At 71.2% G+C, this 226,318-nt stretch carries 205 protein-coding genes (1 of these 205 running past the window's edge); 74 read left to right on the forward strand and 131 right to left on the reverse strand.

Annotation, left to right across the window (positions count from 1 at the left end):
- Positions 1-1,495 carry the 5' portion of an ATP-dependent helicase gene (locus ACIQJT_RS22770; protein WP_402646142.1) on the reverse strand. 1,949 nt of this gene lie to the left of the window's left edge, so the window shows 1,495 of its 3,444 coding nt (coding positions 1-1,495); it begins with the start codon at positions 1,493-1,495; its stop codon lies off the left edge, out of view.
- Positions 1,496-1,770: 275 nt separating this feature from the next.
- Positions 1,771-2,157 (reverse strand): MGMT family protein, encoded by a 387-nt coding sequence (locus ACIQJT_RS22775; RefSeq protein ID WP_053851720.1) that lies wholly within the window; start codon positions 2,155-2,157, stop codon positions 1,771-1,773.
- 186 nt (positions 2,158-2,343) lie between these two features.
- Between ACIQJT_RS22775 and ACIQJT_RS22780 the strand changes: the two genes are divergently transcribed.
- The 3 genes from ACIQJT_RS22780 to ACIQJT_RS22790 all read left to right on the forward strand — a co-directional run bounded on the left by ACIQJT_RS22780 (position 2,344) and on the right by ACIQJT_RS22790 (position 8,333).
- A complete protein-coding gene (locus ACIQJT_RS22780) occupies positions 2,344-5,025 on the forward strand; it encodes a lysylphosphatidylglycerol synthase domain-containing protein (RefSeq protein ID WP_402646146.1) in 2,682 nt (893 codons plus the stop codon).
- An 82-nt stretch (positions 5,026-5,107) separates the two neighbouring features.
- Complete coding sequence (locus tag ACIQJT_RS22785) at positions 5,108-6,652, forward strand: alpha/beta hydrolase (RefSeq protein ID WP_402646149.1); 1,545 nt, start codon at positions 5,108-5,110, stop codon at positions 6,650-6,652.
- A 139-nt stretch (positions 6,653-6,791) separates the two neighbouring features.
- Positions 6,792-8,333 carry an alpha/beta hydrolase gene (locus ACIQJT_RS22790; protein WP_402646152.1) on the forward strand — a complete coding sequence of 514 codons (1,542 nt, stop codon included), beginning with the start codon at positions 6,792-6,794 and terminating at the stop codon, positions 8,331-8,333.
- 53 nt (positions 8,334-8,386) lie between these two features.
- Here ACIQJT_RS22790 and moeZ read toward each other — a convergent pair whose 3' ends face one another.
- From moeZ to ACIQJT_RS22850, 12 genes are all read right to left on the reverse strand, one after another.
- Positions 8,387-9,565, reverse strand: coding sequence for an adenylyltransferase/sulfurtransferase MoeZ (gene moeZ / locus ACIQJT_RS22795; protein ID WP_365462878.1), 1,179 nt, complete (start codon positions 9,563-9,565; stop codon positions 8,387-8,389).
- A gap of 63 nt (positions 9,566-9,628) precedes the next feature.
- Positions 9,629-10,378, reverse strand: a complete 750-nt coding sequence (locus tag ACIQJT_RS22800; RefSeq protein ID WP_402646156.1) for a spherulation-specific family 4 protein — start codon at positions 10,376-10,378, stop codon at positions 9,629-9,631.
- Positions 10,366-11,325 (reverse strand): NAD(P)-dependent oxidoreductase, encoded by a 960-nt coding sequence (locus ACIQJT_RS22805; RefSeq protein ID WP_037719791.1) that lies wholly within the window; start codon positions 11,323-11,325, stop codon positions 10,366-10,368. The genes ACIQJT_RS22800 and ACIQJT_RS22805 overlap by 13 nt, the downstream gene beginning before the upstream one ends.
- Before the next feature lie 496 nt (positions 11,326-11,821).
- Positions 11,822-13,063: a hypothetical protein gene (locus tag ACIQJT_RS22810; RefSeq protein ID WP_402646497.1), complete on the reverse strand. Its 1,242-nt coding sequence runs from the start codon at positions 13,061-13,063 to the stop codon at positions 11,822-11,824.
- Between the two features lie 626 nt (positions 13,064-13,689).
- Complete coding sequence (locus tag ACIQJT_RS22815; protein ID WP_402646160.1) at positions 13,690-15,393, reverse strand: DUF3492 domain-containing protein; 1,704 nt, start codon at positions 15,391-15,393, stop codon at positions 13,690-13,692.
- A 190-nt stretch (positions 15,394-15,583) separates the two neighbouring features.
- Positions 15,584-17,176, reverse strand: a complete 1,593-nt coding sequence (locus ACIQJT_RS22820) for a dipeptide ABC transporter ATP-binding protein (RefSeq protein ID WP_402646162.1) — start codon at positions 17,174-17,176, stop codon at positions 15,584-15,586.
- Positions 17,173-18,171: an ABC transporter permease gene (locus tag ACIQJT_RS22825; RefSeq protein ID WP_402646165.1), complete on the reverse strand. Its 999-nt coding sequence runs from the start codon at positions 18,169-18,171 to the stop codon at positions 17,173-17,175. Before ACIQJT_RS22825 ends, ACIQJT_RS22820 begins: the two co-directional genes overlap by 4 nt.
- Positions 18,168-19,217 (reverse strand): ABC transporter permease, encoded by a 1,050-nt coding sequence (locus tag ACIQJT_RS22830; RefSeq protein ID WP_402646168.1) that lies wholly within the window; start codon positions 19,215-19,217, stop codon positions 18,168-18,170. Before ACIQJT_RS22830 ends, ACIQJT_RS22825 begins: the two co-directional genes overlap by 4 nt.
- A 4-nt stretch (positions 19,218-19,221) precedes the next feature.
- Entirely contained in the window at positions 19,222-20,940 is a 1,719-nt protein-coding gene (locus ACIQJT_RS22835) for an ABC transporter substrate-binding protein (RefSeq protein ID WP_365465706.1), read from the reverse strand.
- A gap of 165 nt (positions 20,941-21,105) precedes the next feature.
- On the reverse strand, positions 21,106-21,201 hold the full coding sequence (locus tag ACIQJT_RS22840; RefSeq protein ID WP_365465703.1) for an Ms4533A family Cys-rich leader peptide: 96 nt from the start codon (positions 21,199-21,201) through the stop codon (positions 21,106-21,108).
- A 56-nt stretch (positions 21,202-21,257) separates the two neighbouring features.
- On the reverse strand, positions 21,258-22,880 hold the full coding sequence (locus ACIQJT_RS22845) for a DUF3152 domain-containing protein (RefSeq protein WP_402646173.1): 1,623 nt from the start codon (positions 22,878-22,880) through the stop codon (positions 21,258-21,260).
- Positions 22,881-23,356: 476 nt separating this feature from the next.
- A complete protein-coding gene (locus ACIQJT_RS22850) occupies positions 23,357-24,439 on the reverse strand; it encodes an alpha/beta fold hydrolase (RefSeq protein WP_402646176.1) in 1,083 nt (360 codons plus the stop codon).
- A gap of 203 nt (positions 24,440-24,642) precedes the next feature.
- Between ACIQJT_RS22850 and ACIQJT_RS22855 the strand changes: the two genes are divergently transcribed.
- The 4 genes from ACIQJT_RS22855 to ACIQJT_RS22870 all read left to right on the forward strand — a co-directional run bounded on the left by ACIQJT_RS22855 (position 24,643) and on the right by ACIQJT_RS22870 (position 26,602).
- Complete coding sequence (locus ACIQJT_RS22855; protein ID WP_365465694.1) at positions 24,643-24,876, forward strand: hypothetical protein; 234 nt, start codon at positions 24,643-24,645, stop codon at positions 24,874-24,876.
- Positions 24,877-25,096: 220 nt separating this feature from the next.
- Positions 25,097-25,738, forward strand: a complete 642-nt coding sequence (locus tag ACIQJT_RS22860) for a TetR/AcrR family transcriptional regulator (protein ID WP_053852937.1) — start codon at positions 25,097-25,099, stop codon at positions 25,736-25,738.
- A gap of 184 nt (positions 25,739-25,922) precedes the next feature.
- Positions 25,923-26,150, forward strand: a complete 228-nt coding sequence (locus ACIQJT_RS22865; RefSeq protein WP_020119766.1) for a DUF3107 domain-containing protein — start codon at positions 25,923-25,925, stop codon at positions 26,148-26,150.
- A gap of 185 nt (positions 26,151-26,335) precedes the next feature.
- The gene (locus ACIQJT_RS22870) at positions 26,336-26,602 is read left to right on the forward strand and encodes a hypothetical protein (protein ID WP_037720124.1); all 267 of its coding nucleotides are present in this window, start codon (positions 26,336-26,338) and stop codon (positions 26,600-26,602) included.
- 214 nt (positions 26,603-26,816) lie between these two features.
- On the opposite strand, the gene ACIQJT_RS22875 is transcribed toward ACIQJT_RS22870, so the two are convergent.
- Positions 26,817-27,584 carry a ferritin-like fold-containing protein gene (locus tag ACIQJT_RS22875; protein WP_053852936.1) on the reverse strand — a complete coding sequence of 256 codons (768 nt, stop codon included), beginning with the start codon at positions 27,582-27,584 and terminating at the stop codon, positions 26,817-26,819.
- Positions 27,585-28,068: 484 nt separating this feature from the next.
- Between ACIQJT_RS22875 and ACIQJT_RS22880 the strand changes: the two genes are divergently transcribed.
- Entirely contained in the window at positions 28,069-30,573 is a 2,505-nt protein-coding gene (locus ACIQJT_RS22880) for a DEAD/DEAH box helicase (RefSeq protein WP_402646181.1), read from the forward strand.
- 212 nt (positions 30,574-30,785) lie between these two features.
- On the forward strand, positions 30,786-31,655 hold the full coding sequence (locus tag ACIQJT_RS22885) for an alpha/beta fold hydrolase (RefSeq protein ID WP_402646183.1): 870 nt from the start codon (positions 30,786-30,788) through the stop codon (positions 31,653-31,655).
- 4 nt (positions 31,656-31,659) lie between these two features.
- Here ACIQJT_RS22885 and ACIQJT_RS22890 read toward each other — a convergent pair whose 3' ends face one another.
- Positions 31,660-32,553 (reverse strand): NYN domain-containing protein, encoded by an 894-nt coding sequence (locus ACIQJT_RS22890; protein WP_402646186.1) that lies wholly within the window; start codon positions 32,551-32,553, stop codon positions 31,660-31,662.
- 194 nt (positions 32,554-32,747) lie between these two features.
- On the opposite strand from ACIQJT_RS22890, the gene ACIQJT_RS22895 reads away from it, so the two are divergent.
- Positions 32,748-32,900, forward strand: a complete 153-nt coding sequence (locus ACIQJT_RS22895) for a hypothetical protein (RefSeq protein ID WP_007384531.1) — start codon at positions 32,748-32,750, stop codon at positions 32,898-32,900.
- A 102-nt stretch (positions 32,901-33,002) separates the two neighbouring features.
- Here the strand turns inward: ACIQJT_RS22895 and ACIQJT_RS22900 are convergent, their stop codons facing one another.
- The 3 genes from ACIQJT_RS22900 to ACIQJT_RS22910 all read right to left on the reverse strand — a co-directional run bounded on the left by ACIQJT_RS22900 (position 33,003) and on the right by ACIQJT_RS22910 (position 35,350).
- Positions 33,003-33,608, reverse strand: coding sequence for a MarC family protein (locus ACIQJT_RS22900; RefSeq protein ID WP_053851370.1), 606 nt, complete (start codon positions 33,606-33,608; stop codon positions 33,003-33,005).
- Between the two features lie 89 nt (positions 33,609-33,697).
- Entirely contained in the window at positions 33,698-34,555 is an 858-nt protein-coding gene (locus ACIQJT_RS22905; protein WP_402646500.1) for a PHP domain-containing protein, read from the reverse strand.
- Between the two features lie 153 nt (positions 34,556-34,708).
- Entirely contained in the window at positions 34,709-35,350 is a 642-nt protein-coding gene (locus tag ACIQJT_RS22910; protein WP_365455135.1) for a DUF6758 family protein, read from the reverse strand.
- A 171-nt stretch (positions 35,351-35,521) separates the two neighbouring features.
- On the opposite strand from ACIQJT_RS22910, the gene ACIQJT_RS22915 reads away from it, so the two are divergent.
- A complete protein-coding gene (locus ACIQJT_RS22915; protein WP_365455138.1) occupies positions 35,522-36,745 on the forward strand; it encodes an MFS transporter in 1,224 nt (407 codons plus the stop codon).
- Positions 36,746-36,786: 41 nt separating this feature from the next.
- On the opposite strand, the gene ACIQJT_RS22920 is transcribed toward ACIQJT_RS22915, so the two are convergent.
- Positions 36,787-37,371: a suppressor of fused domain protein gene (locus ACIQJT_RS22920; protein WP_365455141.1), complete on the reverse strand. Its 585-nt coding sequence runs from the start codon at positions 37,369-37,371 to the stop codon at positions 36,787-36,789.
- A gap of 512 nt (positions 37,372-37,883) precedes the next feature.
- Here ACIQJT_RS22920 and ACIQJT_RS22925 point away from each other — a divergent pair.
- Together ACIQJT_RS22925 and ACIQJT_RS22930 are read left to right on the forward strand one after the other, a co-directional pair.
- Complete coding sequence (locus ACIQJT_RS22925) at positions 37,884-39,002, forward strand: magnesium and cobalt transport protein CorA (RefSeq protein ID WP_053851366.1); 1,119 nt, start codon at positions 37,884-37,886, stop codon at positions 39,000-39,002.
- A gap of 10 nt (positions 39,003-39,012) precedes the next feature.
- The gene (locus ACIQJT_RS22930) at positions 39,013-39,522 is read left to right on the forward strand and encodes a hypothetical protein (protein WP_365455144.1); all 510 of its coding nucleotides are present in this window, start codon (positions 39,013-39,015) and stop codon (positions 39,520-39,522) included.
- Here the strand turns inward: ACIQJT_RS22930 and ACIQJT_RS22935 are convergent.
- Positions 39,519-40,265, reverse strand: coding sequence for a hypothetical protein (locus ACIQJT_RS22935; RefSeq protein ID WP_365455147.1), 747 nt, complete (start codon positions 40,263-40,265; stop codon positions 39,519-39,521). The two genes, ACIQJT_RS22930 and ACIQJT_RS22935, sit on opposite strands and share 4 nt — an antisense overlap.
- Positions 40,266-40,491: 226 nt before the next feature.
- Between ACIQJT_RS22935 and ACIQJT_RS22940 the strand changes: the two genes are divergently transcribed.
- The 4 genes from ACIQJT_RS22940 to ACIQJT_RS22955 are packed head-to-tail and all read left to right on the forward strand — an operon-like array spanning position 40,492 to position 45,533.
- Positions 40,492-41,769, forward strand: coding sequence for a magnesium transporter MgtE N-terminal domain-containing protein (locus ACIQJT_RS22940; RefSeq protein ID WP_402646193.1), 1,278 nt, complete (start codon positions 40,492-40,494; stop codon positions 41,767-41,769).
- A complete protein-coding gene (locus tag ACIQJT_RS22945; RefSeq protein WP_365455150.1) occupies positions 41,759-42,373 on the forward strand; it encodes a DUF1003 domain-containing protein in 615 nt (204 codons plus the stop codon). The genes ACIQJT_RS22940 and ACIQJT_RS22945 overlap by 11 nt, the downstream gene beginning before the upstream one ends.
- A gap of 43 nt (positions 42,374-42,416) precedes the next feature.
- The gene (locus ACIQJT_RS22950; protein WP_280849484.1) at positions 42,417-43,550 is read left to right on the forward strand and encodes an Mrp/NBP35 family ATP-binding protein; all 1,134 of its coding nucleotides are present in this window, start codon (positions 42,417-42,419) and stop codon (positions 43,548-43,550) included.
- A gap of 48 nt (positions 43,551-43,598) precedes the next feature.
- Complete coding sequence (locus tag ACIQJT_RS22955) at positions 43,599-45,533, forward strand: glycosyltransferase family 2 protein (RefSeq protein ID WP_402646197.1); 1,935 nt, start codon at positions 43,599-43,601, stop codon at positions 45,531-45,533.
- A gap of 45 nt (positions 45,534-45,578) precedes the next feature.
- Here the strand turns inward: ACIQJT_RS22955 and ACIQJT_RS22960 are convergent, their stop codons facing one another.
- From ACIQJT_RS22960 to sigE, 4 genes are all read right to left on the reverse strand, one after another.
- Positions 45,579-46,244, reverse strand: a complete 666-nt coding sequence (locus ACIQJT_RS22960) for a hypothetical protein (RefSeq protein ID WP_037719833.1) — start codon at positions 46,242-46,244, stop codon at positions 45,579-45,581.
- A gap of 282 nt (positions 46,245-46,526) precedes the next feature.
- Entirely contained in the window at positions 46,527-46,955 is a 429-nt protein-coding gene (locus ACIQJT_RS22965) for a sec-independent translocase (protein ID WP_365455156.1), read from the reverse strand.
- Positions 46,956-47,263: 308 nt separating this feature from the next.
- A complete protein-coding gene (locus tag ACIQJT_RS22970; RefSeq protein WP_402646200.1) occupies positions 47,264-48,223 on the reverse strand; it encodes a zf-HC2 domain-containing protein in 960 nt (319 codons plus the stop codon).
- Positions 48,220-48,918, reverse strand: a complete 699-nt coding sequence (gene sigE / locus ACIQJT_RS22975) for an RNA polymerase sigma factor SigE (protein ID WP_359030203.1) — start codon at positions 48,916-48,918, stop codon at positions 48,220-48,222. The genes ACIQJT_RS22970 and sigE overlap by 4 nt, the downstream gene beginning before the upstream one ends.
- 301 nt (positions 48,919-49,219) lie before the next feature.
- On the opposite strand from sigE, the gene ACIQJT_RS22980 reads away from it, so the two are divergent.
- Positions 49,220-49,852 (forward strand): O-methyltransferase, encoded by a 633-nt coding sequence (locus ACIQJT_RS22980; protein ID WP_078960001.1) that lies wholly within the window; start codon positions 49,220-49,222, stop codon positions 49,850-49,852.
- 104 nt (positions 49,853-49,956) lie between these two features.
- On the opposite strand, the gene ACIQJT_RS22985 is transcribed toward ACIQJT_RS22980, so the two are convergent.
- Positions 49,957-50,124: a DUF3117 domain-containing protein gene (locus tag ACIQJT_RS22985; protein ID WP_003966491.1), complete on the reverse strand. Its 168-nt coding sequence runs from the start codon at positions 50,122-50,124 to the stop codon at positions 49,957-49,959.
- 358 nt (positions 50,125-50,482) lie between these two features.
- Here ACIQJT_RS22985 and ACIQJT_RS22990 point away from each other — a divergent pair, with 358 nt between their 5' ends.
- Positions 50,483-51,274, forward strand: coding sequence for an enoyl-CoA hydratase/isomerase family protein (locus ACIQJT_RS22990; protein WP_402646203.1), 792 nt, complete (start codon positions 50,483-50,485; stop codon positions 51,272-51,274).
- Between the two features lie 3 nt (positions 51,275-51,277).
- Here ACIQJT_RS22990 and ACIQJT_RS22995 read toward each other — a convergent pair whose 3' ends face one another.
- Both ACIQJT_RS22995 and ACIQJT_RS23000 read right to left on the reverse strand, forming a co-directional pair.
- A complete protein-coding gene (locus tag ACIQJT_RS22995; RefSeq protein WP_402646206.1) occupies positions 51,278-51,856 on the reverse strand; it encodes a DNA-3-methyladenine glycosylase I in 579 nt (192 codons plus the stop codon).
- Positions 51,853-52,206: a DivIVA domain-containing protein gene (locus ACIQJT_RS23000; RefSeq protein ID WP_365456175.1), complete on the reverse strand. Its 354-nt coding sequence runs from the start codon at positions 52,204-52,206 to the stop codon at positions 51,853-51,855. The genes ACIQJT_RS22995 and ACIQJT_RS23000 overlap by 4 nt, the downstream gene beginning before the upstream one ends.
- Positions 52,207-52,358: 152 nt before the next feature.
- Between ACIQJT_RS23000 and folP the strand changes: the two genes are divergently transcribed.
- Entirely contained in the window at positions 52,359-53,219 is an 861-nt protein-coding gene (folP, locus tag ACIQJT_RS23005) for a dihydropteroate synthase (RefSeq protein ID WP_402646209.1), read from the forward strand.
- A gap of 159 nt (positions 53,220-53,378) precedes the next feature.
- Here the strand turns inward: folP and ACIQJT_RS23010 are convergent, their stop codons facing one another.
- Together ACIQJT_RS23010 and dapE are read right to left on the reverse strand one after the other, a co-directional pair.
- Entirely contained in the window at positions 53,379-54,137 is a 759-nt protein-coding gene (locus ACIQJT_RS23010; protein ID WP_365455171.1) for a TIGR00730 family Rossman fold protein, read from the reverse strand.
- 110 nt (positions 54,138-54,247) lie between these two features.
- Positions 54,248-55,327: a succinyl-diaminopimelate desuccinylase gene (dapE, locus tag ACIQJT_RS23015; protein WP_402646213.1), complete on the reverse strand. Its 1,080-nt coding sequence runs from the start codon at positions 55,325-55,327 to the stop codon at positions 54,248-54,250.
- A gap of 84 nt (positions 55,328-55,411) precedes the next feature.
- Between dapE and ACIQJT_RS23020 the strand changes: the two genes are divergently transcribed.
- The gene (locus tag ACIQJT_RS23020; protein ID WP_402646216.1) at positions 55,412-56,377 is read left to right on the forward strand and encodes a heavy metal transporter; all 966 of its coding nucleotides are present in this window, start codon (positions 55,412-55,414) and stop codon (positions 56,375-56,377) included.
- Between the two features lie 274 nt (positions 56,378-56,651).
- Entirely contained in the window at positions 56,652-57,107 is a 456-nt protein-coding gene (locus ACIQJT_RS23025; protein WP_053850236.1) for a hypothetical protein, read from the forward strand.
- A 65-nt stretch (positions 57,108-57,172) separates the two neighbouring features.
- On the opposite strand, the gene ACIQJT_RS23030 is transcribed toward ACIQJT_RS23025, so the two are convergent.
- Positions 57,173-58,267, reverse strand: a complete 1,095-nt coding sequence (locus ACIQJT_RS23030; protein ID WP_402646504.1) for a bifunctional succinyldiaminopimelate transaminase/glutamate-prephenate aminotransferase — start codon at positions 58,265-58,267, stop codon at positions 57,173-57,175.
- Between the two features lie 122 nt (positions 58,268-58,389).
- Positions 58,390-58,707 (reverse strand): ferredoxin, encoded by a 318-nt coding sequence (fdxA, locus tag ACIQJT_RS23035; protein WP_020136779.1) that lies wholly within the window; start codon positions 58,705-58,707, stop codon positions 58,390-58,392.
- Between the two features lie 140 nt (positions 58,708-58,847).
- Here fdxA and ACIQJT_RS23040 point away from each other — a divergent pair, with 140 nt between their 5' ends.
- Together ACIQJT_RS23040 and ACIQJT_RS23045 are read left to right on the forward strand one after the other, a co-directional pair.
- Entirely contained in the window at positions 58,848-59,855 is a 1,008-nt protein-coding gene (locus ACIQJT_RS23040; RefSeq protein WP_402646221.1) for a GNAT family N-acetyltransferase, read from the forward strand.
- A gap of 32 nt (positions 59,856-59,887) precedes the next feature.
- On the forward strand, positions 59,888-60,739 hold the full coding sequence (locus ACIQJT_RS23045; RefSeq protein WP_365455184.1) for a transglutaminase-like domain-containing protein: 852 nt from the start codon (positions 59,888-59,890) through the stop codon (positions 60,737-60,739).
- Between the two features lie 73 nt (positions 60,740-60,812).
- Here the strand turns inward: ACIQJT_RS23045 and ACIQJT_RS23050 are convergent, their stop codons facing one another.
- The 8 genes from ACIQJT_RS23050 to ACIQJT_RS23085 all read right to left on the reverse strand — a co-directional run bounded on the left by ACIQJT_RS23050 (position 60,813) and on the right by ACIQJT_RS23085 (position 68,416).
- Positions 60,813-61,430, reverse strand: coding sequence for a response regulator transcription factor (locus tag ACIQJT_RS23050; protein WP_402646223.1), 618 nt, complete (start codon positions 61,428-61,430; stop codon positions 60,813-60,815).
- Entirely contained in the window at positions 61,427-62,593 is a 1,167-nt protein-coding gene (locus ACIQJT_RS23055; protein ID WP_402646226.1) for a sensor histidine kinase, read from the reverse strand. The genes ACIQJT_RS23050 and ACIQJT_RS23055 overlap by 4 nt, the downstream gene beginning before the upstream one ends.
- Positions 62,590-63,345 carry an ABC transporter permease gene (locus ACIQJT_RS23060; protein ID WP_402646229.1) on the reverse strand — a complete coding sequence of 252 codons (756 nt, stop codon included), beginning with the start codon at positions 63,343-63,345 and terminating at the stop codon, positions 62,590-62,592. The genes ACIQJT_RS23055 and ACIQJT_RS23060 overlap by 4 nt, the downstream gene beginning before the upstream one ends.
- The gene (locus ACIQJT_RS23065; protein ID WP_402646232.1) at positions 63,342-64,253 is read right to left on the reverse strand and encodes an ABC transporter ATP-binding protein; all 912 of its coding nucleotides are present in this window, start codon (positions 64,251-64,253) and stop codon (positions 63,342-63,344) included. The genes ACIQJT_RS23060 and ACIQJT_RS23065 overlap by 4 nt, the downstream gene beginning before the upstream one ends.
- A gap of 102 nt (positions 64,254-64,355) precedes the next feature.
- Positions 64,356-66,662, reverse strand: a complete 2,307-nt coding sequence (locus ACIQJT_RS23070; protein WP_402646235.1) for a hypothetical protein — start codon at positions 66,660-66,662, stop codon at positions 64,356-64,358.
- A 248-nt stretch (positions 66,663-66,910) separates the two neighbouring features.
- Positions 66,911-67,321: a DUF6113 family protein gene (locus ACIQJT_RS23075; protein WP_402646238.1), complete on the reverse strand. Its 411-nt coding sequence runs from the start codon at positions 67,319-67,321 to the stop codon at positions 66,911-66,913.
- Positions 67,318-68,175 (reverse strand): N-acetyl-1-D-myo-inositol-2-amino-2-deoxy-alpha-D-glucopyranoside deacetylase, encoded by an 858-nt coding sequence (gene mshB, locus ACIQJT_RS23080; protein ID WP_402646241.1) that lies wholly within the window; start codon positions 68,173-68,175, stop codon positions 67,318-67,320. The genes ACIQJT_RS23075 and mshB overlap by 4 nt, the downstream gene beginning before the upstream one ends.
- Positions 68,176-68,221: 46 nt before the next feature.
- Complete coding sequence (locus ACIQJT_RS23085) at positions 68,222-68,416, reverse strand: hypothetical protein (RefSeq protein ID WP_031041890.1); 195 nt, start codon at positions 68,414-68,416, stop codon at positions 68,222-68,224.
- Between the two features lie 188 nt (positions 68,417-68,604).
- Between ACIQJT_RS23085 and ACIQJT_RS23090 the strand changes: the two genes are divergently transcribed.
- Entirely contained in the window at positions 68,605-70,725 is a 2,121-nt protein-coding gene (locus ACIQJT_RS23090; RefSeq protein WP_402646244.1) for a prolyl oligopeptidase family serine peptidase, read from the forward strand.
- Positions 70,726-70,847: 122 nt separating this feature from the next.
- On the opposite strand, the gene ACIQJT_RS23095 is transcribed toward ACIQJT_RS23090, so the two are convergent.
- From ACIQJT_RS23095 to ACIQJT_RS23150, 12 genes are all read right to left on the reverse strand, one after another.
- Positions 70,848-71,885, reverse strand: a complete 1,038-nt coding sequence (locus ACIQJT_RS23095; protein ID WP_365455208.1) for a dipeptide ABC transporter ATP-binding protein — start codon at positions 71,883-71,885, stop codon at positions 70,848-70,850.
- Positions 71,878-72,852, reverse strand: coding sequence for an ABC transporter ATP-binding protein (locus ACIQJT_RS23100; RefSeq protein ID WP_402646248.1), 975 nt, complete (start codon positions 72,850-72,852; stop codon positions 71,878-71,880). The genes ACIQJT_RS23095 and ACIQJT_RS23100 overlap by 8 nt, the downstream gene beginning before the upstream one ends.
- A 6-nt stretch (positions 72,853-72,858) precedes the next feature.
- A complete protein-coding gene (locus tag ACIQJT_RS23105; RefSeq protein WP_365455214.1) occupies positions 72,859-73,827 on the reverse strand; it encodes an ABC transporter permease in 969 nt (322 codons plus the stop codon).
- Entirely contained in the window at positions 73,820-74,743 is a 924-nt protein-coding gene (locus tag ACIQJT_RS23110) for an ABC transporter permease (protein ID WP_402646252.1), read from the reverse strand. The genes ACIQJT_RS23105 and ACIQJT_RS23110 overlap by 8 nt, the downstream gene beginning before the upstream one ends.
- A 7-nt stretch (positions 74,744-74,750) precedes the next feature.
- Complete coding sequence (locus ACIQJT_RS23115) at positions 74,751-76,391, reverse strand: ABC transporter substrate-binding protein (protein WP_402646255.1); 1,641 nt, start codon at positions 76,389-76,391, stop codon at positions 74,751-74,753.
- Positions 76,392-76,603: 212 nt separating this feature from the next.
- Positions 76,604-77,734 (reverse strand): ABC transporter ATP-binding protein, encoded by a 1,131-nt coding sequence (locus ACIQJT_RS23120; RefSeq protein ID WP_402646257.1) that lies wholly within the window; start codon positions 77,732-77,734, stop codon positions 76,604-76,606.
- 13 nt (positions 77,735-77,747) lie between these two features.
- Positions 77,748-78,809: an ABC transporter ATP-binding protein gene (locus ACIQJT_RS23125; protein WP_402646260.1), complete on the reverse strand. Its 1,062-nt coding sequence runs from the start codon at positions 78,807-78,809 to the stop codon at positions 77,748-77,750.
- Positions 78,810-78,824: 15 nt separating this feature from the next.
- Positions 78,825-79,802, reverse strand: coding sequence for an ABC transporter permease (locus ACIQJT_RS23130; RefSeq protein ID WP_402646262.1), 978 nt, complete (start codon positions 79,800-79,802; stop codon positions 78,825-78,827).
- Positions 79,803-79,901: 99 nt separating this feature from the next.
- Positions 79,902-81,695: an ABC transporter substrate-binding protein gene (locus ACIQJT_RS23135; RefSeq protein WP_365455232.1), complete on the reverse strand. Its 1,794-nt coding sequence runs from the start codon at positions 81,693-81,695 to the stop codon at positions 79,902-79,904.
- A 99-nt stretch (positions 81,696-81,794) separates the two neighbouring features.
- The gene (locus ACIQJT_RS23140) at positions 81,795-82,814 is read right to left on the reverse strand and encodes an ABC transporter permease (RefSeq protein WP_365455235.1); all 1,020 of its coding nucleotides are present in this window, start codon (positions 82,812-82,814) and stop codon (positions 81,795-81,797) included.
- Between the two features lie 372 nt (positions 82,815-83,186).
- Positions 83,187-85,094 (reverse strand): translational GTPase TypA, encoded by a 1,908-nt coding sequence (gene typA / locus ACIQJT_RS23145; RefSeq protein WP_053852417.1) that lies wholly within the window; start codon positions 85,092-85,094, stop codon positions 83,187-83,189.
- Between the two features lie 126 nt (positions 85,095-85,220).
- On the reverse strand, positions 85,221-87,494 hold the full coding sequence (locus ACIQJT_RS23150) for an ABC transporter family substrate-binding protein (protein ID WP_402646268.1): 2,274 nt from the start codon (positions 87,492-87,494) through the stop codon (positions 85,221-85,223).
- 298 nt (positions 87,495-87,792) lie between these two features.
- Between ACIQJT_RS23150 and ACIQJT_RS23155 the strand changes: the two genes are divergently transcribed.
- Genes ACIQJT_RS23155 through ACIQJT_RS23170 form a run of 4 tightly spaced genes read left to right on the forward strand, consistent with a single transcriptional unit; the run spans position 87,793 to position 91,640 of the window.
- On the forward strand, positions 87,793-88,083 hold the full coding sequence (locus ACIQJT_RS23155) for a hypothetical protein (protein ID WP_053852419.1): 291 nt from the start codon (positions 87,793-87,795) through the stop codon (positions 88,081-88,083).
- A 19-nt stretch (positions 88,084-88,102) separates the two neighbouring features.
- Positions 88,103-88,939: a hypothetical protein gene (locus ACIQJT_RS23160; protein ID WP_402646270.1), complete on the forward strand. Its 837-nt coding sequence runs from the start codon at positions 88,103-88,105 to the stop codon at positions 88,937-88,939.
- A complete protein-coding gene (locus tag ACIQJT_RS23165; RefSeq protein WP_365455244.1) occupies positions 88,939-90,867 on the forward strand; it encodes a fumarate reductase/succinate dehydrogenase flavoprotein subunit in 1,929 nt (642 codons plus the stop codon). Before ACIQJT_RS23160 ends, ACIQJT_RS23165 begins: the two co-directional genes overlap by 1 nt.
- Positions 90,864-91,640, forward strand: coding sequence for a succinate dehydrogenase/fumarate reductase iron-sulfur subunit (locus tag ACIQJT_RS23170; RefSeq protein WP_365455247.1), 777 nt, complete (start codon positions 90,864-90,866; stop codon positions 91,638-91,640). Before ACIQJT_RS23165 ends, ACIQJT_RS23170 begins: the two co-directional genes overlap by 4 nt.
- Here the strand turns inward: ACIQJT_RS23170 and ACIQJT_RS23175 are convergent.
- Together ACIQJT_RS23175 and ACIQJT_RS23180 are read right to left on the reverse strand one after the other, a co-directional pair.
- Positions 91,615-92,589, reverse strand: coding sequence for a phosphotransferase family protein (locus ACIQJT_RS23175; protein WP_402646275.1), 975 nt, complete (start codon positions 92,587-92,589; stop codon positions 91,615-91,617). The two genes, ACIQJT_RS23170 and ACIQJT_RS23175, sit on opposite strands and share 26 nt — an antisense overlap.
- A gap of 43 nt (positions 92,590-92,632) precedes the next feature.
- Positions 92,633-93,823: a hypothetical protein gene (locus tag ACIQJT_RS23180; RefSeq protein ID WP_402646278.1), complete on the reverse strand. Its 1,191-nt coding sequence runs from the start codon at positions 93,821-93,823 to the stop codon at positions 92,633-92,635.
- A 134-nt stretch (positions 93,824-93,957) separates the two neighbouring features.
- Here ACIQJT_RS23180 and ACIQJT_RS23185 point away from each other — a divergent pair, with 134 nt between their 5' ends.
- Positions 93,958-95,283: a hypothetical protein gene (locus ACIQJT_RS23185; protein WP_402646281.1), complete on the forward strand. Its 1,326-nt coding sequence runs from the start codon at positions 93,958-93,960 to the stop codon at positions 95,281-95,283.
- Here the strand turns inward: ACIQJT_RS23185 and ACIQJT_RS23190 are convergent.
- The 6 genes from ACIQJT_RS23190 to ACIQJT_RS23215 all read right to left on the reverse strand — a co-directional run bounded on the left by ACIQJT_RS23190 (position 95,280) and on the right by ACIQJT_RS23215 (position 101,858).
- Positions 95,280-97,904, reverse strand: coding sequence for a SpoIIE family protein phosphatase (locus tag ACIQJT_RS23190; protein WP_365455256.1), 2,625 nt, complete (start codon positions 97,902-97,904; stop codon positions 95,280-95,282). The genes ACIQJT_RS23185 and ACIQJT_RS23190 overlap by 4 nt on opposite strands.
- Before the next feature lie 281 nt (positions 97,905-98,185).
- Entirely contained in the window at positions 98,186-98,593 is a 408-nt protein-coding gene (locus ACIQJT_RS23195; protein ID WP_365455259.1) for an ATP-binding protein, read from the reverse strand.
- A gap of 95 nt (positions 98,594-98,688) precedes the next feature.
- The gene (locus ACIQJT_RS23200; RefSeq protein ID WP_402646285.1) at positions 98,689-99,153 is read right to left on the reverse strand and encodes a (deoxy)nucleoside triphosphate pyrophosphohydrolase; all 465 of its coding nucleotides are present in this window, start codon (positions 99,151-99,153) and stop codon (positions 98,689-98,691) included.
- A gap of 44 nt (positions 99,154-99,197) precedes the next feature.
- Positions 99,198-99,389, reverse strand: a complete 192-nt coding sequence (locus ACIQJT_RS23205) for an SPOR domain-containing protein (RefSeq protein ID WP_365455265.1) — start codon at positions 99,387-99,389, stop codon at positions 99,198-99,200.
- A 312-nt stretch (positions 99,390-99,701) separates the two neighbouring features.
- A complete protein-coding gene (locus ACIQJT_RS23210; protein ID WP_053850675.1) occupies positions 99,702-100,454 on the reverse strand; it encodes a GntR family transcriptional regulator in 753 nt (250 codons plus the stop codon).
- Positions 100,455-100,601: 147 nt separating this feature from the next.
- Positions 100,602-101,858, reverse strand: a complete 1,257-nt coding sequence (locus ACIQJT_RS23215) for a DUF4190 domain-containing protein (protein ID WP_402646289.1) — start codon at positions 101,856-101,858, stop codon at positions 100,602-100,604.
- A gap of 84 nt (positions 101,859-101,942) precedes the next feature.
- On the opposite strand from ACIQJT_RS23215, the gene ACIQJT_RS23220 reads away from it, so the two are divergent.
- Positions 101,943-103,118 carry a serpin family protein gene (locus ACIQJT_RS23220; protein ID WP_402646292.1) on the forward strand — a complete coding sequence of 392 codons (1,176 nt, stop codon included), beginning with the start codon at positions 101,943-101,945 and terminating at the stop codon, positions 103,116-103,118.
- 10 nt (positions 103,119-103,128) lie between these two features.
- Here ACIQJT_RS23220 and ACIQJT_RS23225 read toward each other — a convergent pair whose 3' ends face one another.
- Positions 103,129-103,959, reverse strand: coding sequence for an oxidoreductase (locus tag ACIQJT_RS23225; RefSeq protein WP_402646295.1), 831 nt, complete (start codon positions 103,957-103,959; stop codon positions 103,129-103,131).
- Positions 103,960-104,047: 88 nt separating this feature from the next.
- Here ACIQJT_RS23225 and ACIQJT_RS23230 point away from each other — a divergent pair, with 88 nt between their 5' ends.
- The gene (locus ACIQJT_RS23230; protein ID WP_365455277.1) at positions 104,048-104,965 is read left to right on the forward strand and encodes a LysR family transcriptional regulator; all 918 of its coding nucleotides are present in this window, start codon (positions 104,048-104,050) and stop codon (positions 104,963-104,965) included.
- Positions 104,966-105,016: 51 nt separating this feature from the next.
- Here ACIQJT_RS23230 and ACIQJT_RS23235 read toward each other — a convergent pair whose 3' ends face one another.
- Both ACIQJT_RS23235 and ychF read right to left on the reverse strand, forming a co-directional pair.
- Entirely contained in the window at positions 105,017-107,194 is a 2,178-nt protein-coding gene (locus ACIQJT_RS23235; RefSeq protein ID WP_402646299.1) for a DEAD/DEAH box helicase, read from the reverse strand.
- Between the two features lie 76 nt (positions 107,195-107,270).
- The gene (ychF, locus tag ACIQJT_RS23240) at positions 107,271-108,359 is read right to left on the reverse strand and encodes a redox-regulated ATPase YchF (RefSeq protein WP_365455283.1); all 1,089 of its coding nucleotides are present in this window, start codon (positions 108,357-108,359) and stop codon (positions 107,271-107,273) included.
- 177 nt (positions 108,360-108,536) lie between these two features.
- Here ychF and ACIQJT_RS23245 point away from each other — a divergent pair, with 177 nt between their 5' ends.
- Complete coding sequence (locus tag ACIQJT_RS23245; protein ID WP_402646302.1) at positions 108,537-109,061, forward strand: DUF6542 domain-containing protein; 525 nt, start codon at positions 108,537-108,539, stop codon at positions 109,059-109,061.
- Positions 109,062-109,184: 123 nt separating this feature from the next.
- On the opposite strand, the gene ppgK is transcribed toward ACIQJT_RS23245, so the two are convergent.
- Together ppgK and ACIQJT_RS23255 are read right to left on the reverse strand one after the other, a co-directional pair.
- Positions 109,185-109,928, reverse strand: coding sequence for a polyphosphate--glucose phosphotransferase (gene ppgK, locus ACIQJT_RS23250; RefSeq protein ID WP_402646305.1), 744 nt, complete (start codon positions 109,926-109,928; stop codon positions 109,185-109,187).
- A gap of 29 nt (positions 109,929-109,957) precedes the next feature.
- Entirely contained in the window at positions 109,958-110,968 is a 1,011-nt protein-coding gene (locus ACIQJT_RS23255) for a 4-hydroxy-3-methylbut-2-enyl diphosphate reductase (protein ID WP_365455289.1), read from the reverse strand.
- A 107-nt stretch (positions 110,969-111,075) separates the two neighbouring features.
- On the opposite strand from ACIQJT_RS23255, the gene ACIQJT_RS23260 reads away from it, so the two are divergent.
- The 4 genes from ACIQJT_RS23260 to ACIQJT_RS23275 all read left to right on the forward strand — a co-directional run bounded on the left by ACIQJT_RS23260 (position 111,076) and on the right by ACIQJT_RS23275 (position 114,797).
- Positions 111,076-112,434, forward strand: a complete 1,359-nt coding sequence (locus tag ACIQJT_RS23260) for an APC family permease (protein WP_402646308.1) — start codon at positions 111,076-111,078, stop codon at positions 112,432-112,434.
- A 165-nt stretch (positions 112,435-112,599) separates the two neighbouring features.
- Positions 112,600-113,808 carry an exodeoxyribonuclease VII large subunit gene (gene xseA / locus ACIQJT_RS23265; protein WP_365455295.1) on the forward strand — a complete coding sequence of 403 codons (1,209 nt, stop codon included), beginning with the start codon at positions 112,600-112,602 and terminating at the stop codon, positions 113,806-113,808.
- 9 nt (positions 113,809-113,817) lie between these two features.
- The gene (locus ACIQJT_RS23270) at positions 113,818-114,051 is read left to right on the forward strand and encodes an exodeoxyribonuclease VII small subunit (protein ID WP_031042033.1); all 234 of its coding nucleotides are present in this window, start codon (positions 113,818-113,820) and stop codon (positions 114,049-114,051) included.
- A 155-nt stretch (positions 114,052-114,206) separates the two neighbouring features.
- A complete protein-coding gene (locus tag ACIQJT_RS23275; RefSeq protein WP_365455298.1) occupies positions 114,207-114,797 on the forward strand; it encodes a malonic semialdehyde reductase in 591 nt (196 codons plus the stop codon).
- Between the two features lie 61 nt (positions 114,798-114,858).
- On the opposite strand, the gene ACIQJT_RS23280 is transcribed toward ACIQJT_RS23275, so the two are convergent.
- Positions 114,859-115,380: a DUF4245 domain-containing protein gene (locus ACIQJT_RS23280; RefSeq protein WP_053852822.1), complete on the reverse strand. Its 522-nt coding sequence runs from the start codon at positions 115,378-115,380 to the stop codon at positions 114,859-114,861.
- Positions 115,381-115,507: 127 nt separating this feature from the next.
- Between ACIQJT_RS23280 and glpX the strand changes: the two genes are divergently transcribed.
- Positions 115,508-116,542 (forward strand): class II fructose-bisphosphatase, encoded by a 1,035-nt coding sequence (glpX, locus tag ACIQJT_RS23285; RefSeq protein WP_053852821.1) that lies wholly within the window; start codon positions 115,508-115,510, stop codon positions 116,540-116,542.
- Between the two features lie 155 nt (positions 116,543-116,697).
- Here glpX and ACIQJT_RS23290 read toward each other — a convergent pair whose 3' ends face one another.
- Together ACIQJT_RS23290 and ACIQJT_RS23295 are read right to left on the reverse strand one after the other, a co-directional pair.
- On the reverse strand, positions 116,698-117,072 hold the full coding sequence (locus tag ACIQJT_RS23290) for a WhiB family transcriptional regulator (protein ID WP_365455303.1): 375 nt from the start codon (positions 117,070-117,072) through the stop codon (positions 116,698-116,700).
- Positions 117,073-117,245: 173 nt separating this feature from the next.
- The gene (locus ACIQJT_RS23295; RefSeq protein WP_365455305.1) at positions 117,246-117,962 is read right to left on the reverse strand and encodes a DUF1707 domain-containing protein; all 717 of its coding nucleotides are present in this window, start codon (positions 117,960-117,962) and stop codon (positions 117,246-117,248) included.
- Between the two features lie 167 nt (positions 117,963-118,129).
- Between ACIQJT_RS23295 and ACIQJT_RS23300 the strand changes: the two genes are divergently transcribed.
- The 4 genes from ACIQJT_RS23300 (at position 118,130) to ACIQJT_RS23315 (ending at position 125,214) form a co-directional block, all read left to right on the forward strand.
- The gene (locus ACIQJT_RS23300) at positions 118,130-119,797 is read left to right on the forward strand and encodes a fumarate hydratase (protein WP_402646315.1); all 1,668 of its coding nucleotides are present in this window, start codon (positions 118,130-118,132) and stop codon (positions 119,795-119,797) included.
- Between the two features lie 817 nt (positions 119,798-120,614).
- Positions 120,615-122,024: a class II fumarate hydratase gene (locus ACIQJT_RS23305; RefSeq protein ID WP_402646318.1), complete on the forward strand. Its 1,410-nt coding sequence runs from the start codon at positions 120,615-120,617 to the stop codon at positions 122,022-122,024.
- A gap of 72 nt (positions 122,025-122,096) precedes the next feature.
- Complete coding sequence (locus tag ACIQJT_RS23310; protein ID WP_365455314.1) at positions 122,097-122,789, forward strand: DUF402 domain-containing protein; 693 nt, start codon at positions 122,097-122,099, stop codon at positions 122,787-122,789.
- 295 nt (positions 122,790-123,084) lie between these two features.
- Positions 123,085-125,214: a SpoIIE family protein phosphatase gene (locus ACIQJT_RS23315; RefSeq protein ID WP_402646322.1), complete on the forward strand. Its 2,130-nt coding sequence runs from the start codon at positions 123,085-123,087 to the stop codon at positions 125,212-125,214.
- A gap of 69 nt (positions 125,215-125,283) precedes the next feature.
- Here the strand turns inward: ACIQJT_RS23315 and ACIQJT_RS23320 are convergent, their stop codons facing one another.
- Positions 125,284-127,632, reverse strand: a complete 2,349-nt coding sequence (locus tag ACIQJT_RS23320) for a transglycosylase domain-containing protein (RefSeq protein WP_365455320.1) — start codon at positions 127,630-127,632, stop codon at positions 125,284-125,286.
- Between the two features lie 256 nt (positions 127,633-127,888).
- Between ACIQJT_RS23320 and ACIQJT_RS23325 the strand changes: the two genes are divergently transcribed.
- From ACIQJT_RS23325 to ACIQJT_RS23345, 5 genes are all read left to right on the forward strand, one after another.
- A complete protein-coding gene (locus tag ACIQJT_RS23325; protein WP_053851227.1) occupies positions 127,889-128,785 on the forward strand; it encodes an SPFH domain-containing protein in 897 nt (298 codons plus the stop codon).
- The gene (locus tag ACIQJT_RS23330; protein WP_402646326.1) at positions 128,782-129,063 is read left to right on the forward strand and encodes a hypothetical protein; all 282 of its coding nucleotides are present in this window, start codon (positions 128,782-128,784) and stop codon (positions 129,061-129,063) included. Before ACIQJT_RS23325 ends, ACIQJT_RS23330 begins: the two co-directional genes overlap by 4 nt.
- A gap of 117 nt (positions 129,064-129,180) precedes the next feature.
- Positions 129,181-129,705, forward strand: coding sequence for a PadR family transcriptional regulator (locus ACIQJT_RS23335; RefSeq protein WP_053851225.1), 525 nt, complete (start codon positions 129,181-129,183; stop codon positions 129,703-129,705).
- On the forward strand, positions 129,702-130,388 hold the full coding sequence (locus tag ACIQJT_RS23340; RefSeq protein WP_053851224.1) for an ABC transporter ATP-binding protein: 687 nt from the start codon (positions 129,702-129,704) through the stop codon (positions 130,386-130,388). The genes ACIQJT_RS23335 and ACIQJT_RS23340 overlap by 4 nt, the downstream gene beginning before the upstream one ends.
- Positions 130,385-132,721 (forward strand): ABC transporter permease, encoded by a 2,337-nt coding sequence (locus ACIQJT_RS23345; RefSeq protein ID WP_402646330.1) that lies wholly within the window; start codon positions 130,385-130,387, stop codon positions 132,719-132,721. Before ACIQJT_RS23340 ends, ACIQJT_RS23345 begins: the two co-directional genes overlap by 4 nt.
- 22 nt (positions 132,722-132,743) lie before the next feature.
- On the opposite strand, the gene ACIQJT_RS23350 is transcribed toward ACIQJT_RS23345, so the two are convergent.
- The 10 genes from ACIQJT_RS23350 to ACIQJT_RS23395 form a co-directional block, all read right to left on the reverse strand.
- A complete protein-coding gene (locus ACIQJT_RS23350; RefSeq protein ID WP_365455330.1) occupies positions 132,744-133,172 on the reverse strand; it encodes a hypothetical protein in 429 nt (142 codons plus the stop codon).
- A gap of 4 nt (positions 133,173-133,176) precedes the next feature.
- Positions 133,177-133,575, reverse strand: coding sequence for a roadblock/LC7 domain-containing protein (locus tag ACIQJT_RS23355; protein WP_053851222.1), 399 nt, complete (start codon positions 133,573-133,575; stop codon positions 133,177-133,179).
- A 42-nt stretch (positions 133,576-133,617) separates the two neighbouring features.
- Positions 133,618-134,436 carry a MarR family transcriptional regulator gene (locus ACIQJT_RS23360; RefSeq protein WP_402646333.1) on the reverse strand — a complete coding sequence of 273 codons (819 nt, stop codon included), beginning with the start codon at positions 134,434-134,436 and terminating at the stop codon, positions 133,618-133,620.
- A 154-nt stretch (positions 134,437-134,590) separates the two neighbouring features.
- Positions 134,591-135,934 carry an AI-2E family transporter gene (locus ACIQJT_RS23365; RefSeq protein ID WP_402646336.1) on the reverse strand — a complete coding sequence of 448 codons (1,344 nt, stop codon included), beginning with the start codon at positions 135,932-135,934 and terminating at the stop codon, positions 134,591-134,593.
- Between the two features lie 133 nt (positions 135,935-136,067).
- On the reverse strand, positions 136,068-136,724 hold the full coding sequence (locus ACIQJT_RS23370; RefSeq protein ID WP_365455339.1) for a transglycosylase SLT domain-containing protein: 657 nt from the start codon (positions 136,722-136,724) through the stop codon (positions 136,068-136,070).
- A 7-nt stretch (positions 136,725-136,731) separates the two neighbouring features.
- The gene (locus tag ACIQJT_RS23375; RefSeq protein WP_402646339.1) at positions 136,732-137,415 is read right to left on the reverse strand and encodes a transglycosylase SLT domain-containing protein; all 684 of its coding nucleotides are present in this window, start codon (positions 137,413-137,415) and stop codon (positions 136,732-136,734) included.
- A gap of 400 nt (positions 137,416-137,815) precedes the next feature.
- Positions 137,816-139,141: a PhoH family protein gene (locus ACIQJT_RS23380; RefSeq protein WP_365455345.1), complete on the reverse strand. Its 1,326-nt coding sequence runs from the start codon at positions 139,139-139,141 to the stop codon at positions 137,816-137,818.
- Positions 139,142-139,465: 324 nt separating this feature from the next.
- Positions 139,466-140,239, reverse strand: coding sequence for an isoprenyl transferase (locus ACIQJT_RS23385; RefSeq protein WP_365455348.1), 774 nt, complete (start codon positions 140,237-140,239; stop codon positions 139,466-139,468).
- Between the two features lie 824 nt (positions 140,240-141,063).
- Complete coding sequence (locus tag ACIQJT_RS23390) at positions 141,064-141,852, reverse strand: methyltransferase domain-containing protein (protein ID WP_402646344.1); 789 nt, start codon at positions 141,850-141,852, stop codon at positions 141,064-141,066.
- A 93-nt stretch (positions 141,853-141,945) separates the two neighbouring features.
- Positions 141,946-142,509 carry a dihydrofolate reductase family protein gene (locus tag ACIQJT_RS23395; protein WP_365455354.1) on the reverse strand — a complete coding sequence of 188 codons (564 nt, stop codon included), beginning with the start codon at positions 142,507-142,509 and terminating at the stop codon, positions 141,946-141,948.
- A 98-nt stretch (positions 142,510-142,607) separates the two neighbouring features.
- On the opposite strand from ACIQJT_RS23395, the gene ACIQJT_RS23400 reads away from it, so the two are divergent.
- Positions 142,608-142,967, forward strand: a complete 360-nt coding sequence (locus tag ACIQJT_RS23400) for a DUF192 domain-containing protein (RefSeq protein WP_402646348.1) — start codon at positions 142,608-142,610, stop codon at positions 142,965-142,967.
- A 38-nt stretch (positions 142,968-143,005) separates the two neighbouring features.
- On the opposite strand, the gene ACIQJT_RS23405 is transcribed toward ACIQJT_RS23400, so the two are convergent.
- The 17 genes from ACIQJT_RS23405 to ACIQJT_RS23485 all read right to left on the reverse strand — a co-directional run bounded on the left by ACIQJT_RS23405 (position 143,006) and on the right by ACIQJT_RS23485 (position 157,711).
- On the reverse strand, positions 143,006-143,635 hold the full coding sequence (locus tag ACIQJT_RS23405) for a hypothetical protein (RefSeq protein ID WP_365455360.1): 630 nt from the start codon (positions 143,633-143,635) through the stop codon (positions 143,006-143,008).
- Positions 143,635-145,872 (reverse strand): hypothetical protein, encoded by a 2,238-nt coding sequence (locus ACIQJT_RS23410; RefSeq protein ID WP_402646351.1) that lies wholly within the window; start codon positions 145,870-145,872, stop codon positions 143,635-143,637. The genes ACIQJT_RS23405 and ACIQJT_RS23410 overlap by 1 nt, the downstream gene beginning before the upstream one ends.
- Positions 145,873-145,930: 58 nt before the next feature.
- The gene (locus ACIQJT_RS23415; protein WP_402646354.1) at positions 145,931-146,269 is read right to left on the reverse strand and encodes a hypothetical protein; all 339 of its coding nucleotides are present in this window, start codon (positions 146,267-146,269) and stop codon (positions 145,931-145,933) included.
- Positions 146,270-146,424: 155 nt separating this feature from the next.
- Positions 146,425-147,054 (reverse strand): OmpA family protein, encoded by a 630-nt coding sequence (locus ACIQJT_RS23420; protein ID WP_402646357.1) that lies wholly within the window; start codon positions 147,052-147,054, stop codon positions 146,425-146,427.
- 8 nt (positions 147,055-147,062) lie between these two features.
- On the reverse strand, positions 147,063-147,644 hold the full coding sequence (locus ACIQJT_RS23425; RefSeq protein WP_402646360.1) for a hypothetical protein: 582 nt from the start codon (positions 147,642-147,644) through the stop codon (positions 147,063-147,065).
- A 36-nt stretch (positions 147,645-147,680) separates the two neighbouring features.
- Positions 147,681-148,286, reverse strand: a complete 606-nt coding sequence (locus tag ACIQJT_RS23430; protein ID WP_402646507.1) for a pilus assembly protein TadG-related protein — start codon at positions 148,284-148,286, stop codon at positions 147,681-147,683.
- Positions 148,283-148,471 carry a Flp family type IVb pilin gene (locus tag ACIQJT_RS23435; RefSeq protein WP_402646510.1) on the reverse strand — a complete coding sequence of 63 codons (189 nt, stop codon included), beginning with the start codon at positions 148,469-148,471 and terminating at the stop codon, positions 148,283-148,285. Before ACIQJT_RS23435 ends, ACIQJT_RS23430 begins: the two co-directional genes overlap by 4 nt.
- A gap of 85 nt (positions 148,472-148,556) precedes the next feature.
- Positions 148,557-149,360, reverse strand: coding sequence for a response regulator transcription factor (locus tag ACIQJT_RS23440; protein ID WP_365455375.1), 804 nt, complete (start codon positions 149,358-149,360; stop codon positions 148,557-148,559).
- A 32-nt stretch (positions 149,361-149,392) separates the two neighbouring features.
- The gene (locus ACIQJT_RS23445; protein WP_402646513.1) at positions 149,393-150,811 is read right to left on the reverse strand and encodes a sensor histidine kinase; all 1,419 of its coding nucleotides are present in this window, start codon (positions 150,809-150,811) and stop codon (positions 149,393-149,395) included.
- A 17-nt stretch (positions 150,812-150,828) separates the two neighbouring features.
- On the reverse strand, positions 150,829-151,716 hold the full coding sequence (locus ACIQJT_RS23450; protein WP_402646516.1) for a DUF5936 domain-containing protein: 888 nt from the start codon (positions 151,714-151,716) through the stop codon (positions 150,829-150,831).
- A 16-nt stretch (positions 151,717-151,732) separates the two neighbouring features.
- Positions 151,733-152,677 (reverse strand): type II secretion system F family protein, encoded by a 945-nt coding sequence (locus ACIQJT_RS23455; RefSeq protein ID WP_402646364.1) that lies wholly within the window; start codon positions 152,675-152,677, stop codon positions 151,733-151,735.
- An 11-nt stretch (positions 152,678-152,688) separates the two neighbouring features.
- Positions 152,689-154,026, reverse strand: coding sequence for a CpaF family protein (locus ACIQJT_RS23460; protein WP_053852757.1), 1,338 nt, complete (start codon positions 154,024-154,026; stop codon positions 152,689-152,691).
- Positions 154,027-154,039: 13 nt separating this feature from the next.
- Complete coding sequence (locus tag ACIQJT_RS23465; RefSeq protein WP_402646367.1) at positions 154,040-154,420, reverse strand: TadE/TadG family type IV pilus assembly protein; 381 nt, start codon at positions 154,418-154,420, stop codon at positions 154,040-154,042.
- A 1-nt stretch (position 154,421) separates the two neighbouring features.
- Positions 154,422-154,793 carry a TadE/TadG family type IV pilus assembly protein gene (locus tag ACIQJT_RS23470; RefSeq protein ID WP_365455386.1) on the reverse strand — a complete coding sequence of 124 codons (372 nt, stop codon included), beginning with the start codon at positions 154,791-154,793 and terminating at the stop codon, positions 154,422-154,424.
- Complete coding sequence (locus tag ACIQJT_RS23475) at positions 154,790-156,040, reverse strand: CpaE family protein (RefSeq protein ID WP_402646370.1); 1,251 nt, start codon at positions 156,038-156,040, stop codon at positions 154,790-154,792. The genes ACIQJT_RS23470 and ACIQJT_RS23475 overlap by 4 nt, the downstream gene beginning before the upstream one ends.
- A gap of 9 nt (positions 156,041-156,049) precedes the next feature.
- Positions 156,050-156,757, reverse strand: coding sequence for a Flp pilus assembly protein CpaB (gene cpaB, locus ACIQJT_RS23480; RefSeq protein ID WP_365455392.1), 708 nt, complete (start codon positions 156,755-156,757; stop codon positions 156,050-156,052).
- A 66-nt stretch (positions 156,758-156,823) separates the two neighbouring features.
- Positions 156,824-157,711 carry a hypothetical protein gene (locus ACIQJT_RS23485; RefSeq protein ID WP_365455394.1) on the reverse strand — a complete coding sequence of 296 codons (888 nt, stop codon included), beginning with the start codon at positions 157,709-157,711 and terminating at the stop codon, positions 156,824-156,826.
- Between the two features lie 244 nt (positions 157,712-157,955).
- Between ACIQJT_RS23485 and ACIQJT_RS23490 the strand changes: the two genes are divergently transcribed.
- Positions 157,956-159,635, forward strand: a complete 1,680-nt coding sequence (locus tag ACIQJT_RS23490) for a chitinase (protein ID WP_402646374.1) — start codon at positions 157,956-157,958, stop codon at positions 159,633-159,635.
- A 135-nt stretch (positions 159,636-159,770) separates the two neighbouring features.
- Here ACIQJT_RS23490 and ACIQJT_RS23495 read toward each other — a convergent pair whose 3' ends face one another.
- The 5 genes from ACIQJT_RS23495 to ACIQJT_RS23515 form a co-directional block, all read right to left on the reverse strand.
- Positions 159,771-160,193, reverse strand: coding sequence for a hypothetical protein (locus tag ACIQJT_RS23495; RefSeq protein WP_365455399.1), 423 nt, complete (start codon positions 160,191-160,193; stop codon positions 159,771-159,773).
- Positions 160,194-160,282: 89 nt separating this feature from the next.
- On the reverse strand, positions 160,283-161,599 hold the full coding sequence (locus tag ACIQJT_RS23500; RefSeq protein ID WP_365455402.1) for an Nramp family divalent metal transporter: 1,317 nt from the start codon (positions 161,597-161,599) through the stop codon (positions 160,283-160,285).
- A gap of 57 nt (positions 161,600-161,656) precedes the next feature.
- Positions 161,657-162,064, reverse strand: a complete 408-nt coding sequence (locus tag ACIQJT_RS23505) for an ATP-binding protein (RefSeq protein ID WP_365455405.1) — start codon at positions 162,062-162,064, stop codon at positions 161,657-161,659.
- Between the two features lie 162 nt (positions 162,065-162,226).
- Positions 162,227-163,117 (reverse strand): MEDS domain-containing protein, encoded by an 891-nt coding sequence (locus ACIQJT_RS23510; RefSeq protein WP_365455408.1) that lies wholly within the window; start codon positions 163,115-163,117, stop codon positions 162,227-162,229.
- Between the two features lie 54 nt (positions 163,118-163,171).
- Positions 163,172-165,517 carry an ATP-binding protein gene (locus ACIQJT_RS23515; protein ID WP_402646378.1) on the reverse strand — a complete coding sequence of 782 codons (2,346 nt, stop codon included), beginning with the start codon at positions 165,515-165,517 and terminating at the stop codon, positions 163,172-163,174.
- 341 nt (positions 165,518-165,858) lie between these two features.
- Here ACIQJT_RS23515 and ACIQJT_RS23520 point away from each other — a divergent pair, with 341 nt between their 5' ends.
- A complete protein-coding gene (locus tag ACIQJT_RS23520) occupies positions 165,859-167,193 on the forward strand; it encodes a M14 family metallopeptidase (RefSeq protein WP_365455414.1) in 1,335 nt (444 codons plus the stop codon).
- A 67-nt stretch (positions 167,194-167,260) separates the two neighbouring features.
- Here the strand turns inward: ACIQJT_RS23520 and ACIQJT_RS23525 are convergent, their stop codons facing one another.
- From ACIQJT_RS23525 to ACIQJT_RS23545, 5 genes are all read right to left on the reverse strand, one after another.
- Entirely contained in the window at positions 167,261-167,740 is a 480-nt protein-coding gene (locus ACIQJT_RS23525) for a hypothetical protein (RefSeq protein ID WP_365455417.1), read from the reverse strand.
- A gap of 64 nt (positions 167,741-167,804) precedes the next feature.
- Entirely contained in the window at positions 167,805-169,277 is a 1,473-nt protein-coding gene (locus ACIQJT_RS23530; RefSeq protein WP_053846634.1) for a GntP family permease, read from the reverse strand.
- Positions 169,278-169,382: 105 nt separating this feature from the next.
- Positions 169,383-169,793 carry a RidA family protein gene (locus tag ACIQJT_RS23535; RefSeq protein ID WP_365455420.1) on the reverse strand — a complete coding sequence of 137 codons (411 nt, stop codon included), beginning with the start codon at positions 169,791-169,793 and terminating at the stop codon, positions 169,383-169,385.
- Positions 169,790-170,560: an IclR family transcriptional regulator gene (locus ACIQJT_RS23540; RefSeq protein ID WP_053846632.1), complete on the reverse strand. Its 771-nt coding sequence runs from the start codon at positions 170,558-170,560 to the stop codon at positions 169,790-169,792. The genes ACIQJT_RS23535 and ACIQJT_RS23540 overlap by 4 nt, the downstream gene beginning before the upstream one ends.
- Positions 170,557-171,621 carry a sugar kinase gene (locus ACIQJT_RS23545; RefSeq protein WP_402646519.1) on the reverse strand — a complete coding sequence of 355 codons (1,065 nt, stop codon included), beginning with the start codon at positions 171,619-171,621 and terminating at the stop codon, positions 170,557-170,559. Before ACIQJT_RS23545 ends, ACIQJT_RS23540 begins: the two co-directional genes overlap by 4 nt.
- A gap of 156 nt (positions 171,622-171,777) precedes the next feature.
- On the opposite strand from ACIQJT_RS23545, the gene ACIQJT_RS23550 reads away from it, so the two are divergent.
- The gene (locus ACIQJT_RS23550; RefSeq protein ID WP_402646384.1) at positions 171,778-173,052 is read left to right on the forward strand and encodes an amino acid deaminase; all 1,275 of its coding nucleotides are present in this window, start codon (positions 171,778-171,780) and stop codon (positions 173,050-173,052) included.
- Between the two features lie 19 nt (positions 173,053-173,071).
- Positions 173,072-174,676, forward strand: a complete 1,605-nt coding sequence (locus ACIQJT_RS23555; protein ID WP_402646387.1) for an amidohydrolase family protein — start codon at positions 173,072-173,074, stop codon at positions 174,674-174,676.
- Positions 174,677-174,752: 76 nt separating this feature from the next.
- Here the strand turns inward: ACIQJT_RS23555 and ACIQJT_RS23560 are convergent, their stop codons facing one another.
- Both ACIQJT_RS23560 and ACIQJT_RS23565 read right to left on the reverse strand, forming a co-directional pair.
- Positions 174,753-175,685: a serine protease gene (locus tag ACIQJT_RS23560; protein ID WP_402646390.1), complete on the reverse strand. Its 933-nt coding sequence runs from the start codon at positions 175,683-175,685 to the stop codon at positions 174,753-174,755.
- A gap of 287 nt (positions 175,686-175,972) precedes the next feature.
- On the reverse strand, positions 175,973-176,632 hold the full coding sequence (locus tag ACIQJT_RS23565; RefSeq protein WP_402646393.1) for a hypothetical protein: 660 nt from the start codon (positions 176,630-176,632) through the stop codon (positions 175,973-175,975).
- Between the two features lie 125 nt (positions 176,633-176,757).
- Between ACIQJT_RS23565 and ACIQJT_RS23570 the strand changes: the two genes are divergently transcribed.
- Both ACIQJT_RS23570 and ACIQJT_RS23575 read left to right on the forward strand, forming a co-directional pair.
- Positions 176,758-177,969: a pyridoxal phosphate-dependent aminotransferase gene (locus ACIQJT_RS23570; RefSeq protein WP_365455438.1), complete on the forward strand. Its 1,212-nt coding sequence runs from the start codon at positions 176,758-176,760 to the stop codon at positions 177,967-177,969.
- Positions 177,970-178,057: 88 nt separating this feature from the next.
- Positions 178,058-178,489 (forward strand): hypothetical protein, encoded by a 432-nt coding sequence (locus tag ACIQJT_RS23575; protein WP_402646396.1) that lies wholly within the window; start codon positions 178,058-178,060, stop codon positions 178,487-178,489.
- A 480-nt stretch (positions 178,490-178,969) separates the two neighbouring features.
- Here the strand turns inward: ACIQJT_RS23575 and ACIQJT_RS23580 are convergent, their stop codons facing one another.
- Positions 178,970-180,793 carry a phosphoenolpyruvate carboxykinase (GTP) gene (locus ACIQJT_RS23580; RefSeq protein WP_365455444.1) on the reverse strand — a complete coding sequence of 608 codons (1,824 nt, stop codon included), beginning with the start codon at positions 180,791-180,793 and terminating at the stop codon, positions 178,970-178,972.
- Positions 180,794-181,131: 338 nt separating this feature from the next.
- Between ACIQJT_RS23580 and ACIQJT_RS23585 the strand changes: the two genes are divergently transcribed.
- From ACIQJT_RS23585 to ACIQJT_RS23600, 4 genes are all read left to right on the forward strand, one after another.
- Positions 181,132-181,845, forward strand: coding sequence for a hemolysin III family protein (locus tag ACIQJT_RS23585; protein WP_365455447.1), 714 nt, complete (start codon positions 181,132-181,134; stop codon positions 181,843-181,845).
- 101 nt (positions 181,846-181,946) lie between these two features.
- Positions 181,947-183,485 carry an MFS transporter gene (locus ACIQJT_RS23590; RefSeq protein ID WP_365455450.1) on the forward strand — a complete coding sequence of 513 codons (1,539 nt, stop codon included), beginning with the start codon at positions 181,947-181,949 and terminating at the stop codon, positions 183,483-183,485.
- 11 nt (positions 183,486-183,496) lie between these two features.
- Complete coding sequence (locus ACIQJT_RS23595) at positions 183,497-184,123, forward strand: TetR/AcrR family transcriptional regulator (protein ID WP_402646400.1); 627 nt, start codon at positions 183,497-183,499, stop codon at positions 184,121-184,123.
- Positions 184,124-184,156: 33 nt separating this feature from the next.
- Positions 184,157-184,933, forward strand: coding sequence for a Mut7-C RNAse domain-containing protein (locus ACIQJT_RS23600; protein ID WP_402646402.1), 777 nt, complete (start codon positions 184,157-184,159; stop codon positions 184,931-184,933).
- On the opposite strand, the gene ACIQJT_RS23605 is transcribed toward ACIQJT_RS23600, so the two are convergent.
- Entirely contained in the window at positions 184,930-186,957 is a 2,028-nt protein-coding gene (locus ACIQJT_RS23605; protein WP_365455459.1) for a thioredoxin domain-containing protein, read from the reverse strand. The genes ACIQJT_RS23600 and ACIQJT_RS23605 overlap by 4 nt on opposite strands.
- A gap of 204 nt (positions 186,958-187,161) precedes the next feature.
- Between ACIQJT_RS23605 and ACIQJT_RS23610 the strand changes: the two genes are divergently transcribed.
- Positions 187,162-190,365: a tetratricopeptide repeat protein gene (locus tag ACIQJT_RS23610; protein WP_365455462.1), complete on the forward strand. Its 3,204-nt coding sequence runs from the start codon at positions 187,162-187,164 to the stop codon at positions 190,363-190,365.
- 455 nt (positions 190,366-190,820) lie between these two features.
- On the opposite strand, the gene ACIQJT_RS23615 is transcribed toward ACIQJT_RS23610, so the two are convergent.
- Complete coding sequence (locus ACIQJT_RS23615; protein ID WP_365455465.1) at positions 190,821-191,078, reverse strand: hypothetical protein; 258 nt, start codon at positions 191,076-191,078, stop codon at positions 190,821-190,823.
- Complete coding sequence (mca, locus tag ACIQJT_RS23620) at positions 191,071-191,931, reverse strand: mycothiol conjugate amidase Mca (protein WP_365456193.1); 861 nt, start codon at positions 191,929-191,931, stop codon at positions 191,071-191,073. The genes ACIQJT_RS23615 and mca overlap by 8 nt, the downstream gene beginning before the upstream one ends.
- 135 nt (positions 191,932-192,066) lie before the next feature.
- Here mca and ACIQJT_RS23625 point away from each other — a divergent pair, with 135 nt between their 5' ends.
- Both ACIQJT_RS23625 and greA read left to right on the forward strand, forming a co-directional pair.
- Positions 192,067-192,465 carry a DUF4307 domain-containing protein gene (locus ACIQJT_RS23625; protein WP_365455468.1) on the forward strand — a complete coding sequence of 133 codons (399 nt, stop codon included), beginning with the start codon at positions 192,067-192,069 and terminating at the stop codon, positions 192,463-192,465.
- Between the two features lie 166 nt (positions 192,466-192,631).
- Complete coding sequence (greA, locus tag ACIQJT_RS23630) at positions 192,632-193,132, forward strand: transcription elongation factor GreA (protein WP_053851062.1); 501 nt, start codon at positions 192,632-192,634, stop codon at positions 193,130-193,132.
- A gap of 129 nt (positions 193,133-193,261) precedes the next feature.
- On the opposite strand, the gene ACIQJT_RS23635 is transcribed toward greA, so the two are convergent.
- The 3 genes from ACIQJT_RS23635 to ilvA form a co-directional block, all read right to left on the reverse strand.
- Complete coding sequence (locus ACIQJT_RS23635) at positions 193,262-194,107, reverse strand: ABC transporter permease (protein ID WP_365455471.1); 846 nt, start codon at positions 194,105-194,107, stop codon at positions 193,262-193,264.
- On the reverse strand, positions 194,104-195,156 hold the full coding sequence (locus ACIQJT_RS23640; RefSeq protein WP_365455474.1) for an ATP-binding cassette domain-containing protein: 1,053 nt from the start codon (positions 195,154-195,156) through the stop codon (positions 194,104-194,106). Before ACIQJT_RS23640 ends, ACIQJT_RS23635 begins: the two co-directional genes overlap by 4 nt.
- 194 nt (positions 195,157-195,350) lie before the next feature.
- Positions 195,351-196,580: a threonine ammonia-lyase gene (gene ilvA, locus ACIQJT_RS23645; protein WP_365455477.1), complete on the reverse strand. Its 1,230-nt coding sequence runs from the start codon at positions 196,578-196,580 to the stop codon at positions 195,351-195,353.
- A 161-nt stretch (positions 196,581-196,741) separates the two neighbouring features.
- On the opposite strand from ilvA, the gene ACIQJT_RS23650 reads away from it, so the two are divergent.
- From ACIQJT_RS23650 to ACIQJT_RS23660, 3 genes are all read left to right on the forward strand, one after another.
- Complete coding sequence (locus ACIQJT_RS23650) at positions 196,742-197,245, forward strand: MarR family transcriptional regulator (protein WP_365455480.1); 504 nt, start codon at positions 196,742-196,744, stop codon at positions 197,243-197,245.
- Between the two features lie 129 nt (positions 197,246-197,374).
- Positions 197,375-197,878 (forward strand): sigma factor-like helix-turn-helix DNA-binding protein, encoded by a 504-nt coding sequence (locus ACIQJT_RS23655; RefSeq protein ID WP_365455483.1) that lies wholly within the window; start codon positions 197,375-197,377, stop codon positions 197,876-197,878.
- A gap of 28 nt (positions 197,879-197,906) precedes the next feature.
- Complete coding sequence (locus tag ACIQJT_RS23660; protein ID WP_402646410.1) at positions 197,907-198,155, forward strand: hypothetical protein; 249 nt, start codon at positions 197,907-197,909, stop codon at positions 198,153-198,155.
- 12 nt (positions 198,156-198,167) lie between these two features.
- Here the strand turns inward: ACIQJT_RS23660 and ACIQJT_RS23665 are convergent, their stop codons facing one another.
- Positions 198,168-199,325: a cystathionine gamma-synthase gene (locus tag ACIQJT_RS23665; RefSeq protein ID WP_365455486.1), complete on the reverse strand. Its 1,158-nt coding sequence runs from the start codon at positions 199,323-199,325 to the stop codon at positions 198,168-198,170.
- A gap of 161 nt (positions 199,326-199,486) precedes the next feature.
- Between ACIQJT_RS23665 and ACIQJT_RS23670 the strand changes: the two genes are divergently transcribed.
- From ACIQJT_RS23670 to ACIQJT_RS23680, 3 genes are all read left to right on the forward strand, one after another.
- Entirely contained in the window at positions 199,487-200,605 is a 1,119-nt protein-coding gene (locus ACIQJT_RS23670; protein WP_365455489.1) for a hypothetical protein, read from the forward strand.
- Between the two features lie 108 nt (positions 200,606-200,713).
- Positions 200,714-201,379, forward strand: a complete 666-nt coding sequence (msrA, locus tag ACIQJT_RS23675; protein ID WP_402646414.1) for a peptide-methionine (S)-S-oxide reductase MsrA — start codon at positions 200,714-200,716, stop codon at positions 201,377-201,379.
- A 120-nt stretch (positions 201,380-201,499) separates the two neighbouring features.
- Positions 201,500-202,093, forward strand: coding sequence for a DUF4291 domain-containing protein (locus tag ACIQJT_RS23680; protein WP_402646417.1), 594 nt, complete (start codon positions 201,500-201,502; stop codon positions 202,091-202,093).
- A 21-nt stretch (positions 202,094-202,114) separates the two neighbouring features.
- On the opposite strand, the gene ACIQJT_RS23685 is transcribed toward ACIQJT_RS23680, so the two are convergent.
- Entirely contained in the window at positions 202,115-202,906 is a 792-nt protein-coding gene (locus tag ACIQJT_RS23685; RefSeq protein WP_402646420.1) for a helix-turn-helix transcriptional regulator, read from the reverse strand.
- A gap of 110 nt (positions 202,907-203,016) precedes the next feature.
- On the opposite strand from ACIQJT_RS23685, the gene ACIQJT_RS23690 reads away from it, so the two are divergent.
- Positions 203,017-203,799, forward strand: a complete 783-nt coding sequence (locus tag ACIQJT_RS23690) for an SDR family oxidoreductase (RefSeq protein WP_402646423.1) — start codon at positions 203,017-203,019, stop codon at positions 203,797-203,799.
- Positions 203,800-203,830: 31 nt separating this feature from the next.
- Positions 203,831-204,424: a hypothetical protein gene (locus tag ACIQJT_RS23695; protein ID WP_402646425.1), complete on the forward strand. Its 594-nt coding sequence runs from the start codon at positions 203,831-203,833 to the stop codon at positions 204,422-204,424.
- A 22-nt stretch (positions 204,425-204,446) separates the two neighbouring features.
- Here ACIQJT_RS23695 and msrA (ACIQJT_RS23700) read toward each other — a convergent pair whose 3' ends face one another.
- Complete coding sequence (msrA, locus tag ACIQJT_RS23700) at positions 204,447-204,959, reverse strand: peptide-methionine (S)-S-oxide reductase MsrA (RefSeq protein ID WP_280849619.1); 513 nt, start codon at positions 204,957-204,959, stop codon at positions 204,447-204,449.
- 163 nt (positions 204,960-205,122) lie between these two features.
- Here msrA (ACIQJT_RS23700) and ACIQJT_RS23705 point away from each other — a divergent pair, with 163 nt between their 5' ends.
- Positions 205,123-206,235, forward strand: a complete 1,113-nt coding sequence (locus ACIQJT_RS23705) for an AI-2E family transporter (RefSeq protein WP_402646429.1) — start codon at positions 205,123-205,125, stop codon at positions 206,233-206,235.
- Between the two features lie 93 nt (positions 206,236-206,328).
- Positions 206,329-207,273, forward strand: coding sequence for a DUF5829 family protein (locus ACIQJT_RS23710; RefSeq protein WP_402646431.1), 945 nt, complete (start codon positions 206,329-206,331; stop codon positions 207,271-207,273).
- A 119-nt stretch (positions 207,274-207,392) separates the two neighbouring features.
- Here ACIQJT_RS23710 and ACIQJT_RS23715 read toward each other — a convergent pair whose 3' ends face one another.
- Entirely contained in the window at positions 207,393-207,776 is a 384-nt protein-coding gene (locus ACIQJT_RS23715; RefSeq protein WP_365455513.1) for a VOC family protein, read from the reverse strand.
- An 87-nt stretch (positions 207,777-207,863) separates the two neighbouring features.
- Complete coding sequence (locus ACIQJT_RS23720; protein ID WP_365455516.1) at positions 207,864-208,904, reverse strand: NAD(P)-dependent alcohol dehydrogenase; 1,041 nt, start codon at positions 208,902-208,904, stop codon at positions 207,864-207,866.
- 178 nt (positions 208,905-209,082) lie between these two features.
- On the opposite strand from ACIQJT_RS23720, the gene ACIQJT_RS23725 reads away from it, so the two are divergent.
- Positions 209,083-209,985: a helix-turn-helix domain-containing protein gene (locus tag ACIQJT_RS23725; RefSeq protein ID WP_402646436.1), complete on the forward strand. Its 903-nt coding sequence runs from the start codon at positions 209,083-209,085 to the stop codon at positions 209,983-209,985.
- A gap of 6 nt (positions 209,986-209,991) precedes the next feature.
- Here ACIQJT_RS23725 and ACIQJT_RS23730 read toward each other — a convergent pair whose 3' ends face one another.
- The 6 genes from ACIQJT_RS23730 to ACIQJT_RS23755 all read right to left on the reverse strand — a co-directional run bounded on the left by ACIQJT_RS23730 (position 209,992) and on the right by ACIQJT_RS23755 (position 218,677).
- Positions 209,992-210,762 carry an antibiotic biosynthesis monooxygenase gene (locus ACIQJT_RS23730; protein ID WP_365455522.1) on the reverse strand — a complete coding sequence of 257 codons (771 nt, stop codon included), beginning with the start codon at positions 210,760-210,762 and terminating at the stop codon, positions 209,992-209,994.
- A 96-nt stretch (positions 210,763-210,858) separates the two neighbouring features.
- Complete coding sequence (locus ACIQJT_RS23735; RefSeq protein ID WP_365456195.1) at positions 210,859-214,179, reverse strand: S8 family peptidase; 3,321 nt, start codon at positions 214,177-214,179, stop codon at positions 210,859-210,861.
- 206 nt (positions 214,180-214,385) lie between these two features.
- Positions 214,386-215,069 carry an ABC transporter ATP-binding protein gene (locus ACIQJT_RS23740; RefSeq protein ID WP_402646440.1) on the reverse strand — a complete coding sequence of 228 codons (684 nt, stop codon included), beginning with the start codon at positions 215,067-215,069 and terminating at the stop codon, positions 214,386-214,388.
- Positions 215,070-215,264: 195 nt separating this feature from the next.
- On the reverse strand, positions 215,265-216,725 hold the full coding sequence (locus tag ACIQJT_RS23745; protein WP_402646443.1) for an ABC transporter permease: 1,461 nt from the start codon (positions 216,723-216,725) through the stop codon (positions 215,265-215,267).
- A gap of 135 nt (positions 216,726-216,860) precedes the next feature.
- Entirely contained in the window at positions 216,861-218,126 is a 1,266-nt protein-coding gene (locus ACIQJT_RS23750) for an Ig-like domain-containing protein (protein WP_053847344.1), read from the reverse strand.
- A gap of 206 nt (positions 218,127-218,332) precedes the next feature.
- The gene (locus ACIQJT_RS23755) at positions 218,333-218,677 is read right to left on the reverse strand and encodes a hypothetical protein (protein ID WP_402646446.1); all 345 of its coding nucleotides are present in this window, start codon (positions 218,675-218,677) and stop codon (positions 218,333-218,335) included.
- A gap of 109 nt (positions 218,678-218,786) precedes the next feature.
- On the opposite strand from ACIQJT_RS23755, the gene ACIQJT_RS23760 reads away from it, so the two are divergent.
- On the forward strand, positions 218,787-219,089 hold the full coding sequence (locus ACIQJT_RS23760; protein ID WP_365455534.1) for a hypothetical protein: 303 nt from the start codon (positions 218,787-218,789) through the stop codon (positions 219,087-219,089).
- A gap of 417 nt (positions 219,090-219,506) precedes the next feature.
- Here ACIQJT_RS23760 and hutH read toward each other — a convergent pair whose 3' ends face one another.
- The 3 genes from hutH to ACIQJT_RS23775 form a co-directional block, all read right to left on the reverse strand.
- Positions 219,507-221,045, reverse strand: coding sequence for a histidine ammonia-lyase (gene hutH, locus ACIQJT_RS23765; RefSeq protein WP_402646522.1), 1,539 nt, complete (start codon positions 221,043-221,045; stop codon positions 219,507-219,509).
- An 81-nt stretch (positions 221,046-221,126) separates the two neighbouring features.
- On the reverse strand, positions 221,127-222,275 hold the full coding sequence (locus ACIQJT_RS23770; RefSeq protein ID WP_402646450.1) for a diguanylate cyclase domain-containing protein: 1,149 nt from the start codon (positions 222,273-222,275) through the stop codon (positions 221,127-221,129).
- Positions 222,276-222,447: 172 nt separating this feature from the next.
- A complete protein-coding gene (locus ACIQJT_RS23775) occupies positions 222,448-223,248 on the reverse strand; it encodes an enoyl-CoA hydratase-related protein (protein WP_365455540.1) in 801 nt (266 codons plus the stop codon).
- Positions 223,249-223,448: 200 nt separating this feature from the next.
- Here ACIQJT_RS23775 and ACIQJT_RS23780 point away from each other — a divergent pair, with 200 nt between their 5' ends.
- A complete protein-coding gene (locus ACIQJT_RS23780; protein ID WP_402646453.1) occupies positions 223,449-224,099 on the forward strand; it encodes a hypothetical protein in 651 nt (216 codons plus the stop codon).
- Between the two features lie 12 nt (positions 224,100-224,111).
- Here ACIQJT_RS23780 and ACIQJT_RS23785 read toward each other — a convergent pair whose 3' ends face one another.
- Entirely contained in the window at positions 224,112-225,203 is a 1,092-nt protein-coding gene (locus tag ACIQJT_RS23785; protein WP_053850919.1) for an adenylate/guanylate cyclase domain-containing protein, read from the reverse strand.
- 212 nt (positions 225,204-225,415) lie between these two features.
- On the reverse strand, positions 225,416-226,279 hold the full coding sequence (locus ACIQJT_RS23790; protein ID WP_365455546.1) for a biotin--[acetyl-CoA-carboxylase] ligase: 864 nt from the start codon (positions 226,277-226,279) through the stop codon (positions 225,416-225,418).
- Positions 226,280-226,318 lie beyond the last annotated feature (39 nt).

Here is a 226,318-nt window from a genome sequence, read left to right on the forward strand (position 1 = left end):
AGGCGGCCTCGTCGTCCGGCGGCCGCTCCTCGGGAGCAGCGTCCTCCTCAGGCCGTGCCTCGTCCGACCCCGCCGTCTCAGCCGGTACGGCACTGCCCGCCGCCTCCGCCGTCGCCACCGCCCGCAGGGCCGTCAGCAGCGGCGCCACCGCCGGTTCGTGACGCAGGGGCAGGTCGTCGCCGTCGATGTCGAGGGGTACGCCGGCCGCGGTGAGCGCGCGGCGGACCGTCGGGATCGTGCGGGAGCCCGCGCGGACCAGGACGGCCATCTCGCCCCACGGAACGCCGTCCTCCAGATGGGCCCTGCGCAGGATGTCCGCGATGTTGTCGAGCTCCGTGCCGGGGGTCGGGTAGGTGAAGACCTCGACGCGCCCGCCCTCGCGGACCGGGGCGAGCTCGCGGTGGGCGCGGACCTTCTCCGCCGGCAGCCGGGTCAGGGGCATGCGCTGGGTCACCAGGCGGGTCGCGGCCAGCAGGTCGGCGCCGGAGCGGCGGGAGGTGCGCAGGACCTCGACGGGCGCCGGCCGGCCGTCCGCGCGCGGGAATGCGTACGGGAAGTCGAGGATGCCGTTCACGTCCGCGCCCCGGAAGGCGTAGATCGACTGGTCGGGGTCGCCGAAGGCGACGAGGGTGCGGCCGCCGCCGGCCAGGGCGTGCAGCAGCCGTACCTGGGCCGGGTCGGTGTCCTGGTACTCGTCGACGAACACGGCGTCGTACTGGGCGGCGAGTCGCTCGGCGACCTCCGGGCGGCGGGCCAGGAGCACCGCGCGGTGGACGAGCTCGGCGTAGTCGAGGACGCCTTGGAGGTCGAGGACGTCGAGGTACTCGGCGAGGAAGGCGGCCGCGGCCCGCCAGTCGGGACGGCCGATACGGCGGGCGAAGGCGTCCAGGGCGGCGGGGCCGAGCCCCAGTTCGCGGCTGCGGGCAAGGACCGCGCGGACCTCGTCGGCGAAGCCGCGGGTGGTCAGGCAGGCGCGCAGTTCGTCCGGCCAGCGCACGTGCGCGAGGCCGAGCCGTTCCAGGTCGGGCTGGCCCGCGAGCAGTTCGCGCACGGTGACGTCCTGCTCGGGTCCGGACAGCAGGCGCAGCGGCTCCACGAACAGGTCGCTGTCCTGGTGGGCGCGGACCAGGGCGTAGCAGAACGAGTGGAAGGTCGTCGCCTGCGGGGCGCGTGCCGCTCCTATGCGCAGCGCCATGCGGTCGCGCAGTTCGACGGCCGCCTTGCGGCTGAACGTCAGCACGAGCACGCGCGCGGGGTCCCCTCCACGGGCGATTCGTGACGCCACCGACTCGACGAGCGTGGTCGTCTTCCCGGTGCCCGGACCTGCGAGAACGAGCAAAGGACCGCTCCCGTGCTCAACCACGGCGCGCTGTGCGGCGTCCAGACGAGGGGGATCCACGCGAGCCGGTGGGGTACGCACCAGTCGATAAGCGCCACGGGTCCCCTGTCGCACCTGGGAGTGCGACAGACGCCTGGTGGAGGAAGAGGAGCTCACGTGGTTCGCCGGTCCTGGTGGGTGTGCTGTCGGGCGGCCCGCCGCGCGTGGAGGGCGGTGGACGGGGGGTGAGGGGGACGCGTGCAGCCGACGCTACGCCGACGCCGAGTGCGGAAGCAGGGCTTCCGCTTCATCCCGGGCGTCCCGTGCGGCCCACGAGACGCTCGCGGCCCGTACGTCCCACACCCCTCGAACGTACGGCATGCCACAGACGTGCCGTGTTTCCCCCGTACGGGCCTCAGGGTGCTCCCCGGCCCGCGGGATGGCGGAAGCTGTCAGGTGTGACCCTCCGCCCGATCGCCGCCGTCCCAGCGGGCCCGTCTCATGTCCAGGCGCGGCAGATGGCCCTCGGCGGCCCTGCTCGCCTCCTTCAGGGGCGTGCCCTCGGCGCGGTACCGGTCCAGCGCCCGCAGTTCGTGCCCCGGGAGCAGGACGCCGTCCGCGCGGACCACCCGCCACCACGGCACGCCCCCGCCGTACAGCGCCATGACCCGGCCGACCTGGCGGGGTCCGCCCTCCTCCAGCCACTCGGCGACGTCGCCGTACGTCATGACGCGCCCCGGCGGGATGCGTTCGGCCACGTCGAGGACCCGCTCGGCGTACTCCGGCAGCGCGTCCGCGTACTCCGGGTGGGCGTCCTGAGGAAGGCTCTGCTCGCTCATCCGCCCCATCCTGCACCACCCCACCGACAATGTGACGGGCCCGCGACCGTGCGTATCGCTCGCCCGGGGACGGCGCTTCCGGCAGACTGTGCGCCCCCGCATGTGCACCCTGACACCCCCGCGTGTCGGTGGGGCATGCCACCATCGTGCGGGCGGTGACTGGTGATACGAGATCAAGAAGAGACGATGAAGCCACAGGGTGTGCACCCGGAGGACGCCGAGAGCACCTCTGACGCTTCGTCGCGCCCCGGCACCGCCGACGCCGAAGAGGTGCACGCCGACGCGGTCGAGAGCGACGAACCGCTCCTCCCCGCGCGCGTGCACCGGCCCTCCGACCTGATGCGGCTGCTGGTCGGCGTGCTGGCCGTCGTGGTGCTGCTCGCGATCGCGGCGTTCGCACACGGCACCACCTCGGGCCTCGAACAGGACATCAACAAGGGCACCGGGCAGGCGCCCGACCTGCTCATCAAGATCGCCGGTCTCGCCTCCAGCATCGCGATCCTCCTGGTCCCGGTCGCGTTCGCGATCGAGCGGCTGATCAAGCGCGACGGACTGCGGATCGCCGACGGTGTGCTCGCCGCGGTCCTCGCCCACGGTGTGACGCTCGCCACCGACCTGTGGGTCGCCAAGGGCGCCCCGCACTCGATCCAGGAGGCGCTCACCCAGCCCTCCCCCGGTGACATCCACGCCCTCACCGACCCGGTGCACGGCTATCTGGCGCCCGTCATCGCCTATATGACGGCCGTCGGCATGTCCCGCAGGCCGCGCTGGCGGGCCGTGCTGTGGATCGTGCTGATGCTCGACGCGTTCTCGATGCTCGTCACCGGCTACACCACCCCCTTCTCGATCATCCTGACGGTGCTGATCGGCTGGACGGTCGCCTACGGCACGCTGTACGCCGTCGGCTCGCCCAATGTCCGGCCCACCGGGCAGACGCTGATCGCGGGCCTGCGGACCGTCGGCTTCCGCCCGGTCAGCGCGGCCCGCGAGGAGGCCCCGGAGAGCGCGGAGAACGGCGACCGCGGCCGGCGCTACTTCGTCACCCTGGAGGACGGCCCACCGCTGGACGTGACGGTGGTCGACCGGGAGCAGCAGGCGCAGGGCTTCTTCTACCGCGTGTGGCGCAACCTCACATTGCGCGGCTTCGCCACCCGCAGCAGCCTCCAGTCGCTCAGGCAGGCCCTGGAGCAGGAGGCACTGCTCGCCTACGCGGCGATCGCCGCCGGCGCCAACGCGCCCAAGCTGATCGCCACCTCCGAACTCGGCCCCGACGCCGTGATGCTCGTCTACGAGCACACCGGCGGGCGCACCCTCGAATCGCTGGACGAGGACGAGATCACCGACGAACTGCTGCGCAACACCTGGCGGCAGGTGCAGGCGTTGCAGTCGCGGCGCATCGCGCACCGCAGGCTCGCCGGTGACGCGATCTTGGTGGATCGTTCCGGCGCGGTGATCCTCACCGATCTGCGCGGCGGTGAGATCGCGGCCAGCACCCTCCTGCTGCGCATGGACGTCGCCCAGCTCGTCACCACTCTGGGACTGCTCGCGGGCGCGGAACGCGCGGTGGCCTCGGCGGTCAGCGTCCTCGGTCCCGACGCCGTGGCCGACTGCCTGCCGATGCTCCAGCCCATCGCGCTGACGCGCTCCACGCGCGCGACGCTGCGCAGACTGGCCCGGGAGCGGGCCCAGCGCGAGCGCGAGGCCGTCCTGGAGGCGTCCCAGCAGGCCAAGCAGGCCCGGCTGGAGGAAGCGCCGGAGGAAGCCCGGCCCGTCCTCGAGAAGCCCGACAAGAAGACCGTCAAGGCGGAGGCCCGGGCGGAGAAGCGGGCCATCGACGAGGCCATCGAGGAGGCGCGCGAGGAGGATCTGCTGACACAGATCCGCCACCAGGTGCTGCTGATCAGGCCGCAGGCGCCGGTCGAGCCGGCCCGTCTGGAGCGGGTGAAGCCACGCACGCTGATCAGCTTCATCGCGGGTGCCATCGGCGCGTACTTCCTGCTGACGCAGCTCACCCACATCGAGTTCGGGCCGCTCATCGAGAACGCCGAGTGGGGCTGGGTCGCCGCGGCCGTGCTGTTCTCTGCGGGCAGCTACTTCGCCGCCGCCATGTCGCTGCTGGGTTTCGTGCCGGAGCGGGTGGGGTTCCTGCGGACGGTCGCGGCCCAGGTCGCCGGTTCCTTCGTGAAGATCGTCGCACCGGCCGCGGTCGGCGGTGTGGCGCTCAACACACGCTTCCTGCAACGCCAGGGCGTGCGGCCGGGGCTCGCGGTGGCGAGCGTGGGGGCCTCGCAGTTGTTCGGGCTCGGCTGCCACATCCTGATGCTGCTGTCCTTCGGCTACCTGACCGGTACGGAGAAGACGCCGTCGCTGTCGCCGTCCCGGACCGTCATCGCCGGTCTGCTGACGGTGGCCGTGCTCGTGCTCGTGGTCACCTCGGTGCCGTTCCTCAGGAAGTTCGTCGTCACGCGCGTGAGGTCGCTGTTCGCGGGTGTCGTGCCGCGCATGCTGGACGTCCTCCAGCGGCCGCAGAAGCTGATCACCGGCATCGGCGGCATGCTGCTGCTGACGGCCTGCTTCGTGATGTGCCTGGACGCGTCCATCCGCGCCTTCGGCAACGAGGGCACCTCCCTCAGCATCGCCAGCGTGGCCGTCGTCTTCCTCGCCGGCAACGCGCTTGGCTCTGCGGCCCCGACACCGGGTGGTGTGGGCGCCGTGGAGGCCACCCTGACGGTCGGTCTGATCGCCGTGGGGCTCCCCAAGGAGGTCGCCGCACCGGCCGTTCTGCTGTTCCGGCTGCTGACGCTGTGGCTGCCCGTGCTGCCGGGCTGGCTGGCCTTCAACCAGTTGTCGCGGAAGGGCGCCCTGTAGTCCGTCCCGCCCCGGCCGGAGCAGGTACCTCTTACGCCTCGTGCTCCGCGCGTCCCCACGCGCGCGAGCGCAGGATGGGGTCATGCCGAACCCCTCTCGTCTGCGCGTCGCCGCCGTGACCGCCACCGCCCTTCTGCTGGCGTCGGCGCTGGCGGGCTGCGGCGACGACTCCGGGCCCGAGGACCTGTCGGCCCAGAAGCTGCACTGGAAGGACTGCCCCGCCCCCTCGAGCGCCGAGGGCGGCGGTGACGCCCCCTCGCCACTGCCGGGCGGCGCGGAATGGCAGTGCGCCACCCTCAAGGCCCCGCTCGACTGGGCCGAGCCCAAGGGCGACACGATCGGCCTCGCGCTGATCCGGGCCAAGGCCAGCGGCGCCGAGGACAAGCGGATCGGCTCGCTGGTCTTCAACTTCGGCGGCCCCGGCGGTTCGGGCGTGACCACGCTGCCCGCCTTCGGCTCCGACTACACGAAACTGCGCACCCGGTACGACCTGGTGAGCTTCGACCCCCGCGGGGTCGGCCGCAGCGCCCCGGTGGAGTGCCTGAACGACCTCCAGCTCGACGTGTACTTCGAGCAGGACGCCACCCCGGACGACGCGGCCGAACGCACCGCGCTGCTGGACAACACCAAGGAGTTCAACGCTGCCTGCGAGGAGAACTCCGAGAAGATGCTGCCGCACGTGCGCACCACGGACGCCGCCCGCGACATGGACCTGATGCGTCAGGTCCTCGGCGACGACAAGCTGTACTACTTCGGCATCTCGTACGGCACCGAACTCGGCGGCGTCTACGCCCACCTGTTCCCGAAGCGGGTGGGGCGCGCGGTCTTCGACGCGGTCGTCGACCCGACGCAGAGCAGCGAGCAGGGTTCGCTCGGACAGGCCAAGGGCTTCCAGCTCGCGCTCGACAACTTCGCCGAGCACTGCACCTCGCAGCCCACGGACTGTCCCGTCGGCGACACCGCGCAGGACGTCGAGAAGCGCATCGCGAAACTCCTGGCCGACCTCGACCGGAACCCGATCCCCGGCATCGGGCAACGGCCGCTGACCCAGACCGCCGCGACCAACGGCATCGCGCAGGCCCTGTACTCGAAGGACTTCTGGGAGTACCTGACCGAGGGCCTTGAACAGGCGTACGACGGTGACGGCAGGGTGCTGATGCTGCTGTCCGACTCGATGAACGGGCGCAGCGAGAGCGGCGAGTACAGCAACATCGCCGCGGCCAACATCTCCATCAACTGCGCCGACGACAAGCCCCGCTACACCGCCGCCCAGGTCGAGCGGCGGCTGCCCGAGTTCCGTGCCGCCTCTCCGCTGTTCGGCGACTTCATGGCCTGGTCGATGGTGACCTGCACCGACTGGGCCGTGGCGGGGGCCGCCGACCATCCCGACGTGAGCGCCCCCGGCTCGGCGCCGATCCTGGTCGTGGGCAACACCGGGGACCCGGCGACGCCGTACGAGGGCGCCCGGAAGATGGCGGAGGCGCTCGGCGCGGGCGTCGGCGTCGAGCTGACGTACAAGGGGCAGGGACACGGGGCGTACGAGAGCAAGAACGCATGTGTCCAGGACGCGGTGAACGGCTACCTCCTCACCGGGAAGGTACCGGCGGCCGGCACGGTCTGCTCGTAGCGCACAGCCGACCCGGACTCCTGCGAAAGGTGCAGGTCAGAGCGTTATCCACAGGGTCGGACGGGGGATTCGTGATCGGCCTACCATGGCCGGACCGACGTTCGTGGACCGATGCGGACGGCTTGGGAGGGGGACAGGCATGGGGCGTTTCGTACGGTGGGCGGCTGTGGCCGCCGCGGGCGTGCTGCTGGCGGCCGGCTGCGGCGGCGGTTCGTCGGACGGCGGTGGGGGCGAGGAACGGTCGGGCGGCGCGCGGCCGACTACGACCGGCGGGAAGGCGCTGCCCGCCGCGCTGACCTCGCAGAGACCCGACTGGGAGCGCTGCAAAGCCACCGCGCACTCCTCCGCGCCCGGCAGGGACTGGCAGTGCGCGACGTTGAAGGTGCCGCTGGACTGGTCGAGGCCCGGCGGCGAGACGATCGGCCTCGCCCTGATCCGCTCCCGGGCCCGCGGCGGCGACCGAATCGGCTCGCTCCTGTTCAACTTCGGAGGCCCGGGGGCGTCGGGCGTCGCCGGAATGCCCGGATACGCCGCCACCGTGTCGCTGCTGCGCGAGCGGTACGACCTGGTGAGCTGGGACCCGCGCGGGGTCGGTGCCAGTGAGGGCGTCCGGTGCCGCGGCGACAAGGAGACGCAGGCGGCCGAGGCCGTGGACGCCACCCCGGACACCCCGGCCGAGGAACGGGCGTACCTGCGGGACGCCGCCGACTTCGCGAAGGGCTGCGAGAAGGACGCGGGTGACCTGCTGGCCCACGTCTCGACCACCGACACCGCACGGGACATGGACCTGATGCGTCAGGTCCTCGGCGACGACAAGCTGTACTACTTCGGCATCTCGTACGGCACCGAACTCGGCGGCGTCTACGCCCACCTGTTCCCCAAGCGGGTGGGGCGGCTGGTGCTCGACGCGGTCGTCGACCCCGGCGCCGACATGGTGGACCACCGGAAGAACCAGGCCCGGGGCTTCCAGCACGCCCTCGACAACTACCTCACGTCCACCGGCCAGGACCCCGAGCGGGGCACCCGCAGGATCGCCGACCTGCTGGACCGCATCGACACGCGTCCACTGGAGACCTACTCCGGCCGGAAGCTGACTCAGGTGCTCGCTTTCACCGGCATCGTCCTGCCCCTGTACCGGGAGGACAGCTGGCCCTCCCTGACCAGCGCTCTCGACACGACCGAGCGGGGGGACGGCTCCGAACTGCTCGCGCTCGCCGACGGCTACAACGAACGTGACTCCTCGGGGCACTACGGCCTGCTTCCGCAGGCACAACGGGTCATATCGTGCCTGGACGACAAGCAGCGGCCCACCCTCGCGGAGGCGAAGCGACTGCTGCCGGAGTTCGAGCGGATCTCCCCCGTGTTCGGCCCGTTCCTCGGCTGGGACGCGGCCGGCTGGTGCCACGACTGGCCGGTGCCCGGGCAGTACGAGACCCCGGAGGTGAGCGCGCCCGGCGCGGCACCGGTACTGGTGATCGGCAACACGGGCGACCCGGCCACGCCCTACGAGGGTGCCCGCAGGATGGCCGACGAGCTGGGCAAGGGGGTCGGCGTGGAGCTCACCTGGAAGGGCGAGGGACACGGGGCGTACGGGAACGGGAGCGACTGCGTGGACGCCACGGTGAACGCGTACCTGCTGAAGGGCACCGTGCCGCAGGACGGCAAGGTCTGCGCCCGGTGAGGGAAAGGGACCCGGCACACGTGGTGCCGGGCCCCTGCCGTCGAGACGTGGGCCTAGTAGACCGGCTTCTCGGGCTCGATCTGGTTGACCCAGCCGATCACGCCGCCGCCGACGTGCACGGCGTCGGAGAAGCCCGCGGACTTCAGGACCGCGAGGACTTCCGCACTGCGGACACCCGTCTTGCAGTGCAGGACGATCTTCTTGTCCTGCGGCAGGCTCTCCAGGGCGGTGCCCATGAGGAACTCGTTCTTGGGGATCAGCTTGGCGCCCGGGATGGAGACGATCTCGTACTCGTTGATCTCCCGGACGTCGATGATCTCGATGTTCTCGCCGTCGTCGATCCACTCCTTGAGCTGCTTGGGAGTGATCGTCGAGCCGGCGGCCGCCTCCTGGGCCTCCTCGGAGACGACGCCGCAGAAGGCCTCGTAGTCGATGAGCTCGGTGACGGTCGGGTTCTCGCCGCAGACCGCGCAGTTCGGGTCCTTGCGGACCTTGACCTGGCGGTACTGCATCTCCAGGGCGTCGTAGATCATCAGGCGGCCGACGAGGGGCTCGCCGGTGCCGGTGAGGACCTTGATGGCCTCGGTGACCTGGATGGAGCCGATGGACGCGCACAGCACGCCCAGCACGCCGCCCTCGGCGCAGGAGGGGACCATGCCCGGCGGCGGGGGCTCCGGGTAGAGGCAGCGGTAGCAGGGACCGTGCTCGGACCAGAAGACGGAGGCCTGGCCGTCGAAGCGGTAGATCGAGCCCCAGACGTACGGCTTGTTCAGCAGCACGCACGCGTCGTTGACCAGGTAGCGGGTCGCGAAGTTGTCGGTGCCGTCGACGATCAGGTCGTACTGGCTGAAGATGTCCATCACGTTGTCGGCCTCGAGCCGCTCCTCGTGAAGGATCACGTTCACGTACGGGTTGATGCCGAGGACGGAGTCGCGCGCGGACTCGGCCTTGGAGCGGCCGATGTCGGCCTGGCTGTGGATGATCTGGCGCTGCAGGTTCGACTCGTCGACCTCGTCGAACTCCACGATGCCGAGCGTGCCGACGCCCGCCGCGGCCAGGTACATCAGCGCCGGCGAGCCCAGGCCGCCGGCGCCCACACAGAGCACCTTGGCGTTCTTCAGCCGCTTCTGCCCGTCCATCCCGACGTCGGGGATGATCAGGTGGCGGGAGTACCTGCGGACCTCGTCTACGGTGAGCTCGGCAGCGGGCTCGACCAGGGGTGGCAGCGACACGGGGACTCCGTTGGTCGGTCAATCACTACGGTTGTTCTCTCCGTAACACTGCCATGGCCTTTTTCATTCCGAGACACCCGTTCCAATCCGCGAGACGATTTCGTCCCAGTAGCCGGGCATGGTCTCCCAGGGGTCGACGCGGCCGCCGCGGTCCGTGCGGTCGGTGAACCAGATCGTGGCGGCGCCCTGCCAGCGGGCTATCCGCAGGGCTTCCTCCAGATGGGGGCCGGGCACCCCGTGGACCAGGTGGCAGAAGCGGTCGGGCGGGTAGTCGGCGGTCCACTCCGCCACCTGCGACCAGCGGTAGTCGCTCCAGGGGCCCGAGAAGGTGACCAACTGGTCGGCGGTCTCGGCGTAGCCGGGGTGGGGATGGGTGCCGTGGCCGAGGACGATGTGGGCATCGTCACGGACCGCGCGGAGCGTGGTGACGGTGCGGCGGACCTCGGGGAGCGCGGCGCGGTCGGTCGGGCAGCGGCCCAGGAGGAAGCCGTCCACCTGGTACCAGTCGAGGTAGTGCTGGGCTCCGGAGACCGTCTCGCCGTGGGTGCGCGTCCCGTGGAGGGTGTCCAGGCGGCCGAGGACGCGGACGCCCGCGTTGCGCAGCCGGCCGGCGGCTGCGAGGCAGTGCGGGTCGGGGCGGGTGCCGGGGCCGTCGGCGACGTCGAGGACGGCCCAGTGCAGGGGGGTGCCGGGGCGGGTGAGTTCGGCCCATTCGGCGGGGGCGACCAGGGGGTGGGCGAAGCCGGGGACGCCGAGGCCGGTGCGCAGTTCGGTGTGCGAGGTGCTGGTCCTCGTGCTGGTCAGATGCGGCATGCCGCCTCCATCCAGATGTCGGCCAGGGACTCCTCCAGGTTGATGCGGGGACGCCAGCCGAGCCGGTCGCGTGCGGTGCGCACGTCGGCCTGCTGCCAGCTTCCGCAGCCGTCGGGGTACGGGTACGCGACGGGTGCCGCGTGGTCCGACTCGGAGCGGGGGTGCCCGATGGTCGCCCGCAGCGGGCCGGGCGGGCCGTCGAGTTCGTGGAGGGCACCGCCGTATCCGGCGACCCGGGCCAGCACGGCGGCGGCGTCGCGGAGGCGGACGGCACGGCCCGAGCCGATGTTGATGACGCCCTGTGCGGCGGAGAGCGAGGCGGCGTGGACGGCGCGGGCCACATCGCGGACGTCGACGAAGTCGCGCTGGGCGCCGAGGCCGCCGAGCTTCAGTTCGCCGTCGCCGGACTGCATGGCGCGGCGCATCGCCTCGGCGAGACGGCCGAGCGGGGAGCCCGCGGGGGTGCCGGGGCCGGCCGGTGAGAAGACGCGCAGGACGACCGCGTCCAGACCGGAGCCGAGGACCAGTTCGGTGGCGGCGAGTTTGCTGACGCCGTACGGGCCGCCGGGGCGCGGTACGGCGTCCTCGGCCGTGGAGGAGCCGGGCTGGCTCGGCCCGTACTCGGCGCCGCAGCCGATCTGCACCAGACGTGCCCCGCAGCCGCTGCGCCGCAGGGCCTCGCAGACGGTGGCGACGGCGACCGTGTTGTGGCGGGTGAGTTCGCGGGCGCCGCCGCGGGTGGCGCCGGCGCAGTTGACGACGACACCCGGGTGGACCGCGTCGAGGAAGCGGGTCAGGGCACCGGGGCTGCCGGACGCGAGGTCGAAGCGGACGTCGGCGTCGTCACCGCGGCCGAGGGCGGTGAGCTGGACGGCGGGGTCGGCGAGCAGGCGGTCGGCGACGAAGCGGCCGAGGTAGCCGTTGGCTCCGATCAGCAGGACTCTCATCGGGCTGCTCCCGGGGCCTCGGGGGCGGGTCGGGAGGTGGTCATTGCGGGTTCTCCTTCGGGAGGGGCTTGTGAGTGGCCTCCGGCGGTGGGCCGGGGTGCTTGCGGCGGTGCGGTCCGGTGGGGCGCGTCCGGTGGAACAGGTTCGCTGGGCGGGACCGGGTGGGCGGGTCTATGGGGGGTGGCTGCGGTTCGGCGGTGCCGGTGGGACGGTTCCGCCGGAGTGGGCGGGGCCCGCACCCACCGCGGTCGGCCGGTGATCGCGCCGGGTGAGCGACGGCTCCTACGGCGGGTGGGCGGCTGTTCTCCCTCTGACCGGAGAGCGACCGCTCCCTCGTGAAGGGTGAGCGCCTGCCCCCTGTGGCCGGTGAGCGACTGCCCCCGTGACGGGTGAGCGGCTGGCCCCTGGCTGGGGTGGTTGCACCCGCGGCGGGTGGCGGCCACGCCCACGGCAATCGCCGATCGCGGCTACGGCGGGTGGGTGGCCCGGAGTCGGGTCAGCACGGCGCCTCCGCCTGGGCATGGGCATGGGCCGACGCTCGCGTCAGCTTGCGGGACCCGTGGATCAGCAGGGCCAGGGCACCGAGCCCGCAGGAGAGGATCTGGATGCCGCCCGGGCCCCAGAGGTCCACGAGGGCGTCCACCGGTGCGGCCAGGAAGCCGCAGCCCGGCAGGCGGGAGGCGAAGGACGAGGCCAGGGCGGTCGCCTGGGCTGTGACGGCGGCGGTGAGGACCACCGCGGGGGCGTGGGTGAAGCCGTGGACGGTAAGGAGGCGGGCGAGGAAGAGGAGGGCGCCCAGGGCGATGACCTGGGTGTGGGCGGTCGGTTCGGCCAGGACGGCCGCGGACAGGACCGACAGCGCGGCCAGGGCGCACAGGTACAGGGCGAACGTGCCGAACAGGAGGGGTCGTACGGAGGCCGCGAAGTCCTCCAGGCCCCGGCTGACGGTCAGCCGGGCGCGGGCGCGGGCCGCGAAGAGGTGGGCGGACCAGGCCGCCGGGGCGCAGGACAGGGTGAGGGCGAGGACGGGAGCGGTGACCATGGGCCAGGGGCCGTCGGCGGCGCCGGTGGGAAGGGCGTCGGGGCCGCCGGTCACGGCCGCCGCGAGGAGGCCGTCGCCGAGGGTGGCGTAGGCGAGGAGCCAGTACGTCCAGGTGGAGGTGCCGGTGGTGGGTGCCCGGTCGGGGGTGCCGAGGGGGCCGCGGGCCAGGGCCGCGCGGACGGCCAGGGACACGGCCAGGAAACCCACCAGGGCAGCGACCAGGCGGGACTGGCCGTCGGTGAGGCGGATGCCGGCCACCGTGGCCGCGCAGAGGGCGCCGGGGAGGAGGGTGAGCAGGACCCAGTCGGCGCGGGGCCGGGATGTCTGCTTCGGCGTGGGGGGCGGGGGCGTCTCGCCGTCCCTGGGGACGCGGGCGTACATCTCCTCGGCGAGGGAGAAGACGTCCCGGTGCCGGAAGCGGACGGCGGTGCGGTCGGTGACGCCGTGGGCCTCCAGGCCCGCCGCGATCTCCAGGGGGTCGACGGCCCGTTCGCACAGCTCGCGGTGACGGTGCATCAGGGCCTTCACCGGATCGGCGGCGGAACGGTGGGCGGGAGCGGGGGTGGTGGGCTTGACGCCGGTGGAGATCTCGGGGGCGCGGGGGGTGTTCGGCGCCGGCGGGGTGTACGGGTCAGCGCCGTCGGACGGGGTGACCGAGTGCGGGCCGGTGTCGTCCGGCTTAGCCTCTTCGGACACCTCGGCCTCGTCGGGCACCTTGGATTCGCCGGACTCCTGGGCCTCGTCGGGCACCTTGGACCGGCTGGACTCCTCGGATTCGTCGAGCCTTTCGACCTCTCCCGGCTTCTCCGACGCGCGGAGCGCCCCAGCCTCTCCGGACTTCTCCGACTCGCCGAGCCTTTCGACCTCTCCCAACTTCTCCGACGCGCCGAGCGCCTCGGCCTCTCCGGACACCTCCAACCTGCCATGCCCCTCGGACTCGCCGGACTCCTCGGTTTCGCCGGACTCCCGGGCCTCTTCTGACACTCCGGTCACGCTGGATGCCTGGGTCACGTCGGACACCTCGGTCACACCGGATGCCTCGAATTCACCCGAGACCGCGGGGCTCCCGGACTCCCCAGAGGCCCCGGACCCCCCGAAGTCCCCGGAATCCCCAGAGGCCCCGGACCCCCTGGGAGCCCCGGACTCCCCGCCCACCACACGCTCCCCGGCCCCCTCGGGAACTCCGCGGTCCTCCGCCGCTCCCGGCGCCGACCTCGCCGGCTTCACCGACCGCCCCGACGCTGACGCAAGCCACTCCTCCGACTCGCTGTCCCACGGCCCGGGGCTTGCTGGGGTGCCCGGGCGGTCGAGTCCGACCTCGCTCATCCGGCCGCTCCTTCCGTGGCGCAGGGAGGTGTCGCGCGGACCGGGGGCCCGGCGGCCCAGCCAGGGCCGCCCCGGGCCACGACGCGGGTGTTGCGCTCCGTCCAGCGGCCGGGCACGTGGGCCTCGGCCGGGGCGGCGAAGGGCAGCGGCTCGCCGGTGTCGTCCAGGACGACCCGGCGGACGGGGGTGCGCGAGACGATCTCCAGGTAAATGCCGTGAAATGCCGCGACGTTCTGTTCCACGGTGAACAGTTCGAGCGCGCGGGCGCGTGCGGCGGCGCCCAGGCGCTGCCGGCGCTCGGGGTCGCGCAGCAACATGACGCACGCCTCCGCGAGCGCCTTCGGGTTGCGCGGCGGGACGACGAGCCCCGTGCCGCCGATGACCTCCACGACCGCTCCGACGTCGGTGGACACGGTGGCCCGGCCGCAGAACATGGCCTCGACGAGGCTGATCGGGAAGCCCTCGACGACGCTGGACAGGACGGTGACCGCGCCCGAGGCGTGCGCGTCGGCGAGTGTCGGCACCTCGGGTCCGCCGATCTCCTCGAAGGACACGGGGTTGTCGCCCACCGCGTGCAGCCCCTCCGCCTCGTCCGGGAAGAGCTGGGCCGCCAGCGCCCTGCAGTGCCCCAGATAGGCCGCGCCCTCGGGGCCGGTGGGCGCGCCGACGATCCTCAGCCGGGACTTGGGCTCCTCCTTGCGGATCTCCGCGAAGGCGTGGAGCAGCGAGATCAGGTCCTTGGCGGGTTCGATGCGGCCGACCCAGACCAGCGTGTCCGGGTCCGCGCACTCCGCGGACTCGCCCACCTCGGTGAAGCGGCCGGCGTCCATGCCGGGGTGGACCGTGCGCAGCTTCGCGCGGTCGGCGCCGCAGCGCTCCTGCCAGCGGCGGGTGTGGCTGTTGCCGGGCGTGACGACCGCGGCCCGCCGGTAGGTCTCGGTGGCGAGCCGGCCGTGGAAGGCGGCAAGCAGGGTTCGTACGGCGGGCGGGGAGTCGGTGTCGGCCAGGTAGTGCGTGCGCAGCTTCACGCCGTACTCGGTCACCAGGAGCGGGACGCCGGTGAAGTGCCGGGCGAGGAGTCCGGGCAGGGCGGCCGGGCCGCCGGAGGCCGCGTGGCAGAGGTCGACCGCGCCGAGGCCGTCGTCCTCGTACCAGTCGAGCGACAGGGGGCGCAGGGCGCGCTCCAGGTGGGCGGCCACGGCGAGCAGATCCGGTACGCGGGCCGCGCGCGCCGTCTGCCGGGCGCCGGGTGCACGACAGGCGCGCTCCAGGGCGCGTACGGCGGTCTCGGAGCGGAGCGCCCCGGCCAGTCCGCCCTCGTCTCGGGCGAGTTCGGCGAGCGAGTACAGGGCGTTGGCGAAACGGTCCGCCTCAGTGGCCGACGACTCCCCCGAGGCGTCGCCGACGGTTCCCTCGCACAGTGCCGCCGCCAACTCGCCGTAGCACTCGGCGAACCGGCGGCGCGCGCGCCGTCCGTGGACCACGCCGTCGTCCTCCGCGGTCCACAGCGGGGCCGTGATGACCCTGCCGACCTGCGGCGGCAGCTGGACCCAGCCCTCGTCCTCCTGGCGCTCGCTGCGGCTGAGCGCGTAGACGTCGAACTCGTGCTGCTCGAGCCCGCGCACGAGCCGGTCGCACCAGAGCCCGGCGTCACCGCCCACATACGGATAGCCACCCTCCGTAAGCAGTCCTATGCGCACGAGTGCACCCCCGATCTCCCGTATGAGGAGCCGTCGTTGGCCCGGCGGCTCGCAGCGGGACGAAGGTATGCGGACAGGACGGTGGCGCGACGGACGGTTGTCCATCGCGCCACCAAAAGGGGTGAACGCTCGTAACTTTCCCGTGCGGGTCGCGTTCGGTCGCGCTAAGAGATCATGCGGATACGGAACGTCAGGTCACGGCCACTTCCCGGCGCTCCGCCCTGCGCCGGGCGGCGATCCGCGGATCGAGTGCCGGTACGGCGGCCAGGAGTTGCCTCGTGTAGGGGTCCCGCGGGCTGTCGTAGACCTCGTCCACCGGCCCCTGTTCGACGATCCGGCCGTGTCGCATCACGGCGACGCGGTCGCTGACCTGGCGTACGACGGCGAGGTCGTGCGCGACGAAGACCAGTGCGAGGCCGAGTTCCCGCTGCAACTCCCCCAGCAGGGCCACCACCTGGGCCTGGGTGGTGACGTCGAGGGCGGAGACCGGCTCGTCGCAGACGATGACGCGCGGGTCGGCCGCGAGCGCCCGGGCGATGCCCACGCGCTGGCGCTGGCCGCCGCTGAACTCGTGCGGGTAGCGGTCGTAGTGCGCCCCTTCGAGCCCGACGCGCTCCAGGAGCTCCCTCACCCGCCCCCTGATCCGCTGCTCGTCCCTCTCGCCCCGCGCACGGAGCGGGTCTGCGATCGACTCGCCCACGCTGCGGCGGGGGTTGAGGGAGGAGACGGGGTCCTGGAAGACCATCTGCACGGCCGGGTCCACGCCCACGCGCGCGTGGCCGTCGTGGCGGACCTCTCCCGCCGTCGGCTCCAGCAGGCCGACCAGCATCCGTCCCAGCGTCGTCTTGCCGCTGCCGCTCTCGCCGACGACGCCGAGGGTCTCACCGCGGCGGACGGTGAGCGAGACGTCGTCGACGGCCGCGAAGGCCTTCCTGCCCCGGCCGAACTCGCGCCGCAGGCCCCGCGCTTCGAGCACCACCTCGCCGGCTGCCCGGGACGGCGCCCGTGGCGCGTCCACGCGCGGTACCGCCGCGAGCAGGTCGCGGGTGTACGGCTCCCCCGGGGCTCCGAGCACGGCGGCGACCGGCCCCTGCTCGACCGTGCGACCGTGCCGCATGACGAGCACGTCGTCGACGCTCTCGGCGGCCACGCCCACGTCGTGCGTGACCAGCAGCAGGCCCATACCGGTCTCCTGGCGCAGCGTGTGCAGCAGGTCGAGGATCTGGGCCTGGACGGTCACATCGAGCGCGGTCGTGGGCTCGTCGGCGATCAGCAGGCGGGGCCGGCAGGCCAGCGCCATCGCGATGAGGGCGCGCTGGCGCATGCCGCCGCTGAACTCGTGCGGCCGGGACCGGGACCGCCGTACGGCGTCCGGAATGCCGACCCGGTCCAGCACCTCGACGGCACGCGCGCGTGCCGTGCGCTGCGACACACGCGTGTGGACGCGGTACACCTCGGCGATCTGGTCGCCGATCGCGTAGTACGGGTCCAGGGACGACAGCGGGTCCTGGAAGACCATCGCGGCCTTCGCACCCCGCAGCCGCCGCAGTTCGTCGTCCGACGCCCGCTGTACGTCCACCCCGGCGACCTCGACGGAGCCGCCCACGCGCGCGCCCGTGCCGCGGTGCAGCCCGAGCAGGGCGGAGGCGACGGTGGACTTGCCGGAGCCGGACTCGCCGACCAGGGCGAGGGCCGCCCCCTGCTCCAAGGTGAAGGAGAGGCCGTCGACGGCGCGCAGGTCGCCGAACCCGACGGTCAGGTCGGTCACGTGGACGAGACTCATGCGAGCACCACCCGTCGGTCGGCCACCGCGTACAGGACGTCCGCGACGGCGTTGGCGAGCACCACGAAGAAGCCGATGACCAGGACCATGCCGACGACGACCGGGAGGTCGACGACGGTGACGGCGTGGACCAGTTCCTGGCCGATGCCCGGGAGGCCGAACAGCGACTCGACCAGGACGGCACCGCCCACCGCGCTGCCGAAGTCGTTGGCGTTCAGGGCGATGATCGGGGCGAGGGCCCCGCGCAGGGCGTGCCGGCCGACGATCGCCCGCTCGCCGACGCCGTAGGCCCGGAAGGTGCGGATGTGGTCCTCGGCGAGCGTCTCCAGCATCGACGCCCGGGTCAGCCGGGCGAAGTAGGCCGCCTCGCCGAGGGCGAGCGTGACCCAGGGCAGCAGCAGGCCCCACATCCACTGCTCGGGGTCGTCCGAGAAGGGGACGTACTCCGGGAAGGGCAGCAGTTCCAACTGGCCGCAGACCACGATCATCAGGACCAGGCCGATGACGAAGGTGGGGGTGGCGACGCCCGCGAGCGTGACGCCGGTCAGCGCGCGCTCGCTGAACCGGCCGCGCCGCCAGGCGGAGAGCACGCCCGTGCCGACGCCCAGCAGCAGCCAGAGGACCATCCCGCCGAGGACCAGGGACAGGCTGACGGGCAGCTTGTCGAGGATGATCCGGGTGACCTGCTGGTCGCTCTGGTACGACAGTCCGAGGCAGGGTGCCGGGCAGTGCTCGATGGAGGTGCCGGTGGAGTAGTCGTGGCCGGCCACGACGCCCTGGAGGAAGTGCCAGTAGCGCAGGTAGAGCGGGTCGTCGAGCCTGAGCTGCTGGGCGACCTGGTGCACCTGTTCCGGCGAGCAGCGCGGGCCGCAGGTGATCTGGGCGACGTTGCCGGGGGTGGCGTAGAAGACGACGTAGATGATGACCGAGAGGGCGAGCAGGGTGAGCGCGGCGCTCACCGCCCGGCGCACGGCGAATCCGGTGAAGCCGCTCATGCGGTGCCCTCCTCGGCGGTCCCGGAGCCGCCGGCTCGGGACTGGCCGGTGCCGGCCCTGCCGGCCTTCGCCTCCTGTCTGCGGCCCGTGCCGACGCGCAGCCTGGAGGCCGCGCGCGGGTCTAGGGCGGTGCGGATGCCGTCGCCGAGGACGGTGAGGGCGAGGACCGTGACGAACAGGGCGGCCGCGGGCAGCAGCAGGTACTGCGGGGCCGCCTGGTACCAGACGTCGGCCGAGGTGAGCATCTGTCCCCAGGACGGTGTGGGCGGCTTGACGCCGACGCCGAGGAAGGACAGGGCCGCCTCGATGGCGATGTTCGCCGGCACCATGAGCGCCGCGTAGGTGATGACGGGTGCGGCGAGGCCGGGCAGCAGTTCCCGGCGGGCGATCCGCAGGGTGCCCCAGCCGCTGAGCCGGGCGGCGGCCACGTAGTCGAGTTCCTTGAGGGTGAGCGTCTGGGCGCGCGTGATCTTGCCGATCGTGCCCCAGGCGACGAAGCCGATGATGAGCGCGACCAGGACCGGCCGGGGGAAGCTGCCCGGCACGACGGCCAGCAGCGCCAACGCCATGATCATCAACGGCATGGCCACGATGATGTCGGTGATCCGGCTCAACAGTTGATCAACCCATCGGTTGCCGAGCGCGGCCGCGACGCCCACGACGACACCGAGGAGGACCTGTACGGCGGTCGCCCCCAGCGCGACACCGAGGGAGACCCGCGCCCCGTACACCAGCCGGGCGAACAGGTCGCGTCCGGTCTGGGGTTCGACGCCCAGCCAGTGGTCCGCGCCGACGCCCCCGAAGGAGCCGATGGGCACGCCTCCGCGCGCGGAGTCGATCAACGAGGGGTGGTAGGTCGTCGGGTCCTGGCCCTCCAGCGCGGTCAGCAGGGGCGCCGCGAGGGCGACCAGGACGAGCAGTGCGACGACGGCGGCCGCGACCACGGCGGCGCGCTGCGCCCGCAGCCGCCGCCAGAACTGACGGGCCCCCGAGGCCCCCGTGGCGGCTGCCTCGGGGACCTCGGGGGCGACAAGTGCCTCGCTCATCGGATTACTTGACCGCGACCTGCGAGATGTCCAGAACGCCCGTCCAGTCGCTGATCACGACGTTCTTGACGTCCTTGCCGTACAGGCGCTTGTAGACCGGGTGGAACAGCGGCACGGTCAGGGCCTGCTCGCCGATCTTCTTGTCCAGTGCACCCCACCGCTTGGCGGCAGCGTCAAGATCGGTCAACTTGTTGATCGCGTCGATCTCGTCATTGACCGACTTGTCGTCGAGAAGGCCCGTGTTGAAGTTCGCGCCGTCCTTGACGATCTGCCGGCCGTCGAAGATCGGGGCGAGGAAGGGACCGCCCGAGGGCCAGTCCGCACCCCAGTGGGCGAGGAAGAACCCGGGCTCGGACTTCACGCTGTGGATCGTGTCCGAGTAGTCGTTCTCCTCCAGGCCCTGGAGCTTGACCGTGATGCCGGCCTTCTTGAGCGCGTCCTGGATCGCGGTGGCGATCTCGGGGCTGGTCTCGAAGTCCTTGGCGTTGGAGTGCGTCAGCGTGACCGTGAGCCCGTTCGGGTAACCGGCCTCCTTCAGCACCTCCTTGGCCTTCGCCGCGTTGCCCGTGTCGCCGGCCGGGAAGAGGTCGTACGGCTCGTAGCCGAAGGACTTCTGGTTCGGCAGGAAGGTGGTGGCGGGCTCGGCGAGCGCGCTGCCGCCGGCCGCGTTGACCACGGAGGAGCGGTCGACGGCGTACGAGATCGCCTGCCGCACCTTGGCGTTGTCGAACGGCTTGACCTTCGGGTTGAACGCTATGTAGTTCGTGTAGCCGAAGTGGCCGGTGCCGACGCGGGAGGCGAGCTCCTTGTCGCCCGTCACCTTGGCGAGCTCGGCCGGGCCGAGGTTGGTGTCCGTGGTGACCGCGGCGGCGTCCGCCCCTTGGGACGCCGACAGCCGCTGGTTGATCACCGACGAGTCGAGCCCGGACTTGACGTCGATCCTGTCCGGGTACGCCTTGCGCTCGGCGTCCGTCGAGGCGGACCAGTAGGTGTTGCGCTCCAGGACGAGGTGCTCACCGTCGTTCCGGTTGGTGACGACCTTGTACGGGCCGGACGAGACGGGGTGCTCCTCGTACTTCGTGCCCGTGTCCTTGGCCTTCGGGACGGGCGTGAACTGCGTCTGCGTGGCCAGGTACGGGAACTCGCCCTCCGGCTTGTTCAGGTGGAAGACGATGGTCCGCGCGTCCGGCGTCTCGATCGCCGTGAGGCCCTTCTTGTCCTTGTACGGCCCCTGGTAGTCGGCCGCGCCGACCAGCCAGTCCCGCAGGTAGGGGGCGCCGCCGGACAGTTCGGGCGCGAAGGAGCGCTCGATGCCGTACTTGATGTCGGCCGAGGTGATCGCGGTCCCGTCCTCGTACTTGAGGCCCTTCTTCAGGGTGTACGTCCACACGGTCGCGTCCTTGTTGGGGCGACCGGTGTCGGTGGCGAGGTCCGGGACGACCTCGGCACCCGCGGCGCCGTTCTCGCGGTTGCGGGTGGTGAGGGTGCGGAAGACGAGGGAGGGGACGTTGCCGCCGCCGGAGGTGTAGAGGCGGGCCGGGTCGAAGTCCTGCTGCGGGTTGGCGTTCAGGACCGTCAGGGTGCCGCCCTTGCTGGGCGCGGAGTCGCCGCCGGAGCTCTTGGCATCGTTGTCCTCGGGGCCGCAGGCGGCGGCGCCCGCTGCCAGGACCAGGCTTACGGATACCGCAGCCGCACGGCGCGCTGTGAGGGACGGTTGACGCATCGGAGACGACCTCTCGAATGATGAGTCTCGAATGGCGAGACGAAATGACGAAGGGTGAGACGAAGGTGGACGGACGTCTGCCCCGGCGTCGGGTCGTCGGAAAAGCCGTGACCCGGGGTCACGGTGAAATGCGGGCTTCGCGACGCGCGCGCCTGGGGGCGGGCGTCAGCGACAGAGAATGTCGGCCACGCAGAGCGGGGTCACACCGATGAGCGCCAGCTCGATGGCGGCGCTGCTCTCGACGGCATGACGGGACCACATGCTCTGAAATATGTACGACCGATCAACACATGTCAATGTGACGTTTGCGCCGTCCGTCAACTCCCGGGATAGGGCCACGGATTGGGCCGGCAGTGGATTCCGTCGTGGTCGAGGAACTTGGTCTGCTGCTGCATGACCGGCGCGAGCTCGCCGTTCTTGTCGCAGGTCACGTGGGAGTAGCCGAGGCGGTGGCCGACTTCATGGTTGATCAACATCTGCCGGTACGCATGGATCCGATCACCGTACGTGGTTGATCCCTGCGCCCATCGATACGCATTGATCATCACGCGTTCGGTGGCGGCCGAGTCGCACGAGACGTTGTCCTGCGTGGTGTCGAGGCCGGACTTGGCACACCAGTCGGCCGTGGTGCCGGGGCTGGCGAGGGTGATCACGAAGTCGGGTTTGCCGGAGTAGATGCGCTCGAAGGTGCGGGCGCCGCCGTGGGCCCAGCTCCGCTTGTCGTTGAGGGTCTTCTGGACGGCTTCGGCGAAGAGGGCGCCGTCGAGACCGAGGCCCTGCTCCACGTCCACGCGGTAGGTGTACTTCTGTCCCTTGCCGGGCGCCTTGTCGACCCCCTGGACGGCGTCGAACTTCCCCGAGCCGTCCAGCTTGGCGCTGAGCGGGTACTTGGTGTCCATCTTCTGCTCGTACGTCAGCGGTGTCACGACGGCCGAGGACGACGGCGAGGGCGGGGACTGCCCGACCACGCCCGTGCCGGCGTCCCGCGCGTCCCGTGCCTGGTCCGTCGCGGACTGCGCACCCGAGGCGGTTCCGCCTCCGTCGGCGACCTGTCCGGCCACGACGACCGCGAGCACGGTGACGACGGCGGCGGCCGCGATGCCGGTGAACGCCCGGCCCTTGCCGCCCTTGGCCGCCGGGGGTCGGTCGTCCGGGGGCACGTCGCCCGGCCCGGGGCGGGCGTCCTCGCCGGTGCGGCCGTCGGTGTCGTCGGGCCAGTCGGTCACGGAGCCGTAGGAGTGCGGCCCGGTGGGAACGGGGCCGCGGGGGCCGCCGGGTGCGAAGACGTCCACGTCCACGTCGCCGTCCTCGGCGAACGCGTCGACGTAGTCCTGTCGCGGACGCGACCGTGCCCCGGGCGGGGCCTGTCGCTGCCGCGGCGGAGCGACTCCGGGCCCGGCGGCGTGGCCGCCCGGCTCCTGACCCCGCAACTCCCCCCAGGCGCCCCCGGATTCACGCTGCTCGGGATGCCCACCCCGGACCCGGGGCACGCCCTGGGCGGGCGTGCCGTCGGCAACCCGCGGGAAGCCCCCCGGCGGAGTCCCGTCCGGGAACCGCCGCACACCTTGCCCGGACGCACCACCGGGCACCCGGGGGACCCCACGCGCGGGCGTCCCGTCGTAAAGCCGGGGGAAGCCGTGTGCGGGGGGGCCGTCGGGAAGGCGAGGAACGCCACGCGCGGGCGTCCCGTCGGGAAGCCGCGGAACGTCACGCGCGGGAGTGCCCTCAGCAACTCGGGAGTTCCCGGACCCGGACATCACCCCGCCCGGCACCCGAGGAAAGCCACGCGCGGGCGTGCCATCAGGAAGCCGCGGAAACCCATGCGCAGGCGTCCCATCCCCGAGCCGAGGAACGCCACGCGCAGGCGTGCCCTCCGGAACCCGCGGAAACCCACGCTCAGGCGGGCCCTCCGGAACCCGAGCAGACCCGGCCCCGGACACCACCCCACCCGGCACGCGGGGAAAGCCCCGAGCCGGTGTCCCGTCAGGAACCGGCGGGAAACCACGCCCCGACGCCCCGTCAGAGACCGTCGAGCCACCCGCCCCAGACGCTCCGTCAGAAGCCGCCCGGAATCCCCGCCCAGACGTCCCGTCAGGAACCCAGGGCGCTCCACGTCCCGCCGCCCGATCTCCGAGCCCAGGCGCGCCCTGCGCCGGCACCCGGTACCCCGCAGGGCCGCTCGCCGGTCCTGCGCCCGGTGACCCGTACTCGCGCCCCCGGCCCCCCGGCATCCCCTGCCGGGCAGCCTGCGGTGCCGGGGCGGGGGGAGCCGGAGTCCGTTCCCGGCCCGGTGTGTCCGCGGCGCTGCGCACCGCCTCGGCGGCCGCCTGGCCCGTACCGCTCTTTGCCGAACTGCCTTTGTCGGGCCCCTTTTTGGGAGCGGGCCCGCGTCGACTGTGGCGTCCCACGCCCCGCCTCAGCTCCCCGGGATGGTGGTGTCGGCCCCGTCACCGGAGGCCGATGCGGCGTCCGCCCCGTCGCCCGGGGCACCCGCGGAGCGGTGACGCCGGTCAGAGCCTCCCACGGAACCGCCGGAAGTGCCCGCAGCGCCCTTGTCCGCCGCGAACTCCCGGAACGCCCCCGCCACCGTCTCCGGGTACTCCATCATCGCCACGTGCCCCGCCTCCGGCAGGGTCAGCAGACGGGAGTCGCGGAAGGTACGGGCCGCCTTCTGGGCCATGCGGAAGCCGACGAGCTGGTCGCGTCCGCCGTAGACGAGCAGCGTGGGTGCGAGGACGCGCTCGGCCTGGCGCCACAGCGCGTGCTGGCCGCCCAGCGTGTACGCGTTCACCAGGCCGCGCGCCGAACGCGTCATCGCGTCCCAGAAGTACGGCAGTTGCAGCCGCCGTTCCATCTCCTCCACCGCGTGCTGGAAGCCCTCCGGACTGACCCGCCCGGGGTCGCCGTAGCAGAGGGCGGTGACGCCGCGGACGCGCTGCTCGGCCGTCCAGTCCTTGCTGTACCGGGTGAACAGACCGGCCACACCGGGCAGCGCCAGCAGTCCCGTGGGCACGGCGGTGCGCTGGACGCGGAGCTCGGGGAGGGCCGGCGAGACGAGGGTGAGGGTGCGCACCAGGTCGGGCCGCACCGCCGCGACGCGCGTCGACACCGCGCCGCCGAGGGAGTTCCCGAAGAGGTGGACGGGCCCGCGTCCGGAGGCGTCGAGAAGACGGATCACCGCGCGCGCGTGAGCGGTGATCGAGTAGTTGCCGTCGTCCGGCGGCGGGGAGTCACCGAAGCCGGGCAGATCGACGGCCTCGCCGTCGACGTCGGCTTCGAGCTGCTCCATCAGCGCCGACCAGTTCTGCGAGGAACCGCCGAGGCCGTGGACGTACAGCGCGGGCGGCAGCCCCTCCCGCGCGGGCGGCCTCGAACGCACCGTGAGAGTGATCCCCGGCAGCCGCACCGACCTGAGCCGCTCGCCCTCACCGACCCTGACGGGTGCCACTTTCGGAAGGACGGTGGCGGGCGGCACGAAGGGCAGCTCGGTCGAAGGCATGCGGCAATGTTACGAGACGATCACGCACTGGTTCATGTGTTCGCCGTCACAGGCCACATGTACGAGGTCGGCGGGGCGGAATGCGCGCGGTACGGCACGTCCATCGCATGGCGTCCAGATCGCGTGTCTCCTAGGCTCGTACGCAGGGCACCCGCATGTGGCCCCCTGTGTACATCAGGGACGTTCTAGGAAGGGAGCCCACCATGGCCTACGACCCCACCGACCCCGAGGTCTTCGCCGACTCGGAGGCATTCGAGGAGGACGACGCCGTCGAGCTCGACGTCGAGGCCCCCGAGGGCGACGCGGCCGAGCAGCACACCGACATCGCCCCCCGCCGCGACGACCCGCTGACCGGCGTCGACCCCGACCGGGCCAACGAGGCCGACCTCGTCGAACAGACCCGGATCGTCTCGCTCGACGAGGACGACTATCGGTGACGTCGGCGCGATGCCGGGCGGCCGGCAAAGCACTCATCAGGGCATTCCTGACCAGGGACGGCGGGCGCCCTGCCCGCTGCATGACCGTTTGAAACCTATGCGTGGCTTTCGTCACCGTCCGGTCCGTGAAATTCTGCGCTCGCACCGCGCGCAGCACGGTTACCGAAAAGTACGATGGCCGCGCGGCGCACACCGCATGTGGACGACATTGGGAGGCGGCGTGACAGCCATCGAGCAGACAGAGGCGGCACGCCCGCGGGGGACGCGCCTGCCGCGCCGTGCCCGACGGAACCAGTTGCTGGGTGCCGCGCAGGAAGTCTTCGTGGCACAGGGCTACCACGCGGCCGCGATGGACGACATCGCCGAGCGGGCCGGCGTCAGCAAGCCGGTGCTCTACCAGCACTTCCCGGGCAAGCTCGACCTCTATCTCGCCCTGCTGGACCAGCACTGCGAGTCCCTGATCCAGGCGGTACGCGCCGCGCTCGCGTCGACGACCGACAACAAGCAGCGCGTACGGGCGACCATGGACGCCTACTTCGCGTACGTGGAGGACGACGGCGGCGCCTTCCGCCTGGTCTTCGAGTCGGACCTGACGAACGAGCCCGCGGTGCGCGAGCGCGTCGACAAGGTCACCAACGAGTGCGCCGAGGCGATCTGCGACGTGATCGCCGAGGACACCGGCCTCTCGCGCGCGGAGTCGATGCTGCTCGCGTCGGGCCTCGGCGGGCTCGCCCAGGTGGTGGCCCGGTCCTGGCTGCACAGCGACCGCAGCGTCCCGCGCGACCAGGCGGTCCAGTTGCTGACGTCGCTGGCGTGGCGGGGCATCGCCGGTTTCCCGCTGCACGGCACGGAGCACCACTAGAGGCCCTCGGGATCACATCGCGATCACGCACGACCCGCACGCACGCGTGCGGGTCGTTTGTTCCCGCGTGATGTTCGCTGTTGGCGTTCTCGCGCGGAGCGTGTACATCCCCTCACCGGGCTAATGTGTGCTGGGTACGGCGCGGAAGGTCGCGCACTTCACTGACCGTCGGAGGGACATAGCCGTGGAGGTCAAGATCGGCGTGCAGCACGCGCCCCGCGAGATCGTTCTGGAGAGCGGTCAGAGCGCCGAGGAGGTCGAGCGGGCGGTGGCGGAGGCCCTGGCCGGCAAGTCCCAACTGCTGAGCCTGGTGGACGAGCACGGCCGCAAGGTCCTCGTCCCGGCCGACCGTCTCGCGTACGTCGAGCTCGGCGAGCCTGCTCCGCGCAAGGTGGGCTTCGGCGCGCTGTAGGCAGACACACGAGGAGGGGCCCGGCGACCGTGCGGTCGCCGGGCCCCTCCTCGTGTGCCGGGCGGGTTCTTTCCTCCCCGTACGGAGGACGAACAGCACCCGCGGGAGGATTGCATTCCGCAGGTCACGGGTATGACGGGCTACGACCGTAATGCGCAGTGTGGCCGTGTGGGAGGGACCCCATGATGTTGATCGAAGCGCTCGGCTCCGCTCTGCTCGGTCTCGTGCTGGCGGGGGTGGCGGCACACCGTCTGGCGCACCGCCTGCCGACGCGATCCCTGGTCCTCGCCACGGGCACCGCGGGAGCCCTCTTCGGCGCCTTCGTGACCCACACCGCTCTGGACCCGGGCAACATCCTGCTGATCCTCCTGGGCGCGGCCGTGGTCTCGGTCGCCTCCCTGTCCCTGCTCCTGCGCCCGTCGGGAAGACTCCGCCGCTCGGCGACGGCGTGAGCGGCAAGCGGCCGTAGGGCGAGCGACGACTCGGGCCGCAGGGCGAGCGTCGACTCACCCGCGCGGGGGACCGACGCCACGCAGCACCAGCGCCGCGCGGCACCAAGGGCGCACAGCCCCGGCACCGGCCCTCCGAGACACCAACGCGGGGCGCAGCCGCAGCCCGCCGCGCCGCAGGACGCCCCGGGCCCCGGGCCCCGGGCCCCGAGAACCCTTACGCCGCCAACCCCAGCGCCGCCATCCGCTTCGTGTGCGCCTCGGTGATCCGGGAGAACATCCGACCCACCTCGGCGAGGTCGAACCCGTCCGCGACGCCCCCGACGAGCATCGTCGACAGCGCGTCCCGGTCCGCCACGACCCGCTGCGACTGCGACAGCGCCTCACCCATCAACCGCCGTGCCCACAGGGCGAGTCGGCCGCCCACCCGCGGATCCGCGTCGATCGCCGCCCGCACCTTCTCGACGGCGAACCCGGCGTGCCCGGTGTCGTCGAGGACGGCCAGCACCAGCTCGCGCGAGTCCGTGTCGAGCCGCGCCGCGACCTCCCGGTAGAAGTCACTGGCGATCGAGTCGCCGACGTACGCCTTGACGAGCCCCTCCAGCCAGTCCGAGGGCGCCGTCTGCCGGTGGAACCCGTCGAGGGCCGCGACGAACGGCTCCATCGCCAGCGTCGGCTCCTCGCCGATCTCCGTCAGCCGGTCGCGCAGCTTCTCGTAGTGGTGGAACTCCGCCGACGCCATCTTCGCCAGCTCCGCCTTGTCCGCCAGCGTCGGCGCCAGCTTGGCGTCCTCCGCGAGCCGCTCGAAGGCCGCGAGCTCGCCGTACGCGAGCGCGCCGAGCAGGTCGACGACCGCGGCTCGGTACTGCGGGTCGGCGGCGGCCTTCGTCCAGTCCTGGGCGGCGACACCGGTGTGCTCGACGGTGGGTTCGGCCGGGGTCTCGGAGGCGTTGTCGGGCTTGTCAGAGGTCGTCATGAAGCGCACAATAGCCCGCTCTCCGGACGGCGGAAGGCCCTGGTCAATCAGTGTGACGACGACTACGTGACCAAATCGGCCATCACATGTGCGCGATTCCGGGGTATGGTGGTAATGCGCCTGCTGGTACGACGGCACTTCGTGAGTGTGCCGTACCTCGACAGGCCGCACGTATGAGGATGCCCGGTCGGTGGCCCGATCGGCTCCGACCCGACAAGCCCTCCTCCCGTACGGCACTGTGCGTACGGATTCCGGAGGGGGACCCTCAGCGGTACGAGCGCTAGAGCGTCGGCAGTGGTCCCGTGCCATTACGGCTTGGCCCGTAAGGCAGCCGACGTCCCCAGCACGGTAGACGACCCCCGCGCTCGCCTCGCACCGCGCACACAGAAGAGGCAGCACCCTGACTACGACTTTCCGCGATCTCGGCATTCTGACCGAGACGGCCGAGGCCCTCGAAGCCGTCGGCATCATCAACCCCTTCCCCATCCAGGAGATGACGCTCCCGGTCGCCCTCTCGGGCTCCGACGTCATCGGCCAGGCCAAGACCGGCACCGGCAAGACGCTGGGCTTCGGCCTCCCGCTCCTCGAGCGCGTCACCGTCCCCGCCGACGTCGAGGCCGGCCGCGCAAAGCCCGAGGCGCTGACCGACGCCCCGCAGGCGCTCGTCGTCGTCCCCACGCGCGAACTGTGCACGCAGGTCACCAACGACCTGCAGACCGCCGGCAAGGTGCGCAACGTCCGCGTTCTCGCCATCTACGGCGGCCGGGCCTACGAGCCCCAGGTCGAGGCCCTGAAGAAGGGCGTCGACGTCGTCGTCGGCACCCCGGGCCGGCTCCTGGACCTCGCGGGCCAGAAGAAGCTCAACCTCGGCCACATCAAGGCGCTCGTCCTCGACGAGGCCGACGAGATGCTCGACCTGGGCTTCCTGCCCGACGTCGAGAAGATCATCAACATGCTGCCGGCCCGCCGCCAGACGATGCTGTTCTCGGCGACCATGCCGGGCGCCGTCATCAGCCTCGCGCGCCGCTACATGTCGCAGCCCACGCACATCAACGCCACCTCGCCCGACGACGCGGGCAGGACGGTCGCCAACACCAAGCAGCACGTGTACCGGGCGCACAACATGGACAAGCCCGAGATGGTCGCGCGCATCCTCCAGGCCGAGGGCCGGGGACTGGCCATGGTCTTCTGCCGTACCAAGCGCACCGCGGCCGACCTCGCCGACCAGCTCAAGCAGCGCGGTTTCGCCGCCGGCGCGGTCCACGGCGACCTGGGCCAGGGCGCCCGCGAGCAGGCGCTGCGCGCCTTCCGCAACGGCAAGGTGGACGTCCTCGTCTGCACCGACGTCGCCGCCCGCGGCATCGACGTCGAGGGCGTCACGCACGTCATCAACTACCAGTCCCCCGAAGAGGAGAAGACGTACCTGCACCGCATCGGCCGTACCGGCCGCGCGGGTGCCAAGGGCATCGCGATCACCCTCGTCGACTGGGACGACATCCCGCGCTGGCAGCTCATCAACAAGGCGCTGGAGCTCGACTTCAACGACCCGCCGGAGACGTACTCCACCTCCCCGCACTTCTACGAGGACCTGGGCATCCCCGCGGGCACCAAGGGTGTCCTGCCGCGGACCGAGCGCACCCGCGCCGGGCTCGACGCGGAGGAGCTCGAGGACCTGGGCGAGCCGGGCGGACGCGGTGCGCGCGGCCGCGGCGACCGTGACCGGGGCCGCGGACGAGGTGGCCGGGACGAGTCCCGCTCCGCCGACCGCGAGCGTTCGGAGCGTACGCCGCGCCGTCGCCGTCGTACCCGCAGCGGAACCCCGCTGGACGCCGGCGCCCCCGTCGAGGCGGTCGCCCCGTCGGAGACCGCCGCTGTCGAGGACGCCACCGCGACCCGCACCCCGCGCCGCCGTCGCCGTACCCGCGGCGGGGCGTCCGACTCGGCACCGGCCGCCACCGAGGCGCTCACGGCAGCGGCGCCGGCCGTGTCCGACACCGCGGAGTCCGCCGTCGCCACGGCGGAGGGCCCGGCCCTCGACACCGAGACCCCGGCCAAGCCGCGCCGCCGCCGGACCCGCAAGTCCGCGGAGACGCCGGCCACGGCGGAGACGGTCGCCGAGACCGCACCGGTCACGGAGACCGCACCGGTCACGGAAGCCGCTCCGGTCGCCGAGACCGCTCCGGCGGCAGAAGCCCCGGCCACGAAGCCGCGTCGTACGCGCAAGACGGCTGCCGCGGCCCCCGCCGAGGCCGCCCTGGACACGGCGGAGGCCACCGAGGCCAAGCCGCGCCGCACCCGTAAGGCAACCGCCACGGCCCCCGCAGCCGAGGCCGCCGTGGACACCGCGGAGGGCACGGCCACCAAGCCGCGCCGCACCCGCAAGACCGCGGCCGTCGCCGAGACCGCGGCCGACACCGCGGAGACCGTCGAAGCCAAGCCCCGCCGCACCCGCAAGACCGCGGCCAAGACCACGACCGCCGCCGAGGCAGCCGTGGACACGGCCGAGGCCACCGAGGCCAAGCCCCGCCGGCGCACCACCCGCAAGGCCGCCGAGCCCGCCGTGACCGCCGACATCCCGGCCCAGCCGGTCGCGGAGGCGGAGACGGCAGAGGCGGCCAAGCCCCGCCGTACACGGAAGACGGCGAGCACCGCGAAGGCTGCCGAGGCGGCCGTGGACACCGCGGAGGGCACGGCCACCAAGCCGCGCCGCACCCGCAAGACCGCGGCAGTCGCCGAGACCGCGGCCGACACCGCGGAGACCGTCGAAGCCAAGCCCCGCCGCACCCGCAAGACCGCGGCCAAGACCACGACCGCCGCCGAGGCAGCCGTGGACACGGCCGAGACCGCCGAGGCCAAGCCCCGCCGGCGCACCACCCGCAAGGCCGCCGAGCCCGCCGTGACCGCCGACATCCCGGCCCAGGCGGACCAGGAGCCGAAGGTTGCCGCACCGCGCCGCCGGACCCGCAAGACGGCCGCCGCGGAGCCCGCGGAGAACTGATCCGACGCCGACGGCCCGGTCCCTCCACCAGGGGGCCGGGCCGTCGGCGTTTCCGGCGCCGGCCCTCGGCAGCCGACGCGGACGACACCCACCCAGGGGCGCGGCCACCTGCACGCCGAGCCACGACGCGCCCGCACCCGCCCGAAGGCCCCCACGCCCCGCCGCACCCCCTACGACCCCGCCCCGCCACCCCCGCCCGATACCCTCACCCCGTGAGCACCCGAGCCGTCTTCGCCCTGCCGCCAGGCGCCCGCGCCTACCCCCTGCGCACCGCTCGCGGCGAGTTCGCGGCCGTGGATTCGGCCGTGCCCGACGGCGTCACCCCGAAGGGCACCGCGCTGCTGCTCCCCGGCTTCACGGGCAGCAAGGAGGACTTCACGCTGCTCCACGAACCGCTCACCGCGCGCGGCTACCGGATCGTGGCCGTGGACGGGCGTGGACAGTTCGAGTCGGACGGTCCGGAGACCGACGAATCCGCTTACGCACGCGGCGAGTTGGCGCGGGACGTGCTCGCCCAGGCGGCCGCCCTCGACGCCCCCGTGCACCTGGTCGGGCACTCCCTGGGCGGCCAGATCGCGCGCGCCGCCGTACTGCTCGACCACTCCCCCTTCCTCTCCTTCACCCTCGTCTCCTCGGGCCCCGCGCAGATCTCCGACTCCCAGCAGCAGCGCGTGAAACTGCTGCGGGACGCGCTTGGTGTGATGACGATGGCCGAGGTGTGGGACGCGATCCTGGCCATGGGCCCACCGGAGGAGGTCGGCGGCCCAACCAGGGGCATCGGGGACGTCGTACAGCTCCGCCGCCGCTGGCTCGGCAACAAGCCCGCCCAACTCCTCGCGACCGGACGTCAGTTGTGCACGGAACCGGACCTCGTGGAGGAACTCGCCGCCGTCCCGCTGCCGTTCCACGTGCTGTCCGGCTCGCAGGACGACACCTGGCCGGTGCCCCTCCTCGACGACATGGCCGTACGGCTGCGCGCCCACCGCACGGTGATCCCGGGCGCCGACCACTCCCCCAACGCCGACGAGCCGCTGCCCACGGCCCGCGCCCTGGCCGACTTCTGGGACGGCCTCGGCCTATAGGCGCTCAGTACTGCGCCTGCAAGTGCTCCCAGAACCCGTCCCGCAGCGCCCGCCGCAGATCGGCCTGGCCGCGCAGGGAGTACTGGAGCAGCCCCTCCGCCTCCACCAGCAGGTCCTGGTCCACCGAGCCCGGCAGATAGGGGTGCCCGGGCAGGAGCTCCTGGAGCGCCGCCCGCCCGCGCTCCGCGAGCCATTTCGCGGCGATCTGCGCGCCCACGAAGCGGACGTCGTCGCGGGGCGGCCGAGTGGCCGTCGCCTCGTAGGGGACGGCGGCCCGCCGGGAGACGTACGGCTTGAAGAAGTCGAGGTCGAGGGTGCGCTGGCTGTCGACCTCCCACAGGAGGGGTTCGGCCTGGTTGCGGCCCTCCGGTGCCTCGATGCCCCACAGGTGGACGCGGGCGCCGTAGCCCTGGGCCGCCTCGACCGCCGAGACCAGGTCCTCGTCACCACCGAGGAGTGCCGCGTCGCTGATCGCGCGGTGGCGGGCCAGGGACTCCAGGTCGGAGCGGATCAGCGAGTCGACGCCCTTCTGCTGGTTGTTGGCGTTGAGGTTGCCCAGCCGGACCTTGACGTCCGGGAGTTCGGCGATGGACTGCTGCTCCGCCGTGTGGATGCGGCGTCGCGCGCCGTCGTACCAGTAGACCCTGAGCAGTCGGCTGTCCGCGAAGATGGAGCGGGCCCGGTCGATGAGGGCCTCGATCAGGCCCTCGGCGTCGAGGTCGAAGGCGCGCCGGTCCTCGGTGCCGGTGACGAGTCGTCCCGCGGCCGCGTAGAGGTAGCCCGCGTCGACGAAGATCGCATGCGTCGAGGGCGTCTTCGCCACCTCGGCGAGCATGCGCGTGAGCAGCTCGTTGGTGCGGTCGATGCGGGCGCTCAGGGGCGCCAGGTCGTCGTTCATCGCCACCATTGTCCCGGCGGTCACGCTGCGAACACAACCGGTCCCAAGGAGTCTCCGAAGACTCACTTACCGGTCAGTAATTAGCCGTTCGAAAAATTTCTTTAGCGTAGGGAATGTTTGTAACACGAACCCCGTTGACTACCTCTGTACGCAGTAATTCTCCGCAGGAGGATGACCAGACGAAGGGAGAAGCCATGCGCTTCGAAATCATGCGACTCGACGACGTCGACGGCACGCCCGTGGACAGCACTGTCGTGGACGCCGCCTCCGTCAACCGGATCGTTCAGCAGGCCGCCGCCATAGGACAGCGGCTCTGGATCCGTCCGGCCGACACCTCGGCCTCATAACCTCTACAGTCTCGACCGCACAGACGCGGATCACCGCTGAAGCTTCAGAGCCCCCGCCAGGCATCGACGCCGGGCGGGGGCTCTGCGCATGTCCCGGGGCGTTCAGCTCCCCTGGATCACCTGGGTGATCCCGTTGATGATCTGCTGCACGGCGATCGCGGAGAGCATCATGCCCGCGAGCCGGGTCACCAGCACGACCCCGCCGTCCTTGATGACCCGGATGATCAGCAGTGAGTACCGCATCACCAGCCACAGCACGACATGGATGGCCAGGATCGCCGTCCACACCGAGACCTGGGTGGCGACGCTGTGGGCCTTCTGCACGGCCAGGATGACGGAGACGATGGCACCCGGTCCCGCCAGCAAGGGCATGCCGAGGGGTACGAGCGCCACGTTGACGTCCTTGGTCTGCTTCGGCTCGTCGGTCTTGCCGGTGAGCAGGTCGAGCGCGATCAGCAGGAGCAGCAGCCCGCCCGCGATCATCAGCGCGGGCACGGAGACGTGCAGGTAGTTCAGGATCTGGTGGCCCAGGAGCCCGAACACGGCGATGACCCCGCCCGCCACGCAGACGGCCTGGAAGGCCATCCGCTTCTGCACTTTGCCGGGCCGGCCGGCGGTCAGCGCGAGGAAGATCGGGGTGATCCCGGGGGGATCCATGATCACGAACAGGGTGAGGAAGAGCGAGCCGAAGACGGCGACGTCGAACATGGTGGAACTGGCCTTACGGAAAGGGGTGGAACACGGCGCCGGGGACGGGACGGCCTGCGGCGCCGGGTGGTGGGAAGCGGAACCGGACCTCAGTTTCCGCCGGTCCCGGGCACGGGGAACGCACCCGTCGCCCGCCGCGTGATCTCCCCGTAGACCTCGGGGTCCGTCGTGCACTCGCCGAGGGCGACCGTCTTGCGGCTGCCGTGGTAGTCGCTGGACCCGGTGACGAGCAGTCCCAGGTCGGCGGCGAGCCCGCGCAGCCGTACGCGCGTGTCCTCGTCGTGGTCCATGTGGTCGACCTCGATGCCGTCGAGGCCGGCGGCGGCCATCTCGGCGATCGCGGACTCCGGGACGGTACGACCGCGCTTGCTCGCGCCGGGGTGGGCGAACACGGTGACCCCGCCGGCCCCCTTGACCAGCCGGATCGCCTCGAAGGGGTCGGTCTCGTGCTTCTCCACGTGGGCGCGGCCGCCGTCGGCCAGCCAGTCCTGTGTGAAGGCCTCGTCCACGCTCGGTACGACCCCGAGCTCGACGAGCGCGGTGGCGACGTGCGGCCGCCCGACCGAACCGTCCCCGGCGATCCGCGCCACCTGCTCCCAGGTGACCGGCACGCCCAGCTCCTGGAGCCTGGCCACCATCCCGCGGGCCCGGGGCACCCGGTCGTCCCGCACGAGCTCCCGCTCGGCGAGCAGCTCAGGCTCCTCGGGGTCGAACAGGTAGGCCAGCATGTGCATGGACACCCCCTCGATCCGGCAGGACAGCTCGGCCCCGGTGACGAGGGTCAGCCCGGCGGGCAGCGCGGCGATGGCCTCGCGGTACCCGCGGGTGGTGTCGTGATCGGTGAGGGCGACGACGTCCAGCCCGGCAGCGGCGGCGTTGCGCACCAGCTCGGCGGGCGTGTCGGTCCCGTCGGACGCCGTGGAGTGGCAGTGCAGATCGATGCGCACGACGAAGAACTCCAACGGACCGAACACGGGAAAGGACACCCAAGCGTAACCCCGAGGGGCACGGGGCCGTGCCGGCAGGCGGCTCCGCCGCGTGGGCGCGACCAGCCCATGACACGCACCCGTTTGGCGGCGGACGCCCGGCCCCGGTAGGCGCTACGGCTTCAGCAAGCGCGGCGACAACGCCCCGCAGGGCACCAGTTCCACTTCCGCCCCCGCGTCCCGCAGGTCCGTCAGCACCAGTTCGTCGTACATCAGCAGTCCGGACTGCTCGGGCCACACCACGGCCCACAGCCACAGCCCCAGCGCCTCTCCCGCGAACACCGCCCGGTCCTCCGGCGCCCCCGCGACATGCCACAGCGGCGTCGGCCGGCCGGCGGCGAGCACCTTCGCCTGTGCCGGCTTCTCGACGCTCATGTAGGGCCCCGGGTCCGGCCCGTCGATTCCCGCGTAGCGCGCCCCGAGTCCGACGCCGAGCTCCTCGGCCACGAGGATCAGCTCGCCGACACCTCCGAGCGGGCCGGGACCGGTGCACGCCACAGCCGTCGCACGGCCGCCGCTGCGGTCGTCGCCCGCGCAGGCCACGCCCGTGAACAGCCAGCCGACCGGCAGCGGCCACGGCATCCACACCGGCACCTGCGTGCGATGCACCACGACACCGAGGGCCTCGACGCTGGGCGGGATCACGGGCTGCAACGGATGCACCGTCCCGTGCACGTCGCACTGCCAGGAATCGGCGAAGAGTCCGGGAGCCCTGACCCGGCCACCACACTTCGGGCAACTGGGTTCGCCCCTCATAGGGCCCCACGGTCCTACCCTCGCTCCGCCACGTCAAGGACGATCACCCGTCCGGACGGAACGGGTTCCCCCGGCCTCACCGGGGAAGACTAGATGCATCTTGCATTATTTAGCTGACCTAACTTACTATGTGTATATACCAACTATCTCCGTGAGGAGTGGAGGACGACCATGGACCCCTTCGATGCGGGAGCCGGCGGCATCCTGCGCCAGCCGAAGGCCGTGTGGGCGACGGCGGGCGCGTCCGTCGTCGCCTTCATGGGCATCGGACTCGTGGACCCGATCCTGCCGTCGATCGCGAAGGGCCTGGACGCCACGGCGAGCCAGGTGTCCCTCCTGTTCACCTCGTACTTCCTGATCACCGCGATCGCGATGCTGGTCACCGGCTTCGTCTCCAGCCGCATCGGCGGCAAGAAGACCCTGCTGCTCGGCCTCGCCCTCGTCGTGGTCTTCGCCGGGCTCGCGGGCACCTCGGGCTCGGTCGGCGAACTGGTCGGGTTCCGGGCCGGCTGGGGCCTCGGGAACGCCCTGTTCGTCTCGACCGCCCTCGCCGTCATCGTCGGCGCGGCGGCCGGCGGCAGCGCGGCGGCGATCCTGCTGTACGAGTCCGCCCTCGGCCTCGGCATGGCGTGCGGCCCGCTGCTCGGTGCCCTCCTCGGCGACGCGAGCTGGCGCTACCCGTTCTTCGGTACGGCCTTCCTGATGGCCGTCGGCTTCCTGTGCGTCACGGCGTTCCTGAAGGAGCAGCCGAAGCCGGCCCGCAAGACCTCCCTGCTCGACCCGATCAGGGCGCTCGGCCACGGCGGCCTCGCCTCGGCCGCGATCTCCTCGTTCTTCTACAACTACACGTTCTTCACCGTGCTGGCCTTCACCCCGTTCGTGCTGGACATGACCCCGTACAAGTCGGGAGCCGTGTTCTTCGCCTGGGGTGTCCTGCTCGCCGTCTTCTCGGTGTTCGTCGCACCGCGCCTCCAGGAGCGGTTCGGCTCCCTGAAGGTGCTCGGCGGTTCGCTGCTCCTGCTCGCGCTCGACGTGCTCGTCCTCGGCTACGGCGACCACACCGCGGCCGTCGTCTGCACGATCCTGTCCGGCGCCTTCATCGGCGTGAACAACACGGTCTACACGGAGCTGGCGCTCGGCGTGTCGGACGCCCCGCGGCCCGTGGCGAGCGCCGGCTACAACTTCGTGCGCTGGTTCGCGGCGGCCGCGGCGCCCTACTTCGCGCCGAAGATCGAGGAGTGGACCGACATCCACGTCCCGTTCGTGGTGGCGGCGGTGACCGCGGTGCTCGGCGCGCTGGTGGTCGTCGTACGGCGCAAGGCGCTCACCCACCGGGCGGAGGAGCTGGAGCCGAGGCACGCGGTCGAGGACAGTGTCACCGTGTTCGCCAACTGACCTTTTCCGGCCGGTACTTGGTGAGCTTGCTCACGTCCGGCTCAGTCCAGCGCGACGGATTTCCGGGACGGGTCCCGGAGGTCCGTCCCGCTGGTCAGCCAGCGCTCCTGGAGGGCCTGGGCACCGTGGACGCGCTTCCAGGCGGCCTCGTTGGGAGTCATGGGGAGCAACGGCAGGAAGCGGACCGGGTCGAGGGGCTCGTCGAGCTCCAGGTCCTCGACCAGTCCGCCCGGCTCGGCGACCAGGACCGAGGTGAACGGGGCGCCGGGCCACAGGGGTTCACCCACGTCGAGCGAGGCACCCGGGGCCACGACCACGCCCTCGACCTGCGGGGACGCGGCGAGCACGGCGAGCGGGCGGAGCACCTTGTCGGTGTCGGCGAGCCCTGCCCGTACCGAGATGAGCAGTTCGGCGCGCGGGCCCTTGACCGGGTCGGCGAGCATCGCGGTGGGGTCGCCCATCGGCTGGGCCGACATGCCGAGGGTGGCGTAGCGGACGACGTCCCCGTCGGTGAAGCGGAGCACCTCGATGCGGTCCGTGCCGAGGAAGGTGACCGCCGCGCGCGCGTCCGGCTCGCCCAGCGCACTGCGCAACCGGGCCTCGACCAGAGGAAGAACATCTGCCATGCGGCGAGCATAGAACTCGTCAGTACCGGGCAAAGCAGCGCCTTGACACTTCGGCCTGCTGGTACTCTGGCCCGGTCGTCGGGGCAGCACGCAGAAGCGTCGCGATCGAGCTCCGACGCTTTGTGAGACTCCCTTGCGGGAATGGATCGTCCCTTACGAGGGACCGGCCGGAGGAGGTGGGGCTGTCATGGATCGAAGTCGACCTGGTAGTACCACTCGTTCTTCCGGCCGCTGATGCAGCTCTGTGACTCTCGGCAATCGCCGCCTTTCACGTTCGCGTCTTCGTGCGGAAGAGCACTTCGTTCGTTTTGCCTGATCTGTCTGATCGCCAGCAGTAGCTGAATCAGTAGCGAAGCTCGCCACCGCGATGGTGCGGTGCTCCCCGCTTTGTGGACGTGCCAAACACCCTTCCCCTGCCTCAAGGGCGGGGACACCCCTTGCAGGACGTCCTCATTCCGGGTGGTTCCAGCCCTCGCCGGCGCCCTTTGTTGCCCGTCACGAAGGAGCCTGCCATGTCGATGATCCGTGACCTGCGTGCCGCCGTACGCCCGTCGCGTCCCTCGCTGCGCAAGGACACCGGCGCGTACGACGCGACGCGCGACCCCTCGACGCCCTCCGCCGTCGTCGACTGCGCCGTCTACCGCGACGGCCGGCGCGTGCCGACCGAGCAGCAGACGAGCCCGCACGAGGCGATGCGCCAGGTGCGCCGCGACGGCGGATTCGTGTGGATCGGCCTGCACGAGCCGAGCGAGGCCGAATTCTCCGGTATCGCCGCGGAGTTCGGGCTCCACCCGCTCGCCGTCGAGGACGCCGTCCAGGCCCACCAGCGGCCCAAGCTGGAGCGCTACGACGACACCCTGTTCACCGTCTTCAAGACCATCCACTACGTCGAGCACGACGAACTCACCGCCAACAGCGAGATCGTCGAGACCGGCGAGGTCATGTGCTTCACCGGCCGGGACTTCTTCATCACCGTCCGGCACGGCGGCCAGGGCTCGCTCAGGGCGCTGCGGCACCGGCTCCAGGACGACCCCGAACTGCTCGCCAAGGGCCCCTCGGCGGTCCTGCACGCGATCGCCGACCATGTCGTCGACGGCTATGTCGCGGTCGCCGACGCGGTGCAGGACGACATCGACGAGGTGGAGACCGAGGTGTTCACGCCGGGACGCGGCGGCAAGGTCTCGCGCGGTGTCGACTCGGCGCGGATCTACCAGCTCAAGCGTGAGGTGCTGGAGTTCAAGCGGGCCGTCGCCCCACTGCTGCGCCCCATGCAGCTGCTCAGCGAGCGGCCGATGCGGCTGGTGGACCCCGACATCCAGAAGTACTTCCGGGACGTCGCCGACCACCTGGCCCGGGTGCAGGAGCAGGTCCTCGGCTTCGACGAGCTGCTCAACTCGATCCTCCAGGCCAACCTCGCGCAGGCGTCCGTCGCGCAGAACGAGGACATGCGGAAGATCACCTCGTGGGCCGCGATCATCGCCGTACCGACGATGGTGTGCGGGGTGTACGGCATGAACTTCGACTACATGCCGGAGACGCACTGGCGGTTCGGCTACCCGGTGATCATGGCGGTGACCGGAGTCATCTGCATGGGCATCCACCGCACCCTCAAGCGCAACGGCTGGCTCTAGGGTGGGTCCCATGACAAGTGAGCTGCTCGACCGGGCCCTCGTCGAGGAGGCCACGAAGAAGTCCGGCCTCATCTGGGTCGAGGGAACCGGCGGCCCGGCCCGCGCCCTGTGGCACGTGTGGCACGAAGGCGCCGCGTGCCTGGTCGGCGACGGGCCCGGGGAGCAGCCGCTGCCGGGGCTGGCCGACGGGGGCACCGCCGAGGTGACCGTCCGCAGCAAGGACAAGGGGGGCCGACTGGTCTCCTGGTCGGCGAGGGTCGTCGAACTGGCGGCCGGGTCCGAGGCGTGGGAGGCGGCGGTCGCCGAGCTGAAGGGCAAGCGGCTGAACGCCCCCGACGGCGAGGCGATGACCGAGCGCTGGTCCCGCGAGTGCCGGGTGCTCCGGCTGGAACCGACCGGGGTCACGGCCGCGCTGCCCGAGGGCGACCTGGCCGCACCGCCGCGGCCGACCCCGGCGACCACCCGAGAGCCGGTCCCCGCCGGCCTTCCGCGGCTGCTGGTGAAACGGCGCAAACGCTAGGACGCCGGCAGCTGCTTGCCGTAGTCGACCGTCTCGTCCTTCTTCGGCTCGGTCAGGGGGAAGTTCCTGCCCCACGCCGAGAAGGTCAGGGTGCCCGCGCCGCCCGCCCGTGTCAGGCGCAGCGGGTACGGCTCGCCCTCCAGGGACACGTCCAGCGTGCCGCCGTCCCCTTTGTCACCCGTGATGCGGATCGTGCGGGTACCCGCCTGCTCGTGGTGGCCGTCGGTGTCGAGGCTGCCGTGCAGCGTCAGAAGTCCGTCGAGGAGAACGTCCTTGTCCGTGAAACCGCTGAACTTCTTGTACGCCGGGTCGCCCGACGGCACCTTCACGTACTTGCCGTCGAGCTTGTCGGCGGCCGCGTCCGAGTCCTCGCCCTTGCCGTCGGCCTTGGTCCAGAAGCCCGCGTCGGCCTTCAGGTACAGCGCCTCGCCGATCCGCAGGAGCTGGAAGGTGGTCCCCTCGGCGGTGACCGATCCGGAACCGCCCTCGGAATTCAGGCGCATGTCGAGTTTGTACGTGCGTCCGCTGGTGACCACGTTCCCCGACAGGCGCAGCGCGCCGGCGGACTCGGCGGCCGCACGCGTCTTCGACTGGATCTGGTCGGCGGGCAGTTTGCCGACCCCGTTGGTGCCCGCGTCGGGGTCCTCGCTGCAGCCCGTCAGTCCGGTTCCCGTCACGACCAGGGCGCACATCGCGCCCACCACAACGGTCCTGCGGGCACGGCCCTGGGGAATCGCGGTCACAGGTGGGGCTGCCTTTCCGACAAGGGTCCTTCAGCGGCGTACGGCAGCGTACCGGGGCCCGGGTCCCCGGGCGGAGCCAGTCCGTCCGGACCCCTCACCAGGGCGTATCCGATCGGTACGGGCTAGCCTTAAGCCCTCCCGAGCGGGCAATCCGGACAACGAACGACGAACGAAACACCCCGTACGCAACCCCGTACGCGGCCTCGCAGGCAAAGGAAGCACAGCCATGGCAGCGGGAGCCCCCCGGATCTTCGTCTCGCACCTCGCCGGTGTCGCCGTCTTCGACCCCACCGGCGACCAGGTGGGACGCGTCCGCGATCTGGTCGTCGTACTGCGCGTGGGGCGCAGGCCGCCCCGGGTGCTCGGGCTGGTCGTCGAACTGTCCACCCGGCGCCGCATCTTCCTGCCCATGACCCGGGTGACGAGCATCGAGTCCGGCCAGGTCATCACCACCGGTGTGCTCAACGTCCGCCGCTTCGAGCAACGGCCCACCGAGCGCCTCGTCTTCGGCGAGCTGCTCGACCGGCGGGTCACGCTCGTGGAGAGCGGCGAGCAGGTCACCGTGCTCGACATCTCCGTGCAGCAACTGCCGGCCCGCCGGGACTGGGAGATCGACCGCGTCTTCGTCCGCAAGGGCGGCAAGGGCGGGGCGTTCCGGCGCAAGGGCGAGGCGCTGACCGTCGAGTGGTCCGCCGTCACCGGCTTCACCCTGGAGGAGCACGGACAGGGCGCGGAGAGCCTGCTGGCCACCTTCGAGCAGTTGCGCGCGGCCGACCTGGCCAACGTCCTGCACCACCTCTCCCCCAAGCGGCGCGCGGAGGTGGCCGCGGCCCTCGACGACGACCGCCTGGCCGACGTACTGGAGGAGCTGCCCGAGGACGACCAGATCGAGATCCTCGGCAAGCTGAAGGAGGAGCGGGCCGCCGACGTCCTGGAGGCCATGGACCCCGACGACGCGGCCGACCTGCTCGCCGAGCTCCCCACCGAGGAGCAGGAGCGCCTGCTGAGCCTGATGCAGCCCGGCGACGCGGCCGACATGCGGCGCCTGATGGCGTACGAGGAGCACACGGCCGGCGGTCTCATGACGACGGAGCCGATCGTCCTGCGCCCGGACGCGACCGTCGCCGACGCGCTCGCCCGCGTCCGCAACCCCGACCTGTCCCCCGCGCTGGCCGCCCAGGTGTACGTGTGCCGGGCGCCCGACGAGACCCCGACCGGCAAGTACCTCGGCACGGTCCACTTCCAGCGGCTGCTGCGCGATCCCCCGTACACCCTCGTCAGCTCGCTCGTCGACGACGACCTCCAGGCCCTCGACCCGGACGCGACGCTGCCGGTGATCGCCGGGTTCTTCGCGACGTACGACATGGTCGCGGCGCCCGTGGTCGACGACTCGGGCTCGCTGCTCGGCGCGGTGACCGTCGACGACGTCCTCGACCACATGCTGCCCGAGGACTGGCGGGAGACGGAGTTCGACGCGGAGGGGGCGGCCCACCATGACGCCTGAGCGCGAGACCCCGAACCGCGAGCGCGCGTCCTCCGGTGCCCGCGAGCGCACCCCCTCCGGCGCCACGGCGACCAGCCGTCCCCGCGCCCGCCTCGACCAGCCGCGCCCGCCGAGGCGCAGGCTGCTGCCCGAGTGGGACCCGGAGGCGTTCGGACGGCTGTCGGAGCGGATCGCCCGCTTCCTGGGCACCGGGCGGTTCATCGTCTGGATGACGGTCGTCATCATCGCGTGGGTCCTGTGGAACGTCTTCGCACCCCGCGACCTGCGCTTCGACAACTACCCGTTCATCTTCCTCACCCTGATGCTGTCCCTCCAGGCCTCCTACGCAGCCCCGCTGATCCTGCTCGCGCAGAACCGGCAGGACGACCGGGACCGGGTCAACCTCGAACAGGACCGCAAGCAGAACGAGCGGTCGATCGCGGACACGGAGTACCTGACCCGCGAGATCGCCTCCCTGCGCATCGGCCTCGGTGAGGTGGCCACGCGTGACTGGATCCGCTCCGAGCTCCAGGACCTGATGAAGGAGCTGGAGGCACGGCAGCACGACGGGCACGTCGTATTCCCGGCAGAACGGCCGCACGGGCGTGACGTAGACGACCACTGACGGGGGTGCGGGGGGCGCCCGCCGCCGCCGTACCATCGTCTGTATGGCTAGCGAAGACGCGGTGCGCGAGGCACTGGCGACGGTGAACGACCCCGAGATCAACCGCCCCATCACGGAGCTCGGGATGGTCAAGTCGGTCGACATCGGCGCGGACGGGGCGGTCGCGGTCACCGTGTACCTGACCGTCTCCGGCTGTCCGATGCGCGAGACGATCACGCAGCGCGTGACGGACGCGGTCGCGGCCGTGGAGGGCGTCACGCGCGTCGACGTCACGCTCGACGTGATGAGCGACGAGCAGCGCAAGGAGCTGGCGACGGCCCTGCGGGGCGGCCAGACCGAGCGCGAGGTCCCCTTCGCGAAGCCCGGGTCCCTGACCCGCGTGTACGCGGTCGCCTCCGGCAAGGGCGGCGTCGGCAAGTCCTCGGTCACCGTGAACCTGGCGGCGGCGATGGCGGCCGACGGCCTCAAGGTGGGCGTGGTCGACGCCGACATCTACGGCCACTCGGTGCCGCGCATGCTGGGCGCCGACGGCCGCCCGACCCAGGTCGAGAACATGATCATGCCGCCGTCGGCGAACGGCGTGAAGGTCATCTCCATCGGCATGTTCACCCCGGGCAACGCCCCGGTGGTCTGGCGCGGCCCGATGCTCCACAGGGCCCTCCAGCAGTTCCTGGCGGACGTGTACTGGGGCGACCTGGACGTCCTGCTGCTCGATCTGCCTCCCGGCACGGGTGACATCGCGATCTCGGTGGCCCAGCTCGTCCCCAACGCGGAGATCCTGGTGGTCACCACGCCTCAGCAGGCGGCCGCGGAGGTCGCCGAGCGCGCGGGCTCCATCGCCGTCCAGACCCACCAGAAGATCGTCGGCGTCGTCGAGAACATGTCCGGCCTGCCCTGCCCGCACTGCGGCGAGATGGTCGACGTCTTCGGCACGGGCGGCGGCCAGACGGTCGCGGACGGCCTGACCCGCACGACGGGTGCGACGGTCCCGGTCCTCGGCTCCATCCCGATCGACGTCCGCCTCCGAGAGGGCGGCGACGAGGGCAAGCCGGTCGTCCTGACCGACCCGGACTCCCCGGCGGGCGCGGCGCTGCGGGGGATCGCGGGGAAGCTCGGGGGGCGGCAGCGGGGGCTTTCGGGGCTGTCGCTGGGGATCACACCCAAGAACAAGTTCTGAGGCGCACGCCCTGAAGAGGTGTTCCACGGGCCGGGTAAGGTCCGTGGAATGCCGAGAGTCAAAGTCAGCGTCATCGTTCCCGTCTACAACACCGGGAAGTACGTCGACGAGTGCGCCCCGTCGCTGCTCGGGCAGAGTCTGCCCGCCGACGAGTACGAGGTCATCTACGTCGACGACGGCTCGACCGACGACACGCTGGCCCGCGTGGAGAAGCTGGCGGGCCTGCACCCCAACGTCCAGGTGCACACCCGGCCCAACTCCGGCTGGCCGGGCGCACCGCGCAATCTCGGGATGCGGCACGCCAAGGGCGAGTACATCCAGTTCGTCGACCACGACGACACCCTCGGGCCCGAGGCCCTGGAGCGGCTGTACGAGCACGCGAAGCGCAACGACGCCGACGTGGTGCTCGGCAAGATGTCCAGCACGATGGTGCGGCCCCGGCGGCTGTTCCGGCACACCGTGGACGCCTGCACGATCGAGAACGACGAGCTCATGCAGAGCATGACGCCGCACAAGATGTTCCGGCGGGCCTTCGTCGAGGAACACGGCCTCCGGTTCCCCGAGGGGCCGTGGTTCTTCGAGGACATGCTCTTCGTCAGCGCCGCCTACCTGAAGGCGGAACGGATCTCGATCCTCACCGATTACCCCTGCTACTACTGGATGAAGCGGGACGACGGCGGCAACAACACCCAACACCGGTTCGATCCCCGGTTCGGCTTCTGGGACAACGTCCGCACCATCGTCCGCCAGATCAAGGACGGCACCGAGGCCTCGGACGACCTCGACGCCCTCCAGAACCGCCTCCTGCACCGCAATTACCACGTCGAAATCCTCTCCCGCACCCGCGAACCCGAGATCCTCCGCGAGGACCCCGCCGAGCAGCGCGAGCGCTTCGAGGCGGCCCGGAAGCTCGCTGTCGAGGAGTTCCCGCCCGCCGTACGCGACGGCCTGCCCACCGTGTCCCGGCTGCGCGCCGAGCTCCTCGAGCGCGGTGACTTCGACGGTGCCGTCGCCCTCGCCGAGCGTGTGCGTCAGGTCAAGGCCCGCAGCGTCGTCGGCGGACTGCGCTGGGAGGACGGCCGGCTGGTCGCCGACGTCACGCTGGACCTGCTGCGCGGGGACGGTGAGCCGCTGGTGCTCGTCGAGCGGGACGGGAAGCGGTGGCTGGACCCGGAGCTGCTGGCGGGGGTGCCGGGGACCGAGGACGGCTGGGAGGTGCGCGATCCGTTCCGGCTGGCCTACGCCGAACTGGTCGTCAAGGACCGCGACCGCGAGGACTGGTGGTACCCGGAGGGCGACCTGGAGGTGCGGCTCGAACCCGCCGGCGAGGGGCGCTCCCGGCTGATCGCGTCCGGGCGGCTGCTCCTCGACCCCGAACGGCTCGCGGGCGGACGGCCGTTGGAGCGCGGGGTGCACGACGTGTGGGCGTACGTCCAGCTGCTGGGCGTGGACCGGATGGTCCGCCTCACCGGCGACGGCACTCCGGGGGCCCCGGCAGCGGGTCCGGCGCTGACCGGTGGGCGGCTCGCGCTGCCGTACTGGACGGGCAGCGGTCAGCTCGCCCTCGACGTGGACCAGCGCCAGCGCAGGCTCGGTGCCGACACGGCCGGAGCGGCTGCGGAGAACACCGCGCGGGGCGAGCGGTCACTGCCGCTGCCGTTTGTGGCGGCAGGCGCGGGCAGTCCTGCGGCTCGTCTCAAGGTCACCGTGTCCGCCCTGACGGTGGACGCCGAGCTGGTGCCCGGGGAGGACGGTGGCACGACGGCCGTGCTGCGGCTGCCCGCCCGTCTCAAGCTTCCGGCCGGGCGCCACCCGGTCAGCCTCCCGAAGACGGACGCCCCCCTCGCGTACGCCGTCGTCCGCGACGGCTCCCTGCTGCGGCTGGAGGGCCCGGCGCACCAGGCCGGCACCGGACGCCGGCTGCTCGACGCGGTCGCCGACAACCGCCAGGTCCGGCGGGTACGGCGGCGGTTCGGCCGGTAGCGGGGTGGTGGGGCACCGTATGGATTCTCGGTGCCCCGCCGCGTGCTACGCGTACGCCGAGATGTCCTTGATCATCGCGAACCCGAGGCCGTAGGCACTCATGCCTCTCCCGTACGCCCCCACGTGCACCCCCTCCTGGGTGGAGCCGGCGAGCACCCAGCCGAACTCCGACTCCCGGTAGTGGAAGGGCGTGGGCACGCCGTCCACGGGGAGGGACAGGGTGGACCAGTCGGGTCCTTCGAGGTCGTCCGCCAGGACCCAGGCCGTCTCGGTCTGCTGGTCCAGCCAGTCGTCGCGCAGGGAGTGGTCCATCTGCCCGGGCCAGGTGAACGACAGCAGCCCCACCCCGGCCAGCCAGGCGGCGGAGGAGACCGACGTGGCCTCCAGCAGCCCGGTGCCGTCCGCGCTCCTGCGGGACGGGTTCGCGGCGACCGTCACCACGACCGCGAACTTCTCCTTCGGCTCGCCCGTGGAGCCGGCCTCGTTCTTCACGGAGGGCTCGTCGCCGTGTCCGATGGACCCGTGCTCGACGGCCCCGTCGGCCGACGTGCCGACCTGCATCAGCCAGCGCGGCCCCGTGAAGGCCTCGTCGAGGCCGTACCAGGGGAAGGGCGCCTGAAGGTAGCCGTCGACCGTGCGCCGGGCGGAGGGAACCTGCTGGCCGCCCTCCGCGGCCGGCGCCTGCGCGACTGCCCCACTCGTCGTCTCCATGTGCCGGACGCCTCCTACTAGCTCTCGTCGGACCGGACCGGCCCGCCCCCCTTCGGGCGGCGTCGCTGGTTCGCGTACGGCCCGCACAACAACTCGGCAGCATAGCCACACCGCTCCGAACTGCGCGGAAACCGCCCGGCGCGCGGGGCGCACGGGGGGTGGCTTCCGGCCGTACGAGGGGGGCGGGAGGGGCGGGCGGGGTATGAAACGCGTCACGTCCGACGGCAGAAGGCGCCCGCGAGCCGAACTGCTCGGCAGGCGCCTTCCGGTGGGGCGTACGGCTCAGGTGGCGTCCGCGTCGAAGGGCGGGCGCTCGTCCTTGCCGGGCTCCTCGGCCTTCTTGGTCATGTCGATCCGGCCACCCGAGGAGGACGGGGACGGCGAGGTGTCCGTGCTGTGCACGGCGTCGGTGACCTCGGCCATCTCCTTCTTCAGGTCGAAGCCGTTGCGGATCTCCTTGAGACCCAGCTCGTCGTTGTCGAGCTGCTTGCGGATGAAGGTCTTGGGGTTGAGGTCCTCGAACTCGAAGTCCTTGAACTCCGGGCCCAGTTCCTGCCGGATGTCCTGCTTGGCGCTCTCGGAGAACTCGCGGATCTTGCGCACGGTCCGCATGACGTCCTGGATGACCTTCGGGAGCTTGTCCGGACCGAAGACGAGCACGGCGAGGACAACGAGCGTGATCAGCTCGAGCGGTCCTATGTCATTGAACACCTGAAGCTCCTTGCGATGTCCTCGGTCCTCGGCCCTCGGTGGTCTGTGCGGTCTTCCGTGGTCCGGGCCGGGTCCACGGTACCTGGGGATGCCGTGCGGCCGGTACCGTCCCGGGGGCTCCGAGTACGGGCGGACGGGCGGTTTTCCGGGTTGTTTGCCCGGTGGACCACCGTTCCGGGGCGTCTCTGTGAGGTTTCTGTCGATCGGTCCGCGCGGCGGGGCGCCAGGTGGGTGACGGCGTCACCGGGTCGACGGCATGACGCAGTCACGGCCCGAGGACACGGGCCGGGGAGCCGAAGAGGACGCGGTCAGCGGGTGGCGCCGGGCGGCGTGGGCGCTGACGTGGTGGAGGGGACGGGTGCGGCGAGGAGACCGGCGGCGGTGAGGTCCGGCGTGGTGGACAGGGACGTCAGGGTGAGCGGCGGAGTGGCGCTGAGCGGACGTATGAGAGGGGACATCGCGGCGGCCCCGGCGACCACGGGTGCCGTGAGCGTGTGCAGGGCCGCCTCCTGCACCTGGGCGGGGATGCCCGGCAGCAGGGGTGCGGAGGCCGTGGTCGGGGCGACCGGGGTGTCGCCCGGCATCCGCTGTCCCTGTCCCTGGGTGAGCAGCGGACCTGTGCCGCGGCGGCGCTGGTTCTCCGGCACGACGGCTCCGGTGCCGGGCGTGCGCGCCGGGGTGACGTTGCTGCCGGCGCCACGGGCGTCGGTGTCGCCGGGCATGCCCGTGGTGACGCCGCCCAGCGCGATCGCGGCCAGCGAGACCGCTCCGGCGGCGACGACCGCGAACCGCATGCCGCGCGAGGCCGAGCGGTCGGCGTCGTGGCGGCTGACGTCATGGATGCGGAAGCCCCGGCCGACGGGCGGCGGGACCATCGCGGCGTGCGGGCGGGCGGGGACGTAGTCGAACTCGAAGCGCTCGCCACGTCTCACGCCGAAGGCTCCGGCGGCGGGTCGTCCCGACGGTGCTCCGAATCCTCCCCCGCCGAACGGCGAGCTGTCGCCGTCCTCCGGATCACCTCCCGGCAGCCCCTGGAGGCGGGCCAGGAAACTCTCGGAGGGCGGGGGCGGCGCGGCCTCCGCGAAGACGTTCTTCAGGCGGCGCTGGGCGTCGGCCTCCGCCTTGCACTTCGGGCAGGTGGCGAGGTGCGCGAGGACACGCTCACGCGTCGCATGACCGAGCTCGCCGTCCACCAGGGCGGCGAGTCGGTCTCCCAGATGCTGTTCCGCGAGGCTTCCCTCGCCGGGTTTGGGCAGTGATCCACTCACGCGGACGCGCCCCCTCCCCCCAGCGCGGGGACCCTGGCCATGAAGGAGCGGCGCTCGGCGCGGGCCTCGGGTGAGCGGTGGGCGAGGGCCTTGCGCAGCTGGGAACGGCCGCGGTGGATGCGCGAGCGGACGGTGCCGAGCTTGACGCCCAGGGTCGCGGCGATCTCCTCGTACGACAGCCCTTCGATGTCGCACAGGACGACCGCGGCGCGGAACTCCGGCGCGAGGGTGTCGAGGGCCTGCTGGACGTCCGCGTCGAAGTGGGCGTCGTTGAAGACCTGCTGGGGCGACGGCTCGCGGCTGGGCAGTCGCTCGGCCGCGTCCTCGCCGAGGGCGTCGAAGCGGATGCGCTGCTTGCGGCGGACCATGTCCAGGAAGAGGTTGGTGGTGATGCGGTGCAGCCAGCCCTCGAAGGTGCCCGGGGTGTACGTGGACAGCGAGCGGAAGACGCGGACGAAGACCTCCTGCGTGAGGTCCTCGGCGTCGTGCTGGTTGCCGGTGAGGCGGTACGCGAGGCGGTAGACGCGGCCGCTGTGCGTGCTGACGATCTCCTCCCAGGTGGGCGGAGTCCACGCCTGCCCGTCCGCGTCGGTGGTGAAGGTCGCGGTCTGGGCGTAGTCGCCGGCGTGGCTGTGGTCAGCGGTGTCGTTCACGGATTTCGGCCTGCCCGCCGATCCGAGGAAGCGCCGCAGCACTCCCCCGCGATCTCCCGGTGCGGCCGCACCTCCCCTGTCGGCTCTGGTTGTCTCCAGTGGAGCCCCTACCATAGCCACCTCGCCCGTTAGCTCCGGATAAGCGGTTTTACGAGAATTTGATCTGGGCTGATACCACTCGGTCCCCTGCGTCAGCAGTTGCTCGAGGGCCCGCTCGGCTTCGTGATCCAACTGTGTCCCCCCGGGTACGTCTCCACCCCTCTAAACGCCCGGTCCCATCTGCGGGTTCCCGGCGGCAACGGATACAGTCACGCCCAGGCAACCACGGGGCAAGGAGAGGGCCATTACCGGCAACCGGCAGACGAGCTGGGCGTTCGCCGACGCCTACGTCGCCGAGGACGAAGTGCTGCGCTGGGCCCGCGACCGGGCCCGTGAGGCGGGGCTGCGCTCGGTGTCGCCCGGCGCGGGCGCGGCGCTGCGGTTGCTGGCGGCCTCGGTGGACGCCAAGGCGGTCGCCGAGATCGGCACCGGGACCGGGGTCTCCGGCATCCATCTGCTGCACGGCATGCGCCCGGACGGGGTGCTGACCACCGTCGACCCCGAGCCGGAGCACCAGCAGTTCGCCCGCCAGGCGTTCCGCGCCTGCGGTTTCGCCAGCAACCGGGCCCGTTTCATCCCGGGCCGTGCCCTGGACGTCCTGCCCCGTCTCGCCGACGCCGGCTACGACCTCGTCTTCTGCGACGGCGACCGGCAGGAGGTCATGGACTACCTCGCTGAATCGTTGCGCCTGCTGCGTCCGGGTGGCCTGGTGGTCTTCGAGGGCGTCTTCGCCAACGGCCGCACAGTGGACTCGGGGCCGCAGCCGACGGAGGTGCTGCGCCTGCGGGAGCTGCTGCGGGCCGTCCGCGAGAGCCAGGACCTGGTGCCGTCGCTGCTTCCGGTGGGCGACGGACTGCTGTGCGCGGTCAAGCGCTGAGCCGATGAGGGCCGTACGGCCATTGGGGGGAACGCCCGGGCAGAGCGCTGCCCCGGCACCTCAGGAGATGCCGGGGCAGTCGAAAGGGTATGGTCGCTTCCGCGTCAGCCGACGACCTTCTTGAGGGCGTCGCCGAGCGCGTCGGCCTCGTCAGGGGTCAGCTCGACGACGAGCCGACCGCCGCCTTCGAGCGGAACGCGCATGACGATGCCCCGCCCCTCCTTGGTCACCTCGAGCGGGCCATCACCCGTTCGCGGCTTCATGGCCGCCATGCTCGTTCCCCTTCCTGAAACCAGCTCATCGTCGTAGCCGACGGCCCTGGGAGGGCACGCGCGTCCAAGTGGGACACGCGACACCGGCATCGAACACATTGCTTCCAAGCCATTATCCCGCATCTCAGGACCCGATGACCAACATCAGTCGGCATCGCTTGGGCAACGCGCGCGAGCAAAACCACTCAATTCGGCGATGCGGCTGCGATACTCCGCCATCGCGCCGATCCCGGCCGGTCACCGGCGCCGCGGAATTGTTTGACGCAGGTCACACGTCCGGTCCGGTCGCCGGACGGCGATCTCCGCCATGCTGTCCTTCGGACATCGGATGCAGCGGACACACCGGAGGGGATACGCCATGGCCGACACCGTGCTCTACGAGGTGCACGACGGGCTCGCGACGATCACGCTGAACCGGCCGGAGGCGATGAACGCGCTGAACATCGCCACGAAGGTCGCGCTGCGGGAGGCCGTGGAGTCGGCGGCCTCGGACGACGCCGTGCGGGCCGTGCTGCTGACCGCCGCCGGGGAACGGTCCTTCTGCGTGGGGCAGGACCTCAAGGAGCACATCGGGCTGCTCACCGAGGGTTCGACGGAGGTCATGAGCACGGTCAGGGAGCACTACAACCCCGTCGTGCGTGCGCTGACGGAGATGCCCAAGCCGGTGGTGGCCGGGGTGAACGGGGTCGCGGCGGGCGCCGGCTTCGGGCTCGTGCTCGCGGCGGACTACCGGGTGGCGGCGGACACGGCCGCGTTCAACACGTCGTTCGCCGGGGTGGCGCTGACCGCGGACTCCGGGATCTCGTGGACGCTGCCGCGCGTGGTGGGGCCGGGGCGCGCCGCCGACCTGCTGCTCTTCCCGCGGACCATGTCGGCCCGGGACGCGCACGACCTGGGCATCGTGAACCGTCTCGTGCCCTCCACCGAGCTGCCCGCCGAGGCGGAGAAGGTGGCGCGGGCCCTGGCCGAGGGGCCGACGGTGGCGTACGGCGCGATCAAGGAGTCCCTCGCGTACGCGCTGTCGCACAGCCTGGCGGAGACGCTGGAGAAGGAGGACGAGCTTCAGACGCGGGCCGGGGCCTCCGAGGACCACGCGATCGCCGTGCGGGCCTTCGTGAACAAGGAGACGCCCAAGTACCTGGGCCGGTAGGGCTCAGCGGTTCCTCGCGACGCAGGTCTCCAGGTGGTCGTCGACCAGTCCGCAGGCCTGCATCAGCGCGTACGCCGTCGTGGGCCCCACGAAACGCAGGCCGCGCTTCTTCAGCGCCTTGGACAGGGCCGTCGACTCCGGGGTGACCGCGGGGACGTCCGCGAGGGTCCTGGGGACCGCGTGCGTGGCCGGCGCGTGGGACCAGATCAGCTCGTCCAGCTCGCCCGGGGCCCATTCGGCCAGCACGCGCGCGTTGGCCATCGTCGCGTCGATCTTGGCGCGGTTGCGGATGATCCCCGGGTCGAGGAGCAGGCGGTCGCGGTCGGCCTCGCCGAACATGGCCACCTTGGCGATCTCGAAGCCCGCGAAGGCGGTGCGGAAGCCCTCGCGGCGGCGCAGGATGGTGATCCAGGACAGGCCGGACTGGAAGGCCTCCAGGCTGAGGCGCTCGTACAGGGCGTCGTCGCCGTGGACCGGGCGGCCCCACTCCTCGTCGTGGTACGTGACGTAGTCCGGTGTGGACAGGGCCCAGGGGCAGCGGGCCGCGCCGTCCGGGCCGACCAGGGCGGCGCCCTCGCTCACTGCTGCTCCCCCGGGCCGTGCTCCGGCTTGTGCAGGGCGACGTGGGCCGCGGCCCGGGCGCCGGCGAGCGCGGACTCCAGGTCGGCGATCCGGGCGTCCCGCTCGGCGAGCTCGGCGCCGAGGCGGCTGAGCGCGTCGTCGACGTCCGCCATGCGGTAGCCGCGGGCGGTCAGCGGGAAGCGCAGGCCGTCGATGTCCGCGCGGTTCACCGGCCGGTCCGGCGGCAGCGGGTCCTGGAGCCGCTCGGGGGTGACGTCCGGCAGCGGGCCGTCGCTGTCGCCGCCGCCCACCACGGCGAGCGTCACCGCGGCGACCACGACGGCGAGCGCGATGACCAGGAACAAGAACATAACCATCGCTGAGGTCCCCAGGGTCCCTGCCGGTGTCCGGCCACCGGCGTCGAATGTGTCAGGGTCCGATCGTGCCATGCGAGTCTGACAGTTAGGGTCGCAGGCGGCCGCAGAGGCCGAACACACAGACGCAAGAAGTGAGGTCACAGGGGATGCTCAGGCTGGGCAGGCGTGAATTCGACGCGCACGAGCCGGTGATCATGGCGATCGTGAACCGGACCCCCGACTCCTTCTACGACCAGGGCGCGACGTTCCTCGACGAGCCCGCCCTCGCGCGCGTGGAGCAGGCGGTGGCCGAGGGGGCCGCCATCATCGACGTCGGCGGGGTCAAGGCCGGGCCGGGCGAAGAGGTGTCCGCGGCGGAGGAGGCCCGGCGGACCGTCGGTTTCGTGGCCGAGGTGCGGCGGCGGTTCCCCGACGTGGTGATCAGCGTCGACACCTGGCGGGCGTCCGTCGGCGAGGCGGTGTGCGAGGCCGGGGCCGATCTGCTGAACGACGCGTGGGGCGGGGTCGACCCGGGACTGGCCGAGGTCGCCGCGCGGTACGGGGTGGGTCTCGTGTGCACGCACGCCGGGGGCGCCGAGCCGCGGACCCGGCCGCACCGGGTGACGTACGAGGACGTCATGGCCGACATCCTGCGGGTGACCGTGGGGCTGGCCGAGCGGGCGGTCGCGCTGGGGGTGCCCCGGGAGTCGGTGCTGATCGATCCCGGGCACGACTTCGGGAAGAACACGCGGCACAGCCTGGAGGCGACCCGGCGGCTCGGCGAGATGGTCGCGACGGGGTGGCCGGTGCTGGTGTCGTTGTCCAACAAGGACTTCGTGGGCGAGACCTTGGACAAGCCGGTGAAGGAGCGGGTGGTGGGGACGCTGGCGACCACCGCGGTGTCGGCGTGGCTGGGGGCCCAGGTGTACCGGGTGCACGAGGTGGCGGAGACGCGGCAGGTGCTGGACATGGTGGCCTCGATCGCCGGGCACCGGCCGCCGGCGGTGGCTCGGCGGGGGCTGGCGTAGGCGTTTTTCGCCCCCGCCGCCCCTGCCCGTCCCGTCCCGTCATCCAGGGGCTGCCGCCCCTTCGAGCCCGCTCCCAGGCGCTCCGCCCCCGGGCTCCGCTCCGCAAACGCCGGAGGGGCTGGAAGTCCAGCCCCTCCGAAACCCGGTCCGAGCCCCGCGCTAGCGGCCCGCCTCCTTCGACACCAGCGCCACCGCCTCGTCCACGTCGTCCGTCACGTGGAACAGGAGCAGGTCCTTCTCCGACGCCTTGCCCTGGGCGACCAGCGTGTTGGTGAGCCAGTCGACCAGGCCGCCCCAGTACTCGGTGCCGAAGAGGACGATCGGGAAGCGGGTGACCTTCTGGGTCTGGACGAGGGTCAGCGCCTCGAAGAGCTCGTCGAGGGTGCCGAGGCCGCCCGGCAGGACCACGAACCCCTGCGCGTACTTCACGAACATCATCTTGCGGACGAAGAAGTAGCGGAAGTTGAGCCCGATGTCGACGTAGGGGTTGAGCCCCTGCTCGAAGGGGAGCTCGATGCCGAGGCCCACGGAGGTGCCGTTCGCCTCGCAGGCGCCCTTGTTGGCCGCCTCCATGGCGCCGGGGCCGCCGCCGGTGATGACGGCGAAGCCCGCCTCCACCAGGCCCCGGCCGAGCCGCACGCCCGCCTCGTACTCGGGGGAGTCCGCCGGTGTCCGCGCCGAGCCGAACACGCTGATCGCGGGCGGGAGTTCGGCGAGGGTGCCGAAGCCCTCGATGAACTCCGACTGGATGCGCAGCACGCGCCAGGGGTCGGTGTGGACCCAGTCCGAGGGGCCGCCCGCGTCCAGCAGGCGCTGGTCGGTCGTGCTCGCCGTGACCTGTCCCCGCCTGCGGAGGACGGGTCCCAGGCGCTGCTCCTCCGGCGGCTGCTTCTTGCCCTCGGGGTTCCCGGTAGCCATGTGCGCTCCCTCCGCTTGCCTGGTTCTTCCGTCTCAGCGTAGATCTACGCGGGTTACGGAGGGGGGACGTAGGCATGTCCGCCATGAAGCGCCGCCGGCACACCGCCCTGTCACGACGTCAGCCAGGCCCTCAGCTTCTGCTCCGCCTCCGGGATCAGGGACGCCTTCACCCGCTCGTCCACCTTGTGCGCGAGCAGTGGCTGACCTGGGCTGTAGTTCACCGCGGGCACGCCCAGCGCGCTGAAGCGGGACACGTCCGTCCAGCCGAACTTGGGGCGGGCCACACCCCCGACCGCGGCCATGAAGGCCTGGGCGACGGGATGGGTCAGACCGGGGCGGGCGCCGCCGGTGTGGTCGTCGAGGGTGAACTCGTCGACCCCGCAGTCCGCGAAGAAGTCCCGGACGAAGGCCTCCGCCTCGGCCTCGCTGCGGTCCGGGGCGTAACGGAAGTTGACCGTCAGCGTGCAGGAGTCGGGGATGACGTTGGTCGCCACTCCGCCCTCCACCCGTACGGCGTTGAGCCCCTCGTGGAACTCCAGCCCGTCCACCACGGGCCTGCGCGGCTCGTAGGCCGCCAGCTTGGCGAGGGCTGGTGCGGCCTTGTGGATCGCGTTGGACCCCATCCACGCGCGCGCGGAGTGCGCCCGCTCCCCCTTGAACGTCAGCAGGACCCGCAGGGTTCCCTGGCAGCCGCCCTCCACCTGGTTGTCCGTCGGCTCCAGGAGGACCGCGAAGTCGCCCTCCAGCCAGTCGGGGTGGGCTTCGGCCACATGTCCCAGGCCGTTGAGGTGGGCCGCGACCTCTTCGTTGTCGTAGAAGATGAAGGTGAGGTCGCGGTTGGGCTCCGGGACCGTCGCCGCGATCCGCAGCTGGACCGCGACCCCGGACTTCATGTCGCAGGTGCCGCAGCCCCACAGGTAGCCCTCGTCGTCGAGGCGAGAGGGGACGTTGCCCGCGATGGGGACGGTGTCGATGTGGCCGGCGAGGATGACGCGTTCCGGACGGCCGAGGTTGGTGCGGGCGACGACGTTGTTGCCGTGGCGGTCGACCGTCAGGTGCGGCAGGGCGCGCAGGGCGGTCTCGATCGCGTCCGCGAGGGGCTTCTCGGTGCCGCTCTCGGAGGGGAAGTCGACGAGCTGCGCGGTGAGCCGGGCTGCGTCCAGCGAAAGGTCAAGGGGGGTGTCGGCCATGCTCCCGACCCTAACGCCCCCGCTCCGCGCACTCACTGTCCCGTCCGTCTCGGACGTCTCAGTACTCTCCAGTATCTTGTCCGGATGCCAGAGCCGTTGCCCCCTGTTCGCAAGCGCCGTGGCCGTCTCCTCCGCTTCGGGGCGGCCCTCGTGGTCCTGTGCGCGGTCGCCGGTTACCTCGTGGTGCAGTACGTCACCGGAGGCTCGGACGGTCCGGTCTGCAGAGTCGTCTCGGGCAGGGCGGACGGGCCGTCGTACGAGTTCACGCCCGAGCAGGCGGTGAACGCGGCGACGATCACCGCCGTCGGCACCGGACGCGGGCTGCCGGAGCGGGCCGTGACCATCGCGCTGGCCACCGCCCTCCAGGAGTCGGGGCTGCGCAACATCTCGCACGGCGACCGGGACTCCCTCGGCCTGTTCCAGCAGCGGCCCTCGCAGGGCTGGGGCACCCCGAAGGAGATCCTGGACCCGACGTACGCGGCGGGCGAGTTCTACAAGCACCTGGTCAAGGTGCGGGGCTACCAGGACCTCCCGCTGACCGTCGCCGCCCAGCGCGTGCAGCGCAGCGGCTATCCGGAGGCGTACGCCAAGCACGAGCCGGACGCCCGGCTGCTGGCCGCCGCCCTCACCGGCACCTCCGCGGCCACCCTCACCTGTGACGGCCGCCAGGAGAGCGGCGGGGCCGCGCAGGCCGCCGCCACCGGTCCGGACGCGGTGCGCTCGGCCCTGGTCCGCGACTTCGGGCGCGACGCGCTGGAGACGGCCGCCGCCGAGGTGGGCGGCGAGGCCGAGCCCGGTCCGGCGCCCACCGCGGACGCGCGCACCGTGACCCTGCCCGTGCGCGCGGACACCGGCCCGGGTGCCCGCCGCAGTCTCACCGAGCGCGGCTGGCAGCTCGCCCACTGGGCGGTCGCCAACGCCTCGGCGCTGCGCATCGAGCGGGTCACGTACGCCGGGCGGCAGTGGACGGCCGGGAGCACCGCCAGCGAGTGGCGCGCGACGGGCGGCGAGGACGGCACCGGCTCGGTGCGGATACTGACGGCACGGTAGTTCGGAAGATCACCTGGAAGGGTCACGTCCGGCCGTCGCCGCGGCGGGTGTGCGCAGGTTTTCGTGACCTCACCCCCGTGACCGCGAAATCCCTTGCGGACAAAGGGCTGCGGGGATTCGAAGGACTTTCGCACCGGAAGGTTTTTGCCCGTTTTTATCCGCAGGTGATAATGCGACGCATTACCAACTCTTTACGTTGCGCGTCCGCAACCTTCGTCGGCTTCGAGCGGTAGTCACGGCGTCCTAGCAACGTTTCCTCCGTCGAAGGAGCAACATGTCCCTCCCCCTGACCCGCAGGATCGCCCGTGCCGCGCTGCTCGTCGCTGCGGGAGCGGCCGCCGGGGTCGGTGCGGCCGGCTCCGCCAGTGCGGCCCCCGCCGCGCTGCCCGCCACTCCGAACCTCGGCGGGCTGACCGCTCTGGACGGGGCGCACGTCGGCAACACGGTGGACGGCGCGACGCAGAACCTGACCGGGACCGCGGGCAAGACCGGCGGCAAGGCCGTCGAGAAGGCCGTGCCGTCCGCGGGCAAGGCCGGTGGCAAGGCCGTGAAGAAGGCGGCGCCGGTGGCGCAGAAGGCGGCGGGCGACGCCGCGGGCTCCGCCGGGGGCGTCCTCGGCGACACGACGTCCACGGCGACGAAGGGCGGCCTGCCGACCGACTCCCTCGCCAAGGGCGGCGGCCTGCCGTCGGCGGACACCCTGCCGGTGAAGAGCCTCCCGCTCGGCTAGAACCCCGCGCACACGGCGAAGGGGCCCAGGGAATCCCTGGGCCCCTTCGCCGTGTCCGGGACGCCTCACGCCAGTCGCTCGACCGCCGCGCGCACCCGCTCGTCCGTCGCCGTCAGCGCGACCCGTACGAACTTCTCGCCCGCCGTGCCGTAGAAGTCGCCGGGGGCCACCAGGATGCCGAGGTCGGCCAGGTGCCCGACCGTCGCCCAGCAGGACTCGTCCCTGGTCGCCCACAGGTAGAGGCTGGCCTCGCTGTGCTCGATGCGGAAGCCGTGGTCCAGGAGGGCCCGGCGCAGCAAGGTCCGGCGGGCCGCGTAGCGCTCGCGCTGTTCGCGCACGTGGGTGTCGTCGCCCAGGGCCGCCACCACCGCGGCCTGGGTGGGCGCCGAGGTCATCATGCCGCCGTGCTTGCGGATCTCCAGGAGGGGCGCCAGCACGGCCGGGTCGCCCGCGAGGAAGGCCGCCCGGTAGCCGGCGAGGTTGGACCGCTTCGACAGCGAGTGGACGGCCACGATGCCGTCGTAGGAGCCGCCGTTGACGGCCGGGTGCAGGACCGAGACCGGGTCGGCCTCCCAGCCCAGCTCCAGGTAGCACTCGTCGGAGAAGACCAGGACGCCGTGCGACCGGGCCCAGGCGACGATCCTCGTCAGCTCGTCCTTGGAGAGCACCTTGCCGGTGGGGTTGGAGGGGGAGTTGAGCCACAGGAGCTTCAGGCCCGCCGGGTCCAGCTCGGTGGGGTCGTCGTAGACCTCGTGGTCCGCGCGGGCCAGGCGCGCGCCGACCTCGTACGTCGGGTAGGCGAGCCGCGGGAAGGCGACCCGGTCGCCCGGGCCGAGGCCGAGCTGGGTGGGGAGCCAGGCGACGAGTTCCTTGGAGCCGACGATCGGCAGGACGTGGCGGTGGGTGACCTCGCGGGCGCCCAGGCGCCGCTCGACCCAGCCGGTGAGCGCGTCGCGCAGGGCCGGGGTGCCCCACACCGTCGGGTAGCCCGGGGAGTCCGCCGCGTCGATCAGGGCCTTCTGGACGAGATCGGGGACCGGGTCGACCGGGGTGCCGACGGAGAGGTCGACGATGCCGCCCGGGTGCCGGAGAGCCGTCTGCTTGTACGGCTCCAGTCGGTCCCAGGGGAAGGCGGGGAGGCGGTCGGAGACTGCGGACACGGCTGTGGCGCTCACTTTCGGGTCGTACGGCAAACGCCTCGGTCCCGTACGGCCGCGCTCGGAGGCGAATCAGGCCGTACGGGACCGAGGCGGCACGAGGTGCGGGCCGCTGGTGCGGATGACTATGCCTGCGGCGGCAGCGCGGCGATGAACGGGTGGTCCCGCTCGATCAGACCCAGCTTGCTGGCGCCGCCGGGCGAGCCGAGATCGTCGAAGAACTCGACGTTCGCCTTGTAGTAGTCCTTCCACTCGTCCGGGGTGTCGTCCTCGTAGAAGATCGCCTCGACCGGGCAGACCGGCTCACAGGCACCACAGTCGACGCATTCGTCCGGGTGGATGTACAAGGACCGGGAGCCCTCGTAGATGCAGTCGACCGGGCACTCCTCGATGCAGGCCTTGTCCTTCACGTCGACACAAGGCTGCGCGATGACGTAGGTCACGCTGTCGTTCCTCCTCCATAGGGCGCTGGCGGGCCTCCTCAGGCTCCGCCGCCTGGCGCGCGGGAGCGCGGCGTCGTCGATGCCCGCCCCTAGTATCTCCGTTCTTGGGCATGATCCGAACAGGAGGGGTGAACTGACCTGTGGAAATCTCCGCCGCGGGGCGCCTCGTCGTCCGTATCTCCGCAGCTGACGTGGGCAAACGGGTATCCGTGCGGTGCCTGGACGCCACCGGTGGCGCCGGGGAGAAGTTCACCGACACGGTGGGTGTTCTCACATCATGGGACGACGGTGTGCTGATGATCACGCGCCGGGACGGGGAGAGCGTCCGCATCGCGGAATCCACGCTGGTCGCGGGCAAGGTCGTCCCTGCCGGACCGGCCCGCCGCCGGGGCCCGGCCGCCTCCTACGAGGAGCTGGCCCGGATCACCGCGCGCGGCTGGCGGCCCGTCGAGAGCGAGTGGCTCGGCGAGTGGGAACTGCGCGCCGCCTCCGGGTTCACCCGCCGCGCCAACTCGGTCCTTCCGCTCGGGGACCCCGGCCTGCCGCTCGACGAGGCCCTGGCCGCCGTACGGCGGTGGTACGGCGACCGCGGTCTGCCGGCGTACGTCCAGACCGCTACCGGCGCCGCCGGCACGCAGGAGGTGCTGTGCGCGGAGCTGGAGGCGCGCGGGTGGACGCGGGAGGTGACGGCGGAGTTGTGGATCGGGGCTCTGGCACCGGTCGCGGACCGGCCGTCGGACGAGACCGTGGTCCTGTCCCGGGAGGCCGGCGCGGACTGGCTGGCGCGGTATCAGCGCAAGGGGGTGAGCGACGTGGCGCTTCGCGTGCTCGGGAGCGGACCGTCGGTGTGGTTCGCCACCGTCCCGGGCGAGGACGCTCCGGCCGCGATCGGGCGCTGTGTCGTGGACGGCCGGTGGGCCGGGTTCGCGGCGGTCGAGGTGGATCCCGCGCTACGGCGCCGAGGGCTTGCCTCGACCGTGATGGCGGCTCTGGCCCGGCGGGCCCTCGACGAGGGGGCGTCGGCCGGGTGGCTCCAGGTCGAGTCGGACAACGCCGGTGCGCGGGCCCTGTACGAGCGGATGGGGTTCGCCCCGCACCACGCCTACCACCACTACCGCGAGCCGGACCCCTCCGGCGGGCCGCGGTAGTAGCGATCGCCGCGAAAGGGCACGAGCCAGCTATGCGTCCCCCGTTTCCCCCACCGCCCGAACGCTCCGCCGAGCTGCGCAGGCGGTTCGCCGAAGAGGCGCGGTCCGAGCGGCCCGACCTGTCCGCGCTGTGCCTGCTCGTGGGCGCGCAGGCGGACGGGGCGCTCGACGAGGCCGGCATCGACGCGGCCCAGATCGAACTCGACGCGCTGGCCGGGCGGTTGCCGTTCCGGCCGGGCGGACCGCGTTCTTGGGCGGTGGCGCTGCGGGAGCTGCTGGGCGACCGGTGCGGGTTCCGCGGCTCCGCCGGGGACTACCAGCGACTGGAGTCGTCGTTGCTGCACGAGGTGCTGGTGCGGCGGCGCGGGCTGCCGATCCTGCTGTCGGTGGTGTGGATGGAGGTGGCCCGGCGGGCGGGGGCTCCCGTGCACGGGGTCGCTCTGCCGGGGCACTTCGTCGTGGGGTTCGGGCCGCCGGAGGAGCAGGTGCTGGCCGATCCCTTCGACGGGGGGCGGGTGTTGAGCGGGGGCGACGCGGAGGTGCTGGTCGCCGGGGCCACCGGGGGCTCACTGGATCCGTCGATGCTGGGTCCGGCGGATCCGCTGGAGGTGGTGCAGCGGATCCTGAACAACGTGCGGGCCTGGGCCGCGGCCCGGCCGGAGCGGTCGGACGTGGGACTATGGGCTGTGGAGCTGGCCCTGCTGCTGCCCTCGCACCCGGCCCGACTGCGGTACGAGCGGGCGCAGTTGCTCGTGCAGCGGGGCGACTTCGTCGAGGGAGCGGGGGAGTTGGAGGCGTATGCGGGGGTGGTGGCGGCGGTGGACGAGGCGGCCGCGGCTCGTCTGCGACAGCAGGCACAGGCCGCGCGAGCGATGTTGAACTGACGGTTGTGTGTCGGGTGCAGCTCGGTGGGGGCTTGTCGCGCAGTTCCCCGCGCCCCTAAAAGCAAAAAAGCGCTTACAGCCAGCCCTTTTCTCTTGCGATCCGAACTGCCTCCGCCCTGTTCCGTACCGCGAGTTTCTGGATCGCCGTCGAGAGGTAGTTGCGGACCGTGCCCTGGGAGAGATGGAGGGTCTGCGCCAACTCCGCGTTCGTGGAGCCGTCGGCCGCCGCCCTCAGAACCTCCCGCTCTCTGTCCGTCAGCGGGTTGGCTCCCTCCGCCAGGGCCGCCGCCGCGAGGGTGGGGTCGATGACCTTCTCCCCCGCCAGCACCTTGCGTACCGCTTCGGCCAGTTGGGCCGCGGGGGCGTCCTTGACCAGGAAGGCGTCGGCGCCCGACTCCATCGCGCTGCGCAGGTAGCCGGGGCGGCCGAAGGTCGTGAGGATGACGAGCTTGACCGCCGGCAGTTCCTCGTGGAGCTGGGCCGCCGCCTCCAGGCCCGTGGCGCCCGGCATCTCGATGTCCATGAGGGCCACGTCGACGTCGTGGGCGCGGGCCGCCGCGAGGACCTCGTCGCCGCGGGCCACCTGGGCGACGACCTCGATGTCGTCCTCCAGGCCGAGCAGGGCGGCCAGGGCCTCGCGGACCATCGACTGGTCCTCGGCCAGCAGGACCTTGATCGTGCGGCTCGTCATGAGGCGGATCCTATGTCGCCCGCGCCCCCGGCCGGCACGCGGGCGACCAGCCGGAAGCCGCGCCGGGTGCCGGCTGCCTCCAGGGTGCCGCCGGCCTTCTCCAGGCGTTCGGTGAGACCGGTGAGGCCGTTGCCGGGGCCGTCGCCCGAGCCGCCCGAGCCGTCGTCCTCGACGGTGAGTTCGAGCCGCGGCCCGTCGAGGGTCTGGCGGTGCAGCAGCTCCACCGTGCAGCCGCGGGCACCGCTGTGCCGTACGACGTTGGTGACCGCCTCGCGCAGCGCCCAGGCGAGGGCCGACTCGCTCTCCTCGGGGACGCCGGTGAGGTCGGGCTCGGCGGGCAGCGTGGCGCTCACTCCGGCGGACGCCAACGCGACCTGCGCGCCCGCGAGTTCCGCGGCGAGGCGGGGGCGCCGGTAGCCGGAGACCGCCTCACGGACGTCCACCAGGGCCTGTCGGCTGACCTGTTCGATGTCGGCGACCTGCTGGGCCGCCTTGTCGGGGTGCGCGGGCAGCATCCGGCCGGCCAGTTCGCTCTTCAGCGTGATGAGGGACAGGGAGTGGCCGAGGAGGTCGTGCAGGTCGCGGGCCAGGCGCAGTCGCTCCTCGTTGGCGGCGAGCTGGGCGACCCGGGCCCGCGCCTCCCGCAACTCGATGGTGGTCCGGACGAGTTCGCGGACGCCGGTCATCGCGAAGCCGCCGAGCAGGGCCGGGATGAGCAGGGCGCCGATGTACTCCGTGCCGTCGGTGACGACCAGGGCGAGGCACGCCATCAGGGCGGACGCGACGGGGACGGTCCAGCGGGCGAGCCGCAGCGGCAGAGCCGCGCCGGACGCGATCGACACGTACACGAACAGGACCAGCCACTCGCGGCCCAGGGTGAGGACGAGCAGGGCCGACTCGGCCGACAGGACCGCCAGGGAGGCGAGCACGAACTCCTGGGCGTTGCGGCGGCCGGTCCGGAACAGCAGGGCCAGGTACCAGGCGACGAAGCCCGCGAGGCCGAGCCAGCCGAGGACGACCGCCGCGACTCCGTGGCCGCCGTGCAGGAGGTCCGAGACGGGTGCGCTCAGATAGACCAGCCAGATGCCCGTCCACAGCATCTTGACCATCATCTGCTTGCGGGTCTCCGGGCGCTGCCCGATCCCGACGCCGGTGCCGCTCACGCCTTCAACGTGTCCTTCCGGTACAGCCAGGCCGCGCCGCCCGCGAACAGGGCGAAGGAGACGGCCAGGATGGCGATGTCCTGTGTGTGTGGGGCGCGGCTCTGCTCGATGGCCTGCCCGAGGGCAGCGTACGCGTGCGTGGGCAGCCACTCGGCGATGTCCTGGAGCCACCGCGGGAAGGTCGTCGTGGGCATCCACAGGCCGCCCAGCAGCGACAGACCGAAGTAGGTGATCATGGTGATCGGGCGGACGGCGTCGCCGGTGGCGAGGTACCCGATGGCGACGCCCAGCGCGGCGAAGACGAGGCTCCCGGCCCAGATCGCGCCGGTGAGGGCGAGCCACTGCCAGGGGTCCAGGCGTACGTCCTTCACGATCGCGGCGACGACGAACACCACCACGATCGAGGGCAGGCTCACCACGGCCGCGCTCGCCGTCTTGGCGAGGACGTAGCCGTGCCCCGGCAGGGCGGTCAGCCTCAACTGCCGTACCCAGCCGCCCTCCCGCTCCTTCGCGATGCGCTCGCTGTTGCCCATCAGGACGGCGGTCAGGGCGCCGAAGGACGCCATCGAGACCATCATGTAGGTCGCGACCGTCAGGCCGGTGCCGTCGACCTCGTCGGTGGTCCCGGAGCCGCCCGCGATGATCAGGAACAGCAGCGACGGGTACAGCACCGAGAAGAACAGGAACTTGCGGTTGCGCAGGGCGCGGACGAGTTCCAGCTTGATCAGGCCCCGCGAAGCGAAGGTGTTCATGACTGCCTGGCCTCCTCGGCGGCGGTGATGGCGACGAAGGCCTGCTCCAGGCCGAGCCCGGCGACTTCGAGGTTGCGGGGGTAGACGCCGAGGCCGTAGAGGGCGTGGACGGTCGCGTCGGCGTCGGTGGACTGGATGCGGACGGTGTGGCCCGACACGTCGATGGCGCTCAGGAACGGCAGTGCGCGCAGGGGGGCCTCGTCGATCGTGCCGTCCAGGTCGAAGGCGATCCGGCGGGCGCCCGCCTTGGCCTTGATCTCGGCGGCGGTGCCGTCGGCGAGCAGGCGGCCGCGGTGCAGGACCAGCACCCGGTCGGCGACGGCGTCGGCCTCTTCGAGGTAGTGGGTGGCGAACAGGACCGTACGGCCCTGGTCGGCCTGCTCGCGCATGGTGGCCCAGAAGGCCTGGCGGGTGGTGACGTCCATGCCGGTCGTCGGTTCGTCCAGGACGATCAGGTCGCTGTCGCCGGCGGTCGCGAGGGCGAAGCGGACCCGCTGGGCCTGGCCGCCGGAGAGCTTGTTGACCTTCCGGTCGGCGATCTGGGCGACGCCCGCGCGGGACAGCACCTCGGAGGGCCGGTACGGCCTGGGGTGCAGGTCGCAGGCGAGCCGTACCAGCTCGGCGACCGTGACCTCGTCCATCAGGCCGCCGCTCTGGAGCATCGCGCCCACGCGCCCGGCGACGATCGCCTCACGCGGGGTGCCGCCGAAGAGGCGGACGCTGCCACTGTCGGGCGCCTTGAGGCCGAGCAGCAGATCGAGGGTGGTCGACTTGCCCGCGCCGTTGGGCCCGAGCAGCGCGACGGTCTCCCCCGGCCGCAGGGTCAGGGTCAGTCCGTCCACGGCACGTACCTCGCCGTACGCCTTGCACACCTGGTCGAACGCGACCACGGGGGCTGTCGTTGTCATACGGCCATGCTGGCCGCGCGGGTGCGGTGGCGGGCAGTGTCGGCCGTCCGGAGTGCCGCATGACATCTGTCATGCGGCACTCCGTGCGCCGCTCGCGACGGGTCAGCTCGGGTCGGTGTCGATGACCCCGACGCGCTCCGCCGCCGTCTTGCCGCGCAGTGCCTTGCGGAGGGCGGAGGCCACGTCCTCGGGCAGCACGTCGCGCTTGCCGCTCGCGCCGTTGATCTGCACGCCGACGAAGGTGGTGCCGTACGCCTCCTTGAGCGCTTCGAGGTCGTACGTCTCCACGAGCTTGCCGTTGACCGCCTTGAACCCGAGGATCTTCGGCAGGGACAGCGAGCCGAACTGGATGCTGTGCGCCGCGTCGGTCTGGATGGTGACGCGGTCGGACATCGCGGGCTCCGCGAACTCCTTCATCACCCGGTCGACCTCGGCGTTCGAGATCGTCGGCTGCTTGGTGACCGTGGGCAGCGTCACCTTGCCGGCGGTGCCGGTCTCCACCTGGGTGCGGTACGCCTCCTCGACCGCCGCGGTCGACCTGGCGACGTCGATGCCCTTGCCGGCCTTGCCGTACACGGCGACGGCCTTGCCGTTCTTGAACTTGATCGTGCCGTCGGTCGCCGAGCCGGCACCGCCCGAGGCGTCCTCCAGGGCCGCCTGGAGCTTCTCCTCGTCGACCGGCATGACCGGGTCGACGACCCGGTGGTTGCCGAAGAGGGAGCCGATGACGGAGACCGGGTTGTAGTCGCTCTTGGCGGCCGCGGCGACCGTGGCCTGCTCGTCGAGCTGGAGTCCGGCCTGGTCCGGCTTGAGGGAGACGGTGCCGCCGCCGACCGACAGCTTCAGCGGCTGGTTCACGCGGCTGCCGAGGGAGTCGTCGAGCTTCTTGACGGCGTCGTCGCGGGTGCCGCCGCCGATGTCCACGCCGAGCACGGTGGTGCCCTTGGGCACGTCGGAGCGGTTCATCAGGAGACCGGCGCCGTAGGCGCCGACGGCGAGCAGGACCACGGTGCCGCCGACCATCGCCAGCTTGCTGCGGCCCTTCTTCTTTTTCTTCTTCGACGCGGCGGCCGGGGCCTGCTGCGCCGGGCTGTCGGGCAGCTTCGGGGGCGTACGGCCCTCGGTGGCCTGGCCGAAGGGGGCGTTCTGGGCGCCCGACGGCACGACCGGCATACCGCTGGTGACGGTGTGCCCGGAGACGTTGTCCGGGGCGCTGTAGCCGGGCGCTCCCGGTTCGGGGGCGGGCTTCTGCGGGGTGAGGATCGCGGTGTCGTCGCTCAGGCCGCCACCGGGGCCGAGGCCGGCACCGGGAGCGCCACCGGGAGCGGGGGCGCCTGGGCCGGCGGGACGGCCGCCGGAGACGCCGGGAGCGCCCGGGCCGCGTGAGCCGTTGCCCGGGCCGCCGGGGCCACCCTGACCGCCGAAGGTGTCGGGACCGGTGAAGGACTCGCCGCCGAAGGACTCGTGCCGGGCGAAGGGGTCCGGTCCGGCGGGCGGCACGACCGGGCCGTCACCGGTGACGGGGCCGCCGGTCGGGCCCGCGGGCCCCTGGGAGCCGCCCTGGCCGCCGGGACCCCCCGGGCCGCCGAAGCCGCCGCCGTAGTCGATCTGGCCGTTCTGCCCGCCGGGGCCGCCGGGACCGGTGGGTCCGCCGGCGCCGGTGGGTGCGGTGGAACCGCCCTGCGTGCCGAAGCCGCCCTGGCCGCCCTGTCCGTTCGGGACGCCCTGCGCGTTCTCCCCGGCCGGGGCGCCGTTGCCGTTCTCGGCGAAGTACGGAAGCTCGTCGCGGCGGGGTTCGCTGCCGCGCTGGCCGCCGTTGAGCGCCTCGGTGACGTCGAAGGAGCCCGTGCCGCCGCCGTGGCCCGGAGCGACCGGGCCGCCCGTGGCACCCGGGAGTCCGGCACCGTTCGTGGCGCCGGGGCGGGCACCGCCCGGCACGCTCATGGAACCGACCACACCACCGGGGCGCCCGGCCCCGGGACGTGCGCCGCCGGACGCGCCCGCACCACCGGGCCGGGGGCCGGTCGCAGCGGGAGCTCCCGCACCCGCGCCCGAACCGCCCGGCAGAGCGGGTCCGTTGCCCGCGCCGCCGCCCTGAGAGGGCTTGGCGGGGCCGGACTTGCGGGGCGCGAACCAGTCGCTCGCCTTCTCCTCGGCCGGCGGGGCCGGTTCGGCGGGCAGTTCGACCGTGCCGGTGGTCGACGAGGGGCTCGGCGCCGGGGCCTCGGTCTCGGGGCCGCTGTCGCCGGAACTCTCCGTCTCCCCGACGGGCTGGCGCACGACGACCGGCGGAATGGGCCGCGAACCCGGGATGTTGATCCGGATCCGGGTCGTCAGCGTGGTCTCGGTCTTGCGCTCCTCCGGCTGCGTGGCCGAACGGCCCGCGTCCGGACCGCCGTCGGAAGCCATCGGCGTCCCGTACGGCGGCGTGCCCGAGGGGTAGGCGGCTCCGCCGCGCCCGTTGGGCCCGGAGGACGGACTGTCAGTTTCACGACTCAAGGCAGGTTCTCCCGGTTGGCTCCGCCGCCCGTTTCGACCTCACTGCTTCGGGCGTCGGCGGCGCGCACCACCATACTGGCCACTTCTGGCCGGTATCCCACGACCGCTGGGGAAACCCACACCGGACTCGCACGCGCTCGATGCGGAGAAGTGGTACGTCACTTGCCAAGTCGGACGGCGTCGCCGCCCGGTTGCCGCCCCTGTCCAAGGGTGGCGCAGATCACAGCCACAGCCATACCGCCGAGCAGGAAGAGATAGGAGCCGCTTCCCGCGGCGAAGACGAAGTCGCCTTCCGGACGGCTGGTGGTGAGGAAGATGACGGCGAGCATCCAGCCGCCGGCGGGCGCGACGGCTCCGGCGCGGCTGCCGGTGGCGCGGGCCCCGCCGAGCAGCAGTCCGGCCTCGCCGAGGAGCGCGAGCAGCAGCCCGCCCGGGAACCAGCCGCCCTGCACCAGGGCTCCGGCGAGCCCCACCACCGCCCCGAGCACGAAAAGGCCCACGTAGGCGGCGGCCCGTCCGACGGAGGGACGCTGCAGGGGCTGGGCCAGCATCGATGTACGGTCGCTCATGACGCGCCCTCGATCCCGGAGAACAGGTCGGTCTCCCTGTTCCTCCCGTGTTCCCCGCCGACCAGTTCGTAGTACTCGGTGGTGAAGAGAGGTTGCGCGAGTTCGTTCGAGAGCGCGAAGTACGCGCCGGACACGTCGATCTGGGTCGCGTGGGCGGCCATCGCGGCACTCTTTGCGGCCGCGTACGCCGTGCCGTCGATCTCGGTGGTGACCCGCGCGTCGTCCACCACACCCGGCACGTCGTCGAGGACGGCGGCCTTGGTGAAGGGGAGGCCGGGCAGGTCGGTGCGGAGCCGGGCGAAGGCCTGCTCGCCGACCGCGCGCGGTACGCGGTTCCAGTACACCTTCGGGATCCGCCAGCCGGCGTCGGCGGCGAGCTCGACGGCGCGCATGGCGACGCGGTGGGCCTGGATGTGGTCGGGGTGGCCGTACCCGCCGTGGTCGTCGTAGGTGACGAGGACCTGGGGGCGGGCCTCGAGGATCACCTCGACGAGATGCCCGGCCGCCTCGTCGACGTCGGCGCGCCAGAAGCAGTGCGGGTCGTCGTTGTCGGCGGTGCCCATCATCCCGGAGTCCCGGTACCGGCCGCGGCCGCCGAGGAAACCGAAGTCCTCGACGCCCAGCCGCTCCATGGCCGCGGCCAGCTCGCGCTCGCGTTCCTCCGCGAGGGCGGCGCCGGTCAGGTGCCGGAGCTGCGGCGGGATGACCTCGCCACGCTCGCCGAGGGTGCAGGTGACCAGGGTCACCCGGGCTCCCTCGGCCGCGTACCTGGCCATGGTCGCGCCGTTGTTGATCGACTCGTCGTCCGGGTGCGCGTGCACCAGGAGAAGACGCCGAGCGGGCTGTTCCGTCATGGCCCCCAGCCTACGAGGAGTCACGGACAGTCCCGCTCAGCCGGTGTCAGAACTTGATACTGCCGATCATGCCCGCGATGTTCGTCGTCAGCTCGCTGATCGTCGGGGCGATCGAGGAAGCGGCGAGATAGAAGCCGAGCAGGATGCACACGACCGCGTGACCGCCCTTCAAGCCCGACTTCTTGATCAGCAAGAAGACGATGATCGCCAGCAGCACCACCGCCGAAATCGAGAGTGCCACGGCGGCTCACCTCCAAAGAACCCAGGGACGTGGGGGGTCGGACGGGAACGGAACTATGGGGGCAGATAAATCCATACAGCAGCCAGCGGATTCATACCCACTATGCGGTAGTGATCATAACTATCCGTGCCTGCGCATCCGTCGGCGCACGGCCGCACAAGGGGGCGCATGGCCAATATGGTCGGGGCATGACGACCGAGCCTGACTCCTTTCCCCGACGGCACGCCCGTACCCAGCGCTTCACCCTCGGCGCGCCGCGCGCGTTCACCGTGGCGCCCGACGGATCGCGTGTCGTGTTCCTGCGCTCGAACTCCGGCACGGACCGGGCCAGTTCGCTGTGGATGCTCGACGTGACGGACGGCGGGGAGCGCGTGGCGGCCGATCCGCGCGCCCTCCTCGGCGGTACCGAGGAGCGCCTGTCCCCCGAGGAGCGGGCCCGCCGCGAACGCAGCCGCGAGGGCGGTGCCGGCATCGTCGGCTACGCCACCGACACCGCCGTCGAGTTGGCGTCTTTCGCCTTGTCAGGGCGGCTTTTCACCGCGGAGCTGCGGGCCGGCACGGCACGTGAACTGCCGGTCCCCGGGCCGGTGATCGACCCCCGCCCGGCTCCCGACGGACGGCACGTCGCGTACGTCGCCCAGGGCTCCCTGCGGGTCGTGGGCGCCGAGGGCGGGGACGACCGGGCGCTCGCCTCCCCGGAGTCCGACCACGTCACCTACGGCCTGGCGGAGTTCGTCGCGGCGGAGGAGATGGGCCGGTCACGGGGTTTCTGGTGGTCGCCGCAGTCGGACCGGCTGCTGGTCGCGCGTGTGGACGACACGCCGGTGCGGCGCTGGTGGATCTCCGACCCGGCCCATCCGGAGCGTGATCCACAACACGTCCCGTACCCGGCCGCGGGCACCCCCAACGCGGACGTACAGCTGTTCGTGATCGCCCTGGACGGGACGCGCACGGAGGTCTCCTGGGACCGGCGGCGCTATCCGTATCTGGCCCATGTGCACTGGTCAGCCGCGGGTGCTCCGCTGCTGCTCGTACAGGCGCGCGACCAGCGCAGTCAGCTCTATCTGGCGGTGGACCCGGTGTCCGGCGCGACCCGGATGGTGCACGCGGACGAAGATCCAACTTGGCTTGATCTTTTCCCCGGGGTGCCCTGCTGGAGCCCTTCGGGACAGCTCGTGCGGATCGCCGACGAGGGTGGTGCGCGGGTGCTCGCGGTCGGGGAACGGGTGCTCACCGGACCGCAGTTGCACGTCCGCGCGGTGCTGGACGTCGCCCGGGACGACGTGCTGGTCTCGGCGTCGGCCGGTGCGGAGGCGCAGTCCCCGGAGACCGGCCAGGTGCACGTCTACCGGGTGAACGAGCTCGGAGTGGAGCGCTTGTCGCAGGAGCCCGGCGTGCACTCGGCGGTGCGCGCCGGGGGCGTGATCGTGCTGGTGTCGGCGACCCTCGACCGGCCGGGGGCCCGCGCCCGGGTTCTGCGCGACGGCAAGGAGACGGCGACTGTCCTGTCGTACGCGGAAGATCCCGGTTTGACCCCGCGCGTGACGCTCACCGAGGGGGGCGCACGGAAGATCCCGTGCGCCGTGCTTATGCCGCAGGACTACACCGGTGACAGCCCCCTTCCGGTTTTGCTGGACCCGTACGGGGGTCCGCACGGGCAGCGGGTCGTCGCCGCGCACAATCCGCACCTGACCTCGCAGTGGTTCGCCGACCAGGGTTTCGCGGTGGTCGTGGCCGACGGCCGGGGCACCCCGGGCCGCTCCCCCGCCTGGGAGAAGGCCGTCCGGGACGACCTCGCGGCCGTCGTCCTCCAGGACCAGGTCGACGCGCTCCAGGCGCTCGCCGAGGACTTCCCGCTCGACCTGTCCCGGGTCGCGATCCGCGGCTGGTCCTTCGGCGGCTACCTGGCGGCCCTCGGCGCGCTGCGCCGCCCGGACGTCTTCCACGCGGCGGTGGTGGGCGCCCCGGTCACCGACCTGCGCCTGTACGACACCCACTACCAGGAGCGCTACCTCGGCCACCCGGACGAGCAGCCGGAGGTCTACCGGCGCAACTCGCTGGTCGACGACGAGGGTCTGGTCGACGCGGCCGGGCCGCACCGCCCGATGATGATCATCCACGGTCTCGCGGACGACAATGTGGTGGTCGCCCACTCCCTGCGCCTGTCCTCGGCCCTGCTGGCCGCGGGCCGCCCGCACGAGGTGCTGCCGCTGTCCGGCGTGACCCACATGACCCCGCAGGAGACGGTCGCGGAGAACCTGCTGCGGCTTCAGCTCGACTTCCTGAAGCGGTCGTTGGGATTGGTGTAGGCACGGCAGCGGGCCGGGACGACATGGCGCGTCCCGGCCCGCTTACGGCACCCGCACGGCCGTACGTCGTAGAGACTGACGCGTCCGTATATCGGGACAGGGTCGGCCGGGTTGCCTCCGTGTTACTCCGCCGCCTCCGGCGGCACCACCTGCTTCTCCTCGGCGAAATGACACGCGGAGTCGTGCGCGGCCGGACCGCCCAGGAGCCGGAACTCCGCGGGTACCGCGAGCGCAGGCACCTCCAGCGCGCAGCGCTCCCGGGCCTTCCAGCACCGGGTGCGGAAGCGGCAGCCGGACGGGATGTTCGTCGGGGACGGGACGTCACCGGACAGGATGATCCGCTCGCGGTGCTCCCGGGCCTCCGGGTCGGGCACCGGCACGGCGGACAGCAGCGCCTGGGTGTAGGGGTGGGTCGGATGCTCGTAGATCTCGGTGTCCGTGCCGGTCTCCACGATCCGCCCGAGGTACATCACCCCGACCCGGTCCGAGATGTGCCGGACGATCGACAGGTCGTGCGCGATGAAAAGGTACGACAGCTCGAACTCGCTCTGGAGCCGGTCCAGGAGGTTGATCACCTGGGCCTGGACGGAGACGTCGAGGGCGGAGACCGGCTCGTCGGCGACGATGACCTCCGGGCGCAGGGCCAGCCCGCGCGCGATGCCGATGCGCTGGCGCTGGCCGCCGGAGAACTGGTGCGGATAGCGGTTGATGTACTCGGGGTTGAGGCCGACGACGTCCAGCAGCTCCTGGACCTTCCGGCGCCGGTCGCCCTTGGGGGCCACCTCGGGGTGGATGTCGTACGGCTCCCCGACGATGTCGCCGACCGTCATCCGGGGGTTGAGGGAGGTGTACGGGTCCTGGAAGACCATCTGGATGTTGCGGCGGACCGACTTGAGCGCCTTGCCGGACAGCTTGGTGATGTCCTCGCCCTTGTACTTGATCAACCCTTGCGTGGGCCGCTCCAGGTGGACGAGCATCTTGGCGACGGTCGACTTGCCGCAGCCGGACTCCCCGACGATGCCGAGGGTCTCGCCCTTGTGGAGCGCGAAGTCCACACCGTCCACGGCCTTGACGGCACCGACCTGCTTCTTGAACACGACCCCCTGCGTCAACGGGTAGTGCTTGACCAGTCCACCCACTTCCAGGATCGGCTCAACCATTGAGGCACTCCGTCCAGAAGTGACAGGCACTGGTGCGTCCGTCGGCGACGTCGTACAGAGGGGGCACGTCGGTGCGGCACACGTCCCGGGCCATCGGGCAGCGCGGGTTGAACGCGCAACCCGGCGGGATGTGCATCAGGTTGGGCGGCAGCCCCTTGATCGCGTACAGCTCCTGGCCCTTCTGGTCGAGACGGGGGATGGAGTCGAGCAGTCCGCGCGTGTAGGGGTGGGCGGGCGCCTTGTAGATGTCGTGCACGGGTGCCTGCTCGACGATCCGGCCGGCGTACATCACGGCGATCCGGTCGGCGACGTCTGCGACCACACCGAGGTCGTGGGTGATGAGGATGAGCCCCATGTCGTACTCGCGCTGGAGCTCGGCGAGCAGGTCCATGACCTGGGCCTGGACGGTGACGTCGAGGGCGGTGGTCGGCTCGTCGGCGATGATCAGGGCGGGTTCGAGGGCGAGCGCCATGGCGATCATGATGCGTTGGCGCATCCCGCCGGAGAACTGGTGCGGGTAGTCCTTCACCCGGTCCTTGGCGGCCGGGATGCGCACCCGGTCCATCAGCTCGACCGCCCTGGCCCGCGCGTCCTTCTTCGACATGCCCCGGTGCACGACGAACATCTCGCCGAGCTGGTCGCCGACGGAGAGCACGGGGTTGAGGGAGGACAGCGCGTCCTGGAAGATCATCGCCATCTCGGCGCCGCGGACCTTGCGCCGCTCGTCCTCCTTGAGCTTCAGCAGGTCCTGCCCCTGGAAGACGATCTCGCCGCCGGTGATCCTCCCCGGCGGCATGTCGAGGATCCCCATGATCGCCTGCGCGGTCACCGACTTCCCCGAGCCGGACTCCCCGAGCACCGCGAGGGTCTCCCCCGCGTCCACCCCGTAGTCGACCCCGTTGACCGCCTTGGCCACTCCGTCCCGGGTTCTGAACTCCACGTGCAGGTCACGTACTTCGAGCAGCACGACGACTCACCTCAGCTTCGGGTCGAGGGCGTCGCGGACCGCGTCGCCGAGCATGATGAAGGCGAGGACCGTGATCGCGAGGGCTCCGGCGGGCCACAGCAGCATGTGGGGGGCGTTGCGGATGTAGGCGGAGGCCGCCGAGATGTCGATGCCCCAGCTGACCGTGGGGGGCTTGAGGCCCACGCCGAGGTACGACAGCGTCGCCTCCAGCGAGATGTACGTGCCGAGGGCGATGGTCGCCACCACGATGACCGGGGCGACCGCGTTCGGGGTGATGTGGCGCAGCAGGAGACGGGAGTTGGAGGAGCCGAGCGCCCTGGCCGCCTGCACGTAGTCGTGCTGCTTGGCGGTGATCACCGAGCCGCGCGCGATGCGGGAGATCTGCGGCCAGCCGAGCAGCACCATGAACCCGATGACCGGCCACACCGTGTTGCTCGTGACGACCGACAGGAGCACCAGACCGCCGAGGACGACGGGGATCGCGAAGAAGATGTCGGTGATGCGGGACAGGACCGAGTCCCAGAAGCCTCCGAAGAACCCCGCCAGGCCGCCGAGGATCGACCCGAGGATCGCGACGCCCAGCGTGGCGCAGACGCCGACCGTCACGGACGTACGGGCGCCGTAGACCGTGCGCGTGTAGACGTCGCAGCCCTGGCCGTCGTAGCCGAAGGGATGCCCCGGCTGGGAGCCCTCCTGGGCCTTGGCGAGGTCGCACTTGAGCGGGTTGCCCGAGGCGATCAGAGACGGCCACAGGGAGATGACGACCAGGAAGAGGATCACCAGGGCGGAGAGGATGAAGACGGGGTTGCGGCGCAGGTCGCGCCAGGCGTCGGACCACAGGGAGCGGGGTCTGTCCTGGGGGCCCGGACCGTCGGGGCCCTTCTCCAGGGTGTTCGCCTCGCTCACGGCGAGGTCCATCGCGCCGCCCATTCCGGTCGCGGCGATCGCGCCCTCTGGTTCCTGGGGCTCAGGCATAGCGGATCCTGGGGTCGAGAACGGCGTACAGGAGGTCGACGAGCAGGTTGGCCACCAGGAACACCAGCACCAGGACGGTGACGAAGCCGACCACGGTCTGGGTGTTCTGGCGCAGGATGCCCTGGTAGAGCTGGTAGCCGACGCCGTGGATGTTGAAGATGCGCTCGGTGACGATCGCACCTCCCATCAGGGCGCCGATGTCGGTGCCGATGAAGGTGACGACGGGGATGAGCGAGTTGCGCAGCAGGTGCCGCACGATGACCCGCTGTCTGGGCAGGCCCTTCGCCACCGCGGTGCGGACGTAGTCGGAGCGCCTGTTCTCCGCGATGGACGTGCGGGTCAGACGGGTGACGTACGCCAGTGACACGGACGCGAGGACCAGGCCCGGCACGATCAGCTCGTCGAAGCCGGCGTCGGTGGAGACCGACGGTTTGATCCAGCCCCACTGGACACCGAGGAGCAGTTGGAGCAGCAGACCGGTGACGAAGGTGGGGATGGAGATCACGACGAGGGTGAGCAGGAGGACCGAGGTGTCGACGGGCCGCCCGCGCCGCAGTCCGGTGACCACGCCCAGCGTGATGCCGATGACGATCTCGATGAGGATCGCGACGACGGTCAGCCGGATGGTCACGGGGAACGCCGTCGCCATCAGCTCGGTGACCTTCTGGCCGTTGAACGCGGTGCCGAAGTCGCCGGTGAAGACGTTCCCCATGTAGGTCAGGTACTGCTGCCAGACGGGCTTGTCGAGGCCGAACTCCCGCTTGAGCTGGGCGGCCGTCGCCGCGTCGCACTGCTTGTCGCCGCACAGGCCCGCGATGGGGTCGCCCATCACGTTCACCATGAGGAAGATCAGCAGGGTCGACCCGACGAACACCGGGATCATCTGGAGCAGGCGCCGGACGACGTACCGTCCCATGGCGGGGTCAGCCGACCTTGATCTCGTTGTAGACGGGAACGCTGAACGGGTTGAGCTTCACGTTCGAGAGCCGCTCGGAGTAGCCCGCGCTGCCGTTCTGGTACCAGAGCGGGATGGCGGCCATGTTGTCCCGTACGACCTCCTCGGCCTGCTGGAACTTCTCGACGGCCTTGCCGGTGTCGGTCTCGGCGTTGGCCTCGTTGACGAGTTTGTCGAAGTCCTTGTTGGACCACTTGCCGTCGTTGGAGGAGGCGTTGGTGTAGTAGAGCGGCTGGAGGAAGTTCTGGATGAGGGGGTAGTCCATCTGCCAGCCCGCCCGGAAGGGGCCGCTCATCTTCTTCGCGGTGATCTGGCTGCGGAAGTCGGCGAAGGTGCCGACCGGGTTGCCGACGCACGCCTTGTCGTTGTCGAGCGCGTTGTTGATGGAGTTGCAGACGGCGTCGACCCACTGCTTGTGGGAGCCGGTGTCCGCGTTGTAGGTGATCTTGACGCCGCCGCCGGGGAGGCCGCCGCCCTCCTGGATCAGCTTCTTGGCCGCGGCGGGATCGTAGTCGCAGGCGTCCCCGCACAGCCCGTCCTGGAAGCCGCCTTCCTTCCCGAGGACCGGGGAGGTCCAGTCGGTGGCCGGGGTGCGGGTCTTCTGGAAGATCGTCTCGGTGATCTGGTCGCGGTTGATCGCGCGGGACAGGCCGGTGCGGACCTTCTCCATCCCGGCCTTGTTCCAGTTCTTGTCGTAGAACGGGAAGGCGAGGGTCTGGATGATGCCGGCGGGGGTGTTGATGTACCGGCCGCCCAGGTCGTTCTTGGCGTTCTTGAGCTGGGCGGCGGGGACGTCGTCGACGAGGTCGAGGTTGCCGGCCATGAGGTCGGTGTAGGCGGTGTTGTTGTCGGTGTAGACCTTGAGGGTCACGCCGCCGTTCTGGGCCTTGTCGGGCCCGTCGTAGCCGTCCCACTTCTTCAGGACCATCTGCGAGCCCTTGGTGTACGACTCGATGGTGTACGGCCCGTTGCCGACCGGCTTCTTCAGCCAGGCCGCGTGGTCCTTGAAGAACGCCTGCGGGAGGGGGGCGTAGGCCGGGTAGCCGAGGGTGTCGGGGAAGGTCGAGAACTTCTGGTTGAGCTTGACGGTGAAGGTCCTCGGACCGGTGACCTTGAGCCCGGAGAGGGTGTCGGCGGTCTGCTTGCTGCCGTCCTCGGGGTGGGTCTTGTCGTACCCGTCGATGTAGCCGAAGAAGTAGGCGTTCTTCTGGTTGTTCTTGAGGGAGGCGCCGTAGTTCCAGGCGTCCACGAAGGACTTGGCGGTGACCTTCTCGCCGTTGCTGAAGGTCCAGCCGTCCTTGACGGTGATCGTGAAGTTCTGCGAGTCGCTCGTGTCGATCTTCTCGGCGAGCATGTCCTCGGCCTTGCCCGTCTCCGGGTTGTACTTCTTCAGACTGCGGAAGATCATGTCGAGGACCTTGCCGCCCTGCACCTCGTTGGTGTTGGCCGGTTCCAGCGGGTTCTGCGGGTCGCCCCACGACGAGCTGAGCACGGCGCCGCCGTCGCTGCTGCCGCTGTCGCTGCCGCTGTCCCCACCGCCGCAGGCCGTCGCCGCGAGGGCTACCGCCGCCGCGCAAGCGGCCCATTTGGCGTGCGTGGCTCCACGCATGGAGTGCCTCCTCAAGACTGATCCGTTACCGGCCAATATCGTGTCAAGAGGGACGTTCCGCACGCCTGGGTAGGCCTTTGGGGGGCCGCGGGGTGAGGGGTGGGGTGAACGGCCTGCCCCGGCACTCCGGTCACGGGGCAGCACCGCGTCGAACGACGGCCGGGGGCGGAGGCGCTGCGCCTCCGCCCCCGGCCGGGGTGTTGCAACCGTCGTCAGTTCTTGTCGGTCGTCGGCTCCGCCGCGTCCTCCAGGGCCTTCAGGGCGGGATCCATGATCACGTCCTCGTCGCGGGCCTCCGTGGTCGGGTCCTCCGGGAAGTGGCAGGCCGTCAGGTGGCCCGCCCTGTTGCCGGAGATCTGGACCAGCGGGGGCTCGTCCGTGGCGCACTTGTCCTGCGCCTTCCAGCACCGGGTGCGGAAGCGGCAGCCGGACGGCGGGTGGATCGGCGAGGGGACGTCACCGGAGAGCCGGATCCGCTCCCGGCCGTCGCCCTCCTCGTCCAGCTCGACCTCGGGGACGGCGGAGAGCAGCGCGTGGGTGTACGGGTGCCGGGGCCGGTTGTAGATCGAGTCCCGGTCGCCGACCTCGACCACCTTGCCGAGGTACATCACCGCGACGCGCTGCGAGAAGTGCCGTACGACGGCCAGGTCGTGGGCGATGAACAGGAACGCGATCCCGAGCTCGTCCTGGACCTTCTTGAGCAGGTTGACGACCTGCGCCTGGATGGACACGTCGAGCGCTGAGACCGGCTCGTCGGCCACGATCAGCTTGGGGTTCAGGGCGAGCGCGCGGGCCACGCCGATGCGCTGGCGCTGACCGCCGGAGAACTCGTGCGGGAAGCGGTTGTAGTGCTCCGGGTTGAGGCCGACGAGCTCCAGCAGCTCCCGGACCCTCTTCTCCCGGCCGCCCTGCGGCTCGATCCCGTTGACCTCCATCGGCGACTTGATGATGGCGCCGACGGTCTGCCGCGGGTTGAGCGAGGAGTACGGATCCTGGAAGATCATCTGGATCTCGGACCGCACCGGCGCGAGCTGCCTGCGCGAAGCGTGCGTGATGTCCTGGCCGGAGTACGTGATCTTGCCGGCCGTGGGCTCCAGGAGCCGCGTGATCAGCCGGCCGGTCGTCGACTTGCCGCAGCCGGACTCGCCGACCAGGCCGACGCTCTCGGCGACGCCGACCGTCAGGTCCACACCGTCGACGGCCTGGACGGCGCCGACTTTGCGTTTGATCGGGAAGCCGCCGTAGATCGGGAAGTGCTTGGTCAGGCCCTCGACCTTGAGGAGCTCCTCGGTCGAGGTCCCGGTGGAACCCTGCTGGGCGGGGAGGGTGAGGTTGTCGCTCATGTCTCGGTTCTCCCTAGCGCAGCCGGGGCTGGATCTTGTCGATGAAGATGGTCTGCTTCTGCTCCGCCGTCAGGTGGCACGCGGAGGCGCGTCCCTCGCCCAGCGGGGGCCGCGAGTCCGTGCAGAGGGTGCCGGGCACCTCGTCCTTGAAGGCGCACCGCGGGTGGAAGGGGCAGCCCGAGGGCGGGTTGAGCAGCGAGGGCGGGGAGCCGGGGATCGGCACCAGTTCCTCGTTGACGTCGCTGTCCAGCCGCGGCATCGAGCTGAGCAGACCCCAGGTGTAGGGGTGGCGGGGCGCGCGCATGACCTCGCGGACGCTGCCGCGCTCCACGGCCCGGCCGGCGTACATCACCAGCAGGTCGTCCGCCATGTTGGAGATGACGCCCAGGTCGTGGGTGATGAAGATGATCGCGGAGCCGAACTCCTGCTGGAGGTCCTTGAGCAGGTCCAGGATCTGGGCCTGCACGGTGACGTCCAGCGCGGTGGTCGGCTCGTCGGCGATCAGCAGCTCGGGGTCGCACATCAGGGCCATGGCGATCATGGCGCGCTGGCGCATACCGCCGGAGAACTGGTGCGGGTAGTCGTCGAAGCGCGTCTTGGGCTGCGGGATGCCGACCTTCTCCAGCATCTGGATCGCCCGGTCCTTGGCCTCCTTCTTGGAGGCGCCGCGGTGCTTCATGAACGGCTCGGAGAGCTGACGGCCCACCGTGTAGAACGGCGACAGCGCGGTCAGCGGGTCCTGGAAGATCATCGCCATTTTGTTGCCGCGGAGCTGCTCCAGCTCGCGCTCGGTGGCGGTGACGAGTTCCTTGCCGTCGAGGACGATCTCGCCGTCGACGGTGGTGTTGCGCGGGTTGTGCAGGCCCAGGACCGTCAGGTTGGTGACGGACTTGCCGGAGCCGGACTCGCCCACGATGCCGAGGGTCTTGCCGCGCTCGACGTCGAAGGACAGGCCGTCCACAGCCTTGACGATGCCGTCCTCGGTGGAGAACTGCACCTTCAGATCGCGCACTGAGAGGAAGCCGTCCGAGCCGGAAGGGGCCGGGGCGTCCTCGGTCTTGGTCAGTGTGGTCACGGTGGTTCGTTCTTCCTAGGAGAGACGGACGCGCGGGTCGATGAGGGCGTACGCGATGTCGGTGAGGATGTTGACGATCAGGATGAAGAAGGCACCGAACAGCAGGACACCCAAGGTGAGCGGCAGGTCCTTGTGGACCGCGCCGTCCACGGCCAGGCGGCCGATCCCCTGGAGCGAGAAGGTCAGCTCGGTGACGACGGCGCCGCCGAGCATGGCGCTGATGTCGATGCCGAGGACGGTGACGATCGGGATCATCGAGCCGCGCCAGGCATAGCGGAAGAACACGTACTTCTGCGACATGCCCTTGGCGCGGGCGGTGCGGACGTGTTCCTCGGCGAGCTGCTCGATCATCGAGGAGCGCGACATACGCGTGTACTGCGCGGTGAAGATGGTGGCCATCACGAGGACCGGCAGGAGCATCCCGGTGAACCACTTCCAGGGGTTCTCGGTGATCGGGTGGTACGCGGGGTTGTCCATCCAGCCCGTGCTGTAGACGAAGATCAGCAGGACGATCGGGCCGAGCACGTAGATCTGGAACGAGCTGAGCACCATGGACACACCGGTGGCGACCTTGTCGACCAGCGTGCCGCGCCGGTAGGCGGCGAGCATGCCGGCCCCGACACCGACGACGACGAAGACGATCGCACCGCCCGCGGTGAGCGTCAGGGTCGTCGGGAAGCGGTCCATGATGGTCGACCAGACCATGTCGCCCGAGTAGAACGACTGGCCGAGGCAGGGCGCGCTGCAGTGCCCGGTCGGGAAGTCACGGCCCAGCACGATGCCGGACATGAAGTCCCAGAACTGCTGGTGGATCGGCAGGTTGAGACCGAGAGCCTGGCGGATGTCCTCCAGTCTCGCGGGAGAGCAGTCCTTGCCACAGGCCAGAGAGGCGTAGTCGGAAGGCGCGGCGACGAACAGGAAGAACGAAGCGGCGCCGATGAGGAACAGGGTGACCAGGGCACCGACTGTGCGCCGGACGATGAACTGAAACATGGCGGGAGGGCTGCTCTCTGCGGAGACGGTGGGGAGGATTCACGGAGGTGCGGGGGCGCGCTCCGCCTGGTGCGCGCCCCCGCGATCAGCCGTAGAGAGTTACGACTTGACGTACAGGCGGGTGATGTCGATCAGGCTGGACACCGAGCCGTAGCGGGCACCGCCGATGTTCGAGCCGGAGAGCTGGAACTGCTTGGTGTACCAGAGCGGGGCAGCCGGGATGACCTTCTCCAGCAGGTAGTGCTGGGCTTCCTTCCAGGTCTTGGCGGCCGCGGTCGGGTCCTGGGACAGGGCCTTCTTGATCAGCTCGTCGACCTTCGGGTCCTTGACGTGCGAGTAGTTCGAGGAACCGTCGGCGACCTGGGTGCCGTCGTAGATGGGCGTGATGACCGTGCCCGGCGACGGCCAGTCCTGGCCCCAGCCCGTGATGTAGATGTCGTACGGGTTCTTCAGCTTGCCGATCTGCTCGTAGTAGCTCGCCGCGTCGACCTCCTTGGAGACGACGTCGAAGCCGACCTTGGTCAGGGCGTCCTCGATGGCGACCTTGCGCTTCTGGCCCGCCTCGCTGTTGGCGTAGGCGAAGACGACCTTCTTCTCGGCCGCGGGGACCGTCTTGAGGATCTCCTTGGCCTTCGCGATGTTGCCCTGCGGCATCTTGAGACGGCCGTACGGGTCGTAGTTGGGCTCGTAGCCCGGCAGGGTCGGGGCGAAGTAGTTCGGGGCCACGTCGCCGCCGTACGCGCCACCCTCACCGGCGATGAGGGACTTGGAGTTGACCGCGTAGGTGATGGCCTGGCGGACCTTGATGTCCTTGACCCGGTCGAGGTTGAACGTCAGCTGCATGACGTAGGGCTGGTAGCCCTTGACCGTGCGCTTGCTGACGGCCGGGTTGCCGATGACGTCCTGGATCTGCGTGGACTCGACGCCGCCGGTGAACTGGATGGCGTTCTTGTCCGCGCCCTGGTCCGCGATCAGACGCTTGGTCTGGGTGGACTCGGTGATGCCGAACTGGAAGTCGAACTTGTCCGCGTACTGGTGGCGGACGGAGTCGGTCTTCGGGTCCCAGTTGGTGTTCTTGGCGAGGACGAGCTCCTTGCCCACCTTGTTCGAGACGATCTTGTACGGGCCGGTGGCGACCGGGGCCTTGTCGTACGCCGCCTTCGTGTCCGTCTTCTCCGGGACGATCGCGTAGCCGGCCATGGCCAGCGTCTGCGGCAGGTCCGGACGCGCGGTGTCGAAGTGGAAGACGACCGTCTTGTCGTCCGGGGTGTCCAGGACCGAGGCCGGCAGGTGCTTCTTGCCGAAGCCGCCGTCCGGGAGCGCCTTGCGGTAGTCCGGGCCGCTCAGCCAGGTCTGCAGGTAGGTCGGGCCGTCGAAGATGAAGCTCGCGTACTGGCGCTCGACGGTGTGGCGGACGTCGGCGGACGTGATCGGGTTGCCGTTCTGGTCCTTGACGCCGTCCTTCAGCGTGAAGGTCCAGGTCTTGCCGCCGTCCGAGGACTTGCCCGAGTCGGTGGCGAGGTCGCCGACGACCGAGACGCCGCCCTTGCCGTCCTCCTTGAACTGCGTCAGACGACGGAAGAGCAGGTTGGCGACCTGGCCCGCGTCGGAGACGTAGATCTGACCCGGGTCCAGGTGCGAGACGCCCGCCTCCTGGTAGACGTTGATCGTGCCGCCGGGCTTGGCGCCGGGGACTTCCTCGGCCGGACCGGTCGAGCCCGCGGCGTCGGCGTAGGTGACCGCCTTGGACTGGACCGACGCTTCGCTCTGGTCCTTCTTCGAGTCGGTACCGGAGTCGCCGCCCTCGTTCTTGGAGCAGGCCGTGAGAGCCAGGGAACCGGCCGCGAGGGCGACGACGACGGCGCGCGCTCTGCGCGAACTGATGGGCTTCATGAGGCGAATACCTACCTGTCGGTTGTTATCCATGAGTACTGCCTGACGCGGCTGGTAGGCCGACGCGGGGGCGGCAGCCACCCCCCACCAATGGACGAGTTACCGCCCGGACTTGGGGTCGAAGGCGTCCCGGACCGAGTCTCCGAGGAGGTTGAAGGCCAGAACGAAGATCACCAGCGCCAGGCCGGGGAAGAAGAGGAACGCCGGGTCCTGCTCGGTGTAGTTGGCAGCGGCGGCGAACAGTCGTCCCCAGTCCGGGGTCGGCTCGACGAACCCGACTCCGGCGAAGGAAAGGAAGGCGATGGTGAGGATGGTGCTGGGCAGCTGGTACGTGAACTGCACCAGGATCGGCGTCACCACGTTCGGCAGGATCTCCTTGCGGACGATCCGCCAGGGGGAGGCGCCGGAGACCTTGGCGGCCTCGACGAACTCCCTCTCGCGCAGGGACAGCACGGTGGAGCGCACGAGGCGCGCCATGCCCATCCAGCCCAGCAGCCACAGCACGATCAGCATCGCCAGTGCGCGGAAGTACGTGGGGGTCTCCTCCCGCGGGTCGACGAAGAACGCGGTGACCACGGGCATGAAGGCGATGAAGAAGAGCTGCTGCGGGAAGGACAGGAAGAAGTCGGTGACCCGGCCGATCCAGTAGTCGGTACGGCCGCCGAAGTAGCCGCCGATCAGACCGATGATCACGCCGGTGACCATCAGCAGGACGGTCACGCCGAGCGCCATGAACAGCGACGTCCGCATGCCGTACACGAGCATCGCGAACAGGTCACGGCCGTACTGCGGCTCCACCCCGAACCAGTGGTCTCCCGAGACGCCGCCGAAGTAGCCCAGGGGCAGACCGAACTGGTCCAGGATGGGCTTGTCCGCGTAGGTCGGGTCCTGGCCGTACAGCGTGTACGGGTCGGTCCCGCTCAGCTTGACCAGCAGCGGCGCGAGCAGCGAGACCACGAAGTACAAAATCACTACCACGGCGCAGATGACACCGGTACGGTCGCGCTTGAAGCGCTGCCACATCAACTGGCCGGGAGAACGACCCTCGAGCTTCTGCTCGGCCTTGACAGGCTCGGCGTTCGACTCGAGCTCGGGGTCCAAGGCGACTGGACTGGTCATGTGTGTACTTCCCCCGGGGGGTTGGAGAGTTGAGCGCAGCACAGATACCGGCAGGTTCTGTGGTTTGGGGGAACTTTCGCCAAAGTGTTCAACGCGCGTCAAGGGCGGAAGACATAGGGATCTCCCTACCGACCATATTTTGAGGAAAAATTGCAAAGATTGACACCTGGTCGCGCTTGACACGCGAGCCGACAGGCCGTCAAAACGGACATACCGCAATGGATTTCGGTTCACATGTCCGAAACACGATCGGGCCCTTACCGATATCCGGACGGTGTCTCATAGATCGCGGACAGGTTTTCGCGGGCACACCGAAGGCCCGGTTCCCCGAGTGTCGGAGAACCGGGCTGCCGACGGTCGCCGGCGGTCGGGTCAGCCGTGCTTGGCGCGGCTCGCGGCGCGGGCGCGCTCGCGGGCGTCCAGGTTGACCTTGCGGATGCGCACCGCTTCCGGGGTCACCTCGACGCACTCGTCGTCGCGGCAGAACTCCAGGGACTGCTCCAGGGAGAGCTTGCGCGGCGGGACGATCGACTCGGACACGTCGGCCGTGGACGACCGCATGTTGGTGAGCTTCTTCTCCTTGGTGATGTTGACGTCCATGTCGTCGGCGCGGGAGTTCTCGCCGACGATCATGCCCTCGTACACCTCGGTGCCGGGCTCCACGAAGAGCACACCGCGCTCCTGGAGGTTCGTCATCGCGAAGGCGGTGACGGCACCGGAGCGGTCGGCGACCAGCGAGCCGTTGTTGCGGGTCTGGAGGGTCCCGAACCAGGGCTCGAAGCCCTCGTGGATGGAGTGCCCGATGCCGGTGCCGCGGGTCTGGGTCAGGAACTCCGTGCGGAAGCCGATCAGGCCGCGGGAGGGCACCACGAACTCCATGCGCACCCAGCCGGAGCCGTGGTTCGACATGTTGTCCATGCGGCCCTTGCGGACGCCCATGAGCTGCGTGACCGCGCCCATGTGCTCCTCGGGCACGTCGATGGTCATGCGCTCGACGGGCTCGTACACCTTGCCGTCGACTTCCTTGGTGACCACCTGGGGCTTGCCGATGGTCAGCTCGAAGCCCTCCCGGCGCATGGTCTCGACCAGGATGGCGAGCGCCAGCTCACCACGGCCCTGGACCTCCCAGGCGTCGGGGCGCTCGGTGTCCAGGACGCGCAGCGAGACGTTGCCGATCAGCTCGCGGTCCAGGCGGTCCTTGACCTGACGGGCCGTGACCTTGCGGTCCTTGACGGCGGACTTCGCGTCGGCGCCCTTGCCGGTGCCGCCGCGGCCGACCAGCGGCGAGGTGTTGGTGCCGATGGTCATCGAGATCGCGGGCTCGTCGACCGTGATCAGCGGCAGCGGGATCGGGTTCTCGGTGTCCGCGAGGGTCTCGCCGATCATGATGTCGGGGATACCGGCGACCGCGCAGATGTCACCCGGGCCGGCCTTCTCGGCGGGCTTGCGGGTGAGCGCCTCGGTCATCATCAGCTCGGAGATCCGGACGTTGCTGATGGTGCCGTCGCGCTTGATCCAGGCGACCGTCTGGCCCTTGCGCAGCTCGCCCTGCTCGACGCGGAGCAGCGCGATACGGCCGAGGAAGTTGTCGGCGTCCAGGTTGGTGACGTGCGCCTGGAGCGGGGCTTCCTCGTCGTAGGTCGGGGCCGGGATGTGCTGGAGGATCGTGGAGAAGAACGGCTCCAGGCTGGTGGAGTCGGCGGGGACCGTGCCGTTCTCCGGCTTGGTCAGCGAGGCGATGCCGTCGCGGCCGCAGGCGTAGACGATCGGGAACTCGATCTGCTCCTCGTCCGCGTCCAGGTCGAGGAAGAGGTCGTAGGTCTCGTTGACGACCTCGTCGATCCGGGCGTCCGGGCGGTCCGTCTTGTTGATGCAGAGGATGACGGGCAGCCGGGCCTGGAGGGCCTTGCGCAGCACGAAGCGGGTCTGCGGAAGCGGGCCCTCGGAGGCGTCGACGAGGAGGACGACACCGTCCACCATCGACAGACCGCGCTCGACCTCGCCGCCGAAGTCGGCGTGGCCGGGGGTGTCGATGATGTTGATGGTGATGACGTCCCCCCCGTCCTTGGGGTGGTACTTCACCGCCGTGTTCTTGGCGAGGATCGTGATGCCCTTCTCACGCTCCAGGTCGTTCGAGTCCATCATGCGGTCGTCGACCGAGTCGAGCTGATGGGCGGCGAAGGCACCGGCCTGCTTCAGCATTCCGTCGACGATGGTCGTCTTGCCGTGGTCGACGTGGGCGACGATGGCGACGTTGCGGATGTCGTGGCGCGTGGCCATGAAGGCGTACTCCTGGAGTGTGAGGAAGGCCGACGCGTACGTCTGTGTTACGCGGACCCTGCCGGGCTCAACATGCCACGGCCTCACCCCATCGTACGTTGCCTCATGGGTGGGGGCTCGCCGGGCTCAGCCCCGCTGGGGGGCGGCGGGCCCCTTCGCCCCCTTCGCCAGGAAGCCCATGTCCTCGTAGACCGGTGTCTGGAAGCCGAAGGAACCGGCGTTCACCACGTCCTTCTTCGCGGCCGTGAGCTGGGGCCGCTGGTACAGCGGGATGGATCCGGCGGCGGCCCAGATGCGGGAGTCGGCCTTGCGGATCAGGCTCCGGCTCCTGCCCTCGTCCAGCGTGCCGACGGCCTCGTCGAACAGTTGGTCCACCTGGTCCGTGCCGACCCGGGTGTAGTTCTGCTCGACGTTCAGCGACCCGTCCGCGGCCGGCACCGGCTTCGCGAAGATGGGGCGGGCGTCGGTGGCGGGGAAGGCGGACGCGGGCCAGGAGTACAGCGCGAGGTCGTACTGCCCGGACGCGATGTGGTCCTTGAAGTAGCTCTCGTCGGAGACCTTGGAGATCTCGGTGCGGATGCCGATCTTCTCCAGCATCACGGAGATCCGCCCGGCCACCGTGCGCAGCGTCCCGGACCCCGGCCCGGACGGGAGCACGAACCGCAGGGCGAGCGCCTTGCCGTTCTTGGCCAGGACCTTCGTCGCCGCGTCGGCCGGAGCCGCCGTGCCCCTGGGGGCGTACGCCCCCGGCGCGCCGCCCTGTCTCAGCTTGTTCGCGTACTGCTTGCCGTCCTGGGCGAGATGGCGCGGGCCGTCGCCGCCCCCGCGGTGGTCCTTGGGGTCCTTGTCGTCGCTCTTGTCGTCCTCACCGACGACGTAGGTCCCGTCGTCCCCCTTCTCGGAGTCCCCTCCGGCCTTCTCGCCGTCGGAGTCCTGCTCGGAGTCCCCTCCGGCCTTCCGGCCCTCGGTCCCCGCCGCCTTGTCGCCCTTCTTCTTCTCCTTCTCGACCGGCCCGCCCGGCACCCACCCGGCGTCCGCCAGCAGCGCCCTGGCCTCCTCGGCGTCCTGGCCGCCGAGTGCGCCGCTGTTGTCGGCGTAGGCGTCCTGGCCGGAGAGCGCGAGGTGGCTGCCGACCGGCACGGCGGGCAGCCCGAGCGGGGAGAGGACCACCCCGGCCAGCGCCTTGCGGTCGATGGCGCGGGCCACCGCCCGGCGCACCCGCTCGTCGGCGAGCGGGCCCGAGGCGCCGTTGAGGGCGAGTTGGGTGTAGGCGGGCTCCAGGGACTTGCGGACTTCGAAGTTCTTCAGCGCCGCCTGCTCGCGCCGTTGCGCGGCGAGTGCCCTGCGCTCCTTCTGCCGGGCGCTGAGCTCCCCGTCCTCGTCGCCCTCGTCGTCCTGGTCGTCCTCATGGGCGTCGGCCCAGGAGCGCAGCGCGTCGGCGGCTCCCAGGTTGCTGTCGGAGCGGTGCGCGGGCAGGCCGCCCGGGCCCGCGACCGGACTGCTGCCGGTCTTCACTCCCGCGCGGGCGGCGAGGCTGATGCGGTCGAGGGCCTCGGGGTCGATCTCGGCGAGCTCGATCGCGCCGGCGGCCAGCGCGGCGGTCCGCTCGTCGCGCGGTACGGCCCGCAGCACGATGCCGTCCAGCTTGGCGGGGTGGCCCCACCAGCGCGGGTTGCGGGTGAGGGTGACCTCGTCCTCCTTGTGGTCGACCTTCTTCACCTGGAAGGGACCGGCGGTGATCTTGAGCTTCTTGCGGGCGGAGTCGTTGAAGGAGTCCGGGGTGCCCATGACGTCCTTCGGGTACAGCGGCGAGAACAGCGAGCGCCAGTCGGCGTACGGCCGCGCGAAGGTGACCCGGACCTCCAGGTCGTTCTTGCCGCGCTCGATCTTCTGGATGCGCTCGTAGCCGGCGTTGCGGGCGGTCCAGTACGCGGAGTCCTTGCCGGACAGGGCGCGCCACTGGGCGGCGAAGTCGGCGGCGCCGATCTCCCGGCCGTCGCTCCACACGGCCTGCTGGTTCAGCTTGTACAGGACGACCTGGCGGGGCTCGGTCTCGACGACCTCGGCCGACTCCAGGTAGTCGGGGTTGACCTGCGGCCGCCCGTTCGCGTCGAGCCGGTACATCGAGGGCAGGACGGCCTGGGCGACGGTGGTGGTGGTCGCGTCCGCGTCCGCCTGGAAGGTGTTCAGGGTCTCGGGGACGGCGTCGACGGCCCAGTGCAGGGTGCCGCCGTCGGCGACCCGGTCGCGGGCGGCGGGCGCGATGTCCTGCTCCGCGAGCGGCTTGCTCCTCTTCTCCTCGGAACTGCACCCGGAGAGGGCGGTCACCGCGAGCGCGCCCGCGGTGAGGAAGCCGACCGAGCGCGTGACCGCGCGCAGGGCGACGCCGTTGTGGGACATCTCTGCTTACCTCCGGGAGCCGCGGGCGTTATGATCACTTTTGGCGGTATATGGAGCTGATCACATCTATGCGGTCACTGAAGAGGAAAGGGTTCGGCAACGGACGGCGACACGGCGACAACGACCGGGAAGCCCACCCGTGCGGCGCAATCGACGGCGCACGAGGGGCGCGCACGGAGGCACACGATCCGCCAATCCATGCACGTCCCTTCACACCGGCAGGTGTGACGCGCAACACTCGCAGGCGCATGACCGTTCCCGTCCAGGGCATCCCCGCCCACGGAAGTGAGGTCACGTCATGTCCGTGAACGACGAACTGGCTGCGGCCCAGCGCTCGCTCGACGAAGTGCTCAGGTACGTCAAGCGTCTGGAGCAGCAGCTCGGCAGCAGCGGCCTGGAGATGCGGCGGGTGCGGCTCGACGCCGACCGCCTGCGCGAGAGCCTGGCCCTGCTGCGGGAGACCGACCCGGCGCTCGCCAAGGCCCGCCGCCCGGATCTCGTCTCCATCTCCGACACCCCGTACGACAACACCCTGTGGACGGACTCGGACGACGAGGGACTCGGCGCCCGCGACCGCCGAGCCCCCTGAACCCGACCGGAGTCAAGCGTTGGCCACTGGTACGGAACCCCCCGACACCGAATCCCATACCGTGAGCGGCGGCGTACGCGGCGGTACGCGCGCCGCGATCGACGCCCCCCACCTGCGCACCGACCGCTGGTGGCTGGCGCCCGCGGCCACGGCAGCCGGGCTGCTCGCCTTCATCGTGTACTCGACCTGGCGGGCCTTCGCCGACACGGACTACTACGCGGCCCCGTACGTCTCGCCGTTCTACTCCCCCTGCCTGGCCGAGCGCTGCGCTCCCATGCGCCACGGCCCCAACTGGGAGATCTTCGGCGGCTGGTGGGGGATCTCCCCCGCGATCATCATCCTGATCTTCCCGCTCGGCTTCCGGCTGACCTGCTACTACTACCGCAAGGCCTACTACCGGGGCTTCTGGGCGTCCCCGCCGGCCTGCGCGGTGGCCGAGCCGCACAAGAAGTACACCGGTGAGACCCGCTTCCCGCTGATCCTGCAGAACATCCACCGGTACTTCTTCTACGCCGCGATCCTGGTCGCCGGCATCCTGACCTACGACACCGTGCTCGCCTTCCGCGACGAGCACTACGCGTGGGGCCACATGGGCCTCGGCACCCTGGTGTTCCTGGTCAACATCGTGCTGATCTGGGCGTACACCCTCTCCTGCCACTCCTGCCGGCACATCGTCGGCGGCAAGCTCCGGCACTTCTCCCGGCACCCCGTGCGCTACCGGGCCTGGCAGATCGTCGGGAAGCTGAACGCCCGGCACATGCAGCTCGCCTGGGCCTCGCTGGTGAGCGTGGCACTGGCCGATTTCTACGTCTTCCTGGTCGCCTCCGGCGCATTCGACGATCCGAGGTTTTTCTGATGTCCGTGGTCGACCGTCAGGAGTGGGACGTCGTCGTGGTCGGCGCAGGCGGCGCGGGCCTGCGCGCCGCCATCGAGGCCCGCGAGCGGGGCGCCCGTACGGCGGTGATCTGCAAGTCGCTGTTCGGCAAGGCGCACACCGTGATGGCCGAGGGCGGCATCGCGGCCAGCATGGGCAACGCCAACGAGAACGACAACTGGCAGGTCCACTTCCGCGACACCATGCGCGGCGGGAAGTTCCTCAACCAGTGGCGGATGGCCGAGCTGCACGCCCAGGAGGCCCCGGACCGGGTCTGGGAGCTGGAGACCTGGGGCGCCCTGTTCGACCGCACGAAGGACGGCCGGATCTCCCAGCGCAACTTCGGCGGCCACGAGTACCCGCGCCTGGCCCACGTCGGCGACCGCACCGGCCTCGAACTGATCCGCACCCTCCAGCAGAAGATCGTCTCGCTCCAGCAGGAGGACAAGCGGGAGACCGGCGACTACGAGTCCCGCCTGAAGGTCTACCAGGAGTGCACGGTCACCCGGGTGCTGAAGGACGGCAGCCGGGTCTCGGGCGTCTTCGCCTACGACCGTGAGACCGGCCGTTTCTTCGTCCTGGAGGCCCCGGCCGTCGTGATCGCGACCGGCGGCATCGGCAAGTCCTTCAAGGTGACGTCGAACTCGTGGGAGTACACCGGCGACGGGCACGCGCTGGCGCTGCTCGCGGGCGCGCCCCTGCTGAACATGGAGTTCGTGCAGTTCCACCCGACCGGCATGGTCTGGCCCCCGTCGGTGAAGGGCATCCTCGTCACCGAGTCGGTCCGCGGCGACGGCGGGGTGCTGCGCAACTCCGAGGGCAAGCGGTTCATGTTCGACTACGTCCCGGACGTCTTCAAGGAGAAGTACGCCGAGTCGGAGGAGGAGGGCGACCGCTGGTACGAGGACCCGGACCACAACCGGCGTCCCCCCGAGCTGCTCCCCCGCGACGAGGTCGCCCGCGCGATCAACTCCGAGGTGAAGGCGGGCCGCGGCTCCCCGCACGGCGGGGTCTTCCTGGACGTGTCGACGCGCATGCCGGCGGAGGTCATCCGCCGTCGGCTCCCCTCCATGTACCACCAGTTCAAGGAGCTGGCGGACGTCGACATCACGGCCGAGCCGATGGAGGTCGGGCCGACCTGTCACTACGTGATGGGCGGCATCGCGGTCGAGTCGGACACGGCGGCGGCGCGCGGGGTGCCGGGGCTGTTCGCGGCCGGTGAGGTCGCGGGCGGCATGCACGGCTCGAACCGGCTCGGCGGCAACTCCCTGTCCGACCTGCTGGTGTTCGGGCGCCGGGCGGGCTGGCACGCGGCGGAGTACGCGACCTCGACGGCACGGCCCGCCGTGGACGAGACCCAGGTCGACGCGGCGGCGGCCGAGGCGCTCCGGCCGTTCTCGGCGGAGGCCGCCGAGCCCGCCGCGGGGCCCCCGGAGAACCCCTACACCCTGCACCAGGAGCTCCAGCAGGCGATGAACGACCTGGTCGGCATCATCCGCCGGGAGGGCGAGATGGAGCAGGCCCTGGAGAAGCTCGCGGAGCTTCGGGTACGGGCCCGGCGGGCCGGGGTCGAGGGGCACCGGCAGTTCAACCCGGGCTGGCACCTCGCGCTGGACCTCAGGAACATGCTGCTGGTCAGCGAGTGCGTGGCACGGGCCGCGCTGGAGCGGACCGAGTCGCGCGGCGGCCACACCCGCGAGGACCATCCGGCGATGGACCGCGAGTGGCGCCGGATCAACCTGCTGTGCCGGCTGACCGACCCCACGGGCGGGCTGGCGGCGACCGACCCCGTCCGGGGCCAGATCGACCTCGCCCGTGAGACCACCGAACCCATCCGCGCCGACCTGCTCGCCCTCTTCGACAAGGAGGAGCTGGTCAAGTACCTCGCCGAAGAGGAGCTGTACGAATGAGCGGCTACACGGCCCACTTCAGGGTGTGGCGGGGCGATGTCGGGGGCGGCGACCTGGAGGACTTCAAGGTCGAGGTCAACGACGGCGAGGTGGTCCTCGACATCATCCACCGCCTCCAGGCCACCCAGGCGCCCGATCTCGCCGTCCGCTGGAACTGCAAGGCCGGCAAGTGCGGTTCGTGCTCGGCGGAGATCAACGGGCGGCCGAGGTTGATGTGCATGACGCGCATGTCGGTCTTCACCGAGGGCGAGACGATCACCGTCACTCCGCTCCGCGCCTTCCCGGTCGTCCGTGACCTGGTCACGGACGTCGGCTTCAACTACCGGAAGGCGCGCGAGGTCCCGGCGTTCGTGCCGCCGGCCGATCTCGGTCCCGGCGAGTACCGGATGATGCAGGAGGACGTGGACCGCTCGCAGGAGTTCCGCAAGTGCATCGAGTGCTTCCTGTGCCAGGACACCTGCCATGTCGTGCGCGACCACGAGGAGAACAAGACGGCGTTCGCGGGCCCGCGCTTCCTCATGCGGGTGGCGGAGCTGGACATGCACCCGCTGGACGCGGCGGAGGAGTCCGGCCTGGACCGCAAGAAGACGGCCCAGGACGAGCACGGGCTCGGCTACTGCAACATCACCAAGTGCTGCACGGAAGTGTGCCCCGAGGGCATCAGGATCACGGACAACGCGCTGATCCCGCTGAAGGAAAGGGCCGTCGACCGCAAGTACGACCCGCTGGTGTGGCTGGGCTCGAAGATCAGGAGGCGCTCCTCAGCAGAGTGAGCACCTCGCCGAGGTTGTGCTCCGCGATCTCCCGCATCCACCCGGGGTTCGGGAAGTCGCCCTCGATCAGGCGCAGGGGCCCCGCGACCAGCGACAGATGCATGGCGAGGCGGTACAGGCGCAACCGGTCCTCGTCCAGGCCGGGGGCGCGCAGGACGTCGTAGTGCGGGCCGAAGCGGATCCGCAGGAAGACGTGCTCCCACTCGACGTCGAAGTACATCAGCCCTTCGACGTCGATGAGCGCGGGCCGCCCCCGGTCGTCCAACAGGACGTGGTCGGGGCCGAGTTCGCCGTGGACCAGGACGTGCCGGTCCCGGGGCCGCACGGCCTCGGCCAGCCGCCGCACGGCCTCCTCGGCCTCCTCCCGTACGGCGGCGATCCGTCCGTCCCTCGCGGCGGCCCGGGCGATGTCGCGCAGGGCGCCGTCGGTGACGCGCCGGGCCGCCGAAACGGCCGCGGAGGTACCGCCGCCGTCGACGAGTCCCACCTTGCCGAAGGCGGGGCCCCGCTGGGCGTGCAGTGCCGCCAGTTCCCCGACGAGTCGCTCCAGCGCGGCACGTCCGAGGGCCGGGTCCCGCTCCAGCGCCTGCTCCAGGCTGCCGCCCCGCAGGTCCTCGACGACCACGGCGTCCCGGCCGGTGTCGGTGTGCAGCAGACGGGACGTGCGGACACCGGCCGCGACCAGGCGGTCGTGCGCGGCGGTGAAGACGTCCCGGCCCGTGCCGGACGAGAAGGGGTCGCGGGGGTCGCCGGGGCCCGAGTCCCAGTAGTCCTCGTCGGCGGACCAGACGTAGGCGACGACGCTCCCGCCGTCGTCGAGGGCGAGCCGGTAGACCCCCTTGCTGGTGCCGCCGCGCAGTCGGGTGACTCCGGTGAGGGTGCGTCCGGTCGCGGCGCGGGCGAGGGGGGCGAGGTCGGTGCGGGTGAGGTGTCTGCGGGTGGCGGTCATTCGGGGGATGTTCCCAGGGGGAGCCGCCGGGCGCCCGTGGTTTTCAGCGCACCCAGTCCCGCTCGTACGCCGCCCAGTCCCCCTCCGTGGCCGCGAAGTCCACGTACAGCGCCACTCCGAAGTTCGCGCGGTCCGCGTCCGTGCGGGAGAGTCCGAGGCGCACGCCCCGGACGGCGGCGGGGACGGTCTCCGCCGCGGCCCGGTGGCCGAGCTTGTTCTCGTGGAAGAAGGGCAGGCCCATCAGCAGGTCGGTGGACCCGGGAGTGACCTCCAGGGCCAGGGACGTCTGCTGGGCCACGTAACCGCCGTACAGGCTCTCCAGCGGGGTGCTCGTGTCGTACGACATCACCGCGATCTGGTCGACCCGGCGCGCGACCTGACCGAAGAATGCCTGCGACCACCACTTGGGGTGTCCGGCGAGCGTCCCCGCGACGGAGTGCAGCGCGGGCAGCGGGTCGATCTGGTGGGCGGCGACCGAGAGCGGCACGCCACGGGCGCGGGTGACCCGGTGGAGGGCGTCGAGGAGGCCGAGGTAGTGCTCGTCGCCTGAGTGCAGGGGCTCCAGGTCGAAGTGGACGCCGTCGAACCCGGTGGCGAGGACCTGCCGGGTGGACCGCACCACGGCGGCCCGGGTGTCCGCGTCGGCGAGGCGCATGCCGTCCGGGCTCTCGGTGGCGAGCTTGTCGCCGAGCCACGCCTGGACGCGGATGCCGGGGGCCGCCTTGTGCACGGCTCCGATCAGCCGGGCCGCCCGCGGGTACGCCGACGAGAGCAGCGTGCCGTCGTGCTCCAGGGGCCCCGCGTGGACGTACAGGTCCCGGATGCCGGTGTCGCGGAGGCGCCGGGCGAGGGCGACGGCGTCGGCGTCGGTCCTCCGGCCGTCCACCCAGGCGTGACCGAGCCAGACCGCGTCCTTGCCGCGGGTGCGGGTGCCGTCGGCGGGGTCGCCGGCGTAGTTGAGGCGGAGGGCGACAGCGACGGACAGGAGGGGGACGAGGACGAGGAGCGCGAGCCCGAGGGCTGCCCGGCGGAGCAGGCGGCGCCCGAGTCCCGGCGCCCGCTTCCCCGGCTCCGCCCCGTCGGCGCCCTCCCCGCGGGTCAGCCGCGGCGGAGCGGGGGCCGGTCGCGCGGTTCCCCGCGCTTCTGGGGTCGGTGACCTTCGCCCCTGCTGCGGACGTGGACGTCGTCGCCACCACCGGTCCCCGTCGGTCCCTGTGCCCCGCGCCTGTGACACCCGCTCCCCGTCCGCTCGCCCACCCCCGACCGTCCCCGCCCCGCTCGCGCCCCCGCATTGCGGCCCATACGCTCCGAAATGTGACGCCATCCTTGGTACGGGGCCGACCGCGGCGGGGCCGCTCGCACATACGCGTGCGAGTGGCGCACGCCCTGCTGGGCGTGGTGGCCGGGGTCGTGTGGCTGGTGCTGCTGTGGATGACGATCAACGACGACACTCCGGTTGCAGGCGCCGGTGTCAGCGCCGCCGCGACCGAGGACGAGTCCTCCGGCACCGACCTCGTCCTGCCGGTATCGGCCCTCGTCGTGGTGGTCGTGCTGGCCGCCTACGGCACGGTCCGCCGGAGGCGCCGCGCCCGCAGCCGTACGACACCGGCGGCCGCCGGCACGTCCCACGTCGGCGCCTGGCCGTCGCCCGCGGCCACGCCCCCGCTCGCCGACCTCGACGAGCGCTCCCGGGCCGCGTTGGTCGACGCCGACAACCGGCTGCGCACCCTCCGTGAGGAACTGGCCTTCGCCGCGGCCCAACTGGGCCCGGAGGCGGTGGCCCCCGTCGCCGGGGCGGCCGAGGCGGCGCAGGCCGAGCTGGCGGCGGCGTGCGCGATACGGCGGCGGTACGAGGAGGGCGTACCGGAGGAGGCGGCCGCGCTCGCCGGGGTCGTGGGCCGCTGCGAGGAGGCCGGGCGGCGACTGACCGGGGCGGCGGAGAGCCTGCGTGCCCTGCGGGGGCTGGAGCGTGATCCCGGCGCGGCCCTGGCGGCCGCCGAGACCCGCTTCCGCGACCTGACCGCCCGTACGGCCGGGGCGGAGACCGCGCTCGCGGACGACTCGGTCACCGGGTACGTCGAGCTGGCCAAGGACAGCCTGGTCAGCGCCACCGTCCACCTCAACCAGACCCACCAGACCGCAGCCTCCGGCAGGCCGGACGAGGCGGCCGGCCACCTGCGCGCGGCGGAGACCGCGATCGCCCGGGCGGACGCCCTGGTGACGGCCGTGGCCCGGCTGCGCGCCACGCACACCGAGGCCGCCCGGCTGATCCCGCCGGCCCTGACGGGCGCCGAGGCGGAACTGGCCCCCCACCGCGACGGCACCGCGTACGAGGGCGAGACGTACGCCCGGCTCCTGCACGCGGACGCGGTCCTGGCCGCCGTACGGCGGGAGACGACCTCCGGGCAGCCGTACGACCCGCTGGACGTGCTGCGCCGGATCGTGCACGCGACCGCGCCCCTGGCGACCGGCCGGTCCGGGGTGCTCACACTGGCCGCGCTGCTGGCCGCCCGGGAGTCGCTGGCCGCGGCGGACGACTACGTCACCGTCCACCGCGAGGCGGTCGGTGCCGCGCCCCGGGTCCTGCTGGCGCAGGCGCGGCCGGCCGACGACCTGCCGCGGGCGGACGCGCTGGCCCGCGAGGCGCGCGAGCTCGCCGAACGGGACGTACGCCTGCGCGGGCACTCCGCCTAGAACAGGCTCAGCAGGGCCTCCGCCGGGTCCACCATGCCGTTCTCCCCGTCCGGCAGCGGCAGTTCGAACCACACCGTCTTGCCGCGCGGGGTGCGCCGGGAGCCCCAGGCAGCGCTGAGCAGGCCGACCAGTTGCAGGCCCCGGCCGCCCTCGTCGGTGTCACGGGCGCGGCGGCGGCGCGGCTGGACCAGGCCGGAGTCCCAGACCTCGCAGACCAGGGTGCGGTCCAGCAGGAGCCGGAGCCGGATGTCTCCCTCGCCGTACCGCAGGGCGTTGGTGACCAGCTCGCTGACCAGGAGTTCCGTGGTGTCGACCAGCGGTTCCAGGTCCCAGCTCAGCAGCTGGCCGCGGGCGTACTCGCGGGCCCGGCCCACACTGCGCGGCTCGCGCGGCAGCGTCCAGTCCCCGACGGACTCGGCGGGCAGGCCCTGGACACGTGCCATCAGCAGCGCGATGTCGTCCTCGCCGTGATGGGTGTCGAGGGTGTTGAGGACGTGGTCGCAGACGTCCTCCAGCGGGGCGGAGGGGTCGGTGAGCGCCCCCACGAACGCCTGGAGCCCTTCGTCGAGGGGGTGATCGCGGCTTTCGACCAGTCCATCCGTGTAGAGCGCGAGCAGGGCGCCTTCGGGCAGTTCGACCTCGACCTCCTCGAAGGGCTCGCCGCCGACGCCGAGCGGCATGCCGGGCGGCACGTCGAGCATCAGCGCGTCCTCGCCGGGCTCGACCAGCACGGGCGGCAGATGGCCGGCGTTGGCGAAGGTGCAGCGGCGGGTCACCGAGTCGTAGACGGCGTACACGCAGGTCGCGAGGTACACCTCGGACAGGTCCGCCTCGCGGGGGCGGCGGGCCGCACGGGTGGCCTGCTGGACGCCGCCGGGGGCGCCGAGGCCGCGGGCGATCTCGTCCAACGCGGAGAGGACTTCGGCCGGTTCGAGGTCCAGCAGGGCCAGGGTGCGCACGGCGGAGCGGAGTTCGCCCATCGCCACGGCCGCGCGCAGACCGCGGCCCATCACGTCGCCGACCACCAACGCGGTGCGGTGTCCGGGCAGTTCGATGACGTCGAACCAGTCGCCGCCCACCTCGCTGGGGCGGTCCGCGGAGGAGTTGCCGGGCAGGTAGCGGCAGGCGATGTCCAGTCCGGAGGCGACCGGGTCGCCGGGGGGCAGCAGGGACCGCTGGAGTATCAGCGCCCGTTCGTGCTCCCGCCGGTACAGGCGGGCGTTGTCTATGCAGACCGCCGCCCGCGCCGCCAGCTCCACCGCGAGATCCCGGTCCCGGTCCCCGAACGGCTCGCTGCCCTTGGTCCGCGAGAACTGCGCGAGTCCTACGACGGTGTCGTGGGCGACCATCGGCACGGCGAGCGTGGACTGCACGAGGCCGCCCTCCTCGGCCGGGATGTACTGCGGCCGGGCGGTGCGCAGGGCGTCCGCGCAGGGCGAGTTGAAGGGGTAGTGGTGGACCGCGCCGACCGAGACGGGGACGCCGGAGCCGGCGAACGGGGCGTCGGAGACCGCGCTGGCGAAGGCGACCCGGCGCAGTTCGGCGCTGCCGTCGGCGAGGCCGGGCGGGGTCTCGTCACCGGCCAGCAGGCCCTGGTAGAGGTCGACGGTGGCCAGGTCGCAGAAGCCGGGGACGACGACGTCGAGGAGTTCGCGGGCCGTGGTCTCCAGGTCGAGGGAGTTGCCTATGCGGGCACCGGCCTCGTTCAGGAGGGCGAGATTGCGCCGTGCGGCGGCGGCCTCCCGGGCGGCGGCGCGACGGGCCGTGATGTCGGTTCCCAGCCAGGCGATGCCGATGGGCCGGCCCGACCCGCTGCGCACCCGGTACAGGTTGATGGACCAGTGGCGGCGCTCGTCGGAGCCCGGCAGGAAGCCGGTGACGTGCATGTCCGTGATGGAGTCGCCGGTCTCCAGGACCCGGCGCAGGGTCGCGGTGACCCGCTCGGCCTCGGGGCGCGGCAGGTAGTCGTGGACGCCCTTGCCCCGGTGGTCGTCCGGGGTGCCGCCGAAGAGGGAGGCGAAACGGTAGTTGACGCGGCGGACCCGCAGCTCGGGGTCGATCAGCACGAACCCGAAAGGAGATTGACCGAAAATGGCCTGCGAGGCGGCGAGGTCGGTCTCGATGCTGCGCAGCGTGCGCACGTCCACGACGATGCAGACGGCGGCCTTCTCGCCCTCCTCGGTCCGCGTCGGCATGACGTAGACCTCGGCGAGACCTTCCCGGCCGCACTCGCCGTCGGCCGCCGACGCGGGCACCCGGAAGGGGACCACACCCGTCCACTCGCGGCCGTCCAGGATCTCCGCCATCTTGCGCTGGCCCTGCGCACGCAGGTCCTGGTCGATGAAGGCCTCGATGGGGTCCATGCCGACGGCGTGCTCGGCGGGGATGCCGAAGAGCTGCTCGGCGCGCAGGCTCCACTGGTCGACCAGACCGTCGGGGCCGATGGAGAAGGAGGCGACCTTGATGTAGTCGTAGATCGAGCCGGGCGGGCTGCTCTGCCACATGGCGTCCCCGGACGGCGCGTCGCCTTGACGGACGTCCGCCACGGCATCCGCGGCCTCCGCCCTCGCGCCGTCCGACGGGTCCTTCGACTCCGTGGCCTTCGCTGGTATCTCGCTCACGCGAACCGTCCCCTCCAGCTCACCGCGTCCGGTACCGGTCACCGGGGGCGGCTGCCCGCAGTATCCAGCACTACGGCGCCGCACAACACGGTGTTCACGATCACAGCACGATCCCGACGGTTTTCGGTCCGGGCTGCGACAACACTTCCAGTCTTCTAACCAGCGGACACGACGTCGAATCACGTCTGCCGACAACCGCCACTGGCCTGAACCAGTCGATGGACAGCGGACGAGGTGCCGTACAGGTGTTCTCGGCGTTCCGCACCGCGATCAGATCCTGTTCATCCCGGCGTCGAGAGCTCGAACCAGACCGTCTTGCCCGACGTGCCGGGACGGGTGCCCCAGCGGTCGGCGGCACGGGCGACCAGTTGCAGACCGCGGCCGCTCTCGTCGTCGAGGCCGGCGACGCGTTCGCGGGGCGGGTCAGGGAGGGGGTCGGAGACCTCGACCAGGAGGACGCCGCCGGCACCTTCGGGGCGCACCAGCCGGACGCCGATGGGGCCGGTGGCGTGCCGCAGCGAGTTGGTCACCAGCTCGCTGACCAGCAGCGCGGCGATGTCTGCGAGGCCGTCGAGGCGCCAGGCGGTCAGCCGGTCCCGGACGGCAGTCCGGGCCGCGCGCACGGCGCCCGGGTCCGCCGGGAACGTCCACTTGGCGCAGTCGCCTTCGGTGTCGATCACGCCGATCACATCCCGGGCCAGCCCATGTCCGCTTTCGTGGGGTTAAGGAGCACATACCCGATATCAGGGGTGCGGTACCGTGCCGAATGGCGTAAGCAGGGCGCCTAAGAGCCCGGCGGTGCCTGCCGTCGCGCGTGTGCGGCTTCGCGGGGGCTTGTCGCGCAGTTGCCCGCGCTCCTGAGGGCCTCCAGCGCGCCGATGGCTTCCACGTCCTGGTCGAGCCAGTCCACGTCCCGGATCCGGTCCGGTGTCAGCCAGCGGAGTTCGTCATGGTCCTGAAGGGGCCTGGGCTGCGGGGAGCCCCGCAGCAGGCGAGCGGTCCACGCCTGGAGGACGTACGGGGGCTTCAAGGGCCACTCACCAGGGACGCGCTCCAGCGTCTCGGCCTCCACACCCAGCTCCTCCCGGAGCTCGCGCACGAGGGCCGCCTCGGGGGACTCCCCCTCCTCCACCTTGCCGCCGGGCAGCTCCCAGCGGCCGGCCAGGGCGGGCGGGGCGCTGCGGCGGGCCGCGAGGAGGCGGTCGCCGTCGTACAGGGCGGCGGCCACCACCACGATCCGTTCCGTCATGCGCCGGAGCCTACGGGAGGCTCCCCGGCCGGCCTCGGCCTGCCTCAGTCAGCCGAGCTCACGCCGTTCGGGCCGATGCGCTCGACCCAGTAGAGCTGTTTGTGGCCGCGGGCGTCGAGACTGTCCGCGATCTTCTGGGCCTCCGCCCGGGTCGCGTACCTGCCCACGCGGTAGCGATTGCCGTTGTCGTCCTGTCGTATGACGAGCCAGGGAAGAGTGATCGTGCCGTCGTTCACCGCGCCCCACCGCTCCTTCCCGACCTGCGTCGAGCCCCACCCGATAAGGAAACCGCAATCCGCATATGCCCGAGCCTACGCCCAACCTTTACGCAGCGAATACGCGTTTTCACAAAGAGGTACGCAACCAGCCAGGACGGACGCCTTCGACAGGGGCGCGCATCGTGAACACGCCCCCGGTGGCGGGCGGTGCCTCCGCTCAGGGACGCCTCCGGGACAGCGGTGTCGACCTGCGAGAACGGCCGAATTCGAACGGCGTTCGCCCGTGGGCCGGTTGAGTGTTCGCCCGGGGCAACTTCCCCGGGGAGCGCACTACTTCACCGGAAGGTGGTACGCGACCCGGTAGCGGTCGGCCGGAATGACCACGTCGGCCGTCTCCACCGGACGGCCCGAGGCGTAGTAGGTGCGGTGGACCACGAGGACGACGTGCCCGGGGACACCGCCCAGGGCGAGCAGCTCCTCGGCGAGGCCGGGGCGGGCGCCCACCTCCTCGGTGACGTTGTCCACGACGACGTCGATGGCGGCCATGCGCTCGACCACGCCCATGCCGCCGAGGGGGCCCTCCTCGGGGAGCATCACCGGAGTGCGCCCCGTCACCGCCAGGGGCTCCCAGGAGGTGGAGAGCATGATCGGCTCCCCGGCCTCCCGGAACACGTACTTCGTGCACATGACCCGGTCCCCGGGCCGGATGGCGAGCCGCTCGGCGACGGCCGCCGGGGCCTCGGTCTGCCGGCTGCTGGACTCCCAGGTGCCGCGCCCCTCCCCGTCGGCCTGCTCCTGCCGGAAGGGCGTGGCGCCGGAGGCCGGACGGTAACCGGAGCGGGCGATACGGCGGGGCACCGGACGCTCGCGCACGTACGTCCCGGAGCCGGAGCGGCCCTCGACCAGACCCTCGGCCATCAGCACCTTGCGGGCCTCCAGCGCGACGGTGTCCGAGACGCCGTACTCCTCGCGGATTCTGGCCTGGGACGGCAGACGGGTGTGCGGTGGCAGCGAACCGTCGACGATCTTCTTGCGGAGATCACCCGCGACGCGCAGGTACGCCGGCTGCTCACCGAATGTCACTGGCCGCTCCCATCAGGTTGTACAGACAGCAACAGCCTGGCAACCGTGGGTTCGCCCATGCAAGCAAAGGCCAGAGAATCACTCGATGTGATGACATGTGCCGGTGGTGGGCTTTACGCAGGCACTTTCTCCCCGCTATGGCGGCGATCACACATTGAGTTCGCCGCCGCTCGACTCCTCGCTCCCGTCGCCGCCCTCCTCGTCGTACGCCGGCCGCTTCGTGGCCAGCCCCAGAGCCTTGCGTGCGGTGACCGTGCTGGGGCCGTCGACGTACTCGTACCCCTTGTCGTAGTGGGTGTAGAAGGCGTCCACGTCGTCGTCCTCGGCCGCGTCCACCGCCTTCGCCCACTCGTCGCGGGCGTCCTCCATGTCCTTCACCAGGGCCGCGACCTGCTTGTCGGCGCCGGTCGGCCAGGTCTGCGCGCGAAGCGCCCTGATCTGCTCGTCCAGCCCGTCGTGGACGTCCCGCGACCAGTCCAGGTAGCCGGGCAGGTCGTCCTCCGGGTAGTCCTCGGGCTCCTCCCACAGCACGGCGTCGAGGCTGTTGAGGGACTTGAGGAGGGCCACCTGGTAGGTGTCGAGCGTGGTCTCGTCGGCGCGCAGCGAGCCGGTCAGGGTCGCGTTGTCGTCGGTGTTGCCGAAGATGCAGGTGACCTCGCGGTCGCCGAGGCGCCAGCTCTGCCGGGTCGGGCCGAAGTAGTACACGTCGACGTCCTCGGGCAGCGCCCAGGTGTCCATGGCGTAGGTGTCCTGGAGCGGGTAGCACTTCTCGTCGGCGGCGGCGGAGACCGCGCTGTCCCCCGGGAAGGCGGAGCCGGTCATCCTGAACTCGCCGAACACCTCGCCGTCGTGCTCACCCGCGCAGGGCACCTCCTCGACGTCGTAGGTCAGGCCTTCGAGTGATCCGCCCGGCGCGTCGAAGCACTGGCCCTTCACCACGGAGAAGGCCGTGCCCTCGGTCGCGCCCTTCTTGAAGCCGTCCCAGGCCTCGGAGAGTCCGCCGGTGGCGAGCGCGGTCACCCACAGGGCGAGTCCGAGCGAGGACAGGATCGACCCGGCGATCGCGAGCCCCTTGCCGGACTGGCCCTTCTTCCTGATCTGGGCCAGCGCGATCACACCGAGGACCAGGCCGACGGCCGGGAAGCAGCACAGGACACCGAGCACCAGGGAGGCGACGGCGAGGCCGTTGACGGAGGAGGGGCGGGCGTAGGGGCTGTAGCCCTGTCCCCAGGTCCGGTACGGCGGGCCATAGGGTTGCCCGTACTGCTGCCCGTACTGCTGCCCGTACGGCTGCTGCCCATACGGCTGCTGTCCCTGCGGCGGCGGCCCGTACGGGCCCGGGGCCGGGGACGGCCCCTGGGCGGGGTCGGGCTGGTGGGGCCCAGGGGGCGGGGGTATGGACACGGGTTCCGTGCTCCTGGTTCAGGCAGTGATGGGGAACTGACGTACGACAGGGCGCATGGTATGCGCGGGGTGGGCGGGGGTGGAATGCCGATCACGGGTGGGACGACCCAGGCGGTGAACGGACTCACGGCACGGTGGGCGGGGGTGTGCTCGGCGGGGACCGTGTTCTCGGCCGCCGGGGTGTGGCCGCTGCTGGCCTTCCTGGCCGACGCGGCACAAGGCCCGGCACGGGCGGAGCTGGCGCGTGCGCTCGGGGTGCCCGCGGAGCAAGCGGGCGCGGCGGCACGGGAGTTGCTCGCGGGTCTGGCCGAGTCCGAGGCCCTGGACGCGGCGCTCGGAGTGTGGACGCGGCGGACCCTGGAGCCGCGCGAGGAGTGGCGGTCGGGGCTGCCCGCCGACGTGCACGGCGTCCTCACCGGCGATCCGGCCCTGGATCAGCGGGAGATGGACGCCTGGGCCGCGAAACGGACCGGCGGCCTGATCGGACGCATGCCGGTGGAGGTGCGGGACGACACCGACCTGGTGCTGGCGAGCGCGCTCGCCCTGCGGACCACCTGGCAGCGGCCCTTCGAGGCACGTCCGCTGCGGCCCTCCGCGGGCCCCTGGCAGGGCCGGACCCTGCGCGGGCTGCACCGGAGGAGCGTACGGCTGGACCGGATCGGCGTGGCGGCCGCCCCCGAGGGCCGGGTCACCGAGGCGAAGGTGCTCGGCGGCAACGGCGTGGACGTCCACCTCCTGCTCGGTGACGAGCACATGACCCCCGGTCAGGTGCTCGCGGCGGGGACGGCCGCGCTCGACGGCACGCGTCCCGTCGTACGGGGGGCGTCGCTTCCGCACGGGTCCGCCGGGCCGGGGCTGCGGGTGGAGGAGCGGCCGTGCGCGGTCCCCCGGCAGCCGACGCTGGAGGTGACGACGGCCGCGTTCGAGGTGCGGGCGCACCACGATCTGCTGGACCTGCACGGGCTGTTCGGCCTCACCTCGGCGCGGGACGCGCGGCAGGGCCACTTCCCCGGCATCAGCGCCTCGCCCCTGGCCGTGGGCGCCGCCCGGCAGTCCCTCCTGGCCCGCTTCGACGCGCTCGGCTTCGAGGCGGCCGCGGTGACGGCGGTCGCGGCGGCGCCGGGCGGGGCGCCGCCGTCCCCGCCCGGCCGCACGTCGACCGTGGTCACGGCCGCCTTCGACCGCCCTTTCGGCTTTCTCGCCGTCCACCGGGAGACGCGGCTGGTGCTGGCGGCGGGGTGGGTGGACGAGCCGCGGTGACGAGCCGGTCTCAGTCGTCGAAACTCGTGGCCCGGGTGCTCTTCTCCCAGGCGGCGACGTCGGACCGTACGCCGTCGAGGTGGTCGAGCACGGCGGTCACCGCGTCGTCACCGAGGGGCAGCCGCAGCGGGGTCTCCTCGGCGTCCAGGGCCGCGCGGATCAGGGCGGCGGCCTTCGCCGGGTCGCCGGCCTGGGTGCCGTCGCCACCGGAGACGAACCCGCGGGTCTCGCTCACCTTGGCGTAGATCCCGCTGTCGGCGCTGACGCCCGCACGGTCCGCCTCGAACAGCGAGGTGCGGAAGGCGCCCGGCTCCACGATCAGCACCTTGATGCCGAACTCCCGCACCTCGTCGGCGAGTCCCTCGGACAGCCCCTCCAGCGCGAACTTCGTCCCGCTGTACGCCGAGAAGCCCGCGAAGGACATCTGCCCGCCCATGCTGCTCATCTGCACGATCGCCCCCGACCTCCGCTCGCGCATGGACGGCAGCACCGCCCTCGTCAGCGCCGCCGGCCCGAAGACGTGCAGGTCGAACAGGTCGCGCAGTTCGTCCTCCGTGGTCTCCTCGAAGGCCCCGACGTGCGTGCGGCCCGCGTTGTTGACCAGCACGTCGATCCGCCCGTGCCGGGCCACCACGTCCCGTACGGCGGCCTCCGCGGCGGCCGTGTCCGTCACGTCCAGGCGCAGCGCCTCCACCTGGTCGGGGTGCGCGGCCACCAGGTCGTCCAGCGCCTCGGGCCTGCGGGCAGCGCCCACCACGACATCGCCGTCGGCCAGGGCCGCCTCGGCGATCGCCCGCCCGAACCCGCTGCTCGCGCCCGTGATCAGCCACACCTTGTTCATGAGGAACTCCTCGTGATCCCACCGTCCGTGTCGCCGACCAGCCTGCTGCGCGAGCCGGTTGCCCGTCCAAGACCCATGGTGATAACCGATGGCTATGACGACCGACGTGCATGTACGGGACCTGCGCTACTTCCTCGCGGTGGCCGAGGAGCTGCACTTCACGCGCGCGGCCGAGCGGCTGTACGTGTCGCAGCCCGCGCTGAGCAAGCAGATCCGGGCGCTGGAGCGGCAGTTGGGGGTGGAGCTGTTCCGGCGCGGCCCGCGGGGTGTGCTGCTCACCGAGGCGGGTGAGGCACTGCTGCCGCACGCCGCGCGGGTGCTGGACGCCTGGTCGGCGGCGGACGCCGCGATGGCGACGGCCCGGGCGGAGGGGCGCGGCACGCTCGTGGTGGGCATGAGCACCAGCCCCGGCCGCGGTGGCCTGCTCCCCGCGATCCGCTCCCGCTTCACGGCCACGCATCCGGAGGCGGTCGTACGGCTGCGGCAGATGGGCTGGCAGGACCCGACCGCGGGTCTTGCGGACGGCGGGACCGAGGTCGCGTTCGTCTGGCTGCCGCTGCCGGACGAGGAACGGTACGGGTGGACGGTGGTCGCCGAGGAGCCCCGGCTGGTCGCCCTCCCCGACAGCCACCCGCTCGCCGCGCGCGAGGAGATCGACTTCGCCGACCTGGCCGACGAGCCGTTCCTCGCCCTGCCGCCGAGCGCGGGGCCCCTGCGCGACTTCTGGCTCGCCGCCGACGAACGGTCCGGCCGTCCGCCGCGCGTCGGTGCGGAGATCGCGGGCACCGAGGAGACGTACGAGGCTCTCGTCGCGGGCCTGGGCATCTGCCTCGTGGCCGCCGGCAACGCCCCCCTGATCACCCTCGGCGGCGTGGTCACCCGGCCGGTGCGCGGGATCGGTCCGAGCAGATACGCGCTGGCCTGGCGCAGGGAGGACGAGGGACGGCCGCTGGTGCGGGCGTATGCGGAGGCCTGCCGGTGGGTGGCGGGGGCGAAGCCGGTCTGACGGGGCGTGACCTACGCTGTCCGGGAGGGCCGCTGTCCGGCGCGGCCCCGCTCACTCGGCCGCCGAGATCCCGGTGTCGCGCACGCCCAGGCGTTCCTGTTCCTCCTCGACGATCCGCCGGGCCAGTTCGGTGTCCGACACGTCGATCGCGTCCGGTGACGCCTCGGCCACGGCGCTGCGGCGGGCGTAGGCGTCGAAGAGGCGGGTCTTGGTCTCCAGCAGCCTCACCAGGCGTTCGTCGACGCCCCCGGTGGCCAGCAGGCGGTAGACCCGGACCGGTCTGACCTGGCCCATGCGGTGGGCGCGGGCCACCGCCTGGTGCTCGATGGTCGGCTTGATCTGGGGTTCGCAGAGGACGACGACCGAGGCGGCCTGCAGGTTGAGGCCGACGCCGGCTGCCTGGATCTGCGCCACGAGCACCGCGGGGCCCTGAGCGCCGGTGTAGTCGTCGACGATCCGCTGCCGCCGCCCGGCCGGGACGCTTCCGGTGAGCGGGCCGAACACGGGCGTGCCGTCGGCCACGAGGGCTTCCTCCACCACGCGCAGGACGTCCTTGAAGTGGGAGAAGACCACCGTCTTCTGGCCGTTCTCCCCGGCCTCCCGGACGATCTCCCGGAGCCGGTCCAGTTTGGCCGACTTCTCGGGGCGCAGGTACGCGGCCCGGCGCATCGCCATGAAGTTGCCCGCGAGCACGGCCTCCCGGTAGGCCTCCTCGTCCGAGGCGCTCAGCTCCTCCCACTGGTCGGTGTGCTGGAGACTCGGGAGTTCGGTCAGCACGTCCTCCTGGTTGCGCCGCAGGTAGACCGGGGCCACGGCCTTGCGGAACGCGACCGATCCGGCCGGCGCGTCCCGCCTGCCGAGGGAGTCGGCGAGGTCGCCGTCGAGCATCCGGACCAGGTGGTGGAACTCCACGACCCTGTTCTCCATCGGGGTCCCGGTCATCAGGAGGGTGCGCTCGCAGCGCTCCGCCCACCCGGCGACCGCCTGGGACCGTTTGGCCTTCGGGTTCTTCACGGCGTGGGCCTCGTCGACCACGAGCAGGGCGACCTCCTCGCCGCCGGGCACGGGGACGGGAAATCCGCGCAGCGCGTCGAAGGTGGTCACCCCGACCCCGCCCCGCTCCCTCCAGTCGGCGAAGGCGTGGTGCCGGTCGGGGCCGTGGAGCACCGTGACCCGCAGAGTGCTGCGGGCCTCGATCTCCCGGGTCCAGTTCACGAGGACGCCCGCCGGGCAGACCACCATGAAGTGGCTCCGTCCCCCGGCGGCCAGGTGGGCCAGCACGGCGATCGCCTGGATGGTCTTGCCGAGTCCCATCTCGTCGCCGAGCATCGCCTTGCGCTGGGCGAGCGCGAACCGCGCGCCGAACGCCTGGTAGCCGCGCAGGGAGACCCGCCGGAGCGAGTCGTCGAGGTGCTGGGTCCGCACCCGCTCGGCGATCTCGTCCGGCAGGAAGCCCTCGGCGGCGGCCACGTCCGGCTGCCGCCCGGAGATCTCGGCGAGCAGGCTGTAGTACTCGGCGGAGCGGAGTTCGAAGTCCACCCAGGCCGCGATGTCGGACGGGGGCGCCCTGAGCAGGTCCACCGACGCCTGGGCGAGCAGCCCGGGCAGGCCCGCCCGGTCCGCCTCGTCCACCAGCGTCCGGATGCCGGTGACCGCGGCCGACGCGCGTTCCTTCTTCTCCTGGCTCGCCAGCAGCATCCGGACGCGTCCGACGGCGAGCCGGGCGTCGGCGAGCAGCGGACCGAGCCGTGCCGACAGAGCGGTGGCCCTGTCGGCCGCGCGCCGGGCGTCCGGACCGGCCTCCACCAGGACGTGCAGGGCCGTGACGAGGGCGGTGGTGCCCGGTTCCGGCCGCTCCACGTCGATGTGGACGGCCACGGTCTCGTGCGCGGCCTCGGAGAGCCGGCGGGCGGCCGCGAGCATCTGGCCGACGGTGCGCTCGCCGACTCCGGGAATCCGGCGCAACCGGTAGGGGCCGGCTTCGAGCACGTCGCCGACCGTGCGCAGGCCGCTCCGCTCGACGCTGGCGAGCCGCAGCCGTCCCTCGGTGACGTCCTGGAGCCGGGCCACCGGGATGGCGTCGAGCTCCCGCTTCACCTCGGCGTCGTGGATCGGCCTCAGGGCCGCGCGTACCGCCTCCGCGGCCCTGTCGTGGTCGGCGACCACCGCACGGGCCGCCTCGTGCAGCCGCGCTCCCCTCGCGACGATGTCCCGCTCGGCACGCCCCACGCTCCCGCCCCTCCATGGAAGAAACCTGTGCCCGACCCGCCGGGAAAGCGGTCGGACACAGGTTTCCGACTGGTCGTCAGACGTTGAAGCGGAACTCCACGACGTCCCCGTCCTGCATGACGTAGTCCTTGCCCTCCATGCGCGCCTTGCCCTTCGCGCGGGCCTCGGCCACCGAGCCGGTCTCCACCAGGTCGTCGAAGGAGATGACCTCCGCCTTGATGAAGCCCTTCTGGAAGTCGGTGTGGATCACGCCGGCCGCCTCGGGGGCCGTGGCGCCCTTCTTGATGGTCCAGGCGCGGGACTCCTTGGGGCCGGCCGTGAGGTAGGTCTGGAGGCCGAGGGTGTCGAAGCCGACGCGGGCGAGCGTCGCCAGGCCGGGCTCCTCGGCGCCGACCGACTCCAGGAGTTCCATCGCGTCCTCCTCGTCGAGCTCGGCGAGGTCCGCCTCCAGCTTGGCGTTGAGGAAGATCGCCTCGGCGGGGGCGACCAGGGCGCGCTGCTCGTCCTTGAAGGACTCGTCGACCAGCTCGTCCTCGTCGACGTTGAAGACGTACAGGAAGGGCTTCGTGGTCAGCAGGTGCAGGTCGTGCAGGAGTTCCTCGTTGCCGGAGCCCTGGACGATGCCCGCGGAGAAGAGCGTGTCGCCCTTCTCCAGGATCTCCTTGGCCTCCTCGACGGCCTTGACCTTCGGCGCGATGTCCTTCTTGATCCGCGACTCCTTCTGGAGGCGGGGCAGGACCTTCTCGATGGTCTGGAGGTCGGCGAGGATCAGCTCGGTGTTGATCGTCTCGATGTCGTCCCTGGGCGAGACCTTGCCGTCGACGTGGACGACGTTCTCGTCCTTGAAGGCGCGGATGACCTGGCAGATCGCGTCCGACTCGCGGATGTTCGCGAGGAACTTGTTGCCCAGGCCCTCGCCCTCGGACGCGCCCTTCACGATGCCCGCGATGTCCACGAAGTCGACGGTCGCCGGAAGGATCTTCTGGGAGGAGAAGATCTCGGCCAGTTTCGTCAGGCGCGGGTCCGGGACGCCGACCACGCCGACGTTCGGCTCGATCGTGGCGAACGGGTAGTTGGCCGCCAGCACGTCGTTCTTGGTCAGGGCGTTGAACAGGGTCGACTTGCCGACATTCGGCAGACCGACGATTCCGATCGTGAGCGACACGTTGCGACTTCCCGTACGTGAGAGGAGACGTGAGGAGACTGGCGGCCAGGGGACCGATCCACCAGTCTACGGCGTGGCGCGGCACGCCCCGGCGGCCCTCTCGAACGCATGGCCAAGGTCTTTCCCACGGCGTGTCCGAGGAGCCATTCGGCACATAAACAGACCTAGGTTGGTCCAGTGGAGCAACACAGGACCCGCCCCCCGCACAACGGAACGCGACGCCCGGCCCAAGGAGCGCCTCTGCCCGCGCAGGCCCGCGGCGAGCGACGGCCACCGGTGGCCCGCCGCCCGCCGCCTCCCGTGGTGCGGACACTGCGACGGCTGCCCAACCCCCGGCTGACCGGGCTCGGCGGAGGACTGTTCTGCGGCGGCCTGATGTTCCTGCTGGGCTGTCTCGTCTCCGTGCTGTTCGGCTCGGCGCTGACGCTGTACGGCGTGCTGTTCATGCCGGTCAGCGTGGTGACCTCGGTGTGGATGCGCCGGGGGGATCTGCTGACCGCCCCGATCATCGTGCCGATCGCCTTCGCCGTCGGTCTCGTCCCGGTCGCCGACAGCGGCGGCGGCACCTCGGGGCGACTGATGGGCCTGTTCACCGCACTGGCCACGCAGGCGGGCTGGCTCTACGCCGGCACACTGGCCGCCGGTCTCGTGGCGCTGGTCCGCAGGGTCCGTCTGGTGCGCGACCGCTCGCGCCGGCCCTGATACGGGCCGGCGGCGGGAGGGCCGGCGATAGGAGGGCCGGCGATAGGAGGGCCGGCGGCGGGAGGGCCGGCGACCGGGTCGTGCGACTCGGGCCGCCCGCCGCGGTCAGGAGCCTCAGACCCCCTACTCCTGGACCGCCCGCATCGCAGCCCCCACGATCCCCGCGTTGTTCTGCAACTGCGCCGGGACGATCTCGGCCTTGATGCCCTCGATGTGGGGCAGGAACTTCTGCGACTTGCGGCTGACGCCGCCGCCGATGATGAACAGCTCGGGCGAGAAGAGCATCTCGACATGGGCGAGGTACTTCTGGACGCGGTGGGCCCAGTGCTCCCAGGTGAGCTCCTCGTCCTCCCTGGCCTTGCTGGACGCCTTCTTCTCGGCGTCGTGGCCGTGCAGCTCCAAGTGGCCCAGCTCGGTGTTGGGGACGAGGACGCCGTCGACGAAGACCGCGCTGCCGATGCCGGTGCCCAGGGTGAGCAGGATGACGGTGCCCTTGCGGTCCTTGCCCGCCCCGAAGCTCATCTCGGCGACGCCCGCCGCGTCCGCGTCGTTGACCACGGTCACCGGCAGCCCGCCGAGCCGCTCGCTGAACAACGTGCGCGCGTCGGTGTCGATCCAGCTCTTGTCGACGTTGGCGGCCGTGCGGATGTGGGAACCGCCGGTGACCACGCCCGGGAAGGTCAGCCCGACCGGGCCGCTCCAGCCGAAGTGGTCCACGACCTGCCTCACCCCGTCGGCCACGCTGTCGGGCGTGGCCGGATGCGGGGTGAGCACTTTGTGACGCTCCTGCGCCAGGTCGCCCTTGTCCAGGTCCACAGGAGCGCCCTTGATCCCGGATCCGCCGATGTCCAAGCCGAAGATCTGCATGGCCCTACGTTACGACGGACGACGGACAGTCACGCCTCCGAGGTCCCCTTGCGCTCCGCGACCAGCGCCGCGGCCTCCTCGCGCAGGTCGCGCCGCAGCTCCTTGGGCAGGGAGAAGGTGATGGACTCCTCGGCCGCCTTCACGAGTTCCACGTCGCCGTAGCCGCGCTGCGCCAGCCACTCCAGGACCTCCTCGACCAGCACCTCCGGCACCGAGGCGCCCGAGGTCACGCCGACCGTGGTCACGCCCTCCAGCCAGGCCTCGTCGATCTCGCTGGCGAAGTCCACGAGGTAGGCCTCGCGGGAGCCGGCCAGCTTGGCGACCTCGACGAGGCGCTTGGAGTTGGAGGAGTTGCGGGAGCCGACCACGATGACCAGTTCGGCCTCGGCGCCCATCTGCTTCACGGCGAGCTGGCGGTTCTGCGTGGCGTAGCAGATGTCGTCGCTGGGCGGCGAGATGAGCTGCGGGAACTTCTCCTTGAGGGCGTCGACGGTCTCCATGGTCTCGTCGACGGAGAGGGTGGTCTGGGAGAGCCAGACGACCTTCGACTCGTCGCGGACCTCGACCTTGGCGACGTCCGAGGGGCCGTCGACGAGGGTGATGTGGTCGGGGGCCTCGCCGGAGGTGCCGATGACCTCCTCGTGGCCCTCGTGACCGATCAGGAGGATGTCGTAGTCCTCGTTGGCGAAGCGGACGGCTTCCTTGTGGACCTTGGTGACCAGCGGGCAGGTCGCGTCGATGGTGGCGAGCTTGCCGCGCGCGGCCTCCTCGTGGACGACGGGGGCGACGCCGTGCGCCGAGAACATGACGATGTTGCCCGGCGGGACCTCCTCCGTCCGTTCGACGAAGATCGCGCCCTTCTTCTCCAAGGTCTGTACGACGTACTTGTTGTGGACGATCTCGTGCCGGACGTACACCGGAGCGCCGTACTGCTCCAGGGCTTTCTCGACGGCGATCACGGCGCGGTCCACACCCGCGCAGTAACCACGGGGGGCGGCGAGCAGGACACGGCGGCCAGGCGAAGCGGTCATGCGTCCCATCGTAAGGCCGCGTTCGGCCGGTCAAAGATCGCGCGCCCGTGACGTTCCCGGGGAGACTGACCGGGAGGTGTGAGGGGCGGGGCGGGCTAGGCACAGGCGGAGGCACGATGTCCGGTACCGGTACGGCGGACCGTACGACCGAGGAGGGAACAGGCGGCCTGCGGCGCAGCCTGGGCTTCCGGGACCTCGTCGTCTACGGCCTGCTGTTCATCGCTCCCATGGCCCCGGTCGGCGTCTACGGCACCCTGGACGCCAAGTCGCACGGGGCGGTCGCCCTCGTCTACGTCGTCGCCACCGTGGCGATGGCGTTCACCGCTTTCAGCTACGCCCAGATGGTGCGGGTCGTGCCGCAGGCGGGGTCGGTGTTCGCCTACGCGCGCGCGGGGCTCGGCCGGCAGGCCGGGTTCGTGGCGGGCTGGATGGCGATGCTGGACTACCTCCTCATCCCCGCCGTGGCGTACCTGTTCTCCGGTATCGCGATGAACTCGCTGGTGCCGGAGGTGTCGCGCTGGGTGTGGACGGCGCTGGCGGTGGTCCTCACGACGCTGCTGAACCTGTGGGGGGTGCGGGCGGCGGCCCGGGTGGGCTTCCTGGTGCTGGCCATGGAGATCGTGGTCCTGCTGGTCTTCGTGGTGTCCGCGGTCGTCGTCCTCGCGCGGGACGGGGCCGGGCGGGGCTGGCTGTCGCCGCTGTCCGGGGACGGCACCCAGGGCGCGTTCGCGCTGTCGGCGGTGCTCGGCGCGGTCTCGGTCGCCGTCCTGTCGTACCTGGGCTTCGACGCGATCGCCTCCTTCGCGGAGGAGGTCACCGGCGGCTCGGAGAAGGTCGCGCGCGCGGTGCTGTTCTGCCTGGCCCTTGCGGGCCTGCTGTTCGTGGCCCAGACCTACCTGGTGGCCCTCCTGGACCCGACGGCCTCGGCCGAGTTCGCGGCCGATCCGGCCAGGCAGGGCTCCGCCTTCTACGACGCCGTCGACTCCGCGGTCGGCACCTGGCTGCACGACCTGGTGGCCGTCAGCAAGGCCGTCGGCGCGGCCTTCGCGGCGCTGGCGGGACAGGCGGCGGCCGGGCGGCTGCTGTTCGCGATGGGCCGCGACCGGCGGCTGCCGCGCGTGCTGGCGAGGACGGACTCCGGCGTCCCGCGCGTGGCCCTGCTGTGCGCGGCCGTCATCACCCTGGTCGCCGCGGTGTGGGCGGCACGCCGGGGCGACGGCATGGACCACCTGGTGTCCGTGGTCGACATCGGCGCCCTGACAGCCTTCACGCTCCTGCACGCGAGCGTGGTGGGCTGGTTCGCGGTCCGCCGACGCGGCGGGCCGGTGATCTGGTGGCGCCATGTGCTGGTACCGGTCGCCGGAGCGGCGATCACCGTGGCCGTGATCGTGGAGGCGTCGGGGGCGGCGCAGGTGGTGGGCGCGGTGTGGCTGGCGGCGGGGCTGGGGGTACTGGTCGCGCAGCGCGGGCGGTAGGCGGCCCGGTCCGGGTGCCCGGGTGCGGGCACGGGGGTTCGGTGCCGGTCGTCGGCGGTGTTTCCCGCGGCGCCGGTCGCCCGGCGCAGGCGACGGGGCGTGGTGGAGCCGGTGGTTGCCGGGCGGTGACGGTCCGTTGTCGTACGCGGCCGTTACGCTCGCGGCATGGCTGTGAACTCGACCCCCGAAACGCCCCTGCCCGTCGGCGAGGTGTCGCGCCTCATCGGCGGCTGGATCGACCGGCTCGGCGCCGTGTGGGTCGAGGGGCAGATCACCCAGCTCTCCCGGCGTCCCGGCGCGGGGGTCGTGTTCCTCACGCTGCGCGATCCGTCGTACGACATCTCGGTGAGCGTGACCTGTTTCCGCCAGGTCTTCGACGACGTCGCCGATGTCGTCGGCGAGGGCGCCCGGGTGGTCGTACTGGCGAAGCCGGAGTGGTACGCGCCGCGGGGCCAGCTCTCGCTGCGGGCCGCCGAGATAAGGCCGGTCGGGGTCGGCGAGCTGCTGGCCCGGCTGGAGGCGCTGAAGAAGTCCCTGGCGGCGGAGGGGCTGTTCGCGCCGGAGCGCAAGAAGCCGCTGCCGTTCCTGCCGCAGCTCATCGGGCTGGTCTGCGGCCGGGCCTCGGCCGCCGAGCGGGACGTCCTGGAGAACGCCCGGCACCGCTGGCCCGCCGTCCGCTTCGAGGTGCGCAACGTCCCGGTGCAGGGGGTGCACGCCGTCCCGCAGGTGGTGCAGGCGGTCAAGGAGCTCGACGCGCAGGACGACGTGGACGTGATCATCGTGGCGCGCGGCGGGGGCAGTGTGGAGGACCTGCTGCCGTTCTCCGACGAGCAGCTGGTGCGGGCGGTCGCGTCCTGCCGTACGCCGGTGGTGTCGGCGATCGGCCACGAACCGGACACCCCGCTGCTCGACTACGTCGCCGACCTGCGGGCCTCCACGCCCACGGACGCGGCCAAGAAGGTCGTCCCGGACGTGGGCGAGGAGTACGAACGGGTGCGGGCGCTGCGGGACCGCGCGCGGCGGTGTGTCGAGTCCTTCCTCCAGCGGGAGGAGCGGGGCCTCGCGCACGCGCTCGCGCGGCCGTCGATAGAGGATCCGCACCGGATGATCGACGAACGCGCCGACCACGTGGCTTCCTTGACCGACCGCGCCCGCCGCACCCTGGGCCATCTGCTGGACCGCGCCGACTCCGAGCTGACGCACACCCGCGCGCGCGTGGTGGCCCTCTCCCCCGCCGCGACCCTCCAGCGCGGGTACGCCGTCCTGCAGAAGTCCGACGGGCACGTGGTGCGGGCGCCGGACGAGGTGGGGGCGGAGGAGACCCTGCGGGCGCGGGTCGCCGAGGGTGAGTTCACTGTCCGAGTCGATGCGTAGGGTGGGCGGATGACCAGCAAGGTGGCGGAAGAGGCGCTCGGGTACGAGCAGGCGCGGGACGAGCTGATCGAGGTCGTACGACGGCTGGAGGCGGGCGGCACCACACTCGAGGAGTCCCTCGCGCTCTGGGAGCGGGGCGAGGAGCTGGCCAAGGTGTGCCGGCGGTGGCTGGACGGAGCGCGGGCGCGGCTGGACGCGGCCCTGGCGGAGGAGTCGGAGGACGGCGAGGGCGACTCCGAGTAGCGGCGCGGCCGGGCAGAGGGGACCGGTGATCTGTGAAGCGGATCACCACGCCCGCTCTTTAGTTGAATGTTGAACTTCACAGAGGTACGGTCGGAGACGTCAACCGGTCCACGGTCCGTTTACGGGACCGACGTACACCCCGAGAAGGTTCCACCATGTCTCTCGTTCTTGACCCCGCCGCCCAGGACCTGCTGTTCCGCGAGGCCCGTACCGCGAACACCTTCACCGACGAGCCGGTGACCGACGAGCAGGTCCAGGCGATCTACGACCTGGTCAAGTACGGCCCCACCTCCATGAACCAGTCGCCGCTGCGCGTCACCCTGGTCCGCTCCCCCGAGGCCCGCGAGCGCCTCGTGCAGCACATGGCCGAGGGCAACCGGAAGAAGACCGCCGCCGCCCCGCTGGTCGCGATCCTCTCCGCGGACAACGAGTTCCACGAGGAACTGCCGCAGCTCTTCCCGCACTTCCCGCAGGCCAAGGACGTCTTCTTCGGCGAGCGCTCGGCGCGCGAGGGCAGCGCCAACCTGAACGCCGCCCTCCAGGCCGCGTACTTCATCATCGGCGTCCGCGCCGCGGGGCTCGCCGCCGGCCCGATGACCGGTCTGGACTTCGAGGGCGTCCGCAAGGAGTTCCTGGACGACGACCACACCCCGCTGATGGTCGTCAACATCGGCAAGCCCGGCGAGGACGCCTGGTACCCGCGCTCCCCGCGCCTGGCGTACGAGGACGTCGTCACCACCGTCTGAGGGGGCCGACCGCACGGGAGGGGCCCGGCCGCCTGGCGGCCGGGCCCCTCCCGTCGGCACCTCATGCCATCTTGAGGGACTTCGCCATCTCGGTGAGCTGGGCCAGCGAGCCCGTGCCCGCGACCACCGTCGTCGCACCGTCGCCCTGGTGCACGAGGGCGTCGTACCGGCCGCCCGTGTACCGCGTCCAGGTACGGCCCGCGATCTCCCGGGTCTGCTTCGTCGCCTCGCCGCCCTGGCTGGCCTCGTCGATGAACTCCGACGGCTTCTGAGTCGACTGCTCGATCTGCACGTACTGACCGCCGGGGGCGTTGAAGCCCAGGTGCCAGGCGTCGAACCGGTCGCCCCGGAAGCGCACCGAGGTGGCCTTCCAGTCGGCCGGCAGCCCCTCGGGCGCGGCCACCGGGTAGGAGGCCGCGCGGCGGGCCGTGAGCAGCTCGACGCGGTAGTCGACCTTCTTGATGTCGGGAGCGGAGTCGTCGTGCGGGATGAACACGTAGATGACCGCCGCCGCGATCCCGATGAGGCCCAGGGACAGAATCATGTCCCGGACCGTCTTCTGCTTGCCGTTCGAACCTGCCACGCCCTCTATCGTCGCAGGTGCCCGGTCCGCTCATCCGTGGGGTCCCCTGCTCATTTTGTCGGACTGACGATAGAGTCGACGGTCGAACCCTCATCCGGCCGTCGTCGTATCAGAAAGGTGCGCTCCGATGACCGAGCATCATCATCTGCCGTCCGAACTCGAGGTCCCCTCCGAGGCCCCCGACCGCAACCTCGCCCTGGAGCTCGTCCGGGTGACCGAAGCCGCCGCGATGGCCGCGGGCCGCTGGGTCGGGCGGGGCGAGAAGAACGGCGCCGACGGCGCCGCGGTGCGCGCCATGCGATCCCTGGTCTCCACCGTGTCGATGAACGGCGTCGTCGTCATCGGGGAGGGAGAGAAGGACGAGGCCCCGATGCTCTTCAACGGGGAGCGCGTGGGCGACGGGACCGGCCCCGAGTGCGACATCGCCGTCGACCCGATCGACGGGACCACGCTGACGGCCAAGGGCATGCCGAACGCGATCGCGGTGCTGGCCGCCGCGGACCGGGGCTCGATGTTCGACCCGTCCGCCGTGTTCTACATGGACAAGCTGGTCACGGGACCGGAGGCCGCGGACTTCGTCGACATCAACGCGCCGGTCTCCGTGAACATCCGGCGGGTCGCCAAGGCCAAGCGCTCCACCCCGGAGGACGTGACCGTCGTCATCCTCGACCGGCCCCGGCACGAAGGGATCATCAAGGAGATCCGGGAGGCGGGGGCGCGGATCAAGCTGATCTCCGACGGTGACGTGGCCGGCTCGATCTACGCGCTGCGCGAGGGCACCGGCGTCGACATGCTGCTGGGCATCGGCGGCACGCCCGAGGGGATCATCTCGGCCTGTGCCGTGAAGTGCCTCGGGGGCACGATCCAGGGCAAGCTGTGGCCGAAGGACGACGAGGAGCGGGCGCGGGCGGTCGACGCCGGGCACGACCTGGACCGGGTGCTGACGACCGACGACCTGGTGTCCGGGGAGAACGTCTTCTTCGTGGCCACGGGCATCACCGACGGCGAGCTGCTGCGGGGCGTGCGGTACCGGTCGGAGACCGCGACCACCGACTCGATCGTGATGCGGTCGAAGTCGGGGACGGTGCGGCGGATCGACTCGGAGCACCGGCTCAGCAAGCTGCGGGCCTACAGCGCGATCGACTTCGACCGGGCCAAGTAGCTCCGCCGTTCTGGAGCATGGGCGGGTGCGGGTGCGTGGGGGCTGATCGCGCGGTTCCCCGCGCCCCTGGGGAGTCACCTCACCCTACGAGAAGAGCACAGCCGAAAGGACGTCCCCGGTGCGGCGGGGGCGCCCTTTTCGGGTTCTGCGGCCCCTCAGCCCGCCTGGGCTATGCGGGGCGCCCGCGCCGTCTTCGCGAGCTCCAGGTCGCGGCGCCTGCGCCGGGCCAGGACCACGCGGCGCTCCGCCGCGGTGAGGCCGCCCCAGACGCCGTAGGGCTCGGGCTGGAGCAGGGCGTGTTCGCGGCACTCGACCATGACCGGACAGCGGGCACAGACGCGCTTCGCGGCCTCCTCGCGGGAGAGCCTGGCAGCGGTGGGTTCCTTGGACGGAGCGAAGAACAGGCCGGCCTCGTCGCGCCGGCACACCGCCTCGGTGTGCCATGGAGCGTCTTGGTCCCTGTCCCGCACTGGCACCCGCTGGGCCGGAACGGCAGCTACCTGCAGGGACGAATGCGGCGGTTGCAGCACGGTCTACTCCTGACGACGGCTTCGCGAGCGAGCGACGATGCAGCAAGCCCTACCCGCTGTGCGCGCGCCTATGCACTGAGTCCCCAACCGCTGGATTCCGGGCGTTCGTGTGCTCTTCCGAGGCCGGGCCGGCTCGGATTCCGCCGATGCGGACCCTCCCGGATTCACAACCGTCAACGATCCAGGTGTCTGCGCAAACTCTTGTCGACCTTGCGATCGACCGCGCGCTGAACGCGGTCGAGAATGTCCGCGACGAGCTTGCCCCGCCTGGGCCTCGCGTCGACGCTGCCGAGGACCGCCCAGCCGTCGACGTACACCACGGGTGCGTCGACGTCCGGCGAGTCGAGCGTGTCCACCTGGAAGTCGCCGAGGACACCGACGCCGGTGCCGCGCAGCGAGACGTTCTCCGGGACACGCACCTCGACGCTGCCGAACACCGAGAACGCCTTGATGACGACCTGGCGGTACTCGAAGATCGCCTCGCTGAGGTCTATCTCGACGCTGCCGAAGACCGCGTAGGCGTGGATGCGGCGGCCCGCGCGCCAGCGGCCCTTGCGGACGGCGGCGCTGAAGACCGCCACCACGTTGTCGTCCGGGTCCGGGGGGATCGCGTCGGTCGGGCGGTTGGGGGCCGGGGTCCAGGCGGGGGCGGCACGCCGCTCGTGGGCCGCCGGCAGGTCCCGTATGAAGACCTCCAGCTCGCCGACCGTCTTGGCGCTCAGCACCCCCTCGACCCGCTCGGCGTGCTCGTCCGCGGTGAGGCGGCCCTCGGCCAGGGCCTCGCGCAGGATGTCGGCGATACGGTCACGGTCGGCGTCCGAGGCACGCAGGTCGGCCACCGCGGGGGCGGGGCCCGCGTGCTTCTTGAGGTCCGGCTTCTGAAGGTCCACGGCAGCAGCGTACCCAAACGCGATAGATCGCGACTAGGGCTGTGGACAACTCTTGGCCCGCCGACTGAGCCCTACCTCACAAGCTTCCGTCCTTGGACAGGTTCTAGGCTGGTGAGGCCCGCCAACGGAGGCGGGTGATCGACCCGCAGAGTGAGGAATGGGCTGAGATGCCTGAGTTCGCGTACACCGATCTGCTCCCCATGGGAGAGGACACCACCCCCTATCGGCTGGTGACCTCCGAGGGTGTCTCCACCTTCGAGGCCGACGGGCGGACCTTCCTCAAGGTGGAGCCGGAGGCGCTGCGCAAGCTCGCCGAGGAGGCCATCCACGACATCCAGCACTACCTGCGGCCGGCGCACCTCGCCCAGTTGCGGCGGATCATCGACGACCCGGAGGCGTCCAGCAACGACAAGTTCGTGGCGCTGGACCTGCTGAAGAACGCGAACATCGCGGCGGCGGGCGTGCTGCCGATGTGCCAGGACACCGGCACGGCGATCGTCATGGGCAAGCGCGGGCAGAACGTGCTCACGTCGGGCGGCGACGAAGAGGCCCTCTCGCGCGGTATCTACGACGCCTACCTGAACCTCAACCTGCGCTACTCGCAGATGGCCCCGCTGACCATGTGGGACGAGAAGAACACCGGCTCGAACCTGCCCGCGCAGATCGAGCTGTACGCCACCGACGGCGGTGCGTACAAGTTCCTGTTCATGGCGAAGGGCGGCGGCTCCGCCAACAAGTCCTTCCTGTACCAGGAGACGAAGGCCGTCCTGAACGAGGCCTCCATGATGAAGTTCCTGGAGGAGAAGATCCGTTCGCTCGGTACGGCCGCCTGTCCGCCGTACCACCTGGCGATCGTGGTCGGCGGCACGTCCGCCGAGTACGCGCTGAAGACCGCGAAGTACGCCTCCGCGCACTACCTGGACGAGATTCCCACCGAGGGCTCGGAGCTCGGGCACGGCTTCCGGGACAAGGAGCTGGAGGAGAAGGTCTTCGAGCTGACGCAGAGGATCGGGATCGGGGCGCAGTTCGGCGGCAAGTACTTCTGCCACGACGTGCGCGTGGTGCGGCTGCCGCGGCACGGGGCGTCCTGCCCGGTCGCCATCGCCGTGTCCTGCTCGGCCGACCGGCAGGCCGTCGCGAAGATCACCGCCGAGGGCGTGTTCCTGGAGCAGCTGGAGACGGACCCGGCGCGGTTCCTGCCGGAGACGACGGACGAGCACCTCGACTCCGACGGCGACGTCGTCAAGATCGACCTCAACCAGCCGATGGACGACATCCTCGCGGAGCTCACCAAGTACCCGGTGAAGACGCGGCTCTCGCTGACCGGGCCGCTCGTGGTCGCGCGTGACATCGCGCACGCCAAGATCAAGGAGCGGCTGGACGCGGGCGAGGAGATGCCGCAGTACCTGAAGGACCACCCGGTGTACTACGCCGGCCCGGCCAAGACCCCCGAGGGCTACGCCTCCGGCTCGTTCGGTCCGACGACGGCCGGCCGCATGGACTCCTACGTCGAGCAGTTCCAGGCGGCGGGCGGCTCCAAGGTGATGCTGGCCAAGGGCAACCGCAGCAAGCAGGTCACCGACGCGTGCGGTACGCACGGCGGCTTCTACCTCGGCTCCATCGGCGGCCCCGCCGCGCGGCTCGCCCAGGACTGCATCAAGAAGGTCGAGGTCGTCGAGTACGAGGAGCTCGGCATGGAGGCGGTCTGGAAGATCGAGGTCGAGGACTTCCCGGCGTTCATCGTGGTCGACGACAAGGGCAACGACTTCTTCCAGGACCCGGCCCCGGCTCCGACGTTCACGTCGATTCCGGTTAGGGGACCCGGGCTGGCGTAGCGGCACGGGGGCGGCGGGGTGGGGTCCCGCCTCCGCCGCCCTTGCCCGTCCTGCCTCCGGTGGGTGGTGCTGCTTCGCCCCGGCGGACCTCCACGACGGGCCCTGTGAGCGGTCGCGTTGTCGAAGGTCTCGGGGAACGGATCTCGCCCCCGCCGCCCCTACCCGTCCCATCCCCCAGGGGCTGCCGCCCCTTCGACCCCGCAAGGCGTAAGCCCGGTGGGGTGGTGCGGTCTGCGAACGGTCCAGAAACCGCCGCTTCCGGGGCCGGAGAGGAGTTTCCGGTTCCTCGACGAGCGAGCGGGTCGCCGTCCCAGGCGGCTCGGCGGAGACCCGGTTTCGGGGGCCGGAGCCAAGGGTGACCGCTTCCTCGATGCGCCGCCCCCCCGTTCGGCTTCCGCACTGCGTGCCGCGCACGACCAGGTCGACGTCCGCCATGCCCTACGGGCAGCCCAGCCCCGCCGAGCACCCGCAGCCCAGCCCCGGACCAGACGGCCCCGCCGAAACCGGGCTCCCGCAGCCCACCCCCGGACCACCCACCCCGCACGACCAGGTCCACTCCCCCTGCCCTACGGCAGGTCAGACCCCCAGGTGCCCGCAGCTCAACCCAGCCCCAGCCGAGGCTGCTCCGCCCGGACCGCGTTCCCGAACCACCCGCCCCGCACTGCCAGGTCGACCACGTCCCCCTGCCCTTGGGCGTGGCCCCTCCGGGCACCCGTGGGGCAGCCCTCGGCCGGTAGGGCCGGGTTTCCGGGGGCGTGCGTGCGGCAGGAATAGGTGCCACAGGGGCAGACGCTGACCAAGGCGGAGGTGATCGGCAGTGGCCGACGAGCAGCAGGAACAGGCGTTCCGTATCGAGCACGACTCCATGGGCGAGGTCCGGGTGCCGGCGGACGCCAAGTGGCGGGCGCAGACCCAGCGGGCGGTGGAGAACTTCCCGATCTCGGGGCAGCGGATCGAGCGGGCGCACATCGAGGCGCTGGCCCGGATCAAAGGGGCCGCCGCGAAGGTCAACGCGCGGCTGAACGTGCTCGACAAGGACGTCGCCGAGGCCATCCAGGAGGCCGCCGAGGAGGTCGCCGAGGGGAAGTGGGACGCGCACTTCCCGATCGACGTGTTCCAGACCGGGTCCGGCACCTCGTCCAACATGAACACCAACGAGGTCATCGCGACCCTGGCGAGCGAGCGGCTCGGCGACGGCCGTGACGTGCACCCCAACGACCACGTCAACGCCTCGCAGTCCTCCAACGACGTCTTCCCGTCCTCCATCCACATCGCCGCCACCGCTGCCGTCACCCGGGATCTCGTCCCCGCGCTCCAGCACCTCGCCGACGCCCTCACCCGCAAGTCCGAGGAGTTCGCGGACGTCGTCAAGTCGGGGCGGACGCATCTGATGGACGCCACGCCGGTCACGCTCGGGCAGGAGTTCGGCGGCTACGCGGCGCAGGTGCGGTACGGCATCGAGCGACTGGAGGCCTCCCTGCCCCGGCTCGCCGAGCTGCCGCTGGGCGGTACCGCCGTCGGCACCGGCATCAACACCCCGCCCGGCTTCTCCGCCGCCGTGATCGAGGAGGTCGCCCGCACCACCGGGCTGCCGCTCACCGAGGCGCGGGACCACTTCGAGGCCCAGGGCGCCCGGGACGGGATCGTCGAGACCAGCGGGCAGCTCAGAACCATCGCCGTCGGACTGACGAAGATCGCCAACGATCTGCGGTGGATGTCCTCCGGGCCGAGGACGGGCCTGGCCGAGATCTCGCTCCCCGACCTCCAGCCCGGCTCGTCGATCATGCCCGGCAAGGTCAACCCGGTGATCCCGGAGGCGGTACTCATGGTCGCGGCCCAGGTCATCGGGAACGACGCCACCGTCGCGACCGCCGGCGCGGCCGGGAACTTCGAGCTCAACGTCATGCTGCCGGTCATCGCGAAGAACGTCCTGGAGTCGATCCGGCTGCTCGCCAACGCCTCCCGGCTGCTCGCCGACCGGACCGTCGACGGCATCGTCGCCCACCGCGAACGGGCCCGGGAGTACGCCGAGTCCTCGCCCTCCGTGGTCACCCCGCTCAACAAGTACATCGGGTACGAGGAGGCCGCCAAGGTCGCCAAGAAGGCCCTCGCGGAACAGAAGACGATTCGCCAGGTCGTGCTGGAGGGCGGGTACGTCGAGCGCGGTGATCTGACGGCCGGACAACTCGACGAGGCGCTCGATGTCCTGCGGATGACACGGCCGTAACCTTTCCCGGCGCCGGCGTGAACCGTGACGCGTACCGCAGCGTCGTATGCCTATGGCACCTAATATCTGTGCATGGCAGACGGTGGAGCGGTGAGAGCGGTGGAAGCGGGTACGTCGGCGCGTTTCTGGGAGCCCGGGAGTCAGATCCTGTGGCGCTACCGGGAGAACGCGGGCGCGCACTTCCACATCGCCCGCCCCGTCACCGTCGTACGCGACGACGAGGACCTGCTCGCCGTGTGGCTGGCACCGGGCACCGAGTGCGTGCGGCCGGTGCTGGCCGACGGCACTCCGGTGCACGCCGAGCCGCTGGAGTCCCGTTACACCAAGCCGCGTTCGGTCCGGCGGGACCGCTGGTTCGGCACCGGCGTGCTCAAGCTGGCGCGGCCGGGGCTGCCGTGGTCGGTGTGGCTGTTCTGGGAGCCGGGCTGGCGGTTCAAGAACTGGTACGTGAACCTGGAGGAGCCGCTGGCGCGTTGGGCCGGGGGTGTGGATTCCGAGGACCACTTCCTGGACATCACCGTGGATCCGGACGGCGGCTGGCAGTGGCGGGACGAGGACGAGTTCGCGCAGGCCCAGCGGGACGGGCTGATGGACCCCGACCTGGCGGAACGGGTCAGATCGGCGGGTCGCGGTGCGGTGGAGGTGATCCGCGCCTGGGGCCCGCCGTTCTCGGACGGCTGGCCCGACTGGCGCCCCGATCCGTCCTGGACCGTGCCGCTCCTTCCGGAAGACTGGGACCGTACGCCCGCGCACTTGTCCTCATGAGACCCTTGATGCGCCCCCGGGCTGCAAACGTAGGATCGTCCTCCGCAAGAGCGCGCAGCGGCAACTACCGGAGCGGGCACTGGGCTTGACCGATCGTCACCGAGGGGCGGCAGGACGTGAGCGTGGGGTACGAGGGCAACACCGGTACGGGCCGCGGAAGGTTGACCGAAAACGCAGGAACAGCCCCTGACCTCGCGGGAATTCCGTTCCTGGGACACGCATTCCGGGTATCGGGATTTCGGCGGGACCCACTGCGCGTACGGCGCGCAGCCCCGGACGGACGGATTCGACACGCGTGACGGAGCACCCGACCTCCTTCGAACGCCCCCAGGCGGGCGTCAACCCCACGGACCCCCGCGGGGCGCTCCTGCGTTCCCCGGCGCAGCCGCCCGCCCACGGCGAGGCGCCGACCGCTTTACCCGTTCAGGCCCGCTCCGGTGACTCCGCCCCGGAAGCGGCACCCGTCGTCCAGGCCGGCAACAGCACGACTGGCAAGACCGGCAAGACCGGCAACAACAAGGACATGGGCATGAACCCGGCCGGTACCGGCCCCGAGCACTCCCAGCCGGCCGCCGCGGAGCCGGACACGCACCGTCCCCGGCCCTTCCCCGAGGGTGTTCCGATCCAGCCCGGCGGTGAGGACGAGCGGCTCTCCCAGAGCGGCGACGAACGCCGTACCGGACAAGGACTGCCCCCGGGCCGGCCCACGCCCATGCGGCGCGACGGCGACCGGCTGCGCTTCGTGGGCGCGGCGACCCGGCGGATCGCCCGGGGCATCGACCTGGACGAGATCGTGATGGGTCTGTGCCGGGCGACCGTGCCGACCTTCTCGGACGCGATCCTGGTCTACCTGCGCGATCCGCTGCCCGTCGGCGACGAGCGGCCCACCGGCCCGCTCGTGCTGCGGCTGCGGCGCAGCGACCGCATCCCGCAGCAGGAGCGGGACCTGGAGGACGGCATCCTGCCGGTGCCGGTGCCGGAGAACCCGACCGAGCTGGACGCGCTCGGCACCGAACTGTGCGAGGTGCAGCCCGGCAGCGCCCTCGCGGAGGTGCTGCGCGGGGTGCGCCCGGTCTTCACGGACACTCCCGCGGCCCATGCCGCGCTTCCGGAACTGCTCGGCGAGGGCTGCGAGTTCGCCGTACCGTCCGGCCGGCGGGCGATCCTCGCCCCGCTGCGCGGCCGGCGCCGGGTGATCGGCGCGGCCCTGTTCCTGCGCCGCCCGGACCGCATCCCCTTCGACCCGGACGACCTGCTCGTCGCCGCCCAGCTCGCCACGCACAGCGCGCTGGGCATCGACAAGGCGGTCCTCTACGGCCGTGAGGCGTACATCGCCGACGAGCTCCAGCGCACCATGCTGCCCGAGACGCTCCCGCGGCCGACCGGCGTACGGCTGGCCTCGCGCTATCTGCCGGCCGCCGAGACGGCCCGGGTGGGCGGTGACTGGTACGACGCGATCCCGCTGCCCGGCAGCCGGGTCGCGCTGGTCGTGGGTGACGTCATGGGCCACTCCATGACCTCCGCGGCGATCATGGGCCAGCTCCGGACGACCGCGCAGACCCTCGCCGGTCTCGACCTGCCCCCGCAGGAGGTGCTGCACCACCTCGACGAGCAGGCCCAGCGGCTCGGCACGGACCGCATGGCGACCTGCCTCTACGCCGTCTACGACCCGGTCTCGCACCGCATCACCATCGCCAACGCCGGTCATCCGCCTCCGGTGCTGCTGCATCTGGGCGGCCGGGCCGAGGTGCTCCGGGTGCCGCCGGGCGCGCCGATCGGTGTCGGCGGCGTCGACTTCGAGGCCGTGGAACTGGACGCGCCGGCCGGGGCGACGCTGCTGCTGTACACCGACGGGCTCGTCGAGTCCCGCCTCAGGGACGTGTGGACCGGGATAGAGCAGCTGCGGGAGAAGCTCGCCGCGACCGCGCAGCTGACGGGGCCGGATCATCCGCCGCCGCTGGAGGCGCTGTGCGACGAGGTGCTCGACATGCTCGGTCCCGGCGACCGGGACGACGACATCGCGCTGCTCGCGGCCCGCTTCGACGGGATCGCGCCCAGTGATGTGGCGTACTGGTTCCTGGAGCCGGAGGACGCGGCCCCGGGCCGTGCCCGGCGGCTCGCGCGGCGGGCGCTGTCCCGGTGGGGCATGGAGGATCTGACCGACTCCGTCGAGCTGCTGGTCAGTGAGGTCGTGACGAACGCCGTGCGGTACGCGACGCGTCCGGTGACGCTCCGGTTGCTGCGGACCGACGTGCTGCGGTGCGAGGTCGGGGACGACGTGCCGCAGTTGCCGCGTCTGCGGCAGGCCCGGGCCACCGACGAGGGCGGGCGCGGGCTCTACCTCGTCAACCGGCTCGCCCGGCGCTGGGGCGCCACCCGGCTGAGCACCGGCAAGGTGGTGTGGTTCGAGCTCAACAGGGGCTAGGGAACGCTCAACAGGGGTTAGGAAACGAGAGAGGGCGCCCGGTGCTCACCGGGCGCCCTCTCTTCGTCGCTACTGGTCCTCGTCGGCCGGGTCGAACGGGTTCAGCGGTGAGGTCGACGACTCGGCGGGAGTGCTCACCTCACCGGTCGGCGGGGACTGCGACGGCGTCTCGGACGGGGTCTCCGACGGAGTCTCCGAAGGCGTCTCCGAGGGGGTTTCCGAAGGCGTCTCCGAGGGGGTTTCCGACGGAGTCCGCGACGGGGTTTCCGACACGGTCGGGGTCCAGGTCGGCTGGACCGCGGCGCCCTGGTCGGTGTCCAGGTCGAACTTGGTGTTCTTCCCCGCCACCCCGAAGGTGTACGCCGCCCAGATCTGCGCCGGGAACCCACCGCCGTTGACGCGGTCCAGTCCCGCGGTCTTGTACAGCTTGGTCTGGGCGCCGGTCTTGGCGTCCTCGCCGAACAGGCCGACCGAGGTGACCAGGTCCGGGGTGTAGCCGGTGAACCAGGCCGAGAGGTTGTCGTCGGAGGTACCGGTCTTGCCGGCGACCTTGCGGCCGTCGCGGGCCGGGTTCTCCGCCACGGACACCTTCGCCGTACCGTCGGCGACCACGCCGGTCAGCACCGAGGTCACGGTGTCGGCGGCCTCGCGGCTGATCACCTGCTCGCCGACCGGGTCGGGCAGCTGCATCTCGGTGCCGCCCTGCTCGGCCGACTTGATGATGCTCGGCGTGACCTGCTTGCCGTGGTTGTCGAGGGTGGCGTAGACGCCGGCCATCTGGAGGGGGCTCGCGCCCATGGTGCCCAGGGTGTAGGCGGGCAGCGCCTTGAGCTTGCCGGTGTCCATGCCGAGCTTGGTGGCCGTCGCCAGCACCTTGTCCATGCCGACGTCCACGCCCATCTGCGCGAAGACGGAGTTGATGGACTTGTTCATCGCCGTCTGGACGGTGACCTGCTTGCCGTAGTCCTGGTCGTCCTCGTTCTCGGGGGCGAAACCGACCTTGTTGCCGTTGCCGTCCAGGACCTGGCGCTTGCTGGTGCCGTCGTAGATCGTGTCGGCGCCGATCGGCTTGCCGCTCGCGGTCTCGGAGTTGTTCTCCAGGGCGGCGGCGAGGATGACCGGCTTGAACGTCGACGCGGGCTGGTAGTCGGTGCGGTTGGCGTTGCTGATGTAGTGCTTGGTGTAGTCCTGGCCGCCGTACAGGGCGACGATCTTCCCCGTCCTGGGATCGACGGAGACGGCGCCGGCCTGGACGTTCTTGTCCACCGGGCGCTTCTTCGGGTCCAGCTTGCTGATCAGCTGGGTCTTGACGGACTTCTCGAGCGCGGCCTGCTTCTTCTTGTCGATGTTCAGGGTGATGGTCCACCCCGAGTTCTCGACCCGGGCCTCGGCCTCGTCCTGGGTGATGCCCTGCGTCTTGACGAGCTGCTTCTCGAGCTGCTGGTTGGCGAGCTTGACCAGGTAGCCCTTCTGGCCCTCGAGACCGGGGGCGGGCTTGGGCGCCTTGGGCACCGGGAACTTCATGGCCTCGCGCTCGGCCTTGTCCAGCCAGCCCTGCTCGACCATGTTGTCCAGCACGTAGTTCCAGCGGGCCTGCACCAGCCTCTTGCCGGTCGGGCTGGCGACCGCCCAGTCGTACTGGCTGGGGGCCTGGAGCAGCGCGGCGAGGTAAGCGCCCTGCTCGACGCTGAGCTTCTTGGCGTCGACGCGGTAGTAGTCCTGGGCGGCGGCCTGGATGCCGTAGGCGCCGCGGCCGTAGTAGCTGGTGTTGATGTAGCCCGCGAGGATCTTGTCCTTGGGCGTCGTGCGGTCCACCTTCAACGAGATGACCAGTTCCCGCAGCTTGCGGGTGACGGTCTGGTCCTGGTCGAGGTAGTAGTTCTTGACGTACTGCTGGGTGATGGTGGAGCCACCCTGCTTGCCCTTGCCGGACAGGGTGTTGAGCAGACCGCGGGCGGTGCCCTTGAGGTCGACGCCGGAGTCCGTGTAGAAGGTCTTGTTCTCCGCGGCCACGAAGGTGCGCTGGACCTCCTTGGGCACCTCGGAGAGGTCCACGATCTCGCGGTTGGTGTCGCCGACGCGGGCCATGACCGAGCCGTCGCTGTACTCGTAGATGTTGCTCTGCTTCTGGGCGGCCGCGTTGCCCTTGGGCACGTCGATCATCATGTACATCACGAGGAAGGCGCCGATGCCGAGCAGGCAGAAGCCGAAGAAGGCGCCGAGGAGCTTCTTCCAGGTGAAGAACCGGCGTATGCCGCTCTTCCCCTTCTTCGCACCCTTCTTGCCGCGCGCCGCCTGGCGCGCGGCGGCCCTCCCGCCCGGCGCGGTGCCCTCGCTCGGCGTGCCGGACGAGCGCGTGGGCGGCGCCGCGCGGCGGCCACCGCGCTGACGTGCTCTTCTCTCTTCCGCTCGTCCCATGGGTCGACTCGCTCCGCTTCCTCATCGGCGGCCACACAGGTTCGTGGCACAGGTCAGCTCAGAAAGCTAACACCGGTCTATATGACACAGGGGCCTCGATCCGGCCCATGACGGGCGTGAGAATCAGCACCCGCCTCCTCGGAACCAGACCTCCGAGGGGGCGTCAAGGTTGCCACCACGGGGTAAAGTGCTATCACTTAGCTAGAGCTGCGATAGCTGCTCGTGTGCTTTCGAGAGATGGGGGACCCCTGTGGCCATGGACGAATCGGTACCCGACATGCCCGCCCCGCGCGTGCGGGAGTTCGCCGCGCACAGCATCGGCGGTGCGCTGGCCCTGCTGCTGGGCCTGGCCGGGCTGCTGCTCGCCGTCTTCCTGTTCGCGGCGAGCGGGGAGAGCCCCGGCTTCGCCGTCGGCGGGGTCCTCGTGCTGATCGCCGCGCTCATCTCGCTGCGCGGCCTGAACACGGTCGCGCCGGGCGAGGCCCGGGTCGTCCAGCTCTTCGGGCGCTACAAGGGCACCATCCGCCAGGACGGCCTGCGCTGGGTGAACCCCTTCACCTCCCGGACCAAGGTCTCCACCCGAGTCCGCAACCACGAGACCGCCGTCCTCAAGGTCAACGACGCCTACGGCAACCCGATCGAGCTCGCAGCGGTCGTGGTGTGGAAGGTCGAGGACACCGCGCAGGCCACCTTCGAGGTGGACAACTTCGTGAAGTTCGTCGCCACCCAGACCGAGACCGCGGTCCGGCACATCGCCATCGAGTACCCCTACGACGCCCACGAGGAGGACGGGCTCTCGCTGCGCGGCAACGCCGACGAGATCACCCAGAAGCTCGCGACCGAACTGCACGCGCGCGTGGAGTCGGCCGGCGTGCAGATCATCGAGTCCCGCTTCACCCACCTCGCCTACGCGCCGGAGATCGCCTCGGCGATGCTCCAGCGGCAGCAGGCCGGCGCGGTCGTCGCGGCCCGGCGGCAGATCGTGGAGGGCGCGGTCGGCATGGTCGAGGAGGCGCTCGCCCGGATCACCGAGCGGGACATCGTGGAGCTGGACGAGGAGCGCAAGGCGGCGATGGTGTCCAACCTGATGGTGGTGCTGTGCGGCGACCGCGCCCCGCAGCCGGTCCTCAACACCGGGACGCTCTACCAGTGACGGCACCTTCCGCACCTTCCGAGGGCGGCCCCCCCGAGCGACGGCCTCAGCAGCGCAAGCAGGTGCTGCTGAGGCTCGACCCGCTGGTGTACGAGGCGCTGGCGCGGTGGGCCGGGGACGAGCTGCGGTCGGCGAACGCCCAGATCGAGTTCCTGCTGCGCAGGGCCCTGAAGGAGGCCGGCCGGCTGCCCGGCGACACCGGACCGCTGCCGCGCCGGGGCCGGCCGCCCAAGGACGCCAGGGACAGCGAGGGCACCGAGGGCACCGGCGACGCGTAGAGCGGACGTAGCAGAACCGTGACAATCGGCCCTCACCTGCGGCTGCTCACGCCCTGACACCCCTCTACACACTCCGCGTATACATGCTGGGTATACACCGCGTGTACAGTCCTTCCCATGTCCATCGGTCACACCCTCCTAGGGCTCCTGGAGTCCGGGCCCCGCCACGGCTACGACCTCAAGCGGGCCTTCGACGAGAAGTTCGGTCACGACCGGCCGCTGCACTACGGCCAGGTCTACTCGACGATGTCGCGACTGCTGAAGAACGGACTCGTCGAAGTCGACGGGATCGAGCCCGGCGGCGGCCCCGAGCGCAAGCGGTACGCCATCACGGACGCCGGGATCACCGACGTGCAGCGGTGGCTCGCCACGCCCGAGAAGCCCGAGCCGTACCTCCAGTCCACGCTGTACACCAAGGTCGTCCTCGCGCTGCTCACGCACCGGGACGCCGGCGACATCGTGGACAACCAGCGCTCCGAGCACCTGCGGATGATGCGCATCCTCACCGATCGCAAGCGCAAGGGCGACCTCGCCGACCAGCTCATCTGCGACCACGCCCTGTTCCATCTCGAAGCGGACCTGCGCTGGCTCGAGCTGACCGCCGCGCGTCTCGACAAGCTCGCGGAGGTGGTGGTCAAGTGACCCCGGCCGGTTCCCTTCTCGTCGCCGACGAGCTGCGCAAGACCTACGGTCCGACCGTCGCCCTCGACGGCGCCCAGTTCTCCATCCACCCCGGCGAGGTCGTCGCCGTCATGGGCCCCTCCGGCTCCGGCAAGTCGACCCTGCTGCACTGTCTCGCCGGGATCGTCACGCCCGACTCCGGCTCGATCATGTACAACGGCCGGGAGATGGCCACGATGAACGACTCCGAGCGCAGCGCCCTGCGCCGCTCCGAGTTCGGCTTCGTCTTCCAGTTCGGCCAGCTCGTCCCCGAGCTGACCTGCGTGGAGAACGTCGCTTTGCCGCTGCGGCTGAACGGCACCCCCCGCAAGGAGGCCGAGAAGGCGGCCCTCGGCTGGATGGAGCGCCTGGAGGTCGACGACCTCAGGAAGAAGCGGCCCGGTGAGGTCTCCGGCGGACAGGGCCAGCGGGTGGCCGTGGCCCGGGCGCTGGTGACCAACCCGCGCGTGCTGTTCGCCGACGAGCCGACCGGCGCCCTCGACTCCCTCAACGGCGAGCGGGTCATGGAGCTGCTCACCGACGCCGCCCGGTCCGCCAACGCGGCCGTCGTCCTCGTCACGCACGAGGCACGGGTGGCCGCCTATTCCGACCGCGAGATCGTCGTACGGGACGGCAAGTCCCGGGACATGGAGCGGGTCGTATGAATGCCGGGCAGTGGTGGCGAGACCTCGCCATGGGGGTCAAGTTCGCCTTCGCCGGCGGACGCGAGGGGTGGGTCCGTGCGCTGCTGACCGCGGTCGGCGTGGGGCTCGGGGTGGCGTTGCTGCTGCTGACCACCGCCCTGCCGAACGCGCTGGCGGTGCGGCACGAGCGGGGGGACGCCCGCGCGGACATCACCTACGGTGAACCGACGCTGAAGAAGGCCGACAACACCCTGCTGTCGGCCAACGCGTCGACCACCTTCCGGGACACGGACGTCCGCGGCCGGGAGATCGAGCCCGAGGGCCCGCGCGCCCCGCTGCCGCCCGGGGTCGGGAAGTTCCCGGCGGCCGGCGAGATGGTCGTCTCCCCCGCGCTGAAGAGCCTGCTGGAGTCGGACGACGGCAAGCTCCTGCGGGAGCGGCTGCCGGACCGGATCGTCGGCACCATCGGCGAGAGCGGACTGATCGGCTCGCACGAACTCGCCTTCTACCGGGGCGCCGAGGGGCTCGCCGCCCAGGGCGTCGACGGGGCCCGGCTCACCCGCATCGACCGGTACGGGAACCCGCAACCGACCGATTCGAACACCGACCCGGTGCTGGTGCTGTTGGTCCTGGTCGTCTTCGTGGTGCTGCTGATGCCGGTCGCCGTGTTCATCACCGCCGCCGTGCGCTTCGGCGGCGAGCGGCGCGACCGGCGGCTCGCGGCCCTCAGACTGGTGGGCGCCGACGGTCGCTCGACCCGGCGGATCGCCGCCGGCGAGGCCCTGGCCGGCTCGGTGCTCGGACTGGTCCTCGGCACCCTGTTCTTCCTGATCGGGCGTGAAGTGGCGGGTTCCGTCGAGGTGTTCGGGCAGAGCGTGTTCCCGAGCTACCTCAACCCCTCGCCACTGCTGGCCCTGCTGGTGGCGGTCACGGTGCCCGCGGCGGCCGTGCTCGTGACGCTGCTCGCCCTGCGGGGCGTGGTCATCGAGCCGCTCGGCGTGGTGCGCACGGCGAAGCCCGAGCGGCGCCGGCTGTGGTGGCGGCTGCTGCTGCCGCTGGCCGGGCTCGGGATGCTGTACCCGATGGTCGGACAGGGCCGCGACGGCGGCGAGTTCAACCAGTACCTCGTCACCGGCGGCGTCATCCTGCTGCTGGTCGGCGTGACCGCGCTGCTGCCGTGGATCGTCGAGGCGGTCGTGGCCCGCCTGGGCGCGGGCGCGCTGTCCTGGCAACTGGCCGTGCGCCGACTCCAGTTGAGCAGCGGTACGGCGGCCCGGATGGTCAACGGCATCGCGGTCGCGGTGGCCGGGGCGATCGCCCTGCAGATGCTGTTCGCCGCCACCGACAGCGAGTACACGACGAGCACCGGCCGTGACGTCTCACTGGCCCACATGCAGGTGCAGCTCCAGGAAGGGGATTCGCTCGCCACCGCCGCCAAGGAGCTCGCCGCGACCAAGGGCGTGCAGCGGACGTACGCCTTCCGGGAGGGGTACGCGGCCGACGGGCCCGGCGAAGAGGCCCGCTGGATCCGGGTGACCGTCGCCGACTGCGCCTCCCTGCGCGAGGTGGCCGCGCTGCCCTCCTGCCACGAGGGCGACAGCTTCGTCGCACGGGGCGGGGACGTCCAGGGCGAGGCCGAGGCCGCGTCCGTGGAGCCCGGACGCAAGTTCTACTTCGAGACCTCAGACGCCCCGGAGAAGACCAAGCTCGTCGCCTGGACCGTGCCGAAGGGCCTCAAGCAGGCCCGGTCCCTGCCGGACCCGACGGGCTACAAGCGCGAGGGTGTCCTGATGACCCCGAGCGCGCTGGGCTCGACGGCCGCGCCGGGGGTGCGCGGGGAGGTCTACGTGCAGCTCGACGAGTCGCTCCCGGACGCGCGGGAGTACGTGCGCAACACGGCGGCCCGTATCAACCCCTTCGAGGAGCCCATGACATGGGCGTCCTTCGAGCGCAACGACCGCTACGAGTCCATCCGCACCGGCCTGTTCGTGGGGGCCGCCTGTGTCCTCGCGCTGATCGGGGCGAGTCTGCTGGTCTCCCAGCTGGAGCAGCTCCGTGAGCGCAAGAAGCTGCTGTCGGCGCTGGTCGCCTTCGGCACCCGGCGCCGCACCCTGACGCTGTCGGTGCTGTGGCAGACGGCGATCCCGATCGCCCTCGGTCTGCTGCTGGCCTCGGCGGTGGGGCTGACGCTGGGCGCGGTCCTGCTGAAGATGACGGACAACGCGGTCCGCGTGGACTGGCCGAGCGTCCTGTCGATGACCGGGGTGGGAGCCGGCGTCGTCCTCGCGGTGACGCTGCTGAGCCTGCCGCCGCTGCTGAGGCTGATGCGGCCGGACGGGCTGCGGACGGAGTAGCCGCCCGCAGCCGGGCGTCCGCTCAGAGGCTGTACTCCTTCACCACCCGCCGGACCTGGGCGAACAGCATGCCGACGTTGACCGATTTACGGCACACCACGACGGCCACGACGTCCTGCTGTTCGACCAGCCGCACGAACAGGTGCGTGAGGTTCTCGCTGTTGACGAGGATCTCCTGGAAGAAGTGGTTGTCGTTGCTGATCCCGCGACGCTCCTTGAAGACGTCCTCGATCATCACGACCGTACGGCCCTGGAACAGGTCGAGCGTCGCACCCGCCAGGAGGTCCAGGACCTCCGGCGGGTGGTTCTCGACCGTCTCGTACGACAGCAGCATGCCCGTGGACATGTCGACCACGCCGGAGGCGACGCAGTCGGGGGCGTCGGTACGGAGGGACTTGACCAGGCCCATCACCTGGTCGGAGAAACCTGTGGCCATGCGCTTCGTCGCCATCCCTTCAGACTCCTTCTGGTGCTTTCCCGGGCGCCTTGTCCGTGAGGATCGAGCCGATCCGGTTCAGCGTCGGCTGGGTCGCCCGGTGCAGGTGGTCCACGTCCATGCCCTCGTCGCCGAGCACGACCATCAGGGCGGTCTCGCCGACGGCGTAGAAGGCGGCGCAGCCGTGGCTGCCGTACGTCACCGTCCGGCGCAGCGTGCCGCGGGCGGTGGCCCCGGCGGTGCGCCGGGCGAGGCCGAGGCCGGCGGCGGCGAGCGCGGCGAGGCCTTCTGGGTCGATGGAGTCGGCGGTGTCGGCCGCGATGAGCAGCCCGTCCGCGGCGGCCAGCGCGGTGTCCGTTATTCCGGTGACCTGTTCGCGCAGTCCGCGCATTTCGAGCGCCAGGGCTTGGTGGTCCATAAAGTCAACTCCCCTGAATCTGTTCGCATCTGATCGGCTTTTTCATCTGGGCGTTCCGTTTCTGAGTCGGAAGAAGTTGCCGGGTTTCCGGCGGGGCAGATCGGTTCTCGCCGGGGACGGGGACGGCTCCACCGCCGGGGGCCTGCGCGGCCGGAGTCCGTCGCCGTCGGGGAGCGGGCGGACCGCGACGGGCGCGGGCGGTCCCGCGCACACCAGGAGCCCTTCGTCGAGCATGCGGGCGACCTCGACGGACACGGTGTACACACCGCGCCCGACCCGGAAGGCGAGGTCGCGGGCGGTACGGCGGCCGTCGGCATGGGTGAGCAGCTCGTGCCGCAGGGTCCCGGACCCGCTGTCCGTGCCCGCACGCACGGGACGTTCCCGGTCGGGATGCACGGGGTGCGGCAGGGAGGCGAGGGCGGTGAGTCTGCGCAGTGCCTCCTGGAGCAGCCGCAGGGGCGGCTCGCCCAGCGGGACCTGCGCGAACGGCTCTGCGGAGGCCCGGCGTTCGCACTCCTCCACCCGACCGGCGGCCAGCGCGAAGGCCGCGTCGTGCAGGGCCAGCGCGCACACCACCCGGAGCTGGGCGGCCCCCGCGTAACCGTGGGCGATCAGCGCGGTGGCCGGCCAGCGCGAGCCGCCGGACTCCCGGACGAGCTCGGCCCACTGCTCGCCGCTGACCCGCCCCGAGCGCAGCAGCAGCGCCTCGGGGCCCGGGGCGCCGGGCGACTCCACGGCGACCACCCGGCCGTCCGCAAAGTGGAAGGTGCCGCCGGGTGTCCCGGTGATCCGCAGCTCTCCGGTGAAGCCGTCACGGCCGCACGCGGCCAGGGCCTGTGCCAGGTGTTCGTGGCCCGACATCACACCCCCCGCCGTCTCGCACACACGCCTGACGCGTAGCGCTGAGGAGGGAAGGTGTATCAGTCCGGGCGCATATTCCGGGTGCGGGTTTGCTACCTGCCCCTAGTTGACGGAAGTTGCGTTCGAGGGGTTTTCAAAACACTGTGTTCGGCGCTCAATTGACCGATTTCGAGGCCGGTTCTTCAGGGTCCGCGGGCGCTTCCGTCCGGCCCTCCTCGTCCGTCGCGGTCCCGTCTTCGGTCTCGGGTGGGGCCGACTGTTCCTCGGCGTACGTCTTGAGGTAGCTCACCACCGTGTTCGTCACCGCCACCAGCGGTACGGCCACCACCGCGCCGCCGATGCCGGCCACCATGCCGCCGGTCGCGACCGTGAGGACGACCGCGAGCGGGTGGACGCGCACCGCGCGGCCGAGGATGAACGGCTGGAGGATGTGGCCCTCGATCTGCTGGACGGCGAGGACCACCACCAGCGTCATCACCGCCGTGAACACGCCCTGCGTCACCAGCGCGACGAGAACCGCGAGCGCGCCGGAGGCGACCGCGCCCACCAGCGGGATGAACGAGAACAGGAAGATGAACACGGCCAGCGGGACGGCCATGGGGACGTCGAGGAAGTAGATGCCGATGCCGATGAAGACGGCGTCGATGAGGGCCACCAGGACCGTGCCGCGGACGTAGGCGGTCAGGGTGCGCCAGGCGCGCGGGCCGGCGCCGGCCACGGCGGGACGGGCGGCCGCGGGAACCAGCTTCAGCGTCCAGCCCCAGATGCGGCGGCCGTCGTAGAGCAGGAAGAGGGTGGAGAAGAAGGTCAGCAGGATGCCGGTGAGGGCCTCCACGACCACCTGCACGCCCTCCAGGCCCGCCGAGGTGATCTGGTCGGTGTTGGCTCCGACCGCCTCCCTGAGGTTCTTGGCGATCTGGTTGATCTGCTTGTCGGTGACGTGGAAGGGGCTCTTCAGCAGCCAGTTGCGCAGATCGTCGATGCCGCTCTGGATCTGGTCGGAGAGGTCGTCGATGTTCTCCATGACCTGCCAGGTCACGAACCAGCCCATCAGCCCTATGACGACGAAGCCGAGGATCGCGGTGAGAGCCGTGGCGGGGCCGCGCGGGACGCCGTGCCGCATGAGGCGGGCCACCGTCGGCTGGAGCAGCGCGGTGATGAGCAGGGCGACGACGAAGGCGAAGACGACGAGCTGCACGGAGCTGATGATCCGCATCAGCACCCAGACGGTGCCCGCGAGGACCAGGAGCCGCCAGCCGGCCTCGGCGGCGACCCGTACGCCCCACGGCACGGCCTGCGCCGGGTCGGGGCGGGGCACCAGCACGACGGGCCGGCGGGCGGCGACCCGCGCCGGCTTCTGCGGCCCGGGCTCGGGCAACTCGGCGGAGTCGGCCTCGGCCTCCTCGCGGGCCACCTCCGCGCGGCGCTCGTCCAGCCGCTCTCCCACATCGGTCAGCCGGGCACCGAGCCGACCGATCCACCCTGGCACTCGCGACATGATCCGTCCTCTTCCCCCGTCTCTCCTCACCACTCCCCCCTGGAGTCGTCCGGTCCGACCGTACATGGCAGTAGCCCCTCCCCCTAGGACGGGGAGGGGCTACGCGGGGTTGAGCGACCGGGACGACGGACGATCAGTAGTTCCCGTGGGCCTGCCAGTAGGCCCAGGCGTCACAGGGACTGCCGTACCGGACGTTCATGTAGTTGAGGCCCCATTTGATCTGGGTCGCCGGATTGGTCCGCCAGTCGGCGCCGGCCGAGGCCATCTTGGAGCCCGGCAGTGCCTGGACGAGGCCGTAGGCGCCGGACGAGGGGTTGACGGCCAGGTAGTTCCAGGTGGACTCGTGGTCCACGATGTTGCTGAAGCACTGGAACTGCCCGCTCGGCACGATCTGGCGCGCGATCGCCTGGACCTGCGCGGCCGTGTAGGAGCTCTGCACCGGGAAGTCGCCGGAGGCCGCCTTCGCCTCCCGCGCCTTCTCCTCGGCGGCCTTCCGCTTGGCCTCCGCGGCCCGGGCCGCCTGCTTGCGGGCCGCTTCCGCCGCCGACTTCCTGGCTACGGCGTCGGCGGCTACGGCCTGCGTGTCGGCCTGCCGGGTCAGGGACGCGGTCTGCACCTGGGCCTGCTCACCCGCGGGGATGTCGGCCAGGAGCGTCGCGTCACCGGCCGGCGCGGCCGCCTCGTCGCCGGACTGCGCGGTGCCCGCCTGGGCCACGCCCATGACGGCACCCACGGTGGTGACCGCCGTGGCCGAGGCCACGGCGAACCCACGCGCGGAGTTCCGGCTCATACCGGGCTCAGTACCAGTGGTTGGCCTGCCAGAACGACCAGGCCTCGCAGGGGCTGCCGTACCGGCTGTCCATGTAGTTGAGGCCCCACTTGATCTGGGTGGCCGGGTTGGTCTGCCAGTCGGCGCCGACCGATGACATCTTGGAGCCCGGCAGGGCCTGGAAGAGACCGTAGGCGCCGGAGGAGGCGTTGACGGCCCGGTAGTTCCAGCTCGACTCGTGGTCGACGATGTTGCTGAAGCACTGGAACTGCCCGCTCGGCACCATCGAGGCAGCCATCGCCTGGATCTGCGCCACGGTGTACGAGCTCTGCACCGGGAAGCTGGAGGCGCTCCTGCTGGTCTTCTCCTTGGCCTCGGCGCGCTCCTTGGCTTCCTTGGCCGCCTGCTCGGCAGCTTCCTTCTTCTCGATCGCGGACTTGGCGGCGGCCTTGCGGGCCGACTCCTCAGCGATCTTCTTGGCGCTCGCGTCCGCGGCGATGGCCTGCGTGTCGGCCTGCTGCGTGAGGGACGCGGTCTGCACCTGAGCCTGCTCACCCGCGGGGATGTCCGCCAGGAGCGTCATGTCGGCTGCCGTCGCCTCGGCGTCGTTCGGCTGCGCGACACTGCCGGAGGCGACTCCGACAACGCTTCCGACAGCGGTGACCGCGGTGGCGGAGGCCACTGCGAATCCCCGGACCGAAATCGGGCTCACACGGTTTCCTTCCAGCATCGCCCGCTTCGGTGACCCTGGCGGACGCAATCGTGCCCCTGGACACTGGCCTCCCAACTAACGGGGTCACGGGAGGCACGGGCCCGGTGGGCAACTCCCTTGCGGGGAGCGCCGCATGGTGCGCGGGCGGCATACGGCGGACGTTATGGAGTTGATCGTGGTGCCGCTGTGATGCATACCGCTGGGGGTACAGGTGTGCCGTATGCGGGGCCTGACAGAACCGAGACTCTGCCGTAACCGGACGCCGGGTGGCAATTCTGAGTTGCGTGTGAAAGCTCACATCCCGTTTGACCCAGGGGATTTCAAGAAACCTCGACACACGAAGGCGCCGCCCGGCTAGGCTCTTGGCCTTTCCGGACGGCGCCAACGGGCGGGTACTACCTCAGACTTGGCCGTCCTCCAGCATTTCGGTCACAAGGGCCGCGATCTGGGACCTCTCGGACCTCGTCAGCGTGACGTGGGCGAAGAGGGGATGCCCCTTCAGCTTCTCCACCACGGCGACCACGCCGTCGTAGCGACCCACGCGGAGATTGTCCCTCTGTGCCACGTCATGGGTGAGAACCACCCGTGAATTCGCGCCGATTCGGGACAGAACGGTGAGAAGTACGTTCCTCTCCAGCGACTGGGCCTCGTCCACGATCACGAACGCGTCGTGCAGCGAGCGGCCGCGGATGTGGGTGAGCGGCAGGACCTCGAGCATCCCCCGCGCGGTGACCTCCTCGATGACCTCGCGGCTGGTGACCGCGGACAGCGTGTCGAACACCGCCTGCGCCCAGGGGCTCATCTTCTCGGCCTCGGAGCCGGGCAGATAGCCGAGCTCCTGCCCGCCCACCGCGTACAGCGGGCGGAAGACCATGACCTTCTGGTGCTGGCGGCGCTCCAGGACCGCCTCCAGGCCCGCGCACAGCGCGAGTGCCGACTTGCCGGTGCCGGCCCGGCCGCCCATGGACACGATCCCGATGTCCGGGTCGAGGAGCATGTCCAGCGCGATGCGCTGCTCCGCGCTGCGGCCCTTGATGCCGAACGCCTCCCGGTCGCCGCGCACCAGACGGATGTTGCCGTCGGGCGAGACCCGGCCGAGCGCCTTGCCGCGCTCGGAGTGGATCGTGAGCCCCGTGTGCACGGGCAGCTCGGCGGCTTCGGGGACGTAGACGTGGCCTTCCTCGAAGAGGATGTCCACCTGCTCGCCGGGCAGGGTCAGTTCGGACATTCCGGTCCAGCCGGAGGAGTCCGTGATGGCGAGCTCGGCGCGGTACTCCTCGGCGAGGAGTCCGACCGAGGACGCCTTGATCCTGAGCGGGAGGTCCTTCGACACGACGGTGACGTCGAACCCCTCGGCCTGCAGGTTGCGGGCGACCGCGAGGATGCGGGAGTCGTTGTCCCCCAGGCGGTAGCCGCTCGGCAGCACGCTGGGGTCCGAGTGATTGAGCTCGACACGGACGGTCCCGCCCAGCTCCCCGATCGGAATGGGGGCGTCGAGACGGCCGTACCTCACCCGGAACTCGTCGAGCAGGCGCAGGGCCTGCCGGGCGAAGTAGCCGAGTTCGGGATGGTGCCTCTTCGCCTCCAGCTCCGTGACCACGACGATGGGGAGCACGACCTCGTGCTCGTCGAAGCGGCTCAGGGCGTTCGGGTCGGCCAGCAGGACGCTGGTGTCGAGAACATAGGTGCGCCGGTCAGGCATACGGCGCTTTGTGCTGGTCACCACGGAAGGACGTACCCCCTCGGATGAGGTCGGGGAGCGACGGAGTGGAGCTGGACCGGTCGACGGCCCGTTTGCACGGGCCGGGAACCGGCCCTCCACTGCTTCTTCCGTGCCGTAACCGCACGGTAAGGCTGGTGCAAAGGGCCTCCCGGGCGGACGGCCCCGTGCCGCCCGCTGAGATCCGACACCCGTGGTTCGGGCATCGACCTGACTGGCTTATGCCCTCGAACACGCGCCGCCATGCCGACACGTATGACGGCGCGCTGGTGAACTCCTGGTTACTGCCGCCCCAGAACGGGGTAGTCGGGCTGCTTCCGTGGGTGCCCGTCAGCCGCCGTAGCGCCGGTGACGGGCCGCGTAGTCGCGCAGCGCGCGCAGGAAGTCGACCTTCCGGAAGGCCGGCCAGAAGACCTCGCAGAAGTAGTACTCCGAGTGGGCGGTCTGCCACAGCATGAATCCGGACAGCCGCTGCTCGCCGCTGGTACGGATCACGAGGTCGGGGTCGGGCTGGTCGCCGGTGTAGAGATGGCGGCCGATCATGTCGATGTCGACGGCCTCGGCGAGCTCCTCCATCGAGGTGCCCTTCTCGTGCGCGTCGAGCAGCATCGACCGCACGGCGTCGGCGATCTCCTGGCGGCCGCCGTAGCCGATGGCGACGTTGACGAGTATTCCGTCGACGTGGGCGGTGGCCTCCTCCGCCTCCTTCAGCGCCGTCTGCATCGGGGAGGGCAGCAGGTCGGGGGTGCCGACGTGGTGGACGCGCCAGCGGCCGTCGGCGGCGAGGGTGCGCACCACGTCCTCGATGATGCCGAGGAGCGGGCCGAGCTCCTCCGGCGGGCGGTTGAAGTTGTCCGTCGACAGCAGCCAGAGGGTGACGACCTCGACGTCCGTCTCGGTGCACCAGCCGAGGAACTCCTCGATCTTCTCCGCGCCGGCGCGGTGGCCGTCGACGGGGGTGGAACCGGCGGCCTTCGCCCAGCGCCGGCTGCCGTCCACGATGACACCGATGTGCTTGGGCACCTGGGCGTGGTCCAGGTGGCCTTCCACCCGGCGTGCGTAGAGCCTGACCAGCAGGCCGCGCAGCTTGTCGCGCAGGTTCACGTGAAAGTCAGCCCCTCTGAGATGGCGGTCCCCGCGGCTAGAGCGTACCGGGGGTTTCCGGGCTCCAACTGCGCGGGGCCTTCCGGCGCATGGGCGACCGGGGGTCGTCGGGCATCGGCCGGGCCACACGGCGGAGCGCCTGCCGCTACGGGCTCCGCGCCGTGGTGGGTACCCCGTCCGCCGCTCTCATGCGCGTCCACCGGGGTCATCCACGGGGCCGTCCACGGGGCCGTCCGCGGGGGTCATCCACGGGCCGTCCGCGATGTCATGCGCTGGGGTTGTCCGCACGTCTGCTCCGCACGTCTGCTCCGCGCGCCCCCTGCGCGTCCCGCACCTTCGGCGGCACAAAAAACGGGCCGGTCCGTGGGGGGGAGACGGACCGGCCCGAGGGGGGGTTTCCACCATAACCCTTCGTGAGGGATGGTGCGTGCATCGGCGTGCCACAACTACTCTCCGGAGTCGGACGGCGACGGCGCGGTGGGCGGTCGAGGCCCTGCTCATGGGGGTTTCGTGGCTGAATCGCGGCGGAATCATGGGGTCGTGAGGCATCGCCCGCGTGGGTGACTCCGGGTCGGAACGTTTCTTTGACGCCGGGAAGTGGGCGCGGCACCGCGCAGCCCCCTCCTCTGCGCGGTGCCACCGCGCAGCTTTGCTGGCGCGAATTGCCTCGCCTTGAATTTACGTCAGCCGGAGCCGGGATGCGAGCCGCCTGGGATAACGATGTGGAAACCCCGTGAAGACCATGGATATGCGGGGTAGAAGCACCCGCACTGCACCCATTGTCCGATTTGCAGACATGTAAGGACCATCCGCGGACGCGAACCTCAGGCGAGCGGCTTGCGGGCCTCCACGAGATGGCGGGTGCTGTGCGCGACGAAGGAGCCCTCGGCCTCGATCCGCTCGTGCAGGGACCGCAACTGCGCCTCGTACGCCGCCGGCGTGAATCCCGGCACCATCCAGACAACCTTGCGCAGGAAGTGGACGACGGCGGCGATGTCGTAGAACTCGATCCGCAGCCGTTCGGCACGCAGGTCGACGATCTCCAGTCCGGCAGCCTCGGCGGCGGCGCGCTCACGGTCGGGGTGACGGTCCGAGCTCTGCGCCGCGGGCTGCGGACCGAGGAAGTGCTCGACGAGTTCGAAGACGCTGCGCGGGCCGACGTGCTGGGCGAAGTACGTGCCGCCGGGCTGGAGCACGCGGGCGATCTCCGCCCACCGGGGGCTGACCGGGTGCCGGCTGCTGACCAGGTCGAAGGTGTCGTCGGCGAAGGGCAGCGGCGCGTCCTCCGGTGCGGCGACGACCACGATGCCGCGCGGGCGCAGCAGGGCGGTGGCCTTGGCGACGTTCGGTGGCCAGCCCTCGGTGGCCGCGGCGAGCACGGGCGTCCTGACCCCTTGGCCGAGGGCGTAGTCCATGACCTCGCCGCCGCCGGTCTGGATGTCGAGCGAGGCGGCGGCACCGGCCAGCCGTCCGGCCAGTGAGCGCGCGTAACCCCAGGAAGGCCGCGCCTCGGTGGCCCGCCCCTCGAACCACGAGAAGTCCCACCCCGCGGTGGGCACGGCGGCGCCCTCGGCGACGAGGTCTTCGAAGGTGCGGGTGCGTCGGGAGGTCATGGGGTGATCGTCGCAGGAAGGCGGGGGTGGGCGCCGCTGGTTTTCGGGGCCGTGCGCCTGCCGGACCGTGCGTTCCCGGCCCGCTGCCGCCTGCTACGCCACCGGCTCGTACCGCAGCAGTACGACGCCGTTGCCGAAGGTGTGCGACTCGACGAGCCGGAGGGAGGTCAGCGTGTCGGAGCGCGGGAAGAGGGGCTTGCCCCGGCCGACGAGGACGGGGTGGACGTAGATCCGCAACTCGTCGACGAGCCCGTACCGCAGGAAGGTCTCCGCCAAGTCGGCGCCGCCCAGCCCGAGATCACCGCCGGGCTGCTCCTTCAGGGCCCGGACCTCCTCCGGTACGACCTCACGGACCAGGGTGGAGTTCCAGTCGACGTGCGTGAGGGTGCGGGAGTAGACGAACTTGGGGAGGTTCCGCCAGATCGGGGCGAACTCCTTGTCGGACGCGGGGGCGCCGGGGTCGGCGTCGGCGGTGGGCCAGTAGGCGGCCATGAGCTCGTAGACGCCCCGGCCGTGGATGAGTCCGCCCATCCCGGCGACCGTGGCGTTCATGTGCGCGAGCAGCTCGTCGTCGACCCGGTGCCAGCCGATGTCCCCGTCGGGGCCCTCGATGAAGCCGTCGAGGGACACGGACATCATCAGGACGATTTTCCGCATCGGACACCTGGCCTGGGCAGTGGAGAGAGGATCGACTCCCAAGCTATCGGGAGCGACAGGGACGGCGTGGGAACGCCATGGCGGGAGGTGGCTCCGGAATGGGGCGCTGGCTGGACGGGCGGGGCAGGCTGGTCGTGCACGGGGAACGGGACGTCGCCGTACCGCTGGAGATCGCGACCTCCTACCGGGCCCGCACGAAGGGACTCCTGGGGCGGGACGCCGTCGAGGGGGCCCTGCTCCTCTCCCCCGCGGGCAGCGTCCACACCTTCCGTATGCGCTTCCCCATCGACGTCGCCTACCTCGACCGCAACCTCCGCGTCCTCGCCGTCCGCACGATGCACCCCAACCGCCTGGGCCTGCCCCGCCTGCGCTCCCGGCATGTGCTGGAGGCGGGGGCGGGGGTGATGGGGGGGTGGGGGGTACGGGTGGGGGTTCGGGTGGAGATCGTGGTGGAGTGACGGTGTGGGCGACGTGCGGCCTGCGTTGGTGCCGTCCCTCAGTTCAGGGCAGGCAGCGCGCCTTCGGGCAGCGAATCCGTGGACTTGCACTGGGTCGGCAGGGTGACCACCCGGGCCGCTTGTGCAGCGATCTCGGCCAGATCCGTGCGATGAGCGCCCGTTTCTGAGACCGCCGGGCCCTGGGCCGAGACCTCGATGCTCAAGGCCATGCTCCGGCCCTGAGCGTCCCGGCGTGTGCAGGCGAGGTAGATCGCTGCCGCGTTGGGTGACGAAAGCGCTCGGGTCCCGGCCTTGAACGTCTTGAGTCCGTCCTTGGTGACGACCCCGTCCGTCAGAAGGCCTTTCTCCCATGTGTCGGCAGACATGGTGACGGTCTGGCTCTCGAGACGGAAGGCGTTCTCGCCGTCGACGGAGATGCGACAGGTCGAGTTCAACGTGTCGGCGATGTCGCTGCTGCGCGAAATGGCGGAGGACGCCACGTGCGTGCCCTGCGGGAGGATGCGCTCGAACGCGGCGACCTGCTTCTGGAAGTCGTCACCCGCGCAGATGTCCCGGCTGTCGAGGTGCTCCTTTTCGTCCTCGGGGAAAGCCCTCCCGGCCAGGAAGCCTCCGGCCAGGCAGCCGACCAGGACAACAGCGCCTGTTGCCACTACCGCTACGGTCTTCATCAGTCTCTGCTTTCCGCGCCCAGGTCCCGACCGTATCCGGACAGGTTGGCCTGCGCTTCGACGATTCCCGCCGTTGTCTCGCCGGCGATGATGCTGTTGAAGTTCTGTGTGTGCGAGGTCCCGTGGGCCTCGACCGCCGCCTGCACGGCGTCCTGGTTCACCTGCGCGGTGGAGTCCTTGACGTGCTGCCAGTCCTGGCCGGTGCTGTAGACGACCTTGCCGGTGCTGTCCTGTTCCTTGCCGTCGACGATCTGGTTGATGATGTCGCCGCTGATGGTCGTCGCCACACCGCCCACAACGGCTCCCGTGGCAGGCGTGGCGATGAAGGACGTGCCGACTCCGATGCCGGTGCCCACGATGCCGGATGCCCAGGCGCCGTTGCGTTCCAAGGCGTCGTTGTACTCCTTGTCGGCCTCCACGGCATCCCCGATCTCCGTCTCCTGACGGCCGACGGCGATGGCTCCCTGGATCTCCCCCGACGAGTGCGCGATGTTCTTCAGAGCTTCGTCGGTGTCCGGCCCATAGGCCTCGGGATGCTTGAGGTGGTAGTCGTACAGGTTCGCCGCGTAGGCCGTCTGTCCGAGGTTGACCGCCGCGTAGCCCTCGGGGTCCTTGCCGACCGTCATGAGGAACCGCGCCGCGTCCTGTTCGCCGAAGTTCGCCTGTGCCCCTTCCAGCGGGAACAGAGCCAGTCCTTCCGGCGACTTGTCACTGGCCATGGCCCTGCTGAAGTCGGGCATGTACTCGCCGCTCATCCGGCCGAGGCTGTCGGACATCCCCTCACGGGCCATCTCCGGGTCCTTGGAGACACCCTGGACGATCCTCTGCATGATCTCGGCCTGCTTGTCGGTGTGCGCGGGGAGATCCTTCGGCGGCGCTTCGTCGTAGGGATGGCCGGTGGTGGCCGCTTCCAGAGCGTGACCCAGCTGGTTGTAGCCACTGATGGGAGCCGGGATCCGCTCGCCGGTCTCCGGATCGAAGGCCGGCCACTCCTGGTCCTGGAACCACTTCCGGTCGCCGGTCAGGTAGTCGAAGTACTCCTCGTTGCCGAAGATGTTCGTCGCAGCTTCGGGGCAGCGCCCGAGACCCTCCATGTAGCCGGTCATCGGGTCGGTGCTGCCTTCGTTGTCGCCGAGGTGGTTCAGCTTGCCGACGCCGTTGTCACCGAACCAGTCGGCCTCGACGTCCTTGCCGAACGACTTGTCGGTGGCGATGAGGGCCTTGCCGTAGTCCTCCATGAACTGAGGCTCGTACTTTCCGTTCCTCATCAGGCTGCTCATCACCTGGAAGCCGGTCGGATTGCTCGCGTCCTCGATGCCCAGCGGCTTCGGGCCGAGTCTGATCACTTCCTTCTTCCAGTCCTGCATGTCCTTGCTGTCGGACTGGGTGGCGGTCCCCAGGGTGTCGCCGAGGTCTTTCTGGAGTTCCTTCAGCAGCTCTTCACGCTCCGGCCGTGCAGCGCCGTACTGCCCGGCCGGGTCGGCCATGTCGGCCCAGAACTCCAGAGTGCCCCGGCCGCCCAGACCGGTGGCGAACTTCTGGGCGAACTCCTCGTCGCCCTTGTTGGCGCGCAGCAGCTCGTTGAGCTGCCTGAGCTCCTTGTCCGACATGTCCGAGCCCTTTTTCGCCAGTTCCAGGGCGCGAGAGGCGTCGGCTGCGTCAAGGGAGGTGACGACCTTGGAGTTGAAGTTGTCCGTGTAACTCCCGAGGTCGCGGCGCAGGGCCCAGCAGGCGGTCTCGTCGGCGTCGGCGGCCCGCCGCAGGACGGCTTCGATACGGCGAGCGAAGGCGTCGCAGGCCTGTTGCTGTTCGCGGATGAGCTCCTGGCCGTCGGGGTCGTGGCGGGCGCCGACGTCCTGGGACAGGTCGTTGCGCGGGGTGACCACGCCGACGGCGCTGACGTGCAACTGCTGCTTCGGAGCCTCGACCGCGGCGAGGTGTTGGAGATCGTCCTTGGCCTTCTTCAGTTCGGCGTGCAGGGTCGTGAGGACTCCGGCGATGCCGTCCGCTTCCTTCTGTGCGTCCGCGAACTCCTGATGGGCCTCGCGCACGTCGTTGTCGGCCTTGCCTGCCGTCAAGGCGGGCTGCTGCCAGCCGGCCTGCTTGAACGGCGCCGCGACCTCGTCGCCGTACGCGGTGTGCAAGCTCTTGAACTTGGTGGCCGTCTCCCGCCAACGGTCGGCTGCCGCCCTGAGGTTGCTCAGATTGAGGTGGTAGAGCTGCTCGTACGTCGGCATGGCTGCGGTGAATCCCCGTGGTGTGGTGGTGCGGTGGGCCGTGAACTGGTGCGGAACGTCAGCCGAAGGGCGACGGCTCACCCGAGAGGGAGCGCATCGTCTGCGTGTTCACCGTCTCGGTGCTCTGGTAGAGCAGGCCCGAACCGCCGCACTGGCGGGAGAGGCTGTCGCACTTGGACGCGAGTGCCGCGACCTGACTGGACCAGGTCTCCGCCAGACCGCTGAGTGCTCCTCCGAGACCCCCGTCCCAGTTTCCGCTGCCGAAGTCCTTGGAGGCCGAACGAGTCTCGTCCACCGGGTGGGCGCCGGTCGTCCGCGTCCGGCCCGCCATGTCCTGCGCTCCGGTGCCCGCACGGTTCAGCGCTGCCGGATCCTCGATGTCCGTCCCGGTCGACACGCGGTCCCCCCATGATTGTTTCCGCACCCTGCCGGCCGGAACTTCCGATCGTCACGCAAATTGGCAGTGGTGAGCAAGCAAAAAGTATCACTGCGGGCACTGTCTCCCCTGTGCCGACCAGGCATTTAGGTCCTCCGGCCGACGGGACCTCCTGATCAGCTCTCCCCCCGCGGGAACGACACCTCCACCCGGCGGTTCTTCTTGCGGCCCGCTTCCGTCGCGTTGGAGGCGATGGGGTAGTCCTCGGAGTAGCCGCGGACCTCGTAGGTGATGCCCGAGTCCTTCAACTCCTGGTCCAGGACGTCCTGTACGGCGTTGGCGCGCTGGCGGGAGAGGGTGCGGCCGTGGGCGTAGCTGCCCAGGTCGTCGGTGAAGCCGAAGACACGGATCCGGGTGGCGTTCTGGTTCTTGATCTCCGCCGCGATCGCGGAGATACGGGCCCTCGCCTCGCCGTTGAGCTTCGCGCTGTCCTTGCCGAACAGGACCTCGGCCTGGAGTGCGAACTTCACGTCCGCGTTGGTGTCCTCGCGGCGTTCGTCGCCGCTCTGGTCCTCGACGACCTGCTTGATGTCCAGGACCTTCGCCTCGGCGAGGGTGGCGCCCTCCGGGAGCTTCAGGTCCGGGTCGTTGGGGTCCACCTCGACGGGTGCGGTGGCGGAGGGTTCGGTGCCCGGGGGGACGCTGGGACCGTCGTCGGCCCGGGCCGGGGTGAGGGTCAGGGCCGCCGTGAGCGAGACGACCGTGAGGGCCAGGGCCAGGCGGGGTGGGGTTCGGGTGGCGGTCATGGTGGGCGTCATCCGGAGATCTGGATGGTGGCGGAGGCGAAGGTGGGGAGCTGGAAGGCCACCTCCGTCGTGCCTTCGGGCGGTGCCGGGAACTGCATGAACACGGCAATTTCCTCGCCGGCCTTGAGGGTTGAGAACCCTGTGGTCGTCAGCGGGCGGCCGTCGGTGTCCCGGAGCACGTAGTACCGCTTCTTGCCCTTGGAGTCGACGAGCGTGGCACCGCCCAACGACCGGCCGTTCCTGACGATCTCGGTCTCGTCGCCCCGCACGGCAGCGGGAACGACGACGCTCTTGGCACTGTCGTTCTTCAGGTTCCCGTTCACGGTGACGAAGCCACCGGCGTCCCGCACGGCAGAGGTGATCTGGAGCAGCAGTCCGTCCTGGCCCTTCAGCTCGGCCAGGGGGACGTCCGCCTGCCCCTCCTGGGTACTGGGCTGGGACCCGTCCCCCCTGGAGGCGGAAGCCGAAGCCTCGGGCTTCTTGTCATCGTCGCCGCCACCGCCGCAGCCGGCCACACCCACGGCCAGTCCGGCCGCGACCGTCAGCGCGACGATCCCCCTGCGGGCCCTCGCCGTGAACCGAATGCTCATCGCTCTGCTTCCTTCGTCACTGGTGTCGTCAGCTTGTCAGTCCGCGAGGTGGACGTCGAAGAGATCCTCGGGTTTCGGGAGATCCGTGAGGTCCTCCGGGTCCAGGGACCAGTCGACGCCGTCTTCGCACGTGAGCTTCGGCAACACATCGGGGTCGGCACCCGTTCCGGGCAACTCGAACTCGCAGCGCCGCTCGATCACGGCGCGGGCACGCTCGGTCGAGTGCTGGTCCTCGGTGCCGGGGACGATGGAGTCACCGACGCTCCGGAGGGTCGTCGCCTCGACTTCGTAGCCCGGGTGCTCCCACTCCGGGTGTGCGGCGCACTGCACGGTGGCGTCGTTCTGCGCGGCCAGTTGATTCGCCCGGGCGCAGCCGCCGAACACCACTCCGCCGCCGTCGAAGATGTCCTGCCACGTGGTGGGGTCGAGGATGTTCTCCACCCACTCGTCGGTCAGCTTGTCCCGGGTGTCCAGGGCCGCCGCCAGTGCCGCCGCGTCGGCCGCCGTCTGGGCGCTGTTCCGGTTGGCGGCTGCCTGGCCGACCGCGAGGAAGGCGAACGCGAGCAGGAGCAGGCCCCCCACCACCGTGATGTAGATGGGGAATGCCTGCCCTGCGTCACTGTGCGGGTAGAAGCGCGTCAGCCGCCGGTCACGTTGGCGATCTGCTCGGTGATCGCGTCGTAGATCGTGCTGCCGATGTCCGTCCCCGTGATCGCCAGCACGATCGCCACCACCACCGCGATGATGCCCAGGTACTCGACCGCGGTCTGACCCTTGTCGTCGTTGAACCGGTTGTTCATCGTGAGACCCTTCGGTGTCGCCGCCATCGACAACCGGAACGTAGACCCGTGGATCCCGGCCCGCGCAGGGTCCCTGGGCCCAAATCCGGGCCCAAGCTCGTGTCGGCACGGCTCACCCCACCCCCCGGCCCGAACTCGGCGCCGTGCCCAGCCACTTCGCGGCGGCCTCGGAGCGGCTCGTGCTGTGGAGCTTGGCGAAGATGCGGTTGATGTGGTTCTTGACCGTCTTCTCGCTGATGAAGCAGGCTGCGGCGATCTGCTGGTTGGTCATGCCGGATGCGATGAGGTCCATGATCTCCGCCTCCCTCGCGCTGAGTTGGAAACGCGACCTGTCCGATGACGACTGTCCCGACTGTGCCACAGATGATTGCAGTTGCGAAAGCCCTTTGAGGGGAATTGGCTTTGCGGAGAGCGGCACATGAGGGCTTACGTGTGCATTCGCATCGCGTAGCTGGGTCAGCAGGGCGCTCGCCGCCGTGGGGGTGAGGTGGGTGCGGCCCCGCGCGGTGTCCCGTACGGCCGCGGCGAGCTGGTCCGCCGTGAACTCGCCGTGGACGAGGTAGCCGTCGGCTCCCCTGCGCAGCGCCTCCTGGACGGTCTCCGGTTCCCCGCTGTACGTCAGCATCAGCACCGGGGCGAGCGGGACGAGGTACGGGAGCGCGGAGATGCCGTCCACGCCCGGCATCCGGACGTCCAGCAGGACCACGTCCGGGCGGTGCCGGCTCGCGGCCTCGTAGGCTTCCCGGCCGTCCGCCGCCTCCGCCACGACCGTGAGGTCCGGGCGGCCGGAGAGCAGCGCGGTGAGGCCCGCTCGGACCACCGGGTTGTCGTCGGCGACGACGATCCGGAGGGGGGTGGCCGGGGCCGTCGGGAACAGCGCGATCGGTGGGGTGGGGTGCTCGGGGTCGTCCGGCATGTCGCGGCCTCCTCTCGTGGGGTGGGGGGTCGTCATCGGTGCGGCTGCGGGGGTGACAGGGGGAGTTCGAGTCGTACTTCCGTGCCCTTCGCGTCCGCGCCCCCGCCGATGCGGAGGCGGGCGCCCACCGACTCGGCGCGTTCCACCATGCCGACCAGGCCGAAGTGTCCGGAGCGGCGCAGTTCGTCGAGCGTGGTGTCCGGCGGGAGTCCGCGGCCGTCGTCCCGGACGCTGATGCTGAGCAGTCGGTGGTCGGGGTCGATGTCCGCCGTGACGTCGACCCGCGTGGCCTCGGCATGCCGGTGGGCGTTCTCCATCGCCTCCTCGGTGATGGTGAGCAGTTGGCGGGCCACGGGGGGCGGGACCGGGAGGGCGGGGTGCGGGGGGTGGGGAGGCCGGTAGGTCGTGGGGAGCGTGGTGCGGTCGGTGAAGTTGCGTGTGCGGGACGCCAGTTCGTCGAGCACGTCCGTCGTCGCAGACGGGTTCCCGCGCAGGTCGGTGAGGAGTTCACGGGACTCCGCCGCCGCTCGGCGGGCCGCCCGGGCCACGAGGTCGGCCTGCTGCCGGAGCAGGGCCGGGTCCGGGTCGGGGGCCGCCGCCGACGCCGCCAGGCCCTCCGCCGCCAGGGCCACGCCGTGCAGGGTCTTCGCCACCGAGTCGTGCATCTCCCGGGCCAGGCGGGCCCGTTCCTCGCCGATCGCCTCCGTCACCGCCAGGCGGGCCTTCATCGCGGTGAGGGCCTGGGTCGCGGTGCCGAAGCGAAGCAGGAGGCCGCGCAGGGTGGAGCCGACCGCGCCCGTGATCACGCAGAAGCCGGGGAGCAGAAGGACGTCGGCGGGCGTGGTGTTCGGGTGCGGGAGGGCGGTCTGGGCCAGCAGGAGGATCAGGGACTGGAGGGACGCGAAGACCGCGGCGCCCCGCCAGCTGTAGGCGATGCCGGCGAGGAGGGGGGTGCAGACGCTGACGTAGGCGAGCGTGGTGTCGGGGCCCGCGGAGATGAGGAGGAGGCTCGCGAAGAGGGTGTCCGCGGCCAGGAGGGTGGGGTGGCGCAGGAGGAGAGGGCCGAAGCGTTCCCAGTCCCGGAAGAGGGCGTAGGAGACCATGAAGGTGACGACCACCGCGGCGCCGACGAGCCGGGTGCCGAGGCCGGGGTTGGCGTTGAGGAGGGCGGCGGGGGCGGCCAGGGCGATCATCGCCAGGCGGAAGCCGAAGACCTGGCGGCACATGGCCTGGAGGGCGTTGACCTGGAGGTCCAGTGCGGGTGTGTGGGACTGCGCGTGGTTCGTTTTCCCACCCGCAACACCCGCACCACCACCCGTACGACTTTCGTCGTCGGGTACGGGTGGCCCCGTCTCGGGCTGAGCGCCGTCGGCGGCCGCACGTCCGATCGCATGCACCGGCCTGCGCGCCTGCCCGCCAGCCGCTCGCCCCACCCTCCGCACACCCGTCATCGACATCGCCCGACCCCCTACTTCCCCGTGATCGTGCCGAAGTCGGTGCCCGAGCCCAGCAGGAGCCCCGCCGCCAGCAGGAGCATCGTGGCCGGGACCATGAACGTGGTGATCATCATGGTGGCCTTGGGGACCGCGCGGGCGGCCTTGCGGCGGGCGTTCTGGGCGTCCGTGCGGCGCATGTCCTTGGCCAGCGAGACCAGGGTGTCCACGATCGGGGCGCCCAGTTCCTCGCCCTGCTGGAGCGCCGTCACGAACATCGCCACCTGTTCGGAATCGTTGCGTCGGCGCAGCTCCGCGAAGGCCTGGCGGCGGCTCATGCCCAGGTCCATCTGGCGCAGGGTGATGCGCAGTTCGTCGGCCCAGGGGCCCTCGTACTTGGAGGCCACCCGGTCCAGCGCCTGGCGGAAACCCAGGCCGGCGCTGACCACCACCGCCAGCACGTCCAGGAAGTCGGGGAGGGTGCGCTCGATGACGTCCTTCCTGACCCGGATCGCCGACCAGATGCCGACCTCCGTCCAGAACGCCCCGAACGCCAGCAGGAGCAGGGCCACGAAGATCTGGCCGCGGAGGAGGAAGACGAGGAAGCCCAGGGCGCCCAGGAAGCCGTACACCGCCCGGCGGGCCGCGTAGCGGTTGATGGTGAGGCCGCCGGGGTTGCCCGCGAGGTCGATTCTGCGGCGGTACTTGGCGACCTGCTTGGGGCCCATCAGGCGCAGGACGGCGGGGGCGTAGCGCATGCCCATGCGGTCGATCAGGGAGTCGACCGCGCCGGTGCGGGTCGATCCGACCTCCAGCGCCAGCACCAGGTCGCTCGGCAGTTTCGCCTCCGCCCGGTACATGCGGATGCCGGCGAAGAAGCCCCACACGCTCAGGGCCATCAGCAGGGCCAGTCCGATGCCGATCACAGCCGCCCCCTCCTCAGACGTCGATCCGTGACATGCGGCGGATCAGGATGAAGCCCACCGCGTAGAGGGCGAACGCGATGATCACCGCGCCCTGGCCGAGCGGTGAGCCCGTCATCCGCTCCAGCGCGCCGTCCTTGACGCCGTTCATCAGGAACAGCGAGCCGATGCCGAGGACCGGTACCGCGTACGAGGTCATGTTCACCTGGGAGAGCTGGGTGCGGACCTCGCGCCGGGTCTCCTTGCGTTCCTCCAGCGTCTCGGTGAGGTTCCTGAGGGCGCTGACCACCTGGCCGCCCGCCCGGTTCGACAGCACCAGGGTCGTGACCAGGACCACCAGTTCCCGGGACGGCAGCCGCTTCGCCATCTCGTCGAGCGCGTCCTCCATGGCCACGCCTACGGCCAACTGGTTGGCCACGTTGGCCAGTTCCTCACCGGCGGGTGCCTCCAGCTCCTCGGCCGCCATGCCGATCGCGGTGCGCAGGGCGAGGCCGGCGTGGGTGGCGTTGGCCAGGATGCGGGCCAGCTCGGGGAGTTGGTTGATGAACTTCTCGATGCGCTTCTGCCGCTGCCAGTTGAGGAACTGCACGGCAGCCCAGACACCCGCGAGACCGGCCAGCGGCCCGAAGAAGGGGGCCAGGGTGGCCTGGCCGATCAGCCACAGTCCTCCGACGAGCCCGATCATCGCGGCGAAGAACTCGCCCGGTGTCACGTCAAGTCCGGTGGCCGCCAGCCGCAGTTCCAGCTCCCGGCCGAGCCGGGTGCGGCGCAGCCGGCGGTCCAGGTCGCGGAAGTGCCGGCGGCGGCCGGTGTAGGGCACCTGGCCCGCGGCCGTCAGCCGGTCGACCAGTGCCGCCCGCTGGGCCCGTCCCCTGGCGTAGAAGTGGACGCCCACGACGGCGAGGGCGCACGTCAGCAGGGTGGCGCCGACGGTGAGGCTGACTAGGGTCTGGAGGTCCATGGGGGTGGGTCCTACCTGGCTTCTCGGAGGGCCAACTGGGCCGCGGACTGGGCCACGCCGAAGGCCTGGGGGGTGGGCTGGCTCGCCATGTAGAGGCGGTCGACGGTGCGGCGCGGGAGCGGGAAGTACGCGAAGCGGCCGTAGATCCGGCCGTCCGCCGCCATCGGCTGGGCGTCGAAGCGGGCCACCGTCGCCAGCCGGTACGGCTCGCTGCCGTGGCTGTCGAGCAGGGCGATCTCGGTGATCCGGCGGGCACCGTCGGCGAACCGGGTGAGCTGGATGATCACGTCGACGGCGCTGTTGATCTGGTCGTGCAGGGCCTCGAAGGGGATCTCCACCTCCGACATGGAGGCCAGGGTCTTCAGCCGCATCAGCGCGTCCTCGGCGCTGTTGGCGTGGACGGTGGCGAGGGAGCCGTCATGGCCCGTGGACATCGCCTGGAGCATGTCGAGGGACTCGCCGCCGCGGACCTCGCCGACCACGATCCGGTCGGGGCGCATACGCAGCGAGTTGCGGACCAGGTCGCGGATGGTGACCCGGCCCTGGCCCTCCACGTTCGGCGGGCGGGACTCCAGCCGGACCACATGGCGCTGCTGGAGCTGGAGTTCGGCGGAGTCCTCGATGGTGATGATCCGGTCGCCCTCGGGGATGAGCCCGGACAGGGCGTTGAGCAGGGTCGTCTTCCCGGTGCCCGTCGCGCCGGACACGATGATGTTGAAGCGCGCCTGCACCAGACCCGCCAGCAGGTACAGCATGTTCTCGTCGAGCGAGCCGAAGCCGACGAGCTCCTGGAGCGTGTAGGAGCGGGGGAAGCGGCGGATGGTGAGGATCGCGCCGGTCAGGGAGAGCGGCGGGATGATGACGTTCACGCGCTCGCCGGACGGGAGGCGCGCGTCGACCATCGGGTTCGTCTCGTCGACCCGGCGGTTGACGGTGGAGACGATCCGCTCGATGGTCTGCATGAGCTGGTCGTGGGAGGGGAAGCGCAGCGGCAACTGCTCGACCCGGCCCGCGCGTTCGACGAAGATCGAGTCCGGTCCGTTGACCATGATCTCGGTGATGGAGGCGTCCTCGAGCAGCGGCTCCAGGATGCCGAGGCCGAGCGCCTCGTCGACCACCCGCCGGATGAGCTGCGAGCGTTCGACGGTCGACAGGACCGGCCCCTCGCGGCTGATGATGTGCCCGAGGACCCGTTCCAGGCGGGCCCGGCGCTCGGCCGCCGCCAGCGAGCTCATCTCCGCGAGGTCGATCTCCTCCAGGAGCTTGGCCCGGTAGGAGGAGACCAGGTGGCCGTCCTCTCCCCGGCTGCCGTTCTCCTCGGGGGTGTTGATGCGGGACCGCAGACTCATGGGGGTACCTCGTTCAGTGGTCGAGCGGCATGGTGGCGGTCTTGACGGCGGGGTCGAAGTCCCAGCCGGGCACGATCGACGGGATCTGGACGGTGGCGGTGACGGTGACCGAGTCGCCGCCCCCGCCCTCGGCGCAGTCGACGGACAGCCAGTCGCTGATGGCGTTCACACAGCCTTCCTGGGCGCTCCGGTCCAGCGAGGCGGCCCGCGCCCCGGCCCTGGCGGCCGTGCCGGCCTGCTGGGCGGTGTAGGCGATGAGCCCGATCTGGACGCCGGCCATGGCGACGAGGATCAGGATCGGGATGAACCCCAGGTATTCAAGGGCTACTTGACCCCGGTCGCGAAGCCCTTTCCGGGAGTGCGGCAGTGCATGCTCTGTCCGGGAGTACGGCATCTCAGTCCCTGTCCTCCTCCACCGCGCCCGCGTGGCCCTCCACGTCGAAGGGGAAGCCGATCGCCCCCGGGAACAGGACCGGGACCTTGAGGGTGACGGTGGCCCTGACGTACCCGCCGCCGGTCGTGCAGCTCACCGTGCCGCTCCACGCGCCCGGTAACTTGTCCGTGCCCGCCTCCTGGCATGCCGCCGCCCTCTGCCCGGCCGGAACCGCCGTCCCCGCCCGTGCCGCCTCGTCCGCAGCATTCCCCGCGAGCGAGTAGGTGTACCCCAGCAGCACGAACTGCCACAGCAGCACCAGGGTGACGAGGATCAGCGGGGTCATCCCGAGGAACTCGACGGTCACCTGCCCCTCGTCCCGGCGCGCCCTCATCTCCCCAGCTCCTTGCGCCGCCGGAAGGTCAGTGAGCCCCGCTCCCGGCCGCCGTTGCGATGGGAGTTGGTCTCCGTGCCCTTGACCAGGCCCAGTTCACCGGCGAGCGTCCACAGGGCCTGCTTGACGGTGCCCTTGGCGTCGAGTTCGTGGACCCGGCCCGCGTCGACCGCGCCCTGGAGCTCCTTGAAGTTCGCCGGGATCACGGTCGCCGCGACCCCGGTGCCGGTGATCTTCTGGATCAGCGCGGGCTGGATCTCCGTACCGCGGCTGTGGCGGTTGACGACGACGGTGGTCTCCTCGGCCTTGCGGACCTGGAGGCGGTCCCACATGCGCACGGCGCGTTTGGCGCCGCGTACGGCGACCACGTCCGGGGTGGTGACGAGCAGGGCCGTGTCGGCCATCTCCACGACCGCCGCGCCGGCCCCGCTGAGCTGCGCCCCGCAGTCGACGACGACGACCTCGTAGCGGGAGCGCAGGGCGCTGACGATCTGGCGGGCGGCGCGTTCGGTGACCTCCTCGCCGCGTTCGCCCTCGCCGGGGGCGAGCAGCAGCGCGAGGCCCGTGTCGTGGGGGAAGACGGCGTCGGCGAGGACACGCGGGGAGATGTCGGTGATGGTGGCGAGGTCGACGACCGAGCGGCGGAACTGGACGTCCAGGTAGGAGGCGATGTCGCCGGTCTGGAGGTCCAGGTCGAGCAGGGCGGTGGCACGCCCCGAGGCCTGGGCGGCGAGGGCGAGCTGGACGGCGGTGGTGGTCGCGCCGACTCCGCCCTTGGCCCCGCTGACGGTGACGACGGTGCCGCCGACGCCGGTGAACACGTCGGTGGCGGCGCCGAGGTGCCGGCGTACCCCGGTCGACCACTGGGCGACCGCGTGCACCCGGTTGGCGAGTTCCTCGTAGCCGAGCGGGAGGGCGATGAGGCCGCGGGCGCCGTAGTCCATGGCGGCCTGGAAGAGGCCGGGGCTGACGTCGGAGGTGACGAGGATGACGCCGACGGCCGGGAAGCGGAGGGCGACCTCGCGGATGAGTTCCAGGGCCGGGACGGGCCCGATGCGCTCGTGGACGATCACGACCTCGGGCAGTTCGTCGATCGACTCGGACGCCAGGCGCGCGAGGGTGTCGATGAGCTGGGTGGAGTCGGTGACCGGGGCGACGGGCTCGGCGTCCGGGAGCTGGCTGAGCAGCGTGGTGAGGGAGCGGACCGCGTCCGCGTCGCCGACTGCCGGGAGGATCCTCGTGGGCATGGCGGCCTCTCACTTGTCCTTCGCGAGTTCGTACGTGCGCTGCTGCTCGGGCACGGTCCCGGTCTCGCCCGGCGCGACCAGGGCGAGGCGGACCCGTTTGGCGAACGACTCGGCGTACGTGATGCGCTGGGCGTCGAGGGCGGAGAGCGCGAAGGTGATGGGGCGGGCCTCGGTGGCGGCGCGGGTCCGGTCGTCGGCGTCGGGCTGGAGCGGGGTGAGGTCGCCGACGTCCAGGACGCGCGCGTTCGTCACGATGATCTTGGACTGGTCGGGGTCACCCTCCTTCTGCCCCTCGAAGGTCGCGTACACGTTGACCGCGGAGCCCGGTGTGATCTTGCCGGCGACGCCGGTCGCCGCGTCGATCATGATGGCGACCTCCTGCTGCCCGGGCTGGAGCGCGGGCTGATCGACGATCATGTCGCTCTGGAGCAGCGAGCCCTTCCTCAGGGTCGTCACGGCGATCTTGTCGCGGATGGCGTCGAGGTCGGTGATCGCGTTCGCGGAGAGCCAGCGCTCGGGCATCTCGGTCTTCTCGAACTGCGCCGCGGTGAGCCGGGTGTAGGGCTCGATGTCCTTCTTGACCTCGTACGCCGTGACCTCGGGACCGACCTTGGACTTCACGTCGTCGATGACGGAGAGCACGCCGGCGAAGGCCGCGAGGGCGCCCAGGACCGACAGGAGCAGGAGTATCACGCCGCGGCGCTGACGGGAGTTCATGAACCGTACAACCTCGTTGGGGGGCTCGGTCGAGCGGAATCGGGGACGGGGGCGATCCGGTACGGCTCACCCGGCGGGCAGTTGCTGCTGTTGCCGCTCCTGCTGGAGGGCCGGTGGCACCGGTGCGGTGGCAGAGCAGAAGACGCAGCGGTCTCCGATGACGTCGATACCGCACCAGTGACAGATGTTCTGCCGTACCGAGGTGACCAGTTGGTAAAGGACGGACAGGTCGGGCAGGAAGGTGCAGAACTCGATCAGCTTGCCGGTGCCCCACCACTCGGCGGACTCGGCGGGCAGCGGAGTCTCCCGCAGCCCCTGGATCCGCCAGGACTTGGCGAGGCTGCCGGAGACCCAGTCGGACTGGAGCTGGCCGCGGGCGACGAGCATGGAGGTGGCGAACTCCGGGCCGGCGAGGGCCGCGTCGGGGGCGATTCTGACGAGCTGCGGCTGCGGGTGCGCGAGCACGGCGAACTGGCTGCCGGGCACCCATGACTTGGCGTGCGACTTGAGTCCGACGGGGACCCGGTCGAGCTTGGCCACGGAGCCGAGGAGGGCGCCCGCGTGGAGGTAGTGGGTGAGCAGCCGGCCCGCCGAGGCGAGGACGCCGGGGCTGAGGTCGCAGGAGGCGAGCTGTCTCAACTGGCGCGCGAGGACGGCGAGTCCGAGGGGCGGCAGCTCGGGTCGGAACAGGGCGATGCGGTCGCTCTCCAGGAGGGACCGCACGGTGCGCAGCCGCTGGTCCACGGCCGGGGGCACGGCACGGGAGTACACGACGACCACATGGCCGTGCTGGTCGATCAGCGCCTGGAGGACGGCGAGCGAGTGGTCGAGCGGCTGCCGGTCGAGGCCGTCGAGCACGACGGCGGGCAGGGTCCGCTCGTCCTGCGCCGGCAGCGCCATGTCGGCACCGGTCACTGCGATGGCAGTTGGCACGCGCAGCTCCCCGTATCCCATGCCCGTGGGTCCGACGGATCACTCCGGCGCACCCGGTCGACTTCACTGCGTGACTACCTGAGCACTGTAACCACGGCTCTGTGACCGGAGAACAGCGATTCTGTGACTTCCTGACCTGTGTGCGGGATCAAAAGCGGGCGATTCCCGCCTAGATGGGGCGCACTTGCCACGTGCGCGGGCCGGAGAAGGGCCAGTTGCGTCCACCTCCCTTGACAGAAGATTGGTCTGGACCAACTCTCTTGTCATGCCCATACTCAGCAGAAGACGGCTCGGGACGACCCTCGTGGTCGCGGCCCTCGCCCTGGGGTTCGCGGGCCCCGCCTCCGCCGCCGACGTCAACAACGCGAAGAACGCCGGATTCGAGTCCGGCCTGTCGGGATGGACCTGCTCCGCGAGCAGCGGTACGACGGTCTCCTCCCCCGTGCACGGCGGCTCGGCCGCGCTGAAGGCGACCCCGGCCGGGCAGGACAACGCCCGTTGCTCCCAGACGGTGGCGGTGAAGCCCGGCTCGACCTACACGCTGAGCGCGTGGGTGCAGGGCGGCTACGCCTACCTGGGCGCGACCGGCACCGGCACGACGGACGTGTCGACCTGGACCCCGGACTCCGCCTCCTGGAAGCAGCTCACGACCACCTTCACGACGGGCGCCTCGACGACCTCGGTGACGGTGTACACGCACGGCTGGTACGGACAGGCCGCGTACTTCGCCGACGACGTCTCGGTCTTCGGCCCGGACGGGGGCGGTGGCGGCGACCCGGCACCGACGGTCCCCGCGGTGCCGGGCGGCCTGACGGTCTCGGGCACGTCGTCCTCGTCGGTCTCGCTGGCCTGGAACGCGGTGTCGGGGGCGACGGGCTACAACGTCTACCGGGACGGCACGAAGGTCACCGCGGTGACGGGGACCTCGGCGACGGTGACCGGGCTCGCCGCGTCGACGTCGTACTCCTTCCAGGTCACGGCGACGAACGCGGCGGGTGAGTCCGGCCGGTCCGGGAGCGTGACGGCGAGGACGGCCGCCACGGGCAGCGGCGGGGGCTCGGTGCCCAAGCACGCCGTCACCGGGTACTGGCAGAACTTCAACAACGGGGCCACGGTCCAGAAGCTGTCGGCCGTGCAGTCCCAGTACGACATCATCGCGGTGGCGTTCGCGGACGCGACGACGACTCCGGGTGCCGTGACCTTCAACCTGGACTCGGCCGGGCTCGGCGGGTACACGGTCGACCAGTTCAAGGCGGACATCAGGGCGAAGCAGGCCGCGGGCAAGAAGGTCATCGTCTCCGTGGGCGGCCAGAACGGCACGGTCGCGGTGAACGACACGGCCTCGGCGGCGAACTTCGCGAACTCGGTGTACTCGCTGATGCAGACGTACGGCTTCGACGGCGTCGACATCGACCTGGAGAACGGGCTCAACGCGACCTACATGTCCCAGGCGCTGCGGTCGCTCGCGGCGAAGGCCGGCAGTTCGCTGGTGCTCACGATGGCACCGCAGACGATCGACATGCAGTCGACGTCCAACGCGTACTTCCAGACCGCGCTGAACGTGAAGGACATCCTCACCGTCGTCAACATGCAGTACTACAACAGCGGTTCGATGCTGGGCTGTGACGGCAAGGTCTACTCGCAGGGCTCGGTGGACTTCCTGACCGCCCTGGCCTGCATCCAGCTGGAGGGCGGACTGGCGCCGTCCCAGGTCGGCCTCGGCCTGCCGGCGTCGACCAGCGGGGCGGGCAGCGGCTATGTCTCCCCCACCGTGGTGAACAACGCCCTGGACTGCCTGACGCGCGGGACGAACTGCGGTTCCTTCAAGCCGGCCAGGACGTACCCCGACCTGCGGGGCGCCATGACCTGGTCGACGAACTGGGACGCGTCGGCGGGCAACGCCTGGTCCAACGCGGTGGGACCGCACGTGCACGGCCTGCCGTAGCCGTGGGTCAGGACGCGTCGGTCGCGTGGTCGGGGCGGCCGTAGCGCCCTGCCCGTCACCGTCGTACAGGTCGGCGCCCGCCTCTCGCGTCCGCGCGCGAGGCGGGCGCCGAGGCAGTTGAGGCGGCGTCCACCGTCACACCAGCGGCCGGTAGTACCCCAGCACCGGCGCCAGTTGGGCGAACCAGCGGCCCAGGGTGTCGCGGCTCTTCGCGTCGACCACGCACTCGTAGAAGCGGCCGTCGAGGTGGATCACGGCCACCATCAGGGTCTTGCCGTTCGGTCCGGCCTTGTAGTGGACGCTGCGGATCTCGTGCCAGGGGAACTCCGCGGAGGCGCCGTGGTCCTCGAAGGCGACGCCCGCGGAGTCCACCACGACGGAGTTGTGGCGGTCCACGGCCATGAACTCCGGTCCCTCGACGGCCTGTTGCGGAGGCGGTGCGGCGAAGGCCGACGGGGGCGGGGGCGGTCCGAAACCGGGGGCCGCACCCGGCGGGGGCGGCGGCGGGGTGCCGTACGGGTGGGGCTGGTCGCCGTAGGGCGGTGGCTGGGTGGTCATCGTGGTGGCCCCTGGGTGGTGGTGTGGTCCGGTGCAGAGGATATCCGCCGATTCGGCACCCGGCCCGCGCCACCGCACCCCCGGCCCGGCTAGAAGAACTCCGACCACGGCTGGTCCCAGATCTGCTTCACGCACAGGATCAGGAACAGCAGGCCCGCGATCGCCAGCATCGCGTTGCTCAGCGGGCCGTTGCGCCACTGCCTGGGGGTGCGGGAGGTGTTCAGCAGCCACATCAGGGTGCCGGCCAGGAAGGGGAGGAAGGCCGCGCCGAGGACGCCGTAGATGATGACCAGGCGGAAGGGCTGGCCCTGGAAGAGCAGGACCATCGGCGGGAAGGTCAGCCAGAGCAGGTAGACCCGGAAGGGCCAGGAGCGCTCGCGCGAACCGGACGCGACCTTCTGCCCGGAGCCCTCCGCGCCCTCGTCGCCGCGGTAGCGCGCCACGAAGTCCGCGAACATCAGGCTCACCCCGTGCCAGACGCCGATCAGCGAGGTGAAGGAGGTGGCGAAGAAGCCGATGAGGAAGAACTTGGCGGTCGCCGAGCCGTACTCGTCCTCCAGGATGTCGCTGAGCTGGATGAGACCCTTGTCGCCGCTCGCGATCGCCACATTGGCGCTGTGCAGCAGTTCGGCGCCGACGAAGAGCATGGCGACGACGAAGATGCCGGTGGTGATGTAGGCGACCCGGTTGTCGAGCCGCATCACCTTCATCCAGCCGGTGTCGGTCCAGCCCTTGGCGTTGACCCAGTAGCCGTACGCGGCGAGGGTGATCGTGCCGCCGACGCCGCCGATCAGGCCGAGGGTGTTGAGGACGGAGTCCTTCTCGTCGGGCAGGACCGGCAGCAGGCCCGCGAAGGCGTCGCCCAGGTTCGGGGTGACCCGGATCGCCAGGTACACCGTCACCACGAACATGACGCCGACCAGGAGCGTCATGACCTTCTCGAAGACCGCGTACTTGTTGAACCAGACGAAGACCAGGCCGACGAGACCGCAGGCGATGGCCCACCATTCGAGGTCCATCACGTCGGGGAACAGGGCCTGGAGCGGGAGCGCGCTCGACGACATCGCCGCCGCGCCGTACACGAAGCCCCAGATCACCACGTAGACGGCGAAGAACCAGGTGGTCCAGCGGCCCAGGCTCGCCCAGCCGTCGAACAGGGTGCTGCCGGTGGACAGGTGCCAGCGGCCCGCGGCCTCCGCGAGGGAGATCTTGACGAGGCAGCCGATCACCGCGGCCCACAGCAGGGTGTAGCCGAAGTTGCTGCCCGCGATGAGCGTGGCGACCAGGTCACCGGCGCCGACGCCGGTCGCGGCGACGACGATCCCCGGGCCGATGTAGCGCCAACTGGACTTGCGGGGTACTGGGTTCGCCTCACCGGTCACTGTGTTGTCCGTGGTGTCCGCCATGAAGGTCAAGAAACCTCAAAGGCCGCGGCCCGGCAAGAGGGCGTGCCGTGAAGGAAGTCAGGGGTCACCGGGGAGGCCTCCCCCGCAGCCGTCGGCCCCGCAGGTGCCCAGTTCGAACCAGACGGTCTTCCCGGTGCCGTCCTGGTGACAGCCCCAGCGCAGTGCGAGCGCCTCCACCAGGAACATCCCGCGGCCGTTCTCCGAGACCCCGGCGTCCAGCACCTGCGGGGTGCGGCGGCCGGAGTCGGCGACCTCGCAGCGCAGCACGCCGTGCGCGGCGGACAGGGTGAGCGTGAAGCGGCTCGCCGAGTGCAGCAGGGCGTTGGTGGCCAGTTCGCTCACGAGGAGTTCGGCGGTGTCCACCAGGTCGTCCCGCTCCGCCGGCCCCCACCCCTCCAACTGCTTGCGCACCTCGGCGCGGGCCTCGCGCACGGCGGAGGGGCGGGGGTCGTACTCGACACTCAAGTGACCGCCTCCCAGCGGCGGTTGGGGACAGGCGGCATAGCGAGGGTCGGGGTCCGGGAGGCGGTCCCCGGAGAGTTGCAGCATGTTCTCAGGGTGTCCCCCGCGGGGCCGGCGCACACGGGGAGTACTACCTGATTCCATACCTGCACCACACCCGCACGGCTACGCGTACTGCAGTCGTACGGTCGTCCCGTCCCGGTCGTCGCGTACGTCGACGTACGCACACACCTGGCGCGCGTACCAGAGGCCCTGGCCGGGGGCCAGGTCGGTGGTGTCGGGCGGGACGAACCCGGCGAGGGGATCGTCCACCCGGCGCTCCGCGCGAAGTTCGCAGACGCAGTGCGCGTCCCGCCCCCACAGCAGCGCGGTGCCGGACCGCTGCCCCACGGCCTCCGCCGCCTCGGCCACGGCCGTCGCGAACAGCTCCGCGTCGGCGGCCGCCAGACCCCGCGCCTGCGCCTTCGGCCGTACGGCGTCGGCGGCCAGGCCGGTGAGGAGCTCGGCGTCCGGCGGGGGCGGTGCGAGGGGTACGGCGTCCAGTTCGGCGGCGAGGCGTACGGGGTCCTCGTAGACGCCGGTGCCGGGGTGGGCCCGGCGGGCGGCGTCGACGATCGCGGGGCCCGCGGTGCGCAGGTCGTAGGCGCACAGGGCGGTGGTGGCGAGCGGTGCGAAGAGGAGGTTGGCGAGGGCCTCGTAGCGGATCCACTCGGTGGTCTCGCGCGGGGAGCTGCCGGCCCTGCCGTTCCAGACGGGCTCCATGAGGAGGTGGATGCGGCCACCGGGGCCGGCGTGGGCCGCGAGGTAGCCGGCGCCCTGGGCGACCGCGTTCGCGGCGGAGCCGGTGTACCAGTCGGTGTGGTCGATGAGGGTGACGTGCTCGGCGTCCGTGCCGAGGGCGTCCCGCAGGAGGGCGAGGTTGTGCGGGGAGGCGACGGCCGCGGGCGGGGGTTCCGCGGGGGCGCCGAGGGCCTCGGTGAGGAAGGGGCGGGCGGCGGCGAGAAACTCCTCGTCGGTGCCGTAGGCGGCCATGCGGTGGTCGAAGGCGGTGGTCATGGAGGGCCCTTCGGTGGGGGTGGACGGTCGGACGGCGTCGGGTGGAGCGCTGGCTCAGCGCTGGGCCGTCACCCATGTCGCGATCTGGGTTCTGGTGTTGAAGCCGAGTTTGTTGAGGATCCGCTCGACGTGGCCCTCGGCGGTGCGGCGGGCGATGACCAGGCGGTCGGCGATCTGCTGGTTGGCGAGCCCTTCGGCGACGAGTTCGGCGACCTGGGCCTCCCGGGGGGTGAGGCGGACCTGGGGCCGGTCCGGGGCGGGCGGGGGCGTCGCGTCGGGGAGCCCGGGTTCCTGGAGCGCGTACCCGACGAGTTCGGTGAGGGTGAGGCTCGCGCCCCGGTCGTAGGCGGCGGTGAAGGCGGCCCCCAGGGCCCGCCCCGCCCGGCTCTCCGTCTCCCGGCGCACGGAGTTGAGCGCCTCGGAACCCCACCTGTCCCGGTCCACGGCGGCCCAGGCCCGGTCGGCTCCGCCGAGGAGCACGGCCGCCCGCTCGTGCCCGGAGAGCTCGGTGGCGATACGGGCCGTCAGGTCCAGCGTGAGGGCGAGGCCGATGAGGTCGTTGACGGCGAGCTTGAGGCGGAGGGCCTCGCGGGCGTACTGCTCGGCGCGGGGCCAGTCCTGTTTCACGGTGTGGGCGAGGGCGAGCATGCGCAGCACGTAGGAGCGGACCCATTGCTCGCCGTGTTCCTCGCAGAGCCGCAGGGTCTTCTCGCAGACCTCCACGGCCCGGTCGGCGTGGCCCAGGAAGCCCAGGGCGCAGGCGAGTTCGACCTGGTCCAGGCCGACGAGGCTGAGGTGCTGGCCGGGCACGGGTCCGCGGGCGACCCCGGCCTCGAAGTGGGCGAGGGCGCCGGGCAGGTCGTCGGCGAAGAGGCGGATGACACCGATGACGTACTCGGCGTGGGCGGCCTCGGCGGTGTCCCCGAGCCCGCGGGCCAGTTCCCGGGCGTCCTCGGCCCGGCGCAGCCCCCGGGTGAGGTCCTCGGGGCATCCGGCGAGCAGTCCGGCCACCCACAGCCCCCGGGCCCGCTCGGAGGTCGCGCCGGGGTTGGCCTCCAGGGCCCGCTCGGCCCAGTACCGGCCCTCCCGGGGTGCCCCGCAGGCGTGCCAGAAGAACCACAGGGCCCCGACCAGCCGCAGCCCGGCGAGGGCGTCGGCGGGGTCCGGCACGGAGCCCTCGCGAGGCTCGGACAGGCTGAAGTGCAGTGCCGCCCGGAGGTTGTCCTGGTCCGCGCGGAGGCGGGCGACGATCTCGCGTTGGCCGGACCCGAACCAGGCCCGTTCGCAGGCGGTGGCCCGGCGCAGCATCCAGTCCCGGTGCCGGCGCCGGGTGGTGAGTTCCTCGCCCGGCATGCTCCGCAGCCGTTCCAGGCCGTAGTGGCGCAGGGTGTCCAGGAGCCGGTAGCGCACCCCGTCCGGCCCGGGCTCCCGGGACAGCACGGACTTGTCGACGAGGCCCGCGACCGCTTCGAGGACGTCGTCGCCGTGCACGAGGTGCCCGTCCGCGCACACCGCCTCGGCCGTCTCGAGGTCGAAGGCGCCGGCCGGGACCGAGAGCCGGGCCCAGACCACCTGTTCGCGGTCGGTGCACAGTTCGTGGCTCCAGTCGACGGCGGCCCGCAGGGTGCGGTGGCGGGGCAGGGCCGCGGGGCTGCCGGAGGTGAGCAGGCGATAGCGGTCGTCGAGGCGTTCCATGAGCTGTTCCACGCCGAGGACGCGCATGCGCACCGCGGCGAGTTCGATGGCGAGCGGCAGTCCGTCGAGCCGCCGGCACAGCCGGGCCACGGCGGCCCGGTTGTCGGCGGTGAGCGCGAACCCGGGGACGACCGAGGCCGCCCGGTCGGCGAACAGGGCCAGCGCGGGATAGCCGTCCGCCGCGGACAGGTCGCCGTCCGGGTCGGGGACCGGCAGCGGCCGTACGTCGAAGAGGTTCTCCTCGGTGAGACCGAGCCGGTGCCGGCTGGTCGCGAGGATCCGCACGCCCGGCGTGCCGCGCAGCAGGGCCGCCGCGAGGTGGGCGCAGGCGCCGAGCAGGTGTTCGCAGTTGTCGAGGACCAGCAGCACTCTGCGGTCGCGTACATGGGCGACGAGCGCGTCGGTCGGCGGTCCGGCGGAGTGGTCGAGGAGGCCGATCGCGTCGGCCACGGCCAGCGGGACCAGTTCGGGGTCGCGCAGTCCCGCGAGGTGGACGAAGCGGACGCCGTCGGGGAAGGTGCGTTCCGCGCGGGCCGCGATGCGTGCGGCGAGGCGGGTCTTGCCGACGCCGCCGGGGCCGGTCAGCGTGACCAGGCGGGCACGGCTGAGCAGTTCGCGGCCGGCGGCCTGTTCACGGCGCCGGTCGACGAAACTGGTCGTCTCGACCGGCAGGTGTCCGGCCCGCCGTGCCGCTGACCCGCCCATGATCAGCCAGTCCTCCGGGGTGTGGTCGGAGACCCCACTGTGCGCGCGGTGCTCACATATATGCACGTACGGCTCACACCCGCGGGTGCACTTGCCCGGGGATCACTCCCGGGCGCATCGATCCGCGTACACTGCGCGACTTTCCCGGCACATCAAGAACCCACAGGCAACGCACAGTTCACGCCAACACGGCCCCCCTTCACTCTTGACCTGCTCATGCCACACGCTCACGATGAGCGGCACACCCGCACCGGCAGCACGTCGCAGAGTTCGCTGAACCACCCCCGCTCCACTCCCCACTTCCGGAGATCCCGGAATCCCTGGAGACCACAGGAGACTTCATGCGACTTCGCACACGCGGTTCCGGCGTCCGCGGCGGCCCCCGCTACGCCGCCCTCGCCGCCGTTCTGGCACTCGCCCTCGCCGCCCCGCTCTCCGCGAACGCCGACAGCGCCCCGAAAGCGGCACCGAGCGCCGAGGACGTCCGCCAGTACGAGATCCACCAGCACACGACACCCGTGACCCGCACGGCCATCCAGCAGACCGGGGTGACCGTCGACGAGGCCGACGAGGAGACCGTCGTCGTCTCCGGACGCGCCGACCAGATCCGGAGACTGCGGCAACTCGGCTACGAGGTCTCCGCCTTGGGATCGGCCCCTGCACGGGCCGCGGAGGACGAGACCCGGCTCTACGACTTCCCCTCGGCCGACTCGCGCTACCACAACTACGCCGAGATGAACGCCGAGATCGACCAGCGCCTCGCCGCCTACCCGAACATCATGAGCAAGCGGGTCATCGGCACGTCGTACCAGGGCCGGAACATCGTCGCCATCAAGATCAGCGACAACGTGGCGACCGACGAGGCCGAGCCCGAGGTGCTGTTCACCCACCACCAGCACGCCCGCGAGCACCTCACGGTCGAGATGGCCCTGTACCTGCTGCGCGAACTCGGCGCGGGCTACGGGAGCGACTCACGGGTGACGAACATGGTGAACAACCGGGAGATCTGGATCGTCCCCGACCTCAACCCGGACGGCGGCGAGTACGACATCGCCTCCGGCTCCTACCGCTCCTGGCGCAAGAACCGCCAGCCCAACTCCGGTTCGTCGGCGGTCGGTACCGACCTCAACCGCAACTGGGCCTACCGCTGGGGCTGCTGCGGCGGCTCGTCCGGTTCGACCTCCTCCGAGACCTACCGGGGTCCGTCCGCCGAGTCGGCGCCCGAGGTCAAGGTGGTCGCGAACTTCGTGCGCAGCCGGGTCGTCGGCGGCGTGCAGCAGATCAAGACCAACATCGACTTCCACACGTACAGCGAACTGGTGCTGTGGCCCTACGGGTACACCTACTCCGACACGGCGACCGGGATGACCGCGGACGACAACGCCGTGTTCAAGGCGGTCGGGCAGAAGATGGCCGCGAGCAACGGCTACACGCCGGAGCAGGCGAGCGACCTGTACATCACCGACGGGTCGATCGACGACTACCTCTGGGGCACGCACAAGATCTTCTCGTACACCTTCGAGATGTACCCGTCGTCCAGCTCCGGCGGCGGCTTCTACCCGCCCGACGAGGTCATCGAGCGGGAGACCTCCCGCAACCGGGACGCGGTACTGCAACTCCTGGAGAACTCGGACTGCATGTACCGGTCCATCGGGAAGCAGGCGCAGTACTGCTAGGGGGTGGACCGGCTGTGACCGGTCGCGCCCACGCGGCGCGGCCGCACATCGGTGCGGTCCCGCGCCCCTAGTCGGATTCCGCCGGCTCCTCCTCGAAGTACTCGTCCATCACCGCGTCCAACTGCTCGTCCCACGTGGCGAAGTCGGACCGGGAGGCCGCCTCGATCTCGATCGGGTACCAGCGGCGGTCCGGGGTGTGGACCGTGACGGTGTACCGCTTGCCGAACCGGGGCGTCTCCGTCTCGACCGCGCCGATCTCGTCCCAGCGGAACTCGCAGGACTGGTCGTCGAGGGAGAGGCGGACGCCCCGGTGGTCGGCGACGATCCGCGCGCGGCGGTCGGAGGCCTCGAAGACGGGCCCGTCGGGAGTCGCCTCCTCGACGGGCTCTTCGGCAGACTCCTCGACGACCTCCTCCGAAGTCACCTCCGTGTCCTCCGGGACGGACTCCGCCTCGCCGGACGCGGGTGAGGTGAGCCCGGGGATGTAGGCCGGGTCGAATCCGGCGCCTTCCAGGGGCTGGCTGCTCGAACCTATGCGCTGCTCCACAGCGGGCAGTATGGTCGACGATCCTGTGCCCGGCACAGTCGGCCCCTACATCGTTATCGGACGCCTACACGAAGACGCTCAGCACGGCCGCCACCGCGAACCCGGCCACCGACAGCACCGTCTCCAGCACGGTCCACGTCTTCAACGTGTCGCGTTCGCTGATGCCGAAGTACTTGGCCACCATCCAGAAGCCGCCGTCGTTGACGTGCGAGGCGAAGATGGAGCCGGCCGAGATCGCCATGATGACGAGGGCGACGAAGGCCTGCGAGTGGTGGCCCTCCGAGAGGAGGGGGGCCACGATGCCCGCCGTCGTCACGATCGCGACCGTCGCCGAGCCCTGGGCGACCCGCAGGACCACCGAGATCAGGTACGACAGCACGAGCACCGGCAGGCCGACGTCGTTGAAGGTGTCCGAGAGCGCCTGGGCGACCCCGCTGGCCTTCAGGACCGCGCCGAAGACACCGCCCGCGCCGACCACCAGCAGGATGTTGCCGACCGGCTTGAGGGACGCCGTCGACACCGTCTCCAGCGACTTGCGGGACCAGCCGCGGCGGATGCCGAGCAGGTAGTACGCGAGGAGCAGGGCGATCGTCAGCGCCACGAAGGGGCTGCCGAAGAACTCGATGACCGAGCGGCCCGTGGAGGGGTCGAACGCGATCGAGGAGAAGGTGGCGGCGAGGATCAGGACCAGGGGCGTGCCGATGATGCCGAGGACCGTGCCGAGGGACACGGGGTCCTCCCGCGGCACGACTCCCTGCGCGCGCTGCTCCTCGATCACGGCCTGCTTGGCCTCCGCGGCCGCCTCCACCATGTCCTGCGGTACGGCGACGAAGATGCGCCGGCCGACCCACGCGGAGAACGCCCACGCGGCCAGCACCGCCGGGATGCCGCAGACGATGCCCATCAGGATGACCCAGCCGAGGTCCACGTGGAGCAGTCCGGCGGCCGCGACCGGGCCGGGGTGCGGCGGCAGGAAGGCGTGGGTCATCGACAGGCCCGCCAGCAGCGGCAGGCAGTAGAGCAGGATCGACTTGCCGCTGCGCTTGGCGGCCGCGTAGACGATCGGCGCGAGGACGAAGATGCCGACGTCGAAGAAGACCGGGATGCCGAAGATGAGGCCGGTGAGGCCCATCGCGAGGGGTGCCCGCTTCTCCCCGAAGAGGTTCAGCAGCCGGGACGCCAGCACCTCGGCGCCGCCGCTGACTTCGAGGATCGCCCCGAGCATGGTGCCGAGGCCGATGATGATGGCGACGTGGCCGAGGATGCCGCCCATCCCGGACTCGATGGTGGACACGGCGTCCGAGCGCTGGACCGTGCCGAAGAGTTCGGTGACGGAGAGCCCGGCGAGCAGGCCGACGGCTATGGAGACGCCCAGCAGGGCGACGAAGGGCTGGAGTCTGACTCTGATGATCAGGAAGAGCAGCAGGGCGATGCCGAGGGCGGCGACCGTGAGGAGGCCCGCGGTGCCGTCGATGAGGAGGAGCAGGCCACCGGTGTGCGGAGGTGTCTCGGTGGTCGCGGCGAGCGGTAGGGACATGGGGGTCCTCTGCGTAAGTCCATGGAGCTTTCGGGCAGGGGGGATCGCGGCACGGCACCACGGGAGGTGCCGTGCCGTGTGCGGCGTGCGGGAGTGGAGGGAGCGTCAGCCGAGGACGGCGAGCGCGTCGATCTCGATGAGCAGGCCCGCGGGCAGACCGACGTAGACCGTCGTGCGCGCGGCGGGAGGCTGGGTGAGGCCCTGCTCCTCGAAGTAGGTGTTGTAGATCGAGTTCATCTCGGCGAAGTGGTCCACGTCCGTCAGGTAGACGCGGATCATCATCACGTCGTCCCAGGTGGCGCCGCCCTCCTCCAGGATCGCCTTGACGTTGGCTAGGGTCTGGAGGGTCTGCTCGCGCAGGGTGGGTCCGGCGGGCGTGGGCGGCTTGCCCTCCTCGGCCGGCAGGAAGCCGACCTGGCCGGCGACCTGGAGGATGTTGCCCTTGCGCACCCCGTGGGAGAACTTCGCGGGCGGCGTGGTGTGGGTGCTCGGGGTGAGCGCGGTCTTGTCCGTCATACGGGGTCCTTGGGGTCCTTAGCTGTTGTTCTGCCGGAGTACTCGCCGCTGATGGCATCGGCCGTACGGCGGACCTGCGGGAGGAGGGCGAGGAGTTCCTCGGCGGTGACGACGACGTTGGGCGCGGACACCGACATCGCGGCGACGACCCTGCCGTCGGCGCCGCGGACGGGAGCCGCGACGCAGTTGATGGACTCCTCGTGGCCACCGAGGTCGGTGGCCCAGCCCTGTTCGCGCACCCGCTCCAACTCCTTGAGGAAAGCGGGGGCGTTGGGTGTCGAACGGGCCGTGTACAGGGGGTAGTCGAGCTTGTCCGCGAGGGCGCGGCGCTCGGCCTCGGGAAGGTCGGCGAGCAGCAGCTTCGCGACAGCGGCGACGGTGATGGCGACGGGCTTGCCGATCCGCGAGTACATCCGCACCGGGTACCGGCTCTCGACCTTGTCGATGTAGAGCACCTCGTCCTCCTCGTACACGGCGAGGTGGACGGTGTGACCGCACTGCTCGTTGAGCCGTACGAGGTGGGGGTGGGCGATCTCGCGGATGTCCAGGTTCTCCATCGCCTCCTGCGCCAGCGCGATGAGGCGGGCGCCGAGGCGGTAGCGCTGGTCGGACTGCCGGTAGACCATGCCGTGTTCGTGGAGCGTGCGGAGGAGTCGCAGCGCGGTGGACTTGTGGACGCCGAGGCGGTCGGCGACCTGCCCGAGGTCGGCGGGGCCCTCGGCGAGCAGCGGCAGGATGCTCAGTGCTCGGTCGACGGTCTGGCTCATGGGGTGCGTACCTCCTCCGGGGCCGGGTCGGCTTGCGTCCAGCCGGGGCCGAGTCGAAGTGTCCCCCACGTGTCGTCGCCGAGGGCGGCGAGGCGGTCGGCGTGTGCGCGGGCAGGGGGTGCCGCGAGGTCACCGGGGACGGTGAGGGCGGCGGCGGCCCAGAGGTGGCCGTGCCGCAGACGGTCCCTCACAGGGAGGTCGCGCAGGGTCGCGGAGAGGAACCCGGCGGCGAAGGCGTCACCGGCGCCGGTGGTGGCCACGACGTCGACGGTGAGGGCGGGAACGAAAACGCTCGACGTCGACGGGAACCCGTCCAGGGGGGCGGGGCCGCGTCGATGTGCGGCTCCGCCGCGGGGCGCGACCAGCCCCCGCTCAGCCGCACCCGAAACGAATGCCGTTGCCCCCCTGCCTCCTTCTTTCACCACCAGCACCGAAGGCTCCGGCAGCACCGCCCGAATCGCGGCGGGACCCCCTGTGACTCCCCACGCCTCCTCGGCCTCGTCCTCCCCCACGAACACGATGTCGGCCCCTCGGGCCAGTTCCAGCAGCACCCGCGGACCCTCCGCGTCGGGCCACAGCCCGGCCCGGTGGTTGACGTCGAAGGACACGAGCGGCCGATCCGCGCCGGGAGCCGTCAGCTCACGCACCAGCGACAGACACGTGTCCGACAAGGCGGCCGTGATCCCGGAGAGGTGCAGCACCCGCCCCGCCCGCGCCGCCGAAAGGTCCACGTTCTCGACGGACATCGCCGAGGCCGCCGATCCCGCCCGGTAGTACGCGACCTCGTGCCCATCCGTCCCCCGGTCCCCCGCCGTACGGAAGTACACCCCCGTGGGCCGCGAAGAGTCACGGCCGACCGCCGACACGTCGACCCCGTACCCCCCGATCGTCTCGACCAGGTGGTCCCCGAAGCCGTCCGCCCCGACCCGGCTGACCCACCGGACCGCGAATCCGGCGGCGGCCAGGCCACAGGCCACGTTCGACTCCGCCCCGCCGATGGCCCGGTCGAAGGACGGCACGTCGGCGAGCCGTCCGGGGCGACCGGGCAGGAACGTGACCATGGACTCGCCGAGCGCGACGACGTCCACGGCGTCGGGGGCATTCACGATGGTGCTGGCTCCTTCATTGACCCGGCGTTGGCGTGGATGTTAGACAGCAGTCAGCGATATACGCAATGAACGTTGCGCACACTGCAACGCACCCCTCAGGGAGGCCCCGTGTCCGGTACCGAAGCGCTCGCCCGCCTCGCGGAGGACCGCGTCGACCACCGCTTCAAGGGACTGCCCCCGGACGCGGACGGCCTGACCGTCGCCGAGCTGACCGCCCAGCGCCGCAACCTCTTCACCGACGGCTTCACGACCCCCGTGCTCGCGCTGTCCGCCGAGCGCCTGGAGCACAACCTGGCGCTCATGGAGGCGTACGCCGCCCGGCACGGCCTCGCCTTCGCCCCGCACGGCAAGACGACCATGGCCCCCCAGCTCTTCCAGCGGCAGATCGAGCGCGGCGCCTGGGGCATCACCCTGGCCGTCCCCCACCAGGTGCGGGTCGCCCTGGCGTACGGCGTCCAGCGGGTCTTCCTCGCCAACGAACTGGTGGACCCGGCGGCCCTGAGGTGGATCGCCGGCCGGCTCGCGGACGACGAGAACTTCCGCTTCGTCTGCTACGTCGACTCCGTGCGCGGGGTCGAGCTGATGGACGCGGCCCTGCGGGGCACCTCCCGCCCGCTGGACGTCGTCGTCGAGCTCGCCGCCGGCGAGGGCGCCCGGACCGGTGTCCGCACGGAGGCGGAGTGCGCGGCCGTCGCCGACGCGGTCGCGGCCACCGGGACGCTGCGGCTCGTCGGGGTCGCCGGTTACGAGGGCGAGGTCCCCGGCGCGGACCCGGAGCGCGTGCACGCCTGGCTGCGCCGGCTGGTGGCCCTGGCGGCCGACTTCGACAAGGCGGGACGGTTCGCGGCGGAAGGGCTCGACGAGATCGTGGTCAGCGCCGGCGGCAGCGCCTGGTTCGACGCGGTCGCCGACGTCTTCGCCGAGATCCCCGAACTCTCCCGCCCCGTCCTGAAGCTGCTCCGCTCCGGGGCCTACGTCTCGCACGACGACGGCCACTACCGCAAGGTGACCCCCTTCAACCGCATCCCCGAGGAGGGCGCCCTGGAGCCCGCGTTCCGGCTGTGGACGCAGATCGTCTCCCGCCCCTCCCCCGGCCAGGCCTTCGCCAACGCGGGCAAGCGGGACGCGGCCCACGACCTCGACCTCCCCTTCGCTCAGGTGGTCCGCCGGGACGGCACCGAGCGCCCGGCCACCGGCATCGAGGTGACCGCGCTCTCCGACCAGCACGCCTGGCTGGCCACCGCCCCCGACGCCGACCTGGAGGTCGGCGACTGGCTGGGCCTCGGCCTCTCGCACCCGTGCACGTCCTTCGACAAGTGGCAGCTCATCCCCGTGGCGGAGGCCGACGGCACGGTCGTCGAGTACATCCGCACGTTCTTCTGAGACACGAAGGAGTCCGGCGATGGAAGAGCTCGTCATCAGGGACGCGGACGTCGTCGACGGCAGCGGCGCCCCCTCGTACCGCGCCGACGTGGTGGTGGACCGCGGCCGGATCGTCTCGATCGTCAAGGAGGCGGCCGCGGCCGGCTGCCAGCGCCCGAAGGCGCGGCGGGAGCTGGACGCCGAGGGGCTCACCCTCTCCCCCGGCTTCATCGACATGCACGCCCACAGCGATCTCGCCCTGCTGCGCGACCCCGACCACAGCGCCAAGGCCGCGCAGGGCGTCACGCTGGAGGTCCTGGGCCAGGACGGGCTGTCGTACGCCCCGGTCGACGACCGCACGCTGGCGGAGGTCCGCCGTGCCATCACCGGGTGGAACGGCCACGGTGACGACATCGACTTCGACTGGCGGTCGGTGGGCGGGTACCTGGACCGCCTCGACCGCGGGATCGCCGTCAACGCGGCCTATCTGATCCCCCAGGGCACGGTCCGGGCGCTCGTCGTCGGCTGGGAGGACCGCGAGGCGACACCCGAAGAGCTGGACCGTATGCGCCAGTTGATCGCGGAAGGCATGGAACAGGGCGCGGTGGGGATGTCGTCCGGGCTGACCTACACCCCGGGCATGTACGCCAAGGACGCCGAACTCACCGAGCTGTGCCGGGTGGTGGCCCGGTACGGCGGCTACTACTGCCCGCACCACCGCTCGTACGGAGCGGGGGCCCTGGAGGCCTACGCGGAGATGGTCGCCCTGACCCGGGAGGCCGGCTGCTCCCTCCACCTCGCCCACGCCACCATGAACTTCGGCGTGAACGAGGGCCGGGCACCGGAACTGCTGAGCCTCCTGGACGAGGCCCTGGCGTCGGGCGCCGACATCAGCCTGGACACCTACCCCTACACCCCGGGGTGCACCACGCTCGTGGCGATGCTGCCCAGTTGGGCGAGCGAGGGCGGTCCCGAGGAGATCCTCAGGCGGCTCGCGGACGACGAGGTCTCGGAGCGCATCCGCCACCACCTCGAAGTGATCGGCTCGGACGGCTGCCACGGGGTGCCGATGGAGTGGGACACGATCGAGATCGCGGGAGTCACGGACCCCACGCTGTCCCACTACGTGGGCCGCCGTCTGGACAGCTGGGCGACCGCCCGTCACCTGCTCCTCACCGACCGGCTGGCCCCGTCGATCCTCCAGCACGTCGGCCACGAGGACAACGTCCGCACGATCATGCGGCACCGGGTCCACACCGGCGGCTCCGACGGCATCCTTCAGGGCGCCAAGCCGCACCCCCGGGCCTACGGCACCTTCCCGCAGTACCTCGGCACATACGTCAGGGAGCTGGGAGTGCTGTCCCTGGAGGAGTGCGTCGCCCACCTCACCTCGCGCCCGGCGTCCCGCCTCCGCCTGCCGGACCGGGGCCTGGTCAAGGAGGGCTACCGGGCCGACCTGGTCCTCTTCGACCCGCGGACGGTGGCCCCGGGCTCGACCTTCGAGAACCCCCGCCGACTGCCGACGGGCATCCCGCACGTCCTGGTGAACGGCCGCTTCGTGATCGAGGACGGACACAGAACGGACGCCTTGCCGGGCAGGGCGGTCCGTCGCAGTCCCATGCAACGGAACACCCGACTCCTTTAGGGGCGCGGGGAACTGCGCGACAGGCCACAACGGACCCGCACCCGCCGCACAACCCCTCGTGACACCCCCGTAGGCGTTACGGCTTGGGCAACGTGCACGCGCTCGCGTTCAGGTTCAGCTGATTGCCCGTGGTGAAGCAGGCGGGGATGTTGTAGATCTCCTGGGCGTAGTTGATGCCCTCGCGGACGGTGACGTTGCCGTTCGCGTCGACCTCGCACGGGTTGTTCTCCGTGCAGCGTTCACCGTCCTCGTTGCCGGTGTTGTTGACGGCGACGACCTTGCCGGTGGCCTGGTCGATGACGGGCGAGCCCGAGGTGCCGCCGATGGTCTGGCAGGCGGAGGTGTAGCGGACCGAGTCCTTCCAGGTCCAGGCACCCTCCTTCAGGCGGTACACGAACCCGTCGATGTTGCAGTTGTAGAGCCGCTTCCAGTAGCCGGAGGCCACCGTGATGGCGGTGCCGGCGGTGGGGTGCGTGTCCTGCACGGTGAGGGCGGAGATGCCGTACGAGTTCCTGATCGACGCGTACGTGCTGGTGAGCTGGTAGATCGACACGTCCGTGTCGGTCATCGTCCCGTAGGCGAGCTTGCTGGCGCGGAGCGTGGCGACCCGGGTGCCGGAGGAGTTGAGCAGCCCGAAGGACCGGCTGGACGCCTGGTTGGTGAGCACCTCGCCGGGCGCGGGGAAGCCGGTGGTGAGGCAGTGCCCGTTGCTGAGCACCAGCGCCGGGTCGGTGTCCTGGGAGTTGGGGAACCGGATGACCGAGCCGGAGCAGTTGCTGAGCGAGACGGTCCCGGCGAGGGTCACGGCCCGGAGCCGGGGTGACGGTGACGTGACCTGGGACAGGGCCGTGGTGGCGGAGGTGACGACGTCGTGGACCACGGAGACGGGGGTGTCCGTGTCGACGCTCTTGCCGACGCCGGACGCGGCGGGCTCGGCGGCGACCGCGGGTGCCGCGCCCATTCCGGCCAGGGCCAGGGCGCTGAGTGCGGCGACGAGAGGCTTTCTCATGTGGGGGTCCCCTCTTGCGACTTGGGCGGCCGGAAATCTTCCGGCCGCCCGTGAGTTTGTCATGGACATTGTGAAGAAGGGTGGTCGCTGGGGCAAGAAGTTGTGCCGAGCCCGCGCCTCTCGACGGGCGACACCTCCACAACCGGGAACGGCAGGCACACCCCGCCGCCTGCCACCGGGATCAACTTACCCAGCTGTACGACTAGTTGGGCCTCTTCACACTGCCCTGTCCGCGCCCCTTGCCGTCCTGGCCCGGGGCAAAAGGGGGAACTTACCGAGCCATACGGCTAGTTGGGCTTCTTCGCGCCGCCCTGTCCATGTCCCTTGCCGTCCGAGTTCCCCGGACCGTCGGCGGTGGCCGTGGGGGCATTCGCCGAAGGGGTGGCCGGGGCACCGGAAGACACCCGGGACGACGGAGTCCCGCTCGCCCGCGGGCCGTCGGACGCCTCCGCGGAGGCGCTCGCGCCGGACGTGCCGGTGCCTGTGCCGGTCGTCGGCCCACCGGAGGCCGTCGCACCCGGGGCCGCCGAGGAGCCGGAGGAGGCCGGGCCGGTGGCACCACCGGTCTCCGCGGCGGACGAGGTCACACCGCTCCCCGGCTCGTTGTCCGGCTCCGACGAGGAGCCCGACAGGGACAGCCCCGCGATCAGCGCCGCCGCCCCGACGGCACCGACGGCCACGACCACCCGGCGCGTGCGCCGGCCGCCCCCGCCGCGGGCGGCCCGTCGCCGGGCGGCCCGGCCGACGGAATCCGGCCCGCCCGGCCCCGGGTCACCGGTCTCCGCGGCGGCGGGCGCGACCTGGGGAAGCTCGGCCGTCGCGTCGTACGCGTTCTGCCAGCCGTGCGCCGCCGCGGGGTCCGGGTACTCCTCGTACGCCGGGGTCGCCGCGGGCTGCGGCTGGTAGACCTTCGGTGCCCCGGACTCGTATTCGACTGGCCTCGACATGGCGACGGATTCTAGGGACGGATGAGGCGGCTGGGACAGCTACCGGCGATAACAGCACAAACCGCCGCGTCTCACGTGGCGGAAAACACGACCCCGTGAGCGTTACCGGGCCGTAAGCTCCAGGCATGCAGGTGATCCAGTCGACCAAGCTCGCCAATGTCTGTTACGAGATCCGGGGCCCGGTTCTCGAGGAGGCGATGCGCCTGGAGGCGGCCGGGCACCGCATCCTCAAGCTGAACACGGGCAACCCCGCCGCCTTCGGGTTCGAGGCACCGCCCGAGATCCTGGAGGACGTCCTCCGCAACGTCTCGACGGCCCACGGCTACGGCGACGCCAAGGGGCTGCTCGCCGCGCGCCGGGCCGTCGTCATGCACAACCAGACCATCGGCATCGAGACCGACGTCGAGCACGTCTTCATCGGCAACGGCGTCTCCGAGCTGATCGTGATGGCGATGCAGGGCCTCCTCGACGACGGCGACGAGGTCCTCGTACCGGCCCCCGACTACCCGCTGTGGACGGCCGCCGTGTCGCTGTCCGGCGGCACGGCGGTGCACTACCGCTGCGACGAGCAGTCGGACTGGATGCCCGACCTCGCCGACGTGGAGCGGAAGGTCACCGACCGCACCAAGGCGATCGTCATCATCAACCCCAACAACCCCACGGGCGCGGTCTACGACGAGACCATGCTCAAGGGACTGACCGACATCGCCCGCCGGCACAACCTGCTGGTCTGCTCGGACGAGATCTACGACAAGATCCTCTACGACGGTGCCACGCACACCCCGACCGCCGCGATCGCCCCCGACCTGCTGACCCTCACCTTCAACGGCATGTCCAAGGCGTACCGGGTGGCGGGCTACCGGGTGGGCTGGATGTCGATCTCCGGCCCGCGCGCGCACGCCGACTCCTACATCGAGGGCCTGACCGTCCTCGCCAACATGCGGCTGTGCGCCAACATGCCGGGCCAGCACGGGGTGGTCGCCGCGCTCAGCGGACGGCAGTCGATCAACGACCTCGTCCTGCCGGGCGGGCGGCTCGTCGAACAGCGGGATGTGGCGTACGAGCTGCTGACGCAGATCCCCGGCGTGAGCTGTGTGAAGCCGAAGGGGGCGCTGTATCTCTTCCCCCGGCTCGACCCCAAGGTCTTCAAGATCAGGGACGACCGGCGGATGGTCCTGGACCTGCTGCGCCAGGAGAAGATCATGGTCGTCCAGGGTTCCGGCTTCAACTGGCCCGAACCCGATCACTTCCGGGTGGTCACCCTGCCCACCGTCGGCGACCTGCGGGACGCGGTGGGGCGGATCGGGAACTTCCTGGACGGGTACGGCCAGCCGTAAACCTCGTCGGCACCGATCTTTTTGCTTCGCTCAACTTTAGACGAAATCTAAGCTAGGATGGTTTCCTGACTGCACAGGAGGCCATCCCATGTACGAACCGATCCGCACCAAGTCGGTCCACTCCACGATGGCCGACGCCCCCACCGACTTCCCCCACCGCTCCCGCGAGGAGGAGCTGGACATCCAGCTCGCGGGCCATCTCGCCGCCCTGCTCGCCGTCACGGACGAGCTGCGCGCGCTGGCACCGTCCGCCGACCTCGACACCGCGGCCGAGCGGCTCGCCGCACAGGTGGCCCGGCTGCGGGGCGGCGGCGCGCCGGTGCGCGCACCGCTGGCCCCGGTCACCTCGGAACCGCACCTCACCGACCTGCACCGCCGCGCCCACGCGGTGGCCGGCCGCGCGCTGCTCGTGGCGGCGTCCCGGGCGGACACGGCGGCGGCGATCCTGGCGGCGGAGCGGATGGACGCGCACAGCGCCGCCCTGGCTGTGGCCGACCCTCGCGAACTCGCCGCGCACTGAGCCGTACGGCTCCCCTGATCGGCCCCGGTCCGCGCGCATCCGCAGCGACGTGCGGACCGGGTGCCATGCACTGCGTTGGCTTGAACCGGGGCGCCTTGTCGCCGTAGGGGGTCGTGTCGCCGGGCGGGTGCGGGTGCCATGCACTGCTTTCTCTTGAACCGGGGCGCCTTGTCGCCGTAGGGGTTCTTGTCGCCGGGCGGCTGCGGGTGTCCTGTGGCTGGTCGCGCAGTTCCCCGCGCCCCTGAAGGGGCGCTTTCCCGGCCCGTCTACAGCGCGGGCGCGCTGATCGCCCCGCGCCCGGAGGGTGGCGAGGGCCCGTCCTTGTCCGGATTCCCGTCGGGGCGGACGGGACGGGTGAGGACGGGCCCACAGCCGCACACCCCATTGTGGGCGGCCTCGCCGTACTGAAACCGCGGCCGGCCGTGACGATACTGCTGGTCAGGGCACGATCGGAGCCGGCCGCGGCGTCTTGGGGGGACGTCAGCCCAGGCGCTGCACCAGCGCCCGGTACTCGTCCCACAGCTCCTTCGGGGTGTGGTCGCCGAAGGTGTTGAGGTGCTCGGGGATCAGGGACGCCTCCTCCCGCCACACCTCCTTGTCGACCGTGAGCAGGAACTCCAGGTCGGAGTCGGCCAGTTCGAGACCCTTGGTGTCGAGGGCGTCCTTGGTCGGCAGGATGCCGATCGGCGTCTCGACGCCCTCGGCCCTGCCTTCGAGGCGCTCCACGATCCACTTCAGGACACGGCTGTTCTCGCCGAACCCGGGCCAGACGAACTTGCCCTCGTCGTTCTTGCGGAACCAGTTGACGTAGTAGATCTTCGGCAGCTTGGACTGGTCCTTGTCCTTGGCCACGTCGACCCAGTGCCCCATGTAGTCGCCCATGTTGTAGCCGCAGAACGGCAGCATGGCGAAGGGGTCGCGGCGCAGCTCGCCGACCTTGCCCTCGGCGGCGGCGGTCTTCTCGGAGGCCACGTTGGCGCCGAGGAAGACGCCGTGGTTCCAGTCGAAGGACTCCGTCACCAGCGGCACCGCGGAGGCGCGCCGGCCGCCGAAGAGGATCGCCGAGATCGGCACGCCCTTGGGGTCCTCCCACTCGGGCGCGATGATCGGGCACTGCGCGGCGGGGACGGTGAAGCGGGCGTTGGGGTGGGCGGCGGGGACACCGGACTCGGGCGTCCAGTCGTTGCCCTTCCAGTCGGTGAGGTGGGCCGGGGTCTCCTCCGTCATGCCCTCCCACCAGATGTCGTTGTCGTCGGTGAGGGCGACGTTGGTGAAGACGGAGTTGCCCCACAGCGTCTTCATCGCGTTGGCGTTGGTGTGCTCACCGGTGCCGGGGGCGACGCCGAAGAAGCCGGCCTCGGGGTTGATCGCGTACAGGCGGCCGTCCTCGCCGAACCGCATCCAGGCGATGTCGTCGCCGATGGTCTCCACGGTCCAGCCGGAGATCGTGGGCTCCAGCATGGCGAGGTTGGTCTTGCCGCACGCGGACGGGAAGGCGGCGGCGACGTACTTGGACTCGCCCTGCGGCGGGGTGAGCTTGAGGATGAGCATGTGCTCGGCGAGCCAGCCCTCGTCGCGGGCCATCACCGACGCGATGCGCAGGGCGTAGCACTTCTTGCCGAGCAGGGCGTTGCCGCCGTAGCCGGAGCCGTAGGACCAGATCTCGCGGGACTCCGGGAAGTGCGAGATGTACTTGGTGGAGTTGCACGGCCAGGGCACGTCCTCCTGGCCCTCCTCCAGGGGAGCGCCGAGGGTGTGGACGGCCTTGACGAAGAAGCCGTCGGCGCCGAGCTCGTCGAGGACGGGCTGTCCCATGCGGGTCATGGTGCGCATGGAGACCGCGACGTAGGCGGAGTCGGTGATCTCGACGCCGATCGCGGAGAGGTCCGAGCCGAGCGGGCCCATGCAGAAGGGGACGACGTACATCGTCCGGCCCTTCATCGAACCGCGGAAGATGCCCTTCTCCCCGGTGAAGACGTCCCGCATCTCCGCCGGTGCCTTCCAGTGGTTCGTCGGCCCCGCGTCCTCCTCCTTCTCCGAGCAGATGAAGGTGCGGTCCTCGACGCGCGCGACGTCGGTCGGGTCGGAGGCCGCGTAGTAGGAGTTGGGCCGCTTGATGGGGTCGAGCTTCTTGAAGGTGCCCTTCGCGACGAGCTCCTCGCACAGGCGCTCGTACTCCGCTTCGGATCCGTCACACCAGACCACGCTGTCCGGCTGGGTCAGTTCGGCGATCTCGTTCACCCACGAGATCAGTTCCTTGTGCTGGGTGGGGATGACGGGGGGAGCCGCGATGTCGCGCGCCACGATTGCTCCTAGATGAGGGATTTTTTGTTTGGAGGCCCCGTGGGGGCTGCGACCCGGATGCATCTCGCACCTTTTCGGTGGTGACCTTGGCGCTCATCCGGTGCCGACCGCACTCATTTGATCATCCGACTGGAGCGCCCATCTGTCCAGAGGGCATCACAGGTGAGCGGAGTGAGGATCGCCACGCTTTCGGTGTGCACAGCGCGTTTATTTGCGTGCACGTAGCGTTCAGAAGACCGTTTCTTTACTGGTCAACTCCCATGAGAGGATGGCCACTCCCAGCCGCCCCGGCGCCGTACTCATGCGTAACTTACGGCCCCGTAGGTACGATGCCGGGCATGACGCCGCCCGCCCACGACGCCGAAGCACCGTCCCTGCCGCACCAGATCAAGCAGCACGCCCACGATTTGGCCGAGCCCATCAAGCCGAAGCTGCGCGGCTGGCTCCACCTCGGCACGTTCCCCGCCGCGCTGATCGCGGGGCTGGTGCTCACCGCTCTCGCCGACTCCACCAGAGGCCGGATCGCCTGCGGGATCTTCGCCCTGACCGCCTGCCTGCTGTTCGGCGTCAGCGCGCTGTACCACCGGGGCACCTGGAGCCCTCGCATGGACGGCGTCCTGCGCCGACTGGACCACGCCAACATCTTCCTGATCATCGCGGGCACCTACACACCGCTGACCATCCTGCTGCTGCCGGGCAGCAAGGGGCGGTGGCTGCTGTGGGGGATCTGGGGGGCTGCCCTCGCCGGCATCCTCTTCCGGGTCTTCTGGGTCGGCGCCCCGCGCTGGCTCTACACGCCCTGCTACATCGCGATGGGCTGGGCCGCCGTGTTCTTCCTGCCCGACTTCATGCGCGCCGGCGGGGTCGCGGTCCTGGTCCTGGTCGTCGTCGGCGGCCTGCTCTACAGCGCGGGCGGTGTGATCTACGGCATCAAGCGACCGAACCCGTCACCACGCTATTTCGGCTTCCACGAGGTCTTCCACTCCCTCACCGTGGCCGCCTTCGCCGTCCACTACGTGGGCATCTCCCTGGTGGCCTACCAGCACCCCTGACCCGCTCCGCACCCCCAAGGGCCACGGCTCCCCCGCCGTGGCCCTTTTTGCATGCCGGATTCGATTGACAGTACCTAGCTTTTGAGAGTTACTCTCAATTCATGGAAACCATCACTCCGGACCCCCGTCGCTGGTGGGCCCTGGCCGCCCTCGTCGCGAGCATGCTGACGCTCGGCTTCGACCTGACGATCCTCAACGTGGCGCTGCCGACCATGGCCGCCGACCTCGACGCCGGAACCGGCGCACAGCAGTGGATGGCGGACGCCTACGTCGTCGTCTTCGCGGCCCTGATGCTCCCGGCCGGCCTGCTCGGCGACCGGTTCGGACGGCGCCGCATGCTGATCGCCGGACTCGCCGTCTTCCTCGCCGGATCACTGATCGGCGCCCTGGCCGGCGACGTGAACGCCGTGATCGCCGCCCGCGCGGTGATGGGCGTCGGCGGCGCCCTCGTCACCCCGCTCGCGCTCTCCGTACTGCCCACGCTCTTCGCACCCGACGAGCGCACCAAGGCCGTCGGCATCGTCTCCGCCGCCTCCGCGCTCGGCCTGCCGCTGGGCCCGATCATCGGCGGCTGGCTGCTCAACCACTTCTGGTGGGGCTCGGTCTTCCTGGTCAACGTCCCGATGGCCGCCATCGGCATCGCCGCCTGCGTCTTCCTGCTCCCCGAGACCCGCGACCCGTCCTCCCCCAAGGTCGAAGCCCTCTCCACCGCGCTCACCGTCACCGGCCTCGGCACCCTCGTCTACGCGATCATCGAGGCCCCCACCCGCGGCTGGGGCGACCCCCTGGTGCTCGGGATGCTCGCGGCGGCCGTCGCCCTCATCGCCGCCCTGGTCCTGCGCGAACGCCGGGTCCAGCGCCCCATGCTCGACATGACCCTGCTCACCCACCGCGGCTTCCTCTTCAACACGATCGCCGCGACCCTGGTCAACTTCATCCTGACCGGCCTGCTGTTCGTCCTGCCGCCCTTCCTCCAGGCCGTCCTCGGTCACGACGCCCTCGGCACCGGCGTCCGCCTGCTGCCCATGATGGGCGGACTCCTGGTCGCCTCCCGCCTCGCCCCCAAGGTCGTGGCCCGCTTCGGCGCCCGCGCCACGGTCAGCGCCGGACTGGTGGTCCTGGCCTTCGCCGGCCTCCTCGGCAGCCGTACGACCGTGGACTCCGGCTACGGATTCGTCGCCCTGTGGCTCTCCCTCACCGGCTTCGGCTTCGGCCTCTCCCTCATCCCCGCCATGAACGGCGGCCTGAGCGCCCTGCCCCGCGACCGCGCCGGCAGCGGCTCCGGACTCCTGATGACCATGCGCCAGGTCGGCGGCGCGATCGGCATCGCCCTCCTCGGCAGCCTGCTCGCCGGCGCCTTCCGGGACCGCCTCGACGTCACCGGACTGCCCGCGCAGGCCGCCGACACCGCAGGGGAGTCCGTGGTCGCCGCACACCTGGTCGCCCAGCGCACCGGCTCCGCCGACCTGCTGGCCTCCGCGAACGACGCGTACGTCCACGGCATGGGCGTCGTCCTGCTCGTCTGCGGCATCGCCGCCCTCGTCGCCGCACTCCTCGCGGCCGCCTTCCTGCCCGCCGCACCCCACCCGGCCGAGAGCACCACGGACCCGGACATGGCTGCCGAGGAGTCCCATGCCTGAGAATGGCACCCATGACGCCCGTACACTCCTCTCCCCCCGCTGACGTCTCCCAGCTGGGACTTCGCGAACGGAAGAAGATCAAGACCCGGACGGCGATCCGCGACGCGACCTACGCGCTGATCGACGAACAGGGCTACGAGGCCACCACGGTCGAGCAGATCGCCGAGCGCGCCGAGGTGTCGCCGTCCACGGTCTTCCGCTACTTCCCCACCAAGGAGGACATCGTCCTCACGGACGAGTACGACCCCGTCATGCTGGAAGAGCTCCGCTCCCGGCCCCTGGACGAGCCGTGGATGGAGTCCGTGCGGCACATCCTGCACCGCGCCCTCGCCGTCTCCGCCGTGGACCACGAGGTCACCCGGCTGCGGGCCCACCTGATGATCCAGGTGCCCGCCGTGCGCGCCCGCATGATGGAGAGCATGTCCGTCACCGGCCGGCTCCTCGCCGGCGCCATCGCGGAACGCACCGGACGGGACACCGACGACCTGGAGGTACGGGTCCAGACGATGTCCCTCATCGGCGGCCTCACCGAGGTCTACCAGTACTGGGCGGAGCACGGCATGCAGGACGACCTGCACGGCCTCACCGACCGCGCCCTGCACGTCCTGGAACACGGGCTCCCCGCGAAAAAGCCCTGAGACCACCGCCCGCCCGCATGCCATCCTGACCCGGTGAGCGCACCCGAGATCCACGTCGACATCGCCCCCGAGCTGGCCCTGTTCGTCCCGCACGCACGCCGCGGCGGCGCCACCCCGGTCACCACCGACGGCACCTCCTCCCTCGGCCACGTCGTGGAGTCCCTCGGCGTCCCGCTCACCGAGGTCGGCACCCTGCGCGTCGACGGCCGCGAGGTGCCCAGGTCGTACGTCCCCGCCGCGGGCGACACCGTGCACGTCCTGCCGGTCGCCCGCCCCCAGCACGTCCCCGGCGCCCCGCTCCGCTTCCTCCTCGACGTCCACCTCGGCACCTTGGCCCGCCGGCTGCGCCTGCTCGGCGTGGACACGGCCTACGAGTCGACCGACATCGGCGACCCGGCCCTCGCCACCCGCTCCGCCACCGAGAAACGGGTCCTGCTCAGCCGCGACCGCGGCCTGCTGCGCCGACGGGAACTCTGGGCGGGCGCGTTCGTGTACAGCACCGACCCGGAAGCCCAGCTCCGCGACACCCTCGACCGCTTCCGCCCCCGCTTGCAGCCGTGGTCCCGTTGCACGGCCTGCAACGGCCTGCTGAAGGAAGCCACCGAGGAGGAGGTGGCGGACCGGCTGGAGGGCGGCACGGAGCGGTCGTACGACGTCTTCGCGCAGTGCCAGGAATGCGGCCGGGCGTACTGGAAGGGCGCCCACCACGAGAAGCTGGAGGCGATCGTGGCGAACGCCTTGGCCCAGTCCGCACCCTTCGGACGCGCGGGGAACCGCCCGCCCGGCCACGACGGCACGGCAGACGCCTAACCGCCCAGCGCCACCCGCAACGCGTCCGCGTCGGTCGTCGGCGCGTCACACGTGAAGTGCCGGCAGACGTACGCGGTGGCTTCCCCGTTGACGAGGACCCGGTCGGCAAGCAGCGGGAGACCGCTGTCCGGAGGCCCCACGGCGACCACGGCACCCGGCGCGGTCCCCAGAAGTGCCGTACGGTGCAGGGCCTTCGTCGCCGGGTCGGTCAGGGAAGGCCCCGCCACCGCGACCTCCCTCGGCCCGTCGAGCCGCGCCTCCGCCACCGCCAGACCCCACCCGACGAACCGCGGCACCCGCGGCCCGAGCGCCTTCACCACCCCGAGCGCCTTCTCCGCCGCCTCCCGATGCGGCTCCGACCCGGTCTGCGCGGCGTACGACAACAACGCCCCCGCCGCCGCCGTCCACCCCGACGGCACCGCGTTGTCCGTCGGGTCCTGCGGCCGCCGGATCAGCCGCTCGGCATCGGCAGCGGTGTCGAACAGCGCCCCTTCCGGCCCCGTGAACCGCGTCAGCACATGGTCGAGCAGGAACCCGGCGAAATCGAGCCAGACCCCCTCCCCCGTCACGGACGCCAGCGCGAGGAACCCCTCGGCCACATCGGCGTAGTCCTCCAGCACCCCGGCGTTCGCACCCACCTGCCCGTCCCTGCTGGTACGGGACAGCCGGGCCTGCTCGTCCAGATGCAGCCGTACGAGAAGGTCGGCCGCCCCCAGCGCGGCGTCCACCAGGTCCGGACGCTCGAAGTACGCCCCCGTCTCGGCGAGCGCCGCGATCGCGAGGCCGTTCCACGCGGCGACCACCTTGTCGTCCCGGCCGGGCGCGGGCCGCTCCGCCCGAGCGTCGAACAGCCGCCGCCTGACCGACTCGACCTTCTCCGCGTCGAACACCGTGTCCTGCTGCGGCAGTTGCAGCACCGACTGCCCGTGCTCGAAGGTCCCCTCCTCGGTGACCCCGAAGTACCGCGCCGCGAGCTCGGCGTCCTGCTCCCCGAGCACCTCACGCAACTGCTCCGGCGTCCACACGTAGTACGCGCCCTCGACGTGCCTGCCGGTCCCGTCGTCGCTGTCGGCGTCCAGCGCGGAGGCGAACCCGCCCTCGGCGGTGCGCAGTTCACGCACCATGAAGTCGGCGGTGTCGAGCGCGACCCGCCGAGCCAGCTCGGAACCCGTGGCCCGCCACAGGTGGGCGTAGACCCGGCACAGCAGCGCGTTGTCGTAGAGCATCTTCTCGAAGTGCGGCACGGTCCAGTCCCGGTCCACGGAGTAGCGGGCGAAGCCGCCGCCGAGCTGGTCGTGGATACCGCCGCGGGCCATGCGCTCGCAGGTGTCCCGCGCCATCTGGAGAGCACCCTCGGCACCCGTGCGGGCGTGGTGCCGCAGCAGGAACTCCACCACCATGGACGGCGGGAACTTCGGCGCCCCGCCGAACCCGCCGCGCTGCGCGTCGTACTCCCGCGTCAGCCCGAGCAGGGCCGCGGCCAGCTGCTCCTCACCGGGGGCCTGCGAGTCCCCGTAGGAGATCTCCCGTCCGGCCAGGTCCCGCACGATCTTCCCGGCGACCTCGGCGACCTCGTCCCGCCGATCGCTCCAGGCGGCCCGCACCCCCTCCAGCACCTGCCGGAAGGACGGCATGCCCTGACGGGGCGAGGGCGGGAAGTAGGTCCCGAAGTAGAAGGGCTCGGCCTCCGGCGTCAGAAACACGGTCATGGGCCAACCACCCTGCCCGGTGGCGGCCTGCACGGCCTCCATGTAGACGGCGTCGACGTCGGGGCGTTCCTCGCGGTCGACCTTGACGCTCACGAAGTGCTCGTTGAGGAAGTCCGCGGTCGCCCGGTCCTCGAACGACTCGTGGGCCATGACATGACACCAGTGGCAGCTCGAATACCCGACGCTCAGCAGGACGGGTTTGTTCGTCTTCCGCGCCTCCTCGAAGGCCTCGGCCGACCAGGGCCACCAGTCGACCGGGTTGTCCGCGTGCTGGAGGAGGTAGGGGGACGTCTCGTGGGCCAGTCGGTTCGGCATGGGGTCCATCCTGCCGCAGTACCCCTCGGGTGGGACGTCAGACGTGCCCCGGCCGGTGACGTGGGCGAGGACGGTGCCGCGAGGGGAGCGAGGACGGTGCCGCGCCCTTCCCGACGAGGCCGGGAGCGTTCGCCCTCTCGCCCCGATGCCCCGTCCGCAGCACACTTGACCAAGAAAGCCGTTGCCGCCGGAGGGGGACGTGACATGCGGGACAGCCATCGGGCGGAAGCCGAACGGCTGTTGGGGCGGGCCGTGGAGGAGGAGGTGCGGCGGTCGGGCGGGCGGGTCGACGGGACCGTACTGCTCGCGCGGGCCCGTGGATCACTGGACGCGATGGCGCTGACGGCCGCCGAGGAGTACGAGGCCTACACGCGCGCGCTGGACGAGGCGCAGGCCGGGCAGCTCACGTTCGGGCAGCGGTACGCGAAGGAGGCGTCCGGGACACCCCTGCTGGTGGCCGCGGTCGCCGCCCTGGCCGCCGCCGTCGCCGACCTGGCGCTCGGCACCGGCACGGGCACCGCGCTGGGTGCGGGCCTGGCCGTGGGGGTCGCGGGGGCCGCGGCGACCGTCGTGAAGGTGGCGGGCTCGCATCTGCCGGCCGCGCATCACCGGGCGGGTGCCATGGGTCAGCCCGGCGGCCCGGAGCAGCTCCGGCTCCAGTGGCTGACGGCTCTGGAGGTACGGGGGATCAGGCCCTTCCTCGACCAGCAGCGGGTGCTGAGCGCCTCGACCGGCCCGAAGAAGGGGGGTCCGCGGCTGCGGGGCACGGACAAGAGCGCGGCGGCCCGCGGCAGAAGTGTGCTGGAGCAGTCGTTCAAGCAACTTCCGGAGCAGATAGGCGAGTTCGCGGACCGGCGGGTGGAGATGGGTCGCATCCGGCAGTGGGTGCAGGCCGCGCGCGCGACCACCGAGACCCGACCCACCGTGGTCGTCCTGCACGGGCCGCCGGGCAGCGGCCGTACCGCACTGGCCGTACGGGCTGCGCACGACCTCAGGGACTACTTCCGCGGCGCCTGTGTCGTGGACCTGCGGGGCGACAACCCGGAGGAGTCCCCGCTCTCCACCCGGGACGCGCTGCTGCATCTGCTGAACCGCCTCGGCGCGCCTCGCGAGCAGCTCCTGTTCCGTGAGCGTTCCTCTCCCGACCAGCAGGTCAAGCGGCTGAGCGAGCTGTACCACCAGCATCTGACCGGTCTGCCGGTGACGATCGTGCTGGACGACGCCTCGGACCCCGAGCAGGTCCGCACCCTGGTCCCGGAGCGTTCCGACAGTCTGATCCTGGTCACCGCGCGCGAGCCGCTCGGCCTGCCGTCGGACCTCGCCGCCCATGTGCACGAGCTTCCGGTCCAGGCCCTGGACGCGGCGGGCGCCGAGGAGCTGCTGGACGCGGCCGCGCAGTCCGCCACCGGCCCCTACGACGCCCAGTCCGCCGACCGGATCAGGGAGCTGTGCGGCGGTCTGCCGCTGGCGCTGCGCATCGCGGGCTCGGCGCTGGGCCCGCGCTCCCCGCGACAGCTCGCCGCGGATCTGGGCGCGTACGGTCCGGTCGGGCCCGTGGAGCGCGCCCTGTGGCTGCGCTACACCGACCAGTCGGAGCCGGCCCGCCGGCTGCTGCGCCGGCTCGCGCTGGCCGGGCGGGCCTCGCTGGGCGCCGCCGCGGCCGCCGCGCTGCTGGGCACCGACGAGACGGAGGCGGTCCGGCATCTGACGGCGCTGGCCCGCGCGGGTCTGATCGACCACGTCCGCGGCAGCCGTTACCGCGTCCACGACGTGGTGCGCGCCTTCGCGCAGGCCAGGCTGGCGGACGAGGAGGAGCCGGCCGAGCGCACGGCCGCGCAGGAACGCCTCATCGTCAACTACGCCGACCTCGCCGACTCGGTGCTGCGCCTGGTGGACGGCAACATGTCGACCCGCTCGGACCGTTTCAGCCCGCACGGTTTCACCTCCCTGGACGAGGCGCTGCGCTGGCTGGACGACGAGTCGAGCTTCATCACGGCGGCGCTGCGGCACGCGGACGGCGTCAACCAGGGGGCGGTCCTCAATCTCCTGGGCGCGTTGTGCGACTACTGCCTGCTGCGCGGCGACCTGTACCGCCTGGGCGAGATCAGCGAGTTGGCGCAGGCGGTGGACCAGGGGCTGCTGGTGCGTTCGGTGCAGTGGCGCACCGGTATCGCCGCGCGCCAGCTCGGCGAGCTGGACAAGGCGCGCACGACGCTGACCTCGGTGGTCGACCTGTACCTGGAGGCGCATCACGACGCGGGCGCCGCGCGCGCCCTGTGCTCCCTCGGCATCACCCTGCACCACCAGGGTCAGCTGGCGGAGGCGGCGGCGAAGCTCCAGGAGGCGCTGGCCCTCCAGTCGCCGCCCGAGCTGGACACGGACCGCGCCTGGACCATGCACGCGCTGGCGGCCGTCGAGCGCGACCGGGGCCGGGTGGCCGAGTCCCTGGACCTGCTCACCCGCTCCCTGGTCCTGCACCGCGCCGGCGAGTCGGTGCACGGCGAGGCGTGGGCCCACTTCCAGCTCGGTCAGCTCGTCCTGCGCATGGGGGACGTGCCGCGTGCGGAGTCGGAGCTCAGGACGGCCCTCGACCTGTACGGCCGCACCCGCGACGCCCGTGGTGAGGCGTGGGCGCTGACGCAGCTCGCGCGGGCCCGTCTGGTGGCCGGGGACCCGTCGGCCGCGGTGGACGGTCTGCGGCAGGCGGCTTCCCGGCACCGCGACAACGAGGACGCGCGCGGGGAGGCGTGGACGGTGTACTACCTGGGCCAGGCGTTGGAGGAGACGGGCAACCTGGACCTCGCGGTCCGTGAACTGGAGCGCTCCCGCACGATGTTCTCCCGCATGCGGGACGTCTACGGCCTGGCCTGCGCCCGGCACCACTCGGCCCGTGTCACGCGCGACCAACGGGCCGCGCAGACCGGTTCGTTGCGCAACTCCGGCTTCGCCCGCCAGCTCCTGGTCGACGCCCGCGCCGACTTCCAGCGCATCGGCGTCGCCCACGGCGAGGCGTGGACCTGCCTGGAACTGGCGGTGGTGGACGCGGGCAACGGCCGTACCCCGCAGGCCCTCGCCCTGTGCGACGAGGCGGCGGCCCTGTTCGTCTCCTACGGCGACCGGCGGGGCGAGGACTGGGCCCGCTTCCTGCGCTGCACCCTGCTGCCGTACGCGGCACCGGGCGGCGTGGAGGTCGGCGCGGCGGTCGCCCAGGAGGAACTGGCGGAACTGTCCCGCCGCGAGCACGACACACGGGACGAGAAGCTGGACGACTACGTGGGCGCGTACGCGCTGCTCCTGGAACGCGGCGTGAACCTGGACACCGGCTGGCAGGCCTGGCGCCTGGGCATGGTCCCGAACCGACACGCACGCGAGGTGATGGGCGTGGGGGTGGCTCCGGCACGGGGGTGACAGCAGCACGTCCCGCGTGGCCGGCGGGGGGCCACCGGCTCGGTCCGGGACACGGTCCCTGCCTTCTGCTGCACTGGGCGTCACAGGCCGGGGCCGAGGGTCACGGTGTCCGGTCCACCAGGCGGGAGCGGGAACGGGGACTCAGGCGCGCGCTGCGGGCACAGGCCGGGGCGAGGGCCCCTGCGGCTCCGACCTACGAGAGCCTGGGGGCCGGGCTCCGTGCCGTCCCCTTGCGAGGGCTGCGGGTACCGACCGGAGGGGCCGGCCACCCAATCCCGGTGCTGCCGTCACCAAACGGCGGCGTCGGCCTCACACGGCTGGGGCACGCCGTACCTCCGACGGCCGGGACATCCCCGCGGCCACCGCCCCCCCCCCGGGGCGTCCTCCGCACAGCCGTCACCGGACGGGCACGGCCGACGACGGGAGGGTCGCCCCTCCCGTCATCGCCGGGTCGTTCAGCCCTTGGCCGGGGAGGTCTTGCCGGACGGGCCGTCGGCGGTTTCCTTGCCGGGGGCCTCGTCCGGGGACTCCTTGAAGTCGACCTTGCCCATGTGCTTGCTCATCGACTTCATCAGGGCCCACACCGCCAGGGCCATCGCCGCGAAGACGATGAAGCCGAGGACGCCGGGGGTGACCTTGTCCTCGTCGACCTCCTTGGCGAAGGTCACGAGGTGCGTCATTGCCAGGCTTGCGCTTGCGCTCATGTCAGGCATTGTCGCGGATGCCCGCAAAGAGGTCGTCCTCGGGGAGGGAGGTATCGACGAGGGACTTCGCGAGCTCGTACTCCTCCGTGGGCCAGACCTCCTTCTGGAGCTCCAGCGGCACCCGGAACCAGCCGCCGTCGGGGTCGATCTGGGTGGCGTGCGCGATCAGGGCCTTGTCGCGGATCTCGTAGAACTCCGCGCACGGGATGTGGGTGGTCAGCGTGCGGTCGCGCATCGGCGACTCGTCCCACCGCTTGAGCCAGTCCCCGTACGGCGACTCCATGCCGCGTTCGATCAGCGCGTTGTGCAGCGCCTCGGTGCGGGGGCGGTTGAAGCCCTGGTTGTAGTAGAGCTTCTGCGGCTGGTAGGCCGGGCCGTACTCGGCCTCGGGGTACTTCTCGGTGTCCGCCGCGCCCTCGAACGCCACCATCGAGATCTTGTGGGTCATGATGTGGTCGGGGTGCGGGTAGCCGCCGTTCTCGTCGTAGGTGGTGATCACCTGGGGACGGAAGGAGCGGATCTGCTTCACCAGCGCGCCGGCCGCCTTGTCGACGTCCTCCAGGGCGAAGCAGCCCTCGGGCAGCGGCGGCAGCGGGTCGCCCTCGGGCAGGCCGGAGTCGACGAAGCCGAGCCACTCCTGCCGGACGCCGAGGATCTCCCGGGCCTCGTCCATCTCCTTCTTGCGTACCTCGTGGATGTGCTCCTCGATGTACTTGTCGCCCTGGAGCTTCGGATTGAGGATGGAGCCGCGCTCCCCGCCCGTGCAGGTCACGACCAGCACGTCCACCCCCTCGGACACGTACTTCGCCATGGTGGCCGCGCCCTTGCTCGACTCGTCGTCGGGGTGTGCGTGCACGGCCATCAGTCGCAGCTGGTCAGTCAAGACTCAATCCTCGTAGGTCGGCGCCCCCGGTGTCTTCGGGCGCGAACGGCGGCTTCTATAGTGACCGAATCGGGGGGCGATTAATTCCGCGGCCTGGTTTCCAGGGAGACGATCATGAGCACGGCGAGCACACGACCGCCCGAGGGCCGCTACGGCCGCTCCTCGGACGAGCGCGCCGACCACAGGCTCAGGATCGCCGGTGCCGTGTTCGGGGCCCTCCTGCTCGCGCTGATCGGTTACTTCGCCTACCACTACGTCGGTAAGAGCGAGATCAGCGGTGAGGTGATCTCCTTCGACGCGAAGGCCTCAGCGGTCGAGGTGCATCTGGAGGTCCGCAAGGACTCCGGCACCTCCGGCTACTGCACGGTCCGTTCCCAGGCGGCGGACGGCTCCGAGGTGGGACGGGCCGACTTCCGCTTCGGCGGTGACGCCACCCGCATCGACAAGGTCGTCACGCTCCGTACGACGGCTCCGGGCTCCACGGCCGAGCTGCTGGGCTGTCACGCCGACTGACGTCACCCCCGACATCCGGGCCTGACCTGCGCCGACGTATTTCTGAGGCTTATGTCCTCCCCCTTCGGCTTGTGAATTGTTAGGCTCGTGGTTTCGCCCTTCCGTGAAGGAACATTCTTCTGGGTAGGGCGATGCTTTGTATTCCCAGTACCTACGAGGAGCACCTGTGACCCAGACCAGCGAAGACGTCACCTGGCTTACGCAGGAGGCGTACACCAAGCTCAAGGAAGAGCTGGCGTACCTGTCTGGTCCCGCGCGCGAGGAAGTCACCGCGAAGATCGCGGCCGCGCGCGAGGAGGGCGACCTGCGCGAGAACGGCGGGTACCACGCAGCCAAGGAAGAGCAGGGCAAGCAGGAGCTCCGCATCCGCCAGCTCACCCAGCTCCTGGAGAAGGCCAAGGTCGGCGAGGCTCCGGCGTCCGCGGACGGTGCCGTGGCGCCCGGCATGGTCGTGACGATCGCGTTCGACGGCGACGAGGACGACACCATGACCTTCCTGCTCGCCTCGCGCGAGTACGCGAGCGCGGACATCGAGACCTACTCGCCGCAGTCCCCGCTGGGCTCCGGCGTGATCGGCCACAAGGTGGGCGAGGACGCGGAGTACGAGCTGCCGAACGGCAAGAAGGCCTCCGTGACCATCCTCAAGGCCGAGCCCTACAACGGCTGACCCCGGCCGGCAGTCCGTCCTCGGCGGGCCCCCGGCGCCCTCGCGGCGCCGGGGGCTCCGTCATGTGCGGGCCTTCGTCATGGGCGGAAACTTCGTCGTGGGTGAGGCTTCGTCATGCGCGAGGCTTCGTCAGGCGGTGGCCGAGCGGTACTTGCGGACCGCGAGGGTTCTGAACACGACGACGATCAGGACCGAGTAGATCAGCGAGGCCCAGACCGGGTGCTGCATGGGCCAGGCGTCCGAGGGGGACACCCCGGGGTTGCCGAACAGCTTGCGGCAGGCCTGGACCGTGGCGCTGAAGGGGTTCCAGTCGGCGACGTGCCGCAGCCAGGGGGTCATACGGCTGGAGTCCACGAAGGCGTTCGAGATGAACGTCACCGGGAAGAGCCAGATCAGCCCGCCCGAGGTGGCCGCCTCCGGGGTGCGCACGGACAGGCCGATCAGGGCACCGACCCAGGTGAACGCGTATCCGAGCAGGAGCAGCAGGCCGAAGGCGCCGAGGACCTCACCGATGTTGGTGTGGGTGCGCCAGCCGACCAGCAGGGCGACCATGGCCAGCACGAACAGGGTCAGGGCCGTCTGCACCAGGTCGGCGAGCGTCCGTCCGGTGAGCACCGCGCCGCGTGCCATGGGCAGGGAGCGGAAGCGGTCGATGAGCCCCTTGTGCATGTCGTCGGCGATCCCCGCGCCGGCGCCCGCGGTGGCGAAGGTGACGGTCTGCGCGAAGATGCCGGCCATCAGGAACTCGCGGTACACGGAGGGGTCCGTGGTGCCGCCGATGTTCATGGAGCCGCCGAAGACATAGCTGAACAGCACCACGAACATGATCGGCTGGATGAGCCCGAAGATGACCATCTCGGGGATCCTGGACATCCGGATCAGGTTGCGCCTGGCGACGACCAGCGAGTCCCGGACGGACTGGCTGAGGGGGTTGCCGGGAGCCGCGACCCGCGCGGTGTCGGTGACGGCGCTCACTGGGCGTCCTCCTTCTGGTCCGTCTTCCGGTCCGTCTTCTGGTCCGTCTTCCTGGCCGACTTCTTGTCGGTCTTCCTGTCGGTCTTCTCGTCCGTGGCCTCGTCCTTCACCTCGGCCACATGGCCCGTCAGGGACAGGAAGACGTCGTCGAGGGTGGGGCGGCGCAGGCCGATGTCGTCGATCTCGATGCCCCGGGTGTCGAGCTCGCGGATGACCTCGGCGAGCAGCTTGGCGCCGCCGGTGACGGGCACGGTGAGCTTGCGCATGTGGTCCTCGACCGTGGTGTCGCCCTTGCCGAAGCCGCGCAGGATCTCCGAGGCGGCCTGGATGTGCTCGCGCTCGTGCACGACGACCTCGACGCGCTCACCGCCGGTGCGGGCCTTGAGCTGGTCCGAGGTGCCCTTGGCGATGACATGGCCGTGGTCGACGACGGCGATGTCATGGGCGAGGTGGTCGGCCTCTTCCAGGTACTGGGTGGTCAGCAGCAGGGTGGTGCCCCCGGAGACCAGCCCTTTGATGACCTCCCACAGCAGTTGGCGGTTGCGCGGGTCGAGGCCGGTCGTCGGCTCGTCCATGAACATCACGGGTGGCGAGACCACCAGGGCGGCCGCGAGGTCGAGGCGGCGGCGCATACCGCCGGAGTAGGTCTTGGTGGGGCGGTCGGCCGCGTCGGCGAGGTCGAACTGCTCCAGCAGCTCCGCCGCGCGGGCCTTCGCGTGCCTGGCCTTCATCTGGTAGAGCTGGCCGACCATCTGGAGGTTCTCGCGGCCGGTGAGGTATTCGTCGACCGCCGCGAACTGGCCGGAGAGGCCGATGGAACGCCGCACGGCGTCGGGGTGCTTGAGGACGTCGATGCCGGCGACGACCGCCGAGCCGCGGTCCGGTTTGAGGAGGGTGGTCAGACAGCGGACGGTCGTCGTCTTGCCCGCGCCGTTCGGTCCGAGGAGGCCCAGGACGGTGCCTTCCGGGACGTCCAGGTCGACGCCGTCCAGTGCCTTTACGTCACCGAAGGTCTTGACCAGCCCTTCGGCATAGATGGCGCCTGGCATATGAGTCTCCACGTCGTCGGGGATTCTTGGGAAAGCCTAGGTTTCTGCCGTTTCTCCCGCCCGTTCTTTTCTCTCGCGGGCGGCGTGAACGGTGGCACGAGACACACCATAACGCGATGTATCGCGTCTCTCAATGGACTTGCCCGAAAGAGTGACTTCTGGGTTCCGAGGGGTGTGCCGAGGGGTGGCTGACCTCAGTCGATGACCGTGTAGCCCGCCTCACGCAGGGCGCTGCCGACCTCGGCGCAGTGCTCGGGCCCCTTCGTCTCCAGGTGCAGTTCGACCTCCGCCTCCGCGAGCCCCAGCCGGGGATCGGTCCGGACATGGCTCACGTCCAGGACATTGGCGTCGGCCAGGGACAACACCCCGAGAAGCGTCGCGAGGGCACCGGGGCGGTCCGTCAGCCGCAGCCGAACGGCCAGGTAGCGGCCCTGCGCGGACATGCCGTGCCGCAGGACCCGCTGGAGCAGCACCGGGTCGACGTTGCCGCCGGACAGCACCGCGACGACCGGTCCCTCGAAGGAGTCCGGGTCGCTCAGCAGAGCGGCCACCGGACTCGCCCCGGCGGGCTCGACGACCAGCTTGGCCCGCTCCAGACACAGCAGCAGCGCGGCGGACAGCTCGTCCTCGGTCACCGTGCGGACCTCGTCGACGAGTTCGCCCACGATCCCGAACGGCACGTCCCCCGGCCGCCCCACCTTCATGCCGTCGGCCATCGTCACCGGGTTCTCGATCGCCACGGGGCGCCCGGCCGCCAGCGAGGGCGGATACGCGGCCGCGCCCGCCGCCTGCACGCCCACGATCCGCACGTCGGGCCGCAACGACTTCACCGCGATCGCCACCCCGGCCGCGAGTCCGCCGCCGCCGATGCCGAGCACGACCGTGCGCACCTCCGGGCACTGCTCCAGGATCTCCAGGCCGACCGTGCCCTGGCCCGCGATGACGTCCGGGTGGTCGAAGGGGTGGATGAACACCGCGCCCGTCTCGGCCGCGTACTCCTGCGCGGCGGCCAGTGTCTCGTCGACCACCTGCCCGTGCAGCCGCACCTCGGCGCCGTAGTGCCTGGTCGCGCTGATCTTCGGCAGCGGGGCGCCCTTGGGCATGAACACCGTGGAGCGCACGCCGAGCAGCGTGGACGCCAGCGCGACCCCCTGCGCGTGGTTTCCGGCGCTCGCGGCCACGACCCCCGCGGCCCGCTCCTCGGGCAGCAGTCCGGCGATCCGCACGTAGGCGCCGCGGAGCTTGAACGACCCCGTCCGCTGGAGGTTCTCGCACTTGAAGTGCACCGGCGCGCCCACGAGCCGGCTCAGATGGCGGCTGCCCTCCATCGCGGTCGTCCGCGCCACGCCCGACAGCATCTTCTGCGCGCCGCGCACGTCGTCGAGCGTCACCGGCGGCACGGGGTGGGCCTTGCGGTAGTTCATGGCTCAAGTCTCGCAGTTCACACGTGCGCGTCCGCGCTGTGACCAACGTCCGAGACGGGTTTGCGCAGCGCCGGTACGACCCGCCCCCCGGCCGCGTAACCTGTCCCCCAACCCAGCAGCCTTCATGAAGTGAGCCCCCGGCCATGCCCACAACACCTGAAATGTCGATGGACATGACGACCGTCGGTGACACCGGCCTCCTCGACACCCTGCAGCACGAGGTGGCGGTCTTCGCCCGTCGTGCCGAACAGACCCGGCTCGGCGGGGTGGGGCAGGTGCGCAACTCCATGGACCGTGCCGCGTACCTGCTGCTCAACCGGCTCGACAAGGAAGGCCCGATGGGCGTCAAGGCGCTCGCGGCGAGCATGGGCATCGACTCCTCCACGGTCACCCGGCAGGTGGCGCCGCTCGTCGACACCGGCCTGGTCAAGCGCACCTCGCACCCCGAGGACGGACGCGCGGTGGTCCTCCAGCTCTCCCCGCGCGGACAGTCCCGGCTGGAGGAAGTGCGCTCCTCCCGGCGTCAGTTGATGGCCGAGCTGACACACGACTGGGCGCCGGAGGAGCGCGAGGCCTTCTGCACGCTCCTCACGCGCTTCAACACCGCGCTCTCCTCCCGGATGGCGGCCCAGGGGGTTCCGGGGCCGGAGGCGCAGACCTCCTGAGCGCACGCGCGCGTACCGCCCCACCTCTTGACCGGACGGGCGGACCGGGCCTCATATGAGACCGGGTCCTCTGGGTCCTCGTGGGCCGTACGAAGCCGTCGTACGGCCATCCGCAGGCGGGGAGGTGCGGTGCGGCAACGGCAGGCGTCCCAGGGCACGCGTCGGGCCCGGGAGTTCGAGGCGTTCGTCGCCGGCGCGGCGGGACGGCTCCTGCACGCCGCGACACTGCTGACGGCGGAGTCGCCGGACGACAACCCGCGTGCACGTCGTCTGCTGACGCTGGCGCTCGCCCACACGTACGCGTGCTGGGACCGGCTGCGCGGCGAGGACCCCTACGACCGGGCCCGCCAGTACCTGGCCCTGCGCTTCGCCCACGGGGCGTGGCGCCGACACGGCATCCTGCTGGGCGGCCGTACGCACCCCGCGAGCCCGTTGGCCCGGCTGGCCCCCCAGGAGCGGCTGGTCCTGGTGCTGCGGCTCTACGAGGGCGTGGCCGAGGAGCAGGCGGCGGCCCTGCTGGGCCTGCCGACGGAACGCGTCCGCACGATCTGCGACCGGGCGACGGCCACCCTGCTGCACCCGCCGCGCGGACCCGCACCGGCGGTGGTCGGGGCGAAGGTGGCGGCGTCATGACCCGGCCGGCCCGTCCCGGGAGGTGCGCGTGAACCGTATGCAGCGCGAGGCGGCCGTGCGCCGGCTCATGGAGCGGGGGACGCCACAGGTGCCGGCGGATCTCTACGGGGACGTCGTACGCCGGGGGTCGCGCATGCTGCGCCGCCGGTCCCTGGCGCGCCGGGCCATGTGGCTGCTGCTGTTGGCGGTGAGTGTGGCGTTCGTGGTGTGGGCGCTGACCGCGCGCCCCTGGGTGGAGCCGCCGTCCACGACGACTCCACCGATGACGGGCTGGTGAGCCCGGCCGGACCTACTTGGCCAGCGCCTGCTGGAGGTCCTCCAGCAGGTCGTCGACGTTCTCGATGCCCACGGACAGCCGGACCAGGTCGGCGGGAACCTCCAGGGCCGAGCCCGCCACGGACGCGTGCGTCATCCGGCCGGGGTGCTCGATCAGGGACTCGACGCCGCCCAGGGACTCCCCCAGCGTGAAGATCCGGGCGCGGTTGCAGACCTCGACGGCCGCCTCCTCGCCGCCCTCCACCCGGAAGGAGACCATGCCGCCGAAGGACCGCATCTGCTTGGCCGCGACCTCGTGGCCGGGGTGGTCCGGCAGGCCCGGGTAGAGCACCTGCGTCACGCGCGCGTGGCGGGTCAGCATGTCGGCGATCTTGGTGGCGTTCTCGCTGTGCCGGTCCATGCGCACCGACAGCGTCTTGGCGCCGCGCAGCACCAGCCAGGAGTCGAAGGGCCCGGCGACCGCGCCCATCGCGTTCTGGTGGTACGCCAGCTCCTCGCCTAGCGTCTCGTCGGCGGTGACCAGGGCGCCGCCCACGACGTCGGAGTGGCCGCCCATGTACTTGGTCAGGGAGTGCACGACGACATCGGCGCCGAGCGACAGGGGCTGCTGGAGGTAGGGCGTCGCGAAGGTGTTGTCGACGACGAGCCGTGCGCCCGCGTCCCGGGCGACCTGGGCGACGGCCGCGATGTCGGTGATGCCGAGCAGCGGGTTGGAGGGGGTCTCCACCCACACGGCCTTGGTCTTCGGGGTGATCGCGGCCCGTACGGCGGCCGGGTCGCTGGTGTCGGCGACCGACCACTCGACACCCCAGCGGGCGACGACCTTCGCGAAGAGGCGGAACGTGCCGCCGTACGCGTCGTTGGGGATGACCACGTGGTCGCCGGGGCTGAGCAGCGTGCGCAGCAGGCAGTCCTCGGCCGCCAGTCCGGACGCGAACGCGAGGCCCCGGCGGCCGCCTTCGAGGGCGGCGAGGTTCTCCTCCAGGGCGGTACGGGTCGGGTTGGCGCTGCGGCTGTACTCGTAGCCGCCGCGCAGACCGCCCACGCCGTCCTGCTTGTAGGTCGAGACCTGGTAGATCGGCGGGACCACCGCGCCGGTGAGGGGGTCCGCGGTGTTCCCCGCATGGATCGCGAGGGTCTCGAAGTGCTGACTGATGTGCCTGTCGCTCATGGGCTCCGAGGGTAGTCCGCCCGGAGGTCCGATGACGGACGGCGGGCTGCCGACGGCCGTACCGCAGGGTTTTCCCCAGGTGTCCGGGGCGGTCCGGGGAGTTTTCCACAGGGCGCGGACCGGGTTGGGCAATTGTCGGCGGCGTCTGGAACTCTTGAGGCATGGAAATTCTCTGGGTCCTGATGGCGGCGGTCCTGCTGGGCTTCGTGCTGCTTCCGTTCCTGCGGCGCGGGCGGGGCGGGATCGAGCAGGTCCCGGCGGGCCACCCGGACGCCGCGGACCCGGCGGACTACGGCTTCGTGCGGCAGGAGGAGCTGGACATCCGCATGCCCGGCCCCGACCAGGACCTGCTGGACGTCCTGGACCTGGTGCAGCGCACGCAGGACTACAAGGCCGCCGCCCAGCTCCTGGCGGGCACCGAGCGGGAGGGCGAGCTGCGCTGGCAGCGCGTGCAGGCCTTCGCCGGAGCCGCCTCGCTGGAGCAGCAGCGGCGGCCGGGCGGGGTCAGCGAGGCGCCGGGCGGGCAGTGGCTGCGGGTGTGGCGGGCCGAGCAGCCCAAGGACGCGGGCGGCGCGGCCGTGCACGCGGAGTTCCTGGTCCAGCAGGCGTGGCGGACCTCGACGCCGGGCACGGACGAGTTCCGGATCATCATGGAGGAGGCGAAGGCGGCCTGCGGCGAGGCGGCGCTGCTGGCTCCCGGCGATCCCGTCCCGTACATCGTCGAGCTCTCCGTGGCACGCGGACTGGCCTATCCGCAGGCGGAGTTCGAGCAACTGTGGCTGAAGATCCTGGACCGCGCGCCGAACCACATGGGGGCGCACCTGGCCGCGCTGCACTACTGGTGCGAGAAGTGGCACGGTTCGCGGGAGCTGGCGTACAGCTTCGCGGAGGCGGCGGCCGCCCGGGCGCCGCACGGCTCACTGCTCGCCGCGATGCCGTTGTTCGCGGTCTTCGAGCACCTGCCCGAGGTCAATCTGGTCAGCGGTTTCTACCGGAGCGAGGTCGTCACGAAGGCGATCCACGGCGCGCTGCACGCGGTCCACTCGGCCCGCGCCGACGACCCGATGCTGGCCCATGTCCGTCACCTGCTGGTGTTCTTCCTGGTGCGCGGCGAACGCTGGTCCGAGGCCATGAACCAGCTCGTGCACATCGACGGTCATGTCGGAGCGCTGCCCTGGACCCTGTCCGCCGACCCGGCCGCGGAGTTCGCGATATACCGGGCGCTGGCGGTGGCGGGGTACGAGGCGAACGGCGGCAGCCCGGCGACGCTCCCGCAGTGACGTGACGGCCGACGCCGGGGCTGCCGGAATGCGGCTCGGCACCGATCGGTTGCTGCCGGTGCCGCCCCGCACACCCGCCCGGCACGCACGAACGAAGGAGCCCACCCCATGCTGTTCGGCCGTACGCCCGTCCTGCCCACCCCCGAGCAGGCGCTGAAGGGCCGCTCCCATCCGGCGTTCGCGCTTCCGGACCGGCACACCGTGCTCGGCACCCCGCTGCTCGGCCCCTACCCCGAGGGGTACCGGATCGCGGACTTCGGCATGGGCTGCTTCTGGGGTGCGGAGCGCAAGTTCTGGCAGCTGCCGGCGGGGGTCTGGACGACCCTGGTCGGCTACCAGGGCGGCCACACCGAGAACCCCGTGTACGAGGAGGTCTGCTCGGGTCTCACCGGCCACACCGAGGTGGTCCGGGTGGTCTTCGACCCCGCCCTCGTCTCGTACGAGCGCCTCCTGAAGACCTTCTGGGAGTCCCACGACCCCACCCAGGGCTTCCGCCAGGGCAACGACGTGGGCACCCAGTACCGCTCGGCGATCCACACCCACGGCCCCGAGCAGGCAGCGGCGGCCGAGGCCTCCCGCGCCGCCTACCAGCGAGTCCTGACGGCCTCGGGCCACCGCACGATCACCACCGAGATCCTGCCCGCGGAGAGCCGCCCGTTCTACCCGGCGGAGAGCTACCACCAGCAGTACCTCGACAAGAACCCGGCGGGGTACTGCGGGATCGGCGGGACGGGCGTGTCCTGTCCGATCGGCGTGGCCAGGACCGCAGACTGACGTCGCAGGGGACCTTCGCTCGGCCTTGAAGTGCCCCCTGCCCGGCCGGTCAGGGTCTCGGCGACAGCTGCGATCGAAAATGGATGGCTCGCGGGTTCACGCGATCGCACCCTGTACCCCATGAGCGAACCGCTGCACAGGATCCGCGCGCTGCACACGCCGTCCACGATCACCGTCTACCAGGCGTACGCCCCGGAGATCGGCCTGCCCGCCGTCCAGGAGGGCCGTTTCCCCGCCGCGTGGAAGCGCGACAGGATGACGTGGATCAAGCCGTCGTTCCTGTGGATGATGTACCGCTGCGGCTGGGGATCCAAGGCGGGGCAGGAGACCGTCCTCGCTGTCGAGATCAGCCGTGACGGCTTCGAGTGGGCGCTGCGCCACGCGTGTCTGTCGCACTATGTGCCCGGCCTCCACTCCGACCGGGCCGCCTGGCAGCGCCAGTTGAAGCGTGCGCCTGTCCGCGTGCAGTGGGACCCCGAGCGGGATGTGCACCTCCGGTCCCTTCCGTACCGGTCCCTGCAGGTCGGGCTCTCCGGTGAGGCCGTGCGGCGCTACGCGGACGAATGGACGGTCGCCGTCCGGGACGTGACCCCGCTGGCCCACGAGATCCACGCCCTCGTCCGTGGTGGTGACCCGGCCTCCGCGAGCCGGCTGCTGCCGCGGGAACGCCCCTGGCCCGTCGACGACGCACAGCTCGCCCACCTCCTGGGGTGACGGGTCGGCTGCGAGCGCCGGTCACCCGTCGGCGGTGTAGACCACGAGTGTCTGTTCCGGATGTTCGGCCAGGTGGAAGGCCGTGTATGCGTACTCGGTCGGGCCGTTCCGGGGGTGGCAAAGGCGTTTGCGGCCGCTGTGGCGGGGCTGGACGTCGTAGCGGGGCCACCAGGACCGAACGTGGGGACTGCCGTCGTGCAGTTCCTCCACCAGACGGGTGTAGCAGGGATCGCCGGGGTGGCGGCTGGACAGCGTGCGGAGGCGGGCGAGGAGGCCGCGGGCCTCGGGTTCCCAGTCGAGGAGGACTGCTCGGGCGGCCGGCTCCAGGAAGGTCCAGCGGACGAAGTTGGGCGGCCGGCCGGAGTCGGTGACGAGCCGTTCGAAGAGGTCTTCCGTCGCCTGGTTGTGGCTGAGGACGTCGTAGTTGCCCGCGATGACGTACGCCGGGTTCGGCTGGAGCAGGTGCGGGACCGCGGCCGCCTCCGGGGTGAGCGGCTCAGGTTCGTCCGGTCCCGGTGTCGTCGGTCCGTGGCCGGCCAGGCGGAACAGGTGGTCACGCTCGTGCGCGTCGAGCCGCAGGGCCTGTGCGAGGGCGTTCAGGACCTGCTCGGAGGCGCGGATGTCGCGGCCCTGCTCCAGGTACGTGTACCAGGTGGCGCTCATCCCGGCGAGCAGGGCGAGTTCCTCCCGGCGCAGCCCCGGGGTCCGGCGCCGGCCGGTGCGGGGCAGGCCGACGTCGTCGGGAGTGAGGCGTTCCCTGCGGGTGCGGAGGAAGGCGCCGAGCTGACGGCGCCGGTCGGACTGCTCGGGCATGGCGTGGCACCTTCGGTTCCAGGATAAGCAGGCTCTGGATACCAGGCTAAGCCCGGTCGAGACTGGGGGTGAGCGGGCCGGACCGGGTCTGCGGAGATGAGGACGTCGGCATGCCGCAAGCACAAGCACTCCAAGGAAGCCAGGGCTCCCAGGAAGTACCGGGAATCCGGGGCAAAGTCGTGGCCGTCACCGGCGCGAGCGGCGGTATAGGGGAGGCGACCGCTCTCCTGCTGGCCGAACGCGGGGCCCGGCTCGTCCTCGGGGCGCGCCGCACCGAGCGGCTCGCGGAGCTGGCCGCGCGGATCGAGAAGGCGGGCGGCACGGCCGTACAGATCCGCACCGACGTGACCCGCCGGGACGACCTGCACGCCCTGGTCGCGCTGGCCCGTGCGTCGTTCGGGCGGCTCGACGTACTCGTCGGCAACGCCGGGGTCGGCACCATCTCACCCCTCGACGATCTGCGGGTCGAGGAGTGGGACCACATGGTCGACGTCAATGTGAAGGGGGTGCTGCACGGGATCGGTGCCGCACTGCCGGTCTTCCGGGAGCAGGGCGGGGGTCACTTCGTCACCGTCGCCTCGACGGCCGCGTTCCGTGTCGTGCCGACCATGGCGGTCTACGCGGGTACGAAGTTCGCGGTCCGGGCCATCTGCGAAGGGCTGCGCCAGGAGGCGGGACCGTCCGTGCGGGTGACCACCGTCTCACCCGGGCCGATCGCGACCGAGTTCGCCGAGGCGTCCTCCAACAGCCGGGTCAGGGCGGAGATCACGAGGATGCGGGACGAGATCGCCATTCCGCCCGACGCGATCGCCCGTGCCATCGCGTTCGCCGTCGAACAGCCCGCGGCGGTCGACGTGAGCGAGGTCGTCGTACGGCCCACCGCGCAGGGCTGAGCGCGGCCCGCCGGGGAGGGATCATGGCGGGGTGACCGGACTATCCCCCTACCAGCGGGACCTGCGCGACCGGCTCGCGGCGGTCCCTGTCCTCCCCGCGCCCGCTCCCTGGCGACCGGTGTTCGAGTCCTGTGCCGCGGTCGGAGGACTGCTCGGGATCGGGTTCGCGACGCATCCGGACAGCGGCGGCGACCTGGTGATGGTCGTCTCGTCCGCCGGTCACGGTCTCTTCGACGCCGTCACCGGCGAGAAGATCGCGCGGGATCACGATCCCGATCCGGAAAGCAGTACCCCGGACGCGGCCGCGGACCTGACCTGCCCGGGCCTCGGACCGCTCACCGGCAGCAGGGTGCACATCGCCGGGCTGTTCGGCGGCGGGCTGCACTCGACCACCGGCGACGGCTGGTGCGTGCAGGTCGTCTCGCCGGACTGGCCCCACCACCGTGTCCTGCTCTCCCACGGCAGCGGCATGCCCCACCGCGATCCGCACGGCGAGCGGTGGTGGCACGTCTTCCACTCCGACTGGTCCGAGCTCCGGGCCGTCGGCTTCTCCCCCTCCGGACGTACGCTCGCCGTGGCGACCAGCAGCGATGTGACGCTGTGGACGCGTCCGGAGGGTGCCTGAAGGAAACGGGACGGGGCGGCCGTCAGCCGTCCGCGCGGGCCGGCAGCCGCCAGCCGGGGCGGGGGAAGTGGCAGGTGTAGCCGTCCGGGTAACGCTGGAGGTAGTCCTGGTGCTCGGGCTCGGCCTCCCAGAAGGGACCGACCGGCTCCACCTCGGTGACGACCTTGCCCGGCCACAGTCCGGAGGCGTCCACGTCCGCGATGGTGTCCTCGGCGATCCGCTTCTGCTCGTCGTCGACGTAGTAGATCGCCGAACGGTAGCTGAGGCCGATGTCGTTGCCCTGGCGGTTCTTGGTGCTCGGGTCGTGGATCTGGAAGAAGAACTCCAGGAGCGTGCGGTAGTCGGTCTGCTCGGGGTCGAAGAGGATCTCGATGGCCTCCGCGTGCGTGCCGTGGTTGCGGTAGGTGGCGTTCGGCACGTCACCCCCGGTGTAGCCGACCCGGGTCGCCGTCACGCCCGGAAGCCGGCGGATCAGCTCCTCCATGCCCCAGAAGCATCCGCCCGCCAGCACAGCCCTCTGTGTCTGCGCAGCCATCGCTGTCCTCCCATATCTGCTCACGCGGGCCGGCCGACCGGCACACCGCCGGTGTCCCCCGGCCCGCTCCCTCCTCAACGCGCGAGGGAGCCGGGCGATTCCACGGCCGACCGATCACGCAGCCATGGTGCCTGTGTGACGTGGTTGCCCATAAGGTGCCCCAGTGACTGCCAACCTGAGTTCCACGAGAACCCGCGCCGCGCTGCGCACGTCGGCGCGGGTCTCCGCGGAGTTGCTGCTCATATTGCTCCTGCTCGCGGTGGCCCTGTGGCTCCTGGGCCGCACGTGGTCCGTGGTCTGGCCGCTGGTGATCGGTCTGCTGCTGACCACGCTGACCTGGCCGCCGACCCGCTTCCTGCTGCGCCGCGGGTGGGGTCCCGCTCTCGCCGCCTCGACGGTGACCGTGCTGTCGCTGCTGGTCGCCGCGGGCGTGGTGGCGCTGATCGCGGTGCCGGTGGCGTCCCAGTCCGGCGACCTGACCGACGGGGTGGTCGACGGCGTCCAGAAGGTGCGCGAGTGGGCCGCCGGACCGCCGTTGAACATCGGTGACGCCCAGATCGACAAGGCCTTCGACACCGCGGTCTCCCGCGCGCAGGACGGTCTCGGCAGCATGGTCGGCGCGGTCGTCACCGGAGTGAGCACCGTGGTGAACGGCCTGGTCACCGCCGTCCTGGCCGTGTTCCTGATGTTCTTCTTCCTCAAGGACGGCCCGCGGTTCCTGCCGTGGCTGGCCCGCCAGCTGCCCGGCCGGCTCGCCACCGACGTGCCGACCGTGGCCGCGCGCGGCTGGGACACGCTGGGCTCCTTCGTGCGGTCCCAGGCGGCCGTCGGCCTCATCGACGCGGTTCTCATCGGCCTCGGTCTGTGGATCCTGGGGGTGCCGCTGGTGCTCCCGCTGGCGGTGCTGACCTTCGTCTCCGCGTTCGTGCCGATCATCGGCGCCTTCTTCGCCGGGTTCGTCGCGGTGCTCATCGCACTCGTCTCCAACGGCCTGATGGACGCGCTGATCGTGCTGGCCATCATCGTCGTGGTGCAGCAACTCGAGGGCAACGTGTTCCAGCCCATGATCCAGAGCCGGGGACTCGGTCTGCACGCGGCGGTGATCCTGCTGGCGGTGACGTTGGGCGGCAGTCTCGCCGGAATCGTGGGCAGTCTGCTCGCGGTGCCGGTCGCCGCGCTGATCGCGGTGATCTGGGGTTACGTACGCGAGCAGCTCCAGGAGCCGCCCCAGGATCCCGGCACCGACGAGCCGGAGAGCGGCGTCGCCGCCTCCTGAGGGGCGGCACCTCGTCGGGCCCCGGGTGTCAATCATTTCGACCCCGTTGAAAAGGAACCGCGGCCGCGGCATCCCCGCCCTACGATCGCCCGCATGCGGATTCAACGGATATTACGGACAGCCGTCGTGCTCGTCCTGGCTCTCGCCGCGGCGCTCGGAGGCGCTGTGGGGACGGCACAGGCAGACGGGAGCCGGTCCTCCTCCGACGGGCAGTTGCTGTTCTACAACCACTCCTACGGCGTTCTCGACCGGGAGACCGCCGACGCGATCGAGCACTCCGACTACTTGAAGGACTTCGCCAACTTCCTGGTCCGCACCACCACCGGTGCCGGCGGGCAGACCTGGACCGGCCGCTACCTCATGGGCCGCGAGACCTACCTCGAACTGTTCGGAGTCGGTGACATCGCCGGCCCGGACGGCACCCTCGGCTCCGCCGGGCTGGGCCTGTCCACCGAACGGGACGGGGACCTGGCGACGGTCACCGAACGGCTGAGGAACGAGGGGGTCGCCGACCCCGTCGAGTTCCTCCAGACCCGGGACTTCGGCGACGGGGTGCCCGTGCCGTGGTTCGACGCCATCCTCACCGCCACCGAGTACGACGCCTTCGGCGCCTGGGCGATGGAGTACCGGCCCGAGTACTTCGCCGACCCCCGCAGCAACACCGAGCCGGCCGGCTTCCCCGGTGACGTGGGCCGGGAGCGGGTGCTGTCCGACGACTACCGCACCCACCTGATGCGTGACGTGACCTCCGTCCGCATCGCGGTCACCGAGGGCGACCTCGCCGACACCGTGCCGCTGCTGCGGGCCGGCGGGTTCGCCGTCAAGAGCGTGACCGGCGGGGGCGTCGTCGCGCAGGGCGGCGGCACCACGATCCGGTTCGACGCCGTCCCGCGTGAGCGGGCGGGTCTCCAGCGGGTCGAGATGTCACTCAACAGGCCCGTGAAGGACCGGCACGTGGAGCAGATCGGTCACTCGACCCTGACGGTCGGCCCCGGCAGCCGGGCCGTGTGGACGTTCGCGGCCAACGGCACCCGGTAGGCACGCACCGGCACCCGCAGGCAGCGGGGGCTTTGGGCGAAGGGACCGGGAACCCTCAGCCCCCGCTGCCGTACGGACGCGGAACCCTCAGCCCCCGCTGCCGTACGGACGCGGAACCCTCAGCCCCCGCTGCCGTACGGGCGCGTGAGGATCTCCAGCCGGTGGCCGTCCGGGTCGTCGAAGTACACGCCGCGGCCGCCGTCGTTGTGGTTGATCTCGCCGGGGCGGTGGTGGAAGGGGTCCGCCCAGTACGTCAGCCCCGCCTCCCGGACACGGGCGAAGATCGTGTCGAAGTCGTCCTCGGAGACGAGGAACGCGTAGTGCTGCGGCGTGATCCCCTCGGTCGTGTCCAGGTAGTCGAGGGTCACGCCGTTGGGGATCTCGACCGGGACGAAGGGGCCGTACTGCGGGCTCACCGTCAGTCCCAGGATGTCGGCCAGGAAGCGGGCCGAGGCGTGCTTGTCGCGCGCGGCGACGATGGTGTGGTTCAGCCGGACGGTCATCGCTGCCTCCTCGTTCCGACCGTACTCCGTGGAGTACGGCGAAGGGCCCCGGCGTGAGACCGGGGCCCTTCGTTCCTGCCGGGTGGGTCAGATCGTCGCCGTGTCGATCACGAAGCGGTAGCGGACGTCGCTGTTGACGACCCGCTCGTACGCCTCGTTGATCTCCGACGCGGCGATCAGCTCGATCTCGGCGCCGATGGCGTGCTCGGCGCAGAAGTCCAGCATCTCCTGGGTCTCGGCGATGCCGCCGATCATGGAACCGGCGAGGGTCTTGTTGCCGCCGATGAGCGAGAACAGGTTCAGGGAGATCGGCTCCTCGGGGGCGCCGACGTTGACCAGCGCGCCGCCCGTCTTGAGCAGGCCGAGGTACGCGCCGAAGTCCAGCGGGGCCGAGACCGTGGAGAGGATCAGGTCGAAGGTGCCCGCCAGCTCCTCGAAGGTGTTCTCGTCGCTGGTGGCGTAGTAGTGGTCGGCGCCCAGCTTGAGGCCGTCGTCCTTCTTGCGCAGGGACTGGGAGAGGACGGTGACCTCGGCACCCAGCGCGTGCGCGATCTTGACGCCCATGTGGCCGAGACCGCCCAGGCCGATCACGGCGACCTTCTTGCCGGGGCCGGCGCCCCACTTCTTGAGCGGGGAGTAGGTGGTGATGCCGGCGCACAGCAGCGGGGCGGCCTCGTCGAGGGACAGGCCCTCGGGGATGCGGACGACGTAGTTCTCGTCGACGACGACCTTCTCGGAGTAGCCGCCGTAGGTGGGCTCGCCGTCCTTGCCGATGCCGTTGTACGTGGGGACGTTGCCCTGGACGCAGTGCTGCTCCATGCCGGCCTTGCAGTTCTCGCACTCACCGCACGAGTCGACCATGCAGCCGACGCCCACCCGGTCGCCCACCTTGAACTTGGTGACGCCGGGGCCGACCTCGGAGACGATGCCCGCGATCTCGTGGCCCGGGACCATCGGGAAGATGGCCTCGCCCCAGCCCTCACGGGCCTGGTGGATGTCGGAGTGGCAGATGCCGGCGAACTTGATGTCGATCAGGACGTCATGCTCACGGACCGCCCGGCGCTCGATGGTGGTGCGCTCCAGGGGAGCCTTCGCGGCGGGGGCGGCGTATGCGGCGACAGTGGTCATGCCCGGGTTCTCCTAGCGAGGGGTCCGTGCCCGGCTGCCTTCTGTCCATCCGTCCGGGCACGATCCCCAGAGTGCCCAGCGAATCGTGATCCACCCAGGCCACAGCTTTGCGTACGTCCGCTGTTCCTACCACTGGCGGGGACATGATGGTGGACGTACGACCGTGAATACTTGACGTATGGACGAGATGGCCGAGGAACTGCCCGGAAGCGGCTCACTGGACCGGCGTGCCGAGCTCAGCGAGTTCCTGCGCACCCGGCGGGCCCGGCTGAAGCCGGAGGACGTGGGACTGCCGGACTTCGGGCGGCACCGCAGGGTGCCGGGACTGCGCCGGGAGGAGCTGGCGCAGCTGGCGGGCGTCTCCGTGGCGTACTACACCCGCCTGGAGCAGGGCAACGGCCGGAACGTCTCGACGGAGGTCCTCGACTCGATCGCCCGCGCCCTGCGGCTGACGGACGCCGAGCACGCGCACCTGACGCACCTGGCGAAGCCCATGCGGCACAAGAAGAAGCCGGCCGCGCGGACCGAGCAGGTGCGCAGGTCGATCCGGCACCTGCTGGACTCGATGGACGTCCCGGCGTACGTGTCGGGGCGGCGTTCGGACATCCTCGCCTGGAACCGGATGGCGGCGGCGGTCTTCGGCGACTGGTCGGAGCTGCCGGTGCAGGAACGCAACTGGGCCCGGCTGGTGTTCCTGCGGCCGGAGTACCGCGAGCTGTTCGTGCCGTGGGAGCAGAAGGCGACCGACATGGTCAGCTATCTGCGCATGGACGCGGGCTGCCATCCGGACGACCCCAGGCTGTCCGCACTGGTGGGCGAACTGTCCGTCAAGAGCGAGGAGTTCAGGCGGCTGTGGGCCACGCACGACGTCAAGGAGAAGAACTTCGGCGTCAAGCAGCTCCGCCACCCGCTGGTCGGTGATCTGACCCTGCACTTCGAGTCGTTCCCCCTGTCCGACGGCACCGGGCAGGCCCTGGTCACCTACCACGCGGAACCGGGCACCCCGTCGGCCGACGCGCTCAGGCTGCTGGCGAGCTGGGGCGCGGACGCGACCCGGGCGGGCGAGTCCGCGCACTCCTGACGCGGCTCAGCCCCGGTACGGCGGCGCGGCCCCCCAGTTCCACTTCGGCACGGGCTGCTCCGCGGGCGGCTTGGCGTCCGGTCCGGAGAAGTGCACCGCGAGCCGGGTGCCCCACTCGACGTAGGCGAGGAACGCCGAGCGGAACTCCGCGTCGGTGGGCAGGCCGGCCTCGTCGGCGGCGTCCTGGATGAGGTTCACCCAGCGGCGCCGCTGCGGCTCGGTGATGTCGCGGCCGAGGTGCTTGGCGACCATGTGGCCGTGGCCGCCCTGGGTCTCCGAGTAGGCGGTCGGGCCGCCGAAGACCTCGGCGAGCCACAGGGCGACGTGCTCGGCGTGGTCGGGGGCCAGGCCCGCGAACACCGGGGCCAGCAGGTCGTCGGCCAGGACCTTCTCGTAGAACACCGTGGTGAGCCGGCCGAAGGCCTCCGCGCCGCCCGCCCACGCGAACAGGGTGGGCACGGCCGCGCCCCGGCCGCGGACCGTGGTCGGCTTGTAGTGGCGCATCTCCTCGATGCTCCCGACGTACGGCTGGATCTCGGCGAGGAAGTCCGGGAAGAGCTCCGATTTGCGGAAGCCCTCCAGATGGTCCTCGGTGGAGGTCCAGGTGATGCGCAGCACGTAGTGCTCGAAGTCCTCCTCGCAGCGCGCCAGTTCGTAGTCGACGCACTGCGGGGCCGCCGCGAGCTGGGCGGAGGCGTGGGTGTAGGCGGACAGGAACTCCGCCGAGCGGTCTTCCGGGATGCGGTAGCGGATGTACTCGACGGTCTCTGTGGTCATACGGCCACTCAAACACGGCCGGCGACCGGAAGCACAGCGCGAAGGGCCCGCCGGAAAGGGTGCTTCCGGCGGGCCCCGACTAGCGTCGCGCGTGGATCACTTCGCGTAGTACGCGTTGTAGATCGAGATCGTCGACTTGTTGCCCTTCTTGTCGGCGATCTTGGCGTGGAAGGAGATGGCCTTCCCCTTCGCCGGGTTCTTCACGGTGATCTTGCCGCCCGAGACCGTGACCTTCTTCCAGGTCTGGCCGTAGTCGTACGACACGTACACCGCGAGGGACTTCAGGTTGGAGCCCTTGGCGGAGCCCTCGACGGTCAGCGGGATCTTGACCGTCTTGCCGGCCTCGACCCTGCTGTCCAGTCCCGTGGCCGCGTTGAAGCGGACCGTGGAGGCGGGCAGCTTGGTCAGATCGGCGGTCTTCTTGGACGAGAACGTCCAGCTCGCGTCGATGCGGGTGGAGGCCGCCGCGACCTTGACGCTGCGCTTGACCGAGGCCGTCAGCTTGTACGAGGCCTGGCCGGACGGGACCTTGAAGGTCTTCTCGCCGAACAGCGGGTCGTCGTTCGAGCCGACCTTGACGCCGTTCTTGTACAGCGTGGTGTTCACCGAGGTGAACACCGAGGAGCCGGCGTGGCCCTTGCCGTCCGCGAACAGCGGCAGGGAGCCGAAGATCTCGTTGCCGTCGCGGTACAGACCGAAGGTGGCGTTGAGATGCGGGCCGAAGACCGCGGTGTTGAAGGTCTTGCTGTAGGACTTGCCGCCCTGGAAGGACTGCGCGGCACCGAGCGTGTAGAACGCGTCGGCGATCGGGAAGCCGTCCGGGTCGACACCGCTGTCCTGCTCGAAGTCCATCTCCCACTTGACCCCGCTGGTGGTGGAGAGGTGCAGGGTGCGGGTGCTGGGCAGGGTCTGCTGGATGCCGATCGAGGAGGCGGAGAAGGAGCCGGGCAGCCAGCCCACGGCGTTGACGGAGCCCTTCTTGCCGCTCGCCGCCGCGCCCAGGCCGACCTTCACCTTGGCCAGCTCGCTCGCCTTGTAGTGCTTGGTGTAGCCGGTGGCGAACTGCTTCACCTTGCCGCCGGCCACGGTGTCGTACTGCTCGGTGGCGCCCTTGCTCCAGTGGCCGTCGAACTGCTCGCTGAGCGAGCCGTCGGTCACCTGCGGACCGAAGTGCGCGGTACGGAAGCCCGCGTACGAGTTCAGGAACCAGCCGTAGCCGAACCCGCCGTTGGGCGTGTCGATCTGGAAGCCGGGGGAGGCGAACTCCGACTTGGCGGCCGCGTCGGGCACGGTGATGTCGACCGGCTTGGCCTTGCGGGCGTCCAGCGTGATCGTCGTGTTCCTGGTGACGTTCAGCTTCGGCTGGACCAGCCAGTCGGCGCCCTTGGCGGCGTCCTCCGGGTCCACGAAGTAGGCGGAGTTGAGGATGTAGCCGCCCTTGGGCACACGGACGGTGACCGAGCCGTCCTCGTCGTACGGCGTGAACCACTTGCCGTTCGCGAGGCCGGAGATGCCGGACAGGTCCGCGCCGTAGTTCTTGGTCGGCTTGCCGTCACGGTCGAGGACGTTCAGCGTGACGTCGTACGACTCGACCTCCCGCTGCACCCCCGCCGCCGTGCGCACGGTCTGGCCGTCGCCCGTGGCGGTGACGTACGCCGAGTAGGCGCCGTCGAGGGTGCCGCCCAGCTTGGTGTTGACGGTGACGTCGACGGAGGCCTTGCCGCCCGCCGGGACCGTCACCGTGGTGGCGCCCAGCTTGAAGAAGCCGGCCGGAGCGGCCTGTCCCTTCGGGTTGGTGGCCGTCGACGACAGCTTCAGCGTGACGTCCTTGGTACCGAGGTTGCGGTACGTCACCTGCTCGGTGACCGGCTTGTCGTCGGTGTGCGGCCACTGCTGCGTGCCGAAGCTCACCGACACCGGGTCGGCGATGACGGTCTGCTTGATGGCCTTGTCGACCTGGACGCGGCCCGAACCCTGCTGGAACGGGGTGTACTTGCCGCCCTTGGCGGAGCCGGCCAGCGCACCCTTCAGCTCGGCGTAGCCCCAGTCCGGGTGCTCCTGCTTGAGGATCGCCGCCGCGCCCGCGACATGCGGGGTCGCCATCGACGTACCGGAGATGGTGAGGTAGCCGGCGGGCTTCTCGCCGACCTCCTTGGCGATGAGGCTGCCGGGAGCGGCGGCCGCGGTGATGTCCACGCCGGGCGCGGTCACGTCGGGCTTGATCTGCCCGTCGAGGCCGGGGCCGGTGCTGGAGAAGGACGCCAGCTTGTCCTTGTCGTCGACCGCGCCGACGGTCAGGGCGGAGGCGGCGCTGCCCGGGGAGCCGATGGTCTGGTCGCCGAAGTCGCCCTCGTTGCCGGCGGCGATGGCGAACAGGATGCCCTTGGTCTGCGAGAGCTTGTTGACCTCGGCTTCCAGCGGGTCGATCTCGGGGGTGTCGCCGCCGCCGAGGCTGAGGTTGACGACGTCGGCGCCCTGCTCGGCCGCCCACTCCATGCCGGCGAGGATCTGGGAGTCCTCGCCGTAGCCGTCGTCGCTGAGCACCTTGCCGTTGAGGAGCTTGGCGCCCGGCGCCACACCCTTGTACTTGCCGCCGGACTTCGCGCCGGTGCCGGCCGCGATGGAGGCGACGTGGGTGCCGTGGCCGAACTTGTCGGTCGCGTCGGCGGAGGTCGAGAAGTTCTTCGCCGCGACGACCTGGTCCTTGAGGTCCGGGTGGGTCGCGTCGACACCGGTGTCCAGGACGGCGATCTTGACGCCCTTGCCGTCGTAGCCCTTGGCCCAGGCGGTCGGCGCGCCGATCTGCGGCACGGACTTGTCGAGGCTGGCCTTGCGGACGCCGTCGAGCCAGACGTGCGCGATGCCGGAGGCGGTCCTGTCGCCGTTGGTGACCGCGGCCCACAGCTCGGGCGCGTCCTCCTGCGGCGTCTGCACGGCGTCGGCGTTCAGCGAGGTCAGGGAGTGGCGGAGGGTGCCCGCGTCCCGGACGTCGTCCTTGGCCGCGCTCGCTGCGCCCTTGTAGCCGACGATCACCTTCAGTCCCTTGCTCTGGGACTTGCGGGTGGCGGCCTTGTTGAGCTCGGTGACGTCGAACAGCCGCTGGTCGAGCTTGCCGCTCGACACCAGGCGGACCACGTCGGACGGCAGCACGTAGGTGTGGCCGTCGGCCTTGCGGAGCTGCACCGGTATGTGCTCGCGGCCCTTCGCGGGCTCCAGGCCCACGACACGGCCCTTGGCGTCCACGACGACGCGGTCACCGGTGATCAGGGTGATGCGGTGCTTGGGCGTGAGCTGCGCCTTGTTCGACTGCGAGACGTTCGCCGTCCGCTGCGCGTCCGCCGACGCCGGGCTGGTCATGCCCGCCGCGAGCGCTACCGCGGCCGCCGTGGCGATCGTGGCCGCGCATGCCTTTTTCACTTGTCTGCGCAAGTTTCCCCCTTGCAGAAGGACCGGGTGAATTCCCCGTTCACCCGGGCGGGGGGCAGACTCGCACACACGTATGCGCGCACCCCCCGGTGCTCGCAGTATGCCGAGGGGTGATCACGACCTCAATAGACAACTCCCCGACAGCAAAGTCTGTTACAAGACCGCCGGGTTCAAGGGGAGTTGGGCATGTCCGCCCGTCAGGAGGCGGCGTTCTCCTTCACCGTGATCCGGCCCTTGCGGATCGTGGCGAGGCGGGGGGCCTTCCTCGCGATGGCCGAGTCGTGGGTGACCATGACGAAGGTCAGGCCCAGCTCCTTCCACATGCGTTCGAGCACGTCCATGATCTCGTCGCGCATCGACTCGTCGAGGTTGCCGGTGGGTTCGTCGGCGAGGAGCACCTTCGGCTGCTTGACGAGGGCGCGGGCGATGGCGACGCGCTGCTGCTGTCCGCCGGACAGCTCCGAGGGCAGGTGCCTGAGCCGCTCCCCGAGCCCTACGGAGCCGAGGGCCTCCGCCGCCCGCTCCCGCCGCTCCCTCACCTTGACGCCGAGGGGTACGAGGGCGGTCTCGACGTTCTCCTGGGCGGTGAGGGTGGGGATGAGGTTGAAGGACTGGAAGACGAAGCCGATGTTCTCGCTGCGGACCTTGGTCAGCCGGGCCTCCGACAGTCTCGCCAGGTCGGTGCCGTCCAGCACGACTTCGCCCTCGGTGGGCTTGTCGAGTCCGCCGAGCATCTGGAGGAGAGTGGACTTGCCGCCGCCGGTGGGGCCCTGGATGACGAGGCGATCCCCGTCGGCGATGGTGAGGTCCACACCGGCGAGCGCGTCGACGGTGTCCTTGCCCCGGGTGTAGCGCTTGGTGACGCCTCTGAGTTCGTACATGGTGAGCTCCTGGATGGGTGGGGTTCGGGGTGTGTGGTGCCGGCTGCCGGCCCGGTGGTGGGTTGATCGCGCTGCCTGGGGGCGCGGGGAACTGCGCGACCGGCCACGGCGCACCCGCACCCGCGAGACCACAAGGCGAGGCACATCCGTGGGCGCACCGGCACACCGGCACACCGGCACCGCGGCGGACGCCCGCTACTCGACTCGGCGCAACGCGTCCGCCGGCCGCAACCGCGACGCGCGCCAGCCGCCGAACGCCCCGGCGACGAGACCGCCGGCCACCGCCAGGCCGACCGCGACCGCCACTGTCGTGAGGCTGACCGGGGCGGTCAGGGCCACGTCCAGCGTCCTGGCGGCCACCCGGCGTCCGGGGCCGCCGAAGCCGCCGCCACCGGGACCGCCCGCTCCGCCGCCGCCCCCGCCCAACTGCGCTTGCAGGGTGGGGCTGACGGCCGTGACGACGTACGCCCCCGCGAGTCCGAGCGCGATACCCAGCGCTCCGCCCAGCAGCCCGTTGACCATGGCCTCGCCGACGACCTGCCGGGTCACCCGTCCCGACTTCCAGCCCAGCGCCTTGAGCGTGCCGAACTCCCGCACCCGGCGCGACACCGCGGACGAGGTCAGCAGTCCGGCGACGAGGAACGCGGCGACGAGCACGGCGATCGACAGCCACTTGCCGACGTTCGAGGCGAGCGACGACGCCGTCGACAGCGAGCCCGACACGGTGTCCGCGAGATCCGCCGAGGTCGTCACCGTCGTACCCGAGATGTTCTTCTGGATCGCCGACTTGACGGAGTCGATCTTCTGGGAGTCGGTCGCCTTGACGTAGATCGTGGTGACCTTGTTCTTCGAGTCGCTGAGGGTCTGCGCCTGGGTGAGCGGGACGTAGACGTCGGCGGCCGCGTCCCCGCTGTCCGCGGTGGCGACGCCGATCACCTTGTACTTGACGCTCTTGACGGTGAGGGTGGAACCGACCTTGAGCTTCTTCTCCTTGGCGTACGCGGAGTCCACGACGGCGACCTTGGCGTCGGTCTCGGTCGACTTGAACCCGCGGCCGCTGGTGATCTTGGAGGAGGTCAGCGGGCCGAGGGTCGTCTTGGTGACGTCGGTGCCGAAGACGGAGTAGTTGTCGACGTCGAAGTCGGCGCCGCCGCCCTGCACTTCACCCTGCGGCTGACCGGTGCCGCCGCCGTTGCGGCCGAAGCCGCCCGCACCGCCCCCGTTGCCGTTCTGCTGGAACTGGCCGCGGGTGAACTGGCCGTTGATCTTGACGACTTGGAGGCTCAGCCCGCCGACCGCGTCCGAGACGCCGGTCTGCCGGCCGACCTTGGCGACCGTGGAGGAGGACAGGGTCTGGAAGCCCTGGACCATCACCCGGTCGCTGCTCTGCTCCGCGTCGGAGCCGTTGTCCTGCGCGTCGAACCGGAAGCGCGGCCGGTCCGACGAACCGGACTGCGGCTGGGCCGCCTTGGTGACCGTCATGTCGGTGCCCAGCCCGTACAGCGACTGGAGGACCTTGTCCTGGGCCTTCCCCATGCCGGACGACACGGAACTGACCACGATGACCAGCGCGATCCCGAGCGCGAGCCCGGAGGCGACCACGAGGGCCGCCTTTCTGCGGCGGCGCAGTTCGCGCCTCAGGTAGGTGAAGAACATGGCCGCAAGCTAGGTACGGCGCGTGATGACTCCATAAGGCCCATATAAGAGCTGCATGAGAAGGCTGTGGTCGGCCCCGGAAACACCGATGCCGCCCCTGAGGACGGCATCGGAAAGCTGTGAACGGGCTAGGGGTCAGACCGCCGACCCCGCCTTCCAGTCCGCCCAGCTCAGGTTCCAGCCGTTGAGGCCGTTGTCCGGGGCCACCGTCTTGTCGCCGGTGTTCTTGACGACCACGACGTCGCCGACGATCGAGTGGGTGTACATCCAGTAGCCCGCGGTGCCGGTGTCGTTGGCGCCCTTGGTGTCGGACAGGCCCACGCAGCCGTGGCTGGTGTTCACGGAGCCGAAGATGGACTTGGCGCCCCAGTAGTTGCCGTGCATGAAGGTGCCGGAGTTGGTGAGCCGCAGGGCGTGCGGCACGTCCTTGATGTCGTACTCGCCCTTGCCGTCGTCGTCGGTGAAGCCCACGGTCGCGCCGTTCATGCGCGTCTCCTTGAACTTCTCCGAGATCACCATGGTGCCCTCGTACGTCTTGTTCTCCGGAGAGCCGGCCGAGATCGGGATCGTCTTGATCGTCTGGCCGTTCTGCGTGACCTTCATCTGCTTGGTCTTGGCGTCGACGTACGAGACCTGGTTGCGGCCGATCTTGAAGGTGACCGTCTTCTGCTGGACGCCGTAGACGCCGTCGGCGCCCTCGACCCCGTCGAGCGCGAGCTTCAGCGTGACGGTGGAGTTCTCCTTCCAGTAGTCCTCGGGGCGGAAGTCGATGCGGTTGGCGTTGAACCAGTGACCGACGACCTCCTGACCGCTGCTGGAGGAGACGGTGATGCCCTTCTGGACGGCCGCCTTGTTGGTGATCGCCTTGTCGAAGTTGATCGACACCGGCATGCCCACGCCGACGGTCGAGCCGTTCTCCGGCGTGAAGTTGCCTATGAAGCTGTTGGCCGGGGAGACCGTCGTGAAGGAGGCGTTCTCGTGGGCGGCGAGCCCGTCGGCGTCCTTGGCCTCCGCGGCGACCTTGTAGGTCGTCGAGCGCTCCAGCTGGGCGTCGGGCTTCCAGCTGGTCCGGTCGGCGGACAGCTCGCCGGCGACCTCCTTGCCGTCGGCGGTCGTCATCGTCACGTCGGTGAGCGTGCCCTTGCTCACGGTGACGGCGGCGGAGTTGTTGATGGAGGCGTTGTCGGTGCCGTCCTTGGGCGTGATCCTGATCTCGGCCTTGGAGCTCTTCTTGGCCGCCGCCTCGTCGGCCTTGGCCTGCGAGGTGTCGTTGCCGCCGCCGCTCGACGACGAGTCGTCGCCGCTGGAACAGGCCGAGAGCACCAGCACCCCGCCGAGCAGAGCGGACGCGACCGTCAGGCCCCTGCGCCGCTTACTGACCGTCATCACACGCTTCTCCATCGTTGCCGAATCCCAGAAACCCCGAGAGTCCCCGTCAATAAAACCTAAACGCTACGACCGGTTCGTCCCGTTCCACCTTGCGAGGAGGTGTGGGGCACACCACTTCCGCTGTGGCGGCAGGTGCGTCTGTCGGTCCGTGCGACCCCTGAGACGACGAAACCCCGGACGGCGGTTGCCGCCCGGGGTCACGAATTTCCCCAGCGCGCTCAGCCGACGACCTCGTCTTCCTCGTCTCCCTCGACATCATCCTCGTCGAGGTCCCAGTCCGGCGAATCCGGGTCGTAGTCGATGCGCTCGCTGCTCCAGGACGCCTGGGCCAGTTCCACCCCCGGCACCTCCCCGACCAGGCCGAACGGGTCCACGAGATAGGCGAGGGCCTCCGCAGTGTCTTCCGTCACAGCACCCTCGGCGTGCGCCCGTTCGTCGTCCGGCATGTCCGGATCCTCCGTGATCCGCGCCAGCGCGGCCCGGGTCACGGCGTCCTGGTCGTCGACCTCGACGACGAGTTCCACCCGAAGCCGCACAAAACGTGATGTCTCTTCAGTGCTCATGCCCGGAGCGTAAAGCCCATGCCTCCCGTGACTTTCCCGTGACCCGCGCCTTTCACTAACATCGCCCCACACGGCCAATTCGCCAGCACCACAAGGGGATCGATATTCCGTGTCATCCGTTCGTCGTCCGTTGCTGACCGCCACCGCCGCGGGGACCCTGCTGGGCGCCCTGTGGTTCGTCCCGTCCGCCAACGCGTCCCAGGACACCCCGGCGAGAACAGCGCCGTCCGCGCAGGCCACCACCCAGGCGCGGGCCACGACCACGAGCGCCGAGACCTCCACGGACACCGCCCGGCTCGCCGACACCGGCAGCTTCGACACCACGCCGTACGTCGTCGGCGGCACCCTGTTCCTCACGCTGGGCGCGGGCTTCGTCGTCTATTCCGTACGCCGGGAACGCCTCGGTTTTTAAACGGGCTTGACGATTTCTTGGTGAGTCCTTCATGGTCCGCCCATCAAGAGATCATCGAGGGCGCGGGCCGCCGCTGCGACCGTGGCCCCGGGCCGCTCGCCCACGCGCTGTCCGGCCTTCCGCCGGCCGACACCGACGCGAGCGCGCACAACACCGTGCGACGGCGCCGAGAAGGCCGTCGAGGCCGTCCCCGACGGAAGCGCCGCCTGCTCCGGCGGGTTCGCCATCGCGGCCGACGGCGAGAGCCTCAAGATCAGTCGGCAGCACCGTCTCCACGTACCCCACGGTCGACTTCGCCCCCTGGGCAGCGGCGGGGCGGCCACCGTGCCGGCCACCGTGCTCGACGCCCAGGTGGACAAGCTCAGGTGACGCCGAGGGCCCCCGCCGCGGTCGTACGGCGAGGGCCCTTCGTGCTGTCTATCGCAGGGGACCGGTGACGGCCTCCACCGCCGACACCAGCCGCCCCTCGCGCACGAACGCGTCGGCGGCGGCCAGGTCCGGTGCCAGGAACCGGTCGGGCCCCGGCCCCTCGACTCCCGCCTTGCGTACGGCGGTGATGGCGGCCTGCGTGGCCGACGCCGGGCTCAGGCCCTCGCGCAGCTCCACGGCGCGCGAGGCGGCGTAGAGCTCGACGGCGAGGACCCGGGTGAGGTTGTCGACGGCGGTGCGCAGCTTGCGCGCGGCCGACCACCCCATCGAGACGTGGTCCTCCTGCATCGCGGACGAGGGGATCGAGTCCGCGGACGCCGGAACGGCCAGCCGCTTCAACTCGCTGACCAGCGCGGCCTGGGTGTACTGGGCGATCATCAGCCCGGAGTCCACGCCGGCGTCGTCGGCGAGGAAGGGCGGCAGCCCGTGGGACCGGTTCTTGTCGAGCAGCCGGTCGGTGCGCCGCTCGGCGATCGACGCGAGGTCGGCGACCGCGATGGCGAGGAAGTCCAGGACGTAGGCGACGGGCGCGCCGTGGAAGTTGCCGTTGGACTCGACGCGTCCGTCCGGAAGCACGACGGGGTTGTCGACCGCGGACGCCAACTCCCGCTCCGCCACCAGCCGGGCGTGGGCCAGGGTGTCCCGCCCGGCCCCGGCGACCTGCGGCGCGCAGCGCACGGAGTAGGCGTCCTGGACGCGGGGCGCGTCGTCCTGGTGGTGCCCGGTGAGCTCCGAACCCTTCAGCACGGCCAGCATGTTGGCGGCGGAGGCGCCCTGGCCCGGGTGCGGCCGGATGGCGTGCAGTTCGGGGGCGAGCACCTTGTCGGTGCCGAGCAGGGCCTCCAGGGACAGGGCGGCGGTGATGTCGGCGGACTTGTAGAGCATGTCCAGGTCGGCGAGCGCCATGACCAGCATCCCGAGCATGCCGTCGGTGCCGTTGAGAAGGGCGAGGCCCTCCTTCTCGCGCAGCTCGACGGGCGCGATCCCGTGCTCGGCGAGCAGCTCACCGGCGGGCCGCACGACCCCGTCCGGGCCCTCTGCGTCCCCCTCCCCCATGAGCGTGAGGGCGCAGTGGGACAGCGGCGCGAGGTCACCGGAGCAGCCGAGCGACCCGTACTCGTGGACGACCGGGGTGATCCCGGCGTTGAGCACGTCGGCCATGGTCTGCGCGACCTCGGGCCGCACGCCGGTGTGTCCGGAGCAGACGGTCTTGAGCCGCAGGAACATCAGCGCCCGTACGACCTCCCGCTCCACCCGCGCTCCCATGCCCGCGGCGTGCGAGCGGACGATGTTGCGCTGTAGCTGCGCCCGGAGCTCCTGGCTGATGTGCCGGGTCGCGAGGGCGCCGAAGCCCGTGCTGACGCCGTAGACGGGCTCGGGCTTGGCCGCGAGGGCGTCGACGATCCCTCGGGCAGCGGCGAGGGCGGTGACCGCCTCCTCGGCGAGCTCGACACGGGCACCGTCCCGCGCCACGGCAAGGACGTCGGACGCGGTGACCCCGGACGTCCCCACCACCACAGTGTGCATATCCATATTCAGGAGCGTACGCACTGAATTCCAGGATGTCACTACCGGGTCGGGGTCCCGCCCCTTACCGCCACACGGCTCTCAGGCCGGGCGCCCGCGGAACGTCCGGCGCTCGGCCTTCCGGCCGGAAGGAGTGGCGTCGGCCAGCCGTACGACGGGGTCGTCGGGCCCGCCGCGCCCCGCGACGACCGGCCTGTCGGCACGCTCGGCCTTGGCCCGGTACTGCGCGGCGTCGGCCAGCCGGAAGAGCCGCCGGGCCGAGCGCACCGGCCCGATGGGATCCGCGGTGGAGGCGACCCCGCAGGCCACGCCCTCCCCCAGCTCCAGCTCCCCGGCCCGCCGGCAGAGTTCGTCGGCGGCCCTGACGACGTCGTCGGCGGGCGGTCCCACGGCGAGCAGACAGAACTCGTCCCCGCCGAGCCGTGCGGCCAGGGCGCCCGGCAGCATGGCGCCGCACAGCGACAGCACCGACCCGAAACGTTCCAGCAACCGGTCGCCCACGGCGTGCCCACGGGTGTCGTTGACCCGCTTCAGCCCGTTGAGGTCGCAGACCACGAGACTGACGACGACACCGTCCCGCTTGTGGCGGTCCACGGCCTCGTCGAGCCGCGCGTCCACCGCACGGCGGTTGGCTAGCCCGGTCAGCGCGTCCGTGAAGGCCAGCCGTCTCGCCTCCTCCAGCCGCTCCGCCTGGGCGATCCCGGCGGCGACCACGGCGGCCAGCACGGTCGCGAAGTCGGCGTCCTCCCTGCCGAAGACCGGGGCCCCGGTGGGCCGGGCCACGTACAGCTCCCCCCAGGCCCGGCCGTTCAGCACGATGGGAGCGACCACGCAGCTCCCGCGGCCCCTCCGGCGGAGCGCGGCGACCCGCTGGTGCACATATCCGGGCGGGCCCCCGGCCGCCGGGCCCTCCGCCGTCTCCACCCACGCGTTGGGCTCCCCGCCCCCGGCCCACCGCTCGTGCAGGAACTCGGTGATCTCCGGGAACTGGTGCACGGGGTACGCCTCACCTTCGGGGAACTCCTCCTCGCCCGCGGTCCGGTCCCCGACGTTCACCAGCACCCTGAGCCGGCCGAGCTCCCGCTCCCACACGGACAACGCGGCGAAACTCCCGCCGAGCGCACGGCACGCCCCGGCGGCGGCGGCCCGCCACGCCTCCCGCGAGCCGTGGGCCGCCGCCATGCCCTGAGCCAACGCGACGACCGCGGCCAGCCGGATGTCCTCACCCATCAGTCCAGGTTAGGGAGGATGTGGGGGTATGCGGTGATGTGGTTGGTCCGTTCGAGAAACACCCGGGGTGCCGGGGGCGGCCGTCGGGCGGCTACCGGTGCGTCCTGGATCAAGGGCGCGGGGAACTGCGCAGAGCGTCCGCGCCCCCACCCGCACCCGCACAACATGCCGGCTACAGCCCAGGCCACCGAGGCGCACGGCGTTCGTTGAACGCCGCCACGCCCTCCGCCCGGTCGCCCGAGAAGGCCACCGCCCGCCAGGCCGCGTCCTCCACCTCGAGCCCGGCCCGCAGATCCAGTCCCTGACCCAGCCGCAGCGCGCGCTTCGCCGCCCGCAGCCCCACGGGCGAGTTCGCGGCGATCCGGCGCGCGAGCGCCAGCGCCTCCGTCCGGTCCTCCCCGGCCGCCACGAGCCGATCCAGCAGCCCCAGGTCGCGGGCCTCCTCCGCCTCCACCCGGCGCGCGGTGAAGATCAGCTCGGCGGCCCGGGCCGCCCCCACCCGCCGGGGCAGCAACTGCGTCCCACCGCCTCCGGGGATCACGCCCACCGACACCTCAGGCAGCCCCACCACCGCCGTGCGGTCGGCCACGATCAGGTCGCACGACAGCGCCAGCTCGAACCCCCCGCCCAGCGCGAACCCGTGCACCGCGGCGATCGTCGGCACGGGCAGCTCCAGCACCCCCGTGTACGCCCCCCGGGCCACCGGCCGCTGCCGTACCAGGTCCGCGTCGCTGAAGGAGTTCCGCTCCTTCAGGTCGGCCCCCACACAGAAGGCCCGCTCGTGCGTCGAGGTCAGCACGACCACCCGCACCCCCTGGTCGGCCCCCAGCGCGGCACAGGCGGCGGCGACGGACCGGGCCATCTCGGTGGAGACCGCGTTCATCGCCTTGGGCCGGTCGAGGACCAGCTCGGCGACGCTCCCCTCCTCGTGCCGCCTCACCAGCACGAACTCCCCGAACCGCTCCTCGCCCATGACACCCTCCCGGTTAACGCGGGTTAACAAGAACGCTCCGATCATCGCAGCCCCACTCCCGCCGCGAAAGGTTCCCGCCGATCCACCCGACACCCCGTTCGAGTGACATCCCACCCAACTCCCCCTCCACCGCCCACGGCAGCGCATAACGTGCGCCCCGCCACGGCGCACAGGGGGCGCGGGCACCCAGGGGAGGAAGCATGACGGCGACGATGACGACGACAGCCATGGCGGAGGACGGTGGCACCCGTCTGTTCGGACCGCGTGGCCGGCACCGCAAGCCCCGCCCCCGCAAGGTCCTGCTCGCGGCGGGCGGCCTCGCCCTGGCCGCCGGTGCCCTGAGCCTCGTACGGCTGACCCCGGACACGGGAGCGGGCGGCTTCGGCGCCGCGGAGCCCGACCCCCGGGCCGCGCCGGGCACGGACGCGGACATCGGCACCGGCCCCGGCCCCGGCACGGACCGGGCGACGAACGCCGCCGCGACCCTGGACGCCGTTCCGGAGGCGAGCCCGTCGTCGACCACGGCGATGGGCGGGGTCTCCGCGACCCCGACCGCGGGTTCCTCCCCGGCCCCCGCGGGGTCCGCGACCGCCGTTCCCCTGCCCTTCGCGGCGGCCCCCACGACGATCCCGGAGGCGCCGAACACCCGGGCACCGGCCCCGGCCCCGGCCCCCACGACCACCACCGCACCTCGCGCACCCCACGCGCCGGCGACGACGGCCGCCCCGCAACCGCCTCGGACCACGCCTCCACCGGCAGCGACCCCCGCGCCTCGGCCCACCCGCTCGACCCGGCCCGACCCGGGCCTGTGCGTGCCGATCATCGGCCTGTGCGTGCGGCAGGGCGGCTAGGGCCTGTCCGCCCTAGGGCGCGACGTCCCTGCGGGTCAGCAGCCAGGGCTCGACGACGCCGAGGCCACGGACCGGCCGCTGCCACATCGGCTGAAGCGCGAAGCGGTAGGTCGGCGGCTCCTCGCCCTCCTTCTCGGCGGTGGCCGCGGCCTCGGCCGCCTCCGCCTCGGAGGCGGGGGCCTCGCCGTGGCGGATCAGCTCCTCGGCGAACGCGCTGTCGACGAGGACGGCGTCACGGGGAGCTATCGAGGTCAGCCGGGAGGCGAGGTTCACCGTCGTCCCGAAGACATCGCCCATGCGGGTGGTCACCGTGCCGAAGGCGATGCCGACGCGCAGCTCGGGCATGGTCTCGTCGTTGGCCATGGTCTCGATGAGCCGCAGGGCGATCTCGGCGGCCACCGCGGCGTCGTCGGCCGCGTACAGCACCTCGTCGCCGAGGGTCTTGATGAGCCGTCCGCCCCGGGCCGCCACCAGGTCCGCGGCGGTGGTCTCGAAGGCCTCGACGAGCTCGCCGAGTTCCTCCTCCTCCATCCGGCGGGTCAGCCGCGTGAACCCGACGAGGTCGGCGAAGCCCACGCACAGTCGCCGGTCGACCATCTCCTCGTCGTCGGCGGCCTGCACGACCCGGCCGGCCGAGGCGGCGAGCTGGCGGCGCCAGACGTAGACGAGGAACTCCTCCAGCTCGGGCAGGAGCAGCTCGATGATCGGGTACGTCACCTCGGTGCGGGTCATGCCCGGTTCCGGGGGCTCGGTCAGGCCCTCCAGGAAGGAGTCGATCTGCCACTCGGCGAGCCGGGCCGTGGTCTGCCCGGTGGACCGCGCCACCTGCACGGCCATGGCCTCGCTCAGCAGCCCCGCCTCGACGAGACCGGCGAGCCGGCGCAGCGCGAGCACGTCCGCCTCGGTGAACGCCTTGGCCTGGCCGACGTCGGCGAAGCCCATCGCCCGCCAGAAGCGGGTGGCCAGCTCCATGGAGACGCCGGCGGTGCGGGCCGCCTGAAAGGGGGTGTAGCGCCGCTCGGCGCCGAGGATGAGCTGTTCGAGACGCACGGCGAGCGGGTGCGGGATCGCGTCCGCGCCGGAGCCCGTGTCGTCTGCGGTCACGCCTGCTGCCCTTCCGATCTGTCACGGTCAGGTATCGACCGGCCTCAACTGTACGGCAGGTGTGCGGTAGCTCACGTCCTCCCTCCGTCAGGAGGAGCGGGAAGACCGTGGCCGGCCGATGTCCCCGGTCGGCTGCGGGCCGACTGCGGCCGGTCGCGTCCACGCGGTGGAGCCGCACGCCGCCACAGCCCCGCGCCCTGGGGAGCCACGGCTCACGCCGGTCGCAGGTGGACGATGTCCCCCGCCCCCACCGGCTCCTGTACGCCCTCCTTCGTCGCGATCACCAGGCGGCCGTCGCCGTCCACCGCCACCGCCTCGCCGACCAGTGCGCGGTCTCCGGGCAGCTCCGCCCGTACCGTCCTTCCCAGCGTGGCGCACCCCGCCGCGTACGTCTCCTGGAGGCCGCTCACCGCCGGGTCGCCGGCCGCAGCCCGCCAACGGCCGTACCACTCCTCCAGGGAGCGCAGGACGGCCCGCAGCAGGGGGTCCCGGTCGGTGCTCACCGCTCCGGCCAGCGCCAGCGAACCCGCGGTGGGGACGGGCAGCTCGTCCTCCCTGAGGGTGACGTTGATGCCGACGCCGATGACGACGCCGCGGTCGCCGGCCCGTTCCGCGAGGATCCCGCCGGCCTTGCGTTCCTCGCCGCCCACGGTGACCAGGAGGTCGTTGGGCCACTTGAGAGCCGTGTCCACGCCGGCCGCCCGGGACAGGCCCGTGGCCACCGCGACCCCGGTGAGCAGGGGCAGCCAGCCCCAGCGGGCGACCGGCACGTCAGCCGGGGTCAGCAGGACGGAGAAGAAGAGGCCCGAGCGGGGCGGTGCCGTCCACCGGCGGTCCAGGCGGCCGCGGCCGGCGCTCTGCTCCTCGGCGACGAGGACCGCGCCCTCGTCCGCCTTGCCCGCGGCGGCACGGGCGACCAGGTCGGAGTTGGTGGACCCGGTGCCGGACAGCACCTCGATCCCGGACCACAGCCCGCCGTCCCGCACCAGTCCGCGGCGCAGCGCGGCGGTGTTGAGGGGCGGCCGGTCGAGGTCCGACCAACGGCTGTCGTCTCCTGAAACATCTCGCGGCGTCATGCAAGCCACCCTAGGTGTGTGAAACGCCGCACTGCTGAT

Source organism: Streptomyces sp. NPDC091972 (assembly GCF_044756385.1).
Classification (GTDB): Bacteria; Actinomycetota; Actinomycetes; order Streptomycetales; family Streptomycetaceae; genus Streptomyces.

Excerpts from the sequence above, each read along its gene's own strand:
- ACIQJT_RS23440 (WP_365455375.1), bottom strand. The coding sequence starts at position 149,360 with ATGCCGGACGACCCCGAGCACCCCACCCCACCGATCGCGCTGTTCCCG.
- ACIQJT_RS23560 (WP_402646390.1), bottom strand. The coding sequence starts at position 175,685 with ATGAGAAAGCCTCTCGTCGCCGCACTCAGCGCCCTGGCCCTGGCCGGA.
- ACIQJT_RS23345 (WP_402646330.1), top strand. The coding sequence starts at position 130,385 with ATGAATGCCGGGCAGTGGTGGCGAGACCTCGCCATGGGGGTCAAGTTC.
- ACIQJT_RS23530 (WP_053846634.1), bottom strand. The coding sequence starts at position 169,277 with ATGTCCCTACCGCTCGCCGCGACCACCGAGACACCTCCGCACACCGGT.
- ACIQJT_RS23465 (WP_402646367.1), bottom strand. The coding sequence starts at position 154,420 with ATGCCGTACTCCCGGACAGAGCATGCACTGCCGCACTCCCGGAAAGGG.
- xseA (WP_365455295.1), top strand. The coding sequence starts at position 112,600 with ATGGCTGTGAACTCGACCCCCGAAACGCCCCTGCCCGTCGGCGAGGTG.
- ACIQJT_RS23585 (WP_365455447.1), top strand. The coding sequence starts at position 181,132 with ATGACGCCGCCCGCCCACGACGCCGAAGCACCGTCCCTGCCGCACCAG.
- ACIQJT_RS22785 (WP_402646149.1), top strand. The coding sequence starts at position 5,108 with ATGCCGAACCCCTCTCGTCTGCGCGTCGCCGCCGTGACCGCCACCGCC.
- ACIQJT_RS23610 (WP_365455462.1), top strand. The coding sequence starts at position 187,162 with ATGCGGGACAGCCATCGGGCGGAAGCCGAACGGCTGTTGGGGCGGGCC.
- ACIQJT_RS23060 (WP_402646229.1), bottom strand. The coding sequence starts at position 63,345 with ATGAACACCTTCGCTTCGCGGGGCCTGATCAAGCTGGAACTCGTCCGC.
- ACIQJT_RS23090 (WP_402646244.1), top strand. The coding sequence starts at position 68,605 with ATGACGACCGAGCCTGACTCCTTTCCCCGACGGCACGCCCGTACCCAG.
- ACIQJT_RS23575 (WP_402646396.1), top strand. The coding sequence starts at position 178,058 with ATGTACGAACCGATCCGCACCAAGTCGGTCCACTCCACGATGGCCGAC.
- ACIQJT_RS23045 (WP_365455184.1), top strand. The coding sequence starts at position 59,888 with ATGCGTCCCCCGTTTCCCCCACCGCCCGAACGCTCCGCCGAGCTGCGC.
- mca (WP_365456193.1), bottom strand. The coding sequence starts at position 191,931 with ATGGCCGTGCACGCACACCCCGACGACGAGTCGAGCAAGGGCGCGGCC.
- ACIQJT_RS22900 (WP_053851370.1), bottom strand. The coding sequence starts at position 33,608 with ATGTTCGACGTCGCCGTCTTCGGCTCGCTCTTCCTCACCCTGTTCGTG.
- ACIQJT_RS23565 (WP_402646393.1), bottom strand. The coding sequence starts at position 176,632 with ATGTCGAGGCCAGTCGAATACGAGTCCGGGGCACCGAAGGTCTACCAG.
- ACIQJT_RS23400 (WP_402646348.1), top strand. The coding sequence starts at position 142,608 with ATGGGGCGCTGGCTGGACGGGCGGGGCAGGCTGGTCGTGCACGGGGAA.
- ACIQJT_RS23545 (WP_402646519.1), bottom strand. The coding sequence starts at position 171,621 with ATGGTCACGTTCCTGCCCGGTCGCCCCGGACGGCTCGCCGACGTGCCG.
- ACIQJT_RS23120 (WP_402646257.1), bottom strand. The coding sequence starts at position 77,734 with ATGAGCGACAACCTCACCCTCCCCGCCCAGCAGGGTTCCACCGGGACC.
- dapE (WP_402646213.1), bottom strand. The coding sequence starts at position 55,327 with ATGGCCGACACCCCCCTTGACCTTTCGCTGGACGCAGCCCGGCTCACC.
- ACIQJT_RS23595 (WP_402646400.1), top strand. The coding sequence starts at position 183,497 with ATGACGCCCGTACACTCCTCTCCCCCCGCTGACGTCTCCCAGCTGGGA.
- ACIQJT_RS22895 (WP_007384531.1), top strand. The coding sequence starts at position 32,748 with ATGCGCTTCGAAATCATGCGACTCGACGACGTCGACGGCACGCCCGTG.
- ACIQJT_RS23025 (WP_053850236.1), top strand. The coding sequence starts at position 56,652 with ATGTCCCTCCCCCTGACCCGCAGGATCGCCCGTGCCGCGCTGCTCGTC.
- ACIQJT_RS23140 (WP_365455235.1), bottom strand. The coding sequence starts at position 82,814 with ATGACCAGTCCAGTCGCCTTGGACCCCGAGCTCGAGTCGAACGCCGAG.
- ACIQJT_RS23775 (WP_365455540.1), bottom strand. The coding sequence starts at position 223,248 with ATGGGCGAGGAGCGGTTCGGGGAGTTCGTGCTGGTGAGGCGGCACGAG.
- ACIQJT_RS22870 (WP_037720124.1), top strand. The coding sequence starts at position 26,336 with ATGTTGATCGAAGCGCTCGGCTCCGCTCTGCTCGGTCTCGTGCTGGCG.
- ACIQJT_RS23780 (WP_402646453.1), top strand. The coding sequence starts at position 223,449 with ATGACGGCGACGATGACGACGACAGCCATGGCGGAGGACGGTGGCACC.
- typA (WP_053852417.1), bottom strand. The coding sequence starts at position 85,094 with ATGGCCACGCGCCACGACATCCGCAACGTCGCCATCGTCGCCCACGTC.
- ACIQJT_RS22835 (WP_365465706.1), bottom strand. The coding sequence starts at position 20,940 with ATGCGTCAACCGTCCCTCACAGCGCGCCGTGCGGCTGCGGTATCCGTA.
- ACIQJT_RS23170 (WP_365455247.1), top strand. The coding sequence starts at position 90,864 with ATGAGCGGCTACACGGCCCACTTCAGGGTGTGGCGGGGCGATGTCGGG.
- ACIQJT_RS23355 (WP_053851222.1), bottom strand. The coding sequence starts at position 133,575 with ATGGACCACCAAGCCCTGGCGCTCGAAATGCGCGGACTGCGCGAACAG.
- glpX (WP_053852821.1), top strand. The coding sequence starts at position 115,508 with ATGACCGAGCATCATCATCTGCCGTCCGAACTCGAGGTCCCCTCCGAG.
- hutH (WP_402646522.1), bottom strand. The coding sequence starts at position 221,045 with ATGCACACTGTGGTGGTGGGGACGTCCGGGGTCACCGCGTCCGACGTC.
- ACIQJT_RS23485 (WP_365455394.1), bottom strand. The coding sequence starts at position 157,711 with ATGGGATACGGGGAGCTGCGCGTGCCAACTGCCATCGCAGTGACCGGT.
- ACIQJT_RS23395 (WP_365455354.1), bottom strand. The coding sequence starts at position 142,509 with ATGCGGAAAATCGTCCTGATGATGTCCGTGTCCCTCGACGGCTTCATC.
- ppgK (WP_402646305.1), bottom strand. The coding sequence starts at position 109,928 with ATGCAGATCTTCGGCTTGGACATCGGCGGATCCGGGATCAAGGGCGCT.
- ACIQJT_RS22800 (WP_402646156.1), bottom strand. The coding sequence starts at position 10,378 with ATGCCGCATCTGACCAGCACGAGGACCAGCACCTCGCACACCGAACTG.
- ACIQJT_RS22940 (WP_402646193.1), top strand. The coding sequence starts at position 40,492 with ATGGCAGCGGGAGCCCCCCGGATCTTCGTCTCGCACCTCGCCGGTGTC.
- ACIQJT_RS23710 (WP_402646431.1), top strand. The coding sequence starts at position 206,329 with ATGCGGATTCAACGGATATTACGGACAGCCGTCGTGCTCGTCCTGGCT.
- ACIQJT_RS23130 (WP_402646262.1), bottom strand. The coding sequence starts at position 79,802 with ATGTTTCAGTTCATCGTCCGGCGCACAGTCGGTGCCCTGGTCACCCTG.
- ACIQJT_RS22960 (WP_037719833.1), bottom strand. The coding sequence starts at position 46,244 with ATGGAGACGACGAGTGGGGCAGTCGCGCAGGCGCCGGCCGCGGAGGGC.
- ACIQJT_RS23435 (WP_402646510.1), bottom strand. The coding sequence starts at position 148,471 with ATGGCGGCGACACCGAAGGGTCTCACGATGAACAACCGGTTCAACGAC.
- ACIQJT_RS23110 (WP_402646252.1), bottom strand. The coding sequence starts at position 74,743 with ATGGGACGGTACGTCGTCCGGCGCCTGCTCCAGATGATCCCGGTGTTC.
- mshB (WP_402646241.1), bottom strand. The coding sequence starts at position 68,175 with ATGACGGAACAGCCCGCTCGGCGTCTTCTCCTGGTGCACGCGCACCCG.
- ACIQJT_RS23010 (WP_365455171.1), bottom strand. The coding sequence starts at position 54,137 with ATGGCTACCGGGAACCCCGAGGGCAAGAAGCAGCCGCCGGAGGAGCAG.
- ACIQJT_RS22825 (WP_402646165.1), bottom strand. The coding sequence starts at position 18,171 with ATGAGCGGCTTCACCGGATTCGCCGTGCGCCGGGCGGTGAGCGCCGCG.
- ACIQJT_RS22830 (WP_402646168.1), bottom strand. The coding sequence starts at position 19,217 with ATGAGCGAGGCACTTGTCGCCCCCGAGGTCCCCGAGGCAGCCGCCACG.
- ACIQJT_RS23310 (WP_365455314.1), top strand. The coding sequence starts at position 122,097 with ATGGCAGACGGTGGAGCGGTGAGAGCGGTGGAAGCGGGTACGTCGGCG.
- ACIQJT_RS23365 (WP_402646336.1), bottom strand. The coding sequence starts at position 135,934 with ATGTCGCGAGTGCCAGGGTGGATCGGTCGGCTCGGTGCCCGGCTGACC.
- ACIQJT_RS23745 (WP_402646443.1), bottom strand. The coding sequence starts at position 216,725 with ATGTTCTTCACCTACCTGAGGCGCGAACTGCGCCGCCGCAGAAAGGCG.
- ACIQJT_RS23730 (WP_365455522.1), bottom strand. The coding sequence starts at position 210,762 with ATGACCACAGAGACCGTCGAGTACATCCGCTACCGCATCCCGGAAGAC.
- ACIQJT_RS23740 (WP_402646440.1), bottom strand. The coding sequence starts at position 215,069 with ATGTACGAACTCAGAGGCGTCACCAAGCGCTACACCCGGGGCAAGGAC.
- ACIQJT_RS22775 (WP_053851720.1), bottom strand. The coding sequence starts at position 2,157 with ATGAGCGAGCAGAGCCTTCCTCAGGACGCCCACCCGGAGTACGCGGAC.
- ACIQJT_RS23425 (WP_402646360.1), bottom strand. The coding sequence starts at position 147,644 with ATGAGCATTCGGTTCACGGCGAGGGCCCGCAGGGGGATCGTCGCGCTG.
- ACIQJT_RS23105 (WP_365455214.1), bottom strand. The coding sequence starts at position 73,827 with ATGCCTGAGCCCCAGGAACCAGAGGGCGCGATCGCCGCGACCGGAATG.
- ACIQJT_RS23515 (WP_402646378.1), bottom strand. The coding sequence starts at position 165,517 with ATGGGCGGGTCAGCGGCACGGCGGGCCGGACACCTGCCGGTCGAGACG.
- ACIQJT_RS23690 (WP_402646423.1), top strand. The coding sequence starts at position 203,017 with ATGCCGCAAGCACAAGCACTCCAAGGAAGCCAGGGCTCCCAGGAAGTA.
- ACIQJT_RS23390 (WP_402646344.1), bottom strand. The coding sequence starts at position 141,852 with ATGACCTCCCGACGCACCCGCACCTTCGAAGACCTCGTCGCCGAGGGC.
- ACIQJT_RS23750 (WP_053847344.1), bottom strand. The coding sequence starts at position 218,126 with ATGGAGAAGCGTGTGATGACGGTCAGTAAGCGGCGCAGGGGCCTGACG.
- ACIQJT_RS23555 (WP_402646387.1), top strand. The coding sequence starts at position 173,072 with ATGGAAGAGCTCGTCATCAGGGACGCGGACGTCGTCGACGGCAGCGGC.
- ACIQJT_RS23665 (WP_365455486.1), bottom strand. The coding sequence starts at position 199,325 with ATGAGCGACAGGCACATCAGTCAGCACTTCGAGACCCTCGCGATCCAT.
- ACIQJT_RS23445 (WP_402646513.1), bottom strand. The coding sequence starts at position 150,811 with ATGACGGGTGTGCGGAGGGTGGGGCGAGCGGCTGGCGGGCAGGCGCGC.
- ACIQJT_RS23755 (WP_402646446.1), bottom strand. The coding sequence starts at position 218,677 with ATGAGCACTGAAGAGACATCACGTTTTGTGCGGCTTCGGGTGGAACTC.
- ACIQJT_RS23540 (WP_053846632.1), bottom strand. The coding sequence starts at position 170,560 with ATGAGCCAGACCGTCGACCGAGCACTGAGCATCCTGCCGCTGCTCGCC.
- ACIQJT_RS23360 (WP_402646333.1), bottom strand. The coding sequence starts at position 134,436 with ATGTCGGGCCACGAACACCTGGCACAGGCCCTGGCCGCGTGCGGCCGT.
- ACIQJT_RS23590 (WP_365455450.1), top strand. The coding sequence starts at position 181,947 with ATGGAAACCATCACTCCGGACCCCCGTCGCTGGTGGGCCCTGGCCGCC.
- ACIQJT_RS23460 (WP_053852757.1), bottom strand. The coding sequence starts at position 154,026 with ATGAGTCTGCGGTCCCGCATCAACACCCCCGAGGAGAACGGCAGCCGG.
- ACIQJT_RS23405 (WP_365455360.1), bottom strand. The coding sequence starts at position 143,635 with ATGAAGACCGTAGCGGTAGTGGCAACAGGCGCTGTTGTCCTGGTCGGC.
- ACIQJT_RS22805 (WP_037719791.1), bottom strand. The coding sequence starts at position 11,325 with ATGAGAGTCCTGCTGATCGGAGCCAACGGCTACCTCGGCCGCTTCGTC.
- ACIQJT_RS23625 (WP_365455468.1), top strand. The coding sequence starts at position 192,067 with ATGAGCACGGCGAGCACACGACCGCCCGAGGGCCGCTACGGCCGCTCC.
- ACIQJT_RS22915 (WP_365455138.1), top strand. The coding sequence starts at position 35,522 with ATGGACCCCTTCGATGCGGGAGCCGGCGGCATCCTGCGCCAGCCGAAG.
- ACIQJT_RS23075 (WP_402646238.1), bottom strand. The coding sequence starts at position 67,321 with ATGAGCGACCGTACATCGATGCTGGCCCAGCCCCTGCAGCGTCCCTCC.
- ACIQJT_RS22955 (WP_402646197.1), top strand. The coding sequence starts at position 43,599 with ATGCCGAGAGTCAAAGTCAGCGTCATCGTTCCCGTCTACAACACCGGG.
- ACIQJT_RS23370 (WP_365455339.1), bottom strand. The coding sequence starts at position 136,724 with ATGAGCCGGAACTCCGCGCGTGGGTTCGCCGTGGCCTCGGCCACGGCG.
- ACIQJT_RS23770 (WP_402646450.1), bottom strand. The coding sequence starts at position 222,275 with ATGGGTGAGGACATCCGGCTGGCCGCGGTCGTCGCGTTGGCTCAGGGC.
- ACIQJT_RS23605 (WP_365455459.1), bottom strand. The coding sequence starts at position 186,957 with ATGCCGAACCGACTGGCCCACGAGACGTCCCCCTACCTCCTCCAGCAC.
- ACIQJT_RS23475 (WP_402646370.1), bottom strand. The coding sequence starts at position 156,040 with ATGCCCACGAGGATCCTCCCGGCAGTCGGCGACGCGGACGCGGTCCGC.
- ACIQJT_RS23650 (WP_365455480.1), top strand. The coding sequence starts at position 196,742 with ATGTCGATGGACATGACGACCGTCGGTGACACCGGCCTCCTCGACACC.
- ACIQJT_RS22780 (WP_402646146.1), top strand. The coding sequence starts at position 2,344 with ATGAAGCCACAGGGTGTGCACCCGGAGGACGCCGAGAGCACCTCTGAC.
- ACIQJT_RS23255 (WP_365455289.1), bottom strand. The coding sequence starts at position 110,968 with ATGGGACGCATGACCGCTTCGCCTGGCCGCCGTGTCCTGCTCGCCGCC.
- ACIQJT_RS23325 (WP_053851227.1), top strand. The coding sequence starts at position 127,889 with ATGGACGAATCGGTACCCGACATGCCCGCCCCGCGCGTGCGGGAGTTC.
- ACIQJT_RS23320 (WP_365455320.1), bottom strand. The coding sequence starts at position 127,632 with ATGGGACGAGCGGAAGAGAGAAGAGCACGTCAGCGCGGTGGCCGCCGC.
- ACIQJT_RS22930 (WP_365455144.1), top strand. The coding sequence starts at position 39,013 with ATGACAAGTGAGCTGCTCGACCGGGCCCTCGTCGAGGAGGCCACGAAG.
- ACIQJT_RS23455 (WP_402646364.1), bottom strand. The coding sequence starts at position 152,677 with ATGGACCTCCAGACCCTAGTCAGCCTCACCGTCGGCGCCACCCTGCTG.
- ACIQJT_RS23135 (WP_365455232.1), bottom strand. The coding sequence starts at position 81,695 with ATGAAGCCCATCAGTTCGCGCAGAGCGCGCGCCGTCGTCGTCGCCCTC.
- ACIQJT_RS23495 (WP_365455399.1), bottom strand. The coding sequence starts at position 160,193 with ATGACCACCCAGCCACCGCCCTACGGCGACCAGCCCCACCCGTACGGC.
- ACIQJT_RS23000 (WP_365456175.1), bottom strand. The coding sequence starts at position 52,206 with ATGTTCTTGTTCCTGGTCATCGCGCTCGCCGTCGTGGTCGCCGCGGTG.
- ACIQJT_RS23680 (WP_402646417.1), top strand. The coding sequence starts at position 201,500 with ATGAGCGAACCGCTGCACAGGATCCGCGCGCTGCACACGCCGTCCACG.
- ACIQJT_RS23095 (WP_365455208.1), bottom strand. The coding sequence starts at position 71,885 with ATGGTTGAGCCGATCCTGGAAGTGGGTGGACTGGTCAAGCACTACCCG.
- ACIQJT_RS23535 (WP_365455420.1), bottom strand. The coding sequence starts at position 169,793 with ATGACGGACAAGACCGCGCTCACCCCGAGCACCCACACCACGCCGCCC.
- ACIQJT_RS23685 (WP_402646420.1), bottom strand. The coding sequence starts at position 202,906 with ATGCCCGAGCAGTCCGACCGGCGCCGTCAGCTCGGCGCCTTCCTCCGC.
- ACIQJT_RS23220 (WP_402646292.1), top strand. The coding sequence starts at position 101,943 with ATGCCGATCACGGGTGGGACGACCCAGGCGGTGAACGGACTCACGGCA.
- ACIQJT_RS22790 (WP_402646152.1), top strand. The coding sequence starts at position 6,792 with ATGGGGCGTTTCGTACGGTGGGCGGCTGTGGCCGCCGCGGGCGTGCTG.
- ACIQJT_RS22850 (WP_402646176.1), bottom strand. The coding sequence starts at position 24,439 with ATGCCTTCGACCGAGCTGCCCTTCGTGCCGCCCGCCACCGTCCTTCCG.
- ACIQJT_RS23275 (WP_365455298.1), top strand. The coding sequence starts at position 114,207 with ATGTCTCTCGTTCTTGACCCCGCCGCCCAGGACCTGCTGTTCCGCGAG.
- ACIQJT_RS22985 (WP_003966491.1), bottom strand. The coding sequence starts at position 50,124 with ATGGCGGCCATGAAGCCGCGAACGGGTGATGGCCCGCTCGAGGTGACC.
- ACIQJT_RS23065 (WP_402646232.1), bottom strand. The coding sequence starts at position 64,253 with ATGACAACGACAGCCCCCGTGGTCGCGTTCGACCAGGTGTGCAAGGCG.
- ACIQJT_RS23165 (WP_365455244.1), top strand. The coding sequence starts at position 88,939 with ATGTCCGTGGTCGACCGTCAGGAGTGGGACGTCGTCGTGGTCGGCGCA.
- ACIQJT_RS23500 (WP_365455402.1), bottom strand. The coding sequence starts at position 161,599 with ATGGCGGACACCACGGACAACACAGTGACCGGTGAGGCGAACCCAGTA.
- ACIQJT_RS23640 (WP_365455474.1), bottom strand. The coding sequence starts at position 195,156 with ATGCCAGGCGCCATCTATGCCGAAGGGCTGGTCAAGACCTTCGGTGAC.
- ACIQJT_RS22855 (WP_365465694.1), top strand. The coding sequence starts at position 24,643 with ATGGCCTACGACCCCACCGACCCCGAGGTCTTCGCCGACTCGGAGGCA.
- cpaB (WP_365455392.1), bottom strand. The coding sequence starts at position 156,757 with ATGAACTCCCGTCAGCGCCGCGGCGTGATACTCCTGCTCCTGTCGGTC.
- ACIQJT_RS22950 (WP_280849484.1), top strand. The coding sequence starts at position 42,417 with ATGGCTAGCGAAGACGCGGTGCGCGAGGCACTGGCGACGGTGAACGAC.
- ACIQJT_RS23270 (WP_031042033.1), top strand. The coding sequence starts at position 113,818 with ATGACCAGCAAGGTGGCGGAAGAGGCGCTCGGGTACGAGCAGGCGCGG.
- ACIQJT_RS23410 (WP_402646351.1), bottom strand. The coding sequence starts at position 145,872 with ATGCCGACGTACGAGCAGCTCTACCACCTCAATCTGAGCAACCTCAGG.
- ACIQJT_RS23470 (WP_365455386.1), bottom strand. The coding sequence starts at position 154,793 with ATGAGGGCGCGCCGGGACGAGGGGCAGGTGACCGTCGAGTTCCTCGGG.
- ACIQJT_RS23720 (WP_365455516.1), bottom strand. The coding sequence starts at position 208,904 with ATGACCACTGTCGCCGCATACGCCGCCCCCGCCGCGAAGGCTCCCCTG.
- ACIQJT_RS22945 (WP_365455150.1), top strand. The coding sequence starts at position 41,759 with ATGACGCCTGAGCGCGAGACCCCGAACCGCGAGCGCGCGTCCTCCGGT.
- ACIQJT_RS23725 (WP_402646436.1), top strand. The coding sequence starts at position 209,083 with ATGGACGAGATGGCCGAGGAACTGCCCGGAAGCGGCTCACTGGACCGG.
- ACIQJT_RS23225 (WP_402646295.1), bottom strand. The coding sequence starts at position 103,959 with ATGAACAAGGTGTGGCTGATCACGGGCGCGAGCAGCGGGTTCGGGCGG.
- ACIQJT_RS23335 (WP_053851225.1), top strand. The coding sequence starts at position 129,181 with ATGTCCATCGGTCACACCCTCCTAGGGCTCCTGGAGTCCGGGCCCCGC.
- ACIQJT_RS23155 (WP_053852419.1), top strand. The coding sequence starts at position 87,793 with ATGTCCGTGAACGACGAACTGGCTGCGGCCCAGCGCTCGCTCGACGAA.
- ACIQJT_RS23420 (WP_402646357.1), bottom strand. The coding sequence starts at position 147,054 with ATGACCGCCACCCGAACCCCACCCCGCCTGGCCCTGGCCCTCACGGTC.
- ACIQJT_RS23790 (WP_365455546.1), bottom strand. The coding sequence starts at position 226,279 with ATGACGCCGCGAGATGTTTCAGGAGACGACAGCCGTTGGTCGGACCTC.
- ACIQJT_RS23520 (WP_365455414.1), top strand. The coding sequence starts at position 165,859 with ATGCGACTTCGCACACGCGGTTCCGGCGTCCGCGGCGGCCCCCGCTAC.
- ACIQJT_RS23150 (WP_402646268.1), bottom strand. The coding sequence starts at position 87,494 with ATGTCCCACAACGGCGTCGCCCTGCGCGCGGTCACGCGCTCGGTCGGC.
- ACIQJT_RS22925 (WP_053851366.1), top strand. The coding sequence starts at position 37,884 with ATGTCGATGATCCGTGACCTGCGTGCCGCCGTACGCCCGTCGCGTCCC.
- ACIQJT_RS23350 (WP_365455330.1), bottom strand. The coding sequence starts at position 133,172 with ATGGCGACGAAGCGCATGGCCACAGGTTTCTCCGACCAGGTGATGGGC.
- ilvA (WP_365455477.1), bottom strand. The coding sequence starts at position 196,580 with ATGAACTACCGCAAGGCCCACCCCGTGCCGCCGGTGACGCTCGACGAC.
- ACIQJT_RS23020 (WP_402646216.1), top strand. The coding sequence starts at position 55,412 with ATGCCAGAGCCGTTGCCCCCTGTTCGCAAGCGCCGTGGCCGTCTCCTC.
- ACIQJT_RS23715 (WP_365455513.1), bottom strand. The coding sequence starts at position 207,776 with ATGACCGTCCGGCTGAACCACACCATCGTCGCCGCGCGCGACAAGCAC.
- ACIQJT_RS22890 (WP_402646186.1), bottom strand. The coding sequence starts at position 32,553 with ATGAACGACGACCTGGCGCCCCTGAGCGCCCGCATCGACCGCACCAAC.
- msrA (WP_280849619.1), bottom strand. The coding sequence starts at position 204,959 with ATGGCTGCGCAGACACAGAGGGCTGTGCTGGCGGGCGGATGCTTCTGG.
- ACIQJT_RS22920 (WP_365455141.1), bottom strand. The coding sequence starts at position 37,371 with ATGGCAGATGTTCTTCCTCTGGTCGAGGCCCGGTTGCGCAGTGCGCTG.
- ACIQJT_RS23070 (WP_402646235.1), bottom strand. The coding sequence starts at position 66,662 with ATGGCTTCCGACGGCGGTCCGGACGCGGGCCGTTCGGCCACGCAGCCG.
- ACIQJT_RS23300 (WP_402646315.1), top strand. The coding sequence starts at position 118,130 with ATGCCTGAGTTCGCGTACACCGATCTGCTCCCCATGGGAGAGGACACC.
- ACIQJT_RS23260 (WP_402646308.1), top strand. The coding sequence starts at position 111,076 with ATGTCCGGTACCGGTACGGCGGACCGTACGACCGAGGAGGGAACAGGC.
- ACIQJT_RS23490 (WP_402646374.1), top strand. The coding sequence starts at position 157,956 with ATGCCCATACTCAGCAGAAGACGGCTCGGGACGACCCTCGTGGTCGCG.
- ACIQJT_RS22910 (WP_365455135.1), bottom strand. The coding sequence starts at position 35,350 with ATGAGGGGCGAACCCAGTTGCCCGAAGTGTGGTGGCCGGGTCAGGGCT.
- ACIQJT_RS23230 (WP_365455277.1), top strand. The coding sequence starts at position 104,048 with ATGGCTATGACGACCGACGTGCATGTACGGGACCTGCGCTACTTCCTC.
- msrA (WP_402646414.1), top strand. The coding sequence starts at position 200,714 with ATGCTGTTCGGCCGTACGCCCGTCCTGCCCACCCCCGAGCAGGCGCTG.
- ACIQJT_RS23200 (WP_402646285.1), bottom strand. The coding sequence starts at position 99,153 with ATGACGGAACGGATCGTGGTGGTGGCCGCCGCCCTGTACGACGGCGAC.
- ACIQJT_RS22990 (WP_402646203.1), top strand. The coding sequence starts at position 50,483 with ATGGCCGACACCGTGCTCTACGAGGTGCACGACGGGCTCGCGACGATC.
- ACIQJT_RS23615 (WP_365455465.1), bottom strand. The coding sequence starts at position 191,078 with ATGCCTGACATGAGCGCAAGCGCAAGCCTGGCAATGACGCACCTCGTG.
- ACIQJT_RS22820 (WP_402646162.1), bottom strand. The coding sequence starts at position 17,176 with ATGAGTCTCGTCCACGTGACCGACCTGACCGTCGGGTTCGGCGACCTG.
- ACIQJT_RS23570 (WP_365455438.1), top strand. The coding sequence starts at position 176,758 with ATGCAGGTGATCCAGTCGACCAAGCTCGCCAATGTCTGTTACGAGATC.
- ACIQJT_RS22840 (WP_365465703.1), bottom strand. The coding sequence starts at position 21,201 with ATGTGGTCCCGTCATGCCGTCGAGAGCAGCGCCGCCATCGAGCTGGCG.
- ACIQJT_RS23510 (WP_365455408.1), bottom strand. The coding sequence starts at position 163,117 with ATGACCACCGCCTTCGACCACCGCATGGCCGCCTACGGCACCGACGAG.
- ACIQJT_RS23175 (WP_402646275.1), bottom strand. The coding sequence starts at position 92,589 with ATGACCGCCACCCGCAGACACCTCACCCGCACCGACCTCGCCCCCCTC.
- ACIQJT_RS22880 (WP_402646181.1), top strand. The coding sequence starts at position 28,069 with ATGACGCTCCCGGTCGCCCTCTCGGGCTCCGACGTCATCGGCCAGGCC.
- ACIQJT_RS23050 (WP_402646223.1), bottom strand. The coding sequence starts at position 61,430 with ATGACGAGCCGCACGATCAAGGTCCTGCTGGCCGAGGACCAGTCGATG.
- folP (WP_402646209.1), top strand. The coding sequence starts at position 52,359 with ATGCTCAGGCTGGGCAGGCGTGAATTCGACGCGCACGAGCCGGTGATC.
- ACIQJT_RS23115 (WP_402646255.1), bottom strand. The coding sequence starts at position 76,391 with ATGCGTGGAGCCACGCACGCCAAATGGGCCGCTTGCGCGGCGGCGGTA.
- ACIQJT_RS23670 (WP_365455489.1), top strand. The coding sequence starts at position 199,487 with ATGGAAATTCTCTGGGTCCTGATGGCGGCGGTCCTGCTGGGCTTCGTG.